Source organism: Leptospira paudalimensis (assembly GCF_026151345.1).
GTDB classification, from domain to species: Bacteria; Spirochaetota; Leptospiria; order Leptospirales; family Leptospiraceae; genus Leptospira_A; species Leptospira_A paudalimensis.
The window spans coordinates 2486347-2717032 of sequence record NZ_JAMQPR010000001.1 but is presented as its reverse complement, the minus strand read 5'-3'; the positions used below and the strand labels follow the sequence as shown (position 1 = coordinate 2717032).

The 230686-nt window shown below is 37.8% G+C and carries 195 protein-coding genes, 1 tRNA gene and 2 rRNA genes (2 of these 198 running past the window's edge); 117 read left to right on the top strand and 81 right to left on the bottom strand.

Annotation, left to right across the window (positions count from 1 at the left end; translation table 11 throughout):
• The 3 genes in view from ND855_RS12555 to ND855_RS12545 are tightly spaced (at most 34 nt apart) and all read left to right on the top strand, a layout consistent with a single transcriptional unit that may run on beyond the window.
• Nucleotides 1-472, top strand: the end of a protein-coding gene (locus ND855_RS12555) for a GAF domain-containing protein (protein WP_265358609.1). Its footprint begins 1652 nt before the window's first position; 472 of the gene's 2124 nt are visible here — the last part of the coding sequence; its start codon lies beyond the left edge, outside the window; its stop codon occupies nucleotides 470-472.
• Nucleotides 473-481: 9 nt separating this feature from the next.
• Nucleotides 482-1879 (top strand): MBOAT family O-acyltransferase, encoded by a 1398-nt coding sequence (locus tag ND855_RS12550; protein WP_265358608.1) that lies wholly within the window; start codon nucleotides 482-484, stop codon nucleotides 1877-1879.
• Between the two features lie 34 nt (nucleotides 1880-1913).
• Nucleotides 1914-2957 carry a hypothetical protein gene (locus ND855_RS12545; protein WP_265358607.1) on the top strand — a complete coding sequence of 348 codons (1044 nt, stop codon included), beginning with the start codon at nucleotides 1914-1916 and terminating at the stop codon, nucleotides 2955-2957.
• Here ND855_RS12545 and ND855_RS12540 read toward each other — a convergent pair.
• Genes ND855_RS12540 through ND855_RS12530 form a run of 3 tightly spaced genes read right to left on the bottom strand, consistent with a single transcriptional unit; the run spans nucleotide 2919 to nucleotide 4830 of the window.
• Nucleotides 2919-3104, bottom strand: a complete 186-nt coding sequence (locus ND855_RS12540) for a DUF5808 domain-containing protein (RefSeq protein ID WP_100716283.1) — start codon at nucleotides 3102-3104, stop codon at nucleotides 2919-2921. The genes ND855_RS12545 and ND855_RS12540 overlap by 39 nt on opposite strands.
• 24 nt (nucleotides 3105-3128) lie before the next feature.
• A complete protein-coding gene (gene carA / locus ND855_RS12535; RefSeq protein ID WP_265355904.1) occupies nucleotides 3129-4214 on the bottom strand; it encodes a glutamine-hydrolyzing carbamoyl-phosphate synthase small subunit in 1086 nt (361 codons plus the stop codon).
• A gap of 46 nt (nucleotides 4215-4260) precedes the next feature.
• The gene (locus tag ND855_RS12530; protein ID WP_265358606.1) at nucleotides 4261-4830 is read right to left on the bottom strand and encodes a hypothetical protein; all 570 of its coding nucleotides are present in this window, start codon (nucleotides 4828-4830) and stop codon (nucleotides 4261-4263) included.
• 174 nt (nucleotides 4831-5004) lie between these two features.
• Between ND855_RS12530 and ND855_RS12525 the strand changes: the two genes are divergently transcribed.
• Complete coding sequence (locus ND855_RS12525; protein WP_100716286.1) at nucleotides 5005-5907, top strand: porin OmpL1; 903 nt, start codon at nucleotides 5005-5007, stop codon at nucleotides 5905-5907.
• An 82-nt stretch (nucleotides 5908-5989) separates the two neighbouring features.
• Here the strand turns inward: ND855_RS12525 and ND855_RS12520 are convergent, their stop codons facing one another.
• The 4 genes from ND855_RS12520 to ND855_RS12505 are packed head-to-tail and all read right to left on the bottom strand — an operon-like array spanning nucleotide 5990 to nucleotide 9031.
• A complete protein-coding gene (locus tag ND855_RS12520; protein WP_265358605.1) occupies nucleotides 5990-6301 on the bottom strand; it encodes a 4a-hydroxytetrahydrobiopterin dehydratase in 312 nt (103 codons plus the stop codon).
• Nucleotides 6288-7187, bottom strand: coding sequence for a DMT family transporter (locus tag ND855_RS12515; protein WP_265358604.1), 900 nt, complete (start codon nucleotides 7185-7187; stop codon nucleotides 6288-6290). The genes ND855_RS12520 and ND855_RS12515 overlap by 14 nt, the downstream gene beginning before the upstream one ends.
• On the bottom strand, nucleotides 7177-7827 hold the full coding sequence (gene ung, locus ND855_RS12510) for a uracil-DNA glycosylase (RefSeq protein ID WP_265359399.1): 651 nt from the start codon (nucleotides 7825-7827) through the stop codon (nucleotides 7177-7179). Before ung ends, ND855_RS12515 begins: the two co-directional genes overlap by 11 nt.
• Complete coding sequence (locus ND855_RS12505; protein ID WP_265358603.1) at nucleotides 7817-9031, bottom strand: hypothetical protein; 1215 nt, start codon at nucleotides 9029-9031, stop codon at nucleotides 7817-7819. Before ND855_RS12505 ends, ung begins: the two co-directional genes overlap by 11 nt.
• Nucleotides 9032-9074: 43 nt before the next feature.
• On the opposite strand from ND855_RS12505, the gene ND855_RS12500 reads away from it, so the two are divergent.
• A complete protein-coding gene (locus ND855_RS12500) occupies nucleotides 9075-9989 on the top strand; it encodes a DMT family transporter (protein WP_265358602.1) in 915 nt (304 codons plus the stop codon).
• Nucleotides 9990-10040: 51 nt separating this feature from the next.
• Here the strand turns inward: ND855_RS12500 and ND855_RS12495 are convergent, their stop codons facing one another.
• Nucleotides 10041-11099 carry an AI-2E family transporter gene (locus ND855_RS12495; protein WP_265358601.1) on the bottom strand — a complete coding sequence of 353 codons (1059 nt, stop codon included), beginning with the start codon at nucleotides 11097-11099 and terminating at the stop codon, nucleotides 10041-10043.
• Nucleotides 11096-11617, bottom strand: coding sequence for a cyclic nucleotide-binding domain-containing protein (locus ND855_RS12490; protein WP_100716291.1), 522 nt, complete (start codon nucleotides 11615-11617; stop codon nucleotides 11096-11098). Before ND855_RS12490 ends, ND855_RS12495 begins: the two co-directional genes overlap by 4 nt.
• A 58-nt stretch (nucleotides 11618-11675) precedes the next feature.
• Here ND855_RS12490 and bioD point away from each other — a divergent pair, with 58 nt between their 5' ends.
• From bioD to serB, 7 genes are read left to right on the top strand one after another with little or no spacing between them, the layout of a single operon-like run.
• Nucleotides 11676-12368: a dethiobiotin synthase gene (gene bioD / locus ND855_RS12485; protein WP_265359398.1), complete on the top strand. Its 693-nt coding sequence runs from the start codon at nucleotides 11676-11678 to the stop codon at nucleotides 12366-12368.
• On the top strand, nucleotides 12358-13686 hold the full coding sequence (gene bioA, locus ND855_RS12480) for an adenosylmethionine--8-amino-7-oxononanoate transaminase (RefSeq protein WP_265358600.1): 1329 nt from the start codon (nucleotides 12358-12360) through the stop codon (nucleotides 13684-13686). Before bioD ends, bioA begins: the two co-directional genes overlap by 11 nt.
• A gap of 57 nt (nucleotides 13687-13743) precedes the next feature.
• Nucleotides 13744-14799 (top strand): biotin synthase BioB, encoded by a 1056-nt coding sequence (bioB, locus tag ND855_RS12475; RefSeq protein WP_265358599.1) that lies wholly within the window; start codon nucleotides 13744-13746, stop codon nucleotides 14797-14799.
• Between the two features lie 59 nt (nucleotides 14800-14858).
• On the top strand, nucleotides 14859-16406 hold the full coding sequence (locus tag ND855_RS12470; RefSeq protein ID WP_265358598.1) for an MFS transporter: 1548 nt from the start codon (nucleotides 14859-14861) through the stop codon (nucleotides 16404-16406).
• 24 nt (nucleotides 16407-16430) lie between these two features.
• On the top strand, nucleotides 16431-16610 hold the full coding sequence (locus ND855_RS12465; RefSeq protein ID WP_002975048.1) for a hypothetical protein: 180 nt from the start codon (nucleotides 16431-16433) through the stop codon (nucleotides 16608-16610).
• The gene (locus ND855_RS12460) at nucleotides 16588-17355 is read left to right on the top strand and encodes a GDSL-type esterase/lipase family protein (RefSeq protein WP_265358597.1); all 768 of its coding nucleotides are present in this window, start codon (nucleotides 16588-16590) and stop codon (nucleotides 17353-17355) included. The genes ND855_RS12465 and ND855_RS12460 overlap by 23 nt, the downstream gene beginning before the upstream one ends.
• Before the next feature lie 3 nt (nucleotides 17356-17358).
• Nucleotides 17359-18258: a phosphoserine phosphatase SerB gene (serB, locus tag ND855_RS12455; protein ID WP_265358596.1), complete on the top strand. Its 900-nt coding sequence runs from the start codon at nucleotides 17359-17361 to the stop codon at nucleotides 18256-18258.
• On the opposite strand, the gene mutS is transcribed toward serB, so the two are convergent.
• The 5 genes from mutS to ND855_RS12430 form a co-directional block, all read right to left on the bottom strand.
• Nucleotides 18229-20751, bottom strand: a complete 2523-nt coding sequence (gene mutS / locus ND855_RS12450) for a DNA mismatch repair protein MutS (RefSeq protein WP_265358595.1) — start codon at nucleotides 20749-20751, stop codon at nucleotides 18229-18231. The genes serB and mutS overlap by 30 nt on opposite strands.
• A complete protein-coding gene (locus ND855_RS12445; protein ID WP_265358594.1) occupies nucleotides 20735-21367 on the bottom strand; it encodes a phosphoribosylanthranilate isomerase in 633 nt (210 codons plus the stop codon). The genes mutS and ND855_RS12445 overlap by 17 nt, the downstream gene beginning before the upstream one ends.
• Nucleotides 21368-21383: 16 nt before the next feature.
• Nucleotides 21384-22004: a TetR/AcrR family transcriptional regulator gene (locus tag ND855_RS12440; protein WP_265358593.1), complete on the bottom strand. Its 621-nt coding sequence runs from the start codon at nucleotides 22002-22004 to the stop codon at nucleotides 21384-21386.
• A 62-nt stretch (nucleotides 22005-22066) separates the two neighbouring features.
• A complete protein-coding gene (locus ND855_RS12435) occupies nucleotides 22067-23275 on the bottom strand; it encodes a folylpolyglutamate synthase/dihydrofolate synthase family protein (protein ID WP_265358592.1) in 1209 nt (402 codons plus the stop codon).
• A gap of 14 nt (nucleotides 23276-23289) precedes the next feature.
• Nucleotides 23290-24180, bottom strand: coding sequence for a shikimate dehydrogenase family protein (locus tag ND855_RS12430; protein WP_265358591.1), 891 nt, complete (start codon nucleotides 24178-24180; stop codon nucleotides 23290-23292).
• A 74-nt stretch (nucleotides 24181-24254) separates the two neighbouring features.
• On the opposite strand from ND855_RS12430, the gene ND855_RS12425 reads away from it, so the two are divergent.
• Nucleotides 24255-24599: a hypothetical protein gene (locus tag ND855_RS12425; protein ID WP_012387849.1), complete on the top strand. Its 345-nt coding sequence runs from the start codon at nucleotides 24255-24257 to the stop codon at nucleotides 24597-24599.
• On the opposite strand, the gene ND855_RS12420 is transcribed toward ND855_RS12425, so the two are convergent.
• Together ND855_RS12420 and ND855_RS12415 are read right to left on the bottom strand one after the other, a co-directional pair.
• Nucleotides 24507-25349, bottom strand: a complete 843-nt coding sequence (locus tag ND855_RS12420; protein ID WP_265358590.1) for a glycosyltransferase family 2 protein — start codon at nucleotides 25347-25349, stop codon at nucleotides 24507-24509. The genes ND855_RS12425 and ND855_RS12420 overlap by 93 nt on opposite strands.
• A gap of 7 nt (nucleotides 25350-25356) precedes the next feature.
• Nucleotides 25357-26055, bottom strand: coding sequence for a histidine kinase (locus tag ND855_RS12415; protein ID WP_265358589.1), 699 nt, complete (start codon nucleotides 26053-26055; stop codon nucleotides 25357-25359).
• 117 nt (nucleotides 26056-26172) lie between these two features.
• Here ND855_RS12415 and ND855_RS12410 point away from each other — a divergent pair, with 117 nt between their 5' ends.
• From ND855_RS12410 to ND855_RS12380, 7 genes are read left to right on the top strand one after another with little or no spacing between them, the layout of a single operon-like run.
• Nucleotides 26173-27465 carry a hypothetical protein gene (locus ND855_RS12410; protein ID WP_407658715.1) on the top strand — a complete coding sequence of 431 codons (1293 nt, stop codon included), beginning with the start codon at nucleotides 26173-26175 and terminating at the stop codon, nucleotides 27463-27465.
• Complete coding sequence (locus tag ND855_RS12405; RefSeq protein ID WP_265358587.1) at nucleotides 27462-28625, top strand: S1 RNA-binding domain-containing protein; 1164 nt, start codon at nucleotides 27462-27464, stop codon at nucleotides 28623-28625. The genes ND855_RS12410 and ND855_RS12405 overlap by 4 nt, the downstream gene beginning before the upstream one ends.
• Before the next feature lie 4 nt (nucleotides 28626-28629).
• Nucleotides 28630-29097, top strand: coding sequence for a tRNA (cytidine(34)-2'-O)-methyltransferase (locus ND855_RS12400; RefSeq protein WP_265358586.1), 468 nt, complete (start codon nucleotides 28630-28632; stop codon nucleotides 29095-29097).
• Nucleotides 29098-29145: 48 nt separating this feature from the next.
• On the top strand, nucleotides 29146-29814 hold the full coding sequence (locus ND855_RS12395; protein ID WP_265358585.1) for an ATP-binding protein: 669 nt from the start codon (nucleotides 29146-29148) through the stop codon (nucleotides 29812-29814).
• Nucleotides 29815-29820: 6 nt separating this feature from the next.
• Nucleotides 29821-31815 (top strand): excinuclease ABC subunit UvrB, encoded by a 1995-nt coding sequence (uvrB, locus tag ND855_RS12390; RefSeq protein WP_265358584.1) that lies wholly within the window; start codon nucleotides 29821-29823, stop codon nucleotides 31813-31815.
• Between the two features lie 13 nt (nucleotides 31816-31828).
• Nucleotides 31829-34201 (top strand): endopeptidase La, encoded by a 2373-nt coding sequence (gene lon / locus ND855_RS12385; protein ID WP_265358583.1) that lies wholly within the window; start codon nucleotides 31829-31831, stop codon nucleotides 34199-34201.
• A complete protein-coding gene (locus ND855_RS12380; RefSeq protein ID WP_265358582.1) occupies nucleotides 34198-36681 on the top strand; it encodes a transglycosylase domain-containing protein in 2484 nt (827 codons plus the stop codon). Before lon ends, ND855_RS12380 begins: the two co-directional genes overlap by 4 nt.
• Here the strand turns inward: ND855_RS12380 and ND855_RS12375 are convergent.
• The gene (locus ND855_RS12375) at nucleotides 36638-38062 is read right to left on the bottom strand and encodes an ABC transporter substrate-binding protein (protein ID WP_265358581.1); all 1425 of its coding nucleotides are present in this window, start codon (nucleotides 38060-38062) and stop codon (nucleotides 36638-36640) included. The two genes, ND855_RS12380 and ND855_RS12375, sit on opposite strands and share 44 nt — an antisense overlap.
• Before the next feature lie 2 nt (nucleotides 38063-38064).
• Here ND855_RS12375 and ND855_RS12370 point away from each other — a divergent pair, with 2 nt between their 5' ends.
• Entirely contained in the window at nucleotides 38065-39948 is a 1884-nt protein-coding gene (locus tag ND855_RS12370; protein WP_265358580.1) for an ABC transporter ATP-binding protein, read from the top strand.
• Between the two features lie 6 nt (nucleotides 39949-39954).
• Here the strand turns inward: ND855_RS12370 and ND855_RS12365 are convergent, their stop codons facing one another.
• Nucleotides 39955-40365, bottom strand: coding sequence for a zinc ribbon domain-containing protein (locus tag ND855_RS12365; protein ID WP_100726285.1), 411 nt, complete (start codon nucleotides 40363-40365; stop codon nucleotides 39955-39957).
• A gap of 71 nt (nucleotides 40366-40436) precedes the next feature.
• Between ND855_RS12365 and ND855_RS12360 the strand changes: the two genes are divergently transcribed.
• The gene (locus ND855_RS12360) at nucleotides 40437-41939 is read left to right on the top strand and encodes a succinate CoA transferase (protein WP_265358579.1); all 1503 of its coding nucleotides are present in this window, start codon (nucleotides 40437-40439) and stop codon (nucleotides 41937-41939) included.
• The gene (locus tag ND855_RS12355) at nucleotides 41936-43189 is read left to right on the top strand and encodes an NAD(P)-binding protein (RefSeq protein ID WP_265359397.1); all 1254 of its coding nucleotides are present in this window, start codon (nucleotides 41936-41938) and stop codon (nucleotides 43187-43189) included. The genes ND855_RS12360 and ND855_RS12355 overlap by 4 nt, the downstream gene beginning before the upstream one ends.
• Here ND855_RS12355 and ND855_RS12350 read toward each other — a convergent pair whose 3' ends face one another.
• Nucleotides 43190-43945, bottom strand: a complete 756-nt coding sequence (locus tag ND855_RS12350; protein ID WP_265358578.1) for a class I SAM-dependent methyltransferase — start codon at nucleotides 43943-43945, stop codon at nucleotides 43190-43192.
• 43 nt (nucleotides 43946-43988) lie between these two features.
• Between ND855_RS12350 and ND855_RS12345 the strand changes: the two genes are divergently transcribed.
• The 4 genes from ND855_RS12345 to ND855_RS12330 all read left to right on the top strand — a co-directional run bounded on the left by ND855_RS12345 (nucleotide 43989) and on the right by ND855_RS12330 (nucleotide 49152).
• Entirely contained in the window at nucleotides 43989-44255 is a 267-nt protein-coding gene (locus tag ND855_RS12345; protein ID WP_100716315.1) for a metal-sensitive transcriptional regulator, read from the top strand.
• A 101-nt stretch (nucleotides 44256-44356) separates the two neighbouring features.
• Nucleotides 44357-44581 carry a YgaP family membrane protein gene (locus ND855_RS12340; protein WP_265358577.1) on the top strand — a complete coding sequence of 75 codons (225 nt, stop codon included), beginning with the start codon at nucleotides 44357-44359 and terminating at the stop codon, nucleotides 44579-44581.
• A gap of 4 nt (nucleotides 44582-44585) precedes the next feature.
• On the top strand, nucleotides 44586-45998 hold the full coding sequence (locus ND855_RS12335) for a TolC family protein (protein WP_265358576.1): 1413 nt from the start codon (nucleotides 44586-44588) through the stop codon (nucleotides 45996-45998).
• On the top strand, nucleotides 45976-49152 hold the full coding sequence (locus ND855_RS12330) for an efflux RND transporter permease subunit (RefSeq protein ID WP_265358575.1): 3177 nt from the start codon (nucleotides 45976-45978) through the stop codon (nucleotides 49150-49152). The genes ND855_RS12335 and ND855_RS12330 overlap by 23 nt, the downstream gene beginning before the upstream one ends.
• Before the next feature lie 103 nt (nucleotides 49153-49255).
• On the opposite strand, the gene ND855_RS12325 is transcribed toward ND855_RS12330, so the two are convergent.
• The 4 genes from ND855_RS12325 to ND855_RS12310 form a co-directional block, all read right to left on the bottom strand.
• The gene (locus ND855_RS12325; RefSeq protein WP_265358574.1) at nucleotides 49256-50038 is read right to left on the bottom strand and encodes a hypothetical protein; all 783 of its coding nucleotides are present in this window, start codon (nucleotides 50036-50038) and stop codon (nucleotides 49256-49258) included.
• 158 nt (nucleotides 50039-50196) lie between these two features.
• Nucleotides 50197-51003, bottom strand: coding sequence for a hypothetical protein (locus ND855_RS12320; RefSeq protein ID WP_265358573.1), 807 nt, complete (start codon nucleotides 51001-51003; stop codon nucleotides 50197-50199).
• 39 nt (nucleotides 51004-51042) lie between these two features.
• Entirely contained in the window at nucleotides 51043-51849 is an 807-nt protein-coding gene (locus tag ND855_RS12315) for a hypothetical protein (RefSeq protein WP_100716320.1), read from the bottom strand.
• A gap of 145 nt (nucleotides 51850-51994) precedes the next feature.
• The gene (locus tag ND855_RS12310; protein WP_265358572.1) at nucleotides 51995-54376 is read right to left on the bottom strand and encodes a HAMP domain-containing sensor histidine kinase; all 2382 of its coding nucleotides are present in this window, start codon (nucleotides 54374-54376) and stop codon (nucleotides 51995-51997) included.
• 156 nt (nucleotides 54377-54532) lie between these two features.
• Here ND855_RS12310 and ND855_RS12305 point away from each other — a divergent pair, with 156 nt between their 5' ends.
• From ND855_RS12305 to ND855_RS12290, 4 genes are all read left to right on the top strand, one after another.
• Complete coding sequence (locus ND855_RS12305) at nucleotides 54533-55198, top strand: lytic transglycosylase domain-containing protein (protein ID WP_265358571.1); 666 nt, start codon at nucleotides 54533-54535, stop codon at nucleotides 55196-55198.
• Nucleotides 55199-55268: 70 nt separating this feature from the next.
• Entirely contained in the window at nucleotides 55269-56471 is a 1203-nt protein-coding gene (locus tag ND855_RS12300) for a hypothetical protein (RefSeq protein ID WP_265358570.1), read from the top strand.
• A gap of 3 nt (nucleotides 56472-56474) precedes the next feature.
• On the top strand, nucleotides 56475-58982 hold the full coding sequence (locus ND855_RS12295) for a penicillin acylase family protein (RefSeq protein WP_265358569.1): 2508 nt from the start codon (nucleotides 56475-56477) through the stop codon (nucleotides 58980-58982).
• A gap of 79 nt (nucleotides 58983-59061) precedes the next feature.
• Nucleotides 59062-60225 (top strand): tetratricopeptide repeat protein, encoded by a 1164-nt coding sequence (locus tag ND855_RS12290; protein ID WP_265358568.1) that lies wholly within the window; start codon nucleotides 59062-59064, stop codon nucleotides 60223-60225.
• Here the strand turns inward: ND855_RS12290 and ND855_RS12285 are convergent.
• The gene (locus ND855_RS12285; protein WP_100726291.1) at nucleotides 60217-61506 is read right to left on the bottom strand and encodes a DUF1577 domain-containing protein; all 1290 of its coding nucleotides are present in this window, start codon (nucleotides 61504-61506) and stop codon (nucleotides 60217-60219) included. The two genes, ND855_RS12290 and ND855_RS12285, sit on opposite strands and share 9 nt — an antisense overlap.
• A gap of 92 nt (nucleotides 61507-61598) precedes the next feature.
• Here ND855_RS12285 and ND855_RS12280 point away from each other — a divergent pair, with 92 nt between their 5' ends.
• The 9 genes from ND855_RS12280 to ND855_RS12240 all read left to right on the top strand — a co-directional run bounded on the left by ND855_RS12280 (nucleotide 61599) and on the right by ND855_RS12240 (nucleotide 68779).
• Nucleotides 61599-62126, top strand: coding sequence for a hypothetical protein (locus ND855_RS12280; protein WP_135593808.1), 528 nt, complete (start codon nucleotides 61599-61601; stop codon nucleotides 62124-62126).
• On the top strand, nucleotides 62110-62928 hold the full coding sequence (locus ND855_RS12275; protein WP_265358567.1) for an enoyl-CoA hydratase/isomerase family protein: 819 nt from the start codon (nucleotides 62110-62112) through the stop codon (nucleotides 62926-62928). The genes ND855_RS12280 and ND855_RS12275 overlap by 17 nt, the downstream gene beginning before the upstream one ends.
• Nucleotides 62929-62993: 65 nt before the next feature.
• Nucleotides 62994-63692: a Crp/Fnr family transcriptional regulator gene (locus ND855_RS12270; protein ID WP_100716327.1), complete on the top strand. Its 699-nt coding sequence runs from the start codon at nucleotides 62994-62996 to the stop codon at nucleotides 63690-63692.
• Between the two features lie 179 nt (nucleotides 63693-63871).
• Nucleotides 63872-64825, top strand: a complete 954-nt coding sequence (locus tag ND855_RS12265) for a rhomboid family intramembrane serine protease (protein WP_265358566.1) — start codon at nucleotides 63872-63874, stop codon at nucleotides 64823-64825.
• Between the two features lie 49 nt (nucleotides 64826-64874).
• Nucleotides 64875-65342 carry an LIC11177 family protein gene (locus ND855_RS12260; protein ID WP_265358565.1) on the top strand — a complete coding sequence of 156 codons (468 nt, stop codon included), beginning with the start codon at nucleotides 64875-64877 and terminating at the stop codon, nucleotides 65340-65342.
• 254 nt (nucleotides 65343-65596) lie between these two features.
• The gene (hisB, locus tag ND855_RS12255) at nucleotides 65597-66178 is read left to right on the top strand and encodes an imidazoleglycerol-phosphate dehydratase HisB (RefSeq protein WP_265358564.1); all 582 of its coding nucleotides are present in this window, start codon (nucleotides 65597-65599) and stop codon (nucleotides 66176-66178) included.
• Complete coding sequence (hisH, locus tag ND855_RS12250; protein ID WP_265358563.1) at nucleotides 66175-66801, top strand: imidazole glycerol phosphate synthase subunit HisH; 627 nt, start codon at nucleotides 66175-66177, stop codon at nucleotides 66799-66801. The genes hisB and hisH overlap by 4 nt, the downstream gene beginning before the upstream one ends.
• A complete protein-coding gene (gene hisA, locus ND855_RS12245; RefSeq protein ID WP_265358562.1) occupies nucleotides 66801-67544 on the top strand; it encodes a 1-(5-phosphoribosyl)-5-[(5-phosphoribosylamino)methylideneamino]imidazole-4-carboxamide isomerase in 744 nt (247 codons plus the stop codon). The genes hisH and hisA overlap by 1 nt, the downstream gene beginning before the upstream one ends.
• Nucleotides 67545-67546: 2 nt before the next feature.
• Entirely contained in the window at nucleotides 67547-68779 is a 1233-nt protein-coding gene (locus ND855_RS12240) for a vitamin K epoxide reductase/DsbA family protein (protein ID WP_265358561.1), read from the top strand.
• A gap of 12 nt (nucleotides 68780-68791) precedes the next feature.
• Here the strand turns inward: ND855_RS12240 and ND855_RS12235 are convergent, their stop codons facing one another.
• Genes ND855_RS12235 through ND855_RS12220 form a run of 4 tightly spaced genes read right to left on the bottom strand, consistent with a single transcriptional unit; the run spans nucleotide 68792 to nucleotide 73425 of the window.
• Entirely contained in the window at nucleotides 68792-69784 is a 993-nt protein-coding gene (locus tag ND855_RS12235) for an N-acetylneuraminate synthase family protein (RefSeq protein WP_265358560.1), read from the bottom strand.
• Between the two features lie 30 nt (nucleotides 69785-69814).
• On the bottom strand, nucleotides 69815-71887 hold the full coding sequence (gene feoB / locus ND855_RS12230; RefSeq protein ID WP_265359396.1) for a ferrous iron transport protein B: 2073 nt from the start codon (nucleotides 71885-71887) through the stop codon (nucleotides 69815-69817).
• 3 nt (nucleotides 71888-71890) lie between these two features.
• Nucleotides 71891-72124: a FeoA family protein gene (locus ND855_RS12225; RefSeq protein WP_265358559.1), complete on the bottom strand. Its 234-nt coding sequence runs from the start codon at nucleotides 72122-72124 to the stop codon at nucleotides 71891-71893.
• Nucleotides 72121-73425, bottom strand: a complete 1305-nt coding sequence (locus tag ND855_RS12220) for an ABC1 kinase family protein (RefSeq protein ID WP_265358558.1) — start codon at nucleotides 73423-73425, stop codon at nucleotides 72121-72123. Before ND855_RS12220 ends, ND855_RS12225 begins: the two co-directional genes overlap by 4 nt.
• Before the next feature lie 115 nt (nucleotides 73426-73540).
• On the opposite strand from ND855_RS12220, the gene ND855_RS12215 reads away from it, so the two are divergent.
• Nucleotides 73541-75541 (top strand): helicase, encoded by a 2001-nt coding sequence (locus ND855_RS12215; protein WP_265358557.1) that lies wholly within the window; start codon nucleotides 73541-73543, stop codon nucleotides 75539-75541.
• 122 nt (nucleotides 75542-75663) lie between these two features.
• Here the strand turns inward: ND855_RS12215 and ND855_RS12210 are convergent, their stop codons facing one another.
• From ND855_RS12210 to ND855_RS12195, 4 genes are all read right to left on the bottom strand, one after another.
• On the bottom strand, nucleotides 75664-75960 hold the full coding sequence (locus tag ND855_RS12210) for a hypothetical protein (RefSeq protein WP_100716339.1): 297 nt from the start codon (nucleotides 75958-75960) through the stop codon (nucleotides 75664-75666).
• Nucleotides 75961-75985: 25 nt separating this feature from the next.
• Nucleotides 75986-77608, bottom strand: a complete 1623-nt coding sequence (lnt, locus tag ND855_RS12205; protein WP_265358556.1) for an apolipoprotein N-acyltransferase — start codon at nucleotides 77606-77608, stop codon at nucleotides 75986-75988.
• Complete coding sequence (locus ND855_RS12200) at nucleotides 77577-78626, bottom strand: lipase chaperone family protein (RefSeq protein WP_265358555.1); 1050 nt, start codon at nucleotides 78624-78626, stop codon at nucleotides 77577-77579. The genes lnt and ND855_RS12200 overlap by 32 nt, the downstream gene beginning before the upstream one ends.
• Nucleotides 78627-78727: 101 nt before the next feature.
• Complete coding sequence (locus tag ND855_RS12195) at nucleotides 78728-79657, bottom strand: esterase/lipase family protein (protein ID WP_135639251.1); 930 nt, start codon at nucleotides 79655-79657, stop codon at nucleotides 78728-78730.
• 154 nt (nucleotides 79658-79811) lie between these two features.
• Here ND855_RS12195 and ND855_RS12190 point away from each other — a divergent pair, with 154 nt between their 5' ends.
• Both ND855_RS12190 and ND855_RS12185 read left to right on the top strand, forming a co-directional pair.
• The gene (locus tag ND855_RS12190) at nucleotides 79812-80579 is read left to right on the top strand and encodes a TetR/AcrR family transcriptional regulator (protein ID WP_265358554.1); all 768 of its coding nucleotides are present in this window, start codon (nucleotides 79812-79814) and stop codon (nucleotides 80577-80579) included.
• Nucleotides 80580-80635: 56 nt separating this feature from the next.
• On the top strand, nucleotides 80636-82276 hold the full coding sequence (locus ND855_RS12185) for a TPM domain-containing protein (RefSeq protein WP_265358553.1): 1641 nt from the start codon (nucleotides 80636-80638) through the stop codon (nucleotides 82274-82276).
• Between the two features lie 14 nt (nucleotides 82277-82290).
• Here the strand turns inward: ND855_RS12185 and ND855_RS12180 are convergent, their stop codons facing one another.
• Nucleotides 82291-82764 carry a GNAT family N-acetyltransferase gene (locus tag ND855_RS12180; RefSeq protein WP_265358552.1) on the bottom strand — a complete coding sequence of 158 codons (474 nt, stop codon included), beginning with the start codon at nucleotides 82762-82764 and terminating at the stop codon, nucleotides 82291-82293.
• Nucleotides 82765-84165: a glycine--tRNA ligase gene (locus ND855_RS12175; protein ID WP_265358551.1), complete on the bottom strand. Its 1401-nt coding sequence runs from the start codon at nucleotides 84163-84165 to the stop codon at nucleotides 82765-82767.
• 63 nt (nucleotides 84166-84228) lie between these two features.
• On the opposite strand from ND855_RS12175, the gene ND855_RS12170 reads away from it, so the two are divergent.
• Genes ND855_RS12170 through ND855_RS12160 form a run of 3 tightly spaced genes read left to right on the top strand, consistent with a single transcriptional unit; the run spans nucleotide 84229 to nucleotide 87211 of the window.
• Nucleotides 84229-86037 (top strand): energy transducer TonB family protein, encoded by a 1809-nt coding sequence (locus ND855_RS12170; RefSeq protein ID WP_265358550.1) that lies wholly within the window; start codon nucleotides 84229-84231, stop codon nucleotides 86035-86037.
• Complete coding sequence (locus ND855_RS12165; protein WP_265358549.1) at nucleotides 86034-86798, top strand: PrsW family glutamic-type intramembrane protease; 765 nt, start codon at nucleotides 86034-86036, stop codon at nucleotides 86796-86798. Before ND855_RS12170 ends, ND855_RS12165 begins: the two co-directional genes overlap by 4 nt.
• A complete protein-coding gene (locus ND855_RS12160) occupies nucleotides 86795-87211 on the top strand; it encodes a hypothetical protein (RefSeq protein ID WP_265358548.1) in 417 nt (138 codons plus the stop codon). The genes ND855_RS12165 and ND855_RS12160 overlap by 4 nt, the downstream gene beginning before the upstream one ends.
• Here ND855_RS12160 and ND855_RS12155 read toward each other — a convergent pair.
• Nucleotides 87208-87696, bottom strand: a complete 489-nt coding sequence (locus tag ND855_RS12155; RefSeq protein WP_265358547.1) for a GyrI-like domain-containing protein — start codon at nucleotides 87694-87696, stop codon at nucleotides 87208-87210. The genes ND855_RS12160 and ND855_RS12155 overlap by 4 nt on opposite strands.
• 67 nt (nucleotides 87697-87763) lie before the next feature.
• Here ND855_RS12155 and rrf (ND855_RS12150) point away from each other — a divergent pair.
• Nucleotides 87764-87880: ribosomal RNA gene (rrf, locus tag ND855_RS12150) — 5S ribosomal RNA — on the top strand.
• Between the two features lie 832 nt (nucleotides 87881-88712).
• A complete protein-coding gene (locus ND855_RS12145) occupies nucleotides 88713-89741 on the top strand; it encodes a hypothetical protein (RefSeq protein WP_265358546.1) in 1029 nt (342 codons plus the stop codon).
• A gap of 104 nt (nucleotides 89742-89845) precedes the next feature.
• On the opposite strand, the gene ND855_RS12140 is transcribed toward ND855_RS12145, so the two are convergent.
• Nucleotides 89846-92182 (bottom strand): TonB-dependent receptor domain-containing protein, encoded by a 2337-nt coding sequence (locus tag ND855_RS12140; RefSeq protein WP_265358545.1) that lies wholly within the window; start codon nucleotides 92180-92182, stop codon nucleotides 89846-89848.
• Between the two features lie 214 nt (nucleotides 92183-92396).
• Between ND855_RS12140 and ND855_RS12135 the strand changes: the two genes are divergently transcribed.
• The 10 genes from ND855_RS12135 to ND855_RS12090 all read left to right on the top strand — a co-directional run bounded on the left by ND855_RS12135 (nucleotide 92397) and on the right by ND855_RS12090 (nucleotide 111510).
• The gene (locus tag ND855_RS12135) at nucleotides 92397-93344 is read left to right on the top strand and encodes a hypothetical protein (protein WP_265358544.1); all 948 of its coding nucleotides are present in this window, start codon (nucleotides 92397-92399) and stop codon (nucleotides 93342-93344) included.
• A 56-nt stretch (nucleotides 93345-93400) separates the two neighbouring features.
• Nucleotides 93401-93517: ribosomal RNA gene (gene rrf / locus ND855_RS12130) — 5S ribosomal RNA — on the top strand.
• A gap of 468 nt (nucleotides 93518-93985) precedes the next feature.
• Nucleotides 93986-95953: a PAS domain-containing hybrid sensor histidine kinase/response regulator gene (locus ND855_RS12125; RefSeq protein ID WP_265358543.1), complete on the top strand. Its 1968-nt coding sequence runs from the start codon at nucleotides 93986-93988 to the stop codon at nucleotides 95951-95953.
• Between the two features lie 38 nt (nucleotides 95954-95991).
• A complete protein-coding gene (locus ND855_RS12120) occupies nucleotides 95992-97239 on the top strand; it encodes an NRAMP family divalent metal transporter (protein WP_265358542.1) in 1248 nt (415 codons plus the stop codon).
• 10 nt (nucleotides 97240-97249) lie between these two features.
• Nucleotides 97250-98623 (top strand): Na+/H+ antiporter NhaC family protein, encoded by a 1374-nt coding sequence (locus ND855_RS12115; RefSeq protein WP_265358541.1) that lies wholly within the window; start codon nucleotides 97250-97252, stop codon nucleotides 98621-98623.
• 95 nt (nucleotides 98624-98718) lie between these two features.
• Nucleotides 98719-99531 carry an RNA polymerase subunit sigma-70 gene (locus ND855_RS12110; RefSeq protein WP_265358540.1) on the top strand — a complete coding sequence of 271 codons (813 nt, stop codon included), beginning with the start codon at nucleotides 98719-98721 and terminating at the stop codon, nucleotides 99529-99531.
• Between the two features lie 63 nt (nucleotides 99532-99594).
• Nucleotides 99595-99936 carry an STAS domain-containing protein gene (locus ND855_RS12105; RefSeq protein WP_002989181.1) on the top strand — a complete coding sequence of 114 codons (342 nt, stop codon included), beginning with the start codon at nucleotides 99595-99597 and terminating at the stop codon, nucleotides 99934-99936.
• Between the two features lie 21 nt (nucleotides 99937-99957).
• Nucleotides 99958-102990, top strand: coding sequence for an LIC_11026 family protein (locus tag ND855_RS12100; protein WP_265358539.1), 3033 nt, complete (start codon nucleotides 99958-99960; stop codon nucleotides 102988-102990).
• 7 nt (nucleotides 102991-102997) lie between these two features.
• Nucleotides 102998-103573 (top strand): DUF1318 domain-containing protein, encoded by a 576-nt coding sequence (locus ND855_RS12095; RefSeq protein WP_265358538.1) that lies wholly within the window; start codon nucleotides 102998-103000, stop codon nucleotides 103571-103573.
• A complete protein-coding gene (locus ND855_RS12090; RefSeq protein ID WP_265358537.1) occupies nucleotides 103570-111510 on the top strand; it encodes a biopolymer transporter TolR in 7941 nt (2646 codons plus the stop codon). The genes ND855_RS12095 and ND855_RS12090 overlap by 4 nt, the downstream gene beginning before the upstream one ends.
• Here ND855_RS12090 and ND855_RS12085 read toward each other — a convergent pair.
• A complete protein-coding gene (locus ND855_RS12085) occupies nucleotides 111507-112592 on the bottom strand; it encodes an aminopeptidase (protein WP_265358536.1) in 1086 nt (361 codons plus the stop codon). The two genes, ND855_RS12090 and ND855_RS12085, sit on opposite strands and share 4 nt — an antisense overlap.
• Nucleotides 112593-112595: 3 nt before the next feature.
• On the opposite strand from ND855_RS12085, the gene ND855_RS12080 reads away from it, so the two are divergent.
• From ND855_RS12080 to purM, 4 genes are read left to right on the top strand one after another with little or no spacing between them, the layout of a single operon-like run.
• On the top strand, nucleotides 112596-113723 hold the full coding sequence (locus ND855_RS12080) for a S1C family serine protease (RefSeq protein WP_100716362.1): 1128 nt from the start codon (nucleotides 112596-112598) through the stop codon (nucleotides 113721-113723).
• A 4-nt stretch (nucleotides 113724-113727) separates the two neighbouring features.
• The gene (locus ND855_RS12075) at nucleotides 113728-115029 is read left to right on the top strand and encodes a pyridoxal phosphate-dependent aminotransferase (protein ID WP_135662611.1); all 1302 of its coding nucleotides are present in this window, start codon (nucleotides 113728-113730) and stop codon (nucleotides 115027-115029) included.
• A complete protein-coding gene (gene murI / locus ND855_RS12070; RefSeq protein WP_265358535.1) occupies nucleotides 115030-115842 on the top strand; it encodes a glutamate racemase in 813 nt (270 codons plus the stop codon).
• On the top strand, nucleotides 115835-116863 hold the full coding sequence (gene purM / locus ND855_RS12065; RefSeq protein WP_265358534.1) for a phosphoribosylformylglycinamidine cyclo-ligase: 1029 nt from the start codon (nucleotides 115835-115837) through the stop codon (nucleotides 116861-116863). Before murI ends, purM begins: the two co-directional genes overlap by 8 nt.
• Here the strand turns inward: purM and ND855_RS12060 are convergent.
• From ND855_RS12060 to ND855_RS12015, 10 genes are all read right to left on the bottom strand, one after another.
• A complete protein-coding gene (locus ND855_RS12060; RefSeq protein ID WP_265358533.1) occupies nucleotides 116853-119339 on the bottom strand; it encodes a PAS domain-containing sensor histidine kinase in 2487 nt (828 codons plus the stop codon). The two genes, purM and ND855_RS12060, sit on opposite strands and share 11 nt — an antisense overlap.
• The gene (locus ND855_RS12055) at nucleotides 119326-119706 is read right to left on the bottom strand and encodes a response regulator (protein WP_265358532.1); all 381 of its coding nucleotides are present in this window, start codon (nucleotides 119704-119706) and stop codon (nucleotides 119326-119328) included. Before ND855_RS12055 ends, ND855_RS12060 begins: the two co-directional genes overlap by 14 nt.
• A 1-nt stretch (nucleotide 119707) precedes the next feature.
• The gene (locus tag ND855_RS12050) at nucleotides 119708-120067 is read right to left on the bottom strand and encodes a response regulator (RefSeq protein WP_265358531.1); all 360 of its coding nucleotides are present in this window, start codon (nucleotides 120065-120067) and stop codon (nucleotides 119708-119710) included.
• Nucleotide 120068: 1 nt separating this feature from the next.
• A complete protein-coding gene (locus ND855_RS12045; RefSeq protein ID WP_265358530.1) occupies nucleotides 120069-121325 on the bottom strand; it encodes a hybrid sensor histidine kinase/response regulator in 1257 nt (418 codons plus the stop codon).
• Entirely contained in the window at nucleotides 121322-122365 is a 1044-nt protein-coding gene (locus ND855_RS12040) for a protein-glutamate methylesterase/protein-glutamine glutaminase (RefSeq protein WP_265358529.1), read from the bottom strand. Before ND855_RS12040 ends, ND855_RS12045 begins: the two co-directional genes overlap by 4 nt.
• Nucleotides 122362-124287, bottom strand: a complete 1926-nt coding sequence (locus ND855_RS12035; RefSeq protein ID WP_265358528.1) for a chemotaxis protein CheA — start codon at nucleotides 124285-124287, stop codon at nucleotides 122362-122364. Before ND855_RS12035 ends, ND855_RS12040 begins: the two co-directional genes overlap by 4 nt.
• Before the next feature lie 3 nt (nucleotides 124288-124290).
• Nucleotides 124291-124794 (bottom strand): chemotaxis protein CheW, encoded by a 504-nt coding sequence (locus ND855_RS12030; RefSeq protein ID WP_265358527.1) that lies wholly within the window; start codon nucleotides 124792-124794, stop codon nucleotides 124291-124293.
• A 9-nt stretch (nucleotides 124795-124803) separates the two neighbouring features.
• Nucleotides 124804-126549, bottom strand: coding sequence for a HAMP domain-containing methyl-accepting chemotaxis protein (locus ND855_RS12025; protein ID WP_265358526.1), 1746 nt, complete (start codon nucleotides 126547-126549; stop codon nucleotides 124804-124806).
• A gap of 97 nt (nucleotides 126550-126646) precedes the next feature.
• A complete protein-coding gene (locus ND855_RS12020) occupies nucleotides 126647-127918 on the bottom strand; it encodes a hypothetical protein (protein ID WP_407658752.1) in 1272 nt (423 codons plus the stop codon).
• A gap of 25 nt (nucleotides 127919-127943) precedes the next feature.
• Nucleotides 127944-128966: a hypothetical protein gene (locus ND855_RS12015; RefSeq protein WP_265358524.1), complete on the bottom strand. Its 1023-nt coding sequence runs from the start codon at nucleotides 128964-128966 to the stop codon at nucleotides 127944-127946.
• Nucleotides 128967-128985: 19 nt separating this feature from the next.
• On the opposite strand from ND855_RS12015, the gene ND855_RS12010 reads away from it, so the two are divergent.
• The 8 genes from ND855_RS12010 (at nucleotide 128986) to ND855_RS11975 (ending at nucleotide 136676) form a co-directional block, all read left to right on the top strand.
• Nucleotides 128986-129330, top strand: a complete 345-nt coding sequence (locus tag ND855_RS12010) for a hypothetical protein (RefSeq protein ID WP_100716376.1) — start codon at nucleotides 128986-128988, stop codon at nucleotides 129328-129330.
• Nucleotides 129327-130694, top strand: a complete 1368-nt coding sequence (locus ND855_RS12005; RefSeq protein WP_265358523.1) for a PP2C family protein-serine/threonine phosphatase — start codon at nucleotides 129327-129329, stop codon at nucleotides 130692-130694. The genes ND855_RS12010 and ND855_RS12005 overlap by 4 nt, the downstream gene beginning before the upstream one ends.
• A gap of 11 nt (nucleotides 130695-130705) precedes the next feature.
• The gene (locus ND855_RS12000; RefSeq protein ID WP_265358522.1) at nucleotides 130706-131470 is read left to right on the top strand and encodes an enoyl-CoA hydratase-related protein; all 765 of its coding nucleotides are present in this window, start codon (nucleotides 130706-130708) and stop codon (nucleotides 131468-131470) included.
• An 11-nt stretch (nucleotides 131471-131481) separates the two neighbouring features.
• Complete coding sequence (locus ND855_RS11995; protein WP_265358521.1) at nucleotides 131482-131946, top strand: DUF192 domain-containing protein; 465 nt, start codon at nucleotides 131482-131484, stop codon at nucleotides 131944-131946.
• Nucleotides 131947-131998: 52 nt separating this feature from the next.
• Nucleotides 131999-134512, top strand: coding sequence for a glycogen/starch/alpha-glucan phosphorylase (locus tag ND855_RS11990; protein ID WP_265358520.1), 2514 nt, complete (start codon nucleotides 131999-132001; stop codon nucleotides 134510-134512).
• Between the two features lie 49 nt (nucleotides 134513-134561).
• Nucleotides 134562-135035 carry a response regulator gene (locus ND855_RS11985; RefSeq protein ID WP_108959648.1) on the top strand — a complete coding sequence of 158 codons (474 nt, stop codon included), beginning with the start codon at nucleotides 134562-134564 and terminating at the stop codon, nucleotides 135033-135035.
• 109 nt (nucleotides 135036-135144) lie between these two features.
• On the top strand, nucleotides 135145-136092 hold the full coding sequence (locus ND855_RS11980) for a HEAT repeat domain-containing protein (protein WP_265358519.1): 948 nt from the start codon (nucleotides 135145-135147) through the stop codon (nucleotides 136090-136092).
• Between the two features lie 86 nt (nucleotides 136093-136178).
• The gene (locus tag ND855_RS11975; protein WP_407658751.1) at nucleotides 136179-136676 is read left to right on the top strand and encodes an LIC_11959 family protein; all 498 of its coding nucleotides are present in this window, start codon (nucleotides 136179-136181) and stop codon (nucleotides 136674-136676) included.
• On the opposite strand, the gene ND855_RS11970 is transcribed toward ND855_RS11975, so the two are convergent.
• Entirely contained in the window at nucleotides 136673-138214 is a 1542-nt protein-coding gene (locus tag ND855_RS11970) for a hypothetical protein (protein WP_265358517.1), read from the bottom strand. The two genes, ND855_RS11975 and ND855_RS11970, sit on opposite strands and share 4 nt — an antisense overlap.
• 302 nt (nucleotides 138215-138516) lie before the next feature.
• On the opposite strand from ND855_RS11970, the gene ND855_RS11965 reads away from it, so the two are divergent.
• From ND855_RS11965 to ND855_RS11950, 4 genes are read left to right on the top strand one after another with little or no spacing between them, the layout of a single operon-like run.
• Complete coding sequence (locus tag ND855_RS11965; protein WP_100716383.1) at nucleotides 138517-138732, top strand: LIC12298 family protein; 216 nt, start codon at nucleotides 138517-138519, stop codon at nucleotides 138730-138732.
• Between the two features lie 57 nt (nucleotides 138733-138789).
• Nucleotides 138790-139539, top strand: coding sequence for an ABC transporter permease (locus tag ND855_RS11960; RefSeq protein ID WP_265358516.1), 750 nt, complete (start codon nucleotides 138790-138792; stop codon nucleotides 139537-139539).
• A 6-nt stretch (nucleotides 139540-139545) separates the two neighbouring features.
• Entirely contained in the window at nucleotides 139546-140733 is a 1188-nt protein-coding gene (locus ND855_RS11955) for an ABC transporter ATP-binding protein (RefSeq protein ID WP_265358515.1), read from the top strand.
• Between the two features lie 59 nt (nucleotides 140734-140792).
• Nucleotides 140793-142097, top strand: a complete 1305-nt coding sequence (locus tag ND855_RS11950) for a UDP-glucose dehydrogenase family protein (RefSeq protein WP_265358514.1) — start codon at nucleotides 140793-140795, stop codon at nucleotides 142095-142097.
• Nucleotides 142098-142140: 43 nt separating this feature from the next.
• Here the strand turns inward: ND855_RS11950 and ND855_RS11945 are convergent, their stop codons facing one another.
• On the bottom strand, nucleotides 142141-142962 hold the full coding sequence (locus ND855_RS11945) for a thioredoxin fold domain-containing protein (protein WP_265355432.1): 822 nt from the start codon (nucleotides 142960-142962) through the stop codon (nucleotides 142141-142143).
• Nucleotides 142963-143061: 99 nt separating this feature from the next.
• On the opposite strand from ND855_RS11945, the gene hisE reads away from it, so the two are divergent.
• Both hisE and lpxK read left to right on the top strand, forming a co-directional pair.
• Nucleotides 143062-143340, top strand: coding sequence for a phosphoribosyl-ATP diphosphatase (hisE, locus tag ND855_RS11940; protein ID WP_015678552.1), 279 nt, complete (start codon nucleotides 143062-143064; stop codon nucleotides 143338-143340).
• A gap of 28 nt (nucleotides 143341-143368) precedes the next feature.
• Nucleotides 143369-144478 carry a tetraacyldisaccharide 4'-kinase gene (lpxK, locus tag ND855_RS11935; RefSeq protein ID WP_265358513.1) on the top strand — a complete coding sequence of 370 codons (1110 nt, stop codon included), beginning with the start codon at nucleotides 143369-143371 and terminating at the stop codon, nucleotides 144476-144478.
• Here the strand turns inward: lpxK and mnmC are convergent.
• Entirely contained in the window at nucleotides 144414-145610 is a 1197-nt protein-coding gene (gene mnmC / locus ND855_RS11930; protein ID WP_265358512.1) for an FAD-dependent 5-carboxymethylaminomethyl-2-thiouridine(34) oxidoreductase MnmC, read from the bottom strand. The genes lpxK and mnmC overlap by 65 nt on opposite strands.
• The gene (mnmD, locus tag ND855_RS11925) at nucleotides 145607-146350 is read right to left on the bottom strand and encodes a tRNA (5-methylaminomethyl-2-thiouridine)(34)-methyltransferase MnmD (RefSeq protein ID WP_265358511.1); all 744 of its coding nucleotides are present in this window, start codon (nucleotides 146348-146350) and stop codon (nucleotides 145607-145609) included. The genes mnmC and mnmD overlap by 4 nt, the downstream gene beginning before the upstream one ends.
• A 181-nt stretch (nucleotides 146351-146531) precedes the next feature.
• Here mnmD and flhF point away from each other — a divergent pair, with 181 nt between their 5' ends.
• The 9 genes from flhF (at nucleotide 146532) to ND855_RS11880 (ending at nucleotide 154294) form a co-directional block, all read left to right on the top strand.
• Nucleotides 146532-147872, top strand: coding sequence for a flagellar biosynthesis protein FlhF (gene flhF / locus ND855_RS11920; RefSeq protein ID WP_265358510.1), 1341 nt, complete (start codon nucleotides 146532-146534; stop codon nucleotides 147870-147872).
• Between the two features lie 35 nt (nucleotides 147873-147907).
• Complete coding sequence (locus ND855_RS11915; RefSeq protein WP_015678483.1) at nucleotides 147908-148831, top strand: MinD/ParA family protein; 924 nt, start codon at nucleotides 147908-147910, stop codon at nucleotides 148829-148831.
• Nucleotides 148832-149305 carry a hypothetical protein gene (locus ND855_RS11910; RefSeq protein WP_265358509.1) on the top strand — a complete coding sequence of 158 codons (474 nt, stop codon included), beginning with the start codon at nucleotides 148832-148834 and terminating at the stop codon, nucleotides 149303-149305.
• Nucleotides 149306-149407: 102 nt separating this feature from the next.
• Nucleotides 149408-150208: an RNA polymerase sigma factor WhiG gene (gene whiG, locus ND855_RS11905; protein ID WP_012387953.1), complete on the top strand. Its 801-nt coding sequence runs from the start codon at nucleotides 149408-149410 to the stop codon at nucleotides 150206-150208.
• Between the two features lie 6 nt (nucleotides 150209-150214).
• The gene (locus ND855_RS11900; protein WP_265358508.1) at nucleotides 150215-152206 is read left to right on the top strand and encodes a FapA family protein; all 1992 of its coding nucleotides are present in this window, start codon (nucleotides 150215-150217) and stop codon (nucleotides 152204-152206) included.
• Nucleotides 152207-152218: 12 nt separating this feature from the next.
• Nucleotides 152219-152509, top strand: a complete 291-nt coding sequence (locus ND855_RS11895; protein WP_135687809.1) for a hypothetical protein — start codon at nucleotides 152219-152221, stop codon at nucleotides 152507-152509.
• Nucleotides 152510-152555: 46 nt separating this feature from the next.
• Nucleotides 152556-153431, top strand: a complete 876-nt coding sequence (locus ND855_RS11890; protein ID WP_135687810.1) for a hypothetical protein — start codon at nucleotides 152556-152558, stop codon at nucleotides 153429-153431.
• 12 nt (nucleotides 153432-153443) lie between these two features.
• Nucleotides 153444-153728: a DUF370 domain-containing protein gene (locus tag ND855_RS11885; RefSeq protein ID WP_100716396.1), complete on the top strand. Its 285-nt coding sequence runs from the start codon at nucleotides 153444-153446 to the stop codon at nucleotides 153726-153728.
• Nucleotides 153725-154294 carry a guanylate kinase gene (locus ND855_RS11880; RefSeq protein ID WP_265358507.1) on the top strand — a complete coding sequence of 190 codons (570 nt, stop codon included), beginning with the start codon at nucleotides 153725-153727 and terminating at the stop codon, nucleotides 154292-154294. Before ND855_RS11885 ends, ND855_RS11880 begins: the two co-directional genes overlap by 4 nt.
• Before the next feature lie 40 nt (nucleotides 154295-154334).
• On the opposite strand, the gene ND855_RS11875 is transcribed toward ND855_RS11880, so the two are convergent.
• Nucleotides 154335-154985 carry a periplasmic-type flagellar collar protein FlbB gene (locus tag ND855_RS11875; protein ID WP_135687812.1) on the bottom strand — a complete coding sequence of 217 codons (651 nt, stop codon included), beginning with the start codon at nucleotides 154983-154985 and terminating at the stop codon, nucleotides 154335-154337.
• Entirely contained in the window at nucleotides 154985-155584 is a 600-nt protein-coding gene (fliJ, locus tag ND855_RS11870) for a flagellar export protein FliJ (protein ID WP_135687813.1), read from the bottom strand. The genes ND855_RS11875 and fliJ overlap by 1 nt, the downstream gene beginning before the upstream one ends.
• A 31-nt stretch (nucleotides 155585-155615) precedes the next feature.
• Here fliJ and ND855_RS11865 point away from each other — a divergent pair, with 31 nt between their 5' ends.
• On the top strand, nucleotides 155616-158813 hold the full coding sequence (locus tag ND855_RS11865; RefSeq protein WP_265358506.1) for a SpoIIE family protein phosphatase: 3198 nt from the start codon (nucleotides 155616-155618) through the stop codon (nucleotides 158811-158813).
• Nucleotide 158814: 1 nt separating this feature from the next.
• On the opposite strand, the gene ND855_RS11860 is transcribed toward ND855_RS11865, so the two are convergent.
• The 5 genes from ND855_RS11860 to murA all read right to left on the bottom strand — a co-directional run bounded on the left by ND855_RS11860 (nucleotide 158815) and on the right by murA (nucleotide 163652).
• Complete coding sequence (locus tag ND855_RS11860; RefSeq protein ID WP_265358505.1) at nucleotides 158815-160179, bottom strand: FliI/YscN family ATPase; 1365 nt, start codon at nucleotides 160177-160179, stop codon at nucleotides 158815-158817.
• 76 nt (nucleotides 160180-160255) lie between these two features.
• Nucleotides 160256-161086 carry a hypothetical protein gene (locus tag ND855_RS11855; RefSeq protein ID WP_265358504.1) on the bottom strand — a complete coding sequence of 277 codons (831 nt, stop codon included), beginning with the start codon at nucleotides 161084-161086 and terminating at the stop codon, nucleotides 160256-160258.
• A gap of 90 nt (nucleotides 161087-161176) precedes the next feature.
• Nucleotides 161177-161491: an LIC10235 family protein gene (locus ND855_RS11850; RefSeq protein WP_015678495.1), complete on the bottom strand. Its 315-nt coding sequence runs from the start codon at nucleotides 161489-161491 to the stop codon at nucleotides 161177-161179.
• A 169-nt stretch (nucleotides 161492-161660) separates the two neighbouring features.
• Nucleotides 161661-162347 carry a 4Fe-4S dicluster domain-containing protein gene (locus ND855_RS11845; RefSeq protein ID WP_265358503.1) on the bottom strand — a complete coding sequence of 229 codons (687 nt, stop codon included), beginning with the start codon at nucleotides 162345-162347 and terminating at the stop codon, nucleotides 161661-161663.
• Entirely contained in the window at nucleotides 162348-163652 is a 1305-nt protein-coding gene (gene murA, locus ND855_RS11840) for a UDP-N-acetylglucosamine 1-carboxyvinyltransferase (RefSeq protein WP_135639225.1), read from the bottom strand. It lies immediately after the preceding gene.
• Between the two features lie 44 nt (nucleotides 163653-163696).
• Here murA and ND855_RS11835 point away from each other — a divergent pair, with 44 nt between their 5' ends.
• Nucleotides 163697-164839, top strand: a complete 1143-nt coding sequence (locus ND855_RS11835; RefSeq protein WP_135604863.1) for a hypothetical protein — start codon at nucleotides 163697-163699, stop codon at nucleotides 164837-164839.
• A gap of 6 nt (nucleotides 164840-164845) precedes the next feature.
• Here the strand turns inward: ND855_RS11835 and ND855_RS11830 are convergent, their stop codons facing one another.
• The gene (locus ND855_RS11830) at nucleotides 164846-166612 is read right to left on the bottom strand and encodes a glycoside hydrolase family 3 protein (RefSeq protein WP_265358502.1); all 1767 of its coding nucleotides are present in this window, start codon (nucleotides 166610-166612) and stop codon (nucleotides 164846-164848) included.
• Between the two features lie 91 nt (nucleotides 166613-166703).
• Here ND855_RS11830 and ND855_RS11825 point away from each other — a divergent pair, with 91 nt between their 5' ends.
• Nucleotides 166704-167873 carry a DUF3095 domain-containing protein gene (locus ND855_RS11825; RefSeq protein ID WP_265358501.1) on the top strand — a complete coding sequence of 390 codons (1170 nt, stop codon included), beginning with the start codon at nucleotides 166704-166706 and terminating at the stop codon, nucleotides 167871-167873.
• A 75-nt stretch (nucleotides 167874-167948) separates the two neighbouring features.
• On the opposite strand, the gene ND855_RS11820 is transcribed toward ND855_RS11825, so the two are convergent.
• A complete protein-coding gene (locus ND855_RS11820; protein WP_265358500.1) occupies nucleotides 167949-170696 on the bottom strand; it encodes a hypothetical protein in 2748 nt (915 codons plus the stop codon).
• Nucleotides 170697-170996: 300 nt separating this feature from the next.
• On the opposite strand from ND855_RS11820, the gene ND855_RS11815 reads away from it, so the two are divergent.
• The 8 genes from ND855_RS11815 (at nucleotide 170997) to bla (ending at nucleotide 178154) form a co-directional block, all read left to right on the top strand.
• Nucleotides 170997-171683 carry an OmpA family protein gene (locus tag ND855_RS11815; protein ID WP_265358499.1) on the top strand — a complete coding sequence of 229 codons (687 nt, stop codon included), beginning with the start codon at nucleotides 170997-170999 and terminating at the stop codon, nucleotides 171681-171683.
• Nucleotides 171684-171708: 25 nt separating this feature from the next.
• The gene (locus ND855_RS11810; protein ID WP_407658713.1) at nucleotides 171709-172962 is read left to right on the top strand and encodes a hypothetical protein; all 1254 of its coding nucleotides are present in this window, start codon (nucleotides 171709-171711) and stop codon (nucleotides 172960-172962) included.
• A 110-nt stretch (nucleotides 172963-173072) separates the two neighbouring features.
• The gene (locus ND855_RS11805; protein ID WP_265358498.1) at nucleotides 173073-173735 is read left to right on the top strand and encodes an arylesterase; all 663 of its coding nucleotides are present in this window, start codon (nucleotides 173073-173075) and stop codon (nucleotides 173733-173735) included.
• Nucleotides 173736-173984: 249 nt separating this feature from the next.
• Nucleotides 173985-174056 (top strand) — tRNA-Gly (locus ND855_RS11800).
• 62 nt (nucleotides 174057-174118) lie between these two features.
• Nucleotides 174119-175465 (top strand): trigger factor, encoded by a 1347-nt coding sequence (gene tig, locus ND855_RS11795; RefSeq protein WP_265358497.1) that lies wholly within the window; start codon nucleotides 174119-174121, stop codon nucleotides 175463-175465.
• Nucleotides 175466-175468: 3 nt separating this feature from the next.
• Nucleotides 175469-176071 carry an ATP-dependent Clp endopeptidase proteolytic subunit ClpP gene (clpP, locus tag ND855_RS11790; protein WP_100716412.1) on the top strand — a complete coding sequence of 201 codons (603 nt, stop codon included), beginning with the start codon at nucleotides 175469-175471 and terminating at the stop codon, nucleotides 176069-176071.
• A gap of 12 nt (nucleotides 176072-176083) precedes the next feature.
• Nucleotides 176084-177364, top strand: coding sequence for an ATP-dependent Clp protease ATP-binding subunit ClpX (gene clpX / locus ND855_RS11785; RefSeq protein ID WP_100716413.1), 1281 nt, complete (start codon nucleotides 176084-176086; stop codon nucleotides 177362-177364).
• A 13-nt stretch (nucleotides 177365-177377) separates the two neighbouring features.
• Nucleotides 177378-178154, top strand: a complete 777-nt coding sequence (gene bla / locus ND855_RS11780) for a subclass B1 metallo-beta-lactamase (protein WP_265358496.1) — start codon at nucleotides 177378-177380, stop codon at nucleotides 178152-178154.
• Here the strand turns inward: bla and rktP are convergent.
• The 3 genes from rktP to ND855_RS11765 all read right to left on the bottom strand — a co-directional run bounded on the left by rktP (nucleotide 178131) and on the right by ND855_RS11765 (nucleotide 180285).
• Nucleotides 178131-179231: an Arg-Lys translocation region protein phosphatase RktP gene (rktP, locus tag ND855_RS11775; protein ID WP_135639215.1), complete on the bottom strand. Its 1101-nt coding sequence runs from the start codon at nucleotides 179229-179231 to the stop codon at nucleotides 178131-178133. The two genes, bla and rktP, sit on opposite strands and share 24 nt — an antisense overlap.
• The gene (gene tatC, locus ND855_RS11770; protein ID WP_100716440.1) at nucleotides 179228-179944 is read right to left on the bottom strand and encodes a twin-arginine translocase subunit TatC; all 717 of its coding nucleotides are present in this window, start codon (nucleotides 179942-179944) and stop codon (nucleotides 179228-179230) included. The genes rktP and tatC overlap by 4 nt, the downstream gene beginning before the upstream one ends.
• A 71-nt stretch (nucleotides 179945-180015) precedes the next feature.
• Entirely contained in the window at nucleotides 180016-180285 is a 270-nt protein-coding gene (locus ND855_RS11765; RefSeq protein WP_135639214.1) for a Sec-independent protein translocase subunit TatA/TatB, read from the bottom strand.
• A 23-nt stretch (nucleotides 180286-180308) separates the two neighbouring features.
• Between ND855_RS11765 and ND855_RS11760 the strand changes: the two genes are divergently transcribed.
• Nucleotides 180309-182210, top strand: coding sequence for a hybrid sensor histidine kinase/response regulator (locus ND855_RS11760; RefSeq protein ID WP_265358495.1), 1902 nt, complete (start codon nucleotides 180309-180311; stop codon nucleotides 182208-182210).
• Here ND855_RS11760 and ND855_RS11755 read toward each other — a convergent pair.
• A complete protein-coding gene (locus tag ND855_RS11755) occupies nucleotides 182190-183209 on the bottom strand; it encodes an alpha/beta hydrolase (protein ID WP_135639212.1) in 1020 nt (339 codons plus the stop codon). The two genes, ND855_RS11760 and ND855_RS11755, sit on opposite strands and share 21 nt — an antisense overlap.
• Here ND855_RS11755 and ND855_RS11750 point away from each other — a divergent pair.
• Complete coding sequence (locus tag ND855_RS11750) at nucleotides 183169-183654, top strand: copper chaperone PCu(A)C (RefSeq protein WP_265358494.1); 486 nt, start codon at nucleotides 183169-183171, stop codon at nucleotides 183652-183654. The genes ND855_RS11755 and ND855_RS11750 overlap by 41 nt on opposite strands.
• Nucleotides 183651-184226 carry an SCO family protein gene (locus tag ND855_RS11745; protein WP_265358493.1) on the top strand — a complete coding sequence of 192 codons (576 nt, stop codon included), beginning with the start codon at nucleotides 183651-183653 and terminating at the stop codon, nucleotides 184224-184226. Before ND855_RS11750 ends, ND855_RS11745 begins: the two co-directional genes overlap by 4 nt.
• Here the strand turns inward: ND855_RS11745 and ND855_RS11740 are convergent.
• Nucleotides 184197-186143 (bottom strand): M3 family metallopeptidase, encoded by a 1947-nt coding sequence (locus ND855_RS11740; protein WP_265358492.1) that lies wholly within the window; start codon nucleotides 186141-186143, stop codon nucleotides 184197-184199. The genes ND855_RS11745 and ND855_RS11740 overlap by 30 nt on opposite strands.
• A gap of 73 nt (nucleotides 186144-186216) precedes the next feature.
• Here ND855_RS11740 and ND855_RS11735 point away from each other — a divergent pair, with 73 nt between their 5' ends.
• The gene (locus ND855_RS11735) at nucleotides 186217-186615 is read left to right on the top strand and encodes a thiol-disulfide oxidoreductase DCC family protein (RefSeq protein WP_265358491.1); all 399 of its coding nucleotides are present in this window, start codon (nucleotides 186217-186219) and stop codon (nucleotides 186613-186615) included.
• Here the strand turns inward: ND855_RS11735 and ND855_RS11730 are convergent.
• On the bottom strand, nucleotides 186612-188075 hold the full coding sequence (locus ND855_RS11730; protein WP_265358490.1) for an ArnT family glycosyltransferase: 1464 nt from the start codon (nucleotides 188073-188075) through the stop codon (nucleotides 186612-186614). The two genes, ND855_RS11735 and ND855_RS11730, sit on opposite strands and share 4 nt — an antisense overlap.
• Nucleotides 188076-188193: 118 nt before the next feature.
• Between ND855_RS11730 and ND855_RS11725 the strand changes: the two genes are divergently transcribed.
• Nucleotides 188194-189339, top strand: a complete 1146-nt coding sequence (locus ND855_RS11725) for a phosphoesterase (RefSeq protein WP_265358489.1) — start codon at nucleotides 188194-188196, stop codon at nucleotides 189337-189339.
• 35 nt (nucleotides 189340-189374) lie between these two features.
• Here the strand turns inward: ND855_RS11725 and ND855_RS11720 are convergent, their stop codons facing one another.
• The 4 genes from ND855_RS11720 to ND855_RS11705 are packed head-to-tail and all read right to left on the bottom strand — an operon-like array spanning nucleotide 189375 to nucleotide 192471.
• The gene (locus ND855_RS11720; RefSeq protein WP_265358488.1) at nucleotides 189375-190580 is read right to left on the bottom strand and encodes an LIC_12337 family protein; all 1206 of its coding nucleotides are present in this window, start codon (nucleotides 190578-190580) and stop codon (nucleotides 189375-189377) included.
• Between the two features lie 3 nt (nucleotides 190581-190583).
• The gene (locus ND855_RS11715; RefSeq protein ID WP_265358487.1) at nucleotides 190584-190787 is read right to left on the bottom strand and encodes a hypothetical protein; all 204 of its coding nucleotides are present in this window, start codon (nucleotides 190785-190787) and stop codon (nucleotides 190584-190586) included.
• Between the two features lie 41 nt (nucleotides 190788-190828).
• Nucleotides 190829-191746 (bottom strand): DUF4384 domain-containing protein, encoded by a 918-nt coding sequence (locus ND855_RS11710; protein WP_265358486.1) that lies wholly within the window; start codon nucleotides 191744-191746, stop codon nucleotides 190829-190831.
• 2 nt (nucleotides 191747-191748) lie between these two features.
• Nucleotides 191749-192471 carry a FecR family protein gene (locus ND855_RS11705; protein WP_265358485.1) on the bottom strand — a complete coding sequence of 241 codons (723 nt, stop codon included), beginning with the start codon at nucleotides 192469-192471 and terminating at the stop codon, nucleotides 191749-191751.
• Nucleotides 192472-192649: 178 nt separating this feature from the next.
• On the opposite strand from ND855_RS11705, the gene ND855_RS11700 reads away from it, so the two are divergent.
• From ND855_RS11700 to ND855_RS11655, 10 genes are all read left to right on the top strand, one after another.
• On the top strand, nucleotides 192650-194146 hold the full coding sequence (locus ND855_RS11700; protein WP_265358484.1) for a TolC family protein: 1497 nt from the start codon (nucleotides 192650-192652) through the stop codon (nucleotides 194144-194146).
• Complete coding sequence (locus ND855_RS11695) at nucleotides 194133-195497, top strand: Ig-like domain-containing protein (RefSeq protein ID WP_265358483.1); 1365 nt, start codon at nucleotides 194133-194135, stop codon at nucleotides 195495-195497. The genes ND855_RS11700 and ND855_RS11695 overlap by 14 nt, the downstream gene beginning before the upstream one ends.
• Before the next feature lie 104 nt (nucleotides 195498-195601).
• On the top strand, nucleotides 195602-196015 hold the full coding sequence (locus tag ND855_RS11690; RefSeq protein ID WP_265358482.1) for a hypothetical protein: 414 nt from the start codon (nucleotides 195602-195604) through the stop codon (nucleotides 196013-196015).
• An 80-nt stretch (nucleotides 196016-196095) separates the two neighbouring features.
• Nucleotides 196096-196533 carry a hypothetical protein gene (locus tag ND855_RS11685; protein WP_265358481.1) on the top strand — a complete coding sequence of 146 codons (438 nt, stop codon included), beginning with the start codon at nucleotides 196096-196098 and terminating at the stop codon, nucleotides 196531-196533.
• Nucleotides 196530-197147 carry a hypothetical protein gene (locus tag ND855_RS11680; protein WP_265358480.1) on the top strand — a complete coding sequence of 206 codons (618 nt, stop codon included), beginning with the start codon at nucleotides 196530-196532 and terminating at the stop codon, nucleotides 197145-197147. The genes ND855_RS11685 and ND855_RS11680 overlap by 4 nt, the downstream gene beginning before the upstream one ends.
• The gene (locus ND855_RS11675; RefSeq protein ID WP_265358479.1) at nucleotides 197144-198541 is read left to right on the top strand and encodes an efflux RND transporter periplasmic adaptor subunit; all 1398 of its coding nucleotides are present in this window, start codon (nucleotides 197144-197146) and stop codon (nucleotides 198539-198541) included. The genes ND855_RS11680 and ND855_RS11675 overlap by 4 nt, the downstream gene beginning before the upstream one ends.
• Nucleotides 198542-198555: 14 nt before the next feature.
• Nucleotides 198556-201519: an efflux RND transporter permease subunit gene (locus ND855_RS11670; RefSeq protein ID WP_265358478.1), complete on the top strand. Its 2964-nt coding sequence runs from the start codon at nucleotides 198556-198558 to the stop codon at nucleotides 201517-201519.
• The gene (locus ND855_RS11665) at nucleotides 201516-204185 is read left to right on the top strand and encodes an efflux RND transporter permease subunit (protein ID WP_322113539.1); all 2670 of its coding nucleotides are present in this window, start codon (nucleotides 201516-201518) and stop codon (nucleotides 204183-204185) included. The genes ND855_RS11670 and ND855_RS11665 overlap by 4 nt, the downstream gene beginning before the upstream one ends.
• 33 nt (nucleotides 204186-204218) lie before the next feature.
• The gene (locus ND855_RS11660) at nucleotides 204219-210110 is read left to right on the top strand and encodes a TIGR04388 family protein (RefSeq protein WP_265358477.1); all 5892 of its coding nucleotides are present in this window, start codon (nucleotides 204219-204221) and stop codon (nucleotides 210108-210110) included.
• The gene (locus ND855_RS11655; protein WP_265358476.1) at nucleotides 210094-210744 is read left to right on the top strand and encodes a hypothetical protein; all 651 of its coding nucleotides are present in this window, start codon (nucleotides 210094-210096) and stop codon (nucleotides 210742-210744) included. Before ND855_RS11660 ends, ND855_RS11655 begins: the two co-directional genes overlap by 17 nt.
• A gap of 3 nt (nucleotides 210745-210747) precedes the next feature.
• On the opposite strand, the gene ND855_RS11650 is transcribed toward ND855_RS11655, so the two are convergent.
• From ND855_RS11650 to ND855_RS11640, 3 genes are read right to left on the bottom strand one after another with little or no spacing between them, the layout of a single operon-like run.
• Nucleotides 210748-212604 carry an adenylate/guanylate cyclase domain-containing protein gene (locus ND855_RS11650; protein ID WP_265358475.1) on the bottom strand — a complete coding sequence of 619 codons (1857 nt, stop codon included), beginning with the start codon at nucleotides 212602-212604 and terminating at the stop codon, nucleotides 210748-210750.
• Nucleotides 212601-214577 (bottom strand): glycoside hydrolase family 5 protein, encoded by a 1977-nt coding sequence (locus ND855_RS11645; RefSeq protein WP_265358474.1) that lies wholly within the window; start codon nucleotides 214575-214577, stop codon nucleotides 212601-212603. Before ND855_RS11645 ends, ND855_RS11650 begins: the two co-directional genes overlap by 4 nt.
• Nucleotides 214574-215911 (bottom strand): O-antigen ligase family protein, encoded by a 1338-nt coding sequence (locus ND855_RS11640; protein ID WP_265359393.1) that lies wholly within the window; start codon nucleotides 215909-215911, stop codon nucleotides 214574-214576. The genes ND855_RS11645 and ND855_RS11640 overlap by 4 nt, the downstream gene beginning before the upstream one ends.
• A gap of 49 nt (nucleotides 215912-215960) precedes the next feature.
• On the opposite strand from ND855_RS11640, the gene ND855_RS11635 reads away from it, so the two are divergent.
• Both ND855_RS11635 and ND855_RS11630 read left to right on the top strand, forming a co-directional pair.
• Nucleotides 215961-217250: a glycosyltransferase gene (locus ND855_RS11635; protein ID WP_265358473.1), complete on the top strand. Its 1290-nt coding sequence runs from the start codon at nucleotides 215961-215963 to the stop codon at nucleotides 217248-217250.
• 155 nt (nucleotides 217251-217405) lie between these two features.
• Nucleotides 217406-217840 (top strand): hypothetical protein, encoded by a 435-nt coding sequence (locus ND855_RS11630; RefSeq protein ID WP_265358472.1) that lies wholly within the window; start codon nucleotides 217406-217408, stop codon nucleotides 217838-217840.
• Between the two features lie 21 nt (nucleotides 217841-217861).
• Here ND855_RS11630 and ND855_RS11625 read toward each other — a convergent pair whose 3' ends face one another.
• The 3 genes from ND855_RS11625 to ND855_RS11615 form a co-directional block, all read right to left on the bottom strand.
• Entirely contained in the window at nucleotides 217862-218821 is a 960-nt protein-coding gene (locus ND855_RS11625; protein WP_407658750.1) for a hypothetical protein, read from the bottom strand.
• 96 nt (nucleotides 218822-218917) lie between these two features.
• Nucleotides 218918-219976 (bottom strand): glycosyltransferase family 9 protein, encoded by a 1059-nt coding sequence (locus ND855_RS11620; RefSeq protein ID WP_322113538.1) that lies wholly within the window; start codon nucleotides 219974-219976, stop codon nucleotides 218918-218920.
• On the bottom strand, nucleotides 219973-220584 hold the full coding sequence (locus tag ND855_RS11615) for a DUF4254 domain-containing protein (RefSeq protein ID WP_265358470.1): 612 nt from the start codon (nucleotides 220582-220584) through the stop codon (nucleotides 219973-219975). The genes ND855_RS11620 and ND855_RS11615 overlap by 4 nt, the downstream gene beginning before the upstream one ends.
• A 104-nt stretch (nucleotides 220585-220688) precedes the next feature.
• On the opposite strand from ND855_RS11615, the gene ND855_RS11610 reads away from it, so the two are divergent.
• Nucleotides 220689-221483: an NRDE family protein gene (locus ND855_RS11610; RefSeq protein ID WP_265358469.1), complete on the top strand. Its 795-nt coding sequence runs from the start codon at nucleotides 220689-220691 to the stop codon at nucleotides 221481-221483.
• Nucleotides 221484-221486: 3 nt separating this feature from the next.
• On the opposite strand, the gene glyA is transcribed toward ND855_RS11610, so the two are convergent.
• Genes glyA through ND855_RS11595 form a run of 3 tightly spaced genes read right to left on the bottom strand, consistent with a single transcriptional unit; the run spans nucleotide 221487 to nucleotide 224424 of the window.
• On the bottom strand, nucleotides 221487-222737 hold the full coding sequence (gene glyA / locus ND855_RS11605) for a serine hydroxymethyltransferase (protein WP_265358468.1): 1251 nt from the start codon (nucleotides 222735-222737) through the stop codon (nucleotides 221487-221489).
• Complete coding sequence (locus ND855_RS11600; protein ID WP_322113537.1) at nucleotides 222734-223603, bottom strand: lipoate--protein ligase family protein; 870 nt, start codon at nucleotides 223601-223603, stop codon at nucleotides 222734-222736. Before ND855_RS11600 ends, glyA begins: the two co-directional genes overlap by 4 nt.
• The gene (locus ND855_RS11595) at nucleotides 223600-224424 is read right to left on the bottom strand and encodes a rhomboid family intramembrane serine protease (RefSeq protein ID WP_265359392.1); all 825 of its coding nucleotides are present in this window, start codon (nucleotides 224422-224424) and stop codon (nucleotides 223600-223602) included. The genes ND855_RS11600 and ND855_RS11595 overlap by 4 nt, the downstream gene beginning before the upstream one ends.
• Before the next feature lie 58 nt (nucleotides 224425-224482).
• On the opposite strand from ND855_RS11595, the gene ND855_RS11590 reads away from it, so the two are divergent.
• From ND855_RS11590 to ND855_RS11580, 3 genes are all read left to right on the top strand, one after another.
• Nucleotides 224483-225436 (top strand): MBL fold metallo-hydrolase, encoded by a 954-nt coding sequence (locus ND855_RS11590; RefSeq protein ID WP_265359391.1) that lies wholly within the window; start codon nucleotides 224483-224485, stop codon nucleotides 225434-225436.
• A 5-nt stretch (nucleotides 225437-225441) separates the two neighbouring features.
• Entirely contained in the window at nucleotides 225442-227859 is a 2418-nt protein-coding gene (locus ND855_RS11585) for a penicillin-binding protein 1A (protein ID WP_265358466.1), read from the top strand.
• Between the two features lie 266 nt (nucleotides 227860-228125).
• Entirely contained in the window at nucleotides 228126-228566 is a 441-nt protein-coding gene (locus ND855_RS11580) for a tetratricopeptide repeat protein (RefSeq protein WP_100718736.1), read from the top strand.
• A 62-nt stretch (nucleotides 228567-228628) separates the two neighbouring features.
• Here ND855_RS11580 and ND855_RS11575 read toward each other — a convergent pair whose 3' ends face one another.
• Together ND855_RS11575 and ND855_RS11570 are read right to left on the bottom strand one after the other, a co-directional pair.
• Nucleotides 228629-229342 carry a hypothetical protein gene (locus ND855_RS11575; RefSeq protein WP_265358465.1) on the bottom strand — a complete coding sequence of 238 codons (714 nt, stop codon included), beginning with the start codon at nucleotides 229340-229342 and terminating at the stop codon, nucleotides 228629-228631.
• A protein-coding gene (locus ND855_RS11570; RefSeq protein WP_265358464.1) for an MBOAT family O-acyltransferase crosses the window boundary here: on the bottom strand, nucleotides 229308-230686 show its 3' portion. 49 nt of this gene lie beyond the right edge of the window; 1379 of the gene's 1428 nt are visible here — the last part of the coding sequence; its start codon lies beyond the right edge, outside the window; it ends in the stop codon at nucleotides 229308-229310. The genes ND855_RS11575 and ND855_RS11570 overlap by 35 nt, the downstream gene beginning before the upstream one ends.

Sequence of the window (230686 nt, the reverse complement as noted above, 5' to 3'; positions counted from 1 at the left end):
ATCAGCTCCCGTTTTTGCTAACTTACTCATTCTGCAAGAAAAGGAAGCATTATTCCGTAATCCATTTAATCCTTTAGAATCTCGTATCCTTGCTGAGATGGAAAAAGCTTCTAGCCTTAAGGCTTCTTTTACTGTTTCGCTATTTAAAATTCAAAATGTTTCTAGAATGATCCATTTGGTTGGAACAGGAACATTTGCTAGATACGCAGATACTTTACGAAAAACGATGATGGACCATATTAGTGAACTGGATTTCTTCACAAGGGTAGGACAAGGGAAATTTGTTTTAGTTCTGCATGGGAAAGACAAAGAAGAAACAGATGTGGTAATTAAAAAGATCAAATCTTCCTTTGCTAAAAAAGAAGAAACAATCATCGGAAATTTCCGAGCAAGTTACCGAGTTTTGACCTTAGCATACCCTCATGATACCAAAGACAAAAACCAATTTTTGGAAATGGTAGAAGAAGCTTAATTTACCTTTGTGTTATTTAACTCACTCACTTTCGTCTTACACTTTTCTCTTTTTTATTTAATTTATTTTTATTCATCCTTCACCATTCGCAAAACATTATTAATCCTCTTTGGATTGTATTTTTACTCACAATGGGGGATCGTTGGGACAATTTTACTTATAGCTTCTATCATTTTTAATTTTCTTATGGGGATTCTCATTGATTCAAATGATTCGACACTTCGTAAGAGAATCTTTGTATTTGGTATCATTGCCAATATCCTGTATTTGGGAGTCTTTAAGTATTTTTTGTTTGTATGGGATATCTATTCTGATCTGAAAATTGAATTTGGAGGAGAATCACCTCTTTGGAAACCGAATCTATTATTGCCAATTGGAATTTCTTTTTATACCTTTCATAATATTAGTTATTTGATCGAGGTATATGATCACAGAATCAAAGTATGTAAAAACTTTTTTACCTTCGTATTATATGATTTATTTTTTCCGTTATTGTTGCTTGGACCAATTGAAAGACCAGGCAATTTAATCCCTCAATTTGAATCTGAAAAATTCATTTCAAAAGAAAAAATCTGGAATGGTCTTTCTCTATTTTGTTTTGGAGTATTCATCAAATCAAGCATTGCTGATCCTTTGTCTCGTTATGTGGGAACCATGGCAAGTTCCTTTGGAACTTTAGAGCCTGGAATCTTGTGGATTGTGGCTCCAAGCATTGCCTTCCAAGTGTATGCAGATTTTTTTGGATATTCGTTATGTGCTATGGGACTTGCCGAAATGTTGGGTTTTGAGCTCATGAACAATTTTAAAAGACCATTCTTTACTTCCAACCCATCAGAATTTTGGTCAAAGTGGCATATTTCTCTTTCTACATGGTTACGTGATTATGTTTATATTAAGTTAGGTGGGAATCGGCATGGATTTCTGAGAGAGAATTCTAATTTATTATTGGTTTGGTTTCTGACTGGGATTTGGCATGGGGCAGGTTACGGTTTTTTCATTTGGGGTTTGTATTTAGGAATTTGTTTGATTCTGTATCGAATTTTGAAACATATGGGTCTCACTCAATTCCAAAATCCATTCTTAAAAGTCCTGGGTATCCTTTTTACTTTTTATAGTTTTTCATTGGGTCTTCTTTTGTTTCGTATCAATTCGCCTTCCGAATCATTACTCATTGTTAAAAACTTACAACACATACCACATCCTTCCTTCATTCCTTATTCACTTTTATTGATTATCTTACCTTTAGTTTTATTTGATGTTTGGCAAGAGTGGAAGGGAACGGAAAGACCGAATTTTTTTGTGAATGAAACACCATATGTATTTGGTCTCTTATTTGTGATTGGATTTTGTTGGTTTTCATTAGTTTCACCTTTTGCTAAAGAAGATTTTTTTTATTTTCAATTTTAAACGGACAGTATCACATTCTTTAGAAATTTAACCAATGAAACTTCGATTTTTAATCCTTCTCTTATTTGTTATTTCATTACTGATGCATTTTACATGGAAGTATTTAGTTCCGTATTGTGATACAACTTCCATCTACTGGTATTTCGCAAAAGATCGAAACTGGAATCCAAAAGCAAAAATCTTAGTTTTAGGTGATAGTCAGATAGTCAGTGGGATTTTACCAGAAACGATTGCAGAGATTGAATCTGTTTCTTTGGACGAAGTTTTATTCCTACCAAAACCAAGCCAACAACCAGAGGGCATTTTGTCCGATACTCTTAGCATAACTAGTAAACTTCCCAATCTAAGAAAAGTATACGTTAACATCTCTCCTCTCAATACAAGTAAAAACTCGATCACAGATGCACACAAACAATTGTATTATTCTTTTGGTGGTTTTGAATTTCATCATATAACAGAACCCTTACTAAGGAAGGCATATTTTAGCAACCTAGCAGATCTAAGTTGGAAGTTTGTGATCCAAATGTTTCCCTATTTTGGACTCAGTTCCAATACAAATCGTATCTTTTATGATCCGATTGTGAAAGAAGATTTAAAAAGGAGAAGGTTAGAGTTTGATGCGATTCAAAATAGTATGAGACTCAAAAGTGGAGCTTGGATATGGAAATCAATAAATGATGATCCAACTTTAAAGGAAGGTGACAAGTTCCCAAATTTGGATACAACAATCCTTGCTGGGAAAAGAGAGTTATCAATTCAGTTGTGGGTCCAAACAATACAAGAATGGGAAAAACAAAAGTTAGAAGTTGTTATACTTAGAATTCCTTTTTCGCCTCAAATGGAAATGGATTTGGCAACTAAGAATGCAAATGGATTTACGGATTCATTATTTGATTGGATGGAAAAAACTCACTTCAAAAATCAAAGGGTTGTTTATGATTTTAGATCTAGTTTTTTAAAAGACTTTGGATATTTTGCGGATTTAACGCACCTCAACCAAAAAGGGAGAGATGCTTTTGGAAACTTGTTAAAAAATACCTTACTTGATCACACCAACTCGTCTGCCAAGGGCATGTAAGTTGATCCCCCAACCAATTCCAAGGAATTGTTTTGGTGTGAGAATTTCTTCTGTGCTTGGATCCCAAATATCTTTTACGAACGCTTCCGCAGAGATTTCAGTTCCGTAAGGAATCCCCCAGAAATTTTTATCTTCTTTGTATGACATAGTGCCCCCTCAATTTACCAAAGTTTAGGATTTTGAGGATTCTACCATAGTATAAAATTCTTGGAAATGATAGGCTGAATCATGGGGACCTGGACAAGCTTCTGGGTGGTACTGCACCGCCATCACAGGTAAACCTTTGGTTTTTAGACCTGCAACTGTATTGTCGAAAAGATTAATCCGCGTAATTGGCATATCAGCTGAAGATTCACCTAACACATGAAAGCCATGGTTTTGTGAAGTGATTTCAATTTTTCCTGTTTCTTCATTTCGCACAGGGTGGTTTCCACCTCTGTGACCAAACTTGAGTTTGGAGGTCTTTTTCCCAAGCGCAAGGCCTATGATTTGGTGTCCAAGGCAGATTCCAAACAATGGTTTTTTTGCATCCATAATTGTTTTTGCCGATTGAATTGCATAGTTTAATGGGGCAGGATCCCCAGGGCCATTGGATAAAAAGAAAGCATCAAATCCTTCCTTTAATAAATCTTCTGCATTTGTTTTGGCAGGGAATACATGTACATTAAACCCAGCAGAATCGAGTAAACGTAAGATGTTACGTTTGATTCCAAAATCATATACAGCTAGTTTGAATTTGCTTGGAGAATGGGCTCCAAAAACATATGGTTTTTCACATGTGACTACCTGTGCAAGGTCTTGGCCTTCCATACTAGGAGCATTTTTGACAGCTTCTAAAAAAGAATCTTCATACGTCTCACTGATAAAAATACCACAATTCATGGCACCAGAATTTCGAATAATACGTGTTAGTTTGCGAGTGTCAATCCCTTCGATAGCAGGCACTCCAAATCGGATTAAAAAATCACTGAGTGTTTCTTTGGATTGGAAATTGGAAGGACGTTTGACATACTCTTTGACAATGAGACCAGAGGATTGGATTCGATCTGATTCCATATCATCTGGATTAATTCCGTAGTTCCCAATCATAGGGTAGGTAAGTGTGACAAGTTGACCTTTGTAGGAAGGGTCAGTTAAAATTTCCTGATAGCCCGCCATAGAGGTATTAAAGACTACCTCGCCGATCGAATTCTTATTTGCACCGAAGGATCGGCCTTTCATGACCGTTCCGTTTGCTAAAACCAAAAAAGCCTGCATCAAATCCATTCCAAAGAATCATGCCAGGCTTGCGAACAAAAATTCATCAATCTTTTACATAATAACGTTTGATCCTGTCATAACGGTATTCCCCATCGATGGAGACGGCTTGCATTTGGGAAAGGGCATCTGCCATTTCTTGTGCTTCTGTAGGACTAATTGTGAGGTAAAACCTCCTTCCTCTGACGAGATAGACAATTTGACCTGTTGTTGGATCTGCCTCTACCACTTGGCCTTGGACGGTTTTAGTTTGGGAGGTACGGCTCGGAGAAGACACTTGGTACTTTTGGAATACGTGTGGTTTTCCCACACAGAGCCACGTATCGGAAGTGGGTGTGCTTTGTGTCGCTTTCCCTTCTACGTGAAGGTTCCCTTTTTGTTTCTTACCAAAACTAAGGGACATGGTATCTGGATCACAATGGATGGTTCGTTCACGTAAATTAGTAGAATCTAAAAAGACAAAATGTGAGTTCTCTCCTTCTGATTCCCAACTCAACAATTCGCCTGAAAAACGTATGATCTTTCTTTCTTTGGCGGTAAGGTTGGTAGAAAAAAGAACAAAAAGCCAAAGGAATCTGCAAATAAGGAAAAGTTGTTTAGACCGGGTTAGACTCATTCGAAATTCCACATTTAACACAATTTTCGTGAAGATTTAACAATTTTATTTGACAAATCTTATGAGAAGCACTAGTTTCATTGCAATTGTCGGTATGAACGACTGCTCACAGTATTCGTTTGTCCGCAGGAATGAAAAAAATTCAGGAAACACTCACTAAGGAGTAATCATCAAATGCTGAAATCTCTACGCTTTGGAATGATGGGGTTCTTACTTATGTGCTTGGCTGGCAGCCTTAGCGCACAATCTGGTCCTCGTTCTTATTTTATGGTCGGTCTTGGTATGCAATTTGACCTTGCACAACTCGGCGGAACCATTACAAAAGATGGTCTAGATTCTAGAAACCCACAATTGAGCGGAACTGGTGCTCCAACTGGTTCACTTCAAAAAGCTATTTACGCTGAAAACACTCTTATCAGTTTGAAACGAACAACTGGTGGTGCTGTTGGTGCAAAAACTAGCGGAGCTATGGTTGGTGGTAACGTAAACGTAGGTTACGAAAAAGAAGGAGTCTTCGGAGTTCCTAGCCTTTTCTGGAGAATCAACGTTAACTATACTACTAAAATCTCTGGTGGTGAAACATCTTCCACAGTTATGGGATACAAATGGTTAGACCAAGAGTGGCAATACACTGCTTGGACAGTTCCAACATACTTAGGTATCAAATTATACAATGCTGCAAATGACACTGCTGTTTACGTTGGAGCAGGGGTAAACTACTTCCACGGATGGTGGGGAGTTTCTGGAACAATCAATAACCCAGGACTTCAAACTTTCGCTCCTGGAATTTTAGGACCTGGTGGATCACTTCTTGGTGATGCTCCAAACCCTGGAATCAACAAAGAAAACGTACGTTTTGGTGCACACGGTTTTGGTTTAAACTGGCTTGTTGGTGCTCAAACAAAAGTAACTGACAAAGGTCACCTTTTCTTCGAATTGGAAACTATCCTTTCTGCAGGAATGGGCGTTGGTGGAGTTGCATCGGTTGGAGGAGCTTCTGCTCTTGCACCTTGGGTAGCATACCCAGTGGTAATCGGTGGACAAACTTACCGCGTAGGTTACAAAATCGAAATTTAATCAGTTAATCGCTGTTAAAGGAAAAAACCGGTGTTGGATTCCAACTCCGGTTTTTTTTGTCCACAAACTCATCTGCTTTTTATCAAAACTCGTTTGTATTTTCCATTAACATTTGAATGAACTCCAAATCTTTGGAAGTGATCGCATTTGATTCATGTGTATATAATTTGAGTCGAACTTTATTATAAACATTCCATATTTCTGCATGGTGGTCTAACGATTCCGATACAAATGCTAGTTTTGTTAAAAACAAAAATGCACTTTTAAAAGAAACAAAGGAATGTTCAAAACTAAGATAACCAAGTGTTTTTTCCTTTGTATAGTTCCATTGTGGAAAGGCCTTTAAGAATGTTAAAATTGATTCTTCATTCAAAATTTGATTAGTTTGTTTCATTCTGTTTGACCTTCCGTTTGTGGAATACAATTAAATACAGTCCGAGTAAAATGAGGGCACCACCACCTAGTTTTTGTATGTCGATGGGTTCGTTCATAAACAATATGCCAACAAACATTAAAAAAATTGGTTCAATGAGAAGAGTGGCATTCAGTTTACTAATGGGAAGATAATTATGTGCTTCAAAGTAAAAAGCTCTTCCTAAAAAGTAACCGAGTAATGAACAGACTCCAAGTGTTAATACAACTGAAAACTTAGGTACTAAAAAAGATCCGACACCAAGTGAATAAAAAAAGAAAAATACACATAACAGAATTAAACGTAAGTAGGCATATTCTAAACCTAAGATTTCCGGGATGTATTTTTTAATTAGATAACTTTGGATCGCAAACAAAAAAGCACTGACGAGTATACAAATTGCAGCGATCCAATGGATTTGACCATCTAAGGTAGAGATGAAATAAATTCCAAACATAGAGATAATGATCCCAAAGGTTTCTCTATATTTTAGATTCTCTCCAAGGAACACAACACCAAGTAAAACATTATACAATACAGTTGTTTTGATGAGAATTGCAGCGGGACCTAAGTCGGTTTGTTTTAAAGCATAATAGTACAAGATAATTCCCATGGCATTGGATAAAGTTCCAATGAGTAAAATTTTCCCATCTCGTTTGATCGTTAACATTACTTTTTTTCGGCGCTGTGCTGAAGTCAGAAAATAAGGACTGACAACCAAAAAGGCAAATCCAACTCCAAATAACGCAGCCATTTCAGGCGATAAACTATATCTCCGAAAAACTTCTTTGAAACCGATCACTTCAAATGCGAAGAATACTCCGGTTAAAAAAACAAAAAAATATCCCTTTTTTTCATTACCAGTCAATGGTTTCTTTTCCTATTGATTTTAAGTATTCATTCGTTTTAGAAAAATGACGGTTTCCTAAAAAACCTCGGTAGGCAGAGAGTGGAGAAGGGTGCGCTGATTTTAGCACCAAGTGTTTGTTTGGTGGTATTAGGATTTCCTTTTTTTGTGCAAAAGATCCCCATAATAAAAATACCAAATTTGATTTTTGGTTTGCTAAGATACGGATCACTGCATCAGTAAATTCTTCCCAACCTTTGTTTTGGTGGGAACCTGCTTTGTCTTTTTCGACAGTGAGTGTTGCATTCAGTAAAAACACTCCTTGTTTGGCAAGGTAAGTTAAATCACCAGATTTTGGGATTGGTTTTTTGACATCATCTTGGATTTCTTTGAAGATATTTTGGAGAGAAGGAGGAAACGGAACACCATCCAATACAGAAAAACAAAGTCCATGAGCTTGTCCTGGTCCATGGTAAGGGTCTTGGCCGATGATTACCACTTTTACCTGATCAAAAGGGCATAAATCAAATGCATTGAATATATATTTTGCAGGAGGGTAGACGATTTTGGTTTTGTATTCATCTCTTACCCATTCACGTAAATTCGTAAAATAAGGTTTGTCAAATTCTGCCTGTAAAACCTTTTTCCAACTAGATTCTATTTGAACGTCTTTCAGATTTTCCCTCCGAATGAAAGAATAACACGCGCAAATCGATACCTCCGTGGGTTACATGGATGGTTTTTTTTGCAAATGTCCTTAAGTCTTTCATACATTCACTCCACTTCTCTTCCGTTGGACATAGGATATAACCAATGAGTGGATTTTCGTTTTGTAATACTTGGGAAAGTTCTCCAAGTCGTTTTCCAATTTTTGAATATAACTTTTCGTCTGGACCAATCCTTTCATTTTTTCGATACCCATATGGTGGGTTCAAAGGTAAAAAATAATGAGTAGAAAATTCTTTCCCTTCTGGAAAAACCGGAAAAGTTTTTAAGAAGTCGGAAATAGTATGGTCAATGGTTTCAACATGGATCCATTTCCTCCAATGCTCCATTTCCTTATTCCAATACGGTTCAAGGGCTGGGTCAGTATCTTGGATGACCACTGGAGTGAGATTTAGATTCGTATTTAAGGAATCTCGTTTTTTAAGGAAATGTTCCCAGGATTTTGTAGGGAATAAATTCAATTTTTTCCATACCAAATCTCTAGGGAGATTTAAAAAGGGAGTTTTTTCTTCAGCTAATCGCCATTCGGTGGCAAATGTCATCGTTCCTGCGAACGGAATGTAAACAAGTTTTACACTTTCTTTTGGGATGGAAAAAATTTGGAAACATTGTTCTGTCAGAATGTGAGCTAAGTCTTCTGGAATGGGTGCACTTGTTGGAAAATTTGCCTTGATTCCTCTTTTGTAACCTGGTTCCCCTAACACCGATAGAGTGACTGTAACCTCTTCCTCAAAAAAACTGATGTGTAAGTTTTCTTTGATTTCATAAAATTTGGTTTCTGTGTCAGTAAACAACGGTTTTGCGATGTTAACTGCTTCTGTTAGGATGCGATCCCATTCGTCTTCTCGTTTGTCTGACGACATGTCCCAATCATTGGTCCTTGCGATCACAAGACGAAGGTCTCGAATGAAATATCCATAGAATAAAAGATACGTGATTTGGTGAGGGTTTGCATTTTCAATTTTGATTTTTTCAGAAAAAACACGGACATTTGCTTCTGTTTGGTTGGGCAGAGGGACATGGTCTAAAATTTCTTTTACCTTTTCTCCCACCCAAGTGGAAGTTCCTGGTGGGAAGTATAATTCCCAGGTTAATGGAGTTCCCAACTGAGGTTTTCTGATTTTAAATTTCCAATTCATCTTTTCCTTGCTATCCGTATTTCCCCGGAAAGATTGACCTTACATGTCTAGGATCTTCACTCCAGAACTGTTTTTGGTGATTGCCGCCATTCTTTGGGGTGGAACGTTTGTGGTCATCAAACTTGCGCTTGATTCGGTTCCTCCTTTTTTATTTTTAGCAGTCCGATTTTCCCTCGCCGGTTTCATCACATTATTACTCTATCGGAAAACCTTATTTTCCAAAGCAAATCGTCGATTGGATTACATTCTCCCAGCTTTTTTTGTCGCTTGTTCGGCCTTACTCGGGTATGCATTTCAAACCATTGGACTTGTTTACACTTCCGCTACCCAATCAGGATTTATGACAGGTGCGTATGTGATATTTGTACCATTACTACAAATTGCCATCGAACGAAAATTACCATCACTTCGAACATGGATTGCAGTTGTTATCGTAGTGATTGGATTGTTTTGTATTTCACAAAATGGAAAATCCTTTGATGAGTTCCAAGGTAACTTGGGATTTGGGTTTGGTGATGGGCTCACTTTGATTGGAGCGTTTTTTTTTGCAATCTACATCATTCTCATCGACATTTACACGAAAAAAATTCCATCTCAGATTTTAGTATCATTTGAAATTTTACTGATCGCAGTTGTCTCTAGTTTTCTTTTCCCGATCGAATCCATATTTTTAAAACAAACCATCAATGTTCAATTTGATTTAAAATTCTGGATTGGTATTATCTATACATCTGTCTTTGCAACGATCTTTACAACACAAATCCAAACAAGATACCAAAAGGCGGTTTCTCCGGCTAGGGCAGGATTACTCTATAGTTTGGAACCAGTATTTTCTTTTTTCTTGGCTTATCTTGTGTTAGGTGAAAGGCTCGGCACAATTGGTGCTATTGGTTCTTTTCTCACATTATTTGGGATTTTGTTTTCAGAAATGGGTAAGTGGAACAAACGAGAGGAATGATATTTGGATAAAACCAAAGTACCTTCCTCTCTTGTCTCTTAAGAAAAAATTTTAAATGATTTGGTGTTCCTTTAGAGCATGGTACAAAATGCCGATGGTCACTTTCAATATGGATAAAACGGGGATAGCAAGTAACATCCCAAAAATTCCAAAAAAGTTTCCACCAACTGCAATTCCTATGAGGATTGCAAGTGGGTGTAACGATACGGCATTTGCAATCACAACAGGTTGTACAATTGCATTGTCTACCAATTGAGCGACTATGACAACTGATGCGATGGAACCTATGGAAGGTGACATTTCTGGGAATAAAATGGCAAATAAGATGGGAGGGATGGCACCAACTAACGGACCTAAGTAAGGAATCGAATTGGCAACTCCTAAAAATACTCCAAACAGAACAAAGAATTTCACACCCACAAAATAAAATCCAATCGATGCAACGACTGCCATGATTCCACATTGGATCACCAAACTCTTCAAGTAACTAGTGATCTGTTGGTTCATACGATAAAAAACCATCAGAAACATTTCAAAAAATCGATTGGGAATAAAACTAATCATTGTTTTATAGATAAGGTTTGCATCGAGTAACAAAAAGAAACTGATGATAGGAATAATGATCATCCAGCTGATAAATGTTGGAATCATCACAACAATTCCTCTTAAAAATTCTTCTAAGTTATTTGTGGCAAGTTTTGCAATCTCTTCTGGATTGATAATTTTTTTCCATAGTTCTGGATTTTTGGAAACTACTGGAAGTTTTGTGAAATCAAGCAACTGGAAGTTTGGATCATCCATTTTGATAGACCATTCCGAAACAATTGGTTGTGCTTTTTCAAACAAGTTAGGCAAATAAAATGCTAAAAACCAATAGGCTCCAGCAATCAAAATAGAAAAAATAATAATGATTGTGAATGCTCGATGGATCCCTCTCGATTCAAAGTAATCAACAACTCCATGGAAAATATAAAAATGAATTCCTGATATGAGAAGTGGGATTGCTAAAAATTTTACACCAACAATACCAATTAAAACAGTTAATGCGATAAGCCCAAAGAAAGCAGATCGTAAAACTAGCGATGATATACTATTTTCTTTAAAAATCATTTGGGTTTATTCTTTTTGCTTTTAAAGTATGCTGCTTCTAACGTATCATTCGTTTTGCGAAGTCTATCTGCAATGATTGATGCAAAACTGAGAAGTAAATCGTTTCCAACTCTCGGTTTTGTTTCTAATAACGTTTTTAACTCTGGTTGGAAAAAACCAAGTAAAATGGAATCAACAAGTGCAACAGCAGTAGCCGATCGTGGAAAATCTTGGAAAAGAGCAAGTTCACCAAAAAAAGCACCTTTTTCGAGTTCGGCGAGCTTTAAAGTCACTCCTTCTCGTTCAGAAAAAATTTCAACTTTTCCTTGTAAGATCAGGTAAACTCCCGTTCCAGCTTGTCCCTGAAAAAAGATGGTTTCACCTGCATAATACTTTCGTTTATGGATGAGTCTTGCTACTTCACGAAGTGTCCTTCGTGACATACCTTCAAAGATTGCAGTTTCACGTAAAAAATGTGAAATCTCTGTGATGGGGTTATCATCGCGTTTGAGAATGGATTTCCAAAGGGGAAGTTGCATATTGCCTCTTCTATATAAATCGGATAGACGAGGTCTGGAATTGATAAAACTTGCTCTTATGGGACAAGCTTTTTATGTAACGGGGACCGGGACTGACGTAGGGAAAACTTTTTTTTCCTCTCTCTTTATGGCAAAATACGCTAAAAAGTATGATTTTCGGTATTGGAAACCCATCCAAACAGGAACCATTAGCGCCGACGATACAAGTTTTGTCCAAAATACAACTCATCTGCCTGATACACATTTTCTAAAGCCTGGTTTTGTGTTTAAGACACCAGCAAGCCCTCATTACGCGGCAAGGTTGGAAGGCCAATCCATTGATCCAAAAACTCTTTTGGCTATGATTTCCAAAGAACGAAAGAACAATACACTCATCGAAGGTGCAGGGGGAGTGTTTGTCCCCATAACTGAAAATTACCTAACCATACGAGCCATTCAGGAATCCAATTTAGGAGTGGTTGTAGTTGGTTCCACAGAACTTGGCACCATCAATCATACACTTTTAACACTGGAAGCATTAACCTCTCGGTTTATCCCAGTGTATGGATTTTACTTAGTGGGTCCTAAAAACGAACTACAAGAAGATAATGCAACCATGATACAGAAATTAGGTGGGGTTTCTCTTCTAGGAATCACAAACTTCCCTGAACAAAAATTATCAAATGATGAATTTAACACCTTTGCTTCTACTCATTTTGATTTAGACCGAAATGTGATTGATGTTGTATTAAACGCTGAAGATGAAATATAATCCAGTTACATCTAACACTTGGGTTCCACTCACGATCCAAGAGGAATCAGAATCCTTATTAAACATTATTTCTGCCGAGAATGAATTTGTTACGGATGAAGATGGAAATGTTTGGATCGATGCCATCTCCAGTTGGTGGACGATGATTTATGGACATAGACACCCTCGACTTATCTCTGCTTTACAAAACCAATTACAATCTTTGGATCATGTAATGCTTGCTGGCAACATACATGAAAGTGTAGAAAAATTATCGAAAGCATTATTAGAACTTACAAACTTTGATTTCAAAAAAGTATTTTATTCGGATAACGGATCGAATGCGATCGAAATTGCATTAAAACTTTCGATACAATATTACCAAAACCATCCAGATTTTAAACCTCGTTCAGAGTTTATCGTTTTTTCCAACTCCTATCATGGGGATAGTATTGGGGCAATGAATGTATCTGGGAAAAATTACTTCAATCGCATTTTTTCAGAATTACGATTTCCAACAAAGGAGTTCCCAGCTCCCAATTGTATGAACTGTCCATGGGGGAAACAACCTACGAATTGTGAAACAGAGTGTTTGACAGATTTAGAACTTTCGATCAAACAAAACGATTATGCAGGAATCGTGATTGAACCTTTGGTATTTGGTGCCAACGGGATGTTGTTTTATGATAAAAAAGTTTTAACCAAATTACGAGAACTGGCAACAAGTACAAACACTTTGCTAATTTTTGACGAAGTCTTTACGGGTATGGGAAAATTAGGAGAACCGTTTGCTTACCAAAAGGCGGAAGTGGTTCCCGATTTACTGATTTTAGCAAAAGGACTCACTGGTGGAATGTTGCCACTTGCAGCAACCCTTGTATCTGATTTTATTTATAAACAGTTTCTTTCGAAAGATCCATACAAAGCATTTTTCCATGCACATACAATGACAGGGAATGCACTCGCATGTAGCGTTGGTTATACGTCTGTATCTATGTTACAAGAATTTGGACTAACACAAGTAAGGGATTTGGAAAAAAAACTAAATCGATATGCAATCTCCTTCCAAAAAAAAATGGGAACGTCAGTTGAAAATGTCAGAGTCAAGGGTGGAATTTTTGCCTTTGAATGGAAGGAACCAGTTGCCCATGATGAATACTTAAATCCCATAGGGAAACAAATCAAAAACGCCCTTCGGAAATTTCATATTTTACTCAGACCCTTGGGGCGAACCATTTACATCACTCCTCCCTATACCATTTCAGATCCTTCCCTAGAAAAAATATTTTTGGCGCTTGAAACGACACTTCTCGGATTTTTAGAACCAGAAAAAGACTAAATCCTTACGTCCATTTTCTTCGTTTACAGAGTCACCCTCACAAAAGATTTTGTTTTCATGATCGCAACTATCCAAGAAAAAACGACCTCTTCCTCTCCCTCCATCATCTCCGAGGAAGAAGCCCTCCAAATTTTAAAAGGAGAGGTTCCTTTTTTGCCCATCGTAGCAAAAGCTTCGGAAGAACGATTTCGACATTTCAGTAATAAAGTTCGCATTCATATTTTAGATAACATCAAAAACGGATATTGCCCTGAAGATTGTGGTTACTGTGCACAAAGGAAGGGTGGAGAATCAGGGATCCAAGAGTATTCCTTAAAATCACCTGAAGAAATTTGGGAAGATGCTAAAAAGGCAAAAGAAAACGGTGCCTATCGTTTTTGTATGGTGACTTCTGGCAGAGGACCAACTGACAAAGCTGTCGACAAACTAGCCGAAACCATTTCCAAAATCAACGGTGAGTTGGGTATGAAGGTTTGTCTTTCTGCGGGTATCCTTGATGCCAAAAAAGCAAAAACATTAAAGGATGCTGGTCTTGATCGTTACAATCATAACCTCAATACTTCTGAATCCAAATACAATGAAATTTGTTCCACTCATACCTTCCAAGACCGTCTAACGACACTTAAAGCGGCAAAAGAAGCAGAGATTGGACTTTGTTCTGGGATCATTGTGGGTATGGGTGAAGCATTGGAAGACATCGTACAAGTTGCGTTTGAACTCAAACGACTTGGTGTGATCTCCATTCCCGTGAACTTTTTTATCCCCATCAAAGGTCATGCCATCCAAAAGTCACCACTCACTCCTGAGTTTTGTATCAGAGTGTTGTCTGTGTTCCGTTTGGTGAACCCAGACTCTGAAATCCGAGTTGGTGCGGGTCGTGAAGGGCATTTGGGTTCCTTACAGTCGATTGCATTGTATGTTGCCAATTCTCTTTTTGCAGAAGGGTATTTGAATGTGAAAGGAAGTGAAATGGAACAAACAATGAATCTCATTCATGATTGTAACATGGTTCCTGAATTCACGGAAGGAATCCCAGAAGGTTGGGATGACTACGAGTCAAAGTTTTTATACGACGAGAAAAACTTTCCAGAACTCTATAAACACAAAAAGTAGTTTGCCTTTTTCACTTTTGGCGGTATCATGCTCCTACTTTACCGCCTCTAGTGATACACATGCAAAAACCGTCTTTACCATTTGGAAAACAAATTAGTTATGCGGTAGGCCAACTTGGTTGGTCTACACTCATCAACATCATTGGCCTACACCAAGTTTATTTTTACCTACCTCCAGCTCCGAAACCTGGACAGGAGTGTTTCCCGGATCTGATTGAAAAAATGGCGTTTTGGGGCCTTTCTACCATAGGTGTGGTAGCTGCCATTGGCCGTTTGTGGGATGCATTCACTGACCCACTCATTGCAAACTCTTCCGATCGTTTTTCTTCACGGTTTGGAAGGAGAATTCCCTTTTTATTTCTAGGAGGGATTCCATCTGCCGTCTTTTGTTGGTTAATCTTTGTGCCACCACATAACTTCGTCTCATCGACAAATTTGGTTTGGATGACGAGTTTTATGTTACTCTTCTATCTATTTTTAACAGTGTATGTCACACCATTTTTTGCACTTATCCCTGAGCTTGGACATACTCCCGAAGAACGACTCAATTTATCCACTTACATCTCAGTTACATATGCATTGGGGATCATTGTTGCCTCCACGGAACCGATGATTGCTAGTGTTTTACAATCGAGTTATGTTTTTGATCCAGATCCTTCTGTGCAAACTCTTGTCGCAAGGCAATATGCATTGGGTATCCTTTGTATCTTTGCTGCGATTTGTATGTACTTCCCCGTATTTACCATCCACGAAAAAACTTACTGTGAATCAGAAGCATCGAGTGTCCCTTTTAAAGAAGCACTTGTCCTCACTTTCAAAAACAAAAACTTTTTGTATTTTGCACTTTCTGATTTGTGTTACTTCCTCGCACTCACCATTCTCACAACAGGTATTTCCTACTACGTAACAGTCCTATTAGAATTGGAAAGGGACTTTGTCACACAACTCCTGACAGTGATGTTACTTGTATCCTTTGCCTTTTACCCTGTTGTCAATTTTGTCGCACGAAAAATTGGCAAAAAGAGAACCGTTCTCATTGGATTTTACACGTTTCTCGCACTGTTTTTATCCATCTATTTTATTGGGAAAAACAGTTTGCCATTGTCCCCGTATATCCAAGGTTATATGATTGTTGCTGTTGCTGCGATACCAATTGCAATCCTTGGTATATTACCAAATGCAATATTAGCAGATATTGCTGAACTTGATTCATTAAAAACAGGTTCCAAACGAGAAGGGCTTTTTTATGCAGGAAGGACCTTTATGCAAAAACTAGGACAAACACTTGCTGTATTAATCTTCAGCTCTGTGATTTTACTTGGGCTTGACCGTGATTCCAAAAAACAAGTTTCTCCTAGCGTAACAGGAATCATTGCTCCATCTGTGTCCGAATCTAAGTCAGAACCGAAAAAAAATAGCGAGTCTGAGGCAAAAATAAGTAAGGAATCAACCATTTGTAAAGTCGAAGAAGTAGAAGCAGGTGGGGAACTGGGAGTTCGATTGACAGGACCTCTTGCTTCTGCATTCTGTTTACTTGCAATTTTTCTCTTTGGAAAATACAAAGAGGATGAAACTTTAGAAGAGATTGCAAAGATACGTGGAAATTAAATCCTGGTTTTTGGAGCTATTCAGATGAGATATCGCATTGAGACAACCAAGTTAAAGAACGGGTATATCGAAGCCAAACTCATCGAAACAACCACAAATAACCCGATTGAATTTCGGATTTGTGACACGGAAGAATATGCGCAGGCCCAAATCAAAGATTGGCAAAAGCGCTTCCGAATGAATGAACCGCAAGAACAGGATTAAATTCTTCCTTCGATGGGGTGTTTCGATCGCCCTAGTTTTGAGTGTTACAAATTGTAAAACTACCTCAAAACGAGATTACTTTGACTCAAACTTCCAGTGTTTTGCAGAGCCGGGTTGGCGTGATGATGTAAATTTTAAAAAATACATCGAAAAGGCCTGGCTCCCAACACGTTTGTTATACGCAGAAGACAATACTAAAATCAAACATTCTGAAATTGTTTTTACTGGTGATAGTTTGGTGCATTTGTTTGTACCAGACCTTATGGTGAAAGAATTTCCAGGAAAATCAGTCACCAATCGTGGGATAGGTGGTGATATGACAGAAACCTTACTCACTCGTATCGATGAGGATGTGTTACGATTAGAGCCTAAAACTGTTGTGATCGAAATCGGTGGAAACGATTTTATCCAAGGCAAATGTTTGAGCCTTGTGCAAAATAATCTGCTTATGATCATCAAAAAAATCCATTCTCATAACCACCAAACGAGGATTTTTCTCATTGCAGTTCCGCCAACTCGTGTGAAGGAATTGAATCAAATTGTTCCTGTATATAATTTATTTTTAAACCAAGTGGCTCGTACCACACAAAATGTAGAATACATAGAAGTTTGGGACATTATGCGAAAACCAGATGCACCAACTCTAAGTGATGAATTCATTCGCTCGAATGGAGATAGTTTGCATTTTAATGAAAAAGGATACGAACTTTGGGGTAAAAAACTGAGACCCTATTTACAAAAGTAACGAATGAATTCAATCCTTCTCATTTCTAGTAATCCCATTCCCAACAATCAAATTTTCGAAGGCTTCCAAGATTTTCAGGGTGAGATTTTTACTTCCACTGTTACAATTGACAACAAAACTTTTTCCCATTCGGAACGATATGGTCTTCACTCTGTTCGTATCTTACTCGACGAATCCTGGAACCGAAATCAAATTTTGATGATTCGAGAAAGGTTTGCAAAATACAAAATAGATTTATTATATCTACCTTCCTTATTACCTACCAAACAAACTTCTCTCTTTGTATTTGATATGGATTCCACAGTCATAAAAGAAGAGGTGATCGATGAACTTGCCCGTAAACATGGTGTATTCGATACAGTAGCAAGTGTTACAAAAAAAGCGATGGAAGGTGGAATGGGATTTGATGAAGCTCTCCGCCTCAGAGTGAAACATTTGGCTGGTCTTTCCATACAAAGTTTTAAAGAAGTATATGATCTTTTGCATTTAAATGATGGAATGGAAACGGTATTTCAATTTGTCCCATCAAACGGTTGTAAGCTTGGTATTTTAAGTGGTGGTTTTAGTCCTGTTTTAGAACTATTTTCAAAAAAATACCCTGTGGACTTTTTTCGAGCCAATGGACTAGAAGAAAAGGATGGTTTTTTCACAGGCCAAATCTTTGGTGAGATCATCAATCGTGAGAAAAAGGAAGTCTACTTACGGAAGTATGCGAATGAATTTTTAGTTCCTCTCGAACGTGTGGTTGCTGTAGGAGACGGAGCTAATGATGCTTTGATGTTAAATGCTGCAGGGATTGGGATTGGGATTCATGCCAAACAAGGTCTAAAAGACCAAATCATCAATTGGATCGAATTTACAAATTTATCTGCTTTAGTTTTCCTCTTTGAGAATTCTTTTTAATTCATCCAATATTGACAAAGCTTCAAGTGGTGGAATTTTATTAGGATCGAGACCAGAAATACGTTTGAGCACTTTTTCTTCGTTAGTCGATAGTCCTTTAGCCTCTTTTTCCATTAAATTCCCGAACAAACTTGGCTCTTCATTTTTGATTTTGATTTCTCTTTTTTTGGATTCGAGTCCCGATAATATTTCTTTCGCACGTTCCGATACTGATTCCGGAATTCCTGCCAATTTTGCGACGTAAATTCCAAAGGATTGTTTTGATTTTCCTCGTTTCACTTTTTTTAAGAATAGAATCTCACCATCTTTTTCAAAGGTATCTAAATAAAGATTAAAAATACCTGCACCTTTTTCGAGTTCCGTTAGTTCATGGTAATGTGTAGCGAAAATGGTTTTTGGTTTCGGAAAGTTTTTACTTAAGAATTCCAGGATCGCCCATGCAATCGACAAACCGTCATAAGTTGATGTTCCGCGACCAACTTCATCAAAAAGGATCAAACTATTTTCTGTGAATTGGTTTAGGATTGTGGCAGTTTCTTTCATTTCTACAAAGAATGTAGACTCACCTTTCGTTAGGTTGTCACCCGATCCAATCCTTGTAAAAATGCGATCCACAATGGATAAGGATGATTTTTTAGAGGGAACATAGGAACCCATCTGAAAAAGAATTTGGTTAATGGCCATTTGGCGCATAAAGGTAGATTTACCTGCCATATTCGGACCAGTTAACACTGCGATTGCGTTTTCTTTTGGATTGAGTTCCAATGTGTTAGGAACAAATCGTTCCCCTATAGGTAAAAATGTTTCAACGACAGGGTGGCGTGAGTCAATGTATTCGATGATTCCATCGGTTCTAATTTCGGGTCGTGTCCACTGGTATTCTTCTTTGGTTTCCGTAAGAGATAAATGGTAATCCAAAGAGGCAACTTCATTTGATAAAGTTAAAAATGCTTCATAGAGAGAGATACATGTTGCCACCAAACGATCAAATTCTTGTTTTTCGATTCGTTCAATGATTTCATCTGCTTGTAAGATGGCACGTTCCAGTTCTTCGAGTTTAGGAGAAGTAAATCTTTCCCCTGTGACAAGGGTTTGTTTTTTTAAAAAATGAGAAGGGACATCTTTTGCTTGGGCTTTTGAAACTTCGATAAAGTAACCCAAGATTTTGTTATAACGAATTTTTAAGCTAGAACAACCAGATTCCTTTTTCTCTTTTTCTTCGAGTTCCAAAATCCAATCTTTCCCTTTTTCTCGGGCTAAAATGGCATCGTCATACTCTTGATTAAAACCAGATTTTAAAAATGGTGAGTTTCCTAAAAATACAGGCAGTTCGCCATCAAAAAGTGTTTTTTGAAATTCTAAACTTAGGACTTCTAAGTCTTTTGGTAGTTTGGAAAAGTCATATCCAATTCCATCTAAAATTAACTTCATCTGCCTGACAGCTGTTAAACTTTTTTCAATCCCACGAAAATCGCGAGGCAAAGCTTTCCCTACACGGAAACGTGTCATCACACGTTCTAAATCAATGAGATCCCCCAGTGATTCCTTGATTTTGATACGCTCTTTTTTGTTCTGAGTTAAAATTTCAATTTTGTCCCAATGGTCTTTTATTTTTTTTTCATCCCTTGTAGGAAATAAGATCCTTTGTTTGAGGTAACGTTTTCCAGTAGCAGTGGTACAACGATTGAGGACACCAAATAAAGTATGGTTTTTATCATTAGGATTTTCTACCAGTTCCAAATGGGAAACCGTTTGTTCGTCGAGGACTAAATATTCACTTTCATCAATTCGTCTTGGGGATTGGAAGACAAAGTTTTGGTTTCTATAATTGTATTGCAGATATGCATCTAATACGTGTACAACGGTATCGATTCCTGCTCCTTTTTTTTTAGGGAGGTATTCTTTTGGAATTTGGGATAGGATAATTTTGGATTCTTTTGAAAGGGGAGGGATTTCATCAGTATAAATCATCTCCTTCGGAGAAAATCTTTTGATTGTATCCAAAATTCTTTCTTTTTCCGTTTCAGAAAAGTAAAAATATACAAGTTCCGAAGTTGAAACATCGGCAAACGCTAAGTAGACGGAAGTTTTTTCTTTATAATACAAAGATAAATAATTGTTTTGATACCCACCAAGTAAATTGTCTTCTACTACAGTTCCTGGTGTGATGATGCGAACGACTTCCCTCGACATAATTTTTGCTTTTGGGTCATCGGGTTTGGTTTGTTCGCATACTACGACTTTTTTCCCAGCAGAGATTAGTCTTGAGATATAACTTTCTGTGGCATGGTAAGGAATTCCTGCCATTGGGATTTGGTTTTGCCTTTTGGTAAGAGTGATGTCTAGAATTTGTGCGGCAATTTTTGCATCATCCATAAACATTTCGTAAAAATCACCCATTCGAAAAAATACGATTCCATCTGGATGTTGTTCCTTTACTTCCAGATATTGGCGCATAACAGGAGTATTTAAGGCTTCATATGTTTCGGACATTTTGTACCAATTCTTTGATTTTAGTTGGATCTTTTTTACCGTCTGTTTCCACTCCACTTGCTACATCGATCCCATAAGGTTTTAATGTATTCAGAGCTAATTGGACATTCTTTGGAGTGATCCCTCCAGCAAGTAAATAAGGTCGTTTTACATTGGTTACATATTCCCAAGGGAATACATGTCCACTGCCTCCACCGAGTCCTTTTTGAAAACTATCCAAAATGACTAGGGAAGACTGAGGTTCCAATTCTTCATCTGAACCGATGGGTGATTGGATTCGGATTGCAGGGAGTAATTGTTTTTGATTTGTGAATGATTCCCAAATTTCTTTTGTAAGAAAATGATCACCACGAATCAGTTGGATTAGGTCTGGCTTAAATTCTTTTGTGAGAGTACGGATTTCTTCAATGGAATTTTCAAAAAATAAAAAAACAAGTTTAGGGAATCCTGGTAAGTGGCGGATGGAAAGTATTTCTTCTGCTACGCTTCGATTGATTCCACGAGGTGATCTGGGTGAAAAATTGAGACCAACATAGTCCACACCGAGTTCGTGGCATAACTCAAGTGTGGCCAATTCTTTGATTCCACAGATTTTAATTTTGGTATCGGTTCCCATCGAGAACCAGATTGATTCAGTTCAAATCGGAGGCAATCGATCCTTTGTATCCAAAATGCAAAAATTTGAGGAAACTATCTTGGTACATCAGCATGTCTTGTTTGGAAATCCCTTGTCTTACCATTTGGACAAAGATATTCAGGAAAAATGATAAGATGTTACGAACCACAAACTCATCTACCTCCCCTTTATACGTTGGATTTTTTTGTTTGAAAGTTGAATATTGCTCAAAATTGATTTTGGTAAGTCTTGTGAGGACAGTTTCTGGAAATTCTTCTAAATGAGATCCTTGGGACTTTGTGAGGAGTAGGATAAAATCATCCCTGTTCGCATCCACATAATCTAAAGCGATGTGGAATCTTTCTCTCCACGTCTCATAACTGTCGTTAAACCTTTTTTCAAAATAGTCAGGATGTGAGACATAGGCGAATGCTTTCTCAAGTCCTGATAACACTGGCTGTAAGATCTCTGTGAGTAAGTGTTCTTTGTTTTCGAAGTAATTATAGATATTACTCGTTGAGACCTTTGCTTTTTTGGCAATGGTTCGCATACTGGCTTTTTCAAAACCAAGTTGGATGAACTCTTCTCGAGCTGCTTGTAGAATTTCTTTTCTAGTATGTTCTTTTGGAGTTTGCATAGTCCTGAACGATGTTTCCTAAAAGAACAATCTCGTTCAGGATTCATTTGTAAAGTCCAATTTTACATCTTTATTGTATTTTGTATTAAATTTGCCACAATTCCATAAAGTCGGAAACTTCCTAACACCAAAACCGGAATTTCGCCTTGGAATAAGGGAACTAACTCGGGAAGGGAACTTCGCCTCATGGTTCTCTCATGGAGCCTCCCTGTAGGGGCAGGGAAACGGCCAAAACCCTCTCCTTCCCAAAGGATGAGGTTTTCTAGGTTTGGTTCAGGCAAGGCATTTAGAATCCCAGCAAGGTCTTTGTCGGGAAGGCTCCCTAGTACAACATGGAATTTTCTGTGGTGACGGGCAAATTCAAGGGAGGAGGTGCGGATGGCATCTGGGTTATGGGAAGGGTCAAAAACGACAATTGGTGTATTAGAAAGGACTTCCATCCTTCCCTTCGGTTTTTGAATCGATGCAAAGGGAATGTTGGAAACTGATGTTTCTTGTTCCTTTAAAATATTTGAGACAATACTTTGTGCATAAAGAAAATTTGTCTCCAAATAACTATCTTTAGGTGGAATAGAAATCACATGTAGGGGAACTGTCTCTTTTTTGGGCCGAGTGTGGAATGATTCGGGAAGTGATTCCACTTCTTCCTGAAACGCAAATAGTGATAAAGTTTTATCACTTGTAATGCCTAGTTTTTCTTGGCAAATGGCTTCTTTCGTGTTCCCTAAAATTTCAGAATGATCGAGTCCAATTTTCGTGAGGACAATATAGTCTGCTTCTACGAGTTTTGTGGCATCAAGCCTTCCTCCAAGTCCCGCTTCCCAAATTTCTACATCGATATTTTGTTCATGGAAAAATCGATACGTAAATGCAGTGAGAAATTCGAAGTAAGACAATGAATCATAACGTTGTAAATCTGCTAAAAAAAAGTTTTGGAAACAAAGATTTACATCCTCTATGTTGGGAAGGGATGGTTCACCTTCTCTCACAAGTTGAAATCTTTCTAAAGGTGTGAGTAGGTGAGGTGATGTATAAAGTCCTACATTGTATCCTAATTTTGAGAATAAACAGGCTAAGTAGTGTGAGGTGGAACCTTTTCCATTTGTCCCAACAACACTGATCCGTATGGGTTTTGGTTTTTTTTGATCAAAGGATCTTTGTATATGTTCAAATACCGATTTTAGTCCATCAAGGGTATAATTTTGGAAGACATTAAAATTTCTTGTTTTTTCAATATTTTGCCTTTGATTTAAAAACTCTATGAACTGCATACAAATTCGGACTTTTATTTTCTATGTTTTAATTCTTTGAGTAAAATCGATTCTACTTTTTGAATCCATTTGTGTTTTAACTTTTCACCCGTAAATAATTCAAATTGTCTGATCCCTTGGTACAGTAACATATGGTAACCTGGGATTATTTCTGCCTTTTTTTTCTTAGCTTGTTTTACAAGATCAGTTTCCAAAGGATTGTAAACAATGTCGAATAACGTGTGTTTTTTGGTAAAAAACTGAGAGTCTAAAATTGGTTCACCACCAACTCCTTTCATCCCCACTGGTGTTGTATGGATGATGAGATCATACTCTTCTCTATTTTGTATCACTTCCTCTTTTGTAGGTTGTTCGAGCCAGGTGGGATTTCCTAACAATTGTTCGATTTCATTTTTGGCTTCTTTGTTTCGGGCAAGAATGTGTACTTTTCGTTTGAAAGAATTTTGTTTGCGATTCCCTTCTAATTCTTTTGCGATCGCAAATAAAATCCCTTTGGCACTTCCACCACTCCCTAAGACCAAGATTTTTTTCTCAATGCCCGGATTAACCAAATCTGAATTCATTTGTTTGATCGACTCAAGTGCACCCGTACCATCTGTATTCACAGCACTGATCCCATTTCGGAAGAGAAGTGTATTCGATGCTGCCATCGTTTTTGAGGCTTCACAGACTTCGTTTGCTTGGGTATACGCCCATTCTTTGAATGGTATTGTAACAGAGACTCCTTTGACACCTAAATCGAGGAGAGGTTTTAATCCGATTTGTTTCCAGTGTTCGTTTTCAAAAACAAGATACACTCCGTCATAACCGCTGAGTCTAAATAGAGTATTGTGGATCCAAGGGGATAGGGTATGGCCTAAGGGAAATCCTAATATGCCAAAGATCTCTGTGTGTTTTGAATACAAGGAAAACCTCTTTTTTTATCTTATGGACTAAACAATGGCTTACCGAAAATAGGTAATAGACAGGTACAAGACCAATGATTTCATTACCGCTTGCCGCACCATCAGAACCATGGACAATTCTCGTTGATATTTTATTCTTTTTTCTCGCATCCGCAGCCTGTGCCTATTATTTTTATTATTACAAACGAAAAGACTTACTCGGAAAGTTCTGGGGATCCACATTTGTCGCAGGGATTGGGGCTTTGATTGTATTTGCTACCTTACAAACATACATCAGAGACATCATCATGTGGCTCATGTCGCCGAAAATTGGATCAACACAATTATCAAACGTGAATTTGGTCGCTATCTTTCTTGGTGGATTTTTTGCTCTCTACATCATGAATCGAATCAACCATAACAAAGAAAGAAGGGACTGAGTTCGATTTCTCATACAACTTCAAATACTTTAAAAAATTATAATAAAACCCAAGGAGAGCAAGGACAAAACCTTGTTTTCCATCTAGGATTCCCAATCGAATCCAATACATATAAAATCCTTTAAAACATCCCTTTAAGAAAGCCCAAAAAACCGAAGATCGTTTTCCTTTTCTAAATTCTTCTTCTGCAAACAGACTCGAATAACGATCTATAAACTTTAAATGATCTGAAATGTTTTTGTAAGAATAATGGAAAAGTGGATTTTTTAACTTTGATGGTTTCCCGTTGAGTTTGACTCTTTCGTGCACCAAACCACCGCTAAATTGTCCTTCTGATTTCTGGAACAAACGCATTTGGTAATTTGGATAATATCCACCAAATCGAATCCATTTGCCTAGATAATAGGTTAGCCTTGGGACGAGATACCCCTTTGTTTCTAAAGGAAGTTTTGAAAAAAGAAAAAGAATTTCTTCTTTGAGTTTCGGGGAAACAACTTCGTCAGCATCGATGGCAAGGACCCAATCATGTTTTGTTTTTGTGATCGCAAAGTTTTTTTGGTCAGCATAGTTTTGAAACTCGTGATGGTAAACACGTGCACCAAACGATTTGGCGATGTTCACAGTATCATCAGTGGAACCTGAGTCCACGACTACGATATCTTCGATGAAGGAAATCGCTTGGAGTGTGCGACTGAGATTGTCTTCTTCGTTTAAAGTGATGATGGTACAAGAAAGGGGAATTGATGACATTGAGAGGTTAATTAGAATCGCGTTGGGAAATAAACTTTTCCGTTAAAGGTATTTCCAATCTTGCAATGGTGGAATCTTCGCCAATGATGATTCTAAAAAAATTAGGATCAATCCCTTCCCCTTTTAACATAATGAGGATGAGCGCAAGGCCAAGTCCCGCACCTTCAGATGTATCTGCATTGTCGATATAAAACTGAGCGATATCATCATACATCATCCCTTTTTCCAATCGTTCCCGGATGGCTTTTTCTTCTTCTTTGGCAATGGGTGTATTATTGATCACTTCAATGATGATACCATCATCGTTGTATTTAAAATTAATGAGGCAGTAATATCCTTTTTTTTTGGCTTTGATCCCGAACTCGTTCGACATTTCTTCCGAAAACATTTCCCGGTATTCCCGAACCCCTCTCGCATATTCGGAATGGTTTAACATACTATAACCCCTTTCTTCAAAAAAGACCCGTTTTTGGTTGGCCTTACAAGCATTGATGGCGAGTTCTTTGATGATGGTATAGAGAGTGGGAACAAGGGTAGGGTAAGTGAGTCTGTCCAAAATGAGACCTACGGCCTCCTTTATGTGTTCCTCAACGGATTTGGAGACCCGATGGGTCTTTAGCGAGAGAATTTTCCCGTTTTCGATATGTAATTTGATGTGATCAGAAATCTCGCTTGTTTCCTTTCCCATACCCGAAATCTTTTCCATTCTAGTCCTTACTGTCAAGGTACTAAGACCGCTAGCATGAAAAACCGCAGGCTTCTATCCCTCACCTTATTCCTATCGGCCATTGCCCCCTCGATTCTTTTGTCGCAATCTTTGAAAATGAAATCTGTTCGGATCTGGGACAGTGAAAAAGCCAATTTTTCTGGATTTGTGAATATTGAAGTGGTGCAGGGTAAAATCGTTTCCATCCAGCAGGCAAAAGAAATTCCGAACCCTGAGTTCATTCTTCCAGGGTTTTGTGATGCTTCGGTCACCATCGGGGCCAATGCAGCTGGGGGCAAAACATCCAGGGCGGACCTTCCCAAGGTTTTACATGGGTATTTGTCAGCTGGATTTAGCCATATTGAATCCATTGCAGATCCCAATTTGGCACCACTACTCAAGGAAATGGCAAAGTCAAAATGGAATGGTCCCATCCTTTCCCAATCCCAAAAACCAATTTTATACCCTGAACTGAATGCAGGTGATGGTGCCATTTACCAATCTGGTTTCAAAGGGACAGTTGACCCAAAACGAAACAGGCACTTCCCCATTTTTCTGAAGGAAATGGACAACCGCGGGTTTTCACAGACGGAACTTTTTTCCAAACGAAAGGAAGTGGAAGAAAATGGCTACTTGGCCGTTGCATATACGTTCGCTGATAAAACCAGTTGGGAAGATGCATTGGATACAGGATTTTCTGTCTTATTCCATCCAATGCCAGAGGGAACCAATCTGTTCCGAGCGCAGAAACGAAACTTCTTATGGGCTCCTATGTTTGGCATATTGTACCTCCAAGAATTAAAAAGGAAACCAGAGGTTTGGAATGAAGAACAATCCCAATGGGCAAAACTCAATCCCCATTATGCGAAGTATTGGAAAGAGTCACTTGTACCCGAAGAGGAAAATTCTGATTCGTTTCCGACCTTACCTTTTTCTGTTTTTGCCTCCCAGTTCCAATTGGAAAAGGAAACACATTCCAATTTACTGTTTGCGAGTGGAGCAGGTCATTGGGGTTTATTCCCTGGCCAGGCTGCTATTGTGGAAGTTCGCCTTTGGGAATCCTTACTCCAATCGGATGCGAAAAAAGAAGAACGTCCAAACGAAACTACCTCAAATGTTTGGGACTCAATTTTTGGACGGAAAACATACTCAATTCTCTCCATTCCAAAAGATGAGGAAAGCCTACCCATCATACGGCGTCGTATCATCCAAACCCTGACAGAAACAACCTGCCAATACCTAGGTGCTGACCATGGAGGCAAACTCCGAGTGGGAGGACCTGCTCATTTTTCGATCCTTTCGGAAAATCCACTGAAACGCACTTCTGGAATATTTCCAATTGAATCCATGGTATTGGGAGGAAAATTGGTATATACCTCCAAACCCACCAAGGAAGGAACCGCAAAATGAAAGGCCCATCCTCAGAATTTGACCGTTTATTAGAAGAAAGTTTTAAAAAAAGACAATCCATTGAACCTGGCTCACGCCATGAAGCGAAAGTAACAGCTGTTAAGAATGACTATGTATTCATTAGAACCATTGACAACAAGGTCATTGGGAATATCTCTACAGAAGAATGGAGAGAAGAAGTGTTACCAAAAATTGGTGACACTCTTATCGTTTATTTCTTAAAAGAAAACTCTGGTGATTTTTATTTCACCACTTGCCTCTCGCAAGACAACCTAACAGAAGAAAATTTAGAACTCGCAAATCAATTTGAAATCCCAGTGCTTGGCCAACTCTTATTAGAAGGGAATGGTGGATGGGATGTGAAACTCGGTAGTTATACCGCTTTTGTCCCGTTCAGCCAATTGGATGTATCACTCAAAGGTAAAAATATTTCTGGTAAACGGATAAAGTTTATCATCTCTGAACTTGGGAAAAAACAATCCAAAATCCTTCTTTCTCAAAAGAAAATTGCTGATAAAGAAAGAGAAACCAAAAAACAACTGTTACGTGATGAATTGAAGGTAGGAATGTTTGTATCCTGCACTGTCAAAAGTATTCATAAGTTTGGACTCATCGTGGATATGGATGGACTTGATGCTCTAGTTCCACAATCCGAAGCAACATACAAAAAAAGTCCAGACCTCACAACCGAGTTTCGAGTGGGAGAAACACTCCGTGCAAAAATTCTAACTTTGGATTGGTCTACGAATAAAATTTCTCTCAGTGTAAAAGACTTCTTATCTGATCCATGGTCTGGCAAACTTCCATTTAAAGAATCTGACATCATACTAGGAACTATAGAATCCATCAAACCTTTCGGACTTTTTGTACGCTTAGGAGAAGATTTTTCTGGTCTTGTTCCCAACAAAGAAACGGGAATTCCACAAAGGACTCCACTGAACACAGTGTTCCAACCTGGCCAGAAACTAGAAGTGTTTGTATTGGAAATCAATCCTGAAAAAAGACAAATTGCTTTATCTATCTCTAAAGCTTCAGAAGCTAAAGACAGAATGGAATACCAAGAGTATCTTTCTAAAGATGAGTCCAATCCTTCGGTATCCAGTTTTGGTCTTGCATTAAAAAAATCTTTGGAAAACCAAAACCAAAAAAAGAAGAAGTAGTTCCTTGGAAGTTGCATTGTATCGCCCAGAAATTCCACCTAACACTGGTAACATTGCCCGTTTGTGTGTGAATGCTGGGGTTCCTCTGTCCATTGTAGGGGAGCCAGCCTTTGATCTTTCGGAGAAGGCAGTGAGGAGGGCGGGACTCGACTATTGGAAGGACTTGGATTTGACTCAGTTTCCTTCCTTTGAAGAATTCCAAAGGACAAAACAAGTAGAAGGGAAACGAATTTTTCTCGTATCCAAGTTTGGAAAAAAAACCTATTGGGATGTTTCGTTCTCCTCGCAGGATGTGTTTTTATTTGGTCGTGAAACCTCTGGGCTTCCAGAGGAAATACTCAAAGGTCACCCTTCTGACCAAATCATTTCGATTCCTATGGCAGAAACGAGTCGTTCGATCAATTTATCCAATGCTGTTGCCATCATCCTTTATGAAGCACTGCGCCAAGAAAAAACAAGGACTAATCCCTAAGGGATAAAACAATTTACAGTTCCTCCGTTCCCATTGAAATGGGAATATATGCCGTTCCCTCTCTCCAGAACCGAGTTAGAGAAAGAAATCAAAACTTTGTTCTCCAATGGACTTTCGGGGAATGTGAACGATTTTACCTCTTGGGTGTTTATGGAAACCCAGAGAAAATTCAAAGATGTACCAAACGTCACTTTGGAAACAGTCACGACAGTGATGGATGAGTTTGTCAAAGACGGACTCATCACCACAAACCCCATTGACCCACGAGAGTATTACATTACGGACGAGTCTCCTATCATCCGCAAGATGGGAACATCAGAATCTTTTGTGATCCTCGGAGCACTTCACTATAACCCGATGCAATATGTGCGAGCAAGGCTTGCCTATTTTCTCAAACGGAATGGAATTGATGAAGAGTTACGGATGGATCTATGCATTGCCACTGTGGAAGCCGTAGAAAATGCCGCAAAGTATGGTGATGGTGGTGGTGTGGAAGTAACCTTTCAAATTGATAAACAAAAAGTCTTTAGCATTGAAATGATCAATACCGTAAAAGATTTTAATTTAGAAGATGATATCCAAAGGGGTAAATTTTCTTCCACAGCAACACTGATGCGCGGAATGATGGTCATGCAAAAACTTTTTGATTCAGTGGACTTAGAGATCACTGATAACAGAAAACAAGCTATCCTAAAAGCAACTCGTAAACTAACATAGGTTCCTATGGCAAATTTCAAAATGGTTTCTCCTTTCAAAGCTGCCGGAGACCAAGTGAAAGCAATTGAAAATATTGCGAAGTCATTCGGTGAAGGTAAAAATAAAATCACCCTCGTGGGTGTGACAGGTTCAGGGAAAACCTTTACGATGGCTGAGGTCATCACCCGAGTCAAAAAACCAACACTGATATTATCTCATAACAAAACCTTAGCTGCACAATTATTTCGTGAGTTTAAGGAATTTTTTCCTGAAAATGCCGTAGAATATTTTGTATCCTATTACGATTATTACCAACCTGAAGCTTACGTGCCATCATCGGATACATTTATCGAAAAAGATATGTCGATGAATGAAGAGATCGACAAACTCAGGTTACGTGCAACATCAAGTTTATTAGAACGTGATGATGTGATCATTGTTAGTTCTGTGTCTTGTATTTATGGTTTGGGTTCCCCTGAAGATTATATGAACTCGGTTGTCATGTTACATGTAGGTGATAAAATCGATCGTGACCAAATCATTCGTAAGTTTTTACACATCCAATATGCAAGAAACGATATTGATTTTAGTCGTGGGAATTTCCGAGTTCGTGGAGATACCATTGAAATTATGCCTTCTTACCAAGAGGAGGGAATTCGAATCGAACTCTTTGGTGATGAAATAGACGGACTTTCCAAAATTGATCCACTCACCGGAAAGGTAAAAACCAAACTGGACCGAGTGGTTGTGTACCCTGCAAAACACTTCATTACTTCCGGCCCAAAAATCAAAGATGCCATTGAAAAAATCAAAGAAGAGATGGCGGCCCAAAAAGAGTATTTTTTAAAACAAGGAAAACACTTAGAAGCCGAACGAATTGAATCTCGTACGAATTACGACATGGAAATGTTACTCGAACTTGGGTATTGTAGTGGGATTGAAAACTATTCGAGGCATTTGACAGGAAGGTCGGAAGGAGAAAGGCCTGCCTGTTTACTCGATTATTTTCCTAGTAAAGATTTTTTACTCATCATTGACGAGTCACACGTAACTCTCCCACAAATTGGTGGGATGTATGCAGGTGATAGATCCAGAAAACAAACGTTAGTTGAGTTTGGTTTTCGTCTACCAAGTGCCCTTGACAATCGTCCACTTAACTTTGTGGAATTTGAATCCATGACACCAAGGACTTTGTATGTATCTGCCACACCCGATACAAACGAACTCGAAAAAAGTGAAGCGGTATTTGAACAAATCATTCGCCCTACGGGACTTCTTGATCCAATTGTGGAAGTAAGACCAACCACCAATCAAATTGAAGACTTACTCAATGAAATTCGAATACGGATCGAACAAAAGGAAAGAATCCTTATCACCACTTTGACTAAAAAAATGTCAGAAGATTTAACTGATTATTACAAAGAAGTGGGTCTAAAAATCGCTTACTTACATTCAGAAATTGATACCATCGAAAGAACGGAAATCATCCGAGATTTACGTAGAGGTGTTTATGATTGTATCGTCGGGATCAATTTACTCCGTGAAGGTTTGGATATTCCAGAAGTATCTCTTGTTGCCATCCTTGATGCAGACAAAGAAGGTTTTTTGCGTAATTACAAATCTCTGATTCAGACCATTGGTCGAGCTGCAAGGAACGTAAATGGAAAGGCAATTTTGTATGCGGATCGAATGACTGATTCCATCAAAAAAGCAATAAGTGAAACGGAGAGACGTCGATTGATCCAGGAGTCGCATAACCAAAAAATGGGTATCACTCCACAAACAATCAAAAAGGAAATTCACGATATCCTTCCGAGAGAGATGGCGGAAGAGGATAGCAAAGAAGAAGCCTTAAAAGATTTAGAAAAAGAATTTACATTGAAGAAATACAAAACCAAAGACAAGTTACGTGAAGCATTAAAACGAGAAATGTTACGTTATGCTCAAGATTTGGATTTTGAAAAAGCTGCTATGTTTCGTGACAAAATGTTAGCACTCGGCCCAGATAAAATCGAATCATAAGGAAGGATACGGATTGGAAACAAATGAATTTTGGGAAAACCCAACCAAATTGGCAAGACTAGAAGATACTTTACCGAAACAGATCTTTTTACTTCCGATCAAAGTACGACCTGTTTTTCCTGGAATCATTACACCTCTTATCGTTCCTCCAGGTAGGTTCATTCAGTCCATTGAAGAGTCATCCAAAGGTGCTGGATTCTTAGGCCTCATCTTGTTAAAGGAAGATGAATCTGAACTTCCTTCTGAAGATAATATTTTCCAAATCGGTGTTGTTGCTAGGATTTTAAAAAAAATCAACCTACCAGATGGTGGGATGAATATTTTGGTGAATACGATCCAACGATTTAAAATCAATTCCATCCATACCAAAGAACCAATGTTAATTGCCAATGTGAGTTACCCAGAAGAAGAATTGGGTACAAGTAAAAATAACATCAAAGCATTGATGCGAACATTACTGATTTTGACTAAAGAACTCGCACAAAACAATCCATTATTCACAGAAGATATGAAGTTAACCATGATGAATGTGAATGAACCAGCTAAGATGGCTGATTTTGTTTGTTCCATTCTCAATTTGGAAAAAGAAGAATATCAATCTGTCATTGAAGCCATTCCAATCAATGATCGACTCGAAAAAGTTTTACTTTTTTTAAAGAAAGAAATTGAACTAGTCGTTTTACAGAAAAAAATCCAAGAACAAATCAATGATAAAATTGATAACCAACAAAGACAGTTTTTCCTAAGGGAACAATTGAAGGCAATTCAACAAGAGTTAGGTGTTGGTGAAGACAAAACAGAACAAAAATATGATAAACTCCTCACTCGTTTAAAATCCATTCCTGTTGCGGAAGAGATCATTGTTGAAGTGGAACGAGAGATAGATAAATTCAAAAACTCAGATCCAATTTCCAGTGATTATAATGTGATTCGAAATTATTTGGATTTAGTGGATAGTTTGCCTTGGGAAAAACCGGAAGCAAAAGATATCAACTTACTTAATGCCAAAAAAGTTTTAAACCGTGACCATCATAAGTTAGAAGATGTAAAGGAAAGGATTTTAGAATTCTTAGCAGTTCACAAATTAAATCCGAAAAGTAAAGGTTCCATTCTTTGTTTAGTAGGACCTCCTGGTGTTGGAAAAACTTCGATTGCAAAATCCATTGCAGAAGCACTCGGACGAAAGTTTTACCGTTTTTCTGTGGGTGGTGTGAGAGATGAGGCTGAGATCAAAGGCCATAGGCGAACCTACATAGGTGCGATGCCAGGGAAACTCATCAATGCACTAAAAATCACGAAAGAGCGTGATACTGTGATTTTGTTAGATGAGATTGATAAGATGTCACAAGGTTACCAAGGAGACCCACAAGCGGCTCTTCTTGAGGTTCTGGACCCAGAACAAAACTTTAATTTTAGAGACCATTACTTAGATCTTCCATTTGATTTGTCGGATGTACTGTTTATTGCCACTGCCAATACCTTTGAACCCATTCCAAGAGTTTTACTCGATCGTATGGAAGTGATCCAACTTTCAGGTTACATCACAGAAGAAAAGGTTCAAATCTTTCAAAAGTATTTGTGGAGTAAAATCTTCATTAAAAATGGATTAAATCCTGATTTGTTTTCGATGAAAAAGGAAACTGTGAGCCATCTCATCAACTCCTATTCTAGAGAATCGGGATTACGTGGACTTGAAAAAACTTTCGATAAATTGGTTCGTAAACTTGCCCTTAAACAAGTGTTAAAGGAAAAGTATTCCAAAGAAATTCGTGAAAAAGATTTGGTCGAATATTTAGGACCTCCACCGTTTGTGGACGACCGTATGACAATTCCAAAAGTTCCAGGGACGGCTCTTGGACTTGCTTGGACCAATGCAGGTGGATCAACACTTCTCATTGAAGCTGTCCTCATCCCAGGAAAGGGAGGTTTGACTCTCACCGGACAAATGGGAAAAATGATGGAAGAGTCAGCAAACATTGCTTTGTCGTTTGTGAAAAACTATTTGAACAACGATGCGTTGTTTGAGAAAAAAGCCATCCACTTACACGTACCAGATGGTGCAACTCCCAAAGATGGTCCAAGTGCTGGGATCACAATGGCAACAGCCATATTATCACTTGTCTCTAATCGTATCGTAAACCCTGGTTTTGGTATGACTGGTGAGTTAACTTTAACTGGTGAGGTATTGGCAATTGGTGGATTACGTGAAAAAATTGTAGCCGCCAAACGAGTTGGAATTAAAAAAATTATCTTTCCAAAAGATAATGAAAAAGCATTCCAAGAAATCCCTGATTACGTGAAAAAAGGTGTTACCTTCTATCCAGTCACTCGTTTTGAAGAAGTGGAATCATTGGTTTTTCCTAAAACAAAGAGTAAGAAAAAATGAACTATAAAAATAATTCCTTTTATTTGATTTTAGAAGTTTTATATGGTCATCTAATCGATATTTTGCGATTCTTTTGGAAAAAGAAGAACCAGGTTTTGACAATTGGATTCCTTGTTGGAATTTTTCTCAGTTTTTTCTTCTTGGCAGGTGCTTACGTCGTTTGGTCTGGCGAAGAAACAAGGGTACATAAATCATTAGAGAAATACCGATCAGAAGTATCCAATTTTTATGATAGTTTCCAACCCAAGTCTGTAAAAATTCTGGATCGAAGTGGGAAAGTGATGGGTGAATTTTATCGCCGTAATTTTCGCCCGATTCGAACTGATAATTTAAGAAAACATAACGTAATCGTTTGGGCAGTACTTTCCTCTGAAGATAGAGAATTTTTTTCCCATTCAGGCATTAATTACACGGCAATCTTACGTGCAGTTGTTACAAACTTAGTCCAATTTAGGTTGTCACAAGGTGGATCTACCATCTCACAGCAGTTAGCAAAACTAACTCTCAATCTAGGAAAACGAAATTTATTCAATAAACTTACTGAGTTATATTGTACATTTTATATCGAAAGCCAATATTCGAAGGAAGAAATATTGGCAATGTATCTGAACCAAATTTTTTTGGGAGAAGGAAATACTGGTGTGGAAGAGGCGGCCAGATATTATTTTCGGAAACCTGCATCGGAACTTAGCCCTGAAGAAGCGGCACTTCTAGTAGGTATCATTCCAGCACCAAGTGTGTATAATCCTGTTCGGAATTTAGGAATTGCACTTTCTCGCCAAAAACGCGTGTTATACGATATGGCACGAAATCCGGAACTACATCCTTCACAAAAAGATATCCCTGTAAAATTTTCCGACTCTATCGAAGTCAATTTAAAACGGTTTCGAACGATTTATAAAGTGAAAGAATCAAAAGACGAAGATGGGAATCCAAAGTATTCAAGTGAAATTGGAAAATACGGTGCGGATAAAGACTTTCGTGTTAATTTAGCCCCAGATTTTAATGCTGAGATCAGAAGGTTCATTCTCGAGAAGTTTTCAAATGAGGATTTAGAGGAAAGGGGACTTCTTGTATATACTACCTTAGATTTGGAAAAACAAAGGTTCGCTGAAGAAGCATTGAGAATTGGTGTTGATTCTGTGCGTGCAGATCTCTCCAAACAAGAGTTAGAGTATCAAAGTAAAGGTAAAGCTGATTTAGCTGAAGTGACAAGAGGAATTTTACCGCAACTTAGTGGATCGATGATTTCGTTAGATCCAGAAACAGGAGATGTCGAAGCACTTGTAGGAGGTTATAAAATTTCCAATGTGTTTCGTTTTAATCGTGCTGAAGAAGCAAAACGTCAACCTGGATCCACAATCAAAGCTTTGGTATATGCATTGGCCTTTGAAAAACGAATCGTAAATCCATCCTCAAAAATCAAAGATGAGAAATTAGATATTTCAGGTTATTCACCAAAAAACTGGTATAAAGGTTATAAAGGAGAGATTACTGTCCGCCAAGCTTTAGCACAATCAGTCAATACGGTCTCTGTCAAATTATTACATGAAGTTGGGATTTCGTATTTCATTCAAAAATTAAGTGCCATTTTGTCCATACCTGAAGAGGAAGCAGAACAAAGATTCCAACGTAATCTTTCCCTGGCCCTTGGTTCAGGGGAACTGAGTCCAATGGAATTATCAACAATCTATGCGACACTCATGAATGGCGGAAGAAGAGTTACTCCTCGAAAGATTATCAAAATCACAGATATGGATGGGAACGAGTTTTACAATACAATTCCCAATGAAGCCGCAGAACAGATATTAGATCCTGTCGCTTGTGCAATGGCGATCAACACGTTACAGTCAGTACTCACAGAAGAAGGAACGATGACCCTTAAACGAAAGGAAGGGGAACCATTTTTGTATGCAGGGAAAACTGGAACAGTACAATCCCCTAAACTCAAATCATCGAAATGGAAAGGTATGAAAGGTGTGAGAGATGTTTGGTTTGCAGGTCTTACTCCGAGAAATGTAACTGTTGTTTGGGTAGGTCATGATGAGGGAGCACCTTTCCCTGGGTCAGGTTCCGGAGTTTCAGGTGGGATCTGGTATCGCTACATTCAAAATGTAAAATCCAAATTGGGAATGGGAAACCAACTCATTCCAAGTTTTGTCGGTGATTTTGTGAAGGTGGATGTTTGTGCTGATGATGGTACACTCATTGAAAATAATCCCGAGTATATTTGTAAAGTGCCACTTTATGCACAGTACTATTATATAGGTGATTTACCTCCCAAACGAATTGGATTTAATAAATCGGAACCACAACCTAATCCACTATCACAACCAAACAATATGGAAGAGGATGATTCAGAAATTTCAACGTATAATGCAGATGGATCCAAAACACAACCAGCAGCAGTTGATTCCGTTGAATTGGAACCACCGCTTATAGATAATCGGCGAGTTCGCTATAACGAAGAAAATCCTTAGACACTAGGTAATTTTCTTGGATTGACCATAAAAAGATCCAAGGTTTTCCCTCTGTGACGATTTCGATCACTTGTTTTGCATCAGAGAGACTTCGATTTGGTTTGTTTAAAATGGAACCAACGATTTGATTTTGATAAAAGGACCTATTTCCTCCATTACCGATTTTATCGGGATGGAAAACTGGGTCTAAAAAATTCCAAACAGAATCATAATCTGAATACCAAGTAAGTAATGTTAGGTCACCTTTGCCTTCTCCATTTTCTTTATACAAAGGAGCTTTTTCCATTGGCCTTAGTTTGATATTTAGACCAATTTCAGCTAACGCTTGTCTGATGGCTCTACCTTTTGTTTGGTTTTCATCATCTCCTCTCATGCGAAAATCAATTTCTTTCGTTAAAATATTGGGATAACAGTTTGATTTTTTGAGTTCAGAAATTGCCTTCTCTTTGTTATAAGTGATATCGTTTTGCTTCAGATGAAGATTCAGTTTTTCTAAATAGGGAATTGGGATCGGGCCATAGGTTAGGTCTGCATGGTTTTCTAATAATTTTTCGATGATCACTTCTCTGGGAATGCTTAAGTTCAGTGCATTACGGAAGTGGATGTCAAAACATGGATTGGTTTGATTGATAGTTACATACTGTACGGATCTTCCTTTTTTTGTCAGAGTGAATTGGGAAGTGGCTTCAGGGATAGAGAGTAAAAAATCAGATAGTTTGAAAGCATCAAGTTTTGATTTGCGGTATAAAAATAAGGATGTTGTGGATTGTGGTAAAATGAGAAAACGGATGGAATTTGGAAGATTTTTTGTTTCGTTGTATTGTGAAACCATATCGATATATTCATTTTTTTTCCATTCAATGAGTTTGTAATCTCCATAGGTTTGTAGGCGATTTTGTTCCCATTCTTTTTTCCCAATGATGGATGCAAATGGTAAACTAAACTTCTCTTTCCATTCTGCTTCCGAAGTCCCTTTTTGGAATCGAAACTCTAATTGCGATGGGGAAACGATATGAACCGATTTGAGAAAACGGTAATCTTCTTTACGTGGGTATGATTCTTGGATTAACCTTGCGAAACTAAAGTGGATGTCTTCAATGGGAGGGGCCTTTGTTCCTAACTGGACCACCAGGATTTCCTCTGTGGGACTCCCAAGTTTTTGTGATTTTTGGATCCAAGGGGAAACATAGGTATTTTTTTCTGCCTTAAACAGTCCCTGGTGTAGGAACTTAGCTAATTTTTGGCATGTTAAATCCGTACAAAACAATGGATCCAATTGGGCTGGATCCGATGGTAAGGCGATTTGGATCACAAACTCCTGTTTGTCTTTTCCACAAAAAGTGAGGGACAAGAGAAAGAAAACGAGGGATAAGGTTCTCATACGTGAAGATTTACCGAAAACTTTGGCCATATTTGGCAAAATACAAATACAGACTCAGTCTTGGAGTTTTTCTGTCTATATTTGTTTCTATTTTTAACGGGGCTTCTCTCACTTCATTCATTCCCATCTTTGATTCCTTAGGGTCAGGCGAAAATTATAAATTCCAAATTGCTCTTACAAAAAAAGACCAATCTCTTTTAGGTGAATACAAAAATCCAGATCGATTACAAGGGTTAACGTATTGGGAGTGGCAGTTTGCAAATTTAAAAGAAAAAACAAATGCCGAACTTGCTGAGAAAAAACCTGATGATTTGGTATATCTCTTTTGTCTGATTATCCTTCCTATTTACTTTTTGAAATTATTATGCCTAGCGGGTACTGTTTATTTTGTTAACTCAGCTGGATTACTTGCTGTCAAAGACCTAAGGCAAGCACTTTACCAAAAACTACAAGTATTACCTCTCAATGAATTTTATAGAGAAAAAACGGGAGTATTGATGAGTCGTGTGATCAACGATGTAGACATCGTTGGCAAGGTTGTATCAAACGATCTAAAAGATGCAATCAACGATTTTTTTTATATTATCACACATTTGATCATATTACTTGTGTTAAGTTGGAAATTATTCTTTTTACTTTTTATTGTGATCCCTTTGATTGTGGGACCTGTTAGTGCATTTGCAGACCGAATTCGAAGGACAACCAAAAACCAACAGGAACAATTATCGGAACTAAATGGTGACTTACAAGAAGTGATCTCGGGAATACGTGTAATTCGGGCTTTTTCAATGGAAGATAAGGAAGCAGAAAGATTTTTTAAAGTAAACCAAAACTTATCAGACAAAACTTTTAAAACTCATTTTTACCATCAAATAGGACCCGCCTTAACCGAGTTATCTGGATCTGTTGTAACGATGGTATTCCTTGGCATTGGGGCTTATTTATTGGAAGATGCAAGTTTTTCAAAAGGTATGTTCATTGCATTTTTTCTAACTTTGATTTTCCTAATGCGACCTCTCAAACAAATGAGTATTTTAGTGAACTTGATCCAAGCATCAGTGATTGCAAGTGATCGAGTTTTTGAAATTTTGGGACGAGAAGTTGACATCAAAGAACCAACTTCCCCAAAACCATTGGGGAAGTTAAGTCATGGCATTACTTATAAAAATGTTACTTATCTTTATCCAAATACAGATTTATACGCCTTAAAAAATATCAATCTGACTCTACCAAAGGGAGGGACCATCGCCATTGTTGGTTCTTCTGGAGCAGGTAAATCTACGCTTGTTGATTTACTACCAAGGTTGATTGATCCTACTGAGGGTGGAATCTATTGGGATGATGTAAATGCCAAAGATTTAAGTTTGGATAATTTACGCAAAAGGATCGGCGTTGTTTCGCAAAATATATTTTTATTCAATGGATCCATTCGTGAAAACATTGCCTATGGAAAACCTGATGCGACGGAAGAAGAAATCAGAAGAGCTGCAGAGGATGCATTTGCTTCCGAATTCATAGAATCATTTGAAGAAGGATATGATACGATCGTTGGTGAAAGGGGCGTTATGTTATCTGGAGGCCAAAGGCAAAGGATATCAATTGCACGAACCTTACTCGCTAATCCAGAAGTATTGATTTTAGATGAAGCCACATCCGCATTGGATACAGAATCAGAAAGATTAATCCAACAAGCATTTGTTCGATTGTATGAAAACAAAACCGTAATTATCATCGCTCACCGTTTATCCACAGTGAAAATTGCTGATACAATTTATTATTTAGAAAATGGTGAAATTGTAGAGAGTGGTAGTCACACAGAACTTTTGCAAAATCCGAATTCAAAATACAAACGTTTGTATGACATGCAATTCTCTAACTCAAATTAGTCGAAATTAAGCCAATCGACTTGTCCCACAATTAGGACAAAATTTTGCATTCGGAACAGAAACAAACGATCCACAGTTGGAACAAGTCCAATCTTTGTGAATCTTTGGCTGTTCTAATGTAACCAAATTTTTACTCTTTTCTATTAATGTAGATTCTACCGTTTCTAATTCTTCTATATAAGGGATGGATTGAGTTTGAAATTCTTCCTCAGTCAACTTTCCGGAATCAAAATCGGATCGGATGTCTTTTAACGAATCTAACAAGTTATTTTTTTTCTCATAAATTGCTCTCAACTGTGAATCCATTTCTTTACCAAAGGGAGACTCATCAACTTGGAATCTATAATAGAATACCAAAAAGGGAGCAATCAGAATGATTCCAAATAACACCGAATAGAAATATAAGAGAAAATCCATACGTTCAGAATTTGGACTTTTTATTTTTAGGCAATCTCTTTATCTTTGGTCTAAGAAGAGATTTACCATTTATGACTGTAACCAATTCATTGATTGAAGAAAAACTTAAAACTGCAGAAGAAATCGCCCAATTATTGCCAAATCATGTCACCTTGGGTTGTTCCGGTTTTACTCCCGCAGGTTACCCTAAACTCATCCCAGTTGCCTTTGCAAAACGAATCGAAGAAGAAAAAAAACTAGGGAAGTCATTTTCTATCAATTTGTATGCAGGTGCTTCCACCGGGGAAGAATTAGATGGAGCATTGGCGAAAACTGGTGCTTTGAAATTACGTATCCCATATCAATCCAATTCACATTTACGTAATTTAATCAACCAAGGGGAAACCGATTTTATAGACATGCACCTTTCTCATGTCGTGAAATACATCGAACATGGAATTTTGCCAAAAATTGATGTAGCAATAGTGGAAGCGATTGATGTAACAACTGATGGAAAAATTTATTTATCTACTTCTTCAGGAATGAGTGCGACTTACTTAAAAAATGCGGAATCAATTTATATTGAACTAACAGATACCCATCCTCTCGAACTAAAATCATATCATGATATCTATCTTCCAAGTCATCACATGAAAGGTGGACCAATTCCTATTATCAATCCAAGTGATCGAGTGGGTGAACCTTTTATCCAAGTTCCACCTGAGAAAATCAAAGGGATCGTTCGTTCCAGTAAACCCGATGCAGCTACAGTATTCAAAACACCTGATGCTGATTGCCAAAACATCGCTTCTCATGTTTTGGAATTTATCCAACACGAAATCAAAATGGGTAGGATTCCAAAAGAGTATCTGCCTTTCCAAAATGGAGTAGGGAATATTGCAAACGCCGTACTTGCAAGTATGGCAAAAGATCCAAAATTCCATGCGATCCAAATGTATACAGAAGTGGTCCAAGATTCAGTTTTTGATTTGATTGATGCTGGAAAATTAGAAATAGCATCTACTTCTGCTCTCACCTTTTCGGAGTTAGGTTTAAAAAGATTCCATGAAAATATTTCAGCTTGGAAATCAAAATTTGTCATTCGCCCGCAAGAAATTTCGAATCATCCAGAAGTCATTCGTCGTATGGGACTGATTGCAATGAATACAGCGATCGAAATTGATATCTATGGGAATGTAAATTCGACACATGTGATGGGCACTTCCATGATGAATGGTATCGGTGGTTCAGGGGACTTTACCAGAAATTCGCATTTGAGTATTTTTATGACACCTTCACTTGCAAAAGATGGAAATATTTCTGCGATTGTTCCAATGGTCTCACATACCGATCATAACGAACATTCAACAATGATATTTGTAACTGAAAATGGATTGGCAGACTTGCGAGGATGTCCTCCCAAAAAACGTGCGGAACTCATCATTGAAAAATGTGCTCATCCTATCTACCGAGATAAATTGAGAGCGTATTATGAAAATGCACTCAAAGTTTCGAAAGGCAAACACACACCACATGACCTAGAAAATGCATTATCATGGCATGTTCAATTTTTAAAATCAGGAAGTATGAAGTGATTGCAGTTATTGGATCAGGAATTACTGGATTAACTGCTTCTTGGGCCTTGAACAAATTTTTGGATGTCTCATTATATGAGAAACACCCTGAAGTAGGGATGGCGGCCTTTGGCGCCAAACAATTGATCAATGGAAGTGAAGTAGAGTTTGATATTCCATTTCGAACCATCAAAAGAGATTATTATCCAACTTTGTTCCAAGTCTACGATAAAGCAAACATCCAAACCAGAGTTGTTGATTATTCTTTTCGAGTTGATTCTAGTGATCAGGCTGTTTTTGGATTTTTTTCCAAAAATATATTTGGGAATCACTTTGGATTTCCAACTGCAGATGTTTTTTTATCCAAAAAAGGTAGGCTTATTTTTTCGGATTTATTGAAGTTTTATACAAATTCAAAAACAGATTGGAAAAATGAGAAACAAAACATAACTATTTTAGATTTTTTAAAGAAGTATCATTATTCAAATGAATTTATTTATGAGTTTTTGTTGCCTACCTTTGCTTTAGTAAACACTTGTAAGACGGAAACAGTTGCCCTTTATCCTGCGGAAACGATTATTGGATACCATTCCAGAGGTTATTCATACACACCGCAAGAAACAGCAAAATTTGGCACTCGAGATGTAGTCAATCGACTTACCTCGGGATTAAAACACATCCATTTGAATTCAAATATAAAACAAATTTATAAAAAGAATTCGAAAATCATCATTCAATTCGAAACGGAAGAAAAGGAATTTGATCATGTCATCCTTTCCACCCAAGCCAATCAGGCAAAAAATCTACTTGGGGAAGGTTACGATGAAGAAAAAGAAATTTTAAATGAATTTCGTTATGAAGCAAGTGATGTTGTATTACATACTGATCCGACTTATTTTAAGAACCCGAAAGTATCTTTAGTTTTTAATATACGAGATGGTTATGATAAACCCGAAGTAACTTTGGATTTGGGTAGAATTATCCCTGAATTAAAAGGCAAAAAAGTGTTCCAAACCTGGAACCCACATAAAATGCCTCATCAAAATGACGTTTTAAAATTAGCAAAATTTGAAAGACCAGTTATGGATGACCGAACAGGTAGAGCAATTGAACGTATATCTGCCTTACATACAAAAGCCAATTGTAATCTATGGTTATGTGGTTCATATTCCTTGTACGGAATTCCTTTGTTGGAAGCGGGAGCAAAATCAGCACTACAAGTAGTTTCAAAAATTTTAAATCAACCTGTTGATACAATCATTCAGAGATAATCATTTTTTGATTACATAGTAGTGGTAAGTAAGACCGAAAAATTTTGTGATTTTTTGTAAGACAATGCCAAACAGACGAAGTGAGAATTTCATTTGTTTGGAATTTTGTATAAACCCATTGATGACTGGTATCGTCCAATCGAATTGTTTTTCGATCCTAAAGCCTATGGTTTCTAATTCATGTTTTGTTTCAATCGGGGTTTTGATTTGGTTCGGTGGAATCAGGAATAATTTTAATAAGATGGGAAATGATATGTTTACTTTTTTGTCAGAATGGAATATGTTGAGAACTAACTTCCCTCCCGGTTTTAAAACTCGGAAGGCCTGGCGATAAAACTCTTCTATATTGTCAAAATGATAGGCAGCATCCACAGAAAAAACAAAATCAAATGTGTTTGCGGGAAGAGTTTTTATTTTTTCCCATCCTGCTTCGATAAAAGGATCTACCTTAACTCCATTATCATTAAATAACAGTTTTGCGAAGTCTGACTGTTCTCCTGGTAAATTGATTGCAGCAAGTTTCTTTGCAAGAAAAAAGTGTTTCCAATAGAGTAAACTCCCCCCAAGGCCCGATCCAACTTCCAATATGGAGGAATTTTTTGTAAGCCCACATTGTTTTGCAAATTCTGATACAAATTGAATCCCTGCTTGGTTGTACTCTGTGACTCCAATCCAATAGCCAAAATTGGAAACGTAGTAGGGTGATGATTGGGGTAGATCTGTAATGGGTAATTTTGAAAATGGGAAGGGGGTCATTTTTTTACTTGAAACTTTGGTATACCCTGCTGGGTATGTAGGTATGAGCCTTTCCGAAAACCAAACCAAACTCATCCATCGCATCAATCGTATCCAAGGGCAGCTGGAGGCGATCAAAAATACCATCGTAACAGAAGAACAGGACTGTGAAAAAGCGATCCTACTCCTAAAAGCTGCCCACCAAGCCATGAAAAAGTTCGGTGAAGCTTATATCCATGAATATATGGATACCTGTTTCAAAGAAAAGAAGTCCACTCAAAACATCGAAACAGACGTAAAAAAAGCCATTTCCGCTGCCTTTTCCCTTTAATCTTCCCATCCCTCTTTAAAATTCCCATGTAAAAAATACTTGCCAGATATACCCCGCCGGGTATATCTGGATTTAGGCTATATACTATAGGGGGTATGGTAATGTTCTTGGCTTCAACAAAAACATGGTATTTGGAGCGATTGGTATTTCTCATCGCTGGAGTTTTTAGTTTAGTAGGTGTTTCTCTTGGAACATATGTTTCACCTTGGTGGTTCCTCTTGAACTTACTTGTCGGAATGAACTTGGTTGTTTTTTCAACCATCGGTTTTTGCCCAATGGCAATTCTTTTGAACAAACTTGGTGTAGAGCCAAAGGTTAAGGATTAAACCAATGAAACTTTTCACTAGCTTTCTGCTTTTGATCACGCCGATTTATCTTTCTGCTGAAGGAGTCGGGTTTAGTGAACTCTGGAAACGAATCGAAGAAAATTCATCAGCAAGAAAATCCAAATATTTGGAGTGGAAAGCTGGTGAAATTGCAAAGGACAGATCCGACAAACACTGGTTACCTAGGGTTTATGCTGATCTTAGAACTTTTCAAACAAACGATCCTACTCTTAACTTTATGGGAAAATTAAGCCAAAGGAGTGCAACAGATGCTGATTTTTCAACTGCATCCACTCGTTATCGACCGGGTAATTTCCTAGATTCAAATAACCAACCTTACACAACTTTAAACCCAGATACTATGAATCTTTTTGCAAAAGATACATTAAATAATCCAGGTAACCACCAATATTCTAGAGGAACTCTTGGAATGGATTTGCCACTATATGAAGGTGGATCAGGTAAAACTTTTGCTGCAATGAATGAAAAAAGAAGTACGGGTTTAAAATTTGAATGGTTAGCAATCCGAGATAGAGAGTTTGCTCAAGCTGGATTTTATTACCGTGCCATTCAAAGTTTATATGAGTATCAAAAAAGACTCGAACAAATCAAAAAAATTGAGAGTCGATTCCAATCTAATTATTCCTTAGGCAATAAAGGAAACCCTGTTGGTTATGCAGGATACCTTGCATTAAAATCGATCAAAAACCAAATCTCTGTTTTGGAAAAACAATCTGAGTTACAAATCAAAGACTATAAAGATACTTTATATGTTTTATCCGATATGCCAGCAACTGATTTGGAAATTGTCGAATCTGACCTTAATGTCTTCTTGGATACTTATTTTAAACGACCGGTTGGATATGAAAGATCCAATCAGATGAACGCACAAATCAAGTATGCAGAAGGTGAAAAACTGAAAGCAGAAATGGAGATGGCTAAGTTTTTACCAAAAATCGGAGCCTATTCCGAAGCTTACGGATACCAGGGCAGTCGTAATATAGCAAATGCATACCAAGCAGGTGTGTATCTTCAAATGAATCTATACAATCCAAAAGATATGGGAGTTGTGGAAGAATCTAAGTTAAATGCTGAAGCTGCTCTCAAAAAAATAGAAGAAAAAACAAAAGAAGAAGAGACTCAAGTAAAATCATTAATTCAAAAAGAGATTTCACTCAAAGAAACTTTGGAACTCATAAGAGAGTCAATGAAATTCCAAGAAGAACAAGTGATCAATATGCAAAGATTATTCCAAAGTGGAGCAATCAATGCTATGCAATTTGCAGAGACTCTAAACAAATCATTAGATTTATCTCGAGTTTTAATGGAGACCGAAATTGCTCTTTTACAAGTGAGAACAGAAGTATCGATATTTTCAAAAAAGGAAGACACAAATGAATCCATTGGAAGAAATTAGGGCTGGATTTGCAGGGAAACTTGCAGAAACATTTTTACATTCAAGGTTAACTCCTGTCATAGCGATTGCAAGCTTGGTATTAGGTTTATTTGCTGTATACTTAACCCCAAAAGAAGAAGAACCACAGATTTCGGTTCCAATGATTGACATCCAAATTCCAAGCCCTGGATTTTCACCAGAAGAAACGGAAAGGAAAGTTACGGAACCTGTGGAACGTGCCGTTTGGGGACTTGAAGGTGTTGAATATATCTACTCCACTAGTAAGTGGCATGGAAGTTATATCACTGTTCGATTTAAAGTAGGCGAACCAATTGAACCATCACTCGTAAAAATCCATCATAAATTGATGGAGGCAAAAACTGTATTACCGAAAAATACTTTGCCTCCGATTGTAAAATCTTATTCAATTGATGACGTTCCCTTCCTAGCTCTCAGTTTTAGTTCAGAATCTTTAAATGATTATGAATTAAGACAAAAGGTTGGTCCTTTAGCAAGAGAATTGTCTTCAACACCAGACTTGGCAAGTGTGCAAATGTTGGGTGGATTGAAGAAAACAGTTCGAGTAAAAGTTGACCCCAGTTTATTAAGTCGATTTGGTGTTACAGCCATTGAAGTAGCAGAGAGTTTAAAACAAAATGATGCATTGATCCCAGCCGGAAAAAATTGGTCATCGGAATCTGTTGTCGATATGGAAGTTGGGGGTGTGCTTAGAAATATTGCGGATGTAAAACGATTACCTGTTGCCCAACGTGGTGGAAGAGTCGTGCGCATTCAGGATTTAGCCCAAGTGGAAGAGGGGCCGGAAGAAAGAACAAGGTCTTCTGTTTTGTATGACAAATCACTTGGTGAATCCAAACGAAATGCAGTAACGATTGTATTTGCGAAACGGAAAGGAACAAACGTTGTCAATTTATCCAAAGACTTAATTGAAAGAGCAGAATTATTCCAAAAAGATTTACCAAAAGAAATTAGTCTTAGCATCATTCGAGATTACGGAAGTACCGCAGAAGATAAATCCCATGAACTGATCGAACATTTGTTGATAGCAACGATTTCAGTAACAATTCTCATCGCACTATGGATGGGATGGAGATCAGCACTTGTTGTTGCAATAGCAATCCCTGTTACACTTGCGCTCACACTTGCCATTTATTACTTTCTTGGGTATACTCTAAACCGTGTTACACTATTTGCACTGATTTTTTCCATTGGGATTTTGGTTGATGATGCTATCGTTGTTGTGGAAAACATCGAACGCCATTTGGAAGAAAATCCGAAACTAGGTATCATCCGAGCAACACTCATTGCCGTATCAGAAGTGGGAAACCCTACCATCCTTGCTACCTTTACAGTGATTGCTGCTATTTTACCTATGGCCTTTGTAAGAGGACTTATGGGTCCTTATATGAAACCGATCCCTGTGGGTGCAAGTCTTGCGATGATATTATCTTTGATAGTTGCATTTGTCATCACTCCTTGGGCATCTGTTAGATTATTAAAAGAATCACATACTCATTCTGATAAAGAAGTGGGTCATAAAGTTTCCAAATTAGACCAACTTTACATCAGATTCACTAATTGGTTGTTAGGTACAAAGAAAAATGCTAGTCTCTTTGGAGCCATTACCATTGGATTATTAGTTGTTTCCATGGCTTTTGTAGCTTTCAAATGGGTAAAAGTCAAAATGTTACCTTTTGATAATAAAGAAGAATTCCAAGTTCTAATCGATTATGAACCTAAGACAACTTTAACACAGAGTATGTCCCAATCGGAAGGTTTAGCAAAGACACTATTACAAAATCCGAATGTAGAAAAGATACAAATCTTTGGTGGAGAAGCAGCTCCATTTTCATTCTCTGGGATGGTGAAACATTCATTCCTTCGAAATTTAGATTCGATGAATGACCTGCAAATCATCTTAAAGAATAAAAATGATCGTAAAGCTTCAAGTCACGAAATCATCGAATCACTACGAGGAGAGATTAAGTCCTTTGGTGAAAAAAATAATGCAGTGACAAAAGTTTTAGAAATCCCTCCAGGGCCTCCAGTGATGGCAACGATGGTAGCAGAAGTGTATGGTCCAAACGTTTCTGAGAGGAAAAAAGTAGCTGAGGAGATATACAATATCTTCAAAGAAGAACCAAGTGTAGTCGATTTGGATACTTCACTCCGAAATGGAAGACCCAAGATGGTTTATCCAATTGATTTTGATAAATCAGGACTCTATGGAATCAAAACTTCTGCACTTGCCTATACAGGTTCTTTACTTTTTTCAGAATCACCAATTGTTAGTTTGGCGACGGCTAAAGAACCGGAAGAAGTTTCCATCAACCTCTCGATGAAACAAAATGTTCGTAGTTCAAAATCTCCTTTCCAAAACCAAAACATCATGTCAATGGAATCGGGAGTTGTTTCTTCTGAAAGAGTCCTAGGAAATCCTTACTTAGAAGAAGACAGAGCTCTCTTTCGTAAAAACTTAAAACCTGTGAATTATGTGATGAGTGAACTTTCTGGTGAAGAAGAAGCTCCTGTGTATGGGATGTTAAAACTTGCCCCAAAAATTCAATATGAAACACAAACAGCAGATGTCCCTTGGAACACAACAAAACCTGTCATCAAATGGGACGGAGAATGGTTCATTACATACGAAGTATTCCGTGACTTAGGTGGTGCCTTTGCTGTCGTAATATTACTCATCTATGTTCTTGTGCTTGGATGGTTTAAAAGTTATACAGTGCCTCTTGTCATCATGGCACCAATTCCTATTTCACTCATTGGAATTTTGCCTGGTCACTGGGTGATGGGTGCTTATTTCACAGCAACATCCATGATTGGATTTATCGCAGGAGCTGGGATTATAGTCCGAAACTCAATCATCCTCGTAGATTTCATCGAAGGAGAGATTAAAAAAGGAGTCGAGTTAAAAGAAGCGGTAGTCCATGCAGGAGTCGTTAGGTTTCGACCTATGTTACTAACAGCCTCAGCGGTTGTTGTAGGTTCTTTTGTGATGTTATTTGATCCAATTTTCCAAGGTCTTGCCATCTCACTGATGTTTGGTGAAATTGCAGCCACAGTTCTAAGCCGATTTGCAGTGCCAGTGTTATACTATTGGTTCATTGGTAGGTCAAGACAAGGAGTGATCAAACACGGTTAATCAAATTAGAAACTCCAATTAAATAAAAAAAAGCTGAAGGTTTCCCTTCAGCTTTTGAATCTAAACCCAACATTTAAAATGGTTGGGTTTTTTGTTCCTACAATTATCTAGTTCCTTCGTTTTTGATCTCACTATGATTCTTATACAAACCAGTTGCAGTTAGAGACGGTGCTCTAAGGTGTCCAGTGTATTGTGTATAAGTAGTGCTACCGCTAACGATAGAAGATTGGCATTTGTCAAGACCACCAGCACGGTTGTATCCACAAGAAGAATGGTATGCAACTGCATAGTCATCTTCTCCAGGAAGGATTGCAGAAGGTCCAAATGCACCTTTGTAACCTGGTACATGGTGGATCTGAATTCCAGCCGTATTGTTATGGTTAAACGCACCACGCGCTGTGGATACGATGAGAGATTTGTCCATTGCGTTTCCACCAAAGCCGAATGTAGCACCGTTGAGAGCTGATGCCAGTTCCGATCCACCAGAAGCAGCTGCGAGAGCAGTTACTTTTGTAAGATTGAAACCTTTAGAGGACGCAGTGGATCCCAAATTTGCCAACCAAAACTCAATCGCATAACAGCCCGCAGAGTGGCATACGATTTTGCAAGAGTTTGCCCCTTTGCAATAGTTCGTAAGTCCTGTGGAAATGTTAGTTTGTGCGCGAGCAGATCCGTATGTTCTTGGGTCAGAAGTTCCATCATATCCGATGAAAATTTTGGATCCAGAAACAGTATTCGCAGAGGTTCCCCAGTACGAATTTACGTCTGTTGTTCCCACACCATTGTGGTTTTTGTCCGACTTTCCGTGGATGAACACGGTGTAGGTTTGTGCACTGAGTGATCCTGCTAAGAGGAACGCTAGTATTGTTGTGATTGTGCTTCGCATTGTTTTTCCCTTTCCTGATTTTCTTTCTTTAGACACAAATTCCATAAATAAGTCAAATGTGTCAATTTGTATTGTATTTGGGCAAAAAAAAGACCAGCCGAAATGGCTGGTCTTTTGGTCCTACCAAAGATTGGTAAGATTAGGAGTAGAATCCGATCCTATCGGTATCCTTCTCCTTTGAGTTGTCCATGGTCAAGGTAAAGACCAGTAGAAGAAACAGAAGGAGCTCTGTAGTGGCCACTGTATTGTGTGTATGTTACATTGGAGTTGAAAGGCCAAATCCCTTCACTTTGAGTGAGAGAAGATTGGCATTTATTGAGTCCACCCGCTTTGTTGTATCCGCAGGAAGAGTGATACGCTACAGCATAGTCATCTTCTCCAGGAAGGATTGCAGAAGCTCCAATTAAACCTTTGTAACCAGGTACGTGGTTCACAGCAACACCAGCAGTGTTGTTATGGTTGAATGCTCCGCGTGCAGTAGAAACGATGAGTGACTTGTCCATTGCGTTTCCAGCGAAACCAAAAGTAATTCCGTTAAGTGCGGAAGCAAGTTCTGATCCACCAGAAGCAGCAGCTAGTGCAGTTACACCAGTAAGGTTAAAACCTTTAGAGGATGCAGTAGAACCTAAATTGGATAACCAATACTCAATCGCATAACAACCTGCAGAATGGCATACAATTTTACAAGAGTTTGCACCTTTACAGTAGTTTGTTAAACCTGTCGCAATGTTTGTTTGTGCGCGAGCAGATCCGTATGTTCTTGGGTCAGAAGTTCCATCGTATCCGATGAAAATTTTAGATCCAGAAACTGAACTAGTGGAAGAACCCCAGTACGAATTTACGTCTGTTGTTCCCACGCCATTGTGGTTTTTGTCCGATTTACCGTGAATGAACACGGTATAGGTTTGTGCACTAAGCGATCCTGCAACGAGGAACGCAAGTATTGTTGTGATTGAGCTACGCATCTCTTTTTTCCTTTTCCTTTCTATCAATGATTCCTAAATTTATCTCCAACCTTCTGTTTTGATCTGACCATGGTCTAGATACAATCCAGTGGAAGAAACTGAAGGGGCACGGTAGTGACCACTGTATTGGTTATATGTTTTGTTCGAACCAAATGGCCATAATCCTTCATATTGTGTAAGAGAAGATTGGCATTTGTTTAAACCACCTGCACGGTTGTAACCACAAGAAGAGTGGTAAGCAACAGCGTAATCATCTTCACCAGGAAGGATGGCAGAAGCTCCGAACATACCTTTGTAACCAGGGACATGATTCACTGCAACACCAGCCGTATTATTATGGTTAAATGCACCACGAGCAGTTGTTACGATGAGTGATTTGTCCATTGCATTTCCACCAAAACCGAAAGTGATTCCGTTCAATGCGTTTGCAAGTTCCGATCCGCCAGAGGCAGCAGCAAGTGCAGTCACTTTTGTGAGGTTAAAACCTTTCGAAGAAGCAGTAGAACCTAAATTAGATAACCAATATTCAATTGCATAACATCCAGCCGAGTGGCATACGATTTTGCAAGAGTTTGCCCCTTTGCAATAGTTAGTAAGTCCTGTGGAAATATTTGTTTGGGCACGAGAAGAACCGTAGGATCTAGGATCAGTTGTTCCATCGTATCCAATGAAAATGCGAGTTCCGCCTACGGAATTCACAGAAGAACCCCAATACCCGTTCACATCAGTGGTTCCCACACCGTTATGGTTTTTGTCTGATTTTCCGTGTATGAACACAGTGTAAGTTTGTGCGCTGAGTGACCCTGCTAGGAGCAAAGTTGTGATGGCTGTGAGGAGAGTTCGCATGGTATTTTCCTATTCCCGTTTGATGTTTCTCTTGTTGTATAAGTTTGGCAAAAGATTGACAAGAATTTTTTTGACCAATTTAGACAAAATTTTAACATAATTTTGCCATTGTCGCTGGTTTCATGACAAAACTACCTGAGAAATCCTAGGAATTTGCTAGGGGGAGGTGGATGGTGAAGAGGGTTTTCCCTGGTTGGCTTTGGACTTGGATTTTCCCTTGGTGGTTTTCGATGATTTTTTGGACGATAGACAATCCGAGTCCGGTGCCCATTCCCAACTCTTTTGTTGTGAAAAATGGTTCAAAGATCCGAGGTAAGATGTCTTCGGGAATTCCCTTTCCATTATCTTCGATTTGTATTACAGCTTCAGAATTGGTAGTTTTGAGACTGATGGAAATTTTGCCGTTTTCACTAGGACAGGCTTGGAAAGAATTATAGACCAAATTGGTCCATACTTGTACAAGTTCGTCTGCATGCCCATATACGAGTGGGTCTCCTTCACAATTCCATTCTAACTCCACATGGGGTTTCCAACTTTTGGAATACATACTTAAAACTGACTCAATGCCTTCTCTCAGAGATAATTCTTTTTGGTTGTCTTTAGGCCCTTGGTACGAGTGGTGTTTTAAGGCGAATACGATTTTTGAGGCACGTTCGACTGCAGTTTCAATGATTCCTAAATGGAATCGGATCACGTGTTCATTGAGTCTTGATTGGAAGGCTTCGATTCCTTCTTTGGATTCAAATATAAATAAATAATGAGATGGTATCTCTTCCATATGAAAATCGAAACAGGTATCGGCAAGAGAGATTGGATCAGGAACTTGTTTTGCTCTAAAAAAGTTTGTGAGTTCTCGTTTTCGTTTGAATCTGGATGTGACTTCCGAACGTTTTTGATTTTTGAAACTTTCAATGAGTGAATCTGCTTGGACCTCTAATGGAGAACGTTGGTCGGAATCATCGGAAAATTGACTATCCTTTATGAATTGGATACTCCCTTTGATGGCAGCGAGTGGGTTGTTGATTTCATGTGCTACACTTGCAGCGATTTTACCCAAAGTGGACATTCTTTCTGCATGTAACAGTTGTTCCTGGGTATCACGTAATTCTAAGATTGTATTATTGAGAGATACAGTTCTTTCTTCAATTTTTTGTTCGAGTTGGAATCTTGCTTCCCTAACGATCGAAATCATTTCATTAAAACTTTTTGATAGTTCGCCAATTTCATCTTTACTGGAAACTTCTACTGAAACAAATAAATCACCTGATTGCATCCTTCTGATTCCAGAAAGAAGTCTCGTTAAAGGGAAAACGATACTAGTTTTATGTAGTACCGGGTATAACATAAAGATTGTGAAAATCGAAAAAAGTAGCGTTATGATTAACCATACAACAGTTTGGTGAACCTTTTCTCTGTACTCAATGTAAGGGATTGCGACTAAAAAGTGATGGTTTTTCGCGAAAAAATCAGAAGTCCAATAAATTCCAGTAGGATCATTGTTGAATGTATCCACTTTGAAAAATTCATAGGAAGGAATTCTGTTCTGTAAGGTTTCAATTTGATTTTCTGAGAATTCAATTTTATTGATGCGAAAGTTTTTTTCCTGCATGTCAATGACGAGGTCAGATAAATATACAAAAGGATAAATGTTTCCAAGTTCCAATTGAGTTTTGATATTATGTTTTTCTCGACTCATTTCATTTTGAATGTCGATACGGAAACGATTGAACAAAAAATTTGCAACAATCGAAAGTATGAGATACAAAATTGTTAGATTAAAAGTCATAATCTTGAATCCAACAGTTGAAGGAACAGTGTCTTGATTGAGTGAAACCAAAACAAGAATGGTCATGATGATGATTGTAAGATTGGTCAGAACAAATAAATAAGTAGGTTTACTTACATAATTGAGATCAACAAGAATGTCAGCAAATGCTAAAGAAAGGATTCCTAAGATTGCTAAGATAAATCCACCAGTTGCTCTTTTTTTGGATCCATCTAATCGTTTGTATTTTGCAAATAGAGCAGCTAAGGTATTCACTAGAACCAAACAAAGAACAATCGCAATGGACAAAATGGAAAATTGGATCAACGTGTTTTCTGACGATTGAACGGGAACATAAAATTCCATTTTGGGATCAAAACGAATTTCGCGAAAAAAGAAACCGATTCCATTCCACAAACCTGCAACGATAGCAAGTCCTGTTTGGATTCGCAAACTCCATTTACGCCAACGTGGGAATAAGTCTTTTTGGAACCGAAATGCTAACTCAGAAGTAGATACACCCAGGACGAGAATGGCAGGATTTTTTAGAAAAACAAATACGTAGGCTGTAAGGTGGTGTAAGAACGAATTACAAATCGACCAAGCAATGGACCAATAAAACAAACTGAGTAAAGGGATGAGTAATCCTCTAAAACTAGGGGTCAGGTCCTCTTTTCTCGAACGAAAGTAAATATAGGCAATCCCACTGACCAAACTGAGTCCGAAATAGAAGAAACTGTAAAGGTTGAGAGTTGGTGCCAAGCCTTTCCAGAAATGCGAGCGAAGAATCTTTCGGCAAGCATTTCCCATTTGTCCGTTTTTTCCGTTGTGCATCGCACAAATTCCCCTTGCCACCAGAGAGTGGTGCCAGACACTGGCCTTATTGTGCATTGCACAATAAGGAGACACTCAGTCACCATGCGAAAACAATCCAATTTCTTCCATAAAATCGCTGTATTTGGTTTGGGTTTGGTCTTTCTCTTCGAATCGTACGGGAAAATCAACCCTTCAGGAAACAGTCCAAGTGATCTTTCCGCAAGGGTAAAATTACATTCCCTCGTTGCGAAAAACCGACCCGGTCTTTCCAAAAAGGAACAAAAGGACTTGGTCACAGTGATTGAAAGGGCTTCTTACCACATTCGATTCCCAAAAGAGAAAGTCACTACTGCAAAAGAACCAATGGACAAATTGGGGTTTTTGGTTGGCCTCATCCAAACGGAATCACAATTCAATACTCGAGCAAAATCACATAAAGGTGCTATTGGCCTTATGCAAGTGATGCCGGAAACGGCGAAGTGGCTTGCAAATAAAGAAGGAATCCCGTTTCATTCGGAAAAAGATCTTTTGGAACCTGAAACAAATTTAATATTAGGTGTTCTTTATTTAAATTATCTAATGGAACGCACTGAATCTCTCGAAGCTGCATTGTTATCTTATAATGCTGGTTTAGGTGGATACAAACGTTTTGGTGGTGTTCCTTCTTATTCACGAACAGTATACAAATACTATGAAGAATGGAAACAGATGCCTATTCCGACTGAAATTCCGATTTCTGAATCAATCGCGAGTCTCTTTTCCATTTAAATTTTACTTTACATCGTTTCAAAACCGACAAGGCTCTTAACCGTTTTATTAAAGATAAGGAAGGGAGCGTATGGATTTATTTCGTAGATACGGTGTGTATCTAACTGTTGTTATACTAGTATTAGTAGGTTTGATCTTTTATTTCGTTAAGGATGGTTTCGGTTCTGACCAAGAAGCAAAAGAGAAAGCAAGACAAGAAAGAATGGCAAGAAATTCGGATCCAACGCAAGGAAATGAATCAGGTGGAGAAGGTGGTGATGGAGGAGAAGGGATTCCTGATGACGGAGCAACTCCTGAATATATATTAGAAAAATACTTAGAATGGGCTGAATACCCACCCTTCTCAAGACCAATGTCAATTCTCAATCATGATTTAGCGTTCCCATTCATCATTGAAACATCCCCAGATTATACAATCGATGCAAAAACGAACGAACCAACAGGTTATGTATGTTTATTCCAACCAAAAACATGGGCAGTGATTGGAAATAAGGATATGATGTATGTTACACTCGAATGTCGAGATAAAGCAAGGAATCGTGTAAAAGTTTCTATTGATTCACACCAAGTTTTCAAAGAGTGGGAAGGACAACGATTTGGTGTGGTGAGTGCATCAGTTAACGATAGTGGAACCGATGGTGACCAAACAAGAGGTGATAACATTCATACATTCTCATGGAAACCACAAAAAGCTGATTGGGGACAAATGTCTCTTGTAGCTGAAATTACATATGGTCCTGAAAATTTAAAAACAACATTAACTTCTAGTTTTTTTTCCAGTCCTTCCATTCCTGCAGAGTTTAATGGAGTTTTTTCGGACTCACTCCAAGATGGGTCTCTCATTGTAAGAGCAGTAGTCAATGTATACAAAAAAGGAAAATACCATTTAGAAGCCAATTTAAAGGATGAAAAGAATGGTGAATACATCGCCTATGCAGTGTATGACGGTGATCTTGTTTCTGGATCAAATGAAGTAGAATTTACTTTTTTTGGGAAAATCCTACGTGATAAAGACTTAGATGGACCTTACCTTGCTACTTCTTTTAGAGGGCATCGAGTCAATTTGCCGATTGATCCTGATTGGTTTAACCAAGGCGCAGAAGGTTTACGTAAAATCCAGGCAGCAAAAACAACAGAACCTGATCGTGAATTAGTTCTCCCTTACAAAGATGAATACAAAACCAAATACTATAAAGTTGAATCTTTTTCCAATGCGGCTTGGGACTCAGCTGATAAACAAAACCGAATTCGTCAAATTAAAGCACTACAATAAAGTATGATACATTCAATTAAAAAATTCATTCACAAGAGACCATTCCTCAGTCTCTTGTTTCTTTTTATCCTAACTTTACCGATTACCTTACATTTCCTGTTTTGGGGACTTGTTTCTTTAAAAGCTCCCAGGTACCAAGGTGAAATTCGTTCCGAAAAGTTAACTGCAAAAGCAACAGTCATTCGAGACGAAGTGGGAATTCCACATATTGTTGGTGAGGATGCAAAGTCCGCATATTTTGCGTTAGGTTTTACCATGGCGCAGGATCGGATTTTCCAAATGGAATTACAGAGAAGGATTGGGAAAGGTGAACTCACTGAAATTTTTGGTGAAAAACTCATCCCATCCGATCAATTTTTAAAATCGTTATTATTGAAACAAACTGCGGAAAACTACGCCAATCAAACAAAACACATTTATCCAGAAGCTTGGGAACAATTGGATTGGTTTTTGGAAGGTGTAAATCATTTCTTAGAAACTGAACCATTACCCATTGAATACACAATCCTTGGGATCAAACCTCGACCTTTTGACCGGGTGGATGCGATTTCGTTCTTATTTTATATGGGATTTTCATTTGCAGAAGGGATTAAATCTGATAGTTTGTATTCTATCATGGAATCTGAGTTAGTTGGTAGATCGGCTAGCGAATTATTTCCAAGGTATGATTTTGAACCAAATGCCTCCATTTTGGAATCCCAACCTGGTGTTAAAAAATTAACATCAAATCTTCCGGTTCCAAACCTAAATCCAAAGTATGAAATAAAAGGCCGTGATATTAAAAGTTCACTCACACAAGTAAACAAAGATATCACCAACTTAAAGCAATTGGTAACGTTTGTGAGTTCACTAAACCTCCCGATTGAACCATTAGAAGGTAGTAATTCGTGGCTTGTTGGTCCCAGTCGTTCTGCGAGTGGTGGTGCAGTTCTTGCCAATGACCCACATATTGCTTTATCCAATCCAGGTGCTTGGTATGAAGCGTATATCGAATACCCAGGTTACGAAAACTATGGTTACTTTTTGTCCATTATTCCTTTTCCACTCATTGCTCATAATAGGGACAAGGCATGGGGTTTAACCATGCTCGAACAAGATGATGTGAATTTGTATATGGAAACCATTGAAGCTGGTAAATATAAGTCAGGTTCCAATTGGAAAGAATTAACTTATTATAAAGATGAGATCAAACAAAAAGATGGAACTAAAATTCCGTATGAAGTTGCGATCACAAACCACGGGCCAATCATCACCGAACACATAAAAGGTTATAAAGGTAGGCCAGTTAGTTTGTACTGGGCACATCACCATCTAGACAATCCACTCTTAGATGTTTTGTATAAGATGGGTAAATCAAAGTCATTTCAAGAATTGGATTCTGCCTCCTCTATGATTGGAGCACCGGGCCTCAATTTTAGTTACGCAGATAAAGCAGGGAACATTGCCTATTATGCAGTGGGAAGATTCCCAATCCTAAAATCTGGAAATCCAAGAAAAATTTTAGAAGGTTCGACAGGTGAAAATGATGTGATAGGTTATGTTCCGTCTAAGGACAATCCTAAGATCATCAATCCCAAAAATGGGATCATAGTCACGGCCAATAACCTCGTCACAAGTGGAAAATTACCTGGACTTGGTAAACCTGAAGGAAATTGGCAACCACCAGATCGTTTTCAACGGTTAGTTGGAATTCTTGAAACCCAAGAAAAATGGAGTTTGGAAGAACTAGCAGCCATTCAAAATGATACAGTTTCTTCTTTTGCACCAGAATACTTAGAGATTTTGTTTTCTTCCGTGAAGGAACCAAAAACGTTAGGTGGCAAAAAAGTTTTAGAAATCCTTAAAAATTGGAATTTTGAACATTTTCCAGAGTCCCAAGGGGCAGCTGTGTATGATGTTTTCTTTTACATCACAATGAAAGAACTTCTCATAGATGAAATGGGACCTGAACACTTCGAACTGTATGGGGACATGGCAGAGTATTGGAATGCGTACCGTCGATTCATCCGTAATCCAAATTCAAATTATTGGGATGACCTTCGAACAGTAGAAACCTTGGAAACAAGAACTGATATCTTAAATCGTTCCATTGAACTAACTGCCAGATATTTGGAAAAAAATGTTTCTGCCTCACCAAGTCTTTGGAAATGGAAATATTTATACAAAATCAAACACCCTCATCCACTAGGCGTTTTACCATTGATAGGTGGTGTTTTTAATATTGGTCCCTTACCAAGTGCTGGTGGAGCCGAAGTTGTAAATAATTTAAAATACAAACTGATGAAAGAGGATTGGACTGCTATGGCAGGACCTTCCAAACGTAGGGTCATTGATTACGGAAGGTTCGATGAGTCAGTGACACAACTTCCGATTGGGAATAGTGGGAATTTAGGAAGTCCTTTTTATGGAAATCTTGTGGATGATTATATCAATGGGGTCCACAGAAAAATCCTATATTCGAAAAGCCAAGTGGGGGATGGCAAGTATCGTTTAGAATTCCAACCCAAATAAGAGATTTTTCCCTACCCATCTGGGTAGGGATTCAATTTTCTACTCTTCCCATTTTTGTTTTGGTCGATTCTTAGAGTAGATGGTTCGGCACTTCATTTTTCCATTTTTATTCGTATCGTTTCTGTTTGCACAGTCACCATCTGATCGAATGGCATTTGCTTTTCGTAGCCAATCCTCTTTAGATCCACTTCGTATGATTGTTGTGGGGGAAGTAGTTGGGATTGAAAAAGCAAGTTTTTACGAAGTCGATAAACTTTCACAAGAATTAGAAGTCGATACAAGACCGGACACAGTCACAATCAAGGTGGCAGATCCAAAAGGCATTCGAGTTGGCCAAACCCTCTATTTACTCGAGAAAAACCAAGACCACAAAACGTTCCGTGATGCTAACATCGTCGGAATGATCACTGTCAAATCCGTTTACCTCACTACTTTTTTTGGATGGCAGGTGCGCGGAGAAGGTTACCTTCGTTTGATCGAAGATAGGCCAGTAACAGCTGCTAGAATGCTCGATACGACTAAGTATGAAGAAGCCTTTATCGCAAAAAAACAAGGTGATCATTATTTTGCCAAAGGCCAAATGGATGAAGCACTTCGTAAATACAAACATGCTGTTTCTTTGGACCAAAGTTCACCTGATTTACATTATGCGTTAGGAAAAGCCCATTGGAAAGATGGAGAAGGGTATGTATCAACTGCCTTTGAATATTCCATGGCTTGGAAAAATAGAGAACGATTTTCGAATCCCCAAGAACGTTTGTTATTCCTTGTAGACTATTTACGGTTTTTGACTTTTTATTTCAAAGTGGAAGGGAAAGAAAATAAAAAACAATTAGAACTGATGCCACAGGTAGCAAAAGAAGCACGTACATTATATCCAAAAATATACGAAGTTTGGTTGTATAGTTTTGAAGTGACTTACTTAAGTTTATTACATACAAATTTAGCTGGGAATACAGTTGATCTTCGCAAAACAAGGGATGAACTTGCCAGTCGTTCAGAAGAATTTTTGAACAAAGCTTACTCTCTTAGAAAATCTGACTATTACCTACATAAATTAGCATGTGAGTTTTACAATTTACGTTGGAAAGAAACAAGAGGAACCAATGAAGAAACCACATATCGATCCAAACTTGTAGAACACGGTAAACTTTTGCGATTGTATTATACTGGCGAAACTACCTTGTCGGAAGATTTACTCAATGCAATTCGTCTTGCTGAAAAACAATCTGGATTACTCTGAAAGTATTTTCATACTTTTTTCAAATAAATAAGATTCTAAAAACAACATATCGTCTGGTGCTGAGCTAAAATAGTTCACACCTAGGTGGTAGTGATCTCCTTTATCTAAAAAACGAATGATTTCACCCCTTAGGATCATGGTCCTTTCTTTATTTAATGGGATAAACATTTTGATGATATTGTGTCGTTTTAAATAATGAAACAATCGTTTGTCATAGATTTCAAAAAGTAAACCATCCAATGATATATCGACAACTTTGGTTGTGGATTGCATGGTTTCATAACTTCCATACTGAATCGCAATTTTTGTGAATACATAGCTGATGATTTCAGCCAATTCAAAAATATAAATGGCTTGGTTTTGTGAAATTGTAAATCGTTCCATTGCAGTGGAATATACTTTAATATAACCCACAACATCTTCGTACAATCGGATTGGTGTAATGATATAAGAAACATAGAAATTTCTGGATTCGTGTTTTCTCATGGATTCAAAAAAATCCAAAGCAAATTCATCGCCTAATTCCTTTGCCATCTCCTTGTGTTCCGAAAAATAATTAAATAACACATCATCTTTTGGCTCATTGATATAAGAGGTGATCCGATTACAATCAGGGATGTAGATTGTTTTCCCGGTGCGAAGAATTGTTTTTTTAGTAAAATCATCAAATTCGTTTAATTTTTCATCTTCTTTGTAAAAATGAATTTCATAGTCTTTGGAAATTCTTTCGATTGCCTCAGTTAACATAATATTGATGAGTTTACTGTCAGGTCTATCTTTTCGTACTTCCTTCATTAGGTGAGGGAACCTGCTTTCTGCATAAAGGTTTTTCCCAACTTCCCTTGACCCTCCAGACAAACTTCGAAAGAGAATGATAAAATTCATGAACAAATCATCTACGGGGATCCGTTTATTCGTTCTTAGCTGGTATGATTGCAACTCCGTTGGAGTTTTGATGACAATTTGGTCTTTTTGGATATCAAGGATGACAACTTCAAACTGATAATTGATGTTCATTACCTCAAATCGAACGCGGGCTCTGCGGGAACCTTTTTCGACGAGGTCAGGGATCATGAGAGTGACTGTATGAGCTTCAATTTCCTCAACGGCAGCGACTAAGTTATCCTCTTCATAGATAAATTCAAACTCTCTGTTGTCAGCTTTTAAGTAATAAAAGAGGTGTTTAACAATATTGACATCGGATCCAATAATCGTCTCATCGAATAACGATTCTAAAATCGTGATGAGTTCCTGCATCGAATCTGTTCTACCGATTGCCATACTAAAATTATCGATTTTTAGAGGTCCAAAACTGATTTTCTGGTAGAGAAAATATGCCAGAAAACGACAGAATCCGCCGAAATGGGAAGTATATGGAACTAACTCTCCCCAAACATGTAAATCCTGAGCTGATGCCAATGATCCGACAAGGACTCCTAAGTCCTGAAAAGGTAGCCATTCTGTCGGAACTGCATTCCATAGTGGAACGATTTGCAGGGTGTTTGTATACTGATGAAGAGGCCCAAAAGAAAATTTTGGAAAAAACTGGATCTCTCCCTGATCTCATCACATGGGGTGATTATTTCCAAACAGAAGTTGCATCCCGTTATTACTTAGAATCTGAAGATTCACTTCGCAGGATCATCGATACAATCCGATTTGATTTGATTTCTTCCCATTTGATTTTTTCTGGAAAACCAGACCACTACAAAGACAAAATCAGAGCTGATGTTTTGTTTAGCAAAGGCATAGACTCAGTTTTACCAAATCAAAATTTGGAAAGCCAACACTTAGAAATTTTACTCAATTACTTTGAAAATATGGAAATTGGGAATAAACCTTTATCTTTACAAGATAAAGCCTGGTACGAATCCTTTCAGATAGATGAAATCGCGATTTGAAGCCAAAGAGTATGAATTCCTAGAAATAGAATCCCGTGAAACAGAAGATGGAACCATCCTTTCCATCTTCTTAAACAATCCTTCTTCCCGTAATTCCATGACATGGAAAATGGGAGAAGAGTTTTCCCATCTCATCCATTCCATACGCAAACAAAAAAAATTACCGAGAGCCGTTATCATCTCTGGTCGAAATGACGTGTTCTGCGCAGGTGGTGATTTGAATTTATTACGATCATTTTCAGAGAAAAGTTTTTCACAAAACAGACGTGATATGAGAAAGTTCTATGGTTTCTTTTTATCTGTGCGAAAACTTCCTGTTCCTGTCATTGCTGCCGTGAATGGACATGCAATTGGTGCAGGTCTTTCCTTAACGTTTGGATGTGACTTACGTATTTTTGCAAGTGATGGGAAGTATTCGTTTAATTTTGTCCGTTTGGGGATCCACCCAGGGATGGGATCGAGTTTCCTTGCCCCGGAACTTTTGGGAAAAAGTTTAGGTGGTAGGTTACTGCTAACTGGTGAAACGTTTAACGGGGAGATGGCTAAGGAGTGGGGGCTTGCATTAGATGCCGTTCCCAAAACATCTGTGTATGAACGTGCTATGGAACTTGCCCTATCCTTATCAAAAGCCGCTCCTCTTGCCTTACAAGAACTCAAACAAAATTTGTACTCCTGGAAACAGTTGGATTCGGCATTGAAAAAAGAAGCAGAATCACAAGCGCGAAACTTTATCTCAGATGACTTTAAAGAGACCATCCAGAGTATTATAGAAAAACGAGATCCTAAGTTTAAGGGTAAATAAAATTTTAGAAAGTTTCTAAAATTTTGTCTCGACAAGCGACTGGTAAGGGGTTACATAAAAGTTTGATGTCTGACCTTCCACTCAATCCTGATTGTTTTTTATGTGATTATAAAAATCATAATGTGCTCCATTGTGCTGCCCATGAAACAATTGAAAGAATCAATGCAGGGAAAGATTTTACGATTTTCCCTCGTGGCAAACATCTCGTCACTGCCGGTGTAAAAGCCGAAGGATTTTTTTTCATCAAATCAGGACTCGTTCGCAGTTATGTGCAACTTGCCAGTGGCAAAGAACAAACACTTCGTTTGAGTGGCCCTGGCGATTGGGTCGGATTTCGTGATTGTATTTCCGATTCCATTTCCCACCACAATGTTGTTGCGGTTGAAGACACTCATGCTTGTTACATCACAGGAGCTCTCATCGATGCTCTTGTCAAAGATGATAGTAATTTCCAAAAAGAAGTATTCCGTCAAATGGCCAAAGAGTGGCGTGAGATGGAAGAACATGTGGTCTCTCTTGGAACCAAACAAGTCCATGAAAAATTAGCAGAGATCCTCATCGTCTTAGACAATGCACAAGGAAGAAAAAACCATGTGGAATTAAAAGTCACAAGGGACGTTCTTGCGACTTTCATTGGTACAAAAACGGAAACCTTGGTGCGTGCCCTTTCGGATCTCAAAGCCAGAGAATTTATCTCTGTCGACAAAAACCGCATCGACATTCTGAACAGAGATGCATTGTATTCTCTCTCAAAAATTGCCTAAATTTTTATCACAGCTATTAAGCAAGTGCCATGGATTTCCGATGGTAGAAGTGATTGATAATCAAGGTAGGGTCTGTTGCCTGATTTTACCTTAAATCACTCCCGGGGGGCTTCCGAAAGGATTCCCCCTTTTTTTATTTCCCTTGTTTCTTTCCCTAGACTCTAAATTTTGGAAGTACCATGAGTAGAAATCGAAGCCAGGGCCCTAGTTTGTTCGGGAATCCGATCCTTCATCCATTGAATGTCATTTTAATCCTCAATTGTGTTATCTTTTTTTTACAATACTTCGCAAACCAACAATTGATCTTTCGATTTGGACTCACTCCTGACTTCGTACTTAGTGGCGAAATTTGGCAAATTCTAACCTATGGATTTTTACATGAGGTTGGATTATTACCAATCCATCTTTTGTTTAATATGTATGCTATGTACATGTTAGGAAGTAATATCATTCCGATCATTGGGAAAACTAAGTTTATCATATTATATTTTTTATCACAGATTGGTGCGGGTATTTTTGTAGTTGGTTCCGCATATTTAAACTTTATGTTAGGTGGTGGAATTTCCATATTAGAGTCCATGACCTCACAAACAATTGGTGCGTCGGGTGCAGTCTTCGGCTTACTCGCGTTATTTGGTTTGTTTTATCCGAATGCAGAATTATTATTATTCATTTTCCCGGTGAAGGCTAAAAATGCTGTTTGGGTATCACTTGTGATTGGGTATTTGATTTCCCAATTTGGAAATGCACCCATTTCGAATACCTGCCATTTGGGCGGAGCCGTGACCGCATGGTTACTTGTGAAACTTTTTCCTAAACATTTTTTACCAACAACAATGCCATACCTTCCAGGAATGGAATGGGAATCACCAAGGCAATCTGAATCAGTCTCGCAACAAAAACCAAAAGTGGTGCCTGTGGAAGATTTGTTTTTGGACCAAAAAAAACTCAACGAAACTGTCTTACGCCAAATTGAAACCAAAAAAGATCGATCTTCGGTCATAAAATATTTACAACCATTACAAGTAGAAAACGCCAATATTTGCCCTCCCTCTACGTATAATACCGAAGATCCCATTTGTTTACGGTGTGAGTGGTTGCCAAATTGTGCCTTACGAAAGGTTCAGGAATAATTTTTCGTCTAATTCCTTGACACTCATTTGAGATGGGGATAATGAAACTATGCCTGAAGAAAAAAAGTCCTCTGTGGATGAGGTATTAAAACGCGAAAAATTAGCAAAAGACTTCGAAAAGGAAAAGCGAGTTTCCGAGCAGAAGGCAATCGAACAAGCAGCATCGAAACTGTCTTCACAAAGCCAAGTTGTCACTGAGACTTCTAAATCTTCCAAATTCATCACCAATATCGACATTGCCTTTTCTCAGGCAAAATCAGATTTGCGGTATTATTTTTTGAATGATGGCAATTATGCGGATGAATTCAAACGAATGTTTGTCGAAAACGAGGCGATTTTCAAACGGTATGGAATCACGAGCCAAAAGTATATGGAATACATTCGTGAATCCTTCGATCGATATAAAAAGATCCATGACATGATGCCACTCGATCCCATGAAACCTAAACATTTTAAATATGTGGAAGATTCGATTACTGAACTCATCCGAATGTTCAACCAAAGGTTTGGAAAATAGAGGGAAATTTCAGGAAAAAAGGAGCGGATTTCCCTAAAAAATTGAGAAGGATTTTTACCTGGTTTGTTAATCCCAATAGAGGGACATATTTGGACTCACGTTGGAAACGGATTTTGGTTTTTGTTTTGGTCGCATTGGTTTATTGTTTTTGGGTATTTATTGGTTATAATTTGGTAGGTGTTTTGAGCCTCGCATCCTAAATCGTTTACATTCTCTCTTGACATCAGGGTTTTCTACCAAACATGCTTAGGAATATGGTGGAATCCAGAAAAACATCCGAAACGGACATCCGCTTGGACCTAAACCTCCGAGGCAGTGGTGTTTATTCATTCGATACAGAAATCCCTTTTTTTGAGCATATGCTCTCGCATATAGCCAAACACGGTCTCATTGACATGGACTTAAAACTTCGTGGGGACATTGGTATTGATTGCCACCATTCCGTGGAAGACACAGCCATTTTACTTGGACAAATGATCCATAACCAACTCGGGGACAAAAAAGGAATCTTTCGGTATGGAAATTTCACCCTTCCGATGGATGAAGTTTTGACAACTGTGGCAGTTGACTTAGGTGGAAGATTTTATTTTAAATATACTGGACCCGCACTAGATGGGAAGTTTGGAATTTACGACGCCGAACTTACGTTAGAGTTTTTACAAAAACTAGCACTAAACGCAAAAATGAACCTCCATGTTGTGGTACATTATGGTGAAAACAGACACCACATCCACGAATCTATATTTAAGGCCTTGGGAAAAGCATTACGCCAAGCAATTTCGATTGATTCAGGTGCCAAAGACCAAATCCCTTCTACAAAGGGAATGCTAGAGTGATTGCAGTTTTAGATTTTGGAATGGGGAATATCCATTCCTTATTAAAAGCAGTTTCTTTATACACCGATGATTTTGTTTTTACTGACGATCCGGACAAAGTAAAATCGGCAGATAAAATCATTTTACCAGGTGATGGACATTTTGATAAAGCGATGCAAAACCTAAATGAGTTAGGATTTGTTTCTATCATCAAAGAACATGTCGCAGCTAAAAAATATTTATTTGGTATTTGTATCGGTTATCAAGTGTTATTTGAAGATTCAGATGAAACCAATAAAGTTGGTTCTACAATTCCTGGATTAGGACTTATCAGAGGCAAAATCAGAAAGTTTGAAGGTAAAGCCAATCTCAAAGTTCCTCATATGGGTTGGAACAAACTCTTTGATATCAAACAAAAGAACACAAAACTTTTAAAAGGAATTCCAAACGAATCCTTTATGTATTTTATTCATTCCTATAGACCAGTTGGTGTAGATAGGTTGGATATTACAGCTAACTGCCATTATTATGGAGAATCGTTCCCAGCAGTAGTCGAAAAGGAAACTATTTTTGGAACTCAATTCCATCCAGAAAAATCAGACAAAATTGGGCTTGGAATCCTTAAAAATTTTATCGAACTCTAATGTTAGTATTACCAGCAATTGACTTACTCGACAATGAAGCAGTCCGCCTATTACAGGGAGACTATGCTAAAAAAACGGTTTATTCTTCTTCCCCTGAAAAAATGATCCAAGTGTTTGAAAAACAGGGTGCAACTCTCATCCATATAGTGGATTTAAATGCAGCAAAAACTGGAAAATCAGAAAACGGAAAAACAATCAAAAAAATTAAAGAAGAATGCTCCGTCGAACTTGAGCTAGGTGGAGGAATTCGCTCTATCGAAAATATGAAATTCTATGATGGGCTCGGAGTTTCACGTTTTATTTTAGGCACTGTTGCTGTGGAAGATCCGAACGTTGTCGAAAAAGGTTTAGAAATGTTTGGGCAAAATAGGATTGTCATTGGCGTTGATGCTAAGAATGGTTATGTGAGAACGAAAGGTTGGGAAACCAATTCTGGAATTTTATATAAAGATTTTTTAAAGACGATGTATGGAATGGGAGTCCGCCATGTGATTTTCACTGACATATCCAAAGATGGAATGATGGAAGGGCCCAATACAGATGTGTACATTGAATTACTCAATGAATTTCCTGATTTACAATTGGTTGCTTCTGGTGGGGTTTCTAAAACTGAAGATTTGGTAACTTTATTTGAAAGAACGAATGGAAAATTGTTTGGAGCTATCACAGGTAAAGCCATTTATGAAGGAAAATTAGATCTAAAAGAAAGTATCAGGATTCTAAATCAAAAGAGGGAAAAGTAGAAATGAATCGTAAAAATTTGGCAATCGGTGGTCTCGTCGTAGGAGTTTTAGGACTTCTTTTTTCGTTCCTACTAGCAGTAGAGTATTTTGGAATTGGGACTGATAATGTAGCTGGAGCCGCTTGTTCTGCATTAGGTGGTGGAGATTCTTGTTTAAAAGTCGCTGAAAGTTCCTATTCAGCCATCCCTGGAGTTCCATTTTTAGGCAACGTTCCTATCGCCTTACTTGGGTTTGGGTTTTATGGATTAATCACTTATGCATTTTATCTCATTTCTAAAAGTACAAGTTCTGATGAAGTCACAAAACTAATTTCTCTACTGTTCCCAGTTTTGGTTTTAGGATTCATATTTGATCTAATTCTTTTTGGAATTTCTGTGGGAATTATCGGCACAATTTGCCAATTGTGTTTTGTCACATACCTAGTCACCATCTCTCTATTATCAATTTTGTTTCTGTTATGGAAAACAGAAGGGAAACCAAAGTTTGATATAACATCTTCTTTAAAAGAAGGGATTACTACATTTGGACTCGTTTTCTTTTTTAGTTTTTCAGTAGGATTTGCTTCTAGTAAAATGTGGGTGAAAAGTGAATCATCGAATACACTAGCTACATCTCGTGGAATGGATTCTAAGGAAATCCAAACTAAGATTGATGCTTTTTTCTTAGAGCCAACACTTGGAATCAAAACACAAGGTTCACCATTCATTGGGAAAAAAGATGCACCCATCACAATCGTAAAGTATGCTGATTACAATTGTGGACATTGCCTTCATACTAGCCATATTTTACACACAGTTCTTTCTGAGTATGATGGAATGGTAAAAGTAGTGTATAAAAATTTTCCTTTAGATGGTTCTTGTAACCGACTCATGCAACAACCAAGACCAGGGGCAACTTCCTGTGTAGCTGCAATGGCTGCGATTTGTGCAGACAAACAAGGAAAATTTGAACCAATGTATCGTGGTTTGTATGATAACTTAGAGAAGGGTGTGGCTCATTCAGGTGCGAGTGTTGTAAATTTAGCGAACCTGATTGGTCTCAATGTTTCCTCATTAAAAACCTGTATGGCTTCCAAAGAAGCTCAAAACCAATTGAATGCAGAAATAGACGAAGCAGAAAAATTAAATATCCAATCCACTCCTTCTCTTTTTATCAACGATCGTAAGATTGAAAGTGGAACACCAAATCCAATATTCTTAAAAACGTTATTGGAACAAATCATCCAAAAGATGTAATACTTTCAGCACCTAAGTTCTTTTAGGTGCCAATCGGATGGGTCCTTCTGGTAAAAGAGAAGGATCTCCCACCTTTTCCAATTCCCATGAATTTAAAACAGTATTGTCTTTTGTGTGGAGTGCAGGTCGTAAACTCACCACTGATTGGTTTTGTTTGTACAAAGACCTACGACCATAAAACCATCCACTTGTTTCTTCTGGATGTGTGTTTTTTCCATACACTCCTCGCATGAGATAACTTTGTTTGGTATCATCTGCTAATTTGCGAAAGGAAATCGGATCCATCGAAATGGTGTGGTCTGGCCCTTCCAAGTTTCGGTCTAAAGTGAAATGTTTTTCGATGACAACAGCACCAAATCCAATTGCGAGAGAGGAAGCGAGTGTGCCATCGGAATGGTCACTAAATCCAACAACAAAATCTGTTATGTCCAAATAATAAGGAATGGATTGTAAATTCACTTTGTCTAGTGGTGTTGGGTACATGGACACACAATGTAAGAGACAAACTTCTACCCTTTCATCTTGGAATTTAGAAATGGCACGAATCACTTCTTCTGGTAAGGCAGCGCCAGTGGAAACAATGATAGGTTTCCCTGTTTTGATGACTTTGTTTAACAGAGATAAGTTGACGATATCACCTGATGCAATTTTATAAATAGGAACATTGAGACTTGATAATAGATCCACAGCTGAATCACAAAGGGGAGTAGAAAAAAAATCGAGTCCCAAATCCAAAGCTGTTTTTTGGAATTCACGATGAAAGGTTTCATTCAATTCATACTGTTTGAAGATATCAAATAAAAACTTTACATCAGGGTTTTTGGCATCTATGAACTCTTCTGTGCGATAGGTTTGGAACTTAACCGCATGGGCACCTGATTCTTTTGCCTTTTCGATCGTACGTTTTCCAATTTCTAAATTGGCATTATGGTTGAGTCCAATTTCTGCAACCAAATATGGACTTGAGTTTCTAGTTATGCTTTTGTTCCCGATATGAAAATCCAAAGTGTGCCTCTAGATTTCATTGTCGGCAGATTAAACAAATCCTAAAATTTTTCCTAATTGGTAAACCAGAAATGAACTTGTAATGGCAAGTGTGGTCATATACAAAAACTGCACAGTAGGCCATAACAAACTTCCTGTTTCCTTTTTGGTGACGGCAAGAGTCGACATACACTGGCTTGCAAAGGCAAAAAAGAGAAGTAGGGAAACTCCGGTGAGGGGTGTCCAGACCAAACTACCATCGGACTTTCGATCAGATCTTAAGGTTTCTCGTAAGGATTCGGATTCTTCACCTTCTTCTTCCGATCCGTATAATACGGCTAAGGTGGATACCATCACCTCTCTTGCAGCAAAAGAAGTGAGGATCGAAATTCCGATTTTCCAATCAAATCCCATGGGTGCAATGGCAGGTTCCATTACCTTACCCACACGTCCGATATAGGAAGTTTCAATGGGGCTAGTTTTCCAAACATTCTCTTTATATTCCGCTGGGAAATGGCTTAAAAACCATAATAAGACAGAAATATAAAGAATGATTTGGCCCGCTGTTGCTAAAAACGATTTTACCTTACCATACACAGTGAAGAATAAACTTTTGAATGAGGGAATGTTATACCTCGGAAGTTCCATCACAAAGTAAGATGCATTTTCCTTGAAGACAGTTTTTCTAAAGAGTAGTGCAAACGCAAAACTAACCGTCATTCCTAGAAAGAACATGGAAAATAAAACAAAGCCTTGGACATTGAAAATACCGAAGATTGGCGGATAACTAAATACTGTGCCTACAATCAAAATATAAACTGGGTATCTGGCTGAGCACATGATGAGTGGCGAAACCATAATAGTTGTTAATCGGTCTGATTTGTTCTCAATCGTTCTTGTTCCAAGGATGGCAGGTACAGCGCAAGCAGCCGAAGAGAGTAGAGGGATAAATGATTTTCCCGATAAACCAAATTTCCCCATAAGTCTATCCATGAGAAAACTAGCACGAGCCAAATAACCAGATTCTTCTAGGATTCCAATAAATAAAAAAAGAAGGGCAATTTGAGGGACAAATACAACCACGCTACCAACTCCACCTAATATACCTTCAACGAGGAGGGAACGAAATGGTCCATCTGCTAGATACATTGATATGTATTCTTGTAATTGAGTAATTCCTACTTCAATTAAATCCATTGGGATTTCTGCAAACGTAAATAAACTTTGGAATAAAATTCCCATCAAAAGGAAAAAACAAAAAAATCCAAGAATGGGGTGTAAAAAAATAGAATCCAATCTTTCTCCCCAACCACCATTTTTCGCAATAGGAGATAAAATCGTCTCTGATATGATTTTTTTAATCAATATGGATCTATGGATCATCTCTTCTTGGTAACCAAACTGGTATTTGTTTGATTGCAATTCTTCGGATAGGATTTGTTTGGTGGAGTTTGGGAATTGGTTTAGGTATCGATTGTCTTGTAAGTGTGTGTCGCCATTCAAATATTTTAAGGCTTGTGATAAAAAGAATTCTGCTTCGTTGGTATTGATGTTGAGTTGTTTTTTGAGTTTGGTAAATAAGGATTCTTCTTTTGGTTCCCATTCCCAAAGGCGTTTTTGTTTTCGAAAAGAATTATCATTTGAGAGTAGATTTTTTAGTTCTGAAATTCCTTCTCCCGATTTTGCATTTACGAGAACAATTTCTAATCCTAAAGATTGTTTTAGCGAATTCAGATCAAATTGGATTCGTTTTTTTTCTAAAACATCTTTCATGGTGAGAACAACCAAAGTAGGTACACCCATATCGATGATTTGTAATAAAAATTGTAATCCTCGTTCTAAATTGAGAGCATCAAGAACGTAAATGACTACTTCATCTTCTTTTCTTTTGAGTAAAATTTCGTACGCAATTTTTTTATCTTCTGCGATTCCACCAAGACCGTATGTTCCTGGTAAGTCGGTAATTTTTAGTTCTAAATTTGGTAAAGAAACGAAACCTTCTTTTTTTTCAACAGTGACTCCACTAAAGTTTCCTGTTTTTTGTTTTAGGCCAGTGAGTTGATTGAATAATGTGGTTTTCCCACAATTAGGATTCCCGACTAGGTAAATGTTTTTTTCTTTCATCATTTATTTGGTTTTTAGTAAAATCGCTTCTCCGTCTTTCATTCGAAGCCCAATTGTGGTTCCACCAAGTGAGCAGATTAGTTTACCAAGGTACTTCGATTTGGTCTTCAATCGAATTTCAGCACCAGGAAAAAAGCCTAGTTCCAAAAGTTCCGTGAGCATTTGTTTTGGCAATTGCTCCATATTAATGGATTGGATGACAGCAGAATCACCTTCGTGTAAATCGAGTAATGTCATGATTTCCCAATTACAAAGTTTTGAGAGTCTCGAAATAAATTGATTTCAGGAGCCATGGATTTTACGTAACGATCAAAGTATAACATTTGTTTCATGAGGAGGGCAAATTCTCTTGGAATTTTTAATCCATTTTTTTCGGCAATTTCCTTCATTTCGAACATGATTCGATTCACCTTCGATTCATCAAACATTTCGTTTTCTGTTAAATGTACATAGACAGATTCTAATTCATTGAATACAGAATCTAATTCTTTGGCTAGTAGAGTTGGATTCACTCCACTATCCGTTGAATCCATTTCAACAAGTCCTTTGGCTACGAGTGTTGGTTCTCCAATTCCAATTCCTTGTGTGAATAACATAAGGCCACGCCAGATTTTAGGTGATATCCTTCCAACAATTCCAAAATCAATAAAACCAATACTTCCATCTTTCAGGATCATTAAATTGCCAGCGTGGACATCTGCATGGAAAAAACCTTGGTTGGATAAAGAAGAAAACCAAATTTCTAGCGCATCACTCAATACCTTTCTTGGGTTGTCTGTGAACTGTTTTAACCCTTTTTCATCAGTGATGGGAACTCCGTAAAAACGTTCCATGGTTAAAACTTTTTTGGTAGAAAGGGTATGATACACTCGAGGAACTCTTGCCCTTGTTTCTTTTGCTTTTAAAAGATAAGTTTCAAACTCTTCGATGTTTTTTGCTTCTTGGATAAAATCTATCTCTTGTAAGATCGAAGTTTGGAATTCTTGGAACATCGCAGTAAGTCCCGATTTTTTAAATTCAGGGGCAATGACTTCTAAAACTTTCGTGAGAATTCCTAAAATCTGCATGTCGGTTTTTAAGGTTAAGTGGACATCGGGCCTTTGTACTTTGACAACCACGTCAAGGCCTTCTTTTGTGACTGCCGCATGGACTTGGGCGATCGAAGCTGAGGCAAGAGGAGTTTCTTCAAAACTATGGAAGAGGGTTTCCAAATTTCCACCTAACTCCCGTTCGACAGAAGATCGGATTTCACGGAATTGTACGGGTCTTACGGAATCAAGACAGGCTTGCATTTCTTCCACATACTCGATGGGAAAAAGAGATGGGGCACTTGCGATGAATTGACCCAGTTTGATATAAGTGGCACCGAGTTGCGAGAAGGCTTCTCTGAGAGAGATTGCGATTTCTCTATGGTTTGGGTTTCCTTTTGCCAGTTTGGTAAGGATTCCGAGGAGCCTCGTAGAAAACACAAAACTGGAATGGGCCACACGAAGGCTTGAGTGGAGACCGAAAGAAACAATTTCGGAAAATGAGTCCATAAGCCCTAATTTGCGACCTAATTGGGGATTGGAAACGACAAAATGGACTCCGAACCTACAATTGAAATAGAGTTGCAGGATTAGGTCCCAACCAAAAACTTATCAAATCGCACCCATGAGCCAAGAAACTGTCCTGTACCAAGAGTTAGAGAAACTCGATCTCAATGAGATCAAAAAAATCGCAAGCCTTTGGAACATCCAAAAGATCCCAGGAAAGGACAAAAAATCGACCATTTTGGGTCTCATGGAGATTTTCCAAAACGAATTTTACCTAAAAGGTGTTTTGGAAAAGTTCACTCCACTCCAAGTGAACATCCTCACCTCTATTTTGAAAAACAAAGGAGTGATGACCCTCGGAGAAATCTCGAGAAAGGTCAACATCCCTCCCATCAACGTGGAGATGGAACTCAACGTTCTTCGAAAGTATTATTTATTATACCAAAGAAAAAACCGCGAACGTCTTACTAATAATTTAGATAAATACCATACCTATGATGAATACCAAAAACTCATCAAAGTAGAAACAAATCCTAAGGGTGAGAAGTTTAAGTATTCCATTGAGAAAACTCTTCACAAAGCAACCCTTGCGGAACTTCCAGAGGAATGGAAAGAAGCAGTCGGTGCAAAAAAAGGCGAACACATTGAAACCTTTTTAAAAAATGCACTCAGTACTGAAGTTTTACAAAAACTGATCGATGAACTTTCTGATTTTGATAAAGATATATTACACCAAATTTACATCCACGGTGGTGTGATTGAAGCCGAAACCATCCGCAATTATATCACTGTCAATCGTGGGAAGTTTGAACAAACGATTCCTCACCTAACAGCACTTTATTTAGTTCGAGATTTGTATTATGTGGAAGACAAATTCATTCGTGTGATTGTCATTCCAAAAGAAATTCTCGATCATTTACAGTTTTCACCTATTTTACCTCCCGTAAAAAAAGGAACTCGTGTTCGTCAGGAAAAAATTTCTGCAAATGGACTCGATTTTTTCTTAAACGTAAAAAAACTCATTTCTTATATTTCTAGAAAAGGTTTGAACCTAGCAAAATCAGGAAAAATCAAACAAGCGGATCATAAAAGAACTGAAACAGAGCTTTTATCACCTGACATTGAAATTTTCCCAGAAAAAAGCCAAGTTTATCAAATTGAACTCATTCTCCCCATCTTAAAACTGTTAGGTTATGTAGATATCAAAGGTGAAAATGTAATTCTTATCCAAGAAACAGATGAGTTTTTAAAAAAAGACATTTTTGAAATCATGAAACTTGTCATTCATGAAGTGAATGAAGCAAGGACTCGTAGGTTAAATCCACCAGAAGTGTTTACGGCTACTGAAGTTCCTTTTTATGAAAAAGGAATTTTGGATAAAACTGTAAAACTCATTATGGCACACGGAAAAATTAATACCTCAGTGATTTTTTCCCATATCATTCGTGACCATTTGGTATTTTCTCCTACCTTCCAAATCAAAACGTATGAAGAAGATTTGGCAGATCTCAGAAAAGAGATCATCTCAGCTATTTTTTACTTACAATTATTTGGTCTCATCGAAGTTGAATACCCTCAAAGGAATCTCAGTTTATCAGAACTAGGTCTACATTACTTCAACCATGAGCCACTGGTAACGGTAACAGAAAAGGGTGGGATTACCATCAACCCAGACTTTTCGATCATTGCGTTCCCTGACCGTGTTTCTTTGCATGGAATTCATTTACTCAAAGCCTTTTGTGAGCTCAAAGATTATGATCGTGTTTATACGTTCTTACTGACCAAAGATAGTTTCCAATTGGGAATATTACTGGGTTACGATAAAGAAACCTTCATTCATTTCCTACGTGAGTCTTCAAAAGCGGATCTTGCACAAAACTTACTCTTCTTACTTGATGATTGGGGAAACAATTTACCAATTGTAACGATCACAGAAGACTCGGTTCTCCTCCGAACAAAAGATTCTCAAGTGATGGAACTTCTACTTGGTCAGATCAAAGGGAAAAAATTTGTATTAGAAGAAGTGAGTCCAACAGGGATCATTATTGAAAAATCAAAAGTAATGGAAGTGATTGCCATTGCTGAAAAACTCAATATGATCATTCGTTTGAATCGTTAAAACTTTTCCTTCATCCATCGAGTATGGTTTCGCATTAGAACCATTCAAAAAAAAAGACCAACGATTGTTGGTCTTTTTTTTGCCTTCTGTTTGGTAGAAGGAGAATCAATTCGGTGTATCGATTACTTTTTTTCACCAGCCGTCATTTCTGGATCAGTGACTTTGATTTTGTTTTTAAAATCCCATTTGCGAAAAGGGGATACAGCATCCAATCTTTCTTGAGTGACAAAGAACAAACGTTCTCCATATTTCACAAGCCCACCCTTGTAGTAAGCATATTTCGTTTTGTGGTCAACAGTTCCCACTTCAACTACCTTATTCCAATCTTCGCAAGTCTTTAACGATGGTACCTTTCTAAGATACAACTCCTTGATTGAGTTTTCTTTGACTGCATCGCGAAGTATTTTTTCCCATTCCATATTCGAATAGCCTTTCTATCCTATGCTAAATTTCAATTTCATTTTTCTTTTTATACGAGTGGAATGCTCTAGGACTCGTGAAAAATGCAAAAAATAAGCTAAAAAGAGCCATGAACCTCCAAGGATAGGGGCCAATTTGTAAATAAGGTGTCTCTCTATGAGTGGAAACGGTCATCACATCTAAGTAGGCAATTGCTTTTTGGAAGACTGGTAACTCCCCCATCATCTCTCTTCCCCAGGGATCATAGGCTGTTGTCATTCCAGATACAGCCATTCGAATATAGGGCCTTCCTGATTCAATGGCTCGTAACCTTCCAGCGCCAGCGTGTTGTTTTGTTTCCGTATGGCTTTCAAACCATGAGTCATTTGTGAGATTGATGATCAGTTCTGAAGGGGAATGTTTTACCATACTTCTGACAAATTCTGGATACAAAACTTCATAACAAATGAGAGGTGTCAAAACCACAGATTCATTGGATTTGGTTTGAACGGTTTGAGAAGTAAATTCATTGTTTGGAATATGGTGGCTTACTTCTGGGAATAAGCCTTTTAAGAAAGGCAATGTATCTTCGAAGGGAAGGTATTCTCCAAATGGCAATAGGATATGTTTGTATCGCCTATCAGTTTGTAAGGTGATCGGATGCAAGGTGCTAAATGAATTTCTGGATCCTTGATCCCAGACGAGTTCATTAAAAAGTAGTGGTGCATTTGCTTTTTTGACAAGATTTGTTGTGATGTCTACAAAACTTTGGCTATACGTTGAGTTTGTATGATCGGATGCCAAGGTACCTAAAAAAGGAATGGAAGATTCAGGTAAAACAATCACATCGATTGGTTTAGGAGCATTTCGTATGGCTTCCTCTGAAAGATTATACACATCTTGTAAGGTTTTTGTCATAAAATCAAAGTTTTCTCTGATTTCATTTTTCGCATATGGTGTGTTTGGTTGGACTAAAACCATATGAAGATTTTTCTCTGATGGGATCGTTTCTGCCAAAAAATATAGATTGGTAGAGAAAATGAAAAGAATCGGAGCCAAGTATATAACTGATTCTTTCCAATTGGAAATTTTACGGCTCACCATCAGGTAAAGTAAAGATACTGATACAACTGAAACTACACCAAGCACCTCAGTACCAAAACGTGCCATCTGGCGCCAAAGGATTTGGTTTCGGAACAGATCACCCCAATACACTGGAAATATCATTGGGCAGATCCAATCAGAAATTAGGAAAAGAGAAGGGAAAATCAAAAGATAAAACTTTGTTTCACCTACCAAACGATATTTGTGAATCAAATAAGCAGAAACAAATACCATTCCAATTTTATAAAATGATAGGATCGCGTACAATAAAAATAGAATGGATGTGACAAAGTATCCTTGTGCTGAAATATTTTTTATCGCATTCCACATCCAATAAAAAGATGTGCAAGTGACCAAAAAGGAAAATAGAACTGTACAAAGAATCGCAAAACGGAATGTTCCCACTCGAATGATTTCTTTTGTTACAAGGAGAATGAAAAATACACTCAAAAACCCTGCGGTGACAAAACCGAAAGGCTCAAGAGAGAGTGCGAAACATATAGCGGCTAACGCTAAGTATGTGAAGAAGAAATTAATTCCCGGAATTTTTGAGTGAATTCTCATATTCCAATCGGCGAGAGTATTCTTCTGCGAGTTCTTTGTTACCTAAAGTTTTAATGCGAAGTTCCATTAATTTTTTCTCTTTTTCCGCATTTGATAAATTTGGATTATTTTTGAGTAAGTTTTTTTCTTCAATCTCTAGTTTTGAAATTTTTTCTTCCTCTTCTTTCATTTCTCTCAAAACTTTTTCCATTCGTTCGTTACCATCTTTTCCGAAATAACGAATTCTTACTTCACGTTCCTTTGATTCACGTTCTGTTCCAGAGAGTTTGACCAACTCATTCTGCCTGAGGTCCATCTCAGTTTCAAATTTATCATACTTTGGTTCACGACTCACTACGGCGTTGTAATAATTACCAAAGGATTTTTTGCGATAATCTTCATACAATCGGATTCGTTCGTCTGCTTTTAGGTTTTTTGTTTCTTCTAAAAAATTCTTGCGATTAAAACTAAAATCGGCAGTGGCTTCTTCTAATCCAAATATTAAGTCTGCATCTTCTTTGGAAAAATACTTCCTTCTCAGTTGTTTGATCTGTTCGTAACGTTCGGCATTGGTGAAAGACTTGGAACTGGGGTCTAATTGCACCATGGCTTCTTCGTATTTCAGATAATTGGTTAAGAGATTTAAGAGTTTTTTTGCATCTTCACCAGAATATTCATTTTGGATAAAGGCTTTGATGTATTCGTGGCATTGTTCTCTGGTGCTACCTTCCGGGCATTGCCGCCGTAAGTTCCATAATTCAGAAATTAAATTTAGATCACCTGACTTTGCTTTGGCGATGATCTCGTCAAACCGCAAAAACTGACCGTCGGGTGAAAAAATTGATTTCGCTGATTCTAAATAAAAAGGATCCACAGAAAAACCATCACTTTGGGTACGAAAAAAAGACTCAGCTTTGTCATTTGGATTTTCTTCATCGGAAGATCCAAAATCATTCGGTTTTGTGAATTGATACATCACAATGACAAAGATAATAACAATGGCGCCGAAACTTACGAAACGAAGGTATTTTGTATGCATAGGGATAGTGGTGAAGTAAAGTAAAGGTTAGAAAATGAGATCTGAAAACAAAAAAACCCAAGGCAAAGCCTTAGGTTTTCTAAAAAATTAACAGAAGTAGATTATTGGTTCGCCTTCATATTGGAAGCCATATTCATATAAAATCCTTCTACATCATACCATAAACTTCCAGAACGAAGTGTATTGGAAACTTGTAAGTGGTCAACTCCAGTGGTAAGGATACCATAGGAAGGACCTCCTTTCCATGTTCCCCATTTTTGAGAAGAAAGTGGAACAAGACCATCATTTGTTGCCCCTTGTCCTTGGAAAAGTCCACCAGCAGCACATGCAGGGTGCAAAATTCCCATGAGTGGGTGTTGGATTAAATCAGGAAGAGTGATGTAAGAACCATATGAGAAATACTTCACACCTGATTGATTGGGAGTGTAAGAGTTAAATGTAGATAAACCTTCTTTGGTAAGAGAAGATAAAGCTGCAAGTGCATTCTGTTGGTTGGTTCCACCATAAACTACTTTCACAAGTGTTTCTACAATGCTTGCAACAAAAGGTTGGATCCAACCTGGAAGGACAGTTTTGATGATATCAGCAATAGGTGAACCATAGTGAGGAGTATTGAGTGTTGTAAGTGTTGCCACTCGAGTGGAAAGTCCTAAGTTGGAAACCATATAACGACTATCGAGTCCACCTTGGGAGTGGCCAAGGATATGGAATTTGCCAGAGTAGTTAGTGGCTGCTGCATAAGTTAAGATAGCGGCTTTTAATTCGGCTGCTCTCACTTCATTTGAGTTAGCTGCTGTTTTTGATGGAGCGTATACAGTAGCTCCTTGGCTTCTGAGGTAGTCATCTGTTCCACCCCAATAGTTGACAATACTAATGATCCCACCAGAATTTTCGCCCCATCCAAAAAGGCCATGTGATAAAATGATCGGGTAGGTTCCCGCAAGTGGTTTAGAAGAAGAACCAGAACTCGCAAGAACTGGGGTTGCCATCATGGCAGTCACAAAAAAGGCCAAAAGACTTTTTCGAATCATAAATATTTCACCTCTGAATTTTCTAAGATAAAATTGTGGCAATTTGACTTATATGGGGCAAGAAAATTTTTTTATGACAAATAAAAAAATGGCTAAAAAATGTCATAATTGAACATGTTCAAAAAGAGAAACATGTTGTACGAACAATTTGAACGTGTTCAATTTGTTGGAAATCGAACATTCTGTTCTCAATTTAATTGGACCAATCGATACAATGCCAAACTCAATGAACTTACAACTCAAACTAGGGGTGAATCAAACATTCACAAAAAGGGAACAAACCAAACAAAAGATTTTTCGAACGGCAATTGTCCTATTTCAAAAAGAAGGATATGAGACAACAACAATGCGAATGATTGCAAAGGAAGCCAAAGTTTCATTGGGACTTACCTATTACCATTTCCAATCCAAAGAAGATTTGGTATTAGAATTTTATAAAAGTTCCCAAAAGGAATTGATCAGACAATCGGAATCGTTTTTCAAAACAACTAAAGATTTTAAAGCGCGTTATAAGTTTATCGTCACAACACAATTGGAGCTTTTTTCCCATCATAAAAAATTTTTACAGGTCCTTGCAAGACAAGCTGGAGATCCAACCTATCCTCTATCACCATTTAGTTCTGAGAGTGAGAGTTTACGAGAAGAAGCGGTAGGAATCATTCGATTTGCGATGATGAGTTCTAATTCAAAATTACGAGAGGACTTAAGTAAGGTTCTCCCTGATCTTCTATGGATGCAACAAATGGGGATTTTATTCTTTTGGTTAAGTGATCCATCTAAATCGTTTCAAAACACAAAATTGATGATCCATGATTCTTTGGATCTTACTTTTAAACTCATCAAACTTTCCAATTTCCCATTGTTCAAAAGTGTAATGGGACCCATCTTTCGGATGGTCAAACTTGCAAAATTGAAATCATAAATACTCTCGAAAACACTACTTGCCAAATACGGAAAATTTGGTAGAGTCTAAGCCCTATGTTATGGAATCCGAAATCGATCTTCCAATTCCTCTTCACAATTTGTTTGGTTTATCTCATTTGTTTGATACCAGTTTTTGCAAAAGATCCCAAACTCCTCACTTCGCCCATCACGGATGAAGTTGGAATCTTGAGTTCCACACAGAGCGCTCACTTACAATCGGTTATATCCGAAATCGAATCAAAAACTGGAGCACAAGTATTTTTATACATCATTGAAAGTTTAGAGGGAGAAAATTTAGAATCTTATTCCCTTCAAGTCGCAGAACGATCAAAAATTGGCCAAAAAGGAAAAGATAATGGGGTGCTAGTACTCCTTTCGGTAGGTGATCGTAAGGTAAGGATAGAAGTTGGTTATGGATTAGAGGAAACTTTAACAGACGTATTGTGCAATCGAATCATCAAAAACATCATGATTCCCGAATTCAAAAAAGGAGATATTCCAAACGGGATTCTACTTGGTTATGATGCGATAACATTGATACTATTTGGTGATGCTAGTTCCAATCCCAATTTGCAAACGAATTATCCAGATGGTATTGGTACAGCTTTTTCCAATGACGATACGGTGAGAAATATAGGCATTGCCACTGCTGTGATTGTTGTTGCACTCATCGGTTTTTTTGTGATGACGGATGGTAAAAAATACAAACGAAAACTTTGGTTGGAAGTTTTGTATGCCAGCGTTTTTTTGATTGGACTCATCTACTTCCTTCCTGATGCCATGTTCTACTTCTTTTGTTTGGGAATTGTTTGTTTGAATTTATATCTTTTGTATGGAATTTGGGAATGGTTTTCGTATCCGTTAGCCATCCTCTCTCTTCTTTTCTGGATTCCATTTTTACAATATGCGTTCCAAGCAGAATGGCTCGTTCTCCTTTGGGTGTTTGGAATCATTGGATTCATTTTACTTGTCATTAAACTAGCATTAGATGAAGTTTTAAAGGAAAGATTTGGGGAACTTGCAAAAAAAATGGGCCTCAGTGCAGGTGAACTTTTTTTTCACATACTTGCCCTTCTTAGTTTATGGTTTAGCATCCAATCGTATCTAAACAAAGAAGGATTGTTTTACATTTTATACTACCAGGGAATCATCCTATTTACCCTCTATGGATTCACGATTTCTGTATTCCAAAAACATGCCATCCGATACGCAGTTGCTTTGGTCGTTTGGTTATGCCTAGTGGGAGGGATTGTATTTTCCTTGCCAAAAGGACAGGAACTGTCTCCGCCTATCAACTACGAAACAGTCTTAATTACCTTTTCAAGCTTTGTTTGTTTGGTGTTAGGGTTTGTCTTAGCAAAATCAATTCACGTGAAATCTTGGAAGGCAAGGACTTTGAAGTATGGGCTCATCTCTTTCGTTTGGACTTTAGGGTTTTCGATCGAACGAATTTTGGGTCAGACGATTTCCTTCTCTTTCTTTGGTTGGATCTTTCTTCTTTCCTATTTCATCATACTCATTCTGCACTTCTTCATTACCATATGGGAAGAGAGCGATGGAAGTTCTTATTCCTCTAGTTCCAGTTCTTCGTCTAGTTACCGAAGTTCTTCGAGTGCCTATAGTTCTAGCTCGCGATCGAGTTCTGGTGGTGGCGGAGGGAGTTTTGGAGGAGGAGGGAGTTCTGGAAGTTGGTAATCAGAGTTTATGATTTATGAATTGGTAATTCGCTTGCGGTAACGGATGTAAAACGGATCGAAGCCTGACTTATTCCAGAATTTGACAGCTTCTTCGTTTTTTAAAATGGCACGAAGTTCAATGGCGGGAATGTTTTTTTCCAAACACCAAAGATCCACGTCTTTGAGGAGTTCCGTCATATACCCTTTTTTCTTTTTTCCTAATTTGGTGACAGCAAGATCAATGAAGAGACTTCTTTCTTCTTCGAGGTGGGGTTTTTCTTCAATCCTTCCAATCACAAGAGAAACTAGTTCCTCTTCCACAAAATACCCACGCATGTACACTTTCCCTGTACCAATCAATTTAAAATAGATATCTGTGAATTTGGTAGCTGCGCGGGGACGGATGCGGAAAAGACCATCTAACTCGAGTTCGTTTACCTTTCGGAAAAACTGATTCACGAGTTCGATGGTTTGGTTTCTGTCAGATTCTAATAGATCGCGGATCAACTATACCATTCTTTGGATGAGGTATGATTTGAGTTCAGAAACAGGAATTCTTTCTTGTTTCATTGAATCCCTTTCACGAATGGTAACAGTCCCATCACTCATGGTATCGTAATCCACTGTGATACAAAATGGAGTTCCTATCTCATCATGGCGACGGTAACGTTTTCCAATCGCACCACTTTCATCATAGTCAACATACCAATGGTTTCTGAGATCTGCGTAAATTTCTTTTGCTTTGGCATCAAGTCCGTCTTTTTTCATCAATGGAAAAATCGCCACCTTCATAGGACTCACTCGTTTTCCAAAACGCAAAACAGTTCGAATGTCATCTTTTTCTAATTTTTCTTCTTCATAGGCATCACATAACACGGCTAAGAAGAGGCGGTTAAGACCAAGTGCTGGTTCGACAACATAGGGAAGGTATTTTTTCTTTTGGTCTAAGTCGTGATATTTTAAATCTTCGGATGAAAATTTTTCGTGTTGGGTTAGGTCGTAATCGGTTCTAGAGGCAATACCCCAAAGTTCTCCCCAACCAAACGGGTATTTGTATTCGATGTCACTTGTGGAATCACTATAAAAGGAAAGTTCTTCCTTTTCATGTTCTCTCACTCGTAGGTTTTCTTTTTTTAAACCGACTACATTCACAAGCCAATCCATGCAGTAGTCTACCCAATACTTGAACCATTCTTTTTGCGTTCCAGGTTCACAGAAAAATTCCATCTCCATCTGTTCGAACTCACGAGTGCGAAAGATAAATTGGCGTGCCATGATTTCGTTACGGAAGGACTTCCCAATTTGAGCAATTCCGAAGGGAACTTTTTTCCGCGCAATTTGAGTTACATTTTTAAAATTGATAAAAATCCCTTGGGCAGTTTCGGGACGAAGGTAAATGTCTGTCGCACCTTCCTCGGAAGCACCATGAGAAGTCTTAAACATCAAATTGAATTGCCTTGCATCGGTGAAACTACCAACGGTTCCACAAGTGGGGCAGGCATAGGCTTTTTCTCGGATGGTGTTTGTTAGCTCTTCTAAACTTTTTCCAGTTGCCGCACCTTCGCCTTCTTTATCCTCTAAAAATTTGTCCACACGCACTCGGGTTTTGCATTTTTTGCAATCCATCAGTGGGTCATTAAAATTGGAAATATGGCCAGAAGCTTCCCAAACACGAGGGTGGAGGAGGATAGAAGAGTCGAGTCCTAATACATCGTCCCGACGGTGGACAAAATACTCCCACCAAAGGCGTTTTAAATTATTAAGGACTTCAATCCCATTTGGACCATAGTCAAAGGTATTGGAGAGGCCTCCGTAAATTTCGGATCCTGGGAAAACAAAGCCTCTTCTCTTGGAGACTGCGACTATGGGTTTAAGCGACTGTTCTTCTTTCTCTTTCGGCTGTGCCATATCCGCCAAATTTTTTGTTTTCCATGAAAATTCAAAGTATTTTCCTTGAGATAAGACTAAAGAATGGATTCGGCAAACTCTCAATACCTCTCACCCTGGGCAAAAAAGTCCTTAACGTTTTTCCTTTGGCTCTCTCCACTTTTCAGTTTGGGACCTTTTTTGGCTTTTGGTATCCTATTTGCATTCCCTAAGGAATTTCGCCTCCGCCTAAAAGCAATCGCAGTCATCGCGGTTTACATTCTCAATTGGATTTTGTTTTACCCTGTTGAGTTACTACATCGTTCCAGTATGGAATGGGAGGGAATGATCAATGCATTTTTAGCGCAAGATGGAACAACCTTCCGATTGAAGTTTGGGTTTTTTATCGTTTGTTTCCTTCTCCTCTTTTCCAATTACCTTCATAGCCTTTTTCGGAATCGGAAACGAGAATTGGTAAGACAGATTCGTGTTAACAGAGAATTCCCAAATTCCCAAATCCGAACTGAGATGCGAATTCGAGATTCTAAATTTGATACCATTTTGCTTGTGCTCGTCCTTGCACTCGTATTCCAGTATTTATTTTTATGCATTACCGAATCGCTACACCCACAAAAGAATTTATCACCTCTAGCACCTCTTTACGACGTTCACCAGTTTGTATTTAATTATTCAATCTCAGTTTGTATTTTATTATTCAGTTTTAATCGAAACAAAATCCCTTCCCTTTTTGCGAAACCTTATCTTCGTTATATGGATGGGATTCGTATTCGTGAAAGTTGGAAACAAGCTGTTAAAACAGAAGGAAAGTTCCCACTTCGCTTAGAACTCATCATCAAACAAAAAGCAAAATTCCGTGATCAGATAGTACCTGGGTTTGGGCATATTTATGTTTATGAATATTGGCGTGGATTTCCCATTTTATTCCTAACTCTGTTATTGTACTTATTTTCTGCGGTTTGGGTATTTTCTTATCTCAGTCCGATTTTTGGGATTCAGTTCCTCGCTGGTTTTGGATTAAAACCAGGAATCCCTGACAAAGATTTTTTTATTTCTTCACAAAACATTGCGTATGCGATATTTTCACTTGCTGCATTAGTTGGATTGTATTTTTACTCTGCAATGATTTTGGAGAAGTCATTTAGTCTAGAAAATTTAGGAATCAAAAAAGACAAAGATGGTGAATCAGAACCATTTTTTAAACCTGGCTTACGAAAAGGATTTAGAAACGTCCTACCTTTATCATTACTCTTTCATTTGGTTTTACTTTGTTTGGTCTTCCTTATTCCTATTAGTATCCAACGTGGTAAAAAAAAGGAACAATCTGCACAAAAGAATGACCACTTCAGGCCTGAAAAGATGGAGTTTTATTTCATCGATCCAAATGTCCCAGATGATACGCAAGGATTGAATGGGGGAGTTATCACCGGAAACGAAACCGAAAACAAGGAAAAGGGTGAAAAAATTTCCAATGAGAAGGTAGCGGATAACGGACCTGTGAAAGGTTACATCAAAAAAATCCGTGGGAAAAAAGTCCCTCCCACTTATTCCAATTATATCTCTGCAAAAATGAGGATTCCTGAAAGTTATATGGACTATTGGGCAAAAGCCCCCCATCCGTATTCGAGTGTAGTTGCCTATACAATCACACAAGATGGTGATGTCATTGATGTCGAACTTGTAGAAGCATCCGATTACCCAGACCAAGACTTAAGGACTTTACAACTTGTGGAAAGTTTAGGACCACTTATGCCACCTCCTGGAACAAAAAGTGACATTCGTGTCACCGAACTATTTTGGAACGGACCCATTGACCCTGAGTTTGTTCCTACTCCCTTACAAAAAGAAATGATCAACTTGTTTGACGGCCGTTATATGGAAGAGATACCTGAATGAAAGAAATGGGAGCCTTTGATTATTTGATTGGAGCGGCCACAGTGTTTCCATGGGCAGTTGTCATTTGGAAGGCTTACAAACCGAAAAAAGGCTGGCAGGAGGTCATCGGGATTCTCTTTGCCTTGGTATTTGGTTGGTTATCCACCGATTTAATTTTAAGATTACAACCCATCCTTTGGCCAGAGACAGATTTTTCTCCGAAAAAAAAGGTAAGTTTACTCACACAAACTGCTCATTTAGCTTTTATCCAAGCAGGAATTACCGAAGAAACGTTTAAAGTATTCTTTATCATGGTATTGTCTTTTGTTTTGGGTTACGATCGCAAAACAAAAGAATTTTCACCGAGTGTTGTATTGTTCGCTGGATTTGTGGCAATGGGATTTTCCTTCGTCGAAAACACGCATTATATCTTCCGTGAACCTGAAGAAAAAAAATTAAATCTTTTTATCGCAAGAACCATCCATTCTTCCAATATCCATCTATTGATCAATTTGTGTTTTTCTATGTTCTTATTAAAGAGTAACTTAAAAGAAGATGTAAGTGCTAAACGATTGATGATCATGTTTGGATTTGTACTTGCTGTTTTGCAACATGGTGTAGTCGATTTTTTACTCATCCCTGGTGCCACGATTGGACTTTGGATTTCAACCGCTATGTTTGTTGGGATATGGGTTTGGGTGGTTACCGATTGGCGAGAATACGTAATTGAAAAAAAAAGCCAATCGAACAAAATTGAACCAATGGAAGCACCTGTTTTATGAAGTATTGGATTGTCCTATTCTTTGTTCTATTGTTTTTACAAGTAATTGATGCTGCACATCCTAAGCAGATGAAACCAGTCAGTAATAAATGTTCCAAATTCATAACAGGCATTTTTGATAACAAATGTCAGTCGGGTCATAATTCCCGTTTTAAACGATTTGCTACATACCAAATGCAAGAATATAATTCAATGTATCTCAAAGAAAAAATTGTTTGGAATGGTCCTTGTTCTTTTACACTCACCCTAATGGAAACAAATGATCCTGAAATTTCGGATTTTATTGGTGGTTCGATCAAAGTGAAAATGGTTAAGGTAGAAAAGAATCAATACCAAACCTTAGAAGAAGGAAGTTCTGGCAAAACATCCTCGTGTGTAGAAACTAAAATCGCAGAACTTGGTTCAAATATCTAAGTAGTAGATAAAAAAACTCGGATCCCTGCTTCCGAATATTCTTCCCAATCTGTTTGAAAACTTCTAATTTTAGGAATTTCGGGATGGTTCCAAATTTCAGCCCAAAATTTTGGCACAACTTCTTCAGGTGGGCCAGGTTGAATCGCAAAATAACGGCCGTTTTGTGGCGCAACCTGAATCAGTTCCATTCCTGGAAGTGGTTTTGTGTTTGGATCTACAGCATAACCTAACAAAAAATCATAAGCACCATTTTCATCCGATTCATAAGAAGAATATACTGCAAACAGAGGATCTATCTTTCGTAACATTTCCATTTTTTTGGGAATGTCTTCTTTATAAAATTTCGAATAGGTGGCTGGAATTTTGACTTCCGCATCTCCAGGTGCATTGGATGTTCTGATACGAAGTCCCATAACCGTAAATTTTTCTGTTTGAACAAGTGGTTCTGACAATCCAGCCATAAGGAAATGCTTTTTGTTTTCCAAAAAAACGCAATCTTTTCTTCTTTAATGGTTTGACTTCCCACTCTCTTCTGTACACATGGTAATTACTCCTGGTGATTATGGAGAGAAGGCCATACCCGTTCCCATTCCGAACACGGAAGTCAAGCTTCTCATCGCCGATGGTACTATTGGGTTCGCTCAATGGGAGAGTAGGACGTTGCCGGGTTAGCACTCATAACGTAAGATAGAGCGTTCACGAAAGTGAGCGCTTTTTTTATTTTTAGGGCTCTGTATGAGCCGGCTGCCGTCCGCGACTCGCGAGTAGCGGTCGCTGCCTCAAAAAAAGAGCAAGGTGTCTTGCTCTTTTTTCTCCGGCATTGTTGCCGGGTGGATTCTGATTGGATTGTAGATAGAGGAAAGGCTGACTTACGAGGTTGGCTTTTTTTATGTACGAATCAAAATCCATTGAGTGAACCCAATAGTAAATAGGAAAGGTTTGTTCGCGAAATGGGTGAGGCTTCCATATGAAGCCGAAGCCTGCTAGGATTTTTCCACAGGAAAAATAGGGTGGCGATACTGTTACTTGAGCAAGGCTCAGGGCTCTTCGCCCGCGGATGCGGACTAGCGGTGGGGGTGGAAGTAGGACGTTGCCTCTGTTAGCACTCATAACGTAAGATAGAGCGTTCACGAAAGTGAGCGCTTTTTTTATTTTTAGGGCTCTGTGTGAGCCAGCTGCCGTCTGCGACTCGCCGTAGCGGTCGCTGCCTCAAAAAAAGAGCAAGGTGTCTTGCTCTTTTTTCTCCGGCATTGTTGCCGGGTGGATTCTGAATGGATTGTAGATAATGAAAAGCTGACTTGCGAAGTTGGCTTTTTTTTATGTACACAAATGAATCCGTTAAGTGAAGAGAATCATTTTTCTCATTATTTGCTCGTGTATGGGGGTGGGAGTAAGTTTGCTTTTTGATTCCACAATCGGAACTTTTTAGTCGAATTTCGTTTTAAAAATCACTTTCAAAACATAACGCTAGTTTTATTTTGATCCAATTCTGTTAAAAATCATGAATCAAAGTATTTATTTCCGATGTTTCATCTTCCTATTTTTTCTTTCTAGTGTTTTGTATGGCCAAGATACTTCGCAAACTCCGGACAGCCCCATACCAGATAAACCAAAGTACCGTTTTGTTTCCATCAATCCAGGTGTAACTTTGGAGAGTGTTTCGTTATCCATCCAAGGTAGAAATCGAGATGCGTTAATGGTCCAAGATGATCCAGGTAGGGTCTCTTGGTTATTTGATGTAAAATCTCCTGAATACCAAATTTCAAAATACTTTGGAGTGAATTTACTATTACATAATTCCAATTTTTATCTCAATCGTCAGTCGATACCCAAAATATTCTCTAAATCAGCATCTGTTGAATCTTCTTCTTCCGAATCGAATTCATCAAGTTCAGATGGAGATTCCATCTCTTCAAAAAGTAATAAGGTAACAGAAGATGTTGGTACCAATGTGGAAGGAAGTTATTCTATGTTGGTTCCCATTTTTTATATCGGGAATCCTGAAACTTTTCGATTGGGATTTGGTATGGGACCAGCACATGTTCGGTTACGAGGGAATGTTGATTTTAAGGATACTGCTTCGAATTTACTCATCGCCTTTTCTGGGCCAGGACGAAATTCGTTTCTAAACAATTTAGGTGCTTACCAATTTGTATCAGGGAATTTAAATCCAAATTCTGATCCAACTCTGACTTACTTGGTCGCAAATCTATCCACTGGAAACAATCTTGAGTTAGTTGGTTATTATCTTGGAAGCCAAGGATTATTACGACCAGATACCACAGCTTTGGCAGCATACTTTAGCGGACGTTTTAATGCCGTTGAATCACTTGCCATCAGTAGCCTAATGCGTAACCAAGTCAGAGTGAATGCAGTCGCAAAATTTGCATTTATGATGTATTTAGAATCGCCCCCATTTTTAGGACTGAGAGCAAGAGTTTCATTTGGTGGTCCAATTGTAAAAGAAAATGGATATAGTTATGAACTTAGAACCTTTCACCTTGCTTTGTACATGCCAATTGAGTTTTGATCCTAAGAGTCCAATGATTCATTGAGTGGATTGGTTTCAATTGTTGAAAAACAGATCCTATCCTCAATCGATTATGGACTGAGGATAGGTTAAAGATTGGTTCACTAAAATACAGCACTTAAGCCAATAAAATAAAACATCCCATCGGAAGGTAAAATCCCTGGTCCGGGGTATCCTCCCGCACGACGAGTAAAATACATTTGGTTTGTCATGTTGTTAACTCCTCCACGAAGTGAAAAATTTTCGTGAAAATTCCAAACAAACGTAAAGTCTCTCACTGTATAGGAAGGGATGAGACCAATTTGTCCATTCGCTGTAGCAGGACCTGTATTGGCAGCATCCGCATAAGTTGCTCCCGTATAACTGATCAAATACGTGAAACTTAAGACATTTTTATAATGGTATGTGACTCCATAACGATGGATTTGTGAAGGGGCGTTTTCTACAAGTTTTCCAACACGATAAAAGTTTTGTGCATTTGCTGGATTTGTGAGAACACGTGGATCTTCCCAACGGATATAACGAGCATTCACATTTGCGCTCGATGTGAATAAACTAAAAGATCCGTATGGTTGTGATTCTGTCAGTAATACAATTGGATCAACTTCTAAGTATGCCTCTACCCCTCTGTGTAAGGAATCTCCCACATTCGTTTGGAAGTTAGCTTGGCCAGGGAGAAGTCCTGGAAGTTGGCCAACACGATTGTTATAACGGAGTTCAAAAACACTCATGTCAAACTGGATCCACTGTCCAAATTTCCCACGGTATCCTGCATCTGCATTATATCCTGATTGGTCTTTTAAGTTAGGATCAACTTCATTTAAGGTAGCAGTTGGTGCAAATAACTCCGAATAGACGACTGGCCGAAACGCGCGTGAATAGTTTGCATATAAATTGGTTGTTTTTGTTATTTGGTATTGTGCACCAAGTCCATAAAGAACCTGTCTTTGAACACGTTCCTTTGGTTGGATCATCCCACCAAACGGTTTTGATGCGCTTGGTATTGATTCATTGACTCGGCCTGAAGCTGTGGACCGAATCCATTCATATCGAACACCAGGAGTAAGTGAAAGGGCATCAGTGATACGGAATAAATTTTCAACAAATCCAGCGTAATTTAATGTAGAGAATTCTAAATCAGCGATCCGACAATTTCTTGTGCCATCATAACACACTCCAGTGAAATTGGTTTCCCTTAGATCAAATTTAGATCCTGTTGTTCCATTTGGATTTCGAAATCGATCTGTATTCCCATTAAAGTACCTACCACCAAATGAAAGAGTATGAGTTCTTTCCAATAAATCGTAGTTAAAGATCTGTCTTGCTTCCATCCCATAATTTCGATAGGTATCTCTATCAATTTGCCTTGGACTATATTCTAAAGTCCGAGGTTGGATTGGGTCCGTAACATTTGCTGCCGATACAACACCAACTGAATTTCTTTCTCCATAAAGTCCGAAGATTTTAACATTGGTTCTCGCAGTCGGACTTTGTTCGTAATCAATGTTCATCGCTGGAACATTCCAAGGGGCACTAAACCAGTTTCTTGTCCTTCCTGACTGCCTTGGGTCGATCCGAAATTGTTCATCGGTGAGTCCACCAGCTTGTTGGCTTAAGTAAGTTGACTTTGCCATTTCCATTGAGATTTTCAATTTTTCGGAAACTTTATATGCCAAATTCACAAATCCATTTTGGACATTGTACTGTGAATTTTCCCTCCATCCATCAGAACTACGGCCTTGGTAAAAAACAAAATAACTCCAATCTCCTACAGTCCCACTAACAGAACTATATTGGTTGAGGGTGTTGAAAGAACCACCCGTGGTTTTGGTTTCAACTTTGACAGGCTTAGTTGGGTCAGCTTTTTTCACCACATAATTGACCATCCCACCAAATTGAGGCCCGTATTGTAAGGAACCAGCCCCTCTGATGATCTCTACTTTTTCTAGTGCTTCTAAAGGTGGATTAAAATATGCTTCAGGGTAACCGAAGGAATCAGAAGCAATGTCATGCCCGTTCATACGAGTGTTAAATTCCCAATTTCGATTGGGAGACAAACCTCTTGCACCTATTCCTGGTTGGATCCCACTCCCATCATTCTCCCAAATGGTAATGCCAGGAACTTTTGCATACACCTGACGAGTGTTTCCCATCGCTAAATTCGCATTCACTTTATCTAATCGAATCACTTCGTTTTTTTTACCTGAATAGATATTTGTGCCTTCTACATCTCCGAGAAATTCGCGGTCTGTATCTTTTTTCCCTTTCACGCGGATGGTAGGAGTTTCTTCCTTCGCTTGCACTTCCACTTTTGGTTCCTGGTTCGGTTGTGATTTTTCATCCTGGGAAAATAGGAGGGTTGGAACCATCAAAGTGACACATAAGAGGAGTAGGTTTTTCCCCTTCTTGGCTTGAGTTTCGTTCTCAATTTCATTTAGCATGGAACCATTCTTTTTTCCAAAGGATCGCGATCTACTTTTTTTTACATCAGTTGCCTTCTTTGTTTGGTGTCTGCGTTTTGCATTTTGAGAAATGAAGGTGAAGAGGAGGATCAAAGCACAGAGAAACAAACATATGTCGGGATAGAAACTTTCTAAAATTTCCTTGAGTGGTTGCCTTTTCATTTGTTATTGGATGAGAGAGGTAATTCTATTCATGAAACGAACATTCGTTTTTCTTTTGGTCCTGTTTTCTCTATTGACCACTTCCGTTTATGCACAAGGAAAAGTAGAAGGTAATACATTACGAGTCAAAGGTGGTTTGTTTTTAGGAAGCCTTCGTACAGATTTAGAAAAAAGAAATTTCTATAATGATATAGTACGGACGGAGTATAACCAAGAATGGCAAAACAACCAAGGGATGAGTCTCATCAACGATTGGGGTTTTGATTATTTCCAATCGATCAATGCCGGTATTCTCTCGAATCTCTTTGTGGGCCTTCATTTAAATCGATTTGGCAGAGGTTATGAATGGAATTCTTTTTATCCTACGGGACTTGGCATCAAAGAAGCTGATTACCGGTTACTGTACTCCGATATCAATTTTGGAGTAACCTTATCTCCCACTTCCAATTTTCGCATTTTGCCAAAGTATGTTTTACGCAGCATCAGCCAAACAATGGAAGGATCCTATTTGGGACTTGGTGCTCCCGCATACCTTGGACAAGATACAAAAAATACAACAGGCACTTCTGGTCTTTTGGGAGTAGGATTCGAATTTGATTTGAATGACCGAGCAACGTTATTTGCAGATTTTTTACTCTTTGGACCATTTCTTTTGAACTCCACAGGATCGTATAGTTCGGAACAAATCCGAGTTTCCAATGCGGGGGCCTCATTCAATTACGCTAATGGTGGTTATACGTTTAATTCTGAAAAATTAAGTTTTGGGGCAAGTATTGTTGTCGTTCCAAAATTACGATTATTCTTAAGTTTTGAAAGAGAGTATATGAATGCCAAAGCACAAAGTCCAATTGCTCTTAGTTTTGATGGGAATCAATTCTCTACACTTGGCACGTTAATGGAATTTGTTTCCGCAACGGCCGAACACCGAATTGAAGTTTCTGGCCTAAAATTTGGAGCCACTTACGATTTAAATTTGTAACTTTTCTATAAAATGTGCTTGCGAATCCAGCTCACTTGGAAGTAATGGTAATTACTCCTGGTGATTATGGAGAGAAGGCCATACCCGTTCCCATTCCGAACACGGAAGTCAAGCTTCTCATCGCCGATGGTACTATTGGGTTCGCTCAATGGGAGAGTAGGACGTTGCCGGGTTAGCACTCATAACGTAAGATAGAGCGTTCACGAAAGTGAACGCTTTTTTTATTTTTAGGGTTCTGTGTGAGCCGGCTGCAGTCCGCGACTCGCGAGTAGCGGTCGCTGCCTCAAAAAAAGAGCAAGGTGTCTTGCTCTTTTTTCTCCGGCATTGTTGCCAGGTGGATTCTGAATGGATTGTAGATAATGAAAAGCTGACTTGTGAAGTTGGCTTTTTTTATGTACAAATATAAATCCATTAAGCATATCTAATTGTTTCCTAAGGAAGGATTATTCGTAGGTAAGTGAAGTTTTGATATAAAGTTGATTTTTGGATGGATCGGTGCAAATCTGAATCACCAACTAGATCCCATTTTCGATAGGGATTCCTACTAATTTGTAAGTGAAACAAATTGTTTTTTCTTGAATGAAGAGATTTTTAAGGAATCGCTTGCACTTTTATAAAAAACTCCCCGATATTGATCTACAATGGATCATAACATTCCGAAGGAAGCTTATTCTTCACTCATCCTTCAATACTTTTATGATGCTGTTATCGTAACAGATTTACATTTTCAAATCACCAGTTGGAACCTTGCTGCAGAAAGGATTTATGGCTACAAAGTAGAAGAAGTCCTTGGTAAATCTACAAATGATATCCTCCATACAATTATGTTGGAAGGTGACAGGGAAACGAGCATTTCAGAACTCAAGTCAACAGGGATCTGGCAAGGCGAAGTTTTTCAGTCTGCTAAAAATGGTTCCACATTAAAAATACGTTCTGCTGTTAGTTTTTTGAAAGACAAAGATGGAGCTACCATCGGTGTCATTGCCATCAACAGAGATATTACTGAACAAAATAAAATCCAAGAAGAACTAGCGGAAAGTGAAGAACGATTTCGCATGAGTTTTGAAAATGCGGGAGTTGGAGTTTGCCTTCTCGACTTAGATGGAAAGTTTTTACGTGTGAATAAAAAACTCCAACTCATGTTGGGTTACAATGAAACGGAACTATTAGGCAGAGCTTCCAAAGATTTTGCCTATAAAGAAGACCAGAATATTTTTTACCAATACCGTGAATCAGCACTCAAAGGAAAAAATGTGGATGTCGTTTATGAAAAACGCTACATCTCAAAATCCAATCAAGTTTTATGGATAGAAATTTCAAATTCACTTGTTAGAGATCGGAATGGTTCACCACTATATTTTGTAGTTCACTTCAATGATATTACAGATCGCAAAAATGCCGAATTACATTTATTGCAGGCAAAAAAAGATGCGGAACGTGCAAACCAGGCAAAGTCAGATTTTGTAGCCAATATGAGTCACGAAATTCGAACTCCTTTAAATGGAGTGATCGGTTTTAATGAATTACTCATGACAACGAAATTAGATGCAGATCAAAAAGAATATGTAAAAAATGCAATCAGTAGCGCGCATGGATTGTTAGGTATTATTAATGATATATTAGATATCTCTAAAATTGAAGCTGGGAAACTAGTGCTAAATGAAACTGTTTCAAATTTGAAGCACATCATAAAAGATTCACTTGGTGTTCTCCATTGGAAAGCAAAAGAAAAAAACATCCAATTGGAATTTATAGAAAAGGATCAACTTCCAGAATGGATTGTTATAGATGCAACTAGGCTTAGGCAAATATTAATTAACCTACTTGGAAATGCAGTTAAGTTTACCGAAAATGGAAGTGTAACACTCAAGATTGAGCCAGAGTTAGTTGGGAATGAGAAAATGAAGCTTAAGTTTTCCATTCAAGATACAGGAATTGGAATCCCAGAATCACACAAAACCAAAATTTTCCAATCGTTTTGGCAAGGAGAATCCAATTCCACACGTCGTTTTGGAGGCACTGGCCTTGGTCTTCGTATCACAAAATCTCTACTCGATCTCATGGGTAGTGAGATTGAATTTTCTTCTGTAGAGGGAAAGGGAACAGAGTTTCGTTTTTCCATCGAAACTCTCATATTAAAAAATGCAATTGTCACTGATGAAAAGAATGAAAACTTCCAGAGGGAAATTTGGGAAAATATAAACCAATCTAAACTTTTAGAAGTGACTCCAAGTATCCTCATTGCTGAAGACAATATGATGAACCGAGACCTTTTAAAACGAATGATATTGAAATACATTCCAAATGCAAATTTGTTGGTAGCTGAAAATGGGATTGATGCAGTTCGAATGGTCAGTGCAAACAAACCAGAAATGATTTTTATGGATGTGCAGATGCCAGAAATGGATGGATTGGAAGCGGCGACTATCATTCGAAATGACATATCTAACAAACAAATCCCAATCATTGCTTTGACCGCTGGTGCCCTCTACGAGGAACGTAAAAAATGTTTTGATGTAGGTATGGATCATTTTTTGACCAAACCGATTGATATTTTGGCACTGAACCAAGTCTTATACCATTATTTGAATCCAGCTAAACTCGAATAGAGTAGCAAAATCTTTCTTACTTCGTCATTTTGTCCAAAATGAGACGATTTCCTTTTTTAGCCTATCTTGGTCCTGGTTTATTGTATGCTGGTGCAGCAGTGGGTGTATCCCATTTGGTCCAATCCACTCGAGCTGGAGCTGTATATGGGTATGGATTGCTCGCGGTCGTAATTTTTGCCAATTTTATCAAGTATCCCTTTTTTGTAGTGGGAACAAAATATACGATCGTTACCGGAAAATCATTGTTAGATGGATATGAATCTTTAGGAAGATTGCCGATTTGGATTTTTTTCCTAATCTCCGTCGGAACGATGTGTATCATCGTCGCAACAGTGACATTGGTAACATCAGGTTTATTTTCTAACTTACTTGGTTTAACAATGGAACCATGGATGTTATGTGCGATCATATTAACATTTTGTTTTTTACTATTGGCCATTGGTAAATTCCAAGCTTTGGATGGACTGATGAAATGGATTGTTGTGCTCCTCACAGTGGCAACGATAGTCGCTATGGTATTATCTTTTTATGCTCACATCCCAAAACAGACAACAGAAGGGAAATCGTTTTCGTTGGGAAACTTGGCTGATGTTGCCTTCTTAATTGCACTTATGGGTTGGATGCCGATTCCGATTGAAGCTGCGGTATGGCAATCCGATTGGACACTTGCTAAAAAAACTCCCGATGGGAAATTACCTCCCATGAAATATGCCATGATAGATTTTAACATTGGTTATATTGGAACTACACTTCTTGCTGTTTGTTTTTTGGCTCTTGGTTCCAATATGATGTACAATACAGGTATGGAATTTTCTTCGCAAGCAGTAAGTTTTGCTTCCGAACTGGTTAAACTTTATACCACCGCTATTGGGTCTTGGTCATATCCCATTATCTTAGTTGCAGCTTTTTTCACCATGTTTTCAACAACCTTAACATGTTTTGATGCATATCCACGTGTTGTTTCTAATGCGAGCAGGCGATTGTTTCCAACCTTACAAAAGTTTTCTACAGAAAAATTGTATTGGTATTGGATTTTACTCGTTGGTATTGGCTCAATTTTTATCTTACTTTTCTTTCGAACCAATATGAAAAGTTTGGTCGACTTTGCGACAACGGTATCTTTTTTGAATGCTCCAATACTTGCTTTGATCCATCATTTAATATTGTTTGGAAAAGAAATTCCGAAAGAAGAAAGACCAAAACCTTGGATGAATTTATTGTCTTGGTTTGGGATTTTGTTTTTGTTTGGATTTTCCATCTATTATATCAATATTACTTTTTTCTAATTAAAGTCCTATGGAGAGGGAAAGTAAATACTCGATATTTTTCTCTCTCACACCCATACTTTATTTAATTGTATCAATTTTGTTTTTTAGGTATGTGTGGGTAGTAGCATACCCTCATCCTTTGGCTTTATGCCTTGCTGGTAGCCTTGCGTATTTACAACGGTTCCATCATAAATTTGTTTTTTTACGCTCAGCCTTTCGCAAAAATTTATTCTCTGTATTCCCTGCAATGGAGATTTTATTTTTAGTTGGGTTACTCATCGCTTCCTGGGCATATTCAGGTGTGTTACTCACTATGATGCAAATTGGAACAATTCTCATTGAACCAAAATTATTTTTACCATCTGTTGCCATTGTCTCTGCCATTGCTTCTATGGTTTCTGGTTCCTCTTGGACAACGGCAGGGACGTTAGGTGTCGCACTGATGGGTGTTTCCAATATATGGGGTTTCCCTGATGTGATGGCAGCAGGAGCGATTGTTAGCGGGTGTTATTTTGGTGATAAACTGTCTCCTTTGTCCGACACAACAAATTTGGCTTCCAGTTTAACTCACGTTCCGATTTGGACTCATATACGACATATGTTAAAAACCACATGTATGAGTTTTTTCGTGGCAGTTTTTTGTTTTTATCTTTTGAATTTATTTGTTTGGGTTCCATCCCGAGAAACAGTCTTCCCTTCCGAGATTGGTTTGTCACAGTTACTGCAAAATAAAATCGTATATTGGAAATTAATCCCTGTTTTCCTCGTATTTGGTTCTTCCTTGTTTCATTTACCTGTGCGAGTTTCTTTTTTACTTGGGATTGGTTCTGCATTTTTGTTTCCCATCTTACAATCTGGGATTTCGTTTGAAATGATTCGTTCTCTTGTTTTGGGATACAAATCTCAAACTGGGAATCTCACTTGGGATCAATTTTTGAGTGGTGGGGGAATTGTTTCGATATTGCCCACTGAAATTTTGATCCTAAGTGCAGTTTGGTTTGGGGCGGTGGTAGAAGGTTATGGATATCTAAATGAAATTCTAATGCAAATCAAACAATGGGTAAAAAACCAATATGATATTCTATTATCAACGATGGGTGTTTCGTTTTTATTGAATTTGATGACAGCAGACCAGTATCTTTCCCTTGTGATTCCTGCCCGTGCATTCCGAACGCTTGCGGTTGAAAAACAAATACCTGAAAAAGACATTTCAAGGGCGTTAGAAGACTCAGGAACCATTACATCTCCCCTAATCCCATGGAATAGTTGTGGGGCGTTTATGGCGTCCTCACTCGGTGTTTCCGTAGTGAGTTTTTTACCATTTGTATTTTTTAACTTAATCCATGTTTTCCTCTCTGTTTCGATTTTAATGTACAAAAAAATTAAATTAAAAAGTTCATAATTTAACATCTAATTTTCATTCTAATTTATTGTAACGAACGTTAACTATCAAATTGTAGTATTCAATGGTTTTGTGTTTTGGTAAAAACTTTGGCTATGTTACCAAAGATATTAGATGAAAAAATTTTACCGATGATCAGCCAAGCAAGGATCACAAACGATCTTGGACTTGTAAGAGAATATTTGCCAATTTGGATGGTTGATCGATTGGCAAAAAAAAGAAACATATCAGAAGATGAAAGTTCTGAAATGGTTGTTACCATTTTAGAAGTATTTTCTAAAATGTGGATTTTGAGTTTAAAATACCAACTCACTCATGTTTTGGGTTTTTTTGTCACTTATATCTTCAACCAATACCGAAATCGATTTCGCAATTCAGAAATTCCCGAATCAGGAGAATTGTATTTACAACTTTGGAATTACTCCACCCCAGCCAATGAGGAAGATCCTATGGAGGAAAAAGTCGAAATTTTAAAATCAAATCTAGAAAAACTCCCTATCTTTACGGCATTAGTCCTTTCCTTACAATTCGATTTACCCATGAAACAAAATCTTAAACAATTCCTCATATGGAAATTGAAGGAGAACCAATTGGATGAGAATTTATTTTTTTCAGAATGGGAAGAAAGGCGAAATCTACATCGGCAATTGGTATTACGACTCACTTCTATGATCACACGTTATACAAGAAAATTATATGAAACGACTGACCCGAAGCGACGGGATTGGTATGGGAAACAGAAAAAAATTTGGATGTTACGTAGGACAAGAGCCTTTGATCGTAGTTTTTTTTCAGAAAGGGAGATTGCCAAATGGCTTGGAATCACAAGAAAGGCAGTTCGCAATCATTTGTCACAAGGAAAACATGAACTTAGGAAAGTCGGCAAAGATTTATTGCACTATGCATAAAAATTTGCTTTACATTCGGTAAATTCGATTGATGCTTATGGCAACACCACCTTCCGAAGGGTTATGAAAATCAAAGTTACTAGTAAAAACGACGTGCACATCATTAAAATTGAAGGTGCCATCAAAGCCGGAAATGAGTTCGAGTTGTCTGAAAAGATTGAACAGTACATCAAAAAAGGCCAAGTCCCAAAATTCATTATTGATTTGAAAAAGGTTCCCTTTATCAATTCTGCTGGACTGGGAACGTTTCTGAACATCTACAAACATATAGATGGTCTGAATGGACGTCTTGTTTTTGCGAACTTAAATTCCGATATCGAAAACCTGATGGAAATTACCAAACTTTCCAGTGTGTTTGAGATATACAAAACTCTGGAAGAGGCTGAAGACTCCTTCGAATATTAAATTTTAGAGGCGATTCTTGTGATGAATCCAATCCTGAAGGGTAGTTTAGGAATCGCCAAAACCAAAACCTTTCGAGGGCTTTTTGTCCTCTTTCTGCTCTACAAACTCGTTTTTAACCAATTTACAGCGAACTGGCTTGTACCCCATTTCCTTTCCAAGTATACCTTGGTCAAAATGGAAGGTAGGTTCACTACTTTTTCATTACTGTACGGAATTGAAATCCAAGACTTAAAATTGTATCCAGGTGGACCATTCGCCGGAGATGCATTCTTTCGCGCAAAAGAAATCCGAGTTCGTTATAACTTGCCCTTTTTGTTTTTGGGAAAAATTCGATTATCTGATATCAGTTTCATTGATTCGAATATTCGGATAGAAGAGAAAAATGGAGAGTGGAATGTATCTCATCTATTCAAACCAAATCCAAAACAGGAAGAAAAACCAAAAAAAGAAATTGGTCCGCCACTTACTGAAATTAATACCTATCTTCCATTGCAGTTAACTGCTCATTTGAACTTACAAGGAGTATCACTCCAATACATTCGGGAATCAGGCAATATCCAATATGCTTCCATACAGAATTTTGACTTCCAAACCAAACTCATCACCAATCGATTCACATCGATCCCATTGAATGTAGACGCCTTAAATCAGTTAGATGAAGTAATGGTTCATCTGAATTCAGAACGACCATTATCGATAGAATTTAAATCGAATCAATTGAATTGGAAAGAAACCTTACCAATGTCACTTCGATTTGAATGGGATCGAACGGAATCACCTGAGTTGTTTTTGTTCGCAACAGATATCGGGAAGGACAATTTAAATTTAGATGTCAGAGGGAAACAAGTCCAAACAGGAATCAGACTTCTATCGGACATTCATTTTGATCCCAAAGAAGACGTTTTAAAAATCCAACAATTTGACTTACGTGTGATCGGACAAACCTGGCTCAAACTAGGAGGTGTCATCTCAAAACTTTCCACAGATACACCGGAGGTAAATGTGGATGTGGATGCTTCTGAATTAAAGTTAAATGATCTACAATTTTCATTAAACCAATTAGAAGGTATCATTCCGCCAATGAAGGTTTCGGGAGATCTTTCTTTGGCAGGTACTGGAATACATGGAAATTGGAACCAAACAAAAGCAAATCTCAAACTTCTAGCGAACAAAGTGTACGTAAAAATAGGAAATCAAAAAACTCATGCACTTGATACAACCAATTTAGATGTAACTGCAAATTTAGATTTTGGATCAATGAAAGGACCTACGACTGAAATTCCCTTCCCAAAACTAAAATCCCTTACAATTTTACCATCGCAGATCAATTATAACCAATCAGAGATTCGTTTATCAGGTGAGTATTCACAGTCTTCTGGATTTCATGTATTAGCATCCCTCGAAAAATTACAAATTGCTGAATATTCACAGGGGATTGCCGGAAAAGTCAAATTAGCATTACAATCTACTGGAGATTCTTTTGCGAACATTCACGTAAATTCGAATGTTACGATTGATGGATTTCGGTACCAAATCGATCGTTCCAGGTCACCTGCATCCCACTTGAACTTAGACATTAACACGAACTTGCTTTTTGATAGGCCATTTGGAATCAAAGAAATTCAAATCCAAAACCTTACACTAGACCAAAGGACACTCACCGGAAATAAAGCCATTGAAATTCAATTAAAAGGGAATGTGAAACCAGGAGAAACATTGAACGCTCAGGTTTCACCTCTCGATTTAAAACTAAATACTCCCAACTTATTGTTGGTTTTACCACTCGTTTTAAAAGAAAAAATATCTCCGATTCAAAATTTACTTGGCCAACAACCAAAAATTAAATTGAACGCTAGTTATGTGCAAGGCCCAGGTTCAAAACACATAAATGCCAATGTTTCTGCAGATTTACCTGGTTTAGAAATGAACGATTTGAAACTTACAGCAGATCTCACTATCAATGGTGCAAATTCAAATGAAATCCTAATCAAACAAATGAAGGTGAATGCATTTTCTGGAGTTTTAAAAACTTCATTAAGTGGAAAGTTGGTTAAACTAGATAAACCAAAACCACCGTTAGGTCCGTATTTTGGCAATTTAGATTGGAATCTCTCTGTGGTTTCTCCATCTAAACAATATCTGGCAAAAGGAATTTCAGTTCATGGTGATTTAGGATTAAATTTAAAAATAAATGATTATGATATCAATGGAGAGTTTTACTCAAAATTACCTTCTTTATCTTACAACAATCAAAAATGTCCAGGGGATTCCTGTAAGGCATATTTAATCGAAGAGATAAATGCTAAAATTCCGATCCAACATAATTTAGCCTTCAAACCAGATGAAAGTTTAATCATTGGAGATAAGTCAATCTTCATAAAAAATTACGGACGATTCAATACTCCCAATGTAACAATTGGCAAAGTGATTGGAACTCATCCAAATATCCCCAACTTACCTTTTGAATATGTGAAAAAACAAAAAGATTCACCAGGGTTTAGTGCATTTATCGAATACAAAGAGAATTTTGCCAATATTGAATCCTTAAAATCCTTTTCTATGGATGGAATCATTCTCGGCAAAAATTTAGTTTTTAATTTAGGGAATTTAGATCCTAAAAACATGGAGTTTAGAGGGAATTTACTCATTAGAGATATTGATTTAAAACAACTCATGGCACCGAAAGTGCGAGATAAAATTGATGATGGAAAATTAAAGGCAGATTTAAACATAAAGGTTAGAGATTTAAGTGAACCCATTGCAAATTTAGATTTGTTTTTTTCAATTTTCCAAATTGGTCGTGACTTTGGTAAAAGTGCACTAAACGTAATTTCAGCTCAAAACTTCTTTATCGATCGTATTACGGACAGTTATCCCATCAGTAAAATCGATGTATCATTATCGAGAGGACTTGTTTATGCAGATGTGTATTTTGATCGTTCTCTCTTATCATTGATCATGAAACTAGAAGATGGCAAAATTTCTCAACAGAGAATGCCTCTTGCAAATTTTTTGAAACGAGCACAAAACGAGATCCAAACATACCAAGAGTGAGGTTTGTATGAAACGAATTCTATTATCATTTTTACTCATGGGTTGTAGCCTAAAAGTACCTCCGATTACAATCACCAATGCACAAACAGCTGCCGAAAAACAAATGGTAGGTGAGGATAGAGAATTAGAGAAAGAAGGTTGGATGATTGGTTCAATTCAATCTTCAACCAATGGCCAGAATAATCAGGAAAAATTAGCAAAAGAAGATTCGGATCCAGAAATACGAGCCCATCGAATTCGATTGAATTACCTTTCTCCTGAAATCAAAAAATATAAAACACATGGCATTCTGGGTGAAACACCTCAAGGTTATGTAAAATTTAATCCACTTGCACCTTCTCTTCCAACATATGCCAATTATGAACTTCCTGCTAAAAAAAAGAGAGTAGAGGACGTGATACTTTTTCTAAATGAATCACGTAAGTTCATCATGGAGAAAGAACTTATTACTCAAAAGAAAAAAGGAAAAAAAGAAGACGAATTGTCTAAAATTAAACAGTCGTTAGTAGAGGAGTATTATAAAACAGTCTCGATTGGTGAATATTATGAGACAGTTTCAGGAAGGTGGGAAAAATACCAATGAAGCCAATTCATAAGGTTTTCCCGTCATCCTTACTTTTACTTATTTTAATCACAATTAATTGTGCGTTATTCCAAAGTAAAGTAAAGTATGCGAATGTTAATTTTGACTATTCTGCAATTTCAAAAAATTATTTTTCGCCAACACAATCAAAACCATTCCCACTAACAGTTCAAAGGGGGAATAATCTATATAGCTCAACGACTAAGGATGGAAGGTATCTTTTTTACGCAACTGATCAAAAGGGAAATTTTGATGTTTGGTTTCGTGATTTACAAAGTTCAATCGTTGTTCCAATCACAGATAATCCTTTTTCTGAATCAAAACCAGCTATCTCTCCAGATGGAAAATACTTGGTATTTGTTTCAGAGGAATTTGATTCCGAAGGTGATCTGATATTATTACAAATCGAACCAGAAGAGTGGATCCAAGAATATCTAAAAGGACATCGATTCATTAATGATGAGTTTATTAATTTAACAAATATACCGAATCAAAAAGGTGAATACCATAAAGGAATCATCGATACCGATCCTGTATGGTCCCCTGATGGTAAAACAATTTATTTCATTTCAGATCGATTCACTCCTGGGTTACCGAATTTATGTTCCATTCAATTGGATAAACCAACTCAAATCAAACAAATCACTTCGATGGGGGTAACCTCACCTTATGTTTCTTCTGACGGACAATCGGTTCTAGTTGTTTCTTATCACGAGAACAAATTTGGTGAGATTTACCAAATTCAATTAGCAGATGGAAACACCAAACGAATCACAAACGATCAATACCTCGACTTTTCACCTACCATTGATAACCGATCAAAAAATTTATATTTCTCATCTATCCGAAAAGATACAAATGGAAATGGGCGCTTAGATGAACGAGACCACAGTTTACTTGTTAAGAAAAATTTAACAACTGGTGAAGAACGAGTATTATCTTCGGGAGAAACATCAAATTTTGATGTACGATATTCAAATTTTAATGGTGGGTCTATATTATTTTCTGCATCATATTTTAATGCCATCAATATCTATTTTATACCAGAAAACGGCTCCATCCCGAAACAACCGAATATAAAAGAACAATACCAATATTCCAAAGTTCTGGCTCCTGGTCAAAGTATTGAATCTTACTTCTTGGCATTAGACTCAGTAGAATTATTTTATTCGGAAGATCCTTTATATCCAATCTATGAGGCGCAAGTTTCTTTACTAAAATATGCAACCTTAAAACGCATTGGTAAAAACGAAGAAGCTTTCCAATTGATTCGCGAATACAAAAGAAAAGTAGAATTAGATAAGAATATATTCGCTATCATCCTTATCAAATGGAATGAGGCGAAACAAACTCGTTCGAATTTTAATTTACTAACGGAAATACGTCAATCCTCTGGATCAAAATTCCCACCAGATGGTGAAGCAATGCTTTATCATCTTTATGCTGATTCTTTAGAAAATGAAAAACAAATAACGAACGCAAAAGATATATTATTCAAAATTTACCAATCTTATCCAAGTTACCATCAAATTGATGAAATCAAAAGAAGGTTAGGTGGTTTCGATTTTAATCCAAACACCTACCAACTATCCAATCTTTATGAGGAAATGATTGATACTTGGGAAAAAGAAAAGTTCCTTTATCTGAGTGATCTGAATCATAGTTTTTCAAATGATCGTAAAAGGGACCTTCGTTACCTTTTAGAAGATGTTATCTCTAAAATTTCTGATAACAAAAATAGTGAAGTTGTACTTTCTTATGTAAATTCCATTTTGGATTCGAAGGAAAGTGTGAAACAAAATGTATTCAGGCATACACTTTTGTACATTAAGGCAAAAGCACTTTCTGATTTAAGGCGATACAATGAATCGAATCTTACACTCGACTCCATTATACCAATTCCACTTCAAATCGATTTAGAACCACCAGGAAAACCATCAGTTTTTGAAACTAGAAGTTATATGGCGGACTACAAAAACCCAATTTTGTTGCGTGCCAACTTGCTAAAATACTATAATCAAAAAGCAGCTGGAAATACTTCCGATGCACTACGAAACTTAAAAATCTATTTAGAGTTTTTTGATCCATTACTTGGTGTTGATTTGGGTGCTGAGGACATCAAAAGTGCATTTTTTTATTTTGAAAATAAGGCAGTTGAATTTGAAAGGATTGGAGATTTATTACAATCTTCGTTTCATTATTTCTTTAATAACCAAAACATGTTTCTAGTCAAAACTAGAAATTTATATTTAGATTCCTTATACAAAGAATATGCAATTTATTACCAACGGAAGATGGTAGATACCATTTTTAGTTACGGTAAAAAAATTCGAGAGGAAGAAGAACGGGCCCTACTCAATCAAATCAATATTTTGAGTAAAGATAAACTCAATGTCATTGGGAATTTGGCAAATATCACTTCGATTGTTACTGATAGGGAGCTTGTCAGAAACATTGTAAATATAAAAGATTTTGAAAAAATTGAAGTTCTATCTGGGAAAGCTCTCAATTGGACAGAGTTGTATTATAAACAAGCAGTTCCACGAGCAAGGCCATATTTAGATTTAGCTACACTTTATGGTTATTCTTATTATCTAATTAATAAATATGTAACGTATGAATCGTATTATTATTCTACTGGCACGATGACTGACGTGCGAAAAGCAGAAATATTAGAAAATTTCAAACGTGCGGAATTAGAATTACGTTGGATCATTTATGCAGATCCTACTCATTATGATGCTTACCAATTGCTTGGTTGGTTATATCAATATGTAGATTTGATGAAATTGCAAAAGGATCCAAATTCAGGGAATGTTGATTTTGAGGTTTATGAAAGTTTATACAAGAAATATTTTCCTGATAAGAATTTAGAAGCTAATATTGAGTTATATAATCAAATATTAGTGTTCCTTGGGGATGATTATGCAAATAAAAAAGTGATATCGGATTTAAATCTAAATTTAGGGAATAATTATTTTTTATTAAACAACTATCCAAAGGCAAATGAGAGTTATCGGAATGTGGAAGAGAGTTCTTCTGCATTGTCTTCCAAAAACCAATTTGATGGTTATAAACAAGAAGCAATCTATCGTTTTAATTATGGTAAATCCTTGATCTACCAGGGTCAGTATAAAAAGGCATCTGAACAATTTTCAAAATCTATTGATATTTATTTTAAAAATGAATATTTTCAATATGTAAACCAGTATGCCCAAGAACCAAATTCAATCACACAAGCACAACTGAACGCAATACGATCCAAATTAGCATTACTATTTGCGTTACGTGGTTTGTCTGAATTGGAGTTTGGTCTCTTTGAAGATTCGATTGTCTCATTTCAAACAGCCATTGCTTATAACAAAGATGTAAAATTCATAAGCCCTATTAACCTAGCCAATTATCTCGCAATTGCCTTTCAGAAAAGTGGAAGATTTAGGGATTCTTATCAGATGTTACAATTGGCAGAATCGGAATATAAATCAACTAATGTATCCCTTTATGCTAGGTGGAAAAAATGGAGTCCTTGGAATCTATTTTTAGGGGATAACGTGCGAGTGATTGGAGACGGTCGTTTCCCCGGTGAATTTCCAAATGACTTCAAATACTTATTAACCCTTGGTGTTCGGATCGAAAACCATATTGAACAAGAAGAATATGTTTCCGCTCTAAATGAAATCCAAATTAGGAATAAGTTAATTACCTCGAAAGGTTTAGATGGAACCATCATCGGGAAAAATATCTTAGCAAAATCAAGACAAGTCGAAGCACAAATATACCAAAGAAGTAATTTACCAATTGAAGCAAATGATCGTTACCGTGAGTTAGTTGATAAATTACTCGAATCTGCATCCAATAAGGATTTAGACCGTGTTTTTCATAATTATAGTCATTCTGCTTTTGTTGTGCAAGAAACAGATCACCTTTCTGAACAATATAAGAAAAATACTTTGAAATCCTATTTCGAAGACCTTAATTCTTGGAAAAACAGAGAGTTAAAAAAGTGTAAACAGGCAAAAGAAACCTGTGAAATTAATTTCCGAATCATAAATCCAAATTTTGATTTATACTATGGACTTGGATTGTATTATTTAGCTCTTCAAAATGTGAGAGAAGGAAAAGAATATATCCCACAATTAGCAGAAGCGATTCCCTTATTAGAAAATCCAGGACTCGTTGATCCAAAATTAATTGGATTGGTGAGTGATCCCATTTCGAGACAAACAAGAGTACGAGTTTTATTAAACCTATATTCAGTTTACATGATGTTAGGTGACCAAATCATGGCTGAGAAAAAATGGAAAGAAACAGCTGAGTTGGCATTTGAATTTCGGTTGGATGAAGAAAAGTTTTGGTCGAATGTGATGCGAACTAAGTGGCAAACTAAAATTTCGCAAAATCCCTCTACCTCAGATCCATATTTAAAAGAAGCAGTACAGTCTTACCAAACAAACTTGTCAGTCAGAATGTTCACTCCTAAAAATAGATTGGAAAATTTCATTGAAACATTTTCAGAGATTCATTTGAAGAATTCTGAAATAAGTCCAATGGTAAATCTTTGGGAAAATTACAGAAGTTTGGAAATTTTTAGAGATCTGATTTCTGCACAATTTGAGTTTGAGGATTCTAAACTCAATTTAAATTACCAAGATCTTTTGCGATGGTATAAAGGTTATAAAAAAGTAACCAATCAAATCGTTGAAAAAACAATCAAACGCGAAGATATTAAACCATTCATAAAACAAGAAAATGAAGAATCGACTAAATTAGGCTCAATCATTGGTAAACTAAAATCTGTGTCTCCCGAACGAACTGCCTTTTTTGAACCTAGACGACCTGTCAGCGAATCCTATTTCCCTGATTGGAATGGAATTTACCAATTTGGAGATAATATCCATACTTTCTATTGGAAGGATGGGAAAATTGTTCATACAAAATGTAGTGAAAAACAAGAATTAGATTTGTGTTTACCCAATTTGAGTCCCACGTCTCCAAAAATCCAATTATTGGGTAAACAAAACAAAGGAGATAATCTTCAGAAACTAATTGAATTTAGTAAACATAAAGATCGGTATCCATCCGTTATATTTGATCGTAATCATATTCAATTATTCAGTGAACGAAATGAACGTCGATTTAAGTGGGTAACTGTTTATGGAGAGAAACAGGAACGTAAAAAGGACACCCATATACGTGCGGTGCCAAATGGCAATTTGGGGATTTTACTTTCTGATACCGATTATTTGGTATCGAAGGAAAATTTAGATCGTCAAACAAGTTTGTTTGGAGATGAACTTTCACAGGTTTTACCACTTAGAGAATTGTTCCAAGGAAGTGGTTCTGAGATATCGATTGTTGGTTTTAATCAGAGTAACTTTAAAACTGAATCACAATGGAATAAAATTGGACTCATTTATGAAATCTTAAGAACTAAAAGAATTCAGAATATAGTTTCATTTAGAGAAGATAAAAATCCAGATTTTACTCCTTCGAAACTCGAACAATACGTAAAAAAAGAGAATCAGGTTTTTATAGGCAATTGGAAACCATTTTCAATTTCATCTGAGAGTTTGATAGAAACAGCCAAATCATTCATCGATCTTGGATATCAAAATGAAAAATCAAAGGAATTGAATGAGGCATATGAGAATTATTATACCGCATCTACTTTGTTAGATGAAGGTAGCCCCTTGTTACCTTCTTTGGAATTGAGATTAGCAAGGTTACGAGCTGAAATATTTTCAAATATTCCTAAACGTTCAATATTTCGCCCTTTATGGAGAAAATACAAAGATTTACCATTCCAAAACCAAGTACGTTATGAGTATTTGGTTTCCTGTTTTTCTGCAAAGGAAAAGGAAGATTGTGGTTATAAATCATCAGATTTTATTGGCGAAGAAAGAGATACTTACTTAGGTGCTCTTGAATTTTATTCACAATTACGCTCAGGAAAACTAAAAGATTTTAATTCAAAAGATGAATTGCGAAGAAAAGTTGAAAAAGAAGAAGATCCATTTTTGCAAGCGTATCGATTGGGAAGTTTGTACATCCAAAATTATATGTTTGTGGAAGCTGATGATCAAACTAAAAAATTAGCTAAACTAGTTAAGACATCCAAAGAGAAAAATGTCCTAAAAAATCGGCTTTTGGAAATTTACTTTCATAAAGCATTTGTATTTGGTGATAAAGAAATTTATCTTACCAATCTAACTTCCACATCCGCATATAATTATGGATTCAAAAAAGATTGGAAACTGTTTGATGAAAAAATCCTATCTAGAGATTTTACAAAATTTGGATATTCTGATTCCATATATGATACCTATCGATTAAGGTTATATACAACTTGGAAAGAACAGTTACAAACAGGGTATTCTGAGATTTTATCTTTAACCCCTGAATATTTGACAAATGGACAATCTGTCTTAACAAAACTTTCTCATCTAAATCGAACTTTGTTTTTTCATATGATTTTACGTTCCATACCGTTCCAAAAGAACCAAGAAGTAAATTCATTGTTTGAATTACTTTTACAAATGGAACAAAACGAGGGGCGAACTTACAGATCTTTATTTTTTCAGTTGGAATTGGCAAAAGCTTTGTATTTACGTGGTGATTGGGAATTGGCAGAACAGTTGGTTACCAAAATCCAGAAAACACATTCTGAAGTGGGGGAAGGTAACGTTTTTTGGGTTACAAAGTGGTCAGATTTTTTATGGAAAAGGGATTATTTAAGAAACCAGTCCAAGATTGAAGTTCGATCTGTGAATTTATTCAGTAAAGTATATGAATCTGCTTTATCTAAAAAACCTGAAGAATACCTGTCCTTACTAAACGATTTTAATAGAAGAAATCGAAATGAATTCATAAGCCCTGAGTTAAAAACGGAATATGAATTTTTGTTTTATTTTCTTTTGCAAAAATGTTTAGAGAAAAATAACTCGGAAAGTTTTTTTGACCTTGCGATTGCTAGAGAGATTTTTCGTTATACTTCAGAAAGATTCTCAAACCAAGATTTATACCTCAAACATCTACCAAACTTTGAATTGTATGCTGAACGATTAAAAAAGAAGATGGTGGCCAACCAAGAGTTTCATGGTATTTTTGATTTAGGTCGTAAAACATATCTATTAAGTTTTGCTCAAGGTAAGTCCTTGGGTAGGGAATTGTTTCCTGACAACAAATTACTTTATAGAGAATTGGTGAGATACTTTCGCTCATCGGAATCAGGTAACCAAGAAGTGATTTTGCGAGAATCACTTGCAGATAAATATAGAACCAATTTACGATTAAATCAAAAAAATCGTCATTATCTGTTTGCATCAGGAATCCATTCAGTGGTTCCATTTGTTATCCCTGACACAGAATATTATTCTGTTTCTTCTGTATCTGATTTTTTAACAAACCCTAGTCTTAAATACAAAGACATTTCTCCAAAAAATCCCAAGGTAACAACATTAGGATTTCGTAATTCATTGGAAAACGAGATTAGTGCTGGTTTGGTGCAATGGGAAACAAATGGTGTAAAAGAGATTGAATCCCCTTACAAAGTTGATTTTTCAGAATTGGGTTGGTGTTCTTTGAATTATTTATGTTTAGATTCTCATCCATTAATGGATACAAAATCCAAATCTTCACAAACTGCAATCGTGTATGCAAATCAGAAAATCGGACCTTCTTTGCAATTTACCAATGATTTTAGTGGCATTGCCTACTATTTGGGACAACAAAACAAAGGTTTGTTTGTCTTACATTCTGGTAATCAAAATGGAGTTCATAATTTATATTTTATCCGTCAATTTCTAGCCAATGAAGAGTTAGAAAAACCTTTGCATATCCGTTTGATTGATGGAAAAAATGCTGCAAAATCCTACTCGATTGATGACAGATATTGGATCGGGTATCGACTTTATACGTCTGCTATGATCGAAGACTAATGGGATTCATTTAGAAAATTATTTCGTAAGTCTTCAGGAAGATCAAAAAGATTTTTTACTTCTTTATGGAATGATTTTAAATCATAATTTGCCTTCGCAAATAGATGATTAAAACTTACTTCACCAGAATGGTAACGAAGGGCTCCCAGAAAGTCTTCATTGTTCCAATCGCGTGCTAAAAATTCTTTTGATTTTTCTTCTGGGATTAATTTATCTTCAATCACTTTATTTTTAAATTGTGAGATGGTACTTTGTTTTAGTAGTAGTTTTGTTTCTGCATTTTTGTCACTTCCGTATATCTCTTTTAGGCGATCTGCATAAACTTTAAGTAATTTGATAGTGGTTTCCCTTCTTGTTTTTTCTTTTTTGAATTTTTCTAAGTGAGGACTTTTTTCCCCTTCTTTTTTTAGATAATAACGTTCAGTTCCAATTTCTTCGACAAAACTTGCATAGGATTCATTTAATGTAGTGTCGCCTGGCAAATAAGCAGTCGCATGTGCCATTTCGTGGATGACAAGTCCCACCAAACGATGGTCAGGCCAACTTAGTTGTGGAGACAATACAGGATCTGAAAACCAACCCAGCGTAGAGTATCCACCAATGGCACGTATCCTTGTATCATACCCTTTATTCTTGAGTTCGTTTTCCAACTCAATTGCCATATCTTTATCGAAGAATCCTTTGTATGGAACTGTTCCTGCAATGGGGAACCACCAGGTATAGGATTTGAGAGCTAAGGATTCCGAAGCACTGACATTCCATCCGATTTCGTCACGCTCTAGTTTGGTGAAGTATTCGAACCCACCGTTTTCATTTAGCGCCAGTTCCTCGATGGCAAACTTCCTAACTTCACGGATTAAGTTTAATTTTTCCTTGGTTTTGGAATCGATGTTTGGTTTGTTTAATACCGTTTCGATTTTTTCTCTGCCTAAAATGATTGCAGATTGTTCCTTCCCCAAGTGGTATAAATAGGGCAAACAGCTAGTGAGAAAAAAAGGAAAGAACGAGATTGTCATGATCAATTTTTTCTTTTTAGTTCGACACGGGAGTGGAATCGGCAAAAGTGGAAGGGGTTTTGGCATTCTATGGAAAGAAAAAATTCGATTCCACCAGTCGTCTACATTAACTTTGCCTTAGTCTTTGTACTTTTATTCGCTATTTTTTTCCCTGAAATTCGTTCCGCTGTCACAAAACTCTTTTCTTCACCCAAACCGATTTCTGCAAGTAAGCAGAGCCAAGCCATCCAAATCCAATCGAGTTTTCGAAATGTATACCGAGAAGCCCAACAATTTGTTGTCTCAATCCGAACCAAAAAAACAGAAATGATTTTCCATCCTTATGCTTTTGGAGAGAGTCGGGAAGATCGAATTTCATCCATTGGTAGTGGGTTCATCATTGATGAACGTGGGTTTGTTGTTACCAATTACCACGTCATCAAAAATGCTGAGATCATCGAAATCATCATGTCCGATGGAAGGATATTCCCAGCACGTTATGTTGGTAGTCATGAAAGGGCAGACATAGCCCTTCTCAAAATCCCAAGCGAAGATAAATTCACTCCTGCCTTTCTTGGAAATTCAGATGAAATCGAAGTGGGAGATTGGGCCATTGCTGTTGGTTCCCCTTATGGTTTGGAAAAAACATTCACTGTGGGTGTTGTATCTGCAAAGTCGAGAGAGGATTTGGATGAAACTGGCCAAACCCATATCCAAACAGATACAGCCATCAATCCAGGTTCCAGTGGGGGACCACTCCTCAATATTTATGGTGAGGTTGTGGGTATCAATCGAATGATTCGTTCTTCCAGTGGGGCCAGTGCTGGGATTGGATTTGCCATTCCTATCAATTATGCAAAGAGAGTGCTCCGCCAGATTGAGCAAAATGTAGGCCAAAACATTCGACCCGCAACCCTCGGTGTGATGGCAACAACCCCTCTCCCAGACCATAGAAAATCCTTAGGAATTCCAAACGATGCTGTCGGAGTTCTCGTGTACGACATCGAACCAAATTCGGCAGCTGAGAAAGGTGGTTTACGCCGGTACGACTTCATTGAAGGCGCAAATGGACTCTCTGTACGCCATATCAACGATTTACGAGAACAAGTGGGACTTGTTGGTCTTGGGGGCGTCTTACGGTTGAAGATATTACGGGATACCCAAGAGATGGAATTATCGATCCCTTTGGTGGAAGCAGCCTACCAAAAGGGCAAATAATTTTATGAGAAGAAATATAGTCCATTCGGGTGCAGACGCCCTCATTTACGAAATTCGCCAGATTGTGGCACTTGCCAAACAAATCGAAGCCATGGGTGTTTCCATCACTTGGGAAAACATCGGTGACCCTATCCAAAAAGGGGAAAGTGTTCCCAATTGGATGAAAGACATTGTCAGCGGACTTGTGAACCAAAATAAATCTTGGGCCTATACGGCTACTCAAGGTGACGAAAACACTCGTAAATTTTTAGCAGAAAAAGTAAATGAAAGGGGTGGGGCTCAAATCACTTCTGAAGACATTTTATTCTTTAATGGTTTAGGTGATGCAGTCGCAAAAATATTTGGATTTATGAGAAGGGAAGCTCGGATTCTCGGACCTTCTCCCGCCTATTCTACGTTATCCTCTGCCGAAGCTGCTCATTCTGGTTATGAACATTTGACTTATGAATTAAACCCAAATAATGATTGGATGCCTGACTTAGAAGACATTGAGAACAAAGTTAAATACAATGATTCGATTGCAGGAATTTTACTCATTAATCCAGATAACCCAACAGGTGCCGTGTATCCAAAAGAAGTTATGCGGGAAATTGTAAAAATTTGTGAAAAATATGATATCATACTGATTTGTGACGAAACATACGCTCATGTAAATTATTCAGAATGGGGAAGTATACACCTATCAGAAGTCATTGGAGACAAGGTTTGTGGATTTGCACTTCGATCAATTTCAAAAGAATACCCATGGCCTGGTGCAAGGTGTGGATGGTTAGAAGTATTCAATCGAAAAAATGATCCAACATTCGAACGTTACATTAAATCATTGTTAGATGCTAAAATGTTGGAAGTATGTTCAACGACATTACCTCAACTTTCAATACCACTTGTATATTCGCATCCTGAGTTTTTAAATCATTTAAAATTCAGAAATTTAAAGTTTAAAAAGAGAGCTGAAAAGGCAACACAGATGTTGTCTGGAATTCCTGGTGTCAAAGTCATCCAACCCAAAGGAGCCTTTTACTTAACGGTTCTTTTTGAAGATGATGTTTTGAAATCTCATATGACTTTACCAATTACAAACCAAAAGGTGAAAGATTTTGTTTCTCCACTCATGGAAAAAGCAGCACTTGATCGAAGGTTTGTTTTACATCTGTTAGCTTCTGCAGGGATTTGTGTTGTCCCTCTCAGTTCATTTTGTTGTAATCGAAATGGATTTAGAGTGACACTTCTCGAAGAAGATGACTCCAAGTTTGAATGGATTTACCAAACATTAGCAGAGAATATTAAAAAATATCTAGCATCCTAAATGAATTCTCGCGGTAGATACAAGATTGGAATTTTTGATTCAGGTTTAGGTGGTCTTTCCGTGTTACGTACTTTATGGAAAGAAACTTCGAACATCGATTATATTTATTTTGGAGATTTGGTCCATTCGCCATATGGTCAAAAATCGAAACAAAAGGTAATTGAACTTTCAAAAAATGCATTTGAATATTTGATCGAAAAAGATTGTGAAGCAGTTTTGTTTGCTTGTAATACGGCGACGTCTGCTGCCGCTGATTTTTTGAGAAAACAACATTCGATTCCAATTTTTGGAATGGAGCCTGCCATAAAACCTGCCTTAGTTGAAAATCAAGGTGTAAAAATTGCCGTTTTTGCTACCGAACTCACATTAAAAGAAGAAAAGTTTAAGAATTTGGTTACAGGGCTTACGAAAGGTTCAGAAATATTACCAGTTCCATGTGAAGGTTTGGCCAAACTGATCGACTCTGATCGTTGGGAAGAAGCTTGGGATTTTTTAGATGCTAAAATTAAATCAGTACTATCTGAAACTGATATCGTTGTTTTAGGTTGTACTCATTACGTTTTTTTGAGAGAAAGAATTCATTATCATTATCCAAATTTAAAAGTTTATGACGGTAATCTCGGAACATCATTACATATGAAAAAAATGTTACAATTACCAGATGGATCTAAAGAGAATAGAAACCAACTTGATATTCTATTGAATACTTCTGAATCCGATTATGTTCACTTAGCAGGAAGAATTGCAAAAACAATCACTCCAAATCATACTCTGTCATTAATTAATACAACTATAGGAAAACTCCATGTCTGACCAAAATAAAGTAACTTATAAAGATGCCGGAGTAGATACCGAAAAAGGACAAGAATTCATAAAAAGAATCAAATCCAATGTTGCAACAACCCATAATAAAAATGTGTTAGGTGGACTTGGAGGGTTTGCAGCTTGTTATGATGTTAGTTTTTTAAAATCTTATCAGGAACCTATATTATTATCTGGGACCGATGGAGTTGGAACAAAGTTACAATTAGCCAGACTGTTGGGAATTCATGACACTGTTGGTATTGATTTGGTTGCAATGTGCGTAAACGATATTCTAGTCAACGGTGGAAAACCTTTGTTTTTTCAGGATTACATTGCCTGTGGGAAATTACATTTACCAACCATGGAAGGTATTGTCTCTGGGATTGTAAAGGGTTGTAAGTTAGCAGAATGTGCATTAGTTGGTGGAGAAACTGCGGAACACCCTGGAGTCATGCCTGATGAAGAATATGATTTAGCGGGTTTTGTTGTTGGTGTTGTCGAAAAGAATAAAATGATCGATGGTAAATCGATAAAACCAGGTGATACCATCATTGGACTTTCTTCCTCTGGACCACATAGCAATGGTTTTTCTCTTCTTCGTCGATTATTGTTGAAAGATGGTAGATTACCTACTTCCGAAAACGATTTAAATTTTATTAAAGATCATGTATTTGTTCCAACAAATATTTATGTAAAATCTATACTCTCCTTAATTCAAAAAGTATTCGTCAAAGGTATGGTTCATATTACTGGTGGAGGTTTTTACGAAAACATTCCACGCGTATTACCAAATGGTATTGGAGCTGAGATCAATTCTTTACCTGAGTCTTATGTTTTTTCAAAATTAAAAAAAGACCATTCCTTGGATTTAAATGATATGTACGGTACTTTTAATATGGGAATCGGTTACATACTCGTTCTTGAAAATGGTTTGGTAGATACGGCCATGAATGAGTTGGATCAGTTAGGAGAAAAAGCATTCGTGATTGGTAAAACGAATGATAGTGGAAAAATTTCGATTACGACTTAAAAGGAAAGCCCACCCTAAATATTGTTTTTCCTGGTTCTGATTCAAAACTGATATTTGCATTGTGTCGGTTCACAATTTCTTTTACCAGATAGAGTCCAAGTCCTAATCCATCACCTGATGTTTTTGTTGAATAAAATGGCATAAAAATTTTGGATTGGTGTTCGGGTGGGATTCCAATTCCTGAATCTTCAATTTCAACGATGACAGTATCACTCGTTTTAAAACTCCTAATAGAAATCGTACCTTTGGAAGAGACAGCTTGAATGGCATTCCAAATCATCTGACTCCATAATTGGACTAAATCTCCTTGGATACATCGAATTTTGCCTTCAAAATCTAAATTTAAAATTAAGTTAATATCTCGTAAAAAATATTCCTTATATAAAGAAATCGCGGAGTGAATTGTATCTTTTAGTGAAAAATCAACTAACTCCAAATTGGATTGAAGACCTGCAAAGTTTTTTAAAGTAAATGTAATTTTTGATAATCTTTTGATAGAGTAGAGTATATGTTCTGAAGATTGTTTCATCAATAGAAACTTTCTCAATTGATTAAAATCATTTTGATTGGTAACTGCTGATTGGATCTTTTTTAAGATCGGTAGTGATAGATTTCGAATCCCTGAGTCTACAAATAATTCTGCTAGTTCCTCTGCGTATAAAATAGAATTCTCTTTCAATAATTCTGCTAGTGATTTGCGAGCTTGTCGATTTGTGAGTCCAGTTAAGATTCTTAAACCTGAATCATTCGAATCGATAATTAAATTTAGGATGTCGATAAGTGATTGATTTTTTAAATCATGTGATTCTTCTTCCCACTCTGCAATCAATGTCTCAACAGAAGATTTGATCATGCCAATCGGATTATTGATTTCATGTGATAAACCAGATACAAGTTGTCCTAAAGAAGCCAACTTTTCATTTTGGATTAATTTTTCTTGTGCCTCTCTTAAGGCAAATAATGCAGAATTGAGTTCAGTATTACTTGTTTGCAGTTCCTTCGTTCTCTCCTTAACTTTTTCCTCTAGAGATTTATTGAGTTCTTTTAATTCTAGTTCTGCTGTTCGTTTAGAAGTTTGGTCAATTCCTATCCAAATGATTTTGGAAGGTTCATTTTTGGAATCACGTATGATACCAAGGCGCCATTCTAGATATAGAATTTGTCTGTTTGTTGTTATGTATCGTAGGATTAAACTTTCTGCAATGTTTTGGATTTCATTTATATCTGCCAAAACTTCTTTTAAGAATTCCCTATCCTCTTCTGCGAGAATGATATCTTGGATGTACTTTCCAATTACTTCGTTTTTGTCCAATTCCAGAACTTTTAATGCTGCTGGATTGATATTCTCCAATAAACCATCTGCATTTGTTAGGAGAATTAGATTAGCTGCATTGTCAAAGACAGTTGAGTTAAGATTTTTTTCCTGTAATAAAGAAAATTCAGTTTTTTTAGAATTGGTAATATCGAGTGCAACAACATCAATTCGCTTTTTGATTCCAAGGATATCATTCGAGATGTTTACATAGTGTTCCGTCCAAATTATGGATCCATTAGCATGGATCATCCTTAGTATAATAGGCGATATACCAGAGAATAAATCTTCGATTTTGTGTTGGTCTTCTGGGATGACAATGTCTCGAAAAAAATCTGAATTTTCGTAAAAATAATTTATACCATAACCTGTGATTTCTTCCATTTTGGAACTGATATAAGATGTTCTTGGTTCCGGCAAAAATTCAATATTATAGATGATAGCTGGAAGTTGATTGTACATAATGAGCAGTCGTACATTCACATCTTTGATTGCCTTTTGCAGTGTTTCCAGTTCGAATAACGATAAGTTTAAAATTTTTGTTTGTACTTGGAAACTAAAAAGAATACATGCTACACCAAACAAAAACATAAACAAGGTATTGATTGTATAACCTAAAGGTTTGTACCAATCGATTGTAAATAGATAAGGGAAAAATAATCTTTGGAGTGATAATAAAACACATACTGTAAAAAAATATAGGCGGATGTTTTTTGGGTATTCAATTAAACCGAATATGATGCTTCCAAACAATAAAAGCGTAAATCCATTGAAGATTGCAGTAGGTAATGCAAACCAAAAAAAACTGAAATCACCGAGAAGTAAGGATATAAAAATAATATAGGTGACAATGAGCGAAAGGAATACCCAGTGTTTGGAAATGGTTTTGGTTATGATCGGAAGTATAGATAATAATAATAGAAAAGAACTTAGAAGTGTTAATGACTCTGAGAAAAAGAAATAAAGTTCATTTTGAGTGCTCCCATAAATGAATAAGGAATAATTCCGAATGACTAAAATGGCTAAGAATAATGATGTATACGAAAGTTTGATTTCTGATTTGGAGTTTTTGGATAAAAAATAGATAATGATCGAAATGACTGAATTGACAACTACTGATAGTGCAGTAACGGCAAAAACAACATCAAATTCAAATGGAATCATACACTTCAACTAACTCATTTACTTTTTTTATTAGATCTTCATTTTTAAATGGTTTTACTATCCAAGCATCCGCACCTTCCACTAATGCTTTCGAAATGATTTCAGGTTTGTTCTCTACAGATAGGATCAGGATTTTAAAATTTAAGTGAGCCATAATTTTTTTTGATTTTTGAATCAACTCAATCCCACGGATTCCTGGCATATTAAAATCAAAAATCCCTAAACCAATTTTTGGATTTGTTTTTAAAGTTTCGAGGGCAAATTCTCCTGAATCACAGATGATAATATTGTGACCTTGACTACTCAATGCAAGGCGCACAATTTTTAATACTGCAGGAGAATCATCGACAACTAAAATATTACTCATCTTAATTCAGTTGTGAGATTAGCTTCGTTAGTGATTCATTTGCAAAAGGTTTTACGAGCCATCCAACTGCACCAGCAGCTTTGCCTTTGTTTTTCATCTCTTCACTAGATTCTGTAGTTAACATCACTATTTTCATGGATTTTCCATTTTCTGTTTTTAAAGTTTTTTCAGTTAACTCGATCCCTGTCATTCCTGGCATGTTTACATCAAAGATACCAATATCGAACTTTGAATTTTGGATTTTTTCCAATGCTTCCATTCCGTTCGAAGCTGTTTCTACCTCATGACCATCAGTGGTGAGTACTAAATTTAAAATTTTTAATACTGCTGGTGCATCATCTACAGTTAATATTCTCGCCATTTTAATTCTCCTTTTTGATTAATGGAAATCGAATTGTTAAACACACATCTATTTTATTATCATTTTTTAGATTATCTTCAATGTTATATATCTGAACATTGGCTTGGTGTTGGTCTAAAATCTTTTTAACCAATGTTAAGCCTAATCCAAATCGGAATTGTTCGAATTTAGCATAACTATCATCAACTACTGAAGAGATTCGGAAAAAAGGTTCAAATATAATGGATTCAAATTTTTCAGGAATGCCTACGGTGCTATCTTCATTCTGATAAGCCGGATTTATGACTTTCACTTCCAAAAAATTTTCCTTTTGAAAAAAGATTACATAAATCTCATCACCATCTTTTGAATATTTGATTGCATTTAGTAATACTTCTCTGATTGCATAGGATATTTTAACCTGATCAAAACGAATTTCATGTTGGTTCACCGAATTGGGAATTTGGCTTACATTGATTTTTTGAGATTTGATTTTTAATGCTTCTTCTAATGTCTGGATTTCTGAGTGAATGATTGCTAAGAGTTCTACAGGTGATTCCATTGATTGGATCAATTCATTGTCGTCAATTACGTTCTGAGATATGGACATACTATCAAACATACTCTTTGCGGCATCATAGTTCTCTGATAATAAATCTAAAATTGGTTTCTGAATGGTATAATGATTGTTGTCTTGGTCCCATTTACTTTTTGAAAGTAAGATGCTCACGACACTCATTAAAGTACCAATCCCACTTCCTTGGAATAAGTTAATATTCATTTGGTGGATAATATCTGCAGATATATTTTGGTTTTCTTTATGGGTAAGTGATTTTTTCCAATCGAAGATTTCAATCACTCTTTTGTATAAATGATTTTCTGCTTCATGAATAAATTGAGTTTTTAGTTTTGTATTAAGGTATTGGAAGGAACGATCCAAGGTAAACTTAACGTGATCAACCTCCAGTGGTGTTTGTAAAAAATCATAAACGCTGTGCCTTTTGAGTAATGAAGCAGTTTGTGCCCAGTTTTCAGAATTGGTGATGAGAAGGATCAATGTATTAGGAAATGAATTTGTGATTCTCTCTAAAATTTCTTGGGAGCTTACTTTATTTAAAGATTCAATTGGCACGATTAAAAAATGAAATTTCTCTTTTTTTAAAGAATCCAAAACAGTATCTAACTTTTCCAGTCGTTCATACGTATAGTGGAGATCATCTAGAATCGTTACTAGATGGTTCGAAATTGAAGATTCTAAAATTAAACTATGAGGAATCATCTGGCACCTATCTCTTTTACTTTTTCTAGAATTTTTTCTAGAGGGAGTTGGTACATCACTGCACCTAATTCGAAAGCTACCTTAGGCATACCATAAACAACACAAGTTTCTTTGTTTTGTCCAAGTGTAATACAACCATTATTTTTTAAGTTGAGTAAACCTTTGGCTCCATCACTTCCCATACCTGTCAATAAGATTCCAATTGAATCTTTTGCTAAACCATTTTGTACTACTGAATCAAAAAGAACATCTACAGATGGTCTATGACCATTTACCTTCTCCGATTGGAGTATTTTTGTATAGAATTCTCCATTCCATTTTTGTACTTCTAAATGATAATTCCCAGGAGCAATGTAAATCGTTCCCTTTTCTAAAATTTGTTTGTCTTTTGCTTCCACTACTTTTGTTTTTAATTCTGCATTGAGCCGACTTGCAAATAGTGCAGTAAAATTTTCTGGCATATGTTGGGCGATGAGAATGGGAGGAAAGGTGTGATCCACTTCATCTAGTAACTTCCGTAGTGCAGTTGTTCCTCCTGTACTCGATCCTATTAAAATCAACTTTGTCCGAAAGTTTGTAGTTTTGTTGGGTACTGTGGGTGAAACCGAAATGACTCTTTTAGATTGTTCAAAGAGAGAGGCATTGTAAGTTAATGCCGCATTTAGTTTTTCTAATAAATCTTCTTTGGCTTCTAGTAAACTTTCTTGTGTACCTGTCGGTTTCGTAACGTAGTCAAATGCACCTGCATCAAGTGCTTCTAAAGTGATGGAAGTGCCTTCTGTCGTCGATGAGCTAAACATGATGACTGGCATCGGATGTTGGGGGAGTAATTTTTTTAAAAATTCGATGCCATCCATCTCAGGCATATGAACATCAAGTGTCATTACATCAGGTTGTTTATCGATGATGAGATCTCTTGCTTCAAAAGGATTGGATGCCTCTCCAACCACTTCCCAATTTTCATCCGATTCTATCCAACGTTTGATCATACTTCTGACTGTACGTTGGTCATCTACAATAATTGCTTTGTGTTTTTTCATGTTGATTGGATCGCCATGTGTTGGTTGATTAATTTTCTGACATCTAAAATCAATCCAGCATGCCCATTACCAAGGATGGTGCAACCAGCTAAGCCGTTGATGTTTTTGAATAAAGGTGAGATTGGTTTGATGACAATGGATTGGTTTCCTAATATTTCATCAAAAACGATTCCCATCTGTTTTTCATGAGATTCAGTTACGATCATATACTTCTCATGGATTGAATGTTGATCGTTAAGTTCTGATTCTTTTCCAAATAATAAGTCGATATCAACAATCGATATTTGATTTTCTCGGTATAAGATGCTGTGATTGTTGCGATACAATTCGTGGATTGGTTCTTCTTTGATGTACAAAGATTCTTTGACATCGATGGAAGGGAGGATAAAGTAAGTTTCTGATTTTCTAACAACAAGTCCTTCAATGATGGCAAGAGTTAAAGGCACTCTGATTAAAAATACGGTTCCTTGTCCAAAATTGGAACTTACATCTACAAATCCTTTGAGTGTGCTGACATTCTTACGAACTACATCGAGACCCACACCTCTACCCGATAAATCTGTTACTTCTTTTGCAGTCGAAAAACCAGGGTGGAATAAAAAATCCCAAACTTCTTCATCTTTTAAATTCTCCGCCTCTAGATGACTGATAAGTCCTAAAGAAATTGCTTTTCGGATAATTTTATCTCTTTGCAGACCTTTCCCATCATCTTTCACCTCAATCCAAACTTCTTTTCCTGATTGAACGGCAGTTAAATGAATTGATCCCTTTGTTTGTTTACCTGCTTCTTTTCTTTCTTCTGGAGTTTCTAAACCATGATCGATAGCATTCCGAATGATATGAACAAGTGGGTCATACATTTCTTCAATGATAGATTTATCAATTTCTGTATCTTCTCCTGAAATGATGAGTTCTACTTGTTTACCTGTTTTTTTCGCAGTATCACGAACCAATCTTTCCATTCGTGAAAAAACACCTGAAATGGGAACCATACGCAAACTGAGTGTGATCTCTTGCAAACTTCTGATTAATTTTTTTAATTGTAGGGCAGACTTTTGAAAGTTCTCTAATTTTAATTTTTTTAAATCAGGGTGTTCTGTGACCATCGGCTCATTGATTACAATTTCACCTACGATATCTAATAGTGAATCAAGTTTATCGGTATCAATTCGTATGTCTTTTTTCTGGTTGGATTTTTTTTCTTCTGGTTTCGGTTTTGAGATATTAGATGGTAAATTATTGAGTTTTGAATCAGTTTGATTTGTAACAAACAATCCGTATTCTGCATTTGTTTCTGATTGTTTTGGCTCAAACAATCCAAATTCTTCATTTTGGGAATCGTTTGTATCATTTTGAAACAAACCGAATTCATCTGAGACTGAATGTTTTACCTCAGTTGTAAAAATTCCAAATTCTTCTTTCTCTGGAAATGTCTTATTAGTGTCTTGAAAGATTCCGAATTCTTCTTTGTTTGGTTCCGTTTCATTAGTTGGACTTAAATCCAATCCCGAATTTTTTAATTCTAATAATTTATCATTAGACCTTTGTAAAAATTGATTTTGTTCTTCCGAATATAAATCCCCACCTGTAGGTGAATCTTCTTCATGGATCACAAGTTCATTTAATAGGTCTAAGGCGGTAAGTAAAATTTCTAATGTTTCTTCGTCTTGTGATTCAGGTTTATTGCGTAAATAATCAAGAAGGTTTTCTGCTGCATGAGCAATTTTAACGATTCCGGACAATCCAAAAAAACCAGAGCTACCTTTGATTGTATGGAAATGCCGAAATAATGTGTCTAAAATTTCTCGGTCAACCAAACTGCCATCTAAGGTAGTTTTTTCAAAGTTTAATAATCCAGATTCGATACTCTCTAAACTTTCTTTGGCTTCGAGTAGGTATTCTAAAACATCTTCTCTTTCCATTTTTCAATTTCCAGGAATGTCTTGGATCATATAACTTTCTTCTGGAGTAAGTAATCTTTGAAGATTGATTAGTATTTTAACAGTATCGCCAACACGACCTGTACCATAAATAAAACGAGATGATTTGGACTCTCCGATTTTTGGTGCTAAATCAACATTCTCAGCTGGTATTTTGACTACATCATTTACTTTGTCTACGATCAGTCCCAATGGATGTCCATCCAACTCAACGAGTAAAACACAAGTTCGTTCGTGGTAAGGTTGAAATTCCATATCAAAACGTAATCTAACATCCATTACAGGAATGATTTTACCCCTGATATTGATCACACCTTTCAGAAAAGGAGCCGTGCCCGGAATCGTTGTGATGGCTGGGAGGGCCAATATTTCCGTTAAATACCGAACTTCGAATGCATAAAAACGATTCTCTAAGCTAAAACAAAGATACAAATCTCGCATTGTATCTTCATCTTCCATCGTCTCCCATGATTTGGATGTAGTGTTCATGGCAGTTTCCTATAAAATAATTCTAGGTTTTTCGATTCGAGTTAAAGCTGTCGATTTGGATCCGTCCTCTTTTAATTTAAATCCCATTATTACGTTTCTCATAATCTCCACTTGCCTTTTGAGTGTTTCACTGGAAGCTGCAACTTCTTCGGCTGAAGCAGCTGTAGTTGATGTAACTGTAGTTACTTGGTCGATTCCTTGTGTGATTTGTAAAACAGCAGATTTTTGTTCGTTGATGGAAAGTGCTAAATCTTTGGTCAGGTTGCTGACATTATCTGCGCTTTCTGAAATTTTCCCAAGGACTTCAGCAGTTTTTTCCGTTGCCTCATTGCCAAGTTTTACTTTCTTTAAGGAAGCTTCGATGAGGAGAGTTGTTTCATCTGCTGCATTGGCACTTTTTTGAGCGAGATTTCTTACTTCTTCAGCAACAACGGCAAATCCTTTTCCATGTTGGCCAGCACGTGCTGCTTCTACTGCAGCATTTAAAGCAAGTATGTTAGTTTGGAATGCAATGTCGTTGATCACTTTGTTGATTTTAGAAATTTGTTCAAATGAATTACTGATTTCGCCCATCGCCGAAACAAGGTCTTTCATGCGAGAGTTTCCTTCTGTTGCTTGTTTTGCGGTGGATTCTGAAAATTCTGTCATTTGTTCTGCATTTTCCGCATTGGATAAAAAACTATTACTAATTTCTGTCAAGGTTGCAGAGATTTCTTCCACAGCACTTGCTTGTTCACTTGCGGCTTCTGAGAGGGAAGTGCTTGCATCTGCTAGTTGTTGTGCCCCTAAATCAACCTCTTGTGATGTGAAATAAAGTTTCTCCACAACTTCTGATAAATTGATTAACATTCTTTTTAAACTCAGGCCCAATTGATCACGTTCTGATTTTAAGGTTACATCAGAACTTAAATCAGAATTTGCTATCCGTTCTAAATGTTCTGCCCTTTCTTTAATGAAGTCAACTAACTCCATAAAGGCTTGTGAAAGTTGTTGGATTTCATTTCCTTCTAAGTGTTTTGATTGGATTGTGTCTTTGTTTGACTCTAGGTTTACATTTAAATCACCAATGGAGATTGATTGGGCAATCGACACAATTTTTTTCATTGGCCTTGCAATTGCATCGGAAAAGAGGAATGCGATTAAAAATACCAATACAAAGGAAACAACAACCACTCCTGTTACAATCACCAATGATTGTTGGAAATGTGCTTCTGACTTTTGGTATTCTTCTTTAGCTACCTTTAACTGCACTCGGATCAAATCATCCAAATGGTGAGTGAGTGGTTCGAAAATTGGGTACATATCTACAGAAACAAATTTTTCTATTTCTGCTTCATTTCTGGTTTCTAATAGGATTCGTAAACGTTTGACCCCAGCCTTCAGTGGTGGGAACTCTTTTTCCATTTCATCGATGATGACTTTTTCTTCAGGGACAAGATACGTTCCTAAATAAACTTTCCATACTTCATCCGCCTTTGCTTCTGATTCTCGGATGGATTCGAGAGCTTCCTCCACCGACATTTTTTTGGAACGAACTTTGTTCGCTGCATCCACAATTCCAATGAGATAAGCATCTGAAACTTCTTTGATTTGGCTTATGGGGACAACTCTGTCTTCAAAAACTGTATGTAAGGATGCTAAAATTTGATTGGCTGAATAAAAACTAGCGGAAGCAACCACGATCATTAAAAGAATCGTGATCATAAATGCCAGTAGGAGTTTTGCTCGAATTTTTAAATTTTGAATCCATTTCATAATTGGTCCCCAAGAGGTGGGGCAAAGTATGAATCGAAATCTTAGGTAGTCAAGCCTTTCCTAATATTCTTGATTAAAATTATAAATCCCAAATCACTTAGAATGATTTTGAATAGCCAAAGCTAACATAAAATAAATGGATAGGAATTTTCTGCAAGGTATAGGATTCTCGTAAAGCAGTTTTGATGATTGTATCGTTTAGAGAATTCCCTGTAGAAACTTGGTCGATTAGATTGAGGATTGAGGTGTTGTACGCACCATTAATCCGTGATGGGTTCACAACTTTTCCATCTTCCGAACTCCGATTCCAGTTTGCTTTGTCTGGATCCCCATTTGGGTATCCAAAGTAATTATTGGTATCAAAGAGGTAAGAATTGGGTCGTAAGATATGTGCTCCTTTCAGAAAAAAATCTCCAAAGAAGAAGGAGAGAGATGACGTTATGTCTTGTATCCCATTTCGATTGTCAATTGCATTATTACTCATGGCATAACCGAGGTTCCAATGGGGTTGGATGCGGAAAAAATCCCCTTCAAAAAACGTATATTGTGCGGATAAAGAAAGGTAATTTTTCCCTGCAAGTAACCCACCATTCTCAGTCGAATACTGGGTGTAATAGGAAATCGTTGGTTTTACAATTCGCAACCAAGGCAGTTTCCATTGGAAAAAATATTCATGCCATGAGAGTCTTGTTTGTGCATCGGGATTGTTTGTATTAAATGTATTACTCGGACCACCAGAAACCACAGCATTTTGTTTTTGTGTGGCTGGGGGAAGGAGTGAGTTTGGAGTTTTTTGGAACGTATTATAAAACCAAATTCCCACACTGAAGTCACCAAAAACACTAGGGTCAAAATGATACATCATGGAAAAAAACATCCCATCCACACGTTTGTTACCATTGGGTTCTTTTTTTGGGCCATACCCTTGGTTTGGCAGGTACGATTGGCAATTTGAGTTGGAAGGAGTGCCTGAGATCAATTGGTTGTGTACAGATTGTACGCATGGGTCTTGGTTATAAGGATCATAATACTTTGATTCTTCTCCCAAATAGGAGGGACCTACACCACCGGGACTCGATTGGAAAAGTCGTTTGTCTGAATCTTTATCACTTCGGTTTGTCAATTGGAAACTTCCAAATAACATCCATTCCATTTTTTTGTCTGGTGATAAAACTGTAATCGTCGGTTGTAATGCAGGAGCATAAGTAAAACTTTGGTATGACGCTCCATTCCTACGATTTTGTCCTTCCCCTGCAAATGAATTCCCCCTCCAAATAAAATCCGACACAATTTCTGTATGAGTATCAATTGTGATGGATTTGGAATCATCTGATTTTGTTTCAGATCTGACTTGGACTGGTAAAATCAAAAAGAAGAAAGTGATGAAAATAATATCATAAAGTTTTCGCAAAAAGATCTTGGAATAATTCACGAAATTTTCTACCTCCTTCTTTCAAGATAGGGTTGAGTAGGATTACTTCCTCTTCTCCCTTCGATTGGAAAATTACTTTATATTCTTTTTTTAACATTAGCACATGAACATATTGTGCGAAGGCTTCTGCAAATGTATCATCTGCATTGGTAGCAGCATACAATGAAACAAACTGTGTGTTTGTCAATTTTTTGTATAAGAATTTTCCATCAGGGAAAATGGGAGTTGTTGGATTTTTTTGATAAAATTTGATCTTGGATCGTTCTGGGAAAAAAGTATCTTCATAGGGAGAGTATGTTTCAGATAACCATACTCCTTCAAAAAAAGGATAAGTTCGAAAGTCACGTTTAGGTTCTGTATAATCAGGTGCATAACCTTTGACAATGGCAACAATATGACCTAATTCGTGTAATATGATAAATGAGAGAGCTGAATTGAATGAATTGGTTGGGTCCAATTGGATTTTAACGGAGTAAATGGGATCTTTTTTGAAAACTGTGTTCTCTCGATTGGTTACCCAATCATTTCCTCCTACATTCAATAAGTCTGCATCTAAGTAAATGATCCCTGCAACGGGTTTCCTATTTTTATCTCGCAAAATCCCTGTTAGTCCAGTTGAACCAAGATTTGATACAAAATAAATGCCAACTAATAATTCATTTGCCAATTTGTTTAAAGAACTTGGAAAGGATGAATGGATTCCCGAGATTCGTTCTTTCCATAAGCTCAAATCTTTCGTTCCAGTTGGAATGTCTTCGATACCATCAATTTGATTGACTTCAACAAGTGAACTCAATCGTTTTGCATCCAGTGGGTAAATACGATCTTTCCATTCTGGTTTTAATTTAGGGATTGTATCGAATTGTAGTCCAGGGCTTGTTTTGGCCCAAGTGGCATATGTGTTCTCAGGTAACTGGATATCTTTCGGGGAACATCCCAAAAAAAGAAATGATACGAAGGTTATGAGAGAAGGAATTGATTTCATTTGCCGATGGTATTTCTATATGAAAGGATTTGTTGGTCTATGCTTTTTTTTGCCTGGAATCCTTTTCGCAGAAATAAATCCATGGAACCTTAGACCCAATGTGCGTATCTTAACTAGAAAAGAAGTTTCGCATATTGTTTTGGAAAAACGCCCCGATCATTTCCGAGTGACATTACTCGTTTCAGAACGATTCCCTTACAATTATAAAGCAATGTCCCATCCCTTTTTTTTTCGGATGGAAGATGAGAAAAAAGCGATGGAACTTGCGAATCAAATGGACAAGTTTCTGGACACAGGAAAAAGTTTCACCATCACCTTGAATGGATCCGAAATCCAAACTTTGGTATGGGGAGAACCCGATTGACTCGTTCGTTTTATATTTATTTTAAAGAAATTTTTCATAAGCCAACCAAACAAGAATGGGACATTTTAAAACTAGCGGAACCCCGTTTTGATAAAGAATATACATATTCCGTTTTTTTAACCCATTTCATCGTTTATAGTTTACTCTTCGTTCCTCCCTTTGCAGAAATTCGAATGGAAATTCTTCCATATTTACTTGGTGTTACCATTCTACGATTTGTTTTGTTATTACAATTTTATACAAAATCCATATCGATTGAAAAGGTAATTTATTTTAGTGGGTTTCTTTCTGATGGGCTTATCTATTTGGTATTTTTAAAAGGTATCCAAACATTTCCTACGCTCAGTCATTTTTATCTTTTAAATTCTTACCTCATGTCCTTCATCATTCCCATTTTATTATATAGTACACGACTCAATCCTTGGGGGTGTATCTTGAGTGCGATTTACTTTACAGGATTCCATCTTTCGTATACATTCCAAATTCCGATTGAGATTGCTGAAAAATCTTCTTATTTCAGTCAATACTTCTTACTCCTTGTGTATTGGGGCAGTGCTCTTCTAGGTGTCGTTTTTGTTTATAATAAACGTAAAGATACGACTGATATGTACAGTTTGTCTGAAGAAAAACGATTTATGTTACAAGAGTTAGAACTTGCAAAACGTGTACAAGACGCACTCTTTCCAGGGAATATCAAAATCCCAAACTTAACTTTTACTTTTTACCGAAAAAGTCCAAACGTGATTGGTGGTGACTTCTTTGATTTTGTACAACTCAGGGAAGGAAACGTAGGTGTGTTTCTTACGGATGTTGCTGGGCATGGAATTTCATCTGCGATGGTTGCTTCCATCATGAAGGTACTTGTGTCTACGATCCCTTATCGTTTTAAAACGGCACCTGCACGTTTGATGGATTACTTAGATGACCGACTCGCACATGATCTCAATAAATACCATGCATCTGCGATATATTTGTTTTTTGATTTTATCGAAAAAAAACTTACAATTGGAAATGCAGGCCATCCTTATCTGATTTTGGCAAAAAAAGGAGAGGATTTCCAGGAACTGGAAACACAAGGTGCAATCCTCGGATTTAATATCAAAGTCCCACCCATTTCTGAAAAGATTCTTCCGATCACAAAAGGGGATCGGTTTTTTATCTATACAGACGGACTCATTGAATCCATGGACCACAAAGGCAATTGTTTAGGTACTGAAGGCTTACTGGCTCTCCTCAATCGTCACAGGAATAGTGAAAACGTCAAAGAACTAGAGAACAATCTATTACATGAACTCAAAACCAAGTTCGGTTTAGATACTTTTTCTGATGACACCATGTTCCTTATATTGGAAGTAGAAGAATAAGGAGAAATCATTTGTCTTTTTTAGAGATCCAAATCAAATCCAATTTTGCAATTGTCACCATCAAAAGACCAGAAGCCCTCAATGCGCTTAACGATGTTGTCATCACGGAAATCGGCGCCATGGTCGATACATTAGAATCGAATCCTCAAGTAAGGGGTTTTATTCTTACTGGTGAGGGGAAGGCATTTGTTGCTGGTGCTGACATTGCCAAAATGAAAGAATTTAATGTCAAAGAAGGACAATCGTTTTCGGAACTCGGACAAACTGTATTCCGTAAAATGGAATTGTCAGGACTTATTTCGATCGCTGCTATCAATGGATTTTGTCTAGGTGGTGGAATGGAATTAGCAATGGCATGTGACATTCGTTATGCTTCTACTGTTGCAAAATTGGGTCTACCTGAAGTAACCTTAGGATTGTTGCCTGGATTTGGTGGTTCCCAAAGATTACCAAGACTCATTGGTGTAGGTCGAGCAACAGAACTCATTTTATCTGGTGATATGATTTCTTCGGAGGAAGGATACAGATTAGGTTTAGTCAACAAAGTTTGTGATCCAGCAGAACTCCTAAACGAATCAGAAAAAACTCTATCCACAATTTTATCTCGAGGACCTAACGCAATCAAGGCGGCTAAAACTGCGATTCGCCAAGGTTTAGAAACAAATATGGATCGTGGACTTGAGTGGGAAAAACAGTTGTTTGGTGGTCGATTCGCAGACAAAGAAACAAAAGAAGGTCTTTCTGCCTTCCTCGAAAAACGAAAACCAAATTTTTAAGGAATTCAATTATGATGACACGGTTCATTTTCCTTCTATTTTTACTTTTAGGATTGGTTTGTAAACAAGCGGAGTCATTCCCTTCACAAACCAATACTCCAGAAGTTCTGTTTGGAAGTGTAGCTGACCGTGTATTAAAATTGGAAATCGCAAATACACCATCCACTCGTGCTACAGGACTGATGTACCGCACGAAATTGGGAGAAGACGAGGGGATGCTTTTTGTATTCCCCAAACCTGATTACCTAAACTTTTGGATGAAAAATACCCTGATCCCATTGTCCATTGGTTATTTTTCAGAAGATATGCGACTTTTAGAATCATTCGATATGAAACCAAACCAAACCGATGAGGTATACAACGGAACAAAACCTGCGATGTATGCACTTGAGGTGAACCAAGGATGGTTTGCGAAGCATAAAATTGGGAAAGATGCAGTGCTCACCCTAGAAAGGAAAGTTTCCGCAAAAGATTAAATTTTCTCTTTTTACTTGAATCTTCATTTCGAGATGTTTACCATTTCGAATCATGGTAGTCAATAACGCTCGTCTCATCAATTTATTATCCGAAGAACAAAAAGCCGACCTGGCTTCTATGGAAAAACAATTCGCTCACCACTTAGAATATACCATTGGAAAAAATCGTTATAATTTAAAGAATGAGGACATCTATAAGGCGTTAGGTCATACCATTCGTGACTTTCTCATTGATCGACTTAATTTTACTCATGAACGTTACCGAGAACAAAACCCAAAAAAAGTTTTTTACTTTTCTTTAGAGTTTTTAATGGGACGGACTCTTATGAATGCTCTCATCAATCTTGGGTTATACGAAACGATTCAAGAAATGTTACGAGGGATCGGATTTGAACTAACAGATGTTTTAGAATTTGAAACTGATGCTGGTTTGGGAAATGGGGGTCTTGGGAGACTTGCAGCTTGTTTTTTAGATTCAATGGCTACCTTAAACGTACCAGGATTTGGTTATGGAATCCGATATGATTATGGGATTTTTAATCAAATCATTGCCAATGGTAGCCAATTAGAAATGCCGGACCACTGGGATGCAGATGGAGTCCCTTATGAAGTCGTTCGTTCTGATATTTCGTTTTCAGTTGGATTTTTTGGGCACACAGAAACTCGAGTTTCAGGAAAAGGAAAAATCCAACACGATTGGGTGCCAGATGAAACCGTCCTTGCTTCCGCGCACGATTATCCGATTCCCGGGTTTAACACGAGTACGGTGAACTATCTTAGACTTTGGGCAGCAAAATCGTCAGAGGAATTTAACTTAGATTATTTTAACCACGGTGATTATATGAAAGCCGTCCAAGACAAATCAATCTCTGAAAATATCTCCAAAGTATTATATCCAAATGACACCACCGAACAAGGAAAGGTGTTACGTCTCAAACAACAATACTTTATGGTGTGTGCTTCCTTACAGGACATTCTTATCCAATTTCGTGAATTCAAATACAATTTGAAGGAACTTCCAGATTACATAGCCATACAATTAAATGATACACACCCAAGCATTGGAATTGCAGAACTCATGCGCATATTTTTAGACAATGAGGAAATGGATTGGGACCCTGCATGGGAGATTGTGACAAAAGTATTTTCTTATACAAATCATACTGTGTTACCAGAAGCCCTTGAGTCTTGGCGTGTTGAGTTATTTGAAAAATTATTGCCGAGACATTTGGAAATCATTTATGAAATCAACCATCGATTTTTAACTGATGTTCGTAACAAAGGTGTTTTAACTGAATCCGAAATCCAACAAGTAAGTATCATAGAGGAGGGAAGTGAAAAACGTGTACGAATGGCAAATTTAGCGGTCATCGGTTCATACCGTGTGAATGGAGTTGCTGCTTTACACTCAGATCTCATCCAAAAAACCATTTTCCAACCCTTCACAAAAGTTTTTCCTGAAAAGTTTAATAACAAAACAAATGGAATCACACCAAGACGATGGTTGTTACAATCGAATCCAAGTCTTGCGAATTTAATTTCTAAAAAAATAGGGAATGAATTCACAACCAACTTATACAAGTTAAATGATTTAGAGATGTTTGTGGATGATGCCGATTTTCAAAACGATTGGAAACAAGTAAAGTTTACGGCAAAATATGAACTCGCAAGGATCATTAAAAGTGAAACAGGTATCACAATTGATCCACATTCACTCATTGATGTTCAAATCAAACGTTTCCATGAATACAAACGCCAACTTTTAAATGTTTTGCGAGTGATTGCACTCTACCGTAGGATCAAAGAAAATCCAAATACAGAAATCACACCAAGAACTGTCATCTTTGGGGGAAAAGCCGCTCCAGGGTATTACATGGCAAAACTCATCATCAAACTCATTAATAATGTGGCTTGGGTTGTAAACCGTGATAAGGACGTGGCCGAACGTTTGAAAGTTGTCTTTATTCCAAATTATCGTGTGAGCCTTGCGGAAAAAATAATTCCTGGAAGTAATTTGTCAGAACAAATTTCGACTGCAGGAACAGAAGCATCAGGAACAAGTAACATGAAATTCATGTTAAATGGTGCTTTGACCATCGGGACATTGGATGGCGCCAATGTTGAAATTTTGGAAGAAGTGGGACAAGAAAACATTTATATCTTTGGTCTCCATACGGAAGAGGTGTTTCGAATGAAAGAAGCGGGTTACAAACCAACTGATTTTATCCACCAGAATGAAGACTTACACCGAATTTTACTCATGATCCGTGAGAATTTTTTCTCATTGGACGAACCAGGAGTTTTTGGTCCCATTTATGATAGTTTGTTTTACACTGACAATTACCTGCTGATGGCTGATTTTCGCTCTTACGACGAAACCCAAAACCGAGTGGCCCATGATTTTTTAGATAGTACCACATGGACCAAAAAATCCATTCTCAATGTGGCTAGGTCTGGCAAATTTTCTTCAGATCGGACGATCAGGGAGTATGCCAAGGACATTTGGAAAGTCCCTCTTCTTGACACAATTCCACCCCAAACTATCTATAAATTGCCACAAAACTGAATCGACAGTATAGAACAGAAGGATTATCGTTCCAAGGGAAGGGTTTCAAATGAGTAAAGGTTATATTATATGTGTCGATGATGAAGTATCAGTGTTGGAGACGCTTGCGGAACAACTACTGGCTCGGTTTGGAGAATCCCATATCATCGAGACAGCAAGTAGTGCAGAAGAAGCACTTTCCCTCATTGATGAAATCATTGGTAGTAACGATATTGTAGAACTCATCGTTTCTGATCAGGTGATGCCAGGAATGAAAGGGGATCGATTTTTGGAACAGGTGCACCAACGCCTCCCAGATGCGATCAAAATCCTTCTCACAGGGCAAGCGGGACTTGATTCCGCAATTTACGCCATCAATAATGGGGGACTCAGTCGGTATGTCGAAAAACCTTGGAACATTGAAGAGTTATCCAAAGACATCAAAGACTTACTGGATAAGTTCCGTCAAAATTTGGAAAACCAACACCTTATCCAAGCCCTCAACCGTAGGATCTTGGAGTTGGAAACAAACCAACCAAAATAAATTCCTCAGTTTTTTATTCATTGGAGTTCTCTCTCTTTCTCCTTTATTTGGAAAAGAGAAAGAACTTTCTTCTGAACAAATTTCCAAAAAAAAAGAAGTACTTTCAAAAATGATTCGTTATGGCACGAGCCAGGAGCGAAAACAAGCGTTAGGTGAACTTGTGCGTTTCCCTAAAGAAAATGCAGGTGAACTTTATGTTTTGGTTGGAGAACAACTTAAAACAGAAAAAGATATGGGGATGAAGATTGTCCTACTCAAAACAGTAGGAGATTTGAATCTAAAAGAAAACCATGAAACCATCATTTCACTCTTTGAAGATCCAAATGAAGATGTGAACAAACAAGCGGTAACTTCTGCCAAAAAAATGAAACTTGCAGAAGCAACAAACCCACTCTTAGAAAAAGTAAAAAAAGAAGATTTCACTAAAAATTCAAATTCCCTTAGTTTGTACATCAGTTCTCTCGCCGAATTACCTGAGGGAAAAATTGCGGCACCATATTTGGAAACAAAATTTAGAGAGAAGTTTAATAATGCCGATATCCGTGGACAAATTGCACTTTATTTTGGAACTGTTTTATACCAAGAAGCAGAGTCTGCACTTCTCGAAGTAGCTTTTGACGATATCCAACCTACAACACTGCGTTGTTATTCGATGAATACGTTAGGAAAACTAAAATCAGAAGCAGCAAAACCGAAGTTATATGAACTGCTAGATTCTCTTAAAAAAACATCTGGAAAGTTGGACGCTAAAAAAGCACAATCACTCAAAATTTATGCCATTGGTGCTTTGGTGACTATGGGTGATAAAGAAGTTTTCCAAGAACTGAATGAATTTGCTCGGGATGATGATAGTATGGTAAGATTACGTGCCATTGAATTTATGGGGAATTTACGTGATCCCAAAGCCTTGGAGTTATTGGAATACAAACGAGACCGTGACCCAAGTCCCAAGGTACAAAAAGCAGCAAAAAAAGCCATTGATATGATCAATGGAAAAGACAATCCCTCTGACGACGACAAAACCACTGAGGATAAACCAGAAGAAGAACCGAAATGAAATTCTTTTGGTACACAAATTTTTTCTATCAGGATCTTTTGGTATGGAATCAAATACGAAATCAAAATATTTCCATTCAAACTAAGATGTTTTTATCTCAGATATATATCTTTGGATTCATAGGTTTTTTATTTCTAACCACTAGTCTTTTTTCAGAAGCAGATTCCAAATACACAGGTCCTATCTCTCGTTCCGAAAAACGAATCTTAGATGGTAAAATGGAATTCCAAAAAACGGGAGTTTTCCCATTAGAATGGAAGTTGTATTTTAAAGGGAAACAAGGGGATTTTGTTGTATTTTACGATTTAAATGGAGATGAAATCCATTTTCGGTATCGTAGAAATAAGTTTGATTTGGATGCTGAATTTTTTGTCAAAGATTTGTTTATTGGTAATCCTTATTTAGTCAAAGGGGAATGGATCGGATACTATTTTTATGCAGTAGATGAAAGAGGAAAAAGGTCATCATTACCCACTCCAAAAAAACTTCCGGGCGAAAAAAATGAATTCATCGATAAACAATCAATCCCTATTTTTCAATTACAAACCTACCAAGAAATCAGAACCGATGATTTGTTGTATTAGAGATCTATTAAGTGTAAAAATTGAAAATTGATGAATAAAATTGGTGCTGGTGATGTTTTTTTTTCAGAGTAACTGACGTTTAATGATAGAAATTGACTTACATATTTAATTTTAATGATTTCTTCTCTATCTGTTAAATTGATATTAAAATCGGATGCATACGTCCAGTTTTCAAACCACGATCTTGTTTTTAAATTCCCTTCTCTAAAAATGGCACTCAGTTCCAATAAATGTCCAATTTGAATCGGGATTGCAATTTTACCTTCCCATTGGTTTCCTAATTCCCTTCGTTCCATCCCAATGGAATAAACCGTACGATCTCTTCTCCATTCATAGAATAGGGCTCTCCCCGTTTCTTGGTATTGGTAGTTGCCAACTTCATTATATTGCCTATAACGATAGAGAAGATTACCATACTGTGAAACGATGAAGGGTAAAAAACCTGAACCACCACTTTCATAACGATGCCCTTCTTGCGAGGATAAAACCTCTCCTCCAACAATGTTTTGGTAACTACCTCTCATATAACCTAAAGTTTGTGGGATTTCTGGGCGAATGTCTCCACTGGATACATTCCCATACAAAAGTGGAGAGTCACGGTAAACAGTAACATCAACTAAAAATTTAGAGTCCACAAATTCTGATTTGGAATAGTAAAAACCAACAGTCTCCTTACGATTCAAAATTGATTCGGATTGGATTCTATGTTTCCCAAACTGTTGTAATTGTAATGTGTCATTGACAAAAAAACTGGATTTATTTTCTCCAGGGGACCAAACACCCGAATAAGATTTATTTGGTGATGAGAAGTAAATTCCAGGGTAGGATGAAAACCCAGGTGCATAATAAACTCCATAGTAAGTTGGTTTCCCAAATAAGGAATTTTGGGTTCCGAAAAAATGAGAACTTTGGATGGGTTGGGGGAGCGGTGAATTGGGTCTATCCATTTGGGAATAAAAATTAGGATCTTTGGCAAAGTAAAAGTGAGGGATTGGTTTATACCGATTACCGGATGTTATGTGGAAGGAATTGTATTTGAAATGAATGCCATATAAAAAATCTTCATCACGTTTTTCAAAGGAAAATCGTTGGCCTTTTTGGAATCCTCCAAAGGCAAAGGAGGAATGGTTTTTTTCTTCCCGGGGAAGGTATTGGACATCTAAGTTTTGGTACCCAAGTCCTAAAAACAAATGATCTTCTAAAAATGCATCCTTGGTAGGAATTTCTGCTTTGGGTATGTTTTCGGTAATACCTTGCTTTCCGATTTTCTTTTTGTCATGGGGGATGTTTGGTTTTGGTTCCCTGGTTGGAGGGGGATAACTCAAATTCTCAAGTTTCCATAATTTCGAGACAAGTGCCGCATCCTTGCCTGCCAGGGAACGTTTCCATTGGAAAAACTCTGTCCTAGGGGCTTTTACTTTTTGTTGCCAGATGGCCACAAGTTTTGGGGAAAATCCAACGCGTAGTAAACTGGCCACAGGGACGTCTTTCGGTGATTTTTCTCCAGCAAACAATGACTGTACGAAGATAAACCACAAAAATAGCGCAATTTTCTGCCAATCCACCAGGATTGGGGTTCGATTTTGTTCTTTTTTTCCCTCATTCCGTTTGCTTTTTTTTGAAAAAGGGACATATTCTAGTGAACGGCGAAAAAAAATCCATCTTGGGGCGGGTTTTGTCCCAGAGGAATGCTAAATTGTTAATACAAACCGATAAAAACGTGAAAAAAATATTGACTTAACTTCTCAAATGTTAAGTAGTGTAAACAAGCGTTTAGTATATTATTGGTATTATTTTTAAGTTTTATGTCGTCTAACATGATGACGGGGAGGAAAAACCTATGATCGTTCGATCCATCCAACAACCCGCTTACAACCGCCATAAGGATTCTGGGCTCGCTGGCCAAGGTCCTAAAAAGGGATTTGCCCAAAACCAATCCGGAAAAACCTTCGAAGAGTACCTCATGGAAGCGTTCCAAGGTGAGGTAGTCCAAAAAGGGAATTGGGTATCCCCCAATCTTTCTGACTTAGGGCAAAAGAACTTAAGGAAGATGTAAGAACCAATACCCTGGTTTCTGGTCTAGAATCAGAGACTCGGGGCCGACAATCAAAGTATGGAGAAACTATCCATACTTTGGGCTCTTGTTCGGCGTGACTATGCTCTGCAATATGCAGGTTCCTTTTTGGGAATTTCCTGGATGTTTTTGCAGAACTTAGTACTCATCAGTTTGTACGCCCTTGTCTTTTTAGTCCTCAATCTAAGAAACCCATCCACCCAAGAAGATTTCACTGCCTATTTGCTCACTGGCCTTTTGTTTTGGATACCCATCCAAGAATTACTTGTACGGGGCACAGGTATCCTCACTGACAATCGTTCCTTACTCAAACGTTCAAGCCTTGGCATTGATCTTTTTTTATGGATTCCATTTGTCCAGTTTCTCATCCATAGTTTCATCACATCCATTCCTGTGTTCCTTTACTTAGGGTATTCAGGAACATTAAATCTAACCGGAATCTTTTTTGGTTACACTGTCCTTGTTCTGTCTGGACTGTATCTGATGTTACTATTGCATTACCTTTCACGACTCAATATTCTCCTAAAGGATATCTCACCTTTGATTCGTTTGGTGAGCCAATTGGTATTTTGGGGGATTCCTGTTTTGTATTACCCAACAGGATATCTTAAACAATGGAATGAATGGAATCCTTTCACTATCCCATTGGATGTATTTCGCACAACTGTGATTAGTGGGTTTCAATCTCAATTTGAGTGGTTACACATAACACCGTTTTTACTTTTCTTTTTTCTTGTTTATTTACTCGCCAAACGGAAATTCCAATCCGTAATTTTGGATCATCTTTAAGTTCCAATGACTTCTGTTCTTATTGAAAATCTTTCCAAGGATTATCATGGGTTTTCCAAACCTTGGAAACGAATCCTTGCAGGTCTTAGTTTTGGTTACTTCGGAATTGACTCAAAATTTACGGCAATCAATTCATTGAACCTAAAAGTAAATCCAGGAGAAATTCTTGGCATCATTGGAAGGAATGGAGCAGGTAAGTCGACTCTTTTAAAGTTAATCACAGGTGTGATCCAAAAAGATAAGGGCAATTTACAAGTGAATGGTTCCGTTCGTGCCTTACTTGAATTAAGTGTTGGATTTAACCCTGAATTGTCAGGAGAAGAAAATGTATACTTCAATGGACTAGTATGGGGATACAAACCAAAAGAAATCAAATCGTTGTCTGATACTATATTTGCCTTTGCGGAACTAGAAGAGTTTCGTTACACACCCTTAAAGAACTATAGCTCTGGTATGGCAATGAGACTTGGTTTTAGTTTGGCCACTGCAAAACGACCAGACATCCTAATCGTCGATGAAGCCTTGGCTGTGGGAGATGCAAGTTTCCAACAAAAATGTCTGAAACGAATTCGCGAATTTTCTGAATTAGGAACCTCTATTCTTGTTGTGAGCCATGATTTAGGATTGGTTTCCTATTTTTGTACACGTGCCCTTTTATTAGATAAGGGCAGACTTCTTTATGAAGGAAATCCCAAAGAAACAATTGAACAATATATGCATGTGTTAGCTGGTGAGACAAGTCCATCAGATTCCTATTCTTCCAAATCCATTCAAAATTTACATGTCAGCATACAAAATCAAAATGGTGTTTCCTCGAATGTGTTTTTTATCGGAGCACAAGTTCGGTTACAACTGACATTCCTATCCGATGCATTTATAGAGGATGTTACCGTTGGTTTTCATATCGATAATGAAAAAGGGATTCGTATCTTTGGAACAAATACCCACCACTTAGGCGATGGCAAACGGAGTTTCCAAAAGGGCAAAGAATACCAAGTTGAGTTTGTCTTTCCGATTCAGTTTTCCCAAGGGAAGTATACGATTGGGGTTTCAATCCATAAAGGTGAATCCCATATTGAAGGGAGTTATTTCTGGCGGGAGTCCATCTTAGATTTTGAAGTAGAATCAGGGAAAATTGAAAAATTCGTAGGAATTTGTCATATCCCAACACAATTCCACATCCGAGAAGACTAGGTTCTTCCTTTTAGAAAAACAGTTTCCTTTTTGGTCAAAATAGAAATTCTGGAAATCCTATGAAAGTTTGCGTAGTCGGAACCGGATATGTGGGTCTCGTTGCAGGTACCTGTTTTGCTGAATATGGCAATGATGTGATTTGTATTGATAAAGATGAAAAAAAGATCAGTGATTTAAAAACAGGAATCATACCGATTTATGAACCAGGTTTGTCAGAACTGGTAGAACGTAATTATAAAGAAGGCAGACTTAAATTTTCCACATCCTTAAAGGATGGAGTTGAGGCTTCTGAATTCGTATTCATTGCTGTTGGAACTCCAACATCCGATAACGGATCCGCGGACTTACGATTTGTTTTCGCAGTAGCAGAAGAAGTTGGAAAAACAATGAATGGACACAAAATCATTGTTGATAAATCAACTGTTCCCGTTGGAACTGCAGACAAAGTAAAGGAAATCGTAGCAAAAAACACAAAACACTCGTTTGATGTGGTTTCGAATCCTGAATTTTTGAAAGAAGGGGCCGCAATTGAAGATTTTATGCGCCCTGAGCGAGTTGTGATTGGTGCTGAATCAGACCACGCTGCTAAAAAAATGAGTGAGTTATACTCTCCATTTGTTTTGAATGGAAACCCAATTATCACGATGAGTATACGTTCTGCGGAACTCACAAAGTATGCTTGTAACGCTTTCCTTGCGACAAAGATTTCCTTTGTAAACGAGATTGCAAATTTATGTGATGCGTTAGGTGCCAATTATGATGATGTTCGGAAAGGTATGGGAACAGACTCAAGAATTGGACGTCAATTCTTATATGCAGGGATTGGGTATGGTGGATCTTGTTTTCCAAAAGATGTGAGAGCACTTCTTAGGACAGCAGAAGAAGTCAATGCACCAATGCACATCATCCAATCAGTGGAAGATGTGAATGAAAAACAAAAAACAAGACTTACTGATAAAATTTTCCAACACTTCAAATCAACTGATATGAAAGGGAAAACATTTGGTATTTGGGGTCTTTCGTTTAAACCTGGAACGGATGATATGCGAGAAGCTCCATCAATTCCGCTAATCTATGAACTACATAAAAACGGTGCCAAAATCCAAGTATTTGATCCAGCGGCTATGGAAACTTCAAAGTATTACTTTGATGGCAAAGTGGAATATAAAAAAGATGCATATTCAACTTTAGAAGGTGCAGATGCTATGTTATTATTAACGGAGTGGCGAGAATTCAGGGAACCAGATTTTGCAAAGATCAAATCCTTGTTAAAGGCTCCACTTATCTTTGATGGAAGGAATCAATATAAACCTACACTTATGCAAGAATTAGGTTTCACTTATTATTCTATTGGGAATCGCTAGATTTATTTTCGGCAAACCATTGTTTGCCGAAGTGATTTCTGGATTAAAAACCTTTTTCGATTTGTAATAGAGTTTCTTTACAAATGGTTTTGTCTGACTCCGAGACTAACTTCGGTTGGATCTCGGTAAGGATGGACTTAGCAAGTTTTAAGTCTCCCGTTTCTTTTAAACTAATCCCATAATACAATTTCGCGGTTGTGATTCGTTTCGAATTTGGATAAGTTTTAATGAATTCTTTCCAAGAAGATACAGCACCATCTTTTGGTCCATTGACGGACCGGATCAGATTTAAATTAAAGTGAGAATTCTCTTTTACGATGGGAATGTTTTTTGATTTTTGTATGGAATTGAGAAATTGTTCTTCTGCTTTTTCATATTCCTTGTTTTGAAAGTACAACAAACCCAAACGAAAGTGTAAGTGAGGGTTCTCTTTTTCTTTTCTAATTTCAGTTTTTAAAAAAGATTCTAAGTTTGGTTCTTGTAAGATTCTTTTTGAAAGGGAGACAATATCTTCCTTGGTTGCAAGGCCTACTATCTTTGTGACAAAATTTCCATCCCCATCTAAGAACAAAATTGTGGGATAACCTTCGATATTGTATTTTTTACGAAGGTTCGGAAATTCTTCCCCATCGAGTCGTACTCGAACGAATTGGTCTAAGATGCGACTCACTTCTGGGTCTGGGAAAATTTCTTTTTCCAAAACCATACAATACGTACACCAATCTGCAAATACATCAACGATGATGAATTTATTTTCCTGTTTGGCGGTTTCAAATCCCTTTTGAATGGAATTGCCCCAACTTGACTCAGCAGATAAACTCGAGCATAAAATGAAGGAAAAAACTAGAGTGGTAAATCGTATCATCCATTCACATTCTAGCTGATTTCAGAGATTACCAACAACCAATTTTCGCTTTTTCGAAATAGAATGGGCAGTTTCCATGGTAGTTAGAAGGCAAACGAAATGGAATTTTTATTAAAATTGGAAGATTTACTCCGCAAACGAAAAGAAGAATTACCTGAAAAATCTTACACAGCTGAATTGTTTCGCGACGGTGTTGACCGTATCCTTAAAAAAATCGGTGAGGAAGCGGGTGAGGTCATCATTGCTGCAAAAAATCCAAACGAAAAAGAACTCATTCACGAAATTGCCGATTTGGTTTTCCATTTAGAAGTGTTGATGGTGGAAAAAGGGATTAGTTTATCAACGATCGCAAAAGAATTAGAAAAAAGACACAGTTAACAGTAGTAGTTTCCTCTCGCGAAACGAAATGAAAGTTTTTTTCACTTTATTTTTACCTCTTACTTGGTTGTATCAGTTTCTCTTTTGGTTGTCTCAAGGGAGAAAAAAAACTACCGTTTTGCCAAATACACTCGTGATCAGTGTTGGAAATATCACGGTTGGTGGTACAGGGAAAACTCCTTTTGTTCAATATTTAGTCCAATACTTTCAGAAAGCTAACAAAGGATATGCGATCACGATCCTATCTCGTGGATACAAAGCAAAATTGTCAAAAGAAGGTGCAATCCTTACTGACGGTCATTCTCCAAATCTATTTGGCGATGAACCTAGCGAACACAAAGAACGGTTTCCTGGTGTTCAAGTGATGATTGGGCAGGATCGAATTGGTAGTTTTTTCAAATACAATCAAATTCAGTCCAAACAACATATTGTGATTTTGGATGATGGATTCCAACACAACCAAATCCATAGAGATTTTGATATTGTATTACTCGATAATAATGCTCCTTTTGGAAATGGGTTTACGATCCCACTTGGGTATTTACGAGAACCAATTTCGCATTTAAAACGTGCAAACGTCATTGTATTTACAAAAATTACGGAAACAAATCAAAAAGAATTCGAAAAAGGAAAAGGAACACTCGACCAATTAGGAATTCAATTGCCTACCTTTGGTTCTTTCTTCCAAGCAGATGCCTACCAAATCAATTTAGATACATTTGAACAATCATTAGTTCCCAAAAATTCTTTAATGCAGGAAGCTTCACCTAGCGATAGTTATTTTTTGTTCACCGGTGTTGGGAATCCAAATCATGTTTTGGAAACAACGATCTCTACCTTAAATACAAATCAAATCCAGTCTCGATTTTTCCCCGACCACTATGAATTTGAAGAAACAGTATTACTCTCCTTGTTGGATGGTAAAGATGAAAAAACGATTTTTGTGATAACGGAAAAAGATTGGGTAAAGGTAAGAACACAAATTAAGTTTATCGAAGAAATGAAACGTAAAAAAATGCAACTTTTTGTCATCAGAGTTGATGTGGTGCTACAAGAACAATCAGTTTTTGAGTCTATGTTAGCTCATCTCGTTTCCACTTACGAAGTAAAAAACGGTCTGGTTTCAAAGCCTTCTTAATTGTGTCAGAAATCTCTAACGTCTGAGAGAGAAGATCACAAACTAAAATTTCTGCTGCGAGTAGGGCATGTGTTAACCCACGAGATCCAAGTCCATTCAGAATCCCAACCGTTTCAAAATAAGGAATTTCAAAGGTTTTGGCGTTTTTGCGGAATAAGTTTTGGTATTTTATGGATGTATCTAAAACTGATAAATTAGGAAGTTTACCGACAACTGGGTGTCTATCTTGGGACTGGGTTCTATGACTCACTCGCGTGCCAAAGTTTTGGATATCGAATTCTTCCCAATTTTTGAGTAAGTTGGGAAGTTTTGTTTGTAATCCATTCCATAAATCGAATGTCTCCTTTGGCCTCGGTTCCTCTTCCAAATGGAACTCGTCGAAACTGGCACCAAGCACTCGTTCTCCGCCAATGTCTGCAGTTAGATAATCACCATACAAAATAGAAAATTGATTTTGGAAGATGGAGGATGGAATTTGTACGATTTGCCCACGAACTTGTTTCATAGGGATCCATTGGAGTTTTGGATCAGCTAAAAATTGGTATCCTTGTGTTAAGAATAAATAATCAACATGTAAGATTTCCTTTTCAAACTGACAAATCAAGTTTCCATTTCCTTCATTCACTTCCCAAGAAAGGAGTTTTGAAAGGTAGTGTTCCATCGGATTTGCGATGCGAATGAGTTCTTTTGTGAGAGAAACTGGGGAAAGCGCTTTCCCCTTTGGAAAGAGTAACGCATCTAAATTTGAATTTGGTTCTTTGGAAAGAGATGCCAACGATTCTGGGATGTGATGGGAATGTAGGGAGTGCGAATAACGGTCATAAGCTGAAGAGGAATCGAGTAAAAAATGGATTCCATCCACATGTGGGACACGTTTCCCCAATTCCAAAGATTCCCAAAGTTCTAAAAAATACTGATATGCAAGTAGGGAAAATTCAGATTCAGCTGTTTTGTGTTTGGTGAGAAAAGGATAAACAACTCCGATTGGATTTCCACTTGCTTTTCCTGCAGCACTAAGTTCAGATTCGACTAAAATGGTTTTGATATTTCGTTTGGAAAGTGCATAACATACGCTCGCACCAGCGATTCCTGCTCCCACAACTAAGGCTGTTTTGGAATCAGATGGGTTCATGAGGATGAGCGTAAAACTCCTGTTAACATTTCTCTTTTTTTTCCAAACCCTTTTTGTTTTTGGATATGAAACCCCAATATTTCCAAATTCCTGCGAATGAACCCGGCAGCTGTGAAAGTCGCAAATCGAGTTCCCGTTTTAGAATGATTCCGTAATTGAGATAATGTGTCCTCAGACCACATCTTCGGATTTTTATTTGGTGAAAATCCATCCAAATACCAAAAATCGATGATTGGAAACTCGTTTAGACATTCACTCACATCACCAAAGAACAAATGGACTTGAAACTTTGCCTTTCCATTTGGGTGAGGGAATTCTGTTTTCCATTCTTTTTGATTTGGGTCCATTTCCCATTTTTGGAATTGTTCCTCATAGGACTCAAGTAATGGTTTTGTCCATAAAGGTTTGTCGGGAAAGGAATGATTCAGTGTGAGTAAGGTTTCTTTTGTTAAAGGGTATCCTTCTAAACTGAAATACTCTAGGGATGTTGGGTTCTCTGCACCTAACCATAGATCCAAGGTCACAAATACATTGAGTCCCGTACCAAAGCCTAATTCTCCTATGGAGAGTAACTTCGTTTCACTTGCGGACAATCGACTGGGGATTTGGTTCCCTTCCACAAATACATAACGAGATTCTTCCCAACCACCTTCTTTGGAAAAGTATACATCATCAAACGAAAGAGATACGGGAACTCCATCCTTAATTTCAATTCCGAATTTATGATTGTTTGGATCCATCTTAGGTTTCTATTTATTGCCAGAATGAGGGAACAAAAGAGGAAGGGAAACGGAATCTGATCTGGTATCTAGGAAATGGGTAAAAACGGACCCGAATTGGTCAAATTTATTATGTCTCATAAAAAAGACTTTCCAAATTGAGGGTACCATTCATATTTTTCCCAGGTTTGGGGGAGATTCTATGGATTTTGTGAAAATCCGAGGCAAAGACTTACAAGACTGCATCATGCAGATGAAAATGAAATATGGTCCCGAGGCCCATTTGTATGACCAACGAGTGATCACAGAAGGTGGTCTCTTTGGAACTGGCCTTATGGCACAACGCATGTATGAAATCGATGTGGGTGTTCCTGAAAAACAAAATTCGAAAGAACGAATCGAACGAAAACTCAAAGACCTGAAAGAACTCATCAAACAAAAACAAAGAACAGAATCCCTCCCTGAATCTGGACTTGTGGGAATTGGTGTCGGTTCCTCTTCGCAAAACACAAACCTATCTTATAACAATCGTAAAAAAAATATTGAATCCGTTCGCCCTTTTTCCGAACGCAAACGAAGACAGGACCAAACTGTTTACGAAATCGAATCGTATGAAGAAAGACCTGTTGGTTTGTCTTTAGCAGAAGCTAAGGAATCCTTACTCGAACCCAAAACGGAATCATTTCCCCAAACAAAAGAAAGACACCCCCATATCCAAAAGCTCGTCGATCGTCTGTTACGTGAAGGTTTTTCTGAATCTTACTTAGAGGAAATGGCCGTCACTTTGACTTCACGCCTTTCCGCAGTGGACCTAAGTCGTTATGCGAATGTGACTGACAGAGCTGTGACTTATTTAGAAGAAAGGATCCAGGTGGATTCTGATCTTTTTAGTGGAACCCCTCGTGGCAAACGTAAGGTTGTTTTTTTTGTAGGTCCAACTGGTTCAGGGAAAACGACTTCCATTGCAAAGTTAGCTGCTAAGTACAGTTTGCATATGGGGAAAAAAGTTTCTCTGTATACAACTGACAATTATCGAATTGCGGCCATTGACCAATTGAAGTTTTATGCTGATGCAATGGGCCTTCCGTTTTATGCGGCCAAAGACTTACGCAAATGGAAAGAGTCAATCCTCCGAGATGGATCCGAACTCATCCTAGTGGATACGGCCGGATACTCCCACCGTAAATCGGAAAACCTAGAAAAACTTCAGGAATTCTACCAAGTATTTGGGGAAAAGGATCATATCGAAACCATCTTGGTACTTTCCTCTACGGTTTCCAAAGACAATGCCCTTGCGGTAACAAACGCGTATGAGTCGGTTGGTTATAAAAGAATTTTATTAACCAAGCTCGATGAAGCAGAATTTTTAGGTTCTGTAGTAGAATTAGCCGATACTATTCACAGGGAATTCGCATTCTTAAGTGTTGGCCAGGATGTTCCATTTGATATCCTAAATGCCACCAAAAAAATCCTTGCCGAATGTGTAATTTTCCCTGAAAAATTGAAAGGGATAGCGGGCGAAGTCTTCGAGAAGACTGTGTAAGGTGCGCATCGTTATCCTGATACCTAGGGGTAACGATGGACCAAGCAGCAAATCTTCGAAAGTTAACAGAAACTGGTACTGGATTAAAACTCGTTCAACCCCAGGACGCCGCTAAAAAGACCAAAATCATTGCGGTTGCCTCTGGAAAGGGAGGAGTGGGTAAAAGTACAGTTTCTGTCAACTTAGCCATCTCCATCGCAAAAACTGGTCTAAAGGTTCTCATCTTTGATGGTGACTTGGGCCTTGCCAATGTGAACGTCCTTCTCGGCATCATTCCGAAATACAATTTATACCATGTGGTGAAAGGCCATAAGTCCTTAAAGGACATCGTCATTTCCACTCCCGAGGGTGTGGACATCATTGCAGGTGCCTCCGGGTACTCCCAACTTGCCAACCTCAACGAAACCCAAAGGAATAACCTCATCAAAGGTTTTGCGGAACTCGATCGTTATGACGTGATGATCATTGATACAGGTGCTGGGATTTCGGCAAACGTCATTGGCCTTGTGATGCCAGCGGATGAAGTGGTGGTGGTGACAACCCCAGAACCAACGTCCATTACCGACTCCTATGGTCTGATCAAATCGATAGTCTCACAATCCAAAGACAAAAATCTGAAAATCATCGTGAACCGTGTGCGCTCTGCCATTGAAGGGAAAAAAGTGGCCGACCGAGTCATTGATATCTCGGGTCAATTTTTGGAAGTCCAAGTGGAAAACTTAGGGTTTATTTTCCAAGATGAAGAAGTAGAAAAATCCATCAGGGAACAAAAACCATTTATCATTGGAGCTCCTCGTTCCAAAGCAGCGGCTTGTCTCACACGAGTCACACACACCCTCTTACAAACAGAAGGTGGTTATGATGATGAAGAGGGCCTCACAGGATTTTTTAAGAAATTCTTTAGCTTTGTCGACTTCAAGGAAAAAGAAATGGAATCGAGAATGGAGGAAGACAACTAAGTGTTAATCGGATTTGTACTGGGATTTGCAATCCTTGGAGCCATCATTAGTTCCGTTTGTGGGTTTTTAGTTGGAAATCGAATTGGTTATATCTTCTTTGTTTCTCTCATCTCCACGTTTGCATTTGGTGGGTTAGGGTTTGGCATTTTTAGTGTCTTACAAAAAAAAGTTCCTGAATTTTTAGAGTTTTTATCTACCTTTTCCATTGGTGGGTTTGGGGGCGGAGATCATGCAGATGAATTCGACCATGAACATGGGGGAATGGAACCAACCTCGGCTTCTGGTGGCTCATCTGATGACTTTGGTGTGCAACCTGTGGGTGATGCTGCAATGGACGCCAAACTCGCTATGGCAAAATCAGGAAAGTTTGGAGACCATATCATCGTGGATAAAATTGCGATCAAAAACGAGCCAAAACTCATGGCAGAGGCAATTCGCACCATGATGGCCAAGGATGACCCGCAAGAGGGCTGAAAAATTACGGTTTTTAGAGGACATAAGAAAAAATCCTCTTGTAATTTTTGTTTCTTTACGATTTTTTCTATAAAGTAAAGAGATTCCGTACCCCGGTTCCCAATGTCAAGATTGCTAGACAAATACAATCAGTTTGATGAGACAGATCTTTGGAAACAATACCGTGTCAAAAAAGACGCGGAGATCCGAAGTTACCTTGTTGAAAAATATTCACCTCTCGTCAAACACGTGGCTGGGCGGATTGCGATCGGAATGCCACAAAATGTGGAATTCGAAGACCTCGTCAGTTATGGCGTCTTTGGTCTGTTAGATGCAATTGAGAAGTTTGACCCTTCTCGAGAAATTAAATTTAAAACCTATGCGATGACCCGTATCCGTGGGTCCATTTTCGACGAACTTAGAAGTGTGGACTGGATCCCTCGTTCCATCCGCCAAAAAGCAAAACAACTCGAAAACATCATTGCCATGCTCGAAAACAAAGAGGGCAAAAAAGTCGATGATGAAGAGATCGCAAAAGAACTCGGTGTGTCGATGGAAGAGTATAACTCTCTTCTTGCTAAACTTTCTGGTACCTCTCTTGTTTCATTAAACGACATTTGGTTTCTCGGTGATGAGAACGATGAAGTTTCCTTTATGGAAACGTTAGAGTCTCCGATGAATATGAACCCAGACAATATCATCGAAAAAGAAGAAATCAAAAACGTAATTGTCGAAGCCATCCAATCCCTACCTGAAAAAGAGAAAAAAGTCATTGTATTATACTATTACGAAGACTTAACATTAAAAGAGATTGGAGAAGTTTTGGAAGTCACTGAGTCTAGAATTTCTCAACTTCATACCAAAGCAGTCGCAAGACTCCGCAGTAAACTTTCTAAAGTCAAATCAGCGATTCAAAAAAGGTAATAGAAGATGTCTCTCACGGAATTTCTTACAGAGGAACTGAAAGAGTTCGATCGTAAGGAAAAAGAACAAGTGGAAGTCATTGCCGATACCATCGAAGAGTGTCTGGCAATTGCTTCAAGTCACTTGGGTCGTAAAGTTCACGAAATCGATTATACTGTTTTAAAACGCGGAAAAAAATCCTTATTTTTTTCTGAACCTTACCACATTCGAGCATCTGTTATCCCTGATGATATGTTACTCGATGAACTGAGTTTACTAGATGAACACCTAACGGGTGGTAGCGGGAAATTAGTCTCAAAAGAATTAAAAGAACTTGTCACACCAAAAAACAAAGACGGGCGTGTGGTTGTGAAAATATACAGAACCGGTGTGTTTTTAACTGTTTACCCACCTTCCGGCGAAGGTCTCGAAATGACAATGGCAGATGTTTCCAAAAAACTGTCGTTTCGTGGTGTGGCAGGTGTTGATCAAAACCTGATCAATAAAATCCTCAAAGAGAAAAAAGGGGAACCAGTTCTTATCTCCAACCAAAAACCAAAACCTGGAAATGACTCCAGTTGCAATGTGGAGATTGCCCAAGAGAATATGCGTGCCTTTGTCACAGTTTTCCCTGCAAGACCTGGTGGGCGTGATTTAGAAGTTTCTGATATCGTTGCCGCACTAAAAGGGATGGGTGTGGCTCATGGTTTAAAAGAAGACGAAATCCGAAAACATCTGGAGGAAGAAGTTCAGAACAAACCATTCATTGGAGCCGAAGGTGATTTCCCAGTAAACGGCAAAAACGCCGAAATCAAATACTATGTTCGCACGGAAAAGAAAATCAATTTCAAAGAAGACCAAACTGGTCGTGTGGACTACAAAGATTTGGATATGATCGAAAACGTTGTCGTTGGACAATTGTTAGCTGAAAAGCTCCCAGCTGAAAAAGGAAAGTTTGGTCGCAATTTATTTGGAATGGTTTTACCAGCCAAGGATGGTTTGGACACCGAACTCAAACAAGGCAAAGGAACCATTCTCTCCGAAGACAAGATGCGCCTAACGGCCGAAGTCAATGGACAAGTGTTATACGCTGCTGGTCGCCTTTCTGTGGAAACTGTCTACCGCATCAATGGGGATGTGGGAGTACGTACAGGAAACGTGACTTTCCTTGGTTCCATCATCATCACAGGAAACGTGGAAGACAATTATTCGGTCAAAGCTGCAGGGAATATCGAAATTTATGGTACGGTCCAGAAAGCTATCGTGGAAGCGGATGGGGACATTATCGTCCGCCAAGGGGTCACAGGGCGCGAGGAGGCACGTGTGGAGTCCACAGGAGGCAATATCGTTGCCAAGTTCATCCAGAACGCCACCTGCATTACAGAAAAAGACATCATTGTGCAAGAAGGGATTTTGCATTCCCATCTCATGGCTGGGGGAAAAATTTCCTGTAAAGGAAAACGGGGACAGATTGTAGGGGGAACCATCCAAGCAGCCCAACTCATATCTGCCAAAATCATTGGTTCCCAAGCAAACCCACAAACCGATCTCATCGTAGGAAACAATCCAAAGATCTTAAAACAAATTAGTGAGTTTGAAGAGAAGAAAAAAGAAAACCAAGACAAACTCGACCAACTCACAAAAACCATGCGTACCCTCAAAGCGAGAAAAGACGCTGACCCTGCTAGTTTTACCGCGGAACAAGATGCCCATTTGCAAAAATTAGAAGCAGGAACCAAAAAACTCGAAAAACGAATCGCTGAGGCCAGTAAGGACATCCAAACCCTCACCGAATACATGGACGAACAGGCAGCTAGTGGTCGTGTTTCCGTAGAAAAGACTATCTTTCCAGGTGTTACCATCCGTATCCGCAATGCCGAATACAAACTCCGCCACGAGACCAAGGCCAAGACCTTCTACGAAGAAGAGTCCCAAGTCCGCAGTCAGCCATACGAAGACCCAGACGAAACGAAAAATGACTGGAGAAAAAAGAGAGGGCGTGGTAAGTCTAAGAATTAGGAGGGACGCCAGATGATACTCAACGAAAATTTTGCCAGTATCGCCCACCACTACGATTTTGCACGTAGGGCTCAGGCTGAAAATCCCTTCACCCACCAAAACCAAGTGGTGGAATTGCAAAAGGTGGTGATCCAAACACAAAACCGAGCCCAAACGGTTCCTGATGCAAAATCCGGATACCAAGGTTCGGCAGCAAAACCGAAACAAGATAAAGAAAATTCGGTATTTGCTTATTCCAAAGCAGGGATCATTTATGATCGTCCTAATTTGGAACGTGGATCTCGTTTTGATTCAAAAGCATAATTTTTTTCTACGGAATGTTGTTGGAAATGTTCTTTAGGAGAAACATATGGAGCTTTTTTCTCTCGTACTTGTTAATTTATTATTCTGTGGGATGATGTATGTTTTCATCTCTGCAAAAGTCCAAAAAGCTGTCAGTGAATACTACGATAAAAAACTAAACCGGGCCATTGATATGGCCACCGCGGAAACCATACGCGAGTTAGACGCCACTGTAAGTATCATTGAATCTAAGATGGTAGCACTTCGAACAATGATGGAGAAGGGTGAGGCACTGGTAAAAGAATTCAAACACTACCAAAACCAAGGACTCTCAATGAAATCAGAGTTAGTTCCAACTCCAGTTGAAACAGAAGAACCAATCCTTGATACAAAAGAACAAAGGACTGGTATTGGTAAAATTTACCAAGCAAACCAAATCCCTGTTACGATCGATGAAGCAGAAACAACAGAAGGGGCAGTGAATCAGGCGTTTGGAAAACTGGGAAAGGCCGTAAAAGGAATGTTTGGTATGGAACCTTTGAGTGAACCATCCAAAGAAGCAATGGAAAATTTAGAAGTTCCAACATTTCAACCTAAGATGAATTATACGGTAGGTGGGAATCCTTTCACAGAAGAAAAACCAACGGAAGCCATTCGGAATGAAACCATTGAAGGCCAGAAAAAAAGAGAATTCTTAAATGAAGTTTCCAAAGCGAATGATCCAGCGTTTGCTTCTTACCAACGGATGAATTTAGACAAGGTGGAATTTTCCATTGAATCTGCATTGGAAGAGCTACCAACATCTGCAACGAAGATAGATAAAGTGGTTCATCTCATCAAAAAGGGATACAAACACGACGAAATCTCAGAGGCGATGAACATTGGTATCCATGAAATTCATTTGATTGAAACGATTCGACTTGATCGATCTAGAAGAATCTAAAAATATGTTTCCATGTCTTCGTTTCCGGTTCTCAATGTAGGATTCTCTAACGTTGTTTTTGTTTCCAAGATTCTGACCATTTTGTTGGCAGATTCAGCTGGGGCAAAACGACTCCGAACCGAAGCAAAATCCGAGAACCGTCTCATTGATGCTACTTGTGGACGGAAAACTCGGTCTGTGTTAGTCCTTGACTCAGGCCATATTCTATTATCAGCCATTCGCCCTGAAAGTTTATCCAAACGTTTGGAAACTGGTGACAACCATATTGGAGAAGGGGAAGAGGAGTCAGAAGATTGAAAGCAAATCCAAATCTTTACATCATCTCTTCTGTTGCTGGTGGAGGAAAATCGACCATCATCCAAGCCCTTCTCAAAGAGAACCCAGAGTTTTATTTTTCCATCTCCTGCACCACACGGGACCCACGGCCTGGGGATGAAGAAGGGAAAACCTATTATTTTCTAACCATTCCTGAATTCCAAAAAAGAATCGCTGCTGGCGAGTTTTATGAATGGGCGGAAGTCCATGGCAATTATTATGGAACTCCAAAAGCACCTATCTTACAGGCTATCAAGGAACACCGTGTGGCACTTCTCGATTTGGATGTCCAAGGTGCCAAATCGGTAAAGGAACTAAGGCCTGAATCGGTAACCATTTTCATCGAACCTCCAAGCCGTGAGATTTGGATTGAACGCCTCATCCGTAGAGGGACTGATTCTAAAACAAGTATCGAAAAACGGATTGAAAATGGAATTCATGAACTAGATGAAGCACCTAGCTTTGATTATGTGGTTGTGAATGACAAATTAGAAGATGCCATCATAGAAGTGAAGGCAATCCTTTGTGGTACAAAATCGAAACTCTAAGTAAAAATAACACGAACTAAAAAGTTAACTTAATTGTGATTTAAGGTTCGTCGTTTTCCTCATCAATACTTTTGCCGTAATTGGGAACATTTTTGGCACCTGCATCGAGCCATTTATTCGATATGACAGACCTTCTTTCGGCAGGGAATAAAGTGAGTAGATAGGTTGTGATGGTTTGCCTTCCATCTTCTTCTGCATCCTTGTCCATTTGTTCGAATACTTCAATGATATCATAGTCAGGCCAATTGAGGAGCATATCTCTTGCTGATTCGGGAGGCATGTTCGCCACTTTGTTTGCGAGGACTTTTACTTTTTCGGCACGCGCATTGTCTTTTCTCGCCTTTTCCGCCATTTCTTTTTCTTTCCGTTGGATCCCTTCTTTGAGTTCTTCCAATCGTTCTTTGTCGGCACTGAGTGATGAAGATTTTTCCTCTAACTCTCGTTTCATTTGTTCGAGTTCTTCTCGGTCAGCAATCAGTCTTTCTTTTGCTTTTTCCATTTCCAACTTTTCGAGCTCAGTGGGAGAGAGTAGGTCTTGGTTCACAAGGCCAGCTTGTTTTTTTAAGAAAGGAAGGTAATCCTCTGCATTAATGACTTGGAAGTAGTCAAAAACAAAAAAACCAATCGCTACTAGAAAAAAAATCAAAACAATTAAAAAGAAGGATCTTGTGCTGTCGGTTACACTTGCCATTATGATTTGCCTTGTCCTAAGTAATATTTTTCGTAAAAATCGCGGAGAGTTTTAAAGTCAGATGCGAGTTCGTCTCCGCCATCTTCCCTGTTTAAAATTTTGAAAGTTCTTGGAATTTTTTTAGAAGCCTTCGGCCCAAAACTATCAAACGAATCAAATAACGACTGTTTGTTTAGGTGAAAATTGAATTCTTCCACTTCCCTACGTTCCATTCGATTTCGCTTTTTTTTCCATTCGAGGAATCGTTTGTCCTTTAAGACCTCGATGACTTTTTTATTCATCCTGGCAACCATCACATCTTTACGTACCAAATTCACTTCATCGGTTTGGTTTGAGATCCTATGATCTAATTCTTCGTTCCGGCGGATGAGCCCTTTGATGTATTGTTCAATGGATAAATAGTCTGATAAACTTGTCCCTACTTTTGCAGAAGATAAAATGGCTTCGTAGGAAGATTCGATTTCTTTTTCATTGTTTTCTTTTTCGGAGATGAGGGAATTAAGTTTGGATACAACCACTGACAAACGGCGGATTTCTTCCTCTTCTTTTAAGCCTCGAAGTTTTAAAACCGTCTCCAAACTGAAGCGAAATCGTTTCACAGCTGTCTATTTCTTCGGTTCTAAATAATTTTTGTACTCTTTTTTACTCGTATTTTTAAAAAAATACGTAAAACTTGGAGTATTGTCCCATAAATACTTACATCTCCTATTGTTTGTTTGGAGCCAGTTTTTAGGTTCCTTTTCTCCTGCTTTTGCCACCTCACTCGGAGATTCAGTGGAATCCAGTGGTGGAAACCCGATCCATTTGGAAGGGGATTGGGAGTTTTACCCCAGAGTGTTTTTATCGGAAGTGGAAACTCGGGATCTTCCTTTCCAAATGTTAACAGTCCCTGGAATTTGGAACTCTGTCCTTGGCAATGGAGAAGGGTATGGGACCTACCGCCTTGTATTGCAAAAGCCAAGTTATTTGGCAAATGAGGAAGTGTTTGGAATCAAAATTTTGGATGTGGCAACTGCCTCACGTGTGTTTTGGAACGGCAAACAACTTGGTTCTTCCGGTGTTGTCGCAAAAACACGAGACAAGTCTGACCCTTCTTACCAATTCCAATTGTATCCTTTACCATGGAAGGATGGCCCAAACGAGTTACTCATTGAAATTTCTAATTTCCATCATGCTAAGGGTGGGTTATGGGAACCACCTTACATCGGTGAGTGGAACCAATTGTATAGGGAAAGTGAATCAGACCTTGCCTCTTCCTTGTTTTTGGCAGGATCTGTATTTATCATTGCATTGTATCATTTTGGATTGTTTTACTTTCGGCGCACAGACAAAGGGAATTTATTATTTGGATTTGCCGCTTTACTTTTAGCCCTTCGCACTTTATTCACTGGTGAAAGATTTGTCTTCAATGAACTTGCCCCAATTTTAAGTTGGAATATTTGTTTACGAATCGAATACTTTACGTTTTATATTTCACCTTATTTGTTCTTTGCATTTTTTCGTGAGTTTTATCCTGATTATTATCCAAAATGGATGCACAGGTTACTTCTTTTTCCCACATTATTATTCATTTCATTTTTGATAGTACTACCAACACAAGTTTATACAGAACTAAATAGTTATTACCAAATTGTATTTTTATTTGGAATCCTCATGATATTGCAAGGAGTGTTCCGAGCAGCCATCCACAAAAAAGAAAGTGGGTTTTTGTTTTTAGTGGGAATCTGCACAGTTGCAATTGCAGCACTTGTAGATTTGTTAAACGCAAACCAAATTTTTTATTCAGTGGAAGCAATTCCGATTGGTATTTTTGTTTTTATCCTAGTTCAATCTCTTACACTTTCTAGAAGATTTAGCCGTGCATTTTCAGAAGTGGAAACTTTATCGAAACGATTATTGGCTTTAGATAAACTGAAAGATGAATTTCTAGCAAATACTTCCCATGAATTAAAAACACCATTAAATGGAATTATTGGCATCGCCGAATCTATGTTTGATGGTATAGGTGGGAAACTAAACCAAGAGCAGAGACAAAATTTGGGTATGATTGTCAGTTCAGGGAAAAGACTCTCTTCGTTAGTTGATGACATTTTAGATTTTTCCAAAATGAAAAATCGTGATTTGGATTTAGACCTGAAGGCAATTGACCTACACCAAATTTGTGATTTTGTACTTGTGATCTCAAGACCCTTATATGTAACAAAAAATCTTACCGTTCGGAATAATGTTCCTATCGATTTTCCACCGATTCTCGGTGATGAAGCAAGACTCCAACAAATTTTGTTCAATATCATTGGGAATGCAATTAAGTTCACAGAAAAGGGAAGGATTGAAGTTTCTTGTGAAATCGCAGATAAAATGGCAGTGATTTCCATCCGAGATACTGGAATTGGAATTCCTAAAGATAAGTTTTCTGACATCTTTCGTTCCTTTGAACAAGTGGATTCTTCCACAACACGAAAGTTTGGTGGGACTGGACTTGGGCTCGCCATTTCAAAACGGTTGGTTGAACTCCATGGAGGAAATATTTGGGTAGAATCTGTTCCTTCAGAAGGTTCTGTGTTTTCTTTTTCATTACCTTTAGCAAGAGAAGGAGAAATCCCTATCGAAAAACCTCCAATGAAAAAAACAGAGATGTGGTTTGGTGGAGACAATTTTGATTTTGAGCCAATAGAAGACACAGAAGAAGAATTTGATGGTGAAAAATTAAAAGTCATCGTTGTGGATGATGAACCTATTAACCGTCAGGTGTTAAAAAACCATTTAACATTGATTGGGTGTGATGTAAGTGAAGCTGCGAATGGTGTGGATGCGATTCGTCTTGTGAGAGATGAAGGACCATTTGAACTCATGATACTCGATATTATGATGCCAGGAATGAGTGGATATGATGTTTGTGCTGTTTTACGAGAATCATATTCTTTATACCAATTGCCTATATTGTTTTTAACCGCAAAAAACCAAATTGCTGACATTATCGCTGCATTGGAAGCAGGTGGAAATGATTACTTGGCAAAACCTTTCGACAAACGTGAATTGATCTCTCGTGCTAAAAATCTAATTACCTTAAAAAAAGCAGTAGAAGAACAAAACAAATTCATCGCCATTCAAAACGAATTGGGATTAGCTCGAAAACTTCAATACTCCATTCTACCTGAAGAAGCACCAAATGTAGTAGGTATCAAAACAGAGTTTTATTATGAACCAATGGATAGTATTGGAGGAGACTTTTTTGATTTCCATGCGATCTCTGAAACAGAACTAGGAGTTCTCATCGCGGACGTATCTGGGCATGGAATTCCAGCTGCCTTAGTGTCAGCGATGTTAAAAATTGCATTTTCCACACAAGTGAGGCTTGCGAAAGAACCTTCCCAACTTTTGAACCAAATCAATGCAACGCTCCTTGGAAAGATGAAAGGTGCATTTGTGACTGCATCTTATATCTATATCAATTTAGAAACCAAACAAATGATCCATGCTCGTTGTGGACACCCTCCTCTTATCCTCAACCGAAAAGGGGAAAACAAAGCCAAACTCAGTATGCCACAAGGAAAACTAATTGGTTGGATTCCGGAACTTGATATTCAGGAAGACCATATTCAAATCCAATCAGGTGATCGAATTGTGTTGTATACAGATGGAATTACAGAAGCTACCAATGCACAAAAAGATATGATTGGCCAAGAAAATTGGGAAATGATGTCGCACCGTTATAGTGGTTATCCAGTCACAGAATCAAAACGATTGTTACTCGAAAAAATCAAAGAGTTTACAGGGAATAGAACACCAGATGATGACGTTACACTCGTCATCTTAGAAATTGAATGATTTAGAATTCATCATCAGTTCTTGATGATGTTTGTAAGATCAGTTCTAGTTTTTTGATCGCCTCGTTGTAAGAAGATTTTTCTTCAATTCGTTGTCTTAAATAGTCATCAATTTGCGATTTTTTATCAATTGCCATGTCTATTTTTTCATCAGCACCACGCACATAGGCATTGAGTAAAATAATATCTTCTGAATTTTTGTATTTGGATATTAACTCCCTTACAATGGAAGCACGCATATAGTGATCTTCATTCACAATTTTTTGCATCAATCGAGAAAGCGAAGAAGGAACGTCAATGGCAGGGTAATGGCTTTGTTCGGCAAGTTTTCTCGTTAAGACAATATGTCCGTCGATAAATCCTCGCACCTTGTCTGCCACAATATCATCCATATCATCTTCTGCATCAGTTAATACTGTATAAAATCCAGTAATGGAACCGCCGTTATGTGAAGTGCCGGCTCGTTCGACAAGTTTTGCCATTTTGGTAAACACACTTGATGCATATCCTTTTGTGACGACAGGTTCACCTATGGATAATTCTCTTAATGCTTCTGCATACCGTGTGAGGGAGTCCATATACAAATTGACAGACATTCCTTTTTCGCGGAAGTATTCTGCTGCAGAACAGGCTAGGTTAGCACAACTTACCTGTTCCATTTTGGAAGAATCAGAAGTCGCAACAAAAACAACCGATCTTGCCAATGCTTCTTTCCCAAGTTCTACGTGTAAAAATTCATTTACCTCGCGGCCCCTTTCTCCAATGAGAGCGACTACGTTTACATCTGCGTTCGTATAACGGGCGATCATACCAAGTAAACTGGATTTACCAACTCCAGAACCTGAAAAAATTCCAATCCGTTGTCCCCGCCCAACTGTTAACATACCATCAATGGCACGAACCCCTGTTTCTAAAATTTCAGAGATAGGAGGGCGATCGAGTGGGTTTAAGAACCTAGGTTCGGAAGCTCTTTCTTCTTTTGTGATGAGGATCCCTTTGTTATCAATTGGTTTTCCCAGACCATTTAAAACTCGTCCTAAAAGTTCAGGACCTGCATTTAATGTGATTTGTCTACCAGAGGAAAATACAAAGGCATGAGGGAAAATTTCTTGAGTATCACCTAATGGCATTAAGGTGTAAAGATGGTCTTTAAATCCAACGAGTACGCAAGCTAAATAACCTTTGTCAGACCCACGTTCGACTTCTAAAATTTCACCCACTTTGGAATCGGGTGGACCTTGGGAATAGATCACGTTCCCCACAACAGAAACAACGACCCCACTTTTGCGAATGGGTTCGATTTTTTCGACGACATTCAGGTATTTCGAAATGGCATCGATTTGTTCTGTGAATTTTTTTTCGATCATGGGGTCTTTTCACTCATCCAATCATGAGACATAATTAAATCAAGCGAATTGAGACCCCGCGATTCCCTTCTGTCCTTTATCGACAGAGTTTGATTTGGTCCATATTGGAGATCAGTTTAGGGGAGGGCAGTTTTTTTCCAAGTTTGACATTCCCACCTTCGGCAAGGCTTGCCGATTCGTAAGCCCACTTGCCAAAATTGGTTGGGATTGTAAAACAATCAGGGAAAGTTTTGGTTTCCGTCAAATCTTTGCCTGTCCAAACGAGGATACGATCCGGTGTTCGTACATACAATTTGGTTCCCTCTTCTGACCAGCGAATCCCATACAGAGGCAATGCGGTCCAGAAACTGAGAGGGTAGGACTGCACCGATTTGTCAGCAGTTTGCAGGATGGACAATTCGAATTCAGTGAATTCATCTTCTTTGGTTGGACTTGCTGTGATGAGTGCTATTAAATTTCCGTTGGGAGACGGAGCCATTTGGAAAATGATTTTCCTTTCAGGAGTTGCTGGATATGAAAATGCACCACCTACTTCCGGGTAAATGGAAAGAGTTTGGTTAAGAGTTCCATATTCGTCATTTTTACCATATAACACAAATAACATGTTCGATTTTGTATGGTAAAAGATTCCATCCCCTAACGCCCAAGATGGTAAATCCCATTCCCTTACTACTTTTCCTCCTGTAACACCGTTCGTTACTAATTTGATATGACTTTTGTAATCACGTTTGTCAGTGGTTCCATTGAGAGGGTTCCAAGAATCTTTCTCTTGGTAAGCAACTGTTAAAACCAAGTTTACATTCGGATCATTACTAGGTGAAATTTCTTCTGGCAATTGTGCATCACGCCAAATGAGTTGTGAACAACCAAAAACAGAAAGCAGGAGAAAAGGAAGGAGAGTTTTCATAGGAGATGAGGTTACGGTAAAATGAGTCTCTGTAAACAAAAAAGGGGACCTAGTGTCCCCTTTCAGTTAGAAAAGTGAATGGAAAGGAAATTATTTTCCTTTTTTCGCTTTTGCTTTTTCTTTATTCTTTTGGTCGATTTCTGCTCTATGAGTGTCGCAAAGTCTGTAAAGAATTCCTGTTACCGGATTTTTACGAGTTACTTTGGTACCACAAACGATGCATAGACCTTGTGCTCTTCTTCTTTTGTAAAGTTGTTGAACTCTCTCCGCTCCAGATGCTTTGTACTTGGAGATTTGAATTCTGAATCCTTTGAAAAGGTAATTCCCAATCGACTTCTCTGGGTCTTTTTTAAGATCATCCGCGATTTTGTCGATTTGTCCTGGGCCTACTTTTTGTGGTTCCATAGCTTTCTTTTTCCTTTAAATTTAATTTATATTTTTTTTGACGAAGGGAAATCCCTTGCCCTAACAAGAGTATCTCTCTTCTTTCATAAAAATTCAAGATATTTTTTTTACCGAATAACAATTTTTTGATGTTTTGCGAAGTTTTTTTTCTAAAACGTTTGATAGGTGATCATTCGCTTTTGAATAATTTAATCTGAATTGCTTTTGGAAAACTTGGACAAGTTTCTACACATAACCCACATCCTGTGCAACTCGATTGTGCAAAAACTGGTAAATTCCCTTTAAATTTAACGGTTTTTTCGATAGGGCAGGTAACAAAACAAGCATTACAGGTTGATTCCCCTGTTTTTTCATTGATACAAAATTCTTTTAAAAGTTTCGCCTTACCGAACTTTGGTGTTGTTTCGGACACTTCGTACGGTAATAATGCTTTTTCGGGACAAGCCGTAATACATGGCCAATCAGAACAAAGGTGGCAGGCTTTTGCATTCGGATCAAAATGTGGATATGTTTTTTCTGAATCTGTTGCTGTAACAGGGAATAGGACGGCATAAGGACAGGCAAAAATACATTCGTTACAACCTGTACAGAGAGAAAAAAAATCTTTTGTTGCTCCAGGAGGTAAAGACAGAGTTTGGAACATCTTTGTCTTACGTTTCCGAACAAGAGTCGGCTTGCTTTTTTGTTTTGTTTTCTTTGTGATTGGTTTTGGATTGGATTTGGAACCTTTTTTAGGGATTTGGTCTGTTTCTTCCTGCCAAACTTCTTTGATGGCTTCGGAAATTTCATCCGCTTTCGTGAAGGTAAATTGGAAAACGGATTTAAATCCTTCTCGGAAAAGATCCTTTCGTTTCATTTAACTCGGAATTCTTTCGATTTGTGCCCCAAGTGACCGTAACCTTGTATCAATAGACTCAAATCCTCTGTCAATTTGTACGATGTTATGGATCTCACTTTGGCCTTCTGCACAAAGAGCAGCAATGATCATCGCCATTCCCGCACGAATGTCAGGGCTTGCCACTCGTTGTCCATACAATCTGTTGGCACCAATCACAATGGCCCTATGTGGGTCACAAAGGATGATTTGGGCACCCATTGCGATGATATTATCCACAAAAAAGAGTCTGGATTCAAAGAGTTTTTCATGGATGAGAACGGTTCCCTTACACTGAGTAGCAGTCACTAAAGCCACTGATGTCATATCAGCTGGGAACCCAGGCCAAGGTGCATCATCAATTTTGGGAGTGGCTCCATGGTAGTCAGGTATGATTTCCATTTTTTGGTCGGAGGGGACGAGGATACCAGTTTCTGTTGGTCGCACCTCGATCCCAAGTCGGGAATAGACCATTCGGATCATTCGGATGTCTTCTAAATTAACATCGGTAATATGGATTTCCCCACCTGTTACGGCCGCTAAACTAATAAAAGATCCAACTTCCAAATAATCTGAACCAATGCGGTGTCGTAAACCACCACTCGGAGAAGAAAGTGAAGTAACACCTGTGATCGTTAGGTGGTTTGTCCCAATCCCTTCGATTTTGGCACCTGCCGCTTGTAAAAATCGGCAAAGTCCCTGTACATGTGGTTCGGAAGCCGCATTGCGAATGATCGTGGTTCCTTCTGCAAAAACAGCTGCCATCACTGCATTTTCTGTCGCAGTCACCGACGCCTCATCGAGTAGGATGTCTTTACCGAACAAACGATCCGCTGTGATCATATAACCGTCAGGAAAGACTTCAATTTTTGCGCCAAGGGCTTCCAAAGCAAGGAGGTGGGTGTCCATACGACGGCGACCAATTTTGTCTCCACCAGGTTTAGGTAAAAAGACACGCCCAGTTCTTGCGAGGATGGGGCCAGCAAGAGTCACAGCTCCTCTCAGTTGGGAACAAAGTTCATATGGTAAATCCGATTTCACTGGATTTTTTTTCTGAAAGAGGTAAGATCCTTTGGTATCGAGGGAAGTTATTTCCACACCAATGTGGCGGAGGACATCCATGAGCTTCTGGACATCGGCAATTTCGGGTAGATTTTCTAAAATCACGTCTCCCTCCCATAAGAGTAAAGCTCCTAGGAGTGGAAGTGCTTCGTTTTTATTTCCTTGGGGAACAATTGTCCCGTGGAGTGGATTTTTGCCGATAATTTTAAAGTAGGAAGAGCTCACCTTGCTTCCATTCGACACAACGGAGATATGAGGAAAAGTAATTTATGAATTTTATGGCACAAGTCGTTTGGATTTTTCCAAAATTTGATACAATCTACATCTTTTACATTTTTCTCATGGGAGTTGCAGCCTTTATTTACGTAAAGGTCATGAACTACTTACAAAACAAACAAACAAGTGTGGTAAACCACTGGGTCGAGTTCCAACGATACGCCATTGCAAGAAAATGCAACCAAGTGGAACTCAATATCCTACATAGTTTTTATGACCATTTGAATGATGATGAACGCGAAATTTACCTTCTCCCTGAAAATAGGAACAAACTCAAAAATGCATTGTATCGTTATTTTCTAAAATCCAATGCAAATACAACCGAGAAGGAAGTGAATCTTTTTGATAAACTCTTTCGTTCTGGTGTTGAATTCAAAAAAGAAATTTTATCCTTAAACGATTTAACCGTTGGTGAAGTAGCAGCCTTGGAAGCTGACGGACGAGAAGAACTAACCTATGTGATGCAAAAAACTTCCGACGAATTACTTTTATCCACAAAGGGTTTGTCGAAAGACTTACTGGTCCCAGGAAAAGAAGCAAAATTATATGTATTCCGTCCTAGTAGTGGTGGTTATTTGTTAGATGGCAAAGTGATCAGAACCAATGATAGTGGAGTGATTTTTCACTTTAATGGTAAAATTGAAAGAAAAGGGGAATCGCATTTGATGTTAATGGACAAAATGTCGATTACCATTTCACCTTGGCCACCTCCTGAAGAAAAAAAGGATTTAGAATTAGATAAACATAAATTATTACTCAGTGAAGAAAACATTGATAAACAATTAGAAGTCTTAAAACGAATTGCCAAAGACCAAAAAGAGAATAACGAAAAAAAATTCGAAATCAAAGAAACAGCAAAACCATTCATCACAATTTCGGAACGATTGTCTGACCGAGGTATTTTGTTTACCTTTCCTTCGGGGATTTCTTCGGAAATTTGGAAACACCAAGATTTATGGGAAGTTAGTTTTAGTTTTGATAATGGACCCACTTTTCATATTCGCTCAAAGATGATGCCCACCAAACAAAAGTCAGATTTATATTTGTTACGATATGTAGATGCAGATGAAACAATGCGGAAGTCTTTGTATGAAGAAATCCGCAAACGTGGTGGAGTGAGAGAGGTTTTATCTTAATCTAAATTATAAACTTTCAGGAAAAGCACCTTTGGAAGGTGTCTTTAATTCCTTTGTTAATAAAATCAAATCCACTTTTGGAATCTCTTTTCCAGAAGTGAGTTTCACTCCAAGTGCTTCCCAAGAACCAACCGTTAACGAAAAAGATAATAGATACTCTACGTTTTCCATTTCCGGCAATTGGATGAAGGGTGTTCCTCCGTGGAGTACAAGGAAACGTTTGTTTGGAAATTTTTTGGCAAGACTGACAACAGATAGAATTTCTGGTTCCGAAGTGGAATCAAACAGATATGTAGTATATGTTTTTTGTTTCACATAACTTCCAAATGATTTGGTGGGAACTGATTGGATTTTTTTTGATTTCAAAACCTCTTTCAGTTTTTGGTTTTTAACGAAGGAAAGAGTTTGTTCTGGTAAAATTTGAGATGTTTTCACCGCTTTGGGGTAAGCACGGATCGAATCTTCATTGATTTCTTTCGCAAAAAAAAGTGACTTACTGAGTGTTGTGTAACGATCGTTTCTTTCTTTTTCCCAAGCCGTCAGGAATTCTTTTTGTTTTTGGTTTTCTTCGTATACTTTTGGTAAGATGGAATTTGTATCATAGATACCTAGTTCCAATTTTTTGCGGACTTGTTTTTGGACTGCTTCTTTTAAGATGTCATGTTCTTTTCCTTCTTTGTCTACAAAGCGGAATTCTCCCTTTTTGTAAGCATCCATCAATTGAGCTTTGAATTTTTTGGCAGTTTCTCCCCAACTTGTGAGTAAAACGATATTGGCACCAGCAAGGATTGTTAAAACACCAGGTCTGTCTTTTTCATAGTTTTTGGAAATGGCATGCATCTCCATTGCGTCTGTGATGATGATCCCATCAAACTGGAGTGATTTTCGTAAAACATCTGTTAGAATCGTCTTAGAGAGTGTAGCTGGAAAATTTGGATCAATTTTTGGATACACAATATGAGCAGACATCACCGCTTCTGCCCCACCTAGGATGGATTGTTTGAATGGAACTAGTTCCAGTTTTTCTAAATCCTCAAGGCTTTTATTGATGATTGGAAGTCCGAGATGGCTATCAACAGTGGTATCGCCATGACCTGGAAAATGTTTGATCACTGGTAAACATCCACCGGCTCTTGCACCTTTTTCATAAGCAACGGCAACTTCCGAAACTCGATTAACATCTGATCCAAACGAACGAGTGTTAATGACTGGATTCAGTGGGTTGTTATTGATGTCCAAAACAGGTGCAAATAAAAAATTCAAACCTAAACTTCTCAGTTCATAGGATGTGACAAAACCTACAGTTTCTCCCCATTCCTTTTTCCCAGTTTGTCCCACAGCCATTGCACCAGGGTAATGTGTGATCCCATCTTGGACACGGAACACACGACCTCCTTCTTGGTCTGTTGAGATGAGAAAAGGTTGTAAGCCGTTTTCTTTGGCAGCGATTTGAAGATTTTCAGTGAGGGAAAGGATCTCTTCTTTTTTGCCTAAGTTTTTACCAAAGAGGATGATACCACCTGGTTTCGTTTGTTTGATTTCATCTAGCGCAATTTGGTCTACAGTTTTGGAAGGAATCGCAATGTGGATGGTTTGGCCTACCAATTCTTCTTCCGACATGTTGTTTGTGATCGACCATGCTTTTTCATCCAACCATCGTTTTCTTTCATTTGCTGCAAGTTCCGTGAGGTAAAAACCAAAACAATAAGAGGAGCCAAAAAATCCGAACAAAAGGAAAAGGGAAAAGGTGGTACGTAGAAGAACTTGGTTCATAGAGTATGATTGTACGTTTTACGATCCGCTTTTCTAAGACAACTACGAAAAATCTCTCATATCTCTTTGGTTTGGGTCGTCTGAGTATCTAGTGGATGATTTTTATAAAAACATAAAACCTAGTTCTCAGTTCCAAAGTATCTTTGAAGAGACAACCGTCGCAAAGGTCCCCGATGATTGGTTTGTCCTCATCACAGATATTGTTGGTTCCACAAAAGCAATTGAGGAAGGACGATACAAAGATGTAAACACTGCCGGTGGACTTACTGCCATTGCGGTTGCCAATGTTTATGGGCATATGGACTTTCCATTTGTATTTGGTGGCGATGGTGTCACATTTTTATTACCCATCAATTTATTATTCCCCATTCGTTCTGCGATTGCAGATACCATTTTGCAAGTGAAGTCTGCCTTTGGACTTACCATGAGAGCAGGTATTGTTCCTGTCCAAGAATTGTACCGAGCAGGGACAGAATTATTTTTAAGTAAATTCAAAGCTTCTGATCATTATGTTCAATGTTCCCTCTTTGGAACGGCTCTTCCTCTTGCGGAACAATGGATCAAAGAAGGAAAAGATGAATCTTATTTGGTCCGTGAAAATGAAAAAATTCTACCTGCTGACTTTACTGGATTTACATGCCGTTGGAAGGATGTCCCAAGTGAAAGAGGAGAAATTGTATCTCTTATTGTCAAACCTAATCATACTGATTTAGAAGTTTGTAAGAAGATCATAATACGAGTGTTAAACTTTATCAAGTCTGAATATGGTGAAGAAAAAGAATACCATCCACTAAACCTTGATCAAATCAACTTGGGCTCAGGTAATGAACTCAAGAAAGAGGCGGTTGCAAGGACTGGTAAACATTCTGGATTCAAATACGCTCTTACCTTAACCAAAATTTGGATCGAAAGGACAGTAATGGCGATCGCCATCAAATGGAAATTGCCACTTAAGTCGGGGCATTATTCCTTGGATCGATTAAAGGAATACCAGGTGATGAGTGCTGATTTTCGCAAATATGATGGCACTCTCAAAATGGTGATTGATGGGACCAGGAAACATCGGTTAGCTTTAGAATCCTTTTTGCAAAAATTAGAAGCGGAAGGTTTATTACATTATGGACTTTTTGTATCCAACAGGTCACTTATGACTTGTGTCTTAAAAGTAGCATCCTCGGATGAAGTTCATTTTGTGGATGGAGCGGATGGCGGTTTTGCGATGGCCGCCAAATCCCTGAAGGAAAAAATAAAAGGGCTTTGAGCCCTCAAGTGATTGATCCAAATCTGTTTGTTTCACTGAACTTTTGTTTGTCTGATCCCGAAGCAAACACAAAGATTACTGTTGCACACAGATTAATTTCTTCGTAGCAGAACAAATGGCTTCTTGGCTTGTGACACTTGTATTTGATGCCATTGTCCAAGTTTGTCCATACAAGTAAGAACTTGGTGTAGAAGGACAGTTTTGATACGTAAAACCATTACAATTGTGACGGTATGTCAATCCATCACCCGTACACGCGGGGGTAAATCCAACCTGTGTTGCCGCTGTTAGGCTCGTTGTCATCCCCGTCCAGTACTGATCACCCACTGTAGAAAACGAACGAGAGATACTTGTTGGATCAAATCCAGCGGAACCATTTGCTACAAATAAACTCGTATGTTCATCACTACAATTGGTATACCCAGAACTATTACAACGGTAATAATGATTTCCAGCTGTTAGTACCCAGTTGGTTCCATTCGGAATTCTGTCATTAACTGCACCACCACTATTACTAACAATTAGGGCTTTATAAGTTCCCACTGGAACTCCACCTGGTTTGTTATTATCACATGTGTTATCAGCACCAAACACACCTTGTGCGGTCATTTCTCCGTTATAACTAGCAGTGGTTACAAAGATAGCTTTACCGGCTGGTTCATCGTCTTCGTTGGTGATCGTATGGTCACTTGGGCTAGTTGCATTTTGGTAATTTGTGTCTGTGTTTGCAACCATGGAGAGTTGGATGTCAAAACTTTGGTTTCCATCCGAATAGGTATCATCAAGTCCCACAACAGTGAAGGTTTGTTTTTTGGCAGAACTTGCACATCCACTATCAGAAGCATTGCCAGGTTCCACTTCACTATTCACAGGGAAGGTGATAGGGGAGGAAGTGATAGTCCCACATTCACCAGAGGCAGCCGTTCCCGCTGCATACGATTTACAAGTGATATTGAGAACAACCGGTTGTGTTGGGTTATTCCCTCCTAAACAAACCGATACCGTTGCTGTATTGGTAGTTCCTTCCCGAGTGTTTCCCACATGAGAGATATAAAAAGATTTTTCATCATCAGTTGTGGCTGCATAAACATCAATGGGATCATAGGAAAGACCTCCCGTAGACAAAGCCGTTGTGACAGTCCAGTTTTGGGTGAGATCCACGAGGACATCATCCAAATGTGTGAGGACAATTTGGTTTGTCCCGCCAGATTCCATAAAATTATAGTTAGATGAGGATACAGTGACAGTTCCAGGAACAGTTCCTTCTGTTGTATCAGAGCTTGTGAGGCCAATGCTGATATCTGAACTTGGTGCTGCTTGGGAGATCATCCAAATATTTGTAGACCCACCTTCCACAGCAGACAATCGGTTGACAGAAGTTCCCAATGGAGATCCTGAAAAATTACATGGTTGGAGGAGATGGGTTCCATCATTATCACAAGAACGCACAGAAAAGGTTGGTTCGGCCACGGTTGTATTGTAGGTAGCATCAGCTGAAGATGCGACAAAGGATACCGTGTAATCCGCATTGCCTGTGTTTGCTGAGTCTGATTTCCCTTCGACTTGGAAGGTTTGGTATACATTCCAATCAGATGTTGTAAAACTGAGAGTGGGTGTGAGGATATTACATTTATTCCCACAATTGGAAGAAAAATTAAGTGTGACCGTATTTGTCGGTTTGGTGCGGAGTTTGATTTGGAATTGTGAGTATTTGGTTCCAAAACGATTACTTTCATCTGTGGCAAAACGATTGATCGCTCCACCTGATGCACCAGTAGTTCCCGTTGTGGCATCAAACCTTTGGTAGGCGTAACCAGGAACACTTTGGTCTCGGTTGTAAACCACAACATTTCTTGGTTTGATTCCATTATAATCGGCGTCAGAACTACTTGTATTTGATACTTCTACCGTATACACTTTGATGCCGTCAATTTCCAAATCATCAACGGATGTGATGGTCACAGATTGTGGAGTATTATAATTTCCTGTCGTGAAAGTTAACGTTTTTGGATTCGCTGTTCCTTCGCGGTTACTGGCATTGATCGAATCATACACTTCATTGATGGGAATGGTAACATTGGCAGTGGGTGCCGTTCGTAAAACCACTTGGAAGGTCCCATTGGTTGCCGTTGCAGATGGGCCTGGTTCTTCCATCACTCGAGAGATATTAGACACACGAACACCAGGGCCTTCATCATCATCTACCGCAACAGAAATATCACATGCATCCTTTCCTGTATAGGTCCCTGAAATTTCCTCACCACTTCCGTTTTTTTGAGTCATCGTTCCAAGGGCAATTGTCATTGGATCTACTTTTGCACTTCTAACTGCATCTTGAACCACTGTGAATGTAAAACATTGTCTTTGTGTGACTCCATTGCCAGTGAACGTGAGTTTGGTGGGGATGGCAACATCGGGAGCAGGGAAGGTTTTGAGTGATGTGATCCTTGTTCCATAATTCGAAGTTACAGAAACAGGTATCTCCAAACTCCCGCTAAACGGAGCACTGGGATAAATACAGGTTTGGAAGGATTTATAACCCCAAGAAGTCCCACCATCTGTATCCACATCATCCAAACCATTTTCATTCACTGTGCTAAAGGTAGAGTTCACATCTCCATCTTCCGAAAGGGAAACAAGTTTGGTTGAAATGGTAACATCCGACGAACAAGTAGTTGTTGGATTCCCGAATGTTCGTTCAAAACGTTCGCTAATTCCAAATAATAGATTGTCTCCTGCTGATGCGGCTCCACTACAACTCACTAGGAGTGATACTAAGAATAATGACAAGGAAGATGCCAGTCGTTGTTTGGTGGAGTTCATGCTAAATTTCCCGTAAACCAATCTTTTTTATAAAACAATAAATGGATGCCTTTCCATTCATGGCAACGACAATCTCACCCTAGTGTAGAAAGAGTGTACAAATAACTTACGTTAAACAATGTTTATTATAGAAACAAAGATTTGTAAATGTCATTCAATCGATTCGTATTTTTACTAGGCAAATGTGGCAAAGTTACGTTAAATTGAAGGAAAGAGTTTGAAATTAATTTCCAATCATCTCTTAAGAGAATTATCAATTGATTTCTATTCTTGGTGCAAAAGATAGGGACAGTTCGTTCTATGTTTAGAAAATTATTCTTCACAGTTCTTTCATTATCCATTACCTATTGTCAGACGACCACCAAACCAGAGTGGATGGAATCAGAGACTTTTCAAAGATTTTGTGGCTGTGTTCATATTGATGAATCCAAACCCAGTGAACATTTGGGAAGTTTACCTGTTGGTTCTCTCGATAAATTAGGAACTCCTGATTACCTAGAAAAATTATACAAAGGATTACGAAGTGATTTTGAACATACAGGTACTCCTTTTGAAGAAGTAGGTGGAAGTTTAGTTGCCAAAGGTGTTGAACTCAAACGAATCGAAGACGATGAAAAAAGACTTCGTGAACTTCTCATCATCATTGACGGGGACGTTGCCTTCCCTTCAGGAAAATCTACGTTAACACCCAAAGCAAAGGAACTCATCGCAAAAGTGGGAGACGCCATGGAAGCCTATCCGGAAACCAATTGCCGGATTGGTGGTCACACAGATAGTGTTGGGGCATTTTCCATGAATTTAAAACTCAGTAAAGAAAGATCTCAATCTGTAAAAAAAGAACTCAAACTTGTTCATAAAATCGCAGAAGAACGATTTAAAGAAGTGGATGGTTATGCTGATTTACATAAGATCGTAGATACAATGTTAGCTGAAAAGAAAAATCGTAGAACTGAAATTTACGTAGGGACAGTTCGCATTGTTTACTAAAAATTTAAATCGAAAAAAAAGGCTATTGATTCTCACTCTTGTATTGGTTATCTGTTTTGTGTTTGGTGCGAGTCAACTAACAGCAGAAGAAACAAGTAAGACAAACCCAGTTGTTGAACCAAAAAAAGATTCGATAACAACACCAGAAAAAACAAATCCAATTGTGGCTCCAAAAACCGATACAACTTCGGTTTCCGAACCACCCAGTACAAATCCACTCGTGAGTTGGGAACGGAGAGAAGACAACCAAACTCCTATGGAGATTTTTAACAAAGTATACGAACACAGATTGATGATTCGAAGTGGGTTCGGATTTGGAAAATTGTCTCCAGCGATCCTGAATGAGACGGGACCTGCTTGGTTCCAAAATTCTTTATTTCGCCAAATCACAGAACCTGGTGCTCCACTTGCCATTCCCTATAAACCTGCAAAAGATTTAGGTGTTAACTCGCAGTTTTTTGACATTCGGTATGGTTATAAAAATAAATATGAAATCCAGTATGCCGAAGATACTACGTTAGGTGTCTACAGCCGTAACCTTCCTGCTTCCAATAATTTTATTTCTCCACGGACAGATTCCTATTGGGCAAGTAGTTTTGAAGGGAACCGATTACTCCGTTTTGAAGGAGTAAGCCAAAATTTACGTTTTTCCTACACACATCCGATTACCAAAATATTGATGGTTGGTCCCTCGATCAACTTCCATCGTTATACGGAACGAAACAATATTTCCTATGGTTCTTATTCGACAAGTCGTCCTGAAGCAAACGTACCGAATAAAACTACTTGGTCGATTGGTGGTGATGCCAATGCCGAATATTCCATGAAAGGAATTTTGCCAGGTATTTATTCAAAATTAAAACTTAGGGATTGGTGGGAGATCCGAGCACGTTTGGAACTTCTGGACAGGAAGGGAAATTTTTCTGTGTTAGGTTCTCAAATCATCCAAGAAGTATTTAATGATAATTCCTCTTCTCTCACGGCAGTGATCCCTGCGTATGGGGGAAGGGTTAGAGATAAAGGAACCATTCTCAATTTAGAAACATCTTTCCAATATTGTCGTTTTTCCTTGGACATAGGAATGATCCGCCAAGATGTCAAACGGACCTATGAAACCTATTTGGGAGACACAGTGGGATCAGTGCCAAGAAGTGATTATTCTGCCAGAAGTGTTTATATAGGATTTTCGGAGATGTCAACATCCATCAAACACACTGTTACAGAATTTTATATCATGCCTGGTGTTTCCTTCTACTATGACGAGGATAAAATTTATTAGGAAATAGTCCTTCCTTTCGAAATGTTTTTTCTTTGGAATTGGTTATGGTATTCAAATTTGTTAGCTAAAAATGTTTGCATTTTCTTAGATTGAGACCAATCTAATGAGTGATGCCTTACTTCATTACAATCGTATCACTTCTCTTCCTGTTCCAATGTGGGAATCCTTCTGATCCAGAGAAAGAAAAGAAAACAGGTTTTCCATCTGAAAACCAACCAAAACGGATTCTTTATTTTGGAGATTCCTTAACGGCTGGTTATGGACTTCTGAATTATGAAGATGCTTGGCCTCATGTACTTACAAATCGAATCAATGGTGAAGGGTATTCCTACCAAATGACCAATGCAGGTGTGTCAGGTGATACAACGAGTGGAGGCCTTGGGAGATTGGAATGGGTACTCGCGGAAAAACCATCCATCTTTGTTCTGGAATTAGGTGCAAATGATATGTTACGTGGCATCAGTCCAACAGTCACAAAAGAAAACCTACGAACCATGGTAAAACAAATAAAATCACAATACCCTAACACCAAAATTCTGTTAGTTGGTATGATGGCAACACCGAATATGGGGAAAAAATATGCCTCCGCTTTTAATTCAATTTATCCTGAACTTGCAAAAGAAGAAAACATTCCACTTGTTCCTTTTATCTTAGAAAAAGTGGCTACCATTCGCAAACTCAACCAAAAGGATGGAATCCATCCTACGGAAGCCGGCCACAAACTCGTTGCAGACACAGTGTATCCTTATCTCAAACCTCTCTTAGAAAAATAAGATCCTTCTCCATCCGAAGTCCCTTTTGGATGGAGTAACGATCGTTGACAGAAAACGGAATCAAATCCTATCCTTTCCCAGAACGACCCTCCCGATACGATGTTGTTAGGTGGTGGTTTCAGATGGAACCCCTACCACTGAAATTAAATTCAATTCCATACCCCATTGGGATGGATTTCCATTCATGCTTTTCCACTTTTTTCCTTGCCGATTTGATTAGGTTCCAAATGATGGTTTCACAAACCTTCTGCGGGAATAGCTCAGCGGTAGAGCATCTCCTTGCCAAGGAGAGGGTCGCGGGTTCAAGTCCCGTTTCCCGCTAATGAAGGTCTTCTTCTTTTTCTTTCCACTACACTCTCTTTTTTTACACTGGATATAATACGATGGAATTTACGGCTAAAAAAAATAACAACGCAACTTGTGACCTCAGCATTCAATTTAGCGCTGAAGAAGTCCGCACCGCCTACTCACAGGCTTACAAAAATGCAGCTGAAAAAGTAAAAATCCCTGGGTTTCGACCAGGAAAAGCTCCCCTGAATATGGTGGAAAAAGTCCTAGGTGACACCGTGATGGACGATGCTGCCAACATCATGTTAAACCAAGCAATGGCAGACCTCTTTGACAAATTGGAACACAAACCAATCCGTTTGCCACAATTCCAAATGGAAACGTTTGATAAAAATACTGGTGCAAAGGCAAAAGCCACTTACGATACAAAACCGGAAGTCACCTTACCAAAGTTAAAGAAAATCAAAATCCAACCGAAAGAAATTAAAATTTCGGATGCAGACATCCAAAAAGAATTGGAAGGAATCCAAAAAAACATGGCTCGTAATTCTTTGAAAGAAGAAGGCGAACCAGTTGAGGCATCCGACTTACTAGAAATAAATTATAAGTTTAAGGAAACTGGAAAAGAATACCCAGATGCCAACCAAACGGGAAAATTCCAAATGGGTGCTCCCCAAAACCCTCCAGGGTTTGAGAACAATCTCCTTGGAATGAAACTCAATGAAACAAAAGAGTTCACATTCACGTATCCAGATGTATACCCTGCATCTCCTGAGTCTGCTGGAAAATCAATCATCTACACAGTAACAGTGACTGCGATTTACAAGGTAACTTACCCTGAAATCAATGATGATTTTGCTTCTGAAGTGGATGGTTCTGCCAACTTACAAGAGTTAAAAGAAAAAACTAAAAAACAACTAATTGAGATTTTTGGAAATGCACTCACAAAACGTGCAACAGATGATGCTTACAACGAAATCATCAAAGAATCCAAATTCATCATCCCAGAATCCCTCATTTATGAAGAAACAGAAACTGTTTTCAAAAACTTCATGCGTGAATTTGGCCTTCCTGTCACTTCTCTTTCCGACTATGCAAAACGCCTAGGAAAAGAAGAAAAAGAAGTAAGGGAATCTTTCTCCAAAGCAGCGGAAAAACGCATCCAAACTTACATTTTGAAGCAAAAAATCGCTGATGACTACAAAATTGTCATTTCTGACGAGGAAGTTGAGGCCGGTTACGAAAAAGAGGCGTCTGCCCAAGGAATTCCTGCCGAAACTCTCAAAAAAGAAGTCCAAAAACAGAAGGCGGAAACCTACTACCGTGACAAATTCCTGTTTGATAAAATTGACGAGTTTGTTTACGCTGAGGTAGAGAAAAAATCGCCAAAAGCAATTTCAACGGAAGAAGCTGAGAAAATTCTTAGCGGGAAAGAAGAGTAAACTATGTCCACACTGATGCCTTATGTCATTGAACAAACAAGCCGTGGCGAACGCCAATACGACATTTTTTCACGGTTATTAAAAGATCGGATTATATTTTTAGGTTCTGCCATCGACGAAACCTATGCGAATGTGATTTCCGCTCAACTTTTGTTTTTAGAAGCGGAAAACCCAGACAGAGATATTTATCTCTACATCAATAGCCCTGGTGGTTATGTGAGTTCTGGTCTTGCGATTTATGACACAATGCAACTGATCAAACCAGAGGTGCGAACCCTTTGTATTGGACAGGCATCTTCTATGGCGGCTCTTTTACTTGCTGGTGGAGCAAAGGGAAAACGTTCTGCCCTTCCGAATTCACGTATTATGTTACACCAACCGTATGGTGGAGCAGGTGGACAAGCTTCTGATATTGAGATCTCTGCGAAAGAAATCATCAAGATCAAGGACAAACTCATCGATCTTTATGGTAAACACACAGGAAAGTCTGCTGACCAAATCCGCAAAGACACCGAAAGAAATTTCTTTATGAGTGCAGATGAAGCCAAAGAATACGGCATCATTGACAACGTGATCCAAGAACGCAAACAAATGCCACAAGCCTAAGGGGGCGTCTCCATGACCAAACGTGCAAGCCAAACGGGTAATTCCAGAGAAAAATTACATTGTTCTTTCTGCGGAAAGGCCCAAGACGAAGTAAGAAGGCTTGTCGCAGGTCCTGGTGTTTATATCTGCGATGAATGTATTTCCTTGTGTAACGAAATCATCGCAGAAGAACCTCAAAGTGGTGAAAAAACTGCAATTGTGGGAGACATCCCAAAACCTACTGAAATCAAAAAAATCTTAGACCAGTATGTGATTGGACAAGAACAAGCCAAAAAAGCTTTGTCTGTTGCCGTTTACAATCACTACAAACGAATCTTCCATAACGAACGTAAGGCGGGAGACGTGGAATTGGAAAAATCCAATATCATGCTCATTGGACCTACAGGTTCAGGAAAAACCTTACTCGCACAAACACTCGCTAGGATTCTTAAAGTTCCTTTTGCGATTGTGGATGCAACAGCACTCACTGAAGCCGGGTATGTGGGAGAAGATGTGGAAAACATCATCCTCAAACTCATTCAAAACGCAGACAATGATGTGAAACGTGCTGAGATGGGAATCATCTACATTGACGAAATTGATAAAATTTCTCGTAAGTCCGACTCTGCTTCCATCACTCGTGATGTGAGTGGGGAAGGGGTCCAACAAGCTCTTCTCAAAATCATTGAGGGAACTGTTGCCAATGTGCCACCACAAGGCGGACGTAAACACCCTCACCAGGAATACATCCCAGTCGAAACCAAAAACATCCTCTTCATTTGTGGGGGAGCCTTTGTCGGTCTCACTGACATCATCAAACAACGAGTTGGTGTCAAATCCATTGGTTTCCATTCCAACGAAGTGGTAAACGACAAAGGAAGGAAAATCGAAGAAGGGGAATCGGTAGTACACCATGTAATCCCTGATGATTTGATGAAATTTGGTCTGATCCCAGAATTTATAGGACGACTTCCTATCATTGCCACTCTCGATGAGTTAACGATCGAAAGTTTGAAATCTATTTTTACAGAACCAAAAAATTCCCTTCTCAAACAATACCAAAAGATGTTTGATATCGAGAATGTAAAACTCAAGTTCACAGAGTCCGCGATCGAAGCGATTGCCCAAACCGCAATCAAACGGGAAAGTGGTGCGAGAGGACTTCGTGCCATTGTAGAAGAGATCATGATGGAACTCATGTTCCAAATTCCTTCACGTAAGGATGTTTTGGAAGTGGTAGTTACTGACGAAACCGTTCTCAAAAAAGAAGCACCCATTACGATTTTAAAAGGTGATATCGAAAAGATCGCATAAATTCTATTTGTTCATGCGAACTAACGTTTCCCTTTTAGTTCTATACTTGTCGTTTGGTATTTGGTTTGCCCAATGCCATACGGCAAAAGAGTTTCCCTCCTACCCACCGAATCCAACTACAAACCCAATCGACACTTCGATTGAATGGATCAAAATCAAAGAATCGGTTTGGATCCACAAAAGTTTTGGCAGTTTCCAAGGGATAACGTATCCATCCAATGGACTTGTGGTTTTGACAAATAAGGGAATCGTTGTGATCGACACTCCTTGGACCGAACCACAAACAGAAGAACTGATCCAATCCATCCAGACAAAGTTTCAAAAACAAATTGTTTTTGTCATCGTGACCCATGCACATGACGACCGTATGGCGGGAGTTTCTTCCTTCCAAAAAAGAAAAATCCCTGTTTATAGCACCCAATTGACAGCCAAATTAGCCAAGGAAAATGGATATGGAATGCCAAGTCCCATCCTTGACATCCAAACTCGATTTTCTTTAGGAAATGGTTCGGTCGAAGTGTTTTACCCAGGGCCAGGGCATTCTCCTGACAATATAGTGGTATGGCTTCCAGACACTCATATCCTCTTTGGAGGTTGCCTTGTGAAAGCTCTCGAAGCGGAAGACTTGGGGAATCTGAAAGATGCCAATGTGGTGGAATGGGAATCCTCTGTGAAACGAGTTCTCTCTCGGTATCCAGATGCGGAAGTGGTTGTGCCAGGGCACGGGAATTGGGGGAAACTCGACTTACTCCGTCATACAATCCGTTTACTTATTTCGCCGAACCACTAAAATCGAAAGTTTTTCCATCGGGTTTGTTAGGTTTCGTTCCCTTCCAAGGGCACTCATTTTTTTCGCAATGGCGAGTAACATTTGTCTCGAAGAACTGGGCCTCAGGTCAAGTAAGTAGTCCACAAATTCTTCCATGATTTCAAACGATGTGAGACCAAATTGAGTGAGAGTTCTGTCACTCGCCCAAACTAAATAATCTCCCACTTCGATCCCGTCGGCTATTGAGATTGGATGTTTGTGATTGGGATACCAATGGTCATCTCCACTTCCTTCAATCACTTGGATGCCATGATCAGAAAATTGGAAGATGGGCATATCCATGTAATGCAAAAAAGACATTTTATCATCCTTGTTTTGGATCACAAAGGCTGAGAGTTTTAACTTTAGGAATGCAAATTGGTGGAGGGCAAATTTTAGTTTTTCTAATAATTCTTCTGTAGAGAAAAGCCCATCTCCAAAGGATGATACGATCCCATGGATGAATATTTTTTCTGAGGATTCTAAAATTCCAGGTTCCATGTGGCCTGCAATGATACCAAAGAGTCCATCTTTTGCTCGAACAATCCGAATGTAATCAGCACCCGCATAACGCATCACTGACGGGAAGACTGCTACGTCAAAACCAGGTGAATTTGGAATTTTGATATCAGGAATTTGTTTGTTTAAGGAAGTTGCTTGGATTGTTTTCCAATCAAATTTATTTTCAAATTGTTCCTCTCCAAGTCCCTCTTCGCCTTGTAAGAGTGTGAACATGACGGATTTATAAATTTTATACTCATCAGAGTTTCGATTTAAATTACGTATGTCTTTAGGGATTTGGTTTTCACTATCTTGGATATGAAAAATGATATGGAGGATGTATTGGTATAAAAATCCAAGAAAATAATATACGATAAAACTAATACACAATGCCAAAAGAAAAGAACTATAAATCCCAACTAAATTGAAGTTAAGAGTATTTTCACCTTTTGGATTTTGCCAATGTGTGAAAGTGAATTCAGCAAATAAAAAATGAATGAAAAAAAATAAAAAACTGATGATGCCAAGTAAAATGGGAAGTTTAACACGGTAACTCATTTTGAATCAGTGGCTTCCAATACTCTCATTAAAATAGCAGATAAAAAGAATAAAAAACTAAGTGGCAAAAGTAACATTAGCATAGAAAAAACATCAGGTCCTGGTGATAATACAGCAGACACAACCGCGATGATAAGCACTGCTTCCCTCCATCGGGAAATCAGAAACCTTGAAGAAAGGATTCCGATACGACCGAGTAAAATGAGAACGATTGGTAATTGAAAGGATGCCCCAAAGACTAGGTGTAAGTTAAAAAACAAATCATAGTATTCATCGATGGGAAGGTAAGGATCCACTCCATCTGGCCTTAAGACAACAAGGAACACTCGCAAAAAATTTTCGAAGACTGTAAACCAACAAAGTGCAAGGCCAGACCAAAAGAGCAAAGTAGAAAAGAGGATGATGAACTTTCCCCATTTTTCTGTCCTTGGATTGACCGCGGGAGCAATGAACCCCCATAGGATGTAGAGTAAAAAAGGAAGGGAAACGAGAACCGACAAAATAAAGGACGTTTTCAAATAAATGAGAAACGGAGCCATGAGTTGGATCTGGAAAAAATGAGCATCCGGCCCAAGCACCGATTTGTAAGGTTGGATGAGAATGCTATGGATCTCACTTCCAAAATACAAAGTTCCTATCATAAAAACAGAAACAACTAAGATTGAATAAATTAGTCTTTGCCGGAGTTCTTCTAAATGGTCACCCAGGGACATATATTTTTCCCTGGTTTCCGAATCTTCCGGCAGTGGCAGTGCGGTTCTTTTTTTGTCAGCCAATGGTGGGATTAAGCTTTTTTCTTTTTAGTGGATTTTGTGTTGGACTGTGACGTCTGTTTTGGTTCTTCCACAGGGAAACTCGTTTGGGTAGGTTCTTCGTCTTGGCCAGTGAGTGACTTTCTAAATTCCTTGATCCCGGAACCTAAGTCCTTGGCAAGGCTTGGCAATCGTTTTCCACCAAAAAAAAGTAAGGCTAAAAAAACGATGAGTGCAATCTCCCATGGTCCTAAATTAAAAAAAGCAATAGGTGCTTGAAAAGAAAACGGATTGGATGGCATATTTCCCTCTTAAGGCAAGAGTTATGCAAACGAATCTGGAAGCAAGCGGAATGATAGAATTCTTTAAGGTCTTGCCAAACCTATTTTCTGGGGGAGTGTATCTCTCTGATCCCAAATCCGGCCAAATTTTATTTTCCAATGATTTTTTTAAGGACAATTTAGGATGCCAAAAACCCGGCAAAGATTGTTTGGAATCTGATTTACTTGCTTGGGTATTTAAGGATGACAAAGAAGCATTTTTAGAACAGATCCTCTCACCAAACAAACGAAATGATCGCGAACAAATTGTCGGAGATTACCGGTTCCAGATGCCGAATGAAACGCTTGTTCGCTGGTTTCAGTTTGAAAAAAGAAAAGTGAACATTCCTGGAATGGATTCAGTTCTAGATCTTGTGTTTGTGCGAGACGTTACAAATGAAAAAACAAACGAAATCAATATCGTAGAACAAATCCAATTTTTCCTAGGCCTCTTTGAAAACGCATCGGTAGGTATGGCATTACAAGACTGGGAGGGTGGTTATTTCCGAATTAATCCAAGATTTACTGAAATCACAGGATATAGTTTTCAAAACCTAACGGATCTTAATATTCGAAGGATCAAAGGGGAACCCATTTCAGACGAAGAAATGGAATACTTTAGTTTTTTCAAAGAAGGTGCAGAAGAATCAAGGCTCACTCGAAAGGATGGCCGACGAATCAATGTTTACCGACGAATTAGTGCCTTCCGAAATTCACAAGGAAAACCAGATTTTTATTATGTGTTTTTGGATGATGTTACTGAAAAAAAACAATTAGAATCGTATCAGTTACACTCCCAAAAAATGGAAACCATTGGAAGTCTTGCTACCAATATTGCACATGACCTCAATAATTACTTACAGCCAATCCATGTCTTTTCCCAACTCGGAAAAGAACAAATTACATTAGGGAAATTTGATCAAAGTCAAATTTTAGATTATTTAGAAAAGATTCGAATGGGTGCCGATAACGCTCGTTCTATGATCCATCGAATCATTCATTATTCTAAAACAAAAAACGAACATTCTGTTTCCAAAATTGATATATCATCAGTTGTAGAGTCAACCATTCCATTACTTGTTGCCGGATTACCGAAAAACGTAGAGGCTCAGTTCGATTTTTATAAATCACCATTAATTACCAAAGTAGATGTTGTTCAGTTTTCTAAAATTCTATGTGAATTAACTTCTGGTGGTATTTTTGTTTGGGATGACAGGAAACGTGGACTCGTCCAAATCCAAACACAGCCCATGGATGAAGTAAGATTACTGATATCCTTGGAATTTACAGGATTGTCCTTGCCCAGTTTATCAGAATTAACCACTTTGGATTTGGTAAATTTTCGTGATGAAGATTTCCAATGGACGGGAATTCATTTAATCAATCGTTATGTGAAGAATTGGGGAGGTGAGTTTTATTTAGACAAACCAGATCCCATGACATTAAAGGTATTTATTTATTTACCTTTGGAGGAGTCAATTCCACTCCATCATCCATACAAATTGAATTCTGAACCAAAACCTAAAGATGTTTGGTCTGAAATCTCAAAGAAAAAAATTTGGATTGTGGAAGATGACGAGGCTGCCAGTGAAGCCATTTCTTTTGTTTTATCTCAAAAACAAATCAATCCCAAAGTATTTTCAACTTCTTCGTCTGCGATTCAATATTTGAATGAGGAAATTCCGGATTTTGTTTTATCGGATTACCGTTTACGAGAAATGAGTGGCCTTGTTATGATTCGTAAAATCAAACAAGTATCACCTGATGTTTCTGCTGTTTTGTATACTGGAAATATGGATGGATTGGACGCGGAAGAACTTTCCAAAGAAGGGATATTGGTTCGGTCTAAACCAATATCCGTTGATGAATTATACGAATCGATTTTGTTATCGTTTGGATTTCTTTGATTTTTTGAATTCTTCGGCTCCAGTTGTATCTTTGATGAATTGGATCATTTCCTTTTCGATCAGTGATTTGTCGGATTTTACATACTTGGAGAGAAGTACATGAGCCCCATCCTCGATTTTTAATAATCGGTTTTTAGGATTGGCATTAGGTCCTTTTTGGATTTTGTCGAATACATCTAACATTGCTTTTATGGAAGCAACAAAATCATGTTCCCTTTCGGATTTATAATAATACATTAAAAGAGTAGGTGTGCTAACCTTCGGGTAAGGATTTTCTTTATCCATAAATCGTTTTAGATCCAGAATGTTTTGAATGGCACCATAGTATTGGTCCAAATACCAATACTTAGCGGATTCATCTTTTGGATCAGTTTTTGAAATTCGAATTTCTCCTTTGATGGCATCGATAAAAGATTTTCCCCAATAAAAACGAAAGATGTGAGCAGTGGGATCATCAAAATCATAAAAAGGAGAGGCAAGGATCAAACTATCAACTAAGTCTGGGTGTTTTGCAGCCAAGTAGGTTGCAATGTTTCCACCCATACTTGTTCCAATAACAACTGTTTTATGACCTAACTCTTTCGAATAAATTAAACTATCTTCGGCGTCTTGTAAGTATTTTTGGAATGGAGTATGGAGGTGGTCTTCGATATTGGTTCCATGGCCAGGCAGGCGTACATAATAAGTATTGGCACCAAAGTATTCACTGAGTTTGTTTGTGACTTCTTCCCCTTCACCACGGCTGGCACCAAATCCATGCAGGTATAAAATTGCGATTGGTGTAGGTTCTTCTGAAACTCGGATTAAATATTCTTCATTATTTGGTTTGGTATTTTCTTTTTTACTGATCTCAAGTTCGTTTTGGTAAAAGCTTTCGAAATTTTCGAATTTTCGAGTGGAATCATAATTGTATTCACCAGTAGACCAGTTGTAAGTGGATAGAAGAAAGGAAGAAAGAATGAGAGTGATTGCGGTCACCCATTTGATTATTAATCTCATCGAGGTTCTCTTGTTACGAAAGGTAAATACTACAAATTTAGGAATTCTGTTTCTAATTCAAGTCAATTTGTTCATTTTCTGTCACAAAACGAATGGAGAACATACTTTCTGGACTCCCATAGTTCCTGATGTAGCAAAAACAACGGCTGTTTATGGAACCATCCAAAATCCAACTGATTCTGATGTTTCCATCCTTACTGTTTCGAGTAACCAATACAAAACTGTAGAATTCCATACGATGAATATGGGCAAAGAAGGGATCATGAGGATGAGAAAACTAGACTATCCAATCGTATTGAAACCAAAGGAATCTATTGAACTTAAACGAAATGGCACACACCTTATGTTATATGAGAAAGAAAATTCAAGTGGTGAACTTTTGATTCAAATTCATTTTTCAAATGGGTTGGTTCAAAAACACATTGTGGAGAAAAAATCGTTATGAAGAAAATTTTAACTCTTAGTTTTGCCATATTCCTTTTTTTTAATATTCTCTATTGTGGGTCGGCAATTGAGCTCACAGAACTTCCAATAGGTGGAAACATAGAGGCTATGGACAAATCGGGAACAAAGGTGAATTTGAAAAATTTTAGCGAGCCTGTTTTACTCGTTTTTTTTGGATACACATATTGTCCTGATTTTTGTCCGAATACACTAGCAAAAATCAAATCTGCGACAGAACATTTCTCTGAACTGGAAACGAAAAATTTCCGTGTTGTATTTGTTTCAATTGATCCAGAAAGAGATTCTACAGAAACCGCAACGAAGTATGTTCAATTTTATATTCCCAATGCAATTGGTTATAGTTTTGATCCGAGTACTACCAATCGATTGTTAAAACAATATGCGGCTTATGTGGAAAAAACAAAAGATGGATTGGCTTTTGATCACTCGACGTATCTTTATGTTTTGGATTCCCAACGGAAAACTCGAAAACTCATCAAGTCAACCGATGGGAAAGAGGTAATTTCCAAAACGATTTTGGCTTTAAGCAGCAATTCCGTTCAATCGAAGTAGTGCTTGGATGTCTGGATCTTTTCCATAAAAATCACGGAAAAGATTTATGGCATTGGCAGAACCACCTTTTTCCAAAACAGTTTTTCTGAAATGAGAAGCATGTTCTAAATCAAAAACACCTTTATCTACAAATGAATAAAATGCATTCGCTGACAATAGTTCCGCCCATTTATAGGAATAGTAACCCGCAGCATAACCACCTGCAAAGATATGAGTAAATGAGTTTTGGAATTTATTATAGGAAGGAGGGACAACAACAGCGATTTCCTTTCTAACTTGGTTTAAAATTTCTTGTACTCGTGCCTCAGTTGGTTTTTCTTTATGAACCAACATATCAAATTTTGCAAATTCGATTTGTCGAACAACTCCCATGGCCGACATGAAGTTTTTTGCTTTCACCATTGTCTCTATATAAGAATTGGGAATTGGTTCTTTTGTTTGGTAATGTTTTGCAAACAGTTGTAATACCTTTGGTTCATAGACAAAGTTTTCGAGAAATTGAGATGGAAACTCGACAGCATCCCATTCCACACCATTCACTCCACTCACAAACGCTTCATTCACCTTGGAGAGTAAATGATGGAGTGCATGGCCTAATTCATGAAATAATGTCACAACATCACTTGGCCTGAGTAAACTAGGTTGAGTGGTTGTGGCTTTTGGAAAACTAGCGACGACAAAGGCAATGGGGAGTTCTGTTTTGCCAGATTCGTCTTGGAAATGAGGTTTCCAGTTGTGCATCCATGCCCCACCTTTTTTATCACTTCGCACTTCTAAGTCTAAATATAACCTGGAACGAGTTTCCCCTTCCACAACTAAGTCATAACAAAGGACAGATGGTTCCCATACATTTGTTTTTACTTCTTGGAACCTAACTCCAAGTAGTTGTTCTAAAAATTGGAAGGTTCCTTGGATGACGGTTTCCTTTTCCAAATAAGGTCTATATATTTCTTCATCATACGAAAAGGATTCTTTTTTCAATTTTTCTGAATAGTATGTGAGATCCCAAGGTTCAATTTGTGTTTCTCCCAGTTTTTTTGCGAAGGATTTGATCTCAGTGTATTCTTTTTCTGCAATCGGTTTTGCTTTTTCTGCTAAGTGATCGAGAAAAGAAATCACTTCTTCTGGAGTGTTCGCAACTTTTGTAGCCAAACTCAAATGTGCATAGGTTTCAAACCCTAGTAGTTTTGCTTCTTTGTCTCTTAAATTTAAAATTTTTTCTATGAGTGCACCATTTTCTGGCGCCCTTGTGCAATATGCATCATATAATTCTTTTCTGATCTTTCTGTTTTCCCCATAGGTCATATAAGCAATGTAAGATGGAAAATGAAGTGTGAATTTAAAAGTTCCGTCTTCTTGTTTGGCTGAAACTTTGTCACTTTCTGGAATTCCTTTTACATCTTCCTCTTTTAAATAAAGAGCAAATGCATTCGTTGCGTTTAAGACATTTTGAGAAAATTGATTGGTAAGATCTGATAACTGGATACGAATATTTTTCAGTTCTTCCTTTGTCGTTGGATTGAGTCCAACTCCTGACAATTGGAAATCTCGAATTTCATTTTCTAAAACTTTTGTTTGTTCTTCGTTCAGAGTTTTGTCAGTGGATTGGATATTGAGTAGGGCCGCATAGATTTCTTCATTTTGTCCTAAGTCAGTATAATATTCACTTAGTTTCGGCAACAATCGACTGTAGATTGTTTGGCTCTCTTCGTTATTTTTAACGGAGTTGATATGAGAGACTTCAGTCACCAAATCTCCAAGTTCTGTTTGTATCCTTTGGTATGGTTTCAGAAAATTTTGAAAAGTGAGAGGACTTTTTTGAAGAAGAGATTGGATGAATTCTTTGTTCGACTCCATTTTATTTAAAATGGTCGATTCTTTTTGTGATAAATTGTCGGAATGAAATTCTGGAAACATCGGCACCTCTTGGGAATTAGACTCGATTTCGAATGCTTATCAACCAGTTTGGAGTTAAGGGGAATGTCTGCCAGTGGAAAAAAGGAAAATTGTTTTCTTCGATGGAGTGTGCCATCTTTGTATGGGTTCGGTTCAATTCTTATTGAAACACAACAAAACAGAATCCCTCTCCTTTTCAGCGATTGGTTCCAGAACTTTTTTAGAACTCATTCCCGAACCTGCTAGAGATTCTCTCCCCGATAGCATTCTGTATTGGAAGGAAGGCACACTCTACTTAGAATCAGATGCCATTCTTGGGATCACAAACGAATTGAATTTCCCTTGGAGATTGGGAGTTTTGTTTTGGGTGGTGCCAAGAACACTTCGCAATTTGTTTTATCGGTTTATCGCCAAACACCGGTACCAGTGGATTGGCAAAGCGGAAACTTGTATGGTACCAACCCCCGAATTGAAACAAAGGTTTTTAGACTAAAGTTCTTTTTTCAGAAGTACTAGTTTTAGCGTTTTGTTTCGATCATACGCATAAAGGGAGATGGGTTCTCCCATTTGTTTCATTTTGAATCCCATGGAATCAAAGAGAATTCGATCTGATTCGGTCATAAGAATGGATCCACTTACCTTCATGAATTCGTTCCAATCAATTTCCTTTATAGGTCTATGAAAATAAAAGGCAAAACTGGGAATTCCAAGTCCACCATATGAATATAAGGTTTCATTTGTTTGAATTCTCTCTTTGATTGTTTCTGCTAAAACTATAGTTTCCGTTCTCATTCCATTGAATTTTGGTAACACAAAGAATCCAATCACAAGGATCATAAGGATTGAAGTTGTTAAGTACAACCTGTATAAATAAATTTGATTGTGTTTTTTTGATAATTGTTCGGCAAGTAAGATGGAAAGGATTGGGTAAGCGGACAAAGGATAAGAGGGAAGTTTACTTGAAAGAAACTCATAGAAGATCCAAGAGAACACAAGACCAATCATTAAATAAGAGCGAGGGGAGAGTGGTAAAAGAATTCCATTGCGAAAGGAAGAAAAAATAGAATCTTTGATTTCCTTAGCATTCAAATGAGACACAAATCGCCAAAACATTTCTTTTAAAAAGGAAAGGTAAACCCTTGTCCAAGGGAAAAGTGTAATGACAAATAACACCAAATAGGTGCCTGGTGGTCCTGATTGTCCAAAGACTGGATTTGTGGCCCTACGTAAGATGTACCAATCGACCATCCATCGTATGAGAACCCCTCCATCTTTTTGCCATGAGAAATACCCCCAAATAATAATGGGAACTAGTGCCAACGGTAATCCGAGCCAAGGATGGAGTTTCCAAATGATAGGTCTTGTTTTTGCAAAAAAGAGTAAAAGAAAACAAGTACCTCCTAAAAAGATTAGGATAGGTGGTCCTTTGATGAGAACACCGATACTTACAGAGCACCAAAATAGAAAAGCGTAAATCCATTTTGTTGATCTAATAAAATGATGAAGGTTTACAAATCCTAACATTCCAAAAAAAACCAATAAGGAATCTACAAGTGCGATTTTTCCATTGAGTGGAAAATAGAGAGAAAAACTCAAAATACTAAATGCATATAAAGCTGTCCTGCTATTAAACATAACATATGCTAAGTGGTAAGTTAATACTGCTGTGCCAAGAATACAAATTGTGGGAAATAACCTTAGAACAAATTCATTGGTTCCAAATGTTTGGAATAAAAAGGATGTGATCCAAAAATGAAGAGGTGGTTTTCTATGAGGTTCGGAATAGGGGAACTCCATATTGAGATAATCTCCCGTTTCCGTCATGGTCCTTGCAAAACCCGCATAGGCTGCTTCATCTTGGTCAATCAGAGGGGAAGAATTCCCCCAAAACAAGTATACGGAGAGAACTAAAAATAAGAGGAAAAAGGTTCGTTTTGGAGTGAAAAATTGCACATTCCTAGAAGGAAAACCCTCTCACCCATGTCAAAACCAAATTTCTGAAACAACCTTTGTATCCATTTTGTAACAAAACTGGAATCAAATTGGAAAATAGATTTCATACACTTTTCCTATGTTACTGCACATCCCTGGTCCTGTCCTTGAGATAGAAGCGAAAGTCACAAGGCCTTCCCTCTGGAAGTACCGTTACCCTTTGTTTGCCTTGGCAATGTTAGGGATTCTCTTCTTCTACCAACTTGCAGTGGTTCTACTCCTTCGAAAATCTTCCCAACATTCCGATGCACCATTTTCTGGATCTAAGATCATAAACCCATACACCCATTGGAATGGAAATGCAGGTGAAAAAATTTCCCTACATACACATTCTGATGAAGTTTGGTTCACTCCCGAGAGACATACAATTCAAGAAATCAAAGCGGAATATGCGAAGGAAGGTTTTTCCAATATCGCAGTCACTGATTATGGACAGGTTTCAAATACAGAAGACCCATCCTATATCCGAGGATTGGAATGGGGTCAGAATGTGAAAAAACGTCATATACTCGCGATTGGAATTCAAAAAGCATTTTATGATTATTTCCCTATCTATGCATCCAGAGAAAACTTAAATTGGGTTATGGATCGTATGAAAAAGTTAGGTGGGTATGTTATCCTACCGCATCCCAAACTATTTGATTCGTATTCCAAGGAAGAGATGTCTGCTCTAGATGGATTCCAAGCGGTAGAAGTATACTCTCCGTTTGGCGATGATGCGAAAATATTAGATACACTTCTCAGTTCTGGTAAAAATGTTCACTGTATGGCAAGTGATGACTTGCATTATTTCCCAGAAACGATTGTACAAAAATTTGACCAACCATTTTGGAAAAACTGGATCCAAACCTTAGGTGGACAACGAGGAAGGAAAGGGGAAAGTTTTTTACGTTACATTGTCACAAGTGCCGGTGCCAAAGACCAAACCTCTGTTGTAGAGGCATTACAATCAGGTTCTTTTTTTTGTGTGAAAAAATTCTTCCAAGGTGCGAGTGATCCAATGGTCCCTCAAATCCAAATGAATGACAAAAACCAAATCCAGGTGACTTCGAAAGAACGGTATTTGGAAATTCGTTTCATTGGACAAAAGGGAGAAATCTTACAAGTGAGTCCCGATACGAGTTCGGCAACTTACCAAATGTTGGTATCGGATCCTTATGTCCGAGTGGAACTCATTGCACTCACAGGTTCGATCCTATCGAATGCAATGTTTAGAACGAATTGACTGTTACCCGTGGTTTAATTGTTCCTTTTAATTCCTTATTTAAATGTGAGATTTTGAGCAGACCCATCAAAAGCATCTAAATACGTTTTTGATGTTTCTTCGTATTGTTTCACAACACCCAAGGTTGCTTGGCCAGAAATACTCGCACCAGCTGCTACATACGTTCGATTAAATGCCTCATCTACAGACATAAAATCAGTACCACCAACGGTTGGACTTGGATAATCTGCTGGGACTTGGTTTGCATTCAATTGGTCCGTTACATACCCATTGATATTAAAAATTCCATAAGAAAGTTTTGCTCCTGGAAATGAGGAAGCAGATAGGTTACAAATTGTTTCATAACGTGTCGCATTGGTTGTGAAACTCGCTTTTGCAGTTGTTTGGAAAGGTGAATCAAATTTTTGCATGTATGCTAGTACATAATAAATTTGATCACTCCCTCCACATGCAGTTTTTAATTGGTCTAGAGCAGTTGCATTGGATGGATTGATTTCCTTTAATTTGGTAAAACTCAAACGTACGACAGAACGAAAACAAAGTTGCCTACCTGAATCTACCTCTGTTAATACCACTCTTCCATGTTTGCTAATCCAAGAGGAGTTTTCGGGTCCATTCCTCCAAGTATAGGTTTGGAATTTGGTTCCATAAATAGAATCATTTCCCGTATAACTTTCCGTGATCACATCACCTACATTGGCAAACTGTGGGTTTCCAAAGTCAACTAACCGGTAGTAAACGAGTGCACCATCATTGCCCAAGGTTGTGTTTGGGTCATCAAAGAACAGTTGTAGAGAAGGAGTGGATGCTCCTGTTTTTTTGATTTCGAGAAAATGGTTAAAGGTTTTATTCCCTGCATATGCTGTGGACGCAACATTTGCGGTTGGAGTGTTGATCTTGATTGTAAGAGTAGCAGATCCAAAACCACTTAGGTTGACATTACTGAGAACATCCGTACGGGAGGCACTTGGGTTATTAAAATAACCAGCATTCTTTAAAGCCAAAATTAAGTTATCGATGATACCGGAATTCCCTCTTGCCCAAGTGGCGGATTGCCTCACAAAACCCCAGTTATCTGCACTTGTGGCTGACCAAAGTTTTTCGGAACCAAATCCAAAATGAATGGAATCCCCCAATATTTCAGAGAGGATCGTTTTTTCGGATTTTCGTGTTTGGTTCTGGTAGTCTGATACTTGGAAACTAATTCCCAAAAAAAGTAGGAGTAAGAGTGCTTTTTTCATGATTTAGTCTGCAATCCCTTTGGGAATACAAATGGTGAATCCAGACTTAGGCCCAGAACATCCTGCCGCTTGGTTATAAGCCCATAGGGATAATAAGAGTGCACTGATGGCATCTTTGTCCTTATTGTCCTCTTTTTGAAAGAGTGAACAAGAGACGAGAGAACTAAAGAGTAAAATGGTGATAAGTGATGTTCGAAAGTTTCTCATACCTTCTATAACAAAAGGTATGAGTGTAATTTGCAAGAATTTTAGCGAGATAAGATTTGGTATTCCCACTCATTCACCAAACTTTGTTCGATCGGTGATGTGATGGTTGGTGGTGGTGTGAGGGAACGAGCTAATGTTTTTGTGCCAGTAACTGCTGGTGGTAATAACCGGTAGAAGGAATCTTCTTTTTTGCCACGGAGTTGGTATTCTTTCCATTCTTCTCTTGTGACAAAGGCTCTGATTCTATCTTTCGAAGGAGTTGGTGCCGCTTTGAATGAAATCCGTTTGTCAGGGATTGTGATCCTTTGTCCCTTTTTCACAAAGTTATCACTTTGGATGGGATTGGGAAAGAGTAACACCGGTTCCCCTTTATGGTTTTCAGGAACCACAACAACATACACATAATTGTCTTCAGCAGTTTCAATTTCAAAACGGATCGGTTCACCCGCAACATAGGTGGATTTGAGAGAGTTGATTTTCACTTGGGACGTTGTACTCGATCCAGTGTGTGAGAGAGCCTGGTAGATATTTTTTTTATCTAAATAACTTAGAAAGTCCTCTACTAATGTTTTGGATAAAGACTCAGGAAGTGCATTTCGGTATTCTAATGTTTCGTGTAAAACATCCACAAAGGAAACAAGTGCTTGTCCATCTTCTAAAGAAACGAGAACCAATTTATCTACTTGGGTTAAGGATTGTAAATTGGCCTTTGTTTCAGTTGTTGCTTCCCCTCGTTTGTCGAATTCCCAGGTTTTTGATCCACTCGAAGGAAAGGTGACCATGATTTGCCCACGACCAGTGGTTTGGATTTGTTCTTTGATAAAATCTCGTAAAGCCCGACTTTCTTCTGTGGAAGGGTAGGCTTCAATCGCAATTTTGTAAACTGGTGTTGTACCAATCCGATCTGCTGAGAAAACAGTTAAAACGGCAACTGAGAATAATACCAAAAAACGTTTCATGATTAACCTTGTCCTTTGTAGTCGTTCATGATTTGATCATTTTTTTCGTATTGTTCTTTGATGCGTTGGTAGTTTTCTTCTTTGATGGCTTTGAATTGTTCGAAGATACGCATTTTTTCTTTCACAAATTCATCTAAAATTTGTTTTTTCAATTCTTTGCCAGAAACTACCACTTCTTCGTTTTGGCCCACTAGCGTTTGTTTGCCTTTTTTGTCGGGACTTACGGCAACAGTACCTTCATTCACATACACACCAGTTTCTACTTCTTTTAAGTCTTCGTCTTCTCCACCTTGGTTGGGTGTTGCAACGAGGAATTCTGTCCCACGTACACCCGCAACAAAACTTGGGTTGACTACGCTCAGTTGGGTATCACTAGGACCACCACCTGGTGGTTTGTGTGCTTTTACAAATAATTTGCCACCTACCAAATTGAGTGTGGTGGATTTGGTTTTTGGATTCAATAAATCGTCAATGCGGAGAGTCGAAAATTTCGCCAAACGAATGGTTGCTTGTGTTGCCAATTGGATTTCACAAGTTCCATCTTCCGATGTGATGGTATCCCCTTTTTTTAGGACACTCCCTAGTTTAACTGGTTCTTTTGCTTTTTTAAAACGGGGACCTGAGAGGTAATTGTTTCCTTGGATGAAACTAACGACTCCTACTTCTTCAGCAAATACGGTAGTGGTCGTGATTAAAAACAAAAATAAGGGAATCAAACGGATCATGCCACTTTTATAAGGGGCGAGTGCTACCTTACAAGCCAAAAATCAGAAAAAAAAATCAAAAAATTCCCTACAAATCATTCAATTTAGAACCAGAATCAATTTATACCACCTATCTTTTGATATGTGGCGTGTTCTCTTCCTACTTACAATGTATCTTTCTTTGGGAATTGGATCCTTAATGGCTGAAGGTAGCTTTTTATGGGAGGATTGTATTTGGGTAGGTCTCGAACGGAATGCACAATTCAAATTAGAAAAAACAAAATCAGAATTATTTCCCATTTTACTCAGCGAAAAATGGAAACAATACCTACCTAAATTAGGAGTTCATTATTTTGGAATTTTCTCAAGGAACCGAGAACAATTAGACCAAGAGTATCGTGATGTCAGGATCCAAATCCAACAATTATTGTATGACGGTGGTGAAATCGAACGAGAAAAACAGAAAATAGAAATCAAACAACTCATCCAATTGGAGGAAAAAAAAATCTTACGAGAAAAAATTTTCCAAAACATCTCCCTTGCTTACCTCAATGCAAACAAACGAATTCTCATCCAATCGATGTTTGACCAAAGATTAGAACGTTACCAATTAGAAATTAGGAAACGAGATCTAGAAATCCAAACCAACTTATTACAAGCAGTAGAAGCAAAATCCTTAAAACAATGGGAGGTCGATTTTTATGCAAAACGAATTCATTCCCGAGCATTGAGAGAATCATCTTACTTAGAATTAAAATCATCAATGTTCCTTGACCCAAGTGAAAGTTTGGAATTGGAACCTGGTATTACAGAAAGGATTGAAATTTTCCAACCAACCCATTCGCCAATTGAAGTTGATGCGAACCACCCTCTGCGAAAGAAAAATCGATACCAATTGGAACTTGCCAATTTGGACGAGGAATCTCTGAAAAACGATTGGAAACCTAGGCTTGTGTTAGGTGGTTATTTGGGACGGAATGGAAACCAAGGATTCCCACTTCAAAATGAAATTTATGGAGTGAGTATCGGGTTCCAAGCCAATCTAGGTGGTTCTAGTTTTGTTTCCAATACTCAAAATGGTATGCAGTCAGAGGGGAATGGAATCCAACGAATTCCAGGGTATGGTCCCCAAGCAGTTGGACCAGGTGAAAATGCATTTCAAAGTGGATCATTCAATTTATTCGATGAAGTAAATCGTGATAAAAAACGATACGATTCCAGATTCAATTTACTTCAGTCTCACGTAGAACGAGAACAAACGGAACTTTATTTAAGAAATGTTTCCAAATCCACTGAAGTTAAGTTAGTGGAAGAATACCAAAAATATACATTGTATTTGCATTTTTTAAAATCTGCATTTTTAACACTTAAACAAAAAGCTGAAGAGAAAAGATTAAATCAGATTACGGAAATTGAATATTTAAAAACCGAAGAGGAAGTTTTTGTCGCATTTGAACATACTGTTGATCATTATTTTAATTACATCGCAACAGCTTTAGAGTTAGTCATTTTATTAGGAGAAGATCCTTTCTCCAATCGTTATTACCATTTGCATCATCGTAAATTTAAAAGTGAATTCAGTCAACTTTTGACTGAATGGAAGGAAGAAATACCATTTCAAAATTTGGAAAAAAGGGAACCAAACAAAGGTAAACTTACCCCATTTTATTTAGAGGATCCGTATGAAATACGTTAAATGGAGTGTTTATCTTTTGCCATTGCTTACATTCTATCATTGCCATGCGAAGATGGGTTCCTCCGAAGATTGGCTAGCTATGTTTGTCAATGATGATACGCCAAAGGTGGTATCCTTTACTCCTAGTTCTGGGGAACAATCGGTTTCCCCTAAAACAAATATAGTTATCCTTTGGAACCAACCGATGGAAATACAGTCCTGTGTGACTGCCTTTTCGCTTGATCCAAACACAAAAGGGATTTTTGAAACAACTGATATTTCCTTAAAATTCATTCCGAACCAAGAATTATTGCCTGGTGGGTTTGTGCTCCGCCTCACCAAACAATGTGAAAACAAAAAAGGAAAAGATTTGGATCGTGTGTATTCAATTCCGTTTCGAGTCCAAGTCGAAGATTCACCATTGTCACCTACCATAAATTCCATTTTGATCTCAGTAGGAACATATGACGAATGTTTGTCGGGTGGATCTATAGCGGATCGTATTTTGCAAGATGTAAATACTGCTTGTTCCGGTATTCCGCAAACCACACCTATCACTCTTGTATTTTCAAAACCCATGAACCAAACAGATGTTTCCTTGGGATTCCGAATGGAACCAAGCACATCCTACCATTTGGAATGGACAGACTCCACCCAAGTCCAAGTTCAATTGGATGCACCATTACAAAGCCAAACGAGATACCAATTCAATTTGGCTTCAGGTATATCAGCTTTGGATGGAACAAAAATAGAAAAACCGATCCGATTTGATTTTTATACAAACGAAGGGGCAAAGGCTCCTGAAGTCATCGGCTTTGGACTTGCTTCCCAATTGTGTGGAATCGGGATCCAAGAATTAGGAAGTACCGTGGGGAGTCGTTGGGATTCAAACCTATGTTTTTGGAGTAAAGGTTTAGCATTTCTTCCTCCACACCATTACCAATTTAGAGGTGGAGATGATGGAACAGGTGGTATTGCGAGTTCATCTGCTTGTGCGGATGTGAATACCGATAATTTCAAACTATTTTTTGATGAATATATGGATCCTATTTCTGTTATCTCTTCCAGTCGGTTGACAAAAATATCACCACCTTCAAGTAACATACGTTTATCGACTTGGGAATGGAGCCATTGCCAATCAGCCTATCCATTTGGATGTAAGGAAATCACATATTCCTTTGCTGAAAGTGAGGCTAGTTGTAATGGAACTTTGTTTGGAAATAATACAACTGGTGGGGACTTTAATCTGGCAAGTTCATCAACCGCTCCCAATTTTTATCCTTATTATGAATTTAAATTAGATGCAGACGTACGTTCTGCAAATGGAAAAAAAATGATTTCTCCCTTTATCATCCAAATGGAGGCAAAATGAAATTCCTCTTCACAATAGTTCTACTTTTTTCTGTTTCCTGCTCCCTCTTTCATGAAACTGTGAGGTATCAAAAATTTCCACTTCCTCATGGGAAATTGATACTTTTGGTACCCACAGTTTCTTCCTTTTACTCTGATCATTACCTCTTGGAAAAGGAATTGATCCTTCAGATTTCGGAATCGTTAGAACGAAGTGGGTATTCCGTTTTCCATCGAGATGAAATCCATGAATTCAAAAACGAGCCGAGAAGTAACAATCACTTAGGTGAATTCCAAAGACAAATTTTACCTAAAAATGCAGATAACATCTCCCGATTTTCGTATTGGTCAAAAGTTGCAAATGGTCTTGGAATCCCATTGGTTCTCTTTGTTAGGTTCCCGTATCGGGTTGGAAATCCAAACCAATCCATTAGAATGTACTTTTACCATCTAAACGAAAATCAAATCGAACAATTTGATTGGGATTGGAATCCCGATTCTAACTTACCTTTGTTTCCACTTCCTGTAGGTAACCCATGAATTTAGAGAATTTTATAAGAGTTTGGATATTAGTTTTTGTTTTTATTTTTTCTTCGATAGCTTGTGAGAAAGATCAAATAATGGATCCAAAAGAATTTCAAATCATCAAAGATGCCTACAGTACTGGCCATTTAACGGTGGTACAGGCGATCTTATCGGACCGAAAAAAGGAAAGGAATCTTTCTTTAGAAGAAGAAAGTTTATATTTAAAATCGCTTTTTTATTTGAGTGAATGGAATGAATTTCTGAAAGAATGGGAAGGGTTCGAGAAAAAAACTCCAGAACTAATTCTTTATTATTTTAAAGTGATCTTACTTTCCAAAGAGAAAAAACATGCAGGAATGGAGGAAGAAAAACAATTATTAGATCTTATGGCTGTCTCACCTGAGGCATGTTTGTTGTATCTTGAGTGGAATAAAAAACAGGTCAAATCGAAACACAAATCATTATTTTTGGCCCAGAGTAAACAATTTCAGAACTATCTAGATAGAATGAACCAGGAGTTAACAAAAAAATGAAGGTTTTACACTTCCTCCAATCACAAATCCATCGTATGGTAATCGTATTACATTTCATTTGGAAACTATTATGGTCAAAGGTTTGGTCTTTTTTTCTCCTTTATACCATCTTGTATTTTCTCCACTGCTTCTATTCTTGGGACAAACTGAAATTAACAAACATCCAGATTGAATTAGAGATGGTGAGTCGCTATGGAAGTGTTTCCTTCTGGCAACTGTATCCGTTTCAAATCGTATCGATTTACTTTCTGTATTTCTTTTATTTTTGTTTTTACATGGTTTTGATTTTTCTTTTTTTAAAGTTCAAAAATACCAACGAACCAAATCAACTTTCAGAACTAATGAAAAAAATGACACAGTCGTTTTTTTTCCTCATTCTCTGTTTGTTCCTTGGGAATTTATCAATTGGTTTGTTACATGAGTCTTATTTTTATTCCCTATACCTCTTTGGTTTGTGGTTTGTTCTCTTTATCGTTTTTATCCAACTCAATGGAAGATTGTTTTCCCAATCGATACAAGGGGAAACTGATACAAATCCAAAATTTACTAAGAGTTTTGGTTATTTCATCCCACTCTTATGGTCAGGAATGATGTTTTGGATTGTTAGTGTATGAAAGCAAAAATCCTTCAGATCATAAAATCTAAACTTAAATACATTATACTTTACTTCCTTGTTTCCATAACTCTCTCCATTCTTTTTACATGGTTTTCCAATGAGAACATCCGAGATCGATTCCCTTGGCTGACAACAATCTTGTATCACAAGGACTGGTTCCAAGCTGATCAAAATGTATATGCAATTGGGTATCTAAAGGATGTTCCTTTATTTCAAAAACCACACGTGATCCAAAAACGAATTACATTGGAATTTCCAGCAACAGTGGAAGCAACAAAGGAAATCCAATTGCAAACCAAACATTTAGGTAGGATTAAATTCCTTCATGTTGCTGAGGGCCAGTCCGTTAAAAAGGGAGAATTGTTATTACAATTAGATGATGAGTTACTCCGATTAGAGGGTGAAAAACTATCGATTTCATTGGAAGTAGCAAAAGCACATCAGATCATCGCTTTGGAAAAATGGAAACAAGCAGAAAATCTAATCGAAGTTAAGATCCGAGAAATCGATAAAAAAACAGAATTAGTAGAAGTTGCAAGAGCCGAATGGGAAACGGCAAAAGTGACAAAAGAGAAAAAAGAAACAATGTGGAAGGAAGGTTTTGTTTCTTTATCAGAGCTTGATCGTTGGAAATTGGATGTCGATACAAAACTGGCTTATTATAAAAATCTAATCCGTGACAGAGAGAGTTTACTCACTACACTTCGATTAGATTTTCCGGAAGATACAGACTCAATAAGCGATAAGATTAAAATTTGGAAACGCCAAAATTCCTTAATTGAGAAAACAGAATATGATTTAAGTGTTACCAATACGAAAATTCTCGAAAATCAAATACAAACAAATCAACAAATGATTTCAGAATTTAAATTATATGCTCCTAAATCTGGATCAATTTTTAAAGTCCACCTCAAGGAAGGAGAACTAACCAATCATTTACCAGCGATTACACTCATTGAAAATGGAGATTTGTCGGTATCGTATCAAATAGGTGAATCAGATCTAAGGTTGATGAAACTAGGTAAAGAGGTTACGTTTCACCCGAGCTTAGAAGGTTCTCAATTTGTAATTGGTAAAATCGATAAAATAAGTAGTTATTTGGATGTTCGTTCCCATGGAATCGGAGTTAGGGCAAAGTTACAAAAAAATCTAATATCATTACTTCCTGGGATGTTTGGTCTTGTCCATGTGGAAACAGAAGGAATGAGGGATAGTATTGTCGTTCCAACAAATTCTATGTTAGGTGATGAATCTTCTGGATATTATCTGATGGTTAAATCTGGTGAATCTGTTGAAAAACGATATGTTGAATGTAAACCTCTCAACCAATCTGAAATGGAAATCATTACGGGAATCACTGAAGAAGACTTTTTCCAAATCAATGTAAGATGATCATCGTTAGAAATATGATCCAATTTTTTGAAACACACAATCGATTGTGTTGGGTCTCTATGATTTTGATGTTCATTGGTATTTATTTTCAAATGAATCGTTTTCGGTTCCAATTATTACCAAACCTGACTCCCTTACAATATCAGATTACGACATCATTCGCCAATCATTCAGCTGAAGAAGTTGATCAGACATTAAGTTTGCCAATGTCAAAACGCATTTCATCACTGAAAGCAGTCAAACAAATTCGAACACATTCAGAACATGGACTATCAAAGATTAAAATTTTATTACAATCGGAAGTATCTGTCTGGGAATTTAAGGAAGAGTTATTTCAGTTATTATTTGAAATAAAAGATGAACTACCACTTGGAGTTGGAACTCCCAAAGTACAAATGGGAAGTGAAAACCAAAATCCATTTTTTGAATTTACGATCTCCAAACGAACCAATTTACCAAAGGAAAATTTCTCATTTTTGATCAATCAATTGAAATACAAACTAGAGAGAATTTCTGGAGTGATCGAAGTGAAAAAAATTGGTGATTCTGAATCCTTTGGTTTAATTCACTTACGAGATACATTGTTAAACTTACATCCAGTCAAAATCAAGGACATTGAGTTACAAATTATTTCTGCCATGCAAGCTGGATCACTTGGAAAACTATTTGATGTAGGCAGGGAAACGGAAATTAAGTATGGACCTGAGATATCCTCATTGGAAGAGATTCGAAAATTTCCAATCCATTTAGGAGATTCCAAATACATTACTTTAGAAGAGATTGCAGAAACATCGATTCTTCAATCCTCAGTGAATCAAATTGTTCAAAATGGTGGGAATGATTCTGTCTATTTTGCTATTTATGCCGATAGAGCCCAAGATCCATTAAAACTCTCATCTCAAATCCAACGGATTTTAAAAGAATACAAACAATCGATTCAACCTATTGTATACTCAGACACTTCAACAGAATTAACAAAACAATTGGTACAATTTTTTTTCTTTCTCTTAGCAAGTTTATTATGTGCTCTCATATTCTCCTATTCATTGTATAAAGAATGGTTCCCCGTTTTGTGTTTGTTATTTTCCGTCATCTTTTCTCTGGTTTGTTTTTTCCATCTTATGAATCTATTCGCTATTTCGGTCAATTTATTGAGTATCAGTGGCATATCCGTTGGAATCGGTATGTTATTCGATTCGAATAATTTGATATATTACTCAATTCAATCAGAATGTAAGAAGGGAGGGGTGAATGTAAGAACTGTCACGGATGGTGTAAGAAATGTTTTGATTTCCCTGTTTTGTTCAGGATTAACAACAATGGTTGTGATTTTCCCTTTATTATTGTATGCACATGAGTGGAGGGATTTTTTTTATGATATTGGCCTAAGCATTGTCTTGTTAATCTTTTCTAGTTTAGTGACTTCTGTCACGGTAGTTCCTTTATTATTTCTTACTTTTAATCCAACACTTCGTAAAAAAACAGATCAGAAAGAGAAGGTTCTGTTCCATTTGTCATTGGATTCAAATATGATTTTCCATTGGAAACATTGTATTGTGATACTTTGTTTAACGTTTTTATTTTTAACATTTGTTTTGTATCCGCATCAAGACCAATTCCATATTTTTCCTAAACCAAAGCCGATTGGAAAGTTGATTCATGTAGAACCAAAATATAAAATTCAGTTTTTGGAAGAAACATTCCTCATGAATGAAATTCTGAATCGATCCAATGGAAACCAATTGTCACAAAATATTGTGATCTTGCCTCAAAATATACATTCGGATCAAATGGATCCGAATATAAATGCTGTTCCTTTTGTTATCAAATACTTTGACTTTGATGGATCTGAACAATGGCTCTCTGAAACGCTTCAATTGATCAACTTGAATCGCTGGCAAGTGGCAGTTTCCGAACTTCATTCTGAATTATCTCATTCTTTACCTTTCCTTCCTGTAGATAAGATTGTTTTCCTACATGAAAATTGGGAGGAATTGAATCGTTTTGCAAATCAGGTTCTTCATTTGAAGACTGAAGAGAAGTTAGGTGGAAATTTTTACTTTATCCCTTCACCCATCAAAATGAAAGTTTGGAAATCCAAAATTGTACCCAATTCTGAAGTTCAACCGGATATAGATGATCTAGAAATAAATCTTCTATACCGAAATTCTCCAAAATTCTTGGGTAATTTGGGTAAAGTTTACCCACTTCCAATGTATTTATCAATAGGTAAGGGAGGTGAGGAATCAAAAAATACTCCATCTTCTTCTTTACCAGTTTTTAAATCAGCAGGCAAAGATCCAATTTTCCCTGAATCATTATTCCAAATGACAGAGCAAAACTCGTATTCTGTCTACCAAAGGGAATCAGGAAAATTTTATTTAGAGTGGGGTGGCGAAATTGGAATCGAAACTAGTATCCTTACAAATAAAATAGAAGGACTACAATACTATATCAATTCTTCCAAAAAAGAAACATTTGATTTTTATATGACATTATTTGTTTTATTAATTTGTTCTTATACTTTAATCTATTTGGCGTTAGTTGGAATTTACGAATCATTTTATCGACCATTTTTGTATCTTTCAATTAGTTTCTGTTACTTTCTGTCGGTGACAGTGTTATTGATTATTACTATTCCAGAGATTCATTTTGGACATTATATGGGACTTGTTATTTTGATAGGTTTATCCATTGATAGTATTTCTCTTTATGGTGAAAGATGGGAACTAACACGAGAGATCCCCAACATTTCTCTTAGAATCAAAACCGTGTTTGATTGGTTACAAAAACCAATTTTACTCAATTTTGGAAGTACGTTCTTTGGATTGTTGCCAGTTGTTTTCATTGTATTCCCTGGCTCCGAATTTGTCCGAGCAATAGCAGTGACAATGTGTATCGGAATTCTCGTTTCTTACGTGTTTGTTTTTTACCTTTATCCAAAAATTTTCAAAAACTTTTATGATTTCCCAGCATGAGTTTCTTCTTTGTCACACGGTTTCCATACCAATGGTTAATGTTTTTTGGAACTATCATTTTGATTTCCCTGATGACATGTAGAGAAATAATTTTAAGCGAAAATAGGGAAATATTTGACCAACATACATTGGTGATAACACAAAATTGGCCAGGCAAAACGACTGACCAAGTGGAAGAGTCGCTTACAAAACCTTGGGAGATGATGTTAAAATCTGTGAGTGGGTATTTGGAAATTAAATCTGTTTCTGAATTTGGAAGTATTTCCATGCACTTAAAACTGAATGAAGGAATCCAAAAAGAGGAATTTTTACGAACAATTCGAAATTTATACATTTTGAATCAAAATGTATTCCCCAAAGGTGTATTATTTCCAAGGTTTACGTTTGATTCTGGAAATGATTCGAATTTGATCCTCCTCCGTAGAATTTCAAAAACGAAGATGCCTCCTCCGTCTGAGTTATTACGAAAAATTCAGAATCTAACTGGTGTTAAAAAAATTACATACCAACCTGAGTCTGAAGCGGAAATCCAAATCAATGTAGACCATAACCATCTACTAGATGGCGTAAGTCCCTCCATGTCGGAAATTTATGATCGTTTACGCCATCATGTAGATTCGGTTTCCTTTGAACCTGGACAAAATCAATATTTTTTAAAGGAATACCCAGTTGATCCAACTGAATGGGAAAAAGTTTTAATTTTGGCCCAAGGGAAAACTTTTCTTCCTCTTGGAAAAATAGCAACGACTAGTATAACGAAAGTTTACGGAAAAAATCACACAAGAATCAATGGCTCGAGTTTTGAATCAATCGTGATCATTGCGAACAATCCTTTCCATCTCATCCAATTGTCGTTATTTTTGGATTCATATCTGCCTGAAGACCCTGATTGGCAATTTGTGTTTTCAAGTCATGAGGAATTGATAGAGAACATAAAGTTCATTTTTTACTTTTACCTTGTAATAGAGGTTTTTTATTTCCTTTATTTTGGTTTTTTGAAAAGGGAATGGATACTGACCATTAAACACACGTTAATATTTATTCTCTTCCTTATGATTTTGTTTTTTAGTCTCACAAGTTTGGGAATAAGTATAGGTATTTCAAGTTTTGTATTTTTGTTACTTTTGAAAGTACAATTGCCTTTTATTCACTTTCGAAGGATGATTCTACATAAGAAACAATTGTATGCGGGAAGTTTGATTTTATTTGTTTCGTTTTATTTCCAGTTGGTTCCCACTTCGATTTTAAATTTAGTCCTGATCTTTTTATTTGCTCTCGTTTTATATCCAATTCTTCTACATTCGTTTTTTATATTTTGGCAAAGGGAAGGAAAACAAAGTTTTTCCTTAAAAGATTTACAAATACAAAAATTGAATGAATTGGTTTCAAAGAAGGAACATCCGCGTTTACATACGATTCCTTTTTTATCATTCTCGTTCTTTGTTTTATCCTTCTTATATTCTTTACCTCTGCTGTTTAAACCTGTATCCTCCTTTCCTCATATGGATAATATACAATTGGCAAAATTGGAGTTTCCTTCCTATGTTGCAGAATCAGAGAGGATCCGAATTACAAAACAAGTCGAACAATCAATCTTGCAGAAACAATTGACAAACTTACTTGTAGTGACTCATAAAAATACCAGGTCTGATTTTTATATGAAATGGAAGGAAGGTATTTTCCCTTTTCATTTTAAAAACCTACCATCGGAAATGGGTTACTTCCATTTTATAGAAGAAATGGATGGGTTTGAATCTACAATTTTAAGATTCACTAATACGGATCCAAAATCATTAGAAACATCAGTTTTAAGGATCATTCCATGGATTCAGGCACAAAAAAAAGTAACAGAAGTAATCTTAGGATTCCAACCTTCAACAGAAGGTATCGAGTTTAAGGCTGATCCGTTTCATTTAGCAAAAATGGGAGTCGGTTTTGATCCTTCAATTCGGGAAACAAATCTTTTATTACAACCGAATGTTGTGAGTAAAATGTTATACGGTGGAAAGTTAGTTGATGTGAAATTGAATTCAATTCATACGATTTCAAAAGAGAATTTCAAAAAACAGCCAGTTGTCATTGGAAATGGAAGAATCCATTATATTGAATCGCTAAGGCATTATTCAACCCGTCAAAATTTGGGAAAAATATACCATAAAAATGCAGAGACAAGTATGGAAATCATTGTTAAAGGTGAGAGTATCAATTGGCATTCAATGGAAGAAGGGATTCGAACATTACTCGGTAAAGATAAGACTCAATTGGTAGAGCGGTCCAAAACGAATCACGAGACAAGCAGATATCGGTTTATATATTTGTTTTTATGTTTCATACCTTTCTTCTTTCGTAAAAAATACTCTATCGAATTTTTATCGTTTATGTTTGCTTACGTAATTCTGTGTAAATGGCAAACCCAATTTTTTAACAGAAATTATGATCAATTCTGCTTTATCCCATTTTTATTCCTCTTTTTTCGGATGAATTCTTATAAGAAGAATAACATTCCATTTTATCTAAGTCTTCCGTATCTTGGATTGTTATTTGGTACTTATTTTTATCCATGGAAAGCAGGTGTTGATTTATTCCAGTCACTGTTTTTATTCCAAGTTTTCGGGATATTAAGTGATAAATTTAAAAACAATTTAAAAATATTTAGAACCAGATAACAAAAGGTTCACCTCTTAAATCTGAGGTTCTTTATGTTATCATATCATTTTTGGTTAAGAGCCATATCGTTCGTTTTCATTAGTTATTATTTATTCATTTCAAATCATGTTTTTTCCCAATCTCTGCAAGATACCTGGGAGATCCCATCTTATCAGGCAAATGAATATGCAGATTTATATGGGAGATTGTATTTTTCCACTTCATTGCAAGATTGGGAGGAAGGTGTAGAGTCAGTATTGACAAATGCGGTGATTACTTGGCAATCAGAGGCGAATCATCAGATTGATGAACTTTTAAAAAAGGAAATTGGAGAAGATGCATTTATCACAAACGAAGGTTATGTGGATGAGAGAAGGCGAACTTTGTTTTCGGAAGCATCAGTATTTTATTCAGAATGGGAGCGTAATTTAGTAAATGATTATTTTATAAACCGTGCCAGCTTTTTGGAGAAATTAGAAACAGGTAAAGTTGATGCCCTTTACTTCCAAAGGATAGGAAAAGAAACCATTTTTGAATCATACACTCAGGAAGAGATGTTGTTACATGAGAATCGGGAAAATATCTTACGAGCAGCTGAAGAATGGGAATACCAATGGGAAAAATCGAAACAAGAGGGATTGGACTCTTTTGCTTCTTCATTGGAAGCACTTGACAAAGACTATGTTAAATACTTATCAACTCTCCAAGAGACAGAAAATCAATTCATTAACAATTTGAATGCGATTGATGAATATAGGCAAACGGTATATACGGCTTTAGATTCGATGATCCAACAAATGAGAGAAGGAATCGAAGGTTCTTGTGAGATAACAACTGGTTGTTTGTATCGAAACTTTGATGGAAGTTATAACGAAGCAGGTAAAATATTCTCTAAATTAATTACAGAAATCTCCGATGTAATCTCCTCGAATGCGAAGGATCCTGAATTGTTGTTTACAAATGTTGCAACAAAGATGCGGGACTTTTTAGCAGATGAATCCAATAAAGCATTAGTTGAACAGACTTATTACAATGATCGAATTTATACTTACCAAACCGGCTTACAAATTAATTTAAACAATTCGAAAACAAGTTTTAATATTGGAGAAGCAGAATGGATATTGAGAAATCAAAATTACAATCAATTATCAAGTGATGTTAAGTATGAAAATTGGAGTTACATTCCTGGAGATGTTGGGGTATTTGCAGGGATTCAAGATTGGGAATTACAATCATTTTTTCGTTCCATTCATAATTCAGATTATCATCAGCTTACAGATATGATTAATGCTAAGTTGGGAGACGGTCGAAGGGTGCAAAATCTGATCAACGCCAATTTGTATACCGATGCTTACCATTTTATTAACAATTTCACGATTATGGGGTTGGGAGTTCCTTTTGAACAAGCATATCATACTCAAGGGAATTTGATTTTAGATGGAAAGAATAAGTATGGATTTTGGCAAGCGGAACGAAATTTAACAATTTTTACTCCAGGAACCTATTCATACCAAATGGGTGCTATCGGATATTCTGTTTTATATGAAATGTATGATGACACTTCCTATACTACGTCTTTATATTGGGATACTAATTTTTCACAATTAAAAGAGCAAAACAATAGTTTTACGGATAAACTATTGCCAGCCATCACCCATTGGGAATCAAGAGTGAAACAATATTCGGATAGTTTTAGAAATTGGTCTGAAGAAAGAGAGGGACTCATAGAAGAAGCAAAACTCGAATACCAGAAAAATCGAATTAACTTAGAATCGTCGAAAGAAAATTGGTTACAAAAGTTAGAAGAAGAAAATCAGAAAGGATGGAAATCTTGGAGTGAATTGTATGCAAGAGGGGATGTAACAACAAAAGTTTCCATAGGAGAACCGTTTCAATTCGAAACCAATGTTAAAACAATCCAAGACCAAGGGAGACTATTGGGTTTTCGAAATGAATCTCTTTTAGGGAATGATTTACATGAAATACAGCTTGGGCAAAGTTCATTGCTTGAAACATTCCAAAGGACGGTTTATGGGGTTAATCAATACGCAAGTGTTGTCCAAATGAATCATGAACTTGAGGAATTCCAAAAAAAGGAACAAAACAAATTGATCAACCAATACGTTTATGGTTTAAACACGGATGTGATCGGTGATCGAAAATTGACAAAAGAAGAAATGATCTTAGTTGGAAGCACAGATTATAAGAGTTTATCAGATGAAGAAAAAGCCAACTTTGGAAAATGTTATGATGATCCAAGTGTCACACAATGTAATGGATTGTTAAAAAAAGAATATGTGGTTTCTGATCCAGGAAAAAATGGAAATATCACGATTAGTAAAGAAATTTACAATGGAATGTTAGGTGCTCGAGATAAAGAAGGAGAATATGATGCCTCAATGTCTGTGATAAGCAAACAGATTTCATTGAGCACTATTGGAAAAATTCAAAGTGTCGATCGAAAAGATTATTTTACAGAATGGACAGAGGAAGATTGGGAAGTTCTTCAAAAAAGAAAAAATCAAATCGCTGATACATTTGTGACTCAGTCATTAAAAAAAGACCAAAATCAGCTCATTACAAATTTAAATGCCATTGAATCCCTAAATGTAAATAATTATAAAAAGTATGTAACTAAAAAAGAATCACAAGAAAATATCGATTCTTTTGTACAGGAAATGGCACTCGCCTATTTATCTGGTGGTGTTGCGGGTGTGAAAGCTTCATTAAAGGGAAAGGTAGAATCATCAATTAATACCGAAATCGCAAAAGTTTGGATCAAAGCATCAGGAGGGAATGAAAAACAGATCCAAATGGCATCGATGGCAATCGATTTTATGCGAGGTCGTTTGAATGCCAAAAAAATCAATGCAAGAGATCAATACGTTTCCATCAAAAATCCAGTGCAAGGTTTAGAAACGATCGTAGGAAAAACACTTTCTAGCACAATACAGGCAATCGATACGGTGACTAATGGATTGGCGACTGTGCCTATAAATTTAGCCTTATCGGGTGTTATGGCACTAACGAAACAATTCATAGGTGATAAAAATTATCAAAAATTAAACCAACAAATTTCAGGATCAAATACAAGACTGGAAGAAATCAAAAAAAACGAAGAACAAATTATAGAATCTAGTGTATCACTTTCTCTTGCACGAGCATCAGGTTTACCAACGGAGACTATTGCAAAACTTATCGGAGACATCCGTGGGCAACAGAAAGCAAAAAAAGCTGATAAAGCGATGTCAAATGATATCATTTCAGATATCGGATCACAAATCACGGGAGCAATTGGAGGGATTCTCAAAACAGCGGTTGTTGCTATTGGTATCCCTGATGACCAAATTTACAATCTAATGTCAGATGCCCACCGATTTGCCAATGCAAGAAATTTAGACCAGACTTCTGATTCATTAGCTAACTATGGTTATACTTTGCAGACATTCGGTTTACAAGCCAATTGGACAAAACACCAAAGTTCTAATGTTGATCTAAATGATAATAATGCTGTGGTGACAGAATTTGGAAAATCATTGTTAGCAAAAGAATTAGCAAAAGAATATGGGATTGATGAATCATTTGTGAGACAATCACTCGACGGAGTGTATGGAAAATACCAGAAGAAAAAATCGGAAGAAAAAGCGCAAAATACTGCTGTTCGACAAACGGTTATTAATTCAGCTTCTTTGGCTATCACCTTAGGTGCAAGTGGAGTTTGGAGCAGTGCCAATTCAGCACTTACGAAAGTTGGAAAATTTGCAAATGTTTTGACAAAGGGAGTCATACCCGCAACGGCAAGAGTGGGGCAAGTGGTCACTACGACAATCTTACAAACAGCAGCTGGTAGTCAGGAAGGGACGAAAGGTGCAGTTGCCGGATTTGCCAATGGTTCTTTGTTAGGTCTGACAAATTCATTTGGAAAGTTCCAAACAGGTATTTTCAAAGGTATGATGCCTGGTGTTGGTGTCACATATTCGGAACAAAATGGATGGGGTGGAAGTGTTGGAATTGGTAATTCAATCAATAATGTAAGTTATTCGATAGCTGAAAAAGGAAATTCCTCCTTACAGTTTTCACAAGCAATCGCAAAAGAGCTACAATTTGCGACAGAGCTTACATCGAATCAAAGTTATAAAATTGGTCTCAATTATAACCCTTCAGGTGAAGGCCCAAGGAAAAATTGGAATTTTTCTTTGATGTATGATCTAAAGGGATCGGGACTCAGTGGTAGTGTCGGATATACAGAGCCAAACTCAAAACTCGGAGTCATATCTAATATAGATCCAAATGAAATTTCGTATACTTCAACTTTACAGGGAGTCAGTATTGGAACCAATTCGAAAGATGGATTCCAACTTGAGGAATTTAACTTTGCCAATCAAAATATCAATATGGCGCAAGATACCAGTGATGTTACCGATCAAAATGGGAATGTGATTGAAAATGAAGGAGATAGTCCTCTCTCTGATATAGCAGGACAGATTGGGATGTTCGGCAGTTTATTGTTAGGTGGATTTGGAGCATTCAATTTACTTCGAAATAGAATGAGTGGAGGCAGTAGTTTCCTTCAAGTTGGATCTGATATGGGCAAAATGAAATTTGAAGCCAATTCTGATCGTTCTATTTTTAGTCGTTTGACTGACCCGATCCAAAAGGGACTTTTTTGGTTTGGTGAATCTGTTAGTAGGTATGCTGATTCGTTCACTCCTGATCAGACTAAAGAGAATGTTAGAAATACAAAAGAACCATTATCGGCAAAAGAAACTGATCGTATTTCCAAATTAAAAACAAGTATCATTGATGATTATCAGAAAGACTCGAGGTTAGATACAGAAAAAAAACTTTATGAATTGAAACAAGCTGGAGTGGATATCACTGAAATTGAAGCGAAAATCAAAGTAAAACGTGGTGGAAAAGATGTTCCCATGTCTAAGGCAGTGGAAAGGTCCCTTAATGAATACAAACGGTTACGCGAATCTCGTTCAGTTCGTCCCATAGGATCCGAGGTCGTGGAATACGTGAGTTCCAGTGATGCACTTTCGAAGGTAAACGCTACATTTGATCCAAAGAAGGAAACAATAGATGCTTATGTAAAACGTTTGGGGGATGAAATCTCTAAATATTCAGAAGATGTCGACCTTTCTACGAATGAACTTGTATCCCTACATTGCGCTAATGTTGCCAAACTCCTTGGTGATAACCTCATGAGCAAAATAAAATACAAACAATCCCAATTAATTGATGGAAAAGAAGTTGCATCAGCTGTAAACACGGTAGATGAAAATGGATTTCGCAAAATTTCGGAGACAGATTGTATCCGATACATAGGTGCCGTGTTATTTGGTGCGGGATTAACAGAGAAAGGGAATTTTGCCAATTTAAATTCAGATGTATACTTAACACCCGAAGAAATGGAACGTATGGCTTCTGAATTTAAGGCTGGTTTTGTTCACAAAAATGGAGTGGAATACTTCCGACAAGCTGGTAGTTTTACGAAATTAGTTTCAGAAAGACTCACAACGGAAAGTGAATTGATAGCTCATAAGGCGAAAGGTGTCATCCCAGATCTAAAGGTTGGTACCATTGGAATCACGAGGAAAATGGAAACAGTTGAAGGAACAAATCGAGATGCGATGAAATCAGATCATATCTATATCATCATCGGAAAAAAAATCAATCCTACGTTAGGTGTGACGGAATACCTGATCTCGGAATCAGCCGGGGGAAAAGGCGTACAAAATCGTTGGATTAGAGCAGAAACGAATGCAAGGATTCGAGAAATATATCATAGTAAGTTATTGCGAGAAAATTATTCTGCTAGTGAAATAAAATTAAAAATGAAAAATTTAAAACTTCCCAATATTGAATCCGATTACTTAACCCGATCTGAATTTTATGAATTAAAGCCACAAACACGAGAATTGTATGAAAGTTCGAACTAGAATTATTTTAATAGTACTTCTATTTTTCATTCTGCAATGTAAGGAAAAAGTAGAATTGGAAGTTGAAAAGGATAACCCATTTTATATGGAACTAGAGAAAGGATGTATCAAAAAGACTCCATTTCAAAATATTGCAGATGGATGTATCCAAACAAAAGAAAATTTACTATGTTATCAATATATGGAATTTTTAAAGAAATCTAGATTAGATAAAATTTTTTATAATGGAGATTGGTATAGTAGCGATATACAGTCGTTTCGCTATCTCATCGATCAATTTGGAAATATAAGAGTATTGCGAGGAGGTCCCGATCGTGTCCCAGACGACTTGTCCGGACATGGAAAATTACAACGTAGAAATGACCAATGGTATTATCAACATTCCTGTGAAGATAAATTTTGTGAAAAAATTGAGTTGTCAATAGTGAACATTAGTTGTTATGCGGGATATGATACAAATATTAGAGATTATATCTTAACACTAACTTTGGAAAATGGAGACTTCATAAGAGAAGATGAAAGTACGGGAAATAAGTACAAAGAGATTACGCTTATAAAAGTGATTAATGATAAGCCTCAAATTACCAATGGTTTTATATCCACCAAAGTACCACCAATCCCAGAGAAACGTTGATCCTCACACTTTCCAGACATACACGAAGTCTGTACGATTGGCCCAGGGAAGGGGGAATTCCACTTTCTTTAGTTTGATTTCACCTTGGCGAAGGTAGTCCCTAATCTCTTTGTCCCTGAAAATAGTTTCGCTGAAGGATATTTCTCCAGAATTTGCAACTGACTGCAGTTTTGCGGTGTAGTTGACCGTATTTCCGAAATAATCTATATTGCTATTTAAATTTACTGCCAAACAATTCCCAGTATGAATGGAAATCCGAATGCGAACAGGAGTATGTTTGTTTTCTGGATGAAACCATTCTTGCATCTCCTTCGCTGCTTTTAATGCTTGGAGAGGCGATGAAAAACTTGCCATCACTGCATCACCAATGGTTTTAACAACTACACCTCTGAAATTTTGAATGATTTGATTGGTTTTGATAAAATGTTCTCGAACTTGCAAAAATGCACCGTGATCTCCTTCGGTTTCATAGAACTTAGTAGAACCAACGATATCGGTAAACAGGATGGTTTTAATTCCGATATCTAATTGTAAATTGGTGGCAATTGCTTCTTCTGAAAATAAATCACGAAATTCTTGGTAATCAAATATCTCGGTTGGACGTAAACTAAATTGGTCTTCACTTCTTTCTTCTAGGACAATCGTAACATCATGTTCGGATTCATTTTCAAACACTAAGTTTGGTTTCGGACTAACTTTGATTTCCTCTTCGTTTGTCTCTGGCAACCATAGAATATCTGTTTGTTGGTAGGATTGTTTGGAATCTACTAACCTGTATTTTTTTTCACCTTTTTTACGTAATCGATACACACCGGAACCAATGAGTAGACTGGAAGAAAATGATTTCCTCGCTCCAATTCTTTTAGTCAGTAAAATATGTTGTTTGGTTGCAGGTTCTGCAGCACAATAAATTTGTTTTTCTACTATACGAACACTTGGATGGATATGAAAGGTAACTTCAATTGAGTTGACACCAGTTGTATCAAAATCAATCTCACAAACGTCACATTGGTCTTTTGCTGGCATATCACCCAATTTTGTGAGAGAAGTTCTAACACCTCTGCAATGTGGACATACAATATCCCAACTTAAAGTAAAAATACCGAGTCTGCATCCTTGTAAAAATAAATAAAGGACTTCGTCTGGATCGAGGTCTAGGATACGACAAACTTGTTTGATCCGGATTCGATCTAAATCATTATCAGATGATAATTTGATCCATTCGAATACCTTAGAGATTGTATCTTTCGAAATTCCCTTTTGGATTAAGATAGGAATTTGTTTTTCTAATTTTTCGGGGTGAATCCATTGGGCATCAGGAATGAACGTTTTTTCCTTCGATGAGTTCAAATTGAATTTTGGCTTTCCACGTTTGATTTCAGTTTCTAGTTGTTGGAATCCATTTTGGAAGGATTCCTTAAGTCTTGGTAAAGCAATGTTTAAGATCTTTCGAGTGAAAAAATTTCTAGGTATCGCGCCTAAGTATACGTAAACTTTCGAGCGAGACTCACCTAACGGTTCTACAATGATTTTGGTTCGAATGTAATGTGCAAATCCTCGTGAATAAATTCTAGCATTTCCTAATTCTTTTAGGTATTCCCATTCCCAAGGAACTTCTTCCCATTCAAGTTGAAAACCAGCTTGTTTCGTTTTCCCTATGAGTTTACCATCCTTTTCTACATATTGAAATTTTGGGAGACCGATCCGTTTGTTAAAAGATGAGGTATCAATGAGATATGGCCAAATTTCTTCTCTCGTCACGGACAAATCAAATTCCCAGAGACAATCAATCGGTTTCCCTTTTGATTTCCACGAATCTTCCCATGTGTATTTTTGAAGGATGGTATTTAAATCAATCATAATGGCCTAACAATAACCGAGGATTTCCCTCCATTTCCTTTGACTGTTAATTCTCCATTTGTTTCGGAAATTTTTTCCGCATTGGAAAGTACAAGGTGTACGCCATTTGGGTAAACGAATCTAGGTATTTTGATCAAAGTTGGATTTTTTAAGGAAACATCTGAATCCCATTCTAAAATGAATTCTCTTGCATCTAATTTGTATTCCATCTTGGTTGGAGTCCCTTGGATTCTTGCGGCATAAGGTCGACAAAATCCTTCGATGGCCCTTCCACCTCCACCATAGACATCTGGGTCTGAGCCAGGGATGATCTGATCCAGAGAGAATATACTTAGATCTTCTTGGTTCCAACCATCACCTACCATCAAATCATTCTGATTGGAGGCAGTATAGTTCCAGAGTGTGTTTGATAAAAATAGTTTGTCCATTGCATTGTACATTGCATCCAATGCCATGACATGGCGTTTCCAGATTTTAGGAGAGTGATTTCCTTTTTTCCATTCCTTGTAGGCTTTGCCACCTTGCAAATCAAAGGGGATTCCAAATTCGCCTACAAGACTTGGAATTTTACCTGGAACGGAATCAGCAGTATTTTTAATTCTTGTTAGTTGCCGTACATACATGGCCTCAATCCCTGACTTTCCAAAAACAGGTCGTTTGGTAAGTGTATCAATTGCGATTGGATACAAAAACGTTTTGAATAAAAGTGTGAGAATATCATACCAATGTGCAGCGTTCACTGAAAGTTTAGGAACTTCTCCATTTAAGTGTGGATGAGTGAATGCATCGGAAGCTTCTCTTTCAATGAAGACCATCCAATCATTCCGAATGGCTTGAATCGTTTTCCCAACAGTTCGCATAAATGGAATCAGATAGTCTCTATCAAAATCAATTTCTTTACCATTCACCTTTTGGAAAAAATCATTTTTTTCGATGAAAGGGGTTCCATCTTTAGTGATGGTATAAGCTCCTTCTAATTGGAAAGGATCCCCTGGTGATTCTGGTAACCAAATCGAATTTTGGTTTTGGTTAACGGTAACTGTTTTTGTAGGTACAAAACCACCTTTCCAAACTTTAAGAGTCAGGTAAGGCAAATCAATGGAATGTCCATGAGATGAGAACAATGCATCAATAGGAGACCAAGCAAGTCCTGGTTTGGATGGGTCTTCTTCCTTATTGATTAACCCGCGATCATTCATGGCACGACCGATAAAACCCTTACCAGGTTCATTTAAAGAATCAAAACCCAAAACAAAATCAAACTGTTTCACTCGTTCTGCGATTTGTTTCATACATCCAAGATAGTGGTCTTGTAAGTAATCTTGGACATTTTTCCCATCGATGAGGAAATTGGGAGCAAAATCCCTTCCTCCAAAAAATAAAGTCCACAAAATCCCATTCCCAGCATAACGGTAATTTTGCGACCAACACATAGTTGGATAATTATTTTCTTGTCGAATGCCTGGATTGGAATAATCATACGCGCGTTGCATTACAATTGCCGCATCCGCTTCCGATAGTTTTTTGTAATCAATTCCTAGTTTTTCAAAGATCCAACCGGGAGCACCATCTCCACCAGTCATTCTTGACCAAACATCTTGGTGAAAATCAATAAAAACATAAAATCCGTATTCACCCGCTAAACGAACAATCTCTGTAAAATAATCTAAGTAAGCTTCATCATATTGGTTTGGGCCTTTGTGTTCCACTGCTTCCCATGTGGTTAAGAGGCGTAAGGCATTAAATCCCCATAATTTTAATCTAGTAAAATGGATATCTGCTTCTTCCAAAGGGAAAGGTCTACCTATAAAACTTACTTCTTTATGATCTGAAAAATCTGTTGGAAATTGAGTTCCACCATTTGGGTAGGGAACTTTCGTATCACCACCTAAGTTTACACCACGAAGGATTACTTTACTTCCGAACTCATCAACAAACCATTCACCTTTTGGAGATAATTTTTTTAATGTCATGTATTGGTCCTACTTTCCTTATTTCCTATCGATTGTAATAAATTCAAATTTTCTTCTGCGTATAAGTTTAGATATCCAAGTAAAAAATAAAATACAATCAGAACTTCATCATCTTGGAAGTAACATTGTAATAAACCAGAAAAGAAAAAACCAACAAGTCCATAGGTCATAAATCGAATGTGTTTTGGTATATTTTGATTCAAAAGAGTGTATAAAATACAGCCAAATAAGACTAAATAGAAAACAGTTTGTGGAAATCCAAATACAGCTGTTAAATGGAAGTAATCGTTATGTGCATGGCCTCTTTGTGTTACTTCATAAAAAAAAGCGAGTTCTCGGTTTTCTTTTTCTTTCGTTTTCCTAGAAACTTCGATTTCTTTTTGGTAGTTTCCTGACCCAATCCCAAAAACAGGATTTGCCTCAATCAGTGGAAACGTTGAATCCCAAATAAATGTTCTACCTGAATCCGTATGTTTTTCTCCACCAAACAATGGATCTACAACTCGTTTGACGGCATTCGTACTTAGGTATCCGATCAAGAGTAGAATCAAAAAAGCAAAAATAGCGAAACTGGTTCGTTTGATTACTTTTTTGGAAATGTCTTTGTCGACAAAAATAAGGATATAAATTCCAAACAGAACACTCACGAATGCTCCGAATAAAGATGATCTTGCATTATTAAATAAAAAGACAATGGAGACAAGAAGAAGTAATACAGCATCGATGGTGATTTTGGTTTTTGAGGATTTATTGTACCAAGAATCGTATAAACGAAATATAAAACCTGGGAAAATAAATGCGAGCAGTCCACCAAAAGTCAAATGCGTATTCATGAGCCCAATGGGAAGATAAATATTTAGTTTTCCAATGTTACCATAATGGTGTTGGTATGGCCAGGAACTAGATGTTTTGTACAAATCAGAGATAAGCCTAGATAAACGAGTCATCGAAAAGATAGATATAAATCCAGAGATTACAATTAGAGTCGAAAAGATAAAGAATGATTTATATAAATAAGTCTTATCTTCCTTTTTGATTCCTTGCACTGATACAAAAGCAGTTACTAAAAAGATATCTTTCATTTCATCGCGGAATGCATGTTTGATGGAAGTGACATCAAAGCCATCACCTGCGAAATGATACAAAACCGTTACAATTTGCCAGAGGTAAAAAATAAAAAGAATTTTGACAATTTGGCTTGAGAGTTTGGGTTTTTCGTCGAGGAAAAGGAAAAAAACAAAAGATAACAATAAGAAAAGTTGGCTTAGAGAAACAGAAAGGGCACAGGAAATGATGGACAAGGCAAGAAACGAACGATAGAGTCGGTAAATCATAACTTTGGATGAGAGTAATCCTTTTCTCTCATTTGTAAAGAGGTAACAGTTGCGAGTTTTATATTTTTCCGATACTTTTTTGCCAAAAACCGATGGGGTTGCTGTTTCCATTAAGAATTTTTCAGAGCTTTTGGCACTCCGAGGCCACCAATTTTGTATTTGTGCCCCCAAGTATGGAGATGGGGACTTTGATCGGATGACTGACAATATCCAAGTGATTCGATTTCGATCGGGGTATTTGCCAAGTTACCCAGATATTAAGGTGGTTTTACCTTCTCCTGGAAAAATCAAAAGGATCATTGAAGATTTTAAACCCGATCTCATCCATATCCATACACCGGGACTTCTCGGTCTTTATGCGGTGAATGCTGCAGAACGATTTGGTGTTCCTACCATTGGAACTTATCACACATTAATGGCAGAGCAGGAGATGTATGTTTCCTTTTACCGACTCTTCAAACTCGACAAATTATTTTTTAAAGCCAACAAATTTAAAAAAAAGTTAAACGTTGAAGAGTTGGATAAAATTGTAAAATTTGATAATTTCAACATTCGAAAAAAAATCATTCTGAAAATTTGTAATGATATCTATAATCGATGTGATGTGGTCATTTCACCTAGTCATTTGATCAAAGAACAGTTGATTGAATATGGCATCACTCGCCCGATCACAGTTGTTTCCAATGGAATGGACTTAAAACGATTCCAAGGAAAACCAAAAGAATATTTGAGTGGTGAAGCACCGAAGTTTTTGCATGTAGGACGAATTTCGTATGAAAAAAATTGTGATATCGTCATCAATGCATTCAAACTCATTCATGAACAGTTTCCTAAGGCCACGTTAACTATCATTGGTGAAGGACCAGCAATTCCATCTTTACAACGCCAAGCAGAACACCTCAGCATCGATCAATCTGTGGAATTCAAAGGATTTATTCCGAATGCAGTTTTGCATGAAGTATACCCTCAGTATGATGTGTTTTTAACTGCTTCCACTATGGAAACACAAGGTTTGGTTGTTTTGGAAGCGATTGCATGTGGTCTTCCTGCTGTTGGTGTTGATGCATTTGCTCTTCCTGAACTCATCCGTCACGGTGAAAATGGTTTCATCGCAAAATCATTTGATGCAAAAGGAATCGCTCAAGGTGCACTTGAGATCGTTCGCAATCCAAGTTTGTATTCTAAGTTTTCCAAACATTCCATTCACGTTGCTTCTGGGCATGAAATGGAAAAATGTGTGGATGCAATGGAAGAAGTGTATGGAAAAGTCATTGAAGCAATGAAAGGCAAAGTGAAAAAGACAACGATCTTCGATTTGTTTTTTGATTTTATGCAATGACAAATCCTTTGAGGATAGAGGTTAGATCGTTTCTCAGTGCCCTAGCAGTTGGGCTCACTTTCTATGCGTACGTTCCGTACTTAAAAGGAATCAGGACGGGGAAAGTCCAACCTCATGTTTTTTCTTGGATTATTTGGGGAGTGACAACTTGTATTGTGTTTTTTGCACAACTTGTAGGAAAAGGTGGAATTGGAACTGTACCCATTGCCATCTCTGGTTTTACAACTCTGCTTGTGGCTCTCTATGCGTATCAAAAAAGAGGCGAAATAAAAATTACAAACTCAGACTGGTTCTTTTTTCTTTTAGCATTTTCTAGTTTGCCCTTTTGGTTTTATTTTTCGAGCCCACTTGCGGCTGTCCTTGTCCTTTCGTTTGCCGATTCTCTTGGATTCATACCCACAATCCGAAAAGGTTATGTTTTGCCACACTCGGAACCACTTGGATTTTATTTGATCTTTTTATTCCGAAACACATTAGCGATTTTGGCTTTGGCTGAATGGAACTTAACCACGACACTCTTCCCTGGTTCTGCGGGCATTGCCTGTCTTGTGTTTGTATTAGTTGTGAAATACCGACAAAACAAAATTTGAGTTCTAATTACGATCTAAGTGTTAAGGTGATTCTTTGGCTGGAAGTGGATAAAAAACAACGGAACGAACTTGTTTTCCTTCTTCAGTGTCTTCATAAGTCACTTCTGCCTGTTTGGACCTGGCAGGTAAATACATCTGGACTGCTTCAACAAGTTCATAGGCACTAAGAGTATAATCCAATGCTTTGATTGCTAGTTCCAAACTTAAAAAACGTTCTCTCACTACAGTTTTAGTTTCTGTTTTTTTGGAAATGATGAGCCATTTATAAAGCCTTGCGGATCGATTTGAATCTAATAAATTGCCAATATCAAGTTTTGCAGTTGGTAATACAGCTGGTGTTTGGCCAAATCTAATTTCAATATTCCTTTGTCTTGTTTCTTTTAAACGTAAAGAAAGTTGTTTGTCAAATAATTCGTCATCTATGTATTCAATGCGATCGCATGTGGAATATACAGTTTCACAAAGGTTTCCATAATTTTTATGAAAAAAGAAAACTTGTAATACTTTTCCGTTTGTTGGATGATACAGTACTTTTGCGTTATAAGATTCCATCCTTCCGAATTTGACAAAAGATCGAATCCGTCTGTATATGTTATATGATAATCCAAATAAATCTTTTACGACGGGAATGTCTGTAAAACCGATCCCTCTTGTCGCAATATAAAAGGGTTCAAAACTGACATGACCATCTCGTTTTGCTATTTCACGAAGGTATTCAGCGATTGGTTCCATTCGTGATTCGCTGAATGACATGGGGAAATCTAAAAAATCTACGACAACTTTTCCTCCCCCTTTCCCCAGTTCATTCCAAACCTCATCTAAGTATTTCCCATCTTCTGTGAACTTGATTTGTTTACAAATTCCATCTTGGCATTTGATTTGTTCTTCGTAGTCTTTTTTGTTAGGCGAAGGAAGTTCGACTTGTTGGAATTGGGAATCAAATTCTTGGGAAAATAGAGGAGTAAAAAAAATAACATCAATAAGAAAAGGAAGGATAAAGGCCAAACTCAAACGGAATAACTTTTGATTCACAGTATTTTCCCTTCCGATTCGTTCTTTATGATAGAGGAAACCCAATTACCAGAGAGTGTTTACATTTTGGATGAGGCGAATCCTTCTCACAACGTCCAATGGATCGATGAGTTCCATACATGCGTGATCACCTCTCCAACATTTTGTATTCCCATAAATGGAACATGGTCTACATGGTAAGTCAACTTGCAAAACTCCAGAATCTTCTTGTGCAAATGGTCCAAATCCAGAAACGGGATGAGTGGTTCCGTAAATCCCAATGACTGGTTTTTTTAATAAGGCTGCTATGTGGACGTTAGAACTATCCATTCCAATCATGACATCCAGACGGTCCATAATCCCAAGTTCCCCTCGAATCCCTAAATGACCACCTTGTACGATATGAACTTGTGTTAGGTTGTTTTTTAAGATTTCCAATTCCTTGGCTTCATCGCGACCACCGAATAAGAATACATGACAATCAGGAAATTCAGAAACTAAAACTTCCACAAGGCGTTTGCATTTTTCAAAACTCCATTCCTTTAGTGCATGTCCAGCAAAAGGTGCAAAACCAAACCATAACCCATCTTTTTTATCGATGCCAATGGATTTAAAATAATCTTTGGCGAACATTTTGGATTCACCATCTACATTTAACCATGGACCTTTTCGAATTGGTGCATCAAAACCGGATTTTCGAAATACATTTAAGTAACGTTCCACAGTATGGGGGAGTTGGTTTAATTTTTTATTATAACGTCTAGTTTGAGCTAATTTTTCTCTTCGACCTTTGATGATCTTAGAATAAGGGACACCTTTTAATCGGAAAAAAAAGGCAATGAGCCTGGAACGTAAAGAACCATGAAGGTCGATTACATAACCAAATGGCCCAAGTTTATCAATGTCTCTGTACATCCTCCAAAGACCGAGGATTCCTTTGTATTTTTTTAGATTGATACCTAATACATTTAAGTTGGGGATATTATAAAAAAATGGTGCGAAGTTTCCTCTTGTAACTACTGTTAATTGGATATTGGAATATTTTGCTGCGATTGCAATGAGAGCTGGTGTCATTAAGGCAACATCTCCCATCGCTGAAAACCGAAGTACAAGAAGGTTTGTCATTTTTGATTCTTATATAAAGATGGATTTAGATTTTGGTCATTGTACATCTTCATTTGTCGGTATACTTTGACTCGTTTGATCCCTTTGGCATAATCATCAAACAATTCTTCTAAACATTGTTTTAAGTCTTCTCTTTGGTCGAGTAATACAGTTAACTTAGCTTGGCATTTATCAATATGTTCTTTGGTGGCAGATGAATCCTTCCGATTTACCTGTTCTTCCATATGGTAAATTTTTAATTCTAGGATACTCATTCGATCGAGTAACCAAGCAGGGGATTCGGAATTGAGTCTTGCATCTGGTTTTGGTGTCACTGTGCGAAACATCTCGATGACAAAATCATCCAACCTTTCCACCATATCAGTTCTGTCTTGGTTCAATTTGTCGATTTTCCGTTTGAGAGCCACAACTTCTTCTAACGCAATGTCTGGCCTACGGATTTCATCTTCGATGTGCCACTGGATGGTATCGATGTGGTTTTTTTGGTATAATGTGAATTCTAAAGTTCCCTCAGGATAGGGATTGGGATGGGGGGCTTCTTTTTTATGCCAATCCAAAACAGATTCTTGGAAAATAGCGACGGCTTTTATGGCTTCCAATGCTTTCATATCGTAATGCAATTCACGTTTTCATATGGTTTTTGGGGTTCAATCCAAATATTTCTTAGGTTTTTCGCTTTCTTTTACCAAAGCACAAGATCTTTTGAAAAAAGATGTGTTTAGTTGGTATTGCTTATGGCATCCACCCAGATTTTCCTTTGGTAGTCGCCTCCAACCGTGATGAATTTTTTGAACGTCCCACCGAGGGGTTACATGTTTGGGAAACAGAACCTTCCATCATCGCAGGCAAAGATCTAAAAGCGGGTGGGACTTGGCTTGGTGGGAACAAAGATGGGAAAGTTGCTTTCCTCACCAATGTTCGTAATTTCCGAAAACCCCACCATCCCAATCCAAAATCCAGAGGGGAACTTGTGATTCGTTTTTTAGAATCAAGTGACTCCGTATCCTCAGCCCTCTATGCAAACGAAGTAAAGGCCAACCAGAACCTTTATGAAGGATTCAATTTATTCCTCTTTGATGGGAAGGAGGCGTTCGCACTCGGTGGAGATCCATTTGCCACCCAAAAAGTGGAGTTTGGGTTTCATGCGGTGAGTAATGCCAGTTGGGATACCCATTGGCCAAAAACGGAAAAACTTTTGTCCCAAATGAAACCATTGGTAACAAATTGGCAGGAGAAAAATATTTCCAAATCCGAAATCGAATGGGAACTCTTTCGTTCGTTAAATGATGCGGAACTTGTCAGTGATGGGAAATACTTACCAGACACAGGGATTGGGCTCGAACGGGAAAAGAGTCTTTCCTCGGTCCGCATCAAAACTCCTCAGTATGGAACAAGGGCTTCCACTTTAGTATTTTATGGAAAAGAATCTGTCGAGATTGTTGAGAGAACGTTCTCCGATCCGTTATCCGATGGATTTACGGAACGGAGAAATATTTTGATTTGGTAGGTATTAGTCTTCCAATCGGAAATGTTTCATCGGGAAAGCATCAGTGATTTCTTTAACAGCTGCTTTTACCTTTGATTCCCAAGTAACATCACCAAAATGATCTAAGTAATCACAAATCAAATTTCCAACGGCTTCGATTTCTTTTTCTTTGAGTCCTCTTGTGGTGAGAGCGGGAGTTCCGAGTCTGATCCCTGAAGCAACAGCCGGAGGGTTTTTATCAAATGGGATTGCGTTTTTGTTCACAGTCACACCGATATGATCAAGTCCATCCGCTGCATCTTTTCCAGTGAGACCTTTTACAGACACATCTAGTAAAACAATATGGTTGTCTGTTCCACCTGATACCACACGAAACCCTCGTTTTTGGAAAACTTCTGCAAGGACTTTCGCGTTTTTCACAACTTGTTTGATGTAGGTTTTGAATTCTGGTTGGAGTGCTTCTCCAAAGGCAACAGCTTTTGCAGCAATCACATGCATGAGAGGTCCACCTTGGATTCCAGGGAACACTCGTGAGTTTAGAACTTTTTCGTTTTCAGAAGAAGACAAAATGAGACCTCCACGAGGTCCACGTAATGTTTTATGAGTTGTGGTAGTCACAAAATCACATACACCAATAGGACTTGGGTGTTCTCCAGCGACCACCAAACCAGAGATATGCGCAATGTCTGCCATGATTTTGGCACCGATATCATTTGCAATTTCTCTAAATTTATTAAAGTCGATGATTCGAGGGTAAGCAGATGCACCCACAACGATGAGTTTTGGTTTGTGTTCTTTGGCTAGTTTTGCCACTTCATCGTAGTTGATAGTTTCTGTTTTTTCATCCACTCCATAAGGGATTGGTTTGAAATATTTACCACTGATATTGACTGCACTACCATGTGTTAGGTGGCCACCATGTGCCAAATTCATTCCAAGGAAACTATCACCAGGTTCGAGAGTGGCAAGAAATACCGCCATATTCGCCTGAGCACCGCTATGTGGTTGTACGTTTGCATATTCGGCGCCAAACATTTTTTTGGCTCTTTCAATGGCGAGTTCTTCTACTTTATCAGCATTTTCACAGCCGTTGTAGTATCTTTTTCCAGGATAACCTTCCGCATATTTATTGGTCAGTGTAGAGTGGTAAGCTTCAAGAACAGGGCGAGAAACAAAGTTTTCACTCGCAATCATTTCGAGGGAATGTTCTTGTCTTTCGTCTTCTTTTTTTAGGGCAGCATAAACTTCAGGGTCTTGTTTTTGTAAATAACTCATGTCGGAATTTCTCTGTGGAGTGTGTATTCTGGATTTTGGTATTTCTTCTTGCGAATAAATTCAGATTCTCTGAGCACTTGTTTCCGAAAAGTAGAAAAGTCCCTTCCAAAGAAGGAAATGTTTGAAAAATCGGAGGGAAGTGGCTCTTCTAAATACAAAAAAACTTCCCTAACCAAATCGATGGCCCACTTTTCTTCGGAAAAAAAACCAGGAATGGAGGTTAAAAAATCCTTATGGCCTCTTTCCTTTCGGTAATCCGGTTCTTCTGGAGGGTGGTGTAATACTTCGGAAACACGTTCAATGAGACTTTCTTCTAAGATGAGAGTTCCATGTTGGACAATACAATTACGTTTTCGAAACTGTGCGTTTCCTGAGATTTTTTTAAATACACCCTCTTTTTCTAACACAAGGTCTGATTTCCCTTTGGCAAAAGAGTGGATGTTTTGATGGGAGAGGGATTTGGAAATGATTCCTAAAATACGGTCGTAACTTTCTTTGACAGGGAATAATTCCTTTCGTTCCTCTAAGTTAAAATAAAGCGAATAATTGATATTCCCCGAAAGGGAATGGAAAACTGTCCCTCCACCTGACGCACGCCTTGCAATATAACAGAAGTTTGGTTTTGGTTTTTTCCCAAATCCATATTCCCTTACTTCTTTTTCATATTCATTCACTACATTTTCTTTGATATTGCGGTATGGATTTTCAGAAAGCCCAAGGATGATGGAATCTGGGTTTTTCCACAACCTGATCCCCGCAGTGATCCCAGAACTTACCATTTGGATGGCAATGGATTCCTCGATCGCCAAATTGTAGTAAGGCGATCTTGGAGGAGTAGGGGGAAAGAAAAAAACTTTTTTTGTCACTCGTTGAAGTATTTTTGTGAGGCTTCGTTTAAAAACTTACGTTCTTTTCGGGATAAAGACTCCATTCCATTTTTAGAAATTTTTTCTAAGAGTTCATCCACTTTGGTTTTGGCATTTTCTCGTTTTGCCATTTCTTCTTGGTACCGCATAAACCTACGTTTTTGTAAGTAACGAGAGAGTGACCACGTGGGAAGGGAAGACTTTGTGCCTTTCCAACCCGTATACAATTTCATAAGGATGAGTCCACCAATCGCTCCACCCAAATGAGCAAAGTGTGCAACTCGTTCCCCTTGTGCAAACAGTACCATAAGCATCACAATCATCACAAAGTATTTGGCTCTCATGGGAAAAATGAGAAATACCAAAAGTTCACGATTCGGCCATGTCATACCATACGCAACAAGAAGCCCGTAGATACTGGCACTTGCTCCGACAACAACACCTTGTGGAATTCCCAAATATTGGGCTGTGATGGTTCCGATCCCACCTAGTAGGGCAGTGAAAAAATAAAATTTGAGAAAGGCACGTTCCCCCCATATTTCAGCAAGTTCTGAACCAAACATCCAAAGGCTCAGCATATTGAAGAGGATGTGCATAAAACTTCCGTGTAAAAATGCATAACTCACAAGTTGCCAAACCCATCCTCGGAACACAAGTTCGGGTGAGAGACCCAAATAGAGTTCCATAAGGGGAGTGTGAAAGCTGAGTTTTGTCAAAAGTTGCAGAATGAAAAAGATGACATTGACTAAAATCAGAGTTCGGACAACGGGAACCATAGGTGGTCCAAAACGGAGTTCATATCCTGGGGTACGAGAGGCCATAAATTCAAGGTCGTAAATCTTGAGTGACAAGGAAAGTCGATTTCCTAGCATCGAGGAAGTGATTGTGCAACTCTACGGAGTCCGCGGTTCCATTGCGAGCCCACTCCGAAACCAAGACTACCGCAAAAAGATAATCGAGATTCTAGACCTCTACAAACAATCAGGGGCCGAAGGATCTGTGGATGAGTTTTGGCAAAATCTTCCCTACCATTTAAAATTTGTCACAGGATCTGACACAACCTGTGTTTCGGTGACAGATGATGATGGCCAAACCTATGTTTTGGATATGGGGACGGGACTTAGGAATTTAGGTGACGAACTTGTTTCCGAATATTTCACAAACCAATTGAAAAAAACTGTCTCCTTCTTTATCACACATACCCACTGGGATCATATCCAGGGCCTTCCTTTTTTTAAGCCCATTTATTTCCCAGACTTCCATTTGCATTTTTATTCTCCTTATGCTGATTTAGAAAAACGATTACAAAGACAACAAGAACCAGAATTTTTTCCAGTGCCACTGGACGGAACAGGTTCTGCAAAAGAGTTTAAACTTTTTTTCCCAGGCGATGTGTTAGAATTTCCTTCGGGTCTCAAAGTAGAGTGTTACCCATTAAAACACCCAGGTGGTTCGTTTGCGTATAAATTCACGAACCGGGCTGGTAAAATTTTTATCTTTGCTACCGATGCGGAATTTACTGGGGCTGACATGGACCTCATCCATGAATGTTTGCCTTTTTTTGCGGATGCAGACTTACTCATTTTAGATACTCAATACACCTTGGATGAATCCTTTTCCAAATTTGATTGGGGGCACACAGCTTATACCATGTCCGTGAATTGTGCTTCCTCTTGGCGTGTGAAAAACTTAGTGCTCACCCACCATGAACCAAGTTACTCTGATGAAAAAATTTATGATATTTATGAAAACGCAAAACTCCACCAGCAGCAGTTAGGCGAGAAGAAATTAAAAATTCATTTAGCAAGAGAAGGACTTAGATTCCACTTATAATGACTATGAACAAAGAAAAAACACTTCGAATTACCATCACTACCTTCTTTAGTATTGCACTTCTGGGAGGACTCTTTTTTGGATACATTCTTTCCGAAGTGAACAAAGGGAAAGAATTACAAAAACTTGCATCTTACCAACCAACAACTCCTACTAAATTATATGATACCAATGGAGTTTTGTTTGCAGAGTTATACCGCCACAAACAAGAATTATTAAAGTATAGTGATATTCCACCTCATGTGATCCATGCATTTTTATCAGTAGAAGATGATAATTTTTTCAATCACTTTGGTATTGATTTTTTAGCCATTGTAAGAGCTGCGATTAAAAACGTTTTTGCCGGCCGTATTGTCCAAGGTGGATCCACCTTAACCCAACAGTTAGCAAAAACTATCTTACAACAAAGGAAAAAAACCTTTGGACGTAAATTCCTCGAAGCACTTCTCACCTTACAAATCGAACAAGAATACACCAAAGAAGAAATCTTAGAAATTTATTTTAACTTAATTTATTTGGGCCATGGAACAACTGGTTTGTCGTCTGCAGCCAATGTATATTTCCAAAAAGATGTAAGAGACTTAAGTATTGCTGAAGCAGCACTTTTAGCAAGACTTCCTAAAGCACCTGTTACCTATTCACCTTTCAAAAACCCGAAAGAAGCCAAACAAGCGCATATGGTGGTGCTTGGCCTCATGGCAAAAAATGGTTTTATTCCCAAAGACCAAGTAAAGAAAATTCACGATGATTTTTGGGAACGGTATTGGCCTGTTGTCATCACCCAATCTCCTTCACGTTCTACTTGGGGTGCTAAACTCAACCGTGCCCCTTATTTTACAGAGTGGGTTCGCCAAATCTTAGAGAAGGAATTGGGAGAGGAGGCTCTTTACACAGGTGGACTTCGTGTTTATACCACACTTGATGTGAGAAAACAAGAAATTGCAGAAGAAGAATTACGAAAAGGCCTAATCGAACAAGACAAATCTGCATTTGGTGCAAACTTCCGTTATGCGGGGCGTGCCGATCGTGGTCTTGTTTCTTTATACAATTTGTTTGGTTCCATTTTCCCAGTGGGTGTCCCATATGTAACAAGTTTGGATGACAGGCAAGTGTTTCGTCTGCATTTAGAAAAAGAAATGGCACCGGCTCTGGAATTGTTAACGGATTTTATCCCTTCCGAAAACGAAAGTGCAGCAGTCAAAGAATTCCAAAGATCCTCTCTTGTATTTTCTTCCAACTTACACGTAGAAGGTGCTATCATTACCATCGACCACCAAACTGGTTATATCCAAACCATGGTGGGTGGTTCAAGGTTCTCCCCCAAAAACCAATTTAACCGTGCAATGCAAGCGAGACGCCAAACAGGTTCTGCATTCAAACCATTTGTTTATGCAGCTGCTATCCAAAACCGTGCTGTTGGATCGGGAACAGGGATTATGGATGCACCACTTACCACCATTACAGAAGAAGGGGAAGGGTATTCGCCTCAAGACATTTCTGGTGATTTCCGAGGTATGGTTCCTCTGTCTCGCGCACTCTCTTTATCCTTAAACATTGTGTCGGTGCAGGTTCTGATGCGAACTGGGACAGATTCCGTCATTGATTTTGCCTCCAAAGTTACAAAAACAAATAAAGCTAGGTTCCCAACAGGTCCAGCCCTGGCATTGGGAGTTGCAGAACTCACACCTTATGAAATGGCTCTTGGGTATTCTATCCTTGCAAACAAAGGAAAAGATGTAATTCCATTTAGTGTTCGTTATGTGCTAAACCAAAGTGGGACTGTTGTTTATAATAAAGAAAAGGAAGTCCAAGAAACTTTGGCTGAAGAAGCCAAAAATGGAACCATCCAAATCATTCCAGAAGCCACAGCATATATCATCAAACAAATGTTAATCGGTGTGGCAATGGGAGGAACACCAACCCAAGCCTTGCGTGCTGCAGACAAAGGAAATTATAAAGGGGAATCTGGCGGAAAAACAGGTTCTACATCTTCTTATACCAATGTTTGGTATGCCGGTTTTGATCCAAAATACACATCGATTGTTTGGATGGGTTTTGATAAATCCTCTCTTTCTCTAGGAAAGGGTGTCACTGCTGCTGGTGTAGCGGCACCGATTTGGGGGAAAATGTATTCTCGTTTTTACAACGAAGGACCTTATCCAAGTTTTTACCCCAATGGCAAATCGGATGAAATTCCTGCCGATGTGGTTAAGGGTGCCACTTGTGCATTTAATGGACTTTCGCCAGGACCAAATTGCCCTCTCACTGGAAATTTATTCTTAAAACCAATCACGATTGCAGGCCGAACCTTGTCTGTCCCTGGTGGACGGCAATGTGATGGGGACAGAGACCACTACAGATCGATGGATCTAAATGACTTCTTACAACGTGAATTGGAAATCTCTGACGACGAATTGAAGTAAGCCTCAGCTAAAAAATCAGCCTACCAAGACCAGTCAAATGAGAATCAAATCCCTTCTTCCCAACCAAGCAAGGAGGGATTTTTTTTATAATCCCTGTTTTTTTAGGCAATTTCTTGCAAACCACTCAATCTGCGTAATTTTTCAGCAGATTGAAAGGTCCATTCCTTTCCGAATCTCCCGAAACGACAATTCTAAGCGGTTTTAGAGGGATCTCATGTTGGCACGATAGTTGCATCTATTCTCTTGAACAGCAGTTCGGAGGGAATATGAAAAAACTACTCTTAACCATCATTATTTTAGCGATCAACTTCTCAGTGAAAGCTGGAGAGTCCTCCTTTTTGAATGATGATGTAGCTTCCCTCATTGGCCAATACGATAACGAAACCTTAGCTGCCATTTCCAATGAACTTGTGAAAATGGCGAACGAAGAAGAAGGAATGGGAGAGTTTGATTTAGCTTCTACTCATTATGACCGTGCAATTAAAATCCGTGAAGCTATTGGTATGAAATCCCATAAAAGTTTTGCTTCGATCCAATACTTAGCAAGCCAAGCGTATTCGAAAGCTGGTAACTTTTGTGAGGCTTCTACTTATGCAAAAAAAGCAAGTGATGCTTTCCGTGCACATGGAATTTCTAAATTCGAACACAAAGCTGAATTGGAGTCAAAAGAATTTGCAAAGGCTTGTGCGGTGGTGGCTGTTCGTTAAATAAAACTTGTTGTTATGATTCTTTCTAGAGATGGTTACCCTTTTTTGATTCTTCCTTCGAATCAATCCAACTTCACGTGATGATACACGTGGGGTTGGAATTCTTTTTTCCCATACTTACGTATCGCAATTTCAAATAATCTCGTTTTTTCATATGGGATGTCTGATTCCCAAGCAATCCCAAAATTGGCTTCTGTATAACCAGATTCATATTGAAGTGGGTATAAAGATTTTCCGTCATAATAATAGAGTAGTTTATGTTCGAAGTTTTTTGTGGAATCGACAACAAAGACCTCGCATGGAATCCGTTTTGTGAATTGTTTTGTGATTTGGAATTTAGTTTGTTCCAATCGACATTCTTTTACATTCAATTCTTTTGTTGTTAAAAGCACCCATTCCTTTGACTTCTCAATGGAACCTTTCCCAATGATTTGGCGAAATTGCAAGTGGTCTTTGTATACCTTCCATTCTCTCCAAATTTTTTTAAATTCGAAATTTGGTTCAATGTAAATGGATTCTGTCCAAAAGAGTTGGAAATCTTTTGATCCCATCGCTGATTTTTTTTCTGTAGGTCTTTTGTATGAACCAAGGAGTAAATCTGAATCTTTTGGAAATTCTGTTGGTAAAGTCCGTATCCATCCAAGTTTTGGTGTACAAAAAAGTGGGAATAAAAACACCAAAAGAAGAAGGAATTTCTTCTTTTGGTGTAGAGCTGAAATCAAATTGGTATTACAATTTGATTTAGAATTGGAAGTAAATAAAATCTTGTCCACCATCTCCAAAAATTCCGAGTAAAAGTAAAATTACGACGGATAAAATGGGGAGTAAAATATTTTGGAAAGGTTTTAGTTTTTCATACACAAACGGTGAGTATTGGAACCAGTTGAACATAAGTCCTAAAGCAATGAAGGTGGGAAGTTCATCCACTCGGCTTAAGGTATCACCAGTATTTCGTAGAGTTAAAACACCTTTAAAAATTTCATAAGCAACATTTAAGGATTCTGCTCCTCTTGCTGCTGCACGAAAAAATACTCCCGAAAATGTAAATACAATGAAGATCACAATGGTTCGTATGATTCCTGCAAGTGGGAATGTGTCTGGTATGAATTTCTTTTTCCCACGATGGAGGTATAAAGACCTTTCAATCCAAATGAGAGCGCCTAAATACGCCCCCCAAAGGACAAAGGCCCAATTGGCTCCATGCCACAACCCTCCAAGGCACATGGTGATAAAGGAATTCAAATTGGATCGGAAAATGCTCCCTTTACTTCCACCTAACGGAATGTAAATGTAGTCACGTAACCAAGAGGATAATGTGATGTGCCATCTGCTCCAAAGTTCTCGGAAAGACTGTGAAAAAAATGGACCTTGGAAGTTTTCTGGAATTTCATATCCCAGTAAATTAGCAGATCCTCTTGCCATATCCGTATACCCAGAAAAGTCACAATACACTTGGATCGCGAAGGCAAGGACACTGAAGAAAATCGAAAAACTATCGTATTTCGCGGGGTCTAGATACAAAGGAGAAATGATTGGTGCGATGTTTTCTGCAATGATGACCTTTTTAAACAAACCACCAATGATAAGGAAGATTCCCTTTTTCATTCTGTCTGAGTCTATCGTTGGGTGGTCGAGTTGAGGGAGGAAATCCTGTGACCTCATAATCGGACCAGCGATGAGTTGTGGGAAAAACAAAATGAACAAGAAGTAGTCCACAGTGGACATTCTTTTTTCAATGATACCACGGTGGATGTCCACTTGTACAGCAATGATCTGGAAGGTATAAAAACTAATCGCTAGTGGTAAAAAAATACTCCATGAACCAGCAATTTCTTTGAAACTAGGATACCCTGTTAAAGAGTATAATGAATCTGTAATGAAGTAAAAATACTTAAAGAACGCTAAATTAAGAACGTTTAAAATGACAATTGTGTATAAAACACTGTTGTGATTTTCTCCTTTTTCTTTTTTCCGAAACATCCATTCGCTAAACGCATAGTTAACAAGAATGACTAAAAGGAAGTGGAATAAAAAAGGAAAACTAAAATAGGCGTAAAAAATAAGAGAAGAAACCACAAGAAGGGGTTTTCTCCCCTTTTGTGGAATGTTCCAATAGATTA

What these genes read in the sequence shown, in the direction of transcription:
- ND855_RS11750 (WP_265358494.1), top strand. Translation starts at nt 183,169, where the DNA reads ATGAGAGTGATTGCGGTCACCCATTTGATTATTAATCTCATCGAGGTT.
- ND855_RS12295 (WP_265358569.1), top strand. Translation starts at nt 56,475, where the DNA reads ATGATACATTCAATTAAAAAATTCATTCACAAGAGACCATTCCTCAGT.
- ND855_RS12170 (WP_265358550.1), top strand. Translation starts at nt 84,229, where the DNA reads ATGGATTCGGCAAACTCTCAATACCTCTCACCCTGGGCAAAAAAGTCC.
- ND855_RS12440 (WP_265358593.1), bottom strand. Translation starts at nt 22,004, where the DNA reads ATGCAAACTCCAAAAGAACATACTAGAAAAGAAATTCTACAAGCAGCT.
- ND855_RS11740 (WP_265358492.1), bottom strand. Translation starts at nt 186,143, where the DNA reads ATGTTTCCAGAATTTCATTCCGACAATTTATCACAAAAAGAATCGACC.
- ND855_RS12525 (WP_100716286.1), top strand. Translation starts at nt 5,005, where the DNA reads ATGCTGAAATCTCTACGCTTTGGAATGATGGGGTTCTTACTTATGTGC.
- ND855_RS12025 (WP_265358526.1), bottom strand. Translation starts at nt 126,549, where the DNA reads ATGAAATGGATTCAAAATTTAAAAATTCGAGCAAAACTCCTACTGGCA.
- ND855_RS12185 (WP_265358553.1), top strand. Translation starts at nt 80,636, where the DNA reads ATGTTATGGAATCCGAAATCGATCTTCCAATTCCTCTTCACAATTTGT.
- ND855_RS11610 (WP_265358469.1), top strand. Translation starts at nt 220,689, where the DNA reads ATGTGTTTAGTTGGTATTGCTTATGGCATCCACCCAGATTTTCCTTTG.
- ND855_RS11835 (WP_135604863.1), top strand. Translation starts at nt 163,697, where the DNA reads ATGAATTTTATGGCACAAGTCGTTTGGATTTTTCCAAAATTTGATACA.
- ND855_RS11985 (WP_108959648.1), top strand. Translation starts at nt 134,562, where the DNA reads ATGAGTAAAGGTTATATTATATGTGTCGATGATGAAGTATCAGTGTTG.
- ND855_RS12165 (WP_265358549.1), top strand. Translation starts at nt 86,034, where the DNA reads ATGAAAGAAATGGGAGCCTTTGATTATTTGATTGGAGCGGCCACAGTG.
- ND855_RS12470 (WP_265358598.1), top strand. Translation starts at nt 14,859, where the DNA reads ATGCAAAAACCGTCTTTACCATTTGGAAAACAAATTAGTTATGCGGTA.
- bioA (WP_265358600.1), top strand. Translation starts at nt 12,358, where the DNA reads ATGAAATATAATCCAGTTACATCTAACACTTGGGTTCCACTCACGATC.
- ND855_RS12460 (WP_265358597.1), top strand. Translation starts at nt 16,588, where the DNA reads ATGAACCGCAAGAACAGGATTAAATTCTTCCTTCGATGGGGTGTTTCG.
- ND855_RS12365 (WP_100726285.1), bottom strand. Translation starts at nt 40,365, where the DNA reads ATGGATTTTCTCTTATATTTCTATTCGGTGTTATTTGGAATCATTCTG.
- ND855_RS12105 (WP_002989181.1), top strand. Translation starts at nt 99,595, where the DNA reads ATGAAAATCAAAGTTACTAGTAAAAACGACGTGCACATCATTAAAATT.
- ND855_RS11675 (WP_265358479.1), top strand. Translation starts at nt 197,144, where the DNA reads ATGAAAGCAAAAATCCTTCAGATCATAAAATCTAAACTTAAATACATT.
- ND855_RS11585 (WP_265358466.1), top strand. Translation starts at nt 225,442, where the DNA reads ATGAACAAAGAAAAAACACTTCGAATTACCATCACTACCTTCTTTAGT.
- ND855_RS11820 (WP_265358500.1), bottom strand. Translation starts at nt 170,696, where the DNA reads ATGAACTCCACCAAACAACGACTGGCATCTTCCTTGTCATTATTCTTA.
- ND855_RS12060 (WP_265358533.1), bottom strand. Translation starts at nt 119,339, where the DNA reads ATGATTCCATTTGAATTTGATGTTGTTTTTGCCGTTACTGCACTATCA.
- ND855_RS11710 (WP_265358486.1), bottom strand. Translation starts at nt 191,746, where the DNA reads ATGAAACGTTTTTTGGTATTATTCTCAGTTGCCGTTTTAACTGTTTTC.
- clpX (WP_100716413.1), top strand. Translation starts at nt 176,084, where the DNA reads ATGACCAAACGTGCAAGCCAAACGGGTAATTCCAGAGAAAAATTACAT.
- bioD (WP_265359398.1), top strand. Translation starts at nt 11,676, where the DNA reads ATGGGACAAGCTTTTTATGTAACGGGGACCGGGACTGACGTAGGGAAA.
- ND855_RS11850 (WP_015678495.1), bottom strand. Translation starts at nt 161,491, where the DNA reads ATGGAACCACAAAAAGTAGGCCCAGGACAAATCGACAAAATCGCGGAT.
- ND855_RS12010 (WP_100716376.1), top strand. Translation starts at nt 128,986, where the DNA reads ATGAAAGGATTTGTTGGTCTATGCTTTTTTTTGCCTGGAATCCTTTTC.
- ND855_RS11745 (WP_265358493.1), top strand. Translation starts at nt 183,651, where the DNA reads ATGAAGAAAATTTTAACTCTTAGTTTTGCCATATTCCTTTTTTTTAAT.
- ND855_RS12260 (WP_265358565.1), top strand. Translation starts at nt 64,875, where the DNA reads ATGCCTGAAGAAAAAAAGTCCTCTGTGGATGAGGTATTAAAACGCGAA.
- ND855_RS11805 (WP_265358498.1), top strand. Translation starts at nt 173,073, where the DNA reads ATGCCTTACTTCATTACAATCGTATCACTTCTCTTCCTGTTCCAATGT.
- ND855_RS11720 (WP_265358488.1), bottom strand. Translation starts at nt 190,580, where the DNA reads ATGAAAAAAGCACTCTTACTCCTACTTTTTTTGGGAATTAGTTTCCAA.
- ND855_RS12465 (WP_002975048.1), top strand. Translation starts at nt 16,431, where the DNA reads ATGAGATATCGCATTGAGACAACCAAGTTAAAGAACGGGTATATCGAA.
- ND855_RS11955 (WP_265358515.1), top strand. Translation starts at nt 139,546, where the DNA reads ATGACTTCTGTTCTTATTGAAAATCTTTCCAAGGATTATCATGGGTTT.
- ND855_RS12520 (WP_265358605.1), bottom strand. Translation starts at nt 6,301, where the DNA reads ATGAAACAAACTAATCAAATTTTGAATGAAGAATCAATTTTAACATTC.
- ND855_RS11620 (WP_322113538.1), bottom strand. Translation starts at nt 219,976, where the DNA reads ATGACAAACCTTCTTGTACTTCGGTTTTCAGCGATGGGAGATGTTGCC.
- ND855_RS11755 (WP_135639212.1), bottom strand. Translation starts at nt 183,209, where the DNA reads ATGAGATTAATAATCAAATGGGTGACCGCAATCACTCTCATTCTTTCT.
- ND855_RS11860 (WP_265358505.1), bottom strand. Translation starts at nt 160,179, where the DNA reads ATGATCGAAAAAAAATTCACAGAACAAATCGATGCCATTTCGAAATAC.
- ND855_RS12375 (WP_265358581.1), bottom strand. Translation starts at nt 38,062, where the DNA reads ATGAGAACCTTATCCCTCGTTTTCTTTCTCTTGTCCCTCACTTTTTGT.
- ND855_RS12420 (WP_265358590.1), bottom strand. Translation starts at nt 25,349, where the DNA reads ATGTCATCAATTCCCCTTTCTTGTACCATCATCACTTTAAACGAAGAA.
- ND855_RS12410 (WP_407658715.1), top strand. Translation starts at nt 26,173, where the DNA reads ATGAAATCTGTTCGGATCTGGGACAGTGAAAAAGCCAATTTTTCTGGA.
- hisE (WP_015678552.1), top strand. Translation starts at nt 143,062, where the DNA reads ATGGAATTTTTATTAAAATTGGAAGATTTACTCCGCAAACGAAAAGAA.
- ND855_RS11715 (WP_265358487.1), bottom strand. Translation starts at nt 190,787, where the DNA reads ATGAGAAACTTTCGAACATCACTTATCACCATTTTACTCTTTAGTTCT.
- ND855_RS11765 (WP_135639214.1), bottom strand. Translation starts at nt 180,285, where the DNA reads ATGCCATCCAATCCGTTTTCTTTTCAAGCACCTATTGCTTTTTTTAAT.
- purM (WP_265358534.1), top strand. Translation starts at nt 115,835, where the DNA reads ATGTCTGACCAAAATAAAGTAACTTATAAAGATGCCGGAGTAGATACC.
- ND855_RS12175 (WP_265358551.1), bottom strand. Translation starts at nt 84,165, where the DNA reads ATGGCACAGCCGAAAGAGAAAGAAGAACAGTCGCTTAAACCCATAGTC.
- ND855_RS11650 (WP_265358475.1), bottom strand. Translation starts at nt 212,604, where the DNA reads ATGATTGATTTAAATACCATCCTTCAAAAATACACATGGGAAGATTCG.
- ND855_RS12495 (WP_265358601.1), bottom strand. Translation starts at nt 11,099, where the DNA reads ATGATTTTTAAAGAAAATAGTATATCATCGCTAGTTTTACGATCTGCT.
- ND855_RS12200 (WP_265358555.1), bottom strand. Translation starts at nt 78,626, where the DNA reads ATGCATACAAAATACCTTCGTTTCGTAAGTTTCGGCGCCATTGTTATT.
- ND855_RS11695 (WP_265358483.1), top strand. Translation starts at nt 194,133, where the DNA reads ATGAAATACGTTAAATGGAGTGTTTATCTTTTGCCATTGCTTACATTC.
- ND855_RS12500 (WP_265358602.1), top strand. Translation starts at nt 9,075, where the DNA reads ATGTCTAGGATCTTCACTCCAGAACTGTTTTTGGTGATTGCCGCCATT.
- ND855_RS11680 (WP_265358480.1), top strand. Translation starts at nt 196,530, where the DNA reads ATGAAGGTTTTACACTTCCTCCAATCACAAATCCATCGTATGGTAATC.
- mutS (WP_265358595.1), bottom strand. Translation starts at nt 20,751, where the DNA reads ATGTCCGAAACATATGAAGCCTTAAATACTCCTGTTATGCGCCAATAT.
- ND855_RS11670 (WP_265358478.1), top strand. Translation starts at nt 198,556, where the DNA reads ATGATCCAATTTTTTGAAACACACAATCGATTGTGTTGGGTCTCTATG.
- ND855_RS12210 (WP_100716339.1), bottom strand. Translation starts at nt 75,960, where the DNA reads ATGGAATGGGAAAAAATACTTCGCGATGCAGTCAAAGAAAACTCAATC.
- lpxK (WP_265358513.1), top strand. Translation starts at nt 143,369, where the DNA reads ATGAAAGTTTTTTTCACTTTATTTTTACCTCTTACTTGGTTGTATCAG.
- ND855_RS11830 (WP_265358502.1), bottom strand. Translation starts at nt 166,612, where the DNA reads ATGAACCAAGTTCTTCTACGTACCACCTTTTCCCTTTTCCTTTTGTTC.
- ND855_RS12030 (WP_265358527.1), bottom strand. Translation starts at nt 124,794, where the DNA reads ATGAACACTACATCCAAATCATGGGAGACGATGGAAGATGAAGATACA.
- ND855_RS12050 (WP_265358531.1), bottom strand. Translation starts at nt 120,067, where the DNA reads ATGGCGAGAATATTAACTGTAGATGATGCACCAGCAGTATTAAAAATT.
- ND855_RS12265 (WP_265358566.1), top strand. Translation starts at nt 63,872, where the DNA reads ATGAGTAGAAATCGAAGCCAGGGCCCTAGTTTGTTCGGGAATCCGATC.
- ND855_RS12040 (WP_265358529.1), bottom strand. Translation starts at nt 122,365, where the DNA reads ATGAAAAAACACAAAGCAATTATTGTAGATGACCAACGTACAGTCAGA.
- ND855_RS11580 (WP_100718736.1), top strand. Translation starts at nt 228,126, where the DNA reads ATGAAAAAACTACTCTTAACCATCATTATTTTAGCGATCAACTTCTCA.
- rktP (WP_135639215.1), bottom strand. Translation starts at nt 179,231, where the DNA reads ATGAGTTACCGTGTTAAACTTCCCATTTTACTTGGCATCATCAGTTTT.
- ND855_RS12275 (WP_265358567.1), top strand. Translation starts at nt 62,110, where the DNA reads ATGAAATCGCGATTTGAAGCCAAAGAGTATGAATTCCTAGAAATAGAA.
- ND855_RS11595 (WP_265359392.1), bottom strand. Translation starts at nt 224,424, where the DNA reads ATGGCCTCTCGTACCCCAGGATATGAACTCCGTTTTGGACCACCTATG.
- ND855_RS11640 (WP_265359393.1), bottom strand. Translation starts at nt 215,911, where the DNA reads ATGATTTACCGACTCTATCGTTCGTTTCTTGCCTTGTCCATCATTTCC.
- feoB (WP_265359396.1), bottom strand. Translation starts at nt 71,887, where the DNA reads ATGAAAGAAAAAAACATTTACCTAGTCGGGAATCCTAATTGTGGGAAA.
- ND855_RS11575 (WP_265358465.1), bottom strand. Translation starts at nt 229,342, where the DNA reads ATGGTGGACAAGATTTTATTTACTTCCAATTCTAAATCAAATTGTAAT.
- ND855_RS11855 (WP_265358504.1), bottom strand. Translation starts at nt 161,086, where the DNA reads ATGAAAACTCTCCTTCCTTTTCTCCTGCTTTCTGTTTTTGGTTGTTCA.
- ND855_RS11965 (WP_100716383.1), top strand. Translation starts at nt 138,517, where the DNA reads ATGATCGTTCGATCCATCCAACAACCCGCTTACAACCGCCATAAGGAT.
- clpP (WP_100716412.1), top strand. Translation starts at nt 175,469, where the DNA reads ATGTCCACACTGATGCCTTATGTCATTGAACAAACAAGCCGTGGCGAA.
- tatC (WP_100716440.1), bottom strand. Translation starts at nt 179,944, where the DNA reads ATGTCCCTGGGTGACCATTTAGAAGAACTCCGGCAAAGACTAATTTAT.
- ND855_RS11725 (WP_265358489.1), top strand. Translation starts at nt 188,194, where the DNA reads ATGTTACTGCACATCCCTGGTCCTGTCCTTGAGATAGAAGCGAAAGTC.
- lnt (WP_265358556.1), bottom strand. Translation starts at nt 77,608, where the DNA reads ATGAGAATTCACTCAAAAATTCCGGGAATTAATTTCTTCTTCACATAC.
- ND855_RS12220 (WP_265358558.1), bottom strand. Translation starts at nt 73,425, where the DNA reads ATGGACTCATTTTCCGAAATTGTTTCTTTCGGTCTCCACTCAAGCCTT.
- ND855_RS12285 (WP_100726291.1), bottom strand. Translation starts at nt 61,506, where the DNA reads ATGGCAATCGGTAGAACAGATTCGATGCAGGAACTCATCACGATTTTA.
- ND855_RS12125 (WP_265358543.1), top strand. Translation starts at nt 93,986, where the DNA reads ATGGATCATAACATTCCGAAGGAAGCTTATTCTTCACTCATCCTTCAA.
- ND855_RS12540 (WP_100716283.1), bottom strand. Translation starts at nt 3,104, where the DNA reads ATGTCATACAAAGAAGATAAAAATTTCTGGGGGATTCCTTACGGAACT.
- ND855_RS12240 (WP_265358561.1), top strand. Translation starts at nt 67,547, where the DNA reads ATGAATCGTAAAAATTTGGCAATCGGTGGTCTCGTCGTAGGAGTTTTA.
- ND855_RS12085 (WP_265358536.1), bottom strand. Translation starts at nt 112,592, where the DNA reads ATGCCAAAACCCCTTCCACTTTTGCCGATTCCACTCCCGTGTCGAACT.
- ND855_RS12425 (WP_012387849.1), top strand. Translation starts at nt 24,255, where the DNA reads ATGATTTCATTACCGCTTGCCGCACCATCAGAACCATGGACAATTCTC.
- ND855_RS12530 (WP_265358606.1), bottom strand. Translation starts at nt 4,830, where the DNA reads ATGAGTCTAACCCGGTCTAAACAACTTTTCCTTATTTGCAGATTCCTT.
- ND855_RS12395 (WP_265358585.1), top strand. Translation starts at nt 29,146, where the DNA reads ATGCCGTTCCCTCTCTCCAGAACCGAGTTAGAGAAAGAAATCAAAACT.
- carA (WP_265355904.1), bottom strand. Translation starts at nt 4,214, where the DNA reads ATGCAGGCTTTTTTGGTTTTAGCAAACGGAACGGTCATGAAAGGCCGA.
- whiG (WP_012387953.1), top strand. Translation starts at nt 149,408, where the DNA reads ATGTCAAGATTGCTAGACAAATACAATCAGTTTGATGAGACAGATCTT.
- ND855_RS12100 (WP_265358539.1), top strand. Translation starts at nt 99,958, where the DNA reads ATGAATCCAATCCTGAAGGGTAGTTTAGGAATCGCCAAAACCAAAACC.
- ND855_RS11760 (WP_265358495.1), top strand. Translation starts at nt 180,309, where the DNA reads ATGCAAACGAATCTGGAAGCAAGCGGAATGATAGAATTCTTTAAGGTC.
- ND855_RS11700 (WP_265358484.1), top strand. Translation starts at nt 192,650, where the DNA reads ATGGCTGAAGGTAGCTTTTTATGGGAGGATTGTATTTGGGTAGGTCTC.
- mnmC (WP_265358512.1), bottom strand. Translation starts at nt 145,610, where the DNA reads ATGAACCCATCTGATTCCAAAACAGCCTTAGTTGTGGGAGCAGGAATC.
- ND855_RS12330 (WP_265358575.1), top strand. Translation starts at nt 45,976, where the DNA reads ATGAATCCATTGGAAGAAATTAGGGCTGGATTTGCAGGGAAACTTGCA.
- ND855_RS12405 (WP_265358587.1), top strand. Translation starts at nt 27,462, where the DNA reads ATGAAAGGCCCATCCTCAGAATTTGACCGTTTATTAGAAGAAAGTTTT.
- ND855_RS12335 (WP_265358576.1), top strand. Translation starts at nt 44,586, where the DNA reads ATGAAACTTTTCACTAGCTTTCTGCTTTTGATCACGCCGATTTATCTT.
- ND855_RS12415 (WP_265358589.1), bottom strand. Translation starts at nt 26,055, where the DNA reads ATGGAAAAGATTTCGGGTATGGGAAAGGAAACAAGCGAGATTTCTGAT.
- ND855_RS12215 (WP_265358557.1), top strand. Translation starts at nt 73,541, where the DNA reads ATGAGCCAAGAAACTGTCCTGTACCAAGAGTTAGAGAAACTCGATCTC.
- ND855_RS11990 (WP_265358520.1), top strand. Translation starts at nt 131,999, where the DNA reads ATGGTAGTCAATAACGCTCGTCTCATCAATTTATTATCCGAAGAACAA.
- ND855_RS11995 (WP_265358521.1), top strand. Translation starts at nt 131,482, where the DNA reads ATGATGACACGGTTCATTTTCCTTCTATTTTTACTTTTAGGATTGGTT.
- ND855_RS12505 (WP_265358603.1), bottom strand. Translation starts at nt 9,031, where the DNA reads ATGAATTGGAAATTTAAAATCAGAAAACCTCAGTTGGGAACTCCATTA.
- ND855_RS11615 (WP_265358470.1), bottom strand. Translation starts at nt 220,584, where the DNA reads ATGAAAGCATTGGAAGCCATAAAAGCCGTCGCTATTTTCCAAGAATCT.
- ND855_RS12055 (WP_265358532.1), bottom strand. Translation starts at nt 119,706, where the DNA reads ATGAGTAATATTTTAGTTGTCGATGATTCTCCTGCAGTATTAAAAATT.
- ND855_RS12135 (WP_265358544.1), top strand. Translation starts at nt 92,397, where the DNA reads ATGAAACGAACATTCGTTTTTCTTTTGGTCCTGTTTTCTCTATTGACC.
- ND855_RS12045 (WP_265358530.1), bottom strand. Translation starts at nt 121,325, where the DNA reads ATGATTCCTCATAGTTTAATTTTAGAATCTTCAATTTCGAACCATCTA.
- murI (WP_265358535.1), top strand. Translation starts at nt 115,030, where the DNA reads ATGAATTCTCGCGGTAGATACAAGATTGGAATTTTTGATTCAGGTTTA.
- ND855_RS12545 (WP_265358607.1), top strand. Translation starts at nt 1,914, where the DNA reads ATGAAACTTCGATTTTTAATCCTTCTCTTATTTGTTATTTCATTACTG.
- bioB (WP_265358599.1), top strand. Translation starts at nt 13,744, where the DNA reads ATGATCGCAACTATCCAAGAAAAAACGACCTCTTCCTCTCCCTCCATC.
- ND855_RS11915 (WP_015678483.1), top strand. Translation starts at nt 147,908, where the DNA reads ATGGACCAAGCAGCAAATCTTCGAAAGTTAACAGAAACTGGTACTGGA.
- ND855_RS11980 (WP_265358519.1), top strand. Translation starts at nt 135,145, where the DNA reads ATGATTCGTTATGGCACGAGCCAGGAGCGAAAACAAGCGTTAGGTGAA.
- ND855_RS11655 (WP_265358476.1), top strand. Translation starts at nt 210,094, where the DNA reads ATGAAAGTTCGAACTAGAATTATTTTAATAGTACTTCTATTTTTCATT.
- ND855_RS12350 (WP_265358578.1), bottom strand. Translation starts at nt 43,945, where the DNA reads ATGACCCCCTTCCCATTTTCAAAATTACCCATTACAGATCTACCCCAA.
- ND855_RS11815 (WP_265358499.1), top strand. Translation starts at nt 170,997, where the DNA reads ATGTTTAGAAAATTATTCTTCACAGTTCTTTCATTATCCATTACCTAT.
- ND855_RS12090 (WP_265358537.1), top strand. Translation starts at nt 103,570, where the DNA reads ATGAAGCCAATTCATAAGGTTTTCCCGTCATCCTTACTTTTACTTATT.
- ND855_RS12305 (WP_265358571.1), top strand. Translation starts at nt 54,533, where the DNA reads ATGCGAAAACAATCCAATTTCTTCCATAAAATCGCTGTATTTGGTTTG.
- ND855_RS12280 (WP_135593808.1), top strand. Translation starts at nt 61,599, where the DNA reads ATGGAACTAACTCTCCCCAAACATGTAAATCCTGAGCTGATGCCAATG.
- uvrB (WP_265358584.1), top strand. Translation starts at nt 29,821, where the DNA reads ATGGCAAATTTCAAAATGGTTTCTCCTTTCAAAGCTGCCGGAGACCAA.
- ND855_RS12110 (WP_265358540.1), top strand. Translation starts at nt 98,719, where the DNA reads ATGTTACCAAAGATATTAGATGAAAAAATTTTACCGATGATCAGCCAA.
- ND855_RS12300 (WP_265358570.1), top strand. Translation starts at nt 55,269, where the DNA reads ATGGATTTATTTCGTAGATACGGTGTGTATCTAACTGTTGTTATACTA.
- ND855_RS12075 (WP_135662611.1), top strand. Translation starts at nt 113,728, where the DNA reads ATGAGAAGAAATATAGTCCATTCGGGTGCAGACGCCCTCATTTACGAA.
- ND855_RS12360 (WP_265358579.1), top strand. Translation starts at nt 40,437, where the DNA reads ATGACTGTAACCAATTCATTGATTGAAGAAAAACTTAAAACTGCAGAA.
- ND855_RS12380 (WP_265358582.1), top strand. Translation starts at nt 34,198, where the DNA reads ATGAACTATAAAAATAATTCCTTTTATTTGATTTTAGAAGTTTTATAT.
- ND855_RS11665 (WP_322113539.1), top strand. Translation starts at nt 201,516, where the DNA reads ATGAGTTTCTTCTTTGTCACACGGTTTCCATACCAATGGTTAATGTTT.
- hisA (WP_265358562.1), top strand. Translation starts at nt 66,801, where the DNA reads ATGTTAGTATTACCAGCAATTGACTTACTCGACAATGAAGCAGTCCGC.
- ND855_RS12345 (WP_100716315.1), top strand. Translation starts at nt 43,989, where the DNA reads ATGAGCCTTTCCGAAAACCAAACCAAACTCATCCATCGCATCAATCGT.
- ND855_RS12490 (WP_100716291.1), bottom strand. Translation starts at nt 11,617, where the DNA reads ATGCAACTTCCCCTTTGGAAATCCATTCTCAAACGCGATGATAACCCC.
- ND855_RS12115 (WP_265358541.1), top strand. Translation starts at nt 97,250, where the DNA reads ATGGAGAGGGAAAGTAAATACTCGATATTTTTCTCTCTCACACCCATA.
- ND855_RS12145 (WP_265358546.1), top strand. Translation starts at nt 88,713, where the DNA reads ATGAATCAAAGTATTTATTTCCGATGTTTCATCTTCCTATTTTTTCTT.
- ND855_RS12315 (WP_100716320.1), bottom strand. Translation starts at nt 51,849, where the DNA reads ATGCGAACTCTCCTCACAGCCATCACAACTTTGCTCCTAGCAGGGTCA.
- ND855_RS12435 (WP_265358592.1), bottom strand. Translation starts at nt 23,275, where the DNA reads ATGCAGTTCATAGAGTTTTTAAATCAAAGGCAAAATATTGAAAAAACA.
- ND855_RS12080 (WP_100716362.1), top strand. Translation starts at nt 112,596, where the DNA reads ATGGAAAGAAAAAATTCGATTCCACCAGTCGTCTACATTAACTTTGCC.
- ND855_RS11645 (WP_265358474.1), bottom strand. Translation starts at nt 214,577, where the DNA reads ATGACATTAAAAAAATTATCTCCAAAAGGTGAATGGTTTGTTGATGAG.
- mnmD (WP_265358511.1), bottom strand. Translation starts at nt 146,350, where the DNA reads ATGGATCCAAACAATCATAAATTCGGAATTGAAATTAAGGATGGAGTT.
- tig (WP_265358497.1), top strand. Translation starts at nt 174,119, where the DNA reads ATGGAATTTACGGCTAAAAAAAATAACAACGCAACTTGTGACCTCAGC.
- ND855_RS11660 (WP_265358477.1), top strand. Translation starts at nt 204,219, where the DNA reads ATGTTATCATATCATTTTTGGTTAAGAGCCATATCGTTCGTTTTCATT.
- ND855_RS12035 (WP_265358528.1), bottom strand. Translation starts at nt 124,287, where the DNA reads ATGGAAAGAGAAGATGTTTTAGAATACCTACTCGAAGCCAAAGAAAGT.
- ND855_RS12120 (WP_265358542.1), top strand. Translation starts at nt 95,992, where the DNA reads ATGAGACGATTTCCTTTTTTAGCCTATCTTGGTCCTGGTTTATTGTAT.
- ND855_RS11960 (WP_265358516.1), top strand. Translation starts at nt 138,790, where the DNA reads ATGGAGAAACTATCCATACTTTGGGCTCTTGTTCGGCGTGACTATGCT.
- ND855_RS12320 (WP_265358573.1), bottom strand. Translation starts at nt 51,003, where the DNA reads ATGCGTAGCTCAATCACAACAATACTTGCGTTCCTCGTTGCAGGATCG.
- serB (WP_265358596.1), top strand. Translation starts at nt 17,359, where the DNA reads ATGAATTCAATCCTTCTCATTTCTAGTAATCCCATTCCCAACAATCAA.
- ND855_RS12325 (WP_265358574.1), bottom strand. Translation starts at nt 50,038, where the DNA reads ATGCGAAGCACAATCACAACAATACTAGCGTTCCTCTTAGCAGGATCA.
- ND855_RS11685 (WP_265358481.1), top strand. Translation starts at nt 196,096, where the DNA reads ATGGATCCAAAAGAATTTCAAATCATCAAAGATGCCTACAGTACTGGC.
- ND855_RS12015 (WP_265358524.1), bottom strand. Translation starts at nt 128,966, where the DNA reads ATGAAATCAATTCCTTCTCTCATAACCTTCGTATCATTTCTTTTTTTG.
- ND855_RS11895 (WP_135687809.1), top strand. Translation starts at nt 152,219, where the DNA reads ATGATACTCAACGAAAATTTTGCCAGTATCGCCCACCACTACGATTTT.
- ND855_RS11950 (WP_265358514.1), top strand. Translation starts at nt 140,793, where the DNA reads ATGAAAGTTTGCGTAGTCGGAACCGGATATGTGGGTCTCGTTGCAGGT.
- ND855_RS12140 (WP_265358545.1), bottom strand. Translation starts at nt 92,182, where the DNA reads ATGCTAAATGAAATTGAGAACGAAACTCAAGCCAAGAAGGGGAAAAAC.
- ND855_RS11875 (WP_135687812.1), bottom strand. Translation starts at nt 154,985, where the DNA reads ATGGCAAGTGTAACCGACAGCACAAGATCCTTCTTTTTAATTGTTTTG.
- ND855_RS12340 (WP_265358577.1), top strand. Translation starts at nt 44,357, where the DNA reads ATGTTCTTGGCTTCAACAAAAACATGGTATTTGGAGCGATTGGTATTT.
- flhF (WP_265358510.1), top strand. Translation starts at nt 146,532, where the DNA reads ATGGATTTTGTGAAAATCCGAGGCAAAGACTTACAAGACTGCATCATG.
- ND855_RS11945 (WP_265355432.1), bottom strand. Translation starts at nt 142,962, where the DNA reads ATGATACGATTTACCACTCTAGTTTTTTCCTTCATTTTATGCTCGAGT.
- glyA (WP_265358468.1), bottom strand. Translation starts at nt 222,737, where the DNA reads ATGAGTTATTTACAAAAACAAGACCCTGAAGTTTATGCTGCCCTAAAA.
- hisB (WP_265358564.1), top strand. Translation starts at nt 65,597, where the DNA reads ATGGTGGAATCCAGAAAAACATCCGAAACGGACATCCGCTTGGACCTA.
- ND855_RS12160 (WP_265358548.1), top strand. Translation starts at nt 86,795, where the DNA reads ATGAAGTATTGGATTGTCCTATTCTTTGTTCTATTGTTTTTACAAGTA.
- ND855_RS11890 (WP_135687810.1), top strand. Translation starts at nt 152,556, where the DNA reads ATGGAGCTTTTTTCTCTCGTACTTGTTAATTTATTATTCTGTGGGATG.
- ND855_RS11845 (WP_265358503.1), bottom strand. Translation starts at nt 162,347, where the DNA reads ATGAAACGAAAGGATCTTTTCCGAGAAGGATTTAAATCCGTTTTCCAA.
- ND855_RS11885 (WP_100716396.1), top strand. Translation starts at nt 153,444, where the DNA reads ATGTCTTCGTTTCCGGTTCTCAATGTAGGATTCTCTAACGTTGTTTTT.
- ND855_RS12270 (WP_100716327.1), top strand. Translation starts at nt 62,994, where the DNA reads ATGTCTGACCTTCCACTCAATCCTGATTGTTTTTTATGTGATTATAAA.
- bla (WP_265358496.1), top strand. Translation starts at nt 177,378, where the DNA reads ATGCGAACTAACGTTTCCCTTTTAGTTCTATACTTGTCGTTTGGTATT.
- ND855_RS12290 (WP_265358568.1), top strand. Translation starts at nt 59,062, where the DNA reads ATGGTTCGGCACTTCATTTTTCCATTTTTATTCGTATCGTTTCTGTTT.
- ND855_RS11705 (WP_265358485.1), bottom strand. Translation starts at nt 192,471, where the DNA reads ATGATCCGTTTGATTCCCTTATTTTTGTTTTTAATCACGACCACTACC.
- ND855_RS11975 (WP_407658751.1), top strand. Translation starts at nt 136,179, where the DNA reads ATGTTTTTATCTCAGATATATATCTTTGGATTCATAGGTTTTTTATTT.
- ND855_RS12095 (WP_265358538.1), top strand. Translation starts at nt 102,998, where the DNA reads ATGAAACGAATTCTATTATCATTTTTACTCATGGGTTGTAGCCTAAAA.
- ND855_RS11900 (WP_265358508.1), top strand. Translation starts at nt 150,215, where the DNA reads ATGTCTCTCACGGAATTTCTTACAGAGGAACTGAAAGAGTTCGATCGT.
- ND855_RS12225 (WP_265358559.1), bottom strand. Translation starts at nt 72,124, where the DNA reads ATGACATTACTCGATTTACACGAAGGTGATTCTGCTGTCATCCAATCC.
- ND855_RS12195 (WP_135639251.1), bottom strand. Translation starts at nt 79,657, where the DNA reads ATGATTCGAAAAAGTCTTTTGGCCTTTTTTGTGACTGCCATGATGGCA.
- ND855_RS12445 (WP_265358594.1), bottom strand. Translation starts at nt 21,367, where the DNA reads ATGGGAACCGATACCAAAATTAAAATCTGTGGAATCAAAGAATTGGCC.